The organism is Protaetiibacter intestinalis, assembly GCF_003627075.1.
Classification (GTDB): Bacteria; Actinomycetota; Actinomycetes; order Actinomycetales; family Microbacteriaceae; genus Homoserinibacter; species Homoserinibacter intestinalis.
Genome location: NZ_CP032630.1, coordinates 1,808,307 through 2,036,269, shown reverse-complemented (window position 1 = coordinate 2,036,269; position 227,963 = coordinate 1,808,307). Strand labels below are relative to the sequence as shown.

At 70.9% G+C, this 227,963-nt stretch carries 215 protein-coding genes, 1 tRNA gene and 2 riboswitches (2 of these 218 cut by a window edge); of the genes, 90 read left to right on the top strand and 126 right to left on the bottom strand.

The features are described from left to right. The 4 genes from D7I47_RS09605 to D7I47_RS09590 form a co-directional block, all read right to left on the bottom strand. Positions 1-687, bottom strand: the beginning of a protein-coding gene (locus tag D7I47_RS09605; protein WP_120762833.1) for a dipeptide ABC transporter ATP-binding protein. The gene continues 1,035 nt to the left of window position 1, outside the view; 687 of the gene's 1,722 nt are visible here — the first part of the coding sequence; the start codon lies at positions 685-687; its stop codon lies off the left edge, out of view. Continuing rightward, a complete protein-coding gene (locus D7I47_RS09600; protein WP_120762832.1) occupies positions 684-1,694 on the bottom strand; it encodes an ABC transporter permease in 1,011 nt (336 codons plus the stop codon). The genes D7I47_RS09605 and D7I47_RS09600 overlap by 4 nt, the downstream gene beginning before the upstream one ends. After that, positions 1,684-2,613 carry an ABC transporter permease gene (locus tag D7I47_RS09595; RefSeq protein ID WP_120762831.1) on the bottom strand — a complete coding sequence of 310 codons (930 nt, stop codon included), beginning with the start codon at positions 2,611-2,613 and terminating at the stop codon, positions 1,684-1,686. The genes D7I47_RS09600 and D7I47_RS09595 overlap by 11 nt, the downstream gene beginning before the upstream one ends. An 82-nt stretch (positions 2,614-2,695) precedes the next feature. Beyond that, positions 2,696-4,201: a peptide ABC transporter substrate-binding protein gene (locus D7I47_RS09590; RefSeq protein WP_319592660.1), complete on the bottom strand. Its 1,506-nt coding sequence runs from the start codon at positions 4,199-4,201 to the stop codon at positions 2,696-2,698. 372 nt (positions 4,202-4,573) lie between these two features. Here D7I47_RS09590 and D7I47_RS09585 point away from each other — a divergent pair, with 372 nt between their 5' ends. Genes D7I47_RS09585 through D7I47_RS09575 form a run of 4 tightly spaced genes read left to right on the top strand, consistent with a single transcriptional unit; the run spans position 4,574 to position 6,533 of the window. Then, positions 4,574-4,981, top strand: coding sequence for a thiol-disulfide oxidoreductase DCC family protein (locus D7I47_RS09585; RefSeq protein WP_120762829.1), 408 nt, complete (start codon positions 4,574-4,576; stop codon positions 4,979-4,981). Next, the gene (locus D7I47_RS09580) at positions 4,978-5,778 is read left to right on the top strand and encodes a CPBP family intramembrane glutamic endopeptidase (RefSeq protein WP_120762828.1); all 801 of its coding nucleotides are present in this window, start codon (positions 4,978-4,980) and stop codon (positions 5,776-5,778) included. Before D7I47_RS09585 ends, D7I47_RS09580 begins: the two co-directional genes overlap by 4 nt. A gap of 41 nt (positions 5,779-5,819) precedes the next feature. Beyond that, positions 5,820-5,957, top strand: coding sequence for a hypothetical protein (locus D7I47_RS14765; RefSeq protein WP_157981692.1), 138 nt, complete (start codon positions 5,820-5,822; stop codon positions 5,955-5,957). Between the two features lie 54 nt (positions 5,958-6,011). Beyond that, positions 6,012-6,533, top strand: a complete 522-nt coding sequence (locus D7I47_RS09575; RefSeq protein WP_227000588.1) for a redoxin domain-containing protein — start codon at positions 6,012-6,014, stop codon at positions 6,531-6,533. A gap of 245 nt (positions 6,534-6,778) precedes the next feature. Here the strand turns inward: D7I47_RS09575 and gcvP are convergent, their stop codons facing one another. The 4 genes from gcvP to D7I47_RS09555 all read right to left on the bottom strand — a co-directional run bounded on the left by gcvP (position 6,779) and on the right by D7I47_RS09555 (position 11,937). Beyond that, the gene (gene gcvP, locus D7I47_RS09570; protein WP_120763903.1) at positions 6,779-9,604 is read right to left on the bottom strand and encodes an aminomethyl-transferring glycine dehydrogenase; all 2,826 of its coding nucleotides are present in this window, start codon (positions 9,602-9,604) and stop codon (positions 6,779-6,781) included. Between the two features lie 2 nt (positions 9,605-9,606). Next, positions 9,607-9,978: a glycine cleavage system protein GcvH gene (gcvH, locus tag D7I47_RS09565; protein WP_120762827.1), complete on the bottom strand. Its 372-nt coding sequence runs from the start codon at positions 9,976-9,978 to the stop codon at positions 9,607-9,609. Between the two features lies 1 nt (position 9,979). Next, positions 9,980-11,101: a glycine cleavage system aminomethyltransferase GcvT gene (gene gcvT / locus D7I47_RS09560; RefSeq protein ID WP_120762826.1), complete on the bottom strand. Its 1,122-nt coding sequence runs from the start codon at positions 11,099-11,101 to the stop codon at positions 9,980-9,982. 27 nt (positions 11,102-11,128) lie between these two features. Then, positions 11,129-11,225: riboswitch (glycine riboswitch) on the bottom strand. After that, positions 11,226-11,316: riboswitch (glycine riboswitch) on the bottom strand. Positions 11,317-11,376: 60 nt separating this feature from the next. After that, entirely contained in the window at positions 11,377-11,937 is a 561-nt protein-coding gene (locus D7I47_RS09555; protein WP_120762825.1) for a hypothetical protein, read from the bottom strand. Between the two features lie 55 nt (positions 11,938-11,992). On the opposite strand from D7I47_RS09555, the gene D7I47_RS09550 reads away from it, so the two are divergent. Continuing rightward, positions 11,993-13,096, top strand: a complete 1,104-nt coding sequence (locus tag D7I47_RS09550; protein ID WP_120762824.1) for an N-formylglutamate amidohydrolase — start codon at positions 11,993-11,995, stop codon at positions 13,094-13,096. Positions 13,097-13,098: 2 nt separating this feature from the next. Here the strand turns inward: D7I47_RS09550 and D7I47_RS09545 are convergent, their stop codons facing one another. Beyond that, positions 13,099-14,436 carry an anaerobic C4-dicarboxylate transporter family protein gene (locus tag D7I47_RS09545; RefSeq protein WP_120762823.1) on the bottom strand — a complete coding sequence of 446 codons (1,338 nt, stop codon included), beginning with the start codon at positions 14,434-14,436 and terminating at the stop codon, positions 13,099-13,101. 123 nt (positions 14,437-14,559) lie between these two features. Between D7I47_RS09545 and D7I47_RS09540 the strand changes: the two genes are divergently transcribed. Next, on the top strand, positions 14,560-17,658 hold the full coding sequence (locus D7I47_RS09540; RefSeq protein ID WP_120762822.1) for a hypothetical protein: 3,099 nt from the start codon (positions 14,560-14,562) through the stop codon (positions 17,656-17,658). A 46-nt stretch (positions 17,659-17,704) separates the two neighbouring features. Continuing rightward, positions 17,705-18,064 carry a DUF7882 family protein gene (locus tag D7I47_RS09535; protein ID WP_120762821.1) on the top strand — a complete coding sequence of 120 codons (360 nt, stop codon included), beginning with the start codon at positions 17,705-17,707 and terminating at the stop codon, positions 18,062-18,064. A gap of 9 nt (positions 18,065-18,073) precedes the next feature. On the opposite strand, the gene D7I47_RS09530 is transcribed toward D7I47_RS09535, so the two are convergent. From D7I47_RS09530 to D7I47_RS09510, 5 genes are all read right to left on the bottom strand, one after another. Continuing rightward, on the bottom strand, positions 18,074-18,367 hold the full coding sequence (locus D7I47_RS09530) for a hypothetical protein (protein WP_120762820.1): 294 nt from the start codon (positions 18,365-18,367) through the stop codon (positions 18,074-18,076). 73 nt (positions 18,368-18,440) lie between these two features. Then, complete coding sequence (locus tag D7I47_RS09525; RefSeq protein ID WP_120762819.1) at positions 18,441-18,782, bottom strand: DUF7882 family protein; 342 nt, start codon at positions 18,780-18,782, stop codon at positions 18,441-18,443. Positions 18,783-18,849: 67 nt separating this feature from the next. Continuing rightward, entirely contained in the window at positions 18,850-20,487 is a 1,638-nt protein-coding gene (locus D7I47_RS09520; RefSeq protein ID WP_227000586.1) for an MFS transporter, read from the bottom strand. Next, positions 20,484-21,515, bottom strand: coding sequence for a glutaminase A (gene glsA, locus D7I47_RS09515; protein WP_120762817.1), 1,032 nt, complete (start codon positions 21,513-21,515; stop codon positions 20,484-20,486). The genes D7I47_RS09520 and glsA overlap by 4 nt, the downstream gene beginning before the upstream one ends. A 35-nt stretch (positions 21,516-21,550) precedes the next feature. After that, the gene (locus tag D7I47_RS09510) at positions 21,551-22,285 is read right to left on the bottom strand and encodes a class I SAM-dependent methyltransferase (RefSeq protein WP_157981691.1); all 735 of its coding nucleotides are present in this window, start codon (positions 22,283-22,285) and stop codon (positions 21,551-21,553) included. Positions 22,286-22,340: 55 nt separating this feature from the next. Here D7I47_RS09510 and D7I47_RS09505 point away from each other — a divergent pair, with 55 nt between their 5' ends. Then, complete coding sequence (locus D7I47_RS09505) at positions 22,341-22,922, top strand: 1-acyl-sn-glycerol-3-phosphate acyltransferase (protein WP_120762815.1); 582 nt, start codon at positions 22,341-22,343, stop codon at positions 22,920-22,922. Positions 22,923-22,996: 74 nt separating this feature from the next. Next, positions 22,997-24,715 (top strand): insulinase family protein, encoded by a 1,719-nt coding sequence (locus tag D7I47_RS09500; RefSeq protein WP_120762814.1) that lies wholly within the window; start codon positions 22,997-22,999, stop codon positions 24,713-24,715. A gap of 50 nt (positions 24,716-24,765) precedes the next feature. Here D7I47_RS09500 and D7I47_RS09495 read toward each other — a convergent pair whose 3' ends face one another. The 3 genes from D7I47_RS09495 to ychF all read right to left on the bottom strand — a co-directional run bounded on the left by D7I47_RS09495 (position 24,766) and on the right by ychF (position 27,215). Further along, a complete protein-coding gene (locus D7I47_RS09495) occupies positions 24,766-25,080 on the bottom strand; it encodes a hypothetical protein (protein ID WP_120762813.1) in 315 nt (104 codons plus the stop codon). Positions 25,081-25,161: 81 nt separating this feature from the next. Further along, the gene (locus D7I47_RS09490) at positions 25,162-26,028 is read right to left on the bottom strand and encodes an AraC family transcriptional regulator (RefSeq protein WP_120762812.1); all 867 of its coding nucleotides are present in this window, start codon (positions 26,026-26,028) and stop codon (positions 25,162-25,164) included. A gap of 110 nt (positions 26,029-26,138) precedes the next feature. Continuing rightward, positions 26,139-27,215, bottom strand: coding sequence for a redox-regulated ATPase YchF (ychF, locus tag D7I47_RS09485; RefSeq protein WP_120762811.1), 1,077 nt, complete (start codon positions 27,213-27,215; stop codon positions 26,139-26,141). Between the two features lie 500 nt (positions 27,216-27,715). Between ychF and D7I47_RS09480 the strand changes: the two genes are divergently transcribed. From D7I47_RS09480 to D7I47_RS09470, 3 genes are all read left to right on the top strand, one after another. Next, a complete protein-coding gene (locus D7I47_RS09480) occupies positions 27,716-27,991 on the top strand; it encodes a hypothetical protein (protein ID WP_120762810.1) in 276 nt (91 codons plus the stop codon). A gap of 139 nt (positions 27,992-28,130) precedes the next feature. Further along, positions 28,131-28,721 (top strand): 3'-5' exonuclease, encoded by a 591-nt coding sequence (locus tag D7I47_RS09475; RefSeq protein WP_120762809.1) that lies wholly within the window; start codon positions 28,131-28,133, stop codon positions 28,719-28,721. A gap of 178 nt (positions 28,722-28,899) precedes the next feature. Next, positions 28,900-29,112, top strand: a complete 213-nt coding sequence (locus D7I47_RS09470; RefSeq protein WP_120762808.1) for a response regulator — start codon at positions 28,900-28,902, stop codon at positions 29,110-29,112. A gap of 170 nt (positions 29,113-29,282) precedes the next feature. On the opposite strand, the gene D7I47_RS09465 is transcribed toward D7I47_RS09470, so the two are convergent. After that, positions 29,283-30,779, bottom strand: a complete 1,497-nt coding sequence (locus D7I47_RS09465) for a CoA-acylating methylmalonate-semialdehyde dehydrogenase (protein WP_120762807.1) — start codon at positions 30,777-30,779, stop codon at positions 29,283-29,285. 229 nt (positions 30,780-31,008) lie between these two features. On the opposite strand from D7I47_RS09465, the gene rmuC reads away from it, so the two are divergent. After that, positions 31,009-32,379, top strand: coding sequence for a DNA recombination protein RmuC (rmuC, locus tag D7I47_RS09460; protein ID WP_120762806.1), 1,371 nt, complete (start codon positions 31,009-31,011; stop codon positions 32,377-32,379). A 379-nt stretch (positions 32,380-32,758) separates the two neighbouring features. Here the strand turns inward: rmuC and D7I47_RS09455 are convergent, their stop codons facing one another. From D7I47_RS09455 to D7I47_RS09445, 3 genes are read right to left on the bottom strand one after another with little or no spacing between them, the layout of a single operon-like run. After that, a complete protein-coding gene (locus D7I47_RS09455) occupies positions 32,759-34,861 on the bottom strand; it encodes an ABC transporter ATP-binding protein (protein ID WP_319592659.1) in 2,103 nt (700 codons plus the stop codon). Continuing rightward, a complete protein-coding gene (locus tag D7I47_RS09450; protein WP_120762805.1) occupies positions 34,858-36,591 on the bottom strand; it encodes an ABC transporter ATP-binding protein in 1,734 nt (577 codons plus the stop codon). Before D7I47_RS09450 ends, D7I47_RS09455 begins: the two co-directional genes overlap by 4 nt. Positions 36,592-36,623: 32 nt before the next feature. Further along, entirely contained in the window at positions 36,624-37,208 is a 585-nt protein-coding gene (locus tag D7I47_RS09445; RefSeq protein WP_157981690.1) for a TetR/AcrR family transcriptional regulator, read from the bottom strand. A gap of 111 nt (positions 37,209-37,319) precedes the next feature. Between D7I47_RS09445 and glpK the strand changes: the two genes are divergently transcribed. Both glpK and fbaA read left to right on the top strand, forming a co-directional pair. Then, complete coding sequence (glpK, locus tag D7I47_RS09440; RefSeq protein ID WP_120762803.1) at positions 37,320-38,837, top strand: glycerol kinase GlpK; 1,518 nt, start codon at positions 37,320-37,322, stop codon at positions 38,835-38,837. Between the two features lie 64 nt (positions 38,838-38,901). Beyond that, positions 38,902-39,933 carry a class II fructose-bisphosphate aldolase gene (fbaA, locus tag D7I47_RS09435; RefSeq protein WP_120762802.1) on the top strand — a complete coding sequence of 344 codons (1,032 nt, stop codon included), beginning with the start codon at positions 38,902-38,904 and terminating at the stop codon, positions 39,931-39,933. A 4-nt stretch (positions 39,934-39,937) separates the two neighbouring features. Here the strand turns inward: fbaA and D7I47_RS09430 are convergent, their stop codons facing one another. From D7I47_RS09430 to D7I47_RS09420, 3 genes are read right to left on the bottom strand one after another with little or no spacing between them, the layout of a single operon-like run. Continuing rightward, entirely contained in the window at positions 39,938-41,077 is a 1,140-nt protein-coding gene (locus D7I47_RS09430; protein ID WP_120762801.1) for a hypothetical protein, read from the bottom strand. Then, on the bottom strand, positions 41,067-42,308 hold the full coding sequence (locus D7I47_RS09425; protein ID WP_120762800.1) for a sensor histidine kinase: 1,242 nt from the start codon (positions 42,306-42,308) through the stop codon (positions 41,067-41,069). Before D7I47_RS09425 ends, D7I47_RS09430 begins: the two co-directional genes overlap by 11 nt. A 57-nt stretch (positions 42,309-42,365) precedes the next feature. Then, the gene (locus D7I47_RS09420; RefSeq protein WP_193726428.1) at positions 42,366-43,442 is read right to left on the bottom strand and encodes a 4-hydroxy-3-methylbut-2-enyl diphosphate reductase; all 1,077 of its coding nucleotides are present in this window, start codon (positions 43,440-43,442) and stop codon (positions 42,366-42,368) included. A 41-nt stretch (positions 43,443-43,483) separates the two neighbouring features. On the opposite strand from D7I47_RS09420, the gene xseA reads away from it, so the two are divergent. Genes xseA through D7I47_RS09395 form a run of 5 tightly spaced genes read left to right on the top strand, consistent with a single transcriptional unit; the run spans position 43,484 to position 47,608 of the window. Further along, complete coding sequence (gene xseA, locus D7I47_RS09415) at positions 43,484-44,680, top strand: exodeoxyribonuclease VII large subunit (RefSeq protein WP_120762799.1); 1,197 nt, start codon at positions 43,484-43,486, stop codon at positions 44,678-44,680. Between the two features lie 9 nt (positions 44,681-44,689). Beyond that, on the top strand, positions 44,690-44,911 hold the full coding sequence (locus tag D7I47_RS09410; protein ID WP_120762798.1) for an exodeoxyribonuclease VII small subunit: 222 nt from the start codon (positions 44,690-44,692) through the stop codon (positions 44,909-44,911). Further along, entirely contained in the window at positions 44,908-45,555 is a 648-nt protein-coding gene (locus D7I47_RS09405) for a DUF4245 domain-containing protein (RefSeq protein ID WP_157981689.1), read from the top strand. The genes D7I47_RS09410 and D7I47_RS09405 overlap by 4 nt, the downstream gene beginning before the upstream one ends. Then, positions 45,552-46,178: a carbonic anhydrase gene (locus D7I47_RS09400; RefSeq protein ID WP_120762796.1), complete on the top strand. Its 627-nt coding sequence runs from the start codon at positions 45,552-45,554 to the stop codon at positions 46,176-46,178. The genes D7I47_RS09405 and D7I47_RS09400 overlap by 4 nt, the downstream gene beginning before the upstream one ends. A gap of 32 nt (positions 46,179-46,210) precedes the next feature. Further along, on the top strand, positions 46,211-47,608 hold the full coding sequence (locus D7I47_RS09395) for a class II fumarate hydratase (RefSeq protein ID WP_120762795.1): 1,398 nt from the start codon (positions 46,211-46,213) through the stop codon (positions 47,606-47,608). A 161-nt stretch (positions 47,609-47,769) separates the two neighbouring features. Here the strand turns inward: D7I47_RS09395 and D7I47_RS09390 are convergent, their stop codons facing one another. The 5 genes from D7I47_RS09390 to D7I47_RS09370 form a co-directional block, all read right to left on the bottom strand. Beyond that, positions 47,770-48,906 carry a hypothetical protein gene (locus D7I47_RS09390; RefSeq protein WP_120762794.1) on the bottom strand — a complete coding sequence of 379 codons (1,137 nt, stop codon included), beginning with the start codon at positions 48,904-48,906 and terminating at the stop codon, positions 47,770-47,772. Then, positions 48,903-49,232 carry a PadR family transcriptional regulator gene (locus D7I47_RS09385; RefSeq protein WP_120762793.1) on the bottom strand — a complete coding sequence of 110 codons (330 nt, stop codon included), beginning with the start codon at positions 49,230-49,232 and terminating at the stop codon, positions 48,903-48,905. Before D7I47_RS09385 ends, D7I47_RS09390 begins: the two co-directional genes overlap by 4 nt. 159 nt (positions 49,233-49,391) lie before the next feature. Then, complete coding sequence (locus D7I47_RS09380; protein ID WP_227000584.1) at positions 49,392-50,747, bottom strand: PhoH family protein; 1,356 nt, start codon at positions 50,745-50,747, stop codon at positions 49,392-49,394. Between the two features lie 258 nt (positions 50,748-51,005). Next, positions 51,006-52,148, bottom strand: coding sequence for an aminotransferase class V-fold PLP-dependent enzyme (locus D7I47_RS09375; RefSeq protein ID WP_227000582.1), 1,143 nt, complete (start codon positions 52,146-52,148; stop codon positions 51,006-51,008). Continuing rightward, positions 52,145-52,930 carry an isoprenyl transferase gene (locus D7I47_RS09370; RefSeq protein ID WP_120762792.1) on the bottom strand — a complete coding sequence of 262 codons (786 nt, stop codon included), beginning with the start codon at positions 52,928-52,930 and terminating at the stop codon, positions 52,145-52,147. Before D7I47_RS09370 ends, D7I47_RS09375 begins: the two co-directional genes overlap by 4 nt. Positions 52,931-53,015: 85 nt before the next feature. Between D7I47_RS09370 and trhA the strand changes: the two genes are divergently transcribed. After that, complete coding sequence (gene trhA / locus D7I47_RS09365; protein WP_120762791.1) at positions 53,016-53,810, top strand: PAQR family membrane homeostasis protein TrhA; 795 nt, start codon at positions 53,016-53,018, stop codon at positions 53,808-53,810. A 111-nt stretch (positions 53,811-53,921) separates the two neighbouring features. Here the strand turns inward: trhA and D7I47_RS09360 are convergent, their stop codons facing one another. Beyond that, positions 53,922-54,167, bottom strand: coding sequence for a hypothetical protein (locus D7I47_RS09360; protein WP_227000580.1), 246 nt, complete (start codon positions 54,165-54,167; stop codon positions 53,922-53,924). Positions 54,168-54,226: 59 nt separating this feature from the next. Between D7I47_RS09360 and D7I47_RS09355 the strand changes: the two genes are divergently transcribed. Both D7I47_RS09355 and greA read left to right on the top strand, forming a co-directional pair. After that, a complete protein-coding gene (locus tag D7I47_RS09355; protein WP_120762789.1) occupies positions 54,227-54,673 on the top strand; it encodes a DUF4307 domain-containing protein in 447 nt (148 codons plus the stop codon). A gap of 72 nt (positions 54,674-54,745) precedes the next feature. Continuing rightward, a complete protein-coding gene (gene greA, locus D7I47_RS09350; protein ID WP_120762788.1) occupies positions 54,746-55,231 on the top strand; it encodes a transcription elongation factor GreA in 486 nt (161 codons plus the stop codon). Between the two features lie 93 nt (positions 55,232-55,324). Here the strand turns inward: greA and ilvA are convergent, their stop codons facing one another. Further along, positions 55,325-56,596: a threonine ammonia-lyase gene (gene ilvA, locus D7I47_RS09345; protein WP_120763898.1), complete on the bottom strand. Its 1,272-nt coding sequence runs from the start codon at positions 56,594-56,596 to the stop codon at positions 55,325-55,327. Then, positions 56,553-57,749, bottom strand: coding sequence for an AI-2E family transporter (locus tag D7I47_RS09340; RefSeq protein WP_120762787.1), 1,197 nt, complete (start codon positions 57,747-57,749; stop codon positions 56,553-56,555). Before D7I47_RS09340 ends, ilvA begins: the two co-directional genes overlap by 44 nt. Before the next feature lie 176 nt (positions 57,750-57,925). Between D7I47_RS09340 and D7I47_RS09335 the strand changes: the two genes are divergently transcribed. The 5 genes from D7I47_RS09335 (at position 57,926) to D7I47_RS09315 (ending at position 63,183) form a co-directional block, all read left to right on the top strand. Further along, a complete protein-coding gene (locus D7I47_RS09335) occupies positions 57,926-59,056 on the top strand; it encodes an ABC transporter substrate-binding protein (RefSeq protein WP_120762786.1) in 1,131 nt (376 codons plus the stop codon). After that, positions 59,053-59,961: an ABC transporter permease gene (locus tag D7I47_RS09330; RefSeq protein WP_405083427.1), complete on the top strand. Its 909-nt coding sequence runs from the start codon at positions 59,053-59,055 to the stop codon at positions 59,959-59,961. The genes D7I47_RS09335 and D7I47_RS09330 overlap by 4 nt, the downstream gene beginning before the upstream one ends. After that, complete coding sequence (locus tag D7I47_RS09325) at positions 59,958-60,752, top strand: ABC transporter permease (RefSeq protein WP_120762785.1); 795 nt, start codon at positions 59,958-59,960, stop codon at positions 60,750-60,752. Before D7I47_RS09330 ends, D7I47_RS09325 begins: the two co-directional genes overlap by 4 nt. Further along, entirely contained in the window at positions 60,749-61,846 is a 1,098-nt protein-coding gene (locus tag D7I47_RS09320) for an ABC transporter ATP-binding protein (protein ID WP_120762784.1), read from the top strand. The genes D7I47_RS09325 and D7I47_RS09320 overlap by 4 nt, the downstream gene beginning before the upstream one ends. A gap of 122 nt (positions 61,847-61,968) precedes the next feature. Beyond that, on the top strand, positions 61,969-63,183 hold the full coding sequence (locus tag D7I47_RS09315) for a winged helix-turn-helix domain-containing protein (RefSeq protein ID WP_120762783.1): 1,215 nt from the start codon (positions 61,969-61,971) through the stop codon (positions 63,181-63,183). 3 nt (positions 63,184-63,186) lie between these two features. On the opposite strand, the gene D7I47_RS09310 is transcribed toward D7I47_RS09315, so the two are convergent. Continuing rightward, a complete protein-coding gene (locus D7I47_RS09310) occupies positions 63,187-64,077 on the bottom strand; it encodes a M48 family metallopeptidase (protein ID WP_120762782.1) in 891 nt (296 codons plus the stop codon). Positions 64,078-64,149: 72 nt separating this feature from the next. Next, a complete protein-coding gene (locus D7I47_RS09305) occupies positions 64,150-64,722 on the bottom strand; it encodes a LemA family protein (RefSeq protein ID WP_405083426.1) in 573 nt (190 codons plus the stop codon). Positions 64,723-64,815: 93 nt separating this feature from the next. Between D7I47_RS09305 and D7I47_RS09300 the strand changes: the two genes are divergently transcribed. The 3 genes from D7I47_RS09300 to D7I47_RS09290 are packed head-to-tail and all read left to right on the top strand — an operon-like array spanning position 64,816 to position 66,919. Further along, complete coding sequence (locus D7I47_RS09300) at positions 64,816-65,448, top strand: TetR/AcrR family transcriptional regulator (protein WP_227000578.1); 633 nt, start codon at positions 64,816-64,818, stop codon at positions 65,446-65,448. An 8-nt stretch (positions 65,449-65,456) separates the two neighbouring features. After that, positions 65,457-66,188 (top strand): ABC transporter ATP-binding protein, encoded by a 732-nt coding sequence (locus D7I47_RS09295; protein WP_120762780.1) that lies wholly within the window; start codon positions 65,457-65,459, stop codon positions 66,186-66,188. Then, a complete protein-coding gene (locus tag D7I47_RS09290; RefSeq protein ID WP_120762779.1) occupies positions 66,185-66,919 on the top strand; it encodes an ABC transporter permease in 735 nt (244 codons plus the stop codon). Before D7I47_RS09295 ends, D7I47_RS09290 begins: the two co-directional genes overlap by 4 nt. 117 nt (positions 66,920-67,036) lie before the next feature. Here the strand turns inward: D7I47_RS09290 and D7I47_RS09285 are convergent, their stop codons facing one another. Genes D7I47_RS09285 through D7I47_RS09270 form a run of 4 tightly spaced genes read right to left on the bottom strand, consistent with a single transcriptional unit; the run spans position 67,037 to position 71,509 of the window. Beyond that, positions 67,037-68,383: a D-arabinono-1,4-lactone oxidase gene (locus D7I47_RS09285; protein ID WP_227000576.1), complete on the bottom strand. Its 1,347-nt coding sequence runs from the start codon at positions 68,381-68,383 to the stop codon at positions 67,037-67,039. Continuing rightward, positions 68,380-69,609 (bottom strand): amino acid deaminase/aldolase, encoded by a 1,230-nt coding sequence (locus D7I47_RS09280; protein ID WP_193726427.1) that lies wholly within the window; start codon positions 69,607-69,609, stop codon positions 68,380-68,382. Before D7I47_RS09280 ends, D7I47_RS09285 begins: the two co-directional genes overlap by 4 nt. A 2-nt stretch (positions 69,610-69,611) precedes the next feature. Beyond that, on the bottom strand, positions 69,612-70,895 hold the full coding sequence (locus D7I47_RS09275; protein WP_120762778.1) for an MFS transporter: 1,284 nt from the start codon (positions 70,893-70,895) through the stop codon (positions 69,612-69,614). Beyond that, on the bottom strand, positions 70,892-71,509 hold the full coding sequence (locus D7I47_RS09270) for a TetR/AcrR family transcriptional regulator (RefSeq protein WP_227000972.1): 618 nt from the start codon (positions 71,507-71,509) through the stop codon (positions 70,892-70,894). Before D7I47_RS09270 ends, D7I47_RS09275 begins: the two co-directional genes overlap by 4 nt. Before the next feature lie 122 nt (positions 71,510-71,631). Here D7I47_RS09270 and D7I47_RS09265 point away from each other — a divergent pair. Further along, positions 71,632-71,705: transfer RNA gene (locus tag D7I47_RS09265), tRNA-Leu, on the top strand. Positions 71,706-71,727: 22 nt separating this feature from the next. On the opposite strand, the gene D7I47_RS09260 is transcribed toward D7I47_RS09265, so the two are convergent. The 8 genes from D7I47_RS09260 to D7I47_RS09225 all read right to left on the bottom strand — a co-directional run bounded on the left by D7I47_RS09260 (position 71,728) and on the right by D7I47_RS09225 (position 80,282). Beyond that, on the bottom strand, positions 71,728-73,002 hold the full coding sequence (locus D7I47_RS09260; protein WP_120762776.1) for an MFS transporter: 1,275 nt from the start codon (positions 73,000-73,002) through the stop codon (positions 71,728-71,730). 86 nt (positions 73,003-73,088) lie between these two features. Continuing rightward, on the bottom strand, positions 73,089-73,562 hold the full coding sequence (locus D7I47_RS09255; protein ID WP_319592658.1) for a DUF1003 domain-containing protein: 474 nt from the start codon (positions 73,560-73,562) through the stop codon (positions 73,089-73,091). 27 nt (positions 73,563-73,589) lie between these two features. After that, on the bottom strand, positions 73,590-74,912 hold the full coding sequence (locus tag D7I47_RS09250; RefSeq protein WP_120762775.1) for an NAD(P)/FAD-dependent oxidoreductase: 1,323 nt from the start codon (positions 74,910-74,912) through the stop codon (positions 73,590-73,592). Between the two features lie 41 nt (positions 74,913-74,953). Next, a complete protein-coding gene (locus D7I47_RS09245) occupies positions 74,954-76,222 on the bottom strand; it encodes a S8 family serine peptidase (RefSeq protein ID WP_227000574.1) in 1,269 nt (422 codons plus the stop codon). Further along, positions 76,192-76,707: a DUF501 domain-containing protein gene (locus tag D7I47_RS09240; RefSeq protein WP_120762774.1), complete on the bottom strand. Its 516-nt coding sequence runs from the start codon at positions 76,705-76,707 to the stop codon at positions 76,192-76,194. The genes D7I47_RS09245 and D7I47_RS09240 overlap by 31 nt, the downstream gene beginning before the upstream one ends. After that, positions 76,704-77,219, bottom strand: coding sequence for an FtsB family cell division protein (locus tag D7I47_RS09235; RefSeq protein ID WP_227000572.1), 516 nt, complete (start codon positions 77,217-77,219; stop codon positions 76,704-76,706). The genes D7I47_RS09240 and D7I47_RS09235 overlap by 4 nt, the downstream gene beginning before the upstream one ends. 188 nt (positions 77,220-77,407) lie before the next feature. Then, positions 77,408-78,682 carry a phosphopyruvate hydratase gene (eno, locus tag D7I47_RS09230; RefSeq protein WP_120762772.1) on the bottom strand — a complete coding sequence of 425 codons (1,275 nt, stop codon included), beginning with the start codon at positions 78,680-78,682 and terminating at the stop codon, positions 77,408-77,410. Between the two features lie 340 nt (positions 78,683-79,022). After that, on the bottom strand, positions 79,023-80,282 hold the full coding sequence (locus D7I47_RS09225) for a histidine--tRNA ligase (protein ID WP_227000970.1): 1,260 nt from the start codon (positions 80,280-80,282) through the stop codon (positions 79,023-79,025). A 121-nt stretch (positions 80,283-80,403) separates the two neighbouring features. Here D7I47_RS09225 and D7I47_RS09220 point away from each other — a divergent pair, with 121 nt between their 5' ends. Both D7I47_RS09220 and D7I47_RS09215 read left to right on the top strand, forming a co-directional pair. Continuing rightward, positions 80,404-81,363 (top strand): ABC transporter ATP-binding protein, encoded by a 960-nt coding sequence (locus tag D7I47_RS09220; RefSeq protein ID WP_120762770.1) that lies wholly within the window; start codon positions 80,404-80,406, stop codon positions 81,361-81,363. Continuing rightward, positions 81,360-82,427 (top strand): ABC transporter permease, encoded by a 1,068-nt coding sequence (locus D7I47_RS09215; protein WP_120762769.1) that lies wholly within the window; start codon positions 81,360-81,362, stop codon positions 82,425-82,427. The genes D7I47_RS09220 and D7I47_RS09215 overlap by 4 nt, the downstream gene beginning before the upstream one ends. A gap of 1 nt (position 82,428) precedes the next feature. Here D7I47_RS09215 and D7I47_RS09210 read toward each other — a convergent pair whose 3' ends face one another. Beyond that, a complete protein-coding gene (locus D7I47_RS09210; protein ID WP_120762768.1) occupies positions 82,429-83,436 on the bottom strand; it encodes an EamA family transporter in 1,008 nt (335 codons plus the stop codon). Positions 83,437-83,489: 53 nt separating this feature from the next. Here D7I47_RS09210 and D7I47_RS09205 point away from each other — a divergent pair, with 53 nt between their 5' ends. Continuing rightward, positions 83,490-84,035 carry a CGNR zinc finger domain-containing protein gene (locus D7I47_RS09205; RefSeq protein ID WP_120762767.1) on the top strand — a complete coding sequence of 182 codons (546 nt, stop codon included), beginning with the start codon at positions 83,490-83,492 and terminating at the stop codon, positions 84,033-84,035. A gap of 69 nt (positions 84,036-84,104) precedes the next feature. On the opposite strand, the gene mazG is transcribed toward D7I47_RS09205, so the two are convergent. Beyond that, positions 84,105-84,770 (bottom strand): nucleoside triphosphate pyrophosphohydrolase, encoded by a 666-nt coding sequence (gene mazG / locus D7I47_RS09200; protein ID WP_120762766.1) that lies wholly within the window; start codon positions 84,768-84,770, stop codon positions 84,105-84,107. 25 nt (positions 84,771-84,795) lie between these two features. Here mazG and D7I47_RS09195 point away from each other — a divergent pair, with 25 nt between their 5' ends. Next, positions 84,796-85,371 carry a thermonuclease family protein gene (locus D7I47_RS09195; protein ID WP_157981687.1) on the top strand — a complete coding sequence of 192 codons (576 nt, stop codon included), beginning with the start codon at positions 84,796-84,798 and terminating at the stop codon, positions 85,369-85,371. Between the two features lie 57 nt (positions 85,372-85,428). Here D7I47_RS09195 and D7I47_RS09190 read toward each other — a convergent pair whose 3' ends face one another. Next, a complete protein-coding gene (locus tag D7I47_RS09190; RefSeq protein ID WP_120762764.1) occupies positions 85,429-86,889 on the bottom strand; it encodes an MFS transporter in 1,461 nt (486 codons plus the stop codon). 44 nt (positions 86,890-86,933) lie between these two features. Between D7I47_RS09190 and D7I47_RS09185 the strand changes: the two genes are divergently transcribed. Together D7I47_RS09185 and D7I47_RS09180 are read left to right on the top strand one after the other, a co-directional pair. Beyond that, the gene (locus tag D7I47_RS09185) at positions 86,934-87,683 is read left to right on the top strand and encodes a CPBP family intramembrane glutamic endopeptidase (RefSeq protein WP_157981686.1); all 750 of its coding nucleotides are present in this window, start codon (positions 86,934-86,936) and stop codon (positions 87,681-87,683) included. 76 nt (positions 87,684-87,759) lie between these two features. Then, a complete protein-coding gene (locus tag D7I47_RS09180) occupies positions 87,760-88,764 on the top strand; it encodes a hypothetical protein (RefSeq protein ID WP_120762762.1) in 1,005 nt (334 codons plus the stop codon). 9 nt (positions 88,765-88,773) lie between these two features. Here the strand turns inward: D7I47_RS09180 and D7I47_RS09175 are convergent, their stop codons facing one another. Genes D7I47_RS09175 through mfd form a run of 3 tightly spaced genes read right to left on the bottom strand, consistent with a single transcriptional unit; the run spans position 88,774 to position 93,656 of the window. Next, entirely contained in the window at positions 88,774-89,373 is a 600-nt protein-coding gene (locus D7I47_RS09175) for a gamma carbonic anhydrase family protein (protein ID WP_120762761.1), read from the bottom strand. A 4-nt stretch (positions 89,374-89,377) separates the two neighbouring features. Continuing rightward, positions 89,378-90,031: a hypothetical protein gene (locus D7I47_RS09170; RefSeq protein ID WP_120762760.1), complete on the bottom strand. Its 654-nt coding sequence runs from the start codon at positions 90,029-90,031 to the stop codon at positions 89,378-89,380. Between the two features lie 49 nt (positions 90,032-90,080). Then, on the bottom strand, positions 90,081-93,656 hold the full coding sequence (gene mfd, locus D7I47_RS09165; protein ID WP_120762759.1) for a transcription-repair coupling factor: 3,576 nt from the start codon (positions 93,654-93,656) through the stop codon (positions 90,081-90,083). Positions 93,657-93,769: 113 nt separating this feature from the next. Here mfd and D7I47_RS15065 point away from each other — a divergent pair, with 113 nt between their 5' ends. The 9 genes from D7I47_RS15065 (at position 93,770) to D7I47_RS09125 (ending at position 101,808) form a co-directional block, all read left to right on the top strand. Continuing rightward, positions 93,770-94,366, top strand: coding sequence for a hypothetical protein (locus D7I47_RS15065; protein ID WP_227000570.1), 597 nt, complete (start codon positions 93,770-93,772; stop codon positions 94,364-94,366). Next, a complete protein-coding gene (locus D7I47_RS15060) occupies positions 94,363-94,917 on the top strand; it encodes an RNA polymerase sigma factor (protein ID WP_227000569.1) in 555 nt (184 codons plus the stop codon). Before D7I47_RS15065 ends, D7I47_RS15060 begins: the two co-directional genes overlap by 4 nt. Before the next feature lie 54 nt (positions 94,918-94,971). Then, positions 94,972-95,952, top strand: a complete 981-nt coding sequence (locus tag D7I47_RS09155) for a sensor histidine kinase (protein WP_120762758.1) — start codon at positions 94,972-94,974, stop codon at positions 95,950-95,952. Continuing rightward, on the top strand, positions 95,900-96,613 hold the full coding sequence (locus D7I47_RS09150; RefSeq protein ID WP_120762757.1) for a response regulator transcription factor: 714 nt from the start codon (positions 95,900-95,902) through the stop codon (positions 96,611-96,613). Before D7I47_RS09155 ends, D7I47_RS09150 begins: the two co-directional genes overlap by 53 nt. A gap of 139 nt (positions 96,614-96,752) precedes the next feature. Continuing rightward, positions 96,753-97,808 (top strand): ABC transporter substrate-binding protein, encoded by a 1,056-nt coding sequence (locus D7I47_RS09145; protein ID WP_120762756.1) that lies wholly within the window; start codon positions 96,753-96,755, stop codon positions 97,806-97,808. 58 nt (positions 97,809-97,866) lie between these two features. Continuing rightward, entirely contained in the window at positions 97,867-99,618 is a 1,752-nt protein-coding gene (locus D7I47_RS09140) for an ABC transporter permease (RefSeq protein ID WP_227000566.1), read from the top strand. A 17-nt stretch (positions 99,619-99,635) separates the two neighbouring features. Next, positions 99,636-100,781: an ABC transporter ATP-binding protein gene (locus D7I47_RS09135; RefSeq protein ID WP_227000565.1), complete on the top strand. Its 1,146-nt coding sequence runs from the start codon at positions 99,636-99,638 to the stop codon at positions 100,779-100,781. Positions 100,782-100,864: 83 nt separating this feature from the next. Then, positions 100,865-101,311, top strand: coding sequence for a hypothetical protein (locus D7I47_RS09130; protein WP_120762753.1), 447 nt, complete (start codon positions 100,865-100,867; stop codon positions 101,309-101,311). Next, complete coding sequence (locus D7I47_RS09125; RefSeq protein WP_120762752.1) at positions 101,311-101,808, top strand: RNA polymerase sigma factor; 498 nt, start codon at positions 101,311-101,313, stop codon at positions 101,806-101,808. Before D7I47_RS09130 ends, D7I47_RS09125 begins: the two co-directional genes overlap by 1 nt. On the opposite strand, the gene pth is transcribed toward D7I47_RS09125, so the two are convergent. The 12 genes from pth to D7I47_RS09065 form a co-directional block, all read right to left on the bottom strand. After that, positions 101,805-102,404: an aminoacyl-tRNA hydrolase gene (pth, locus tag D7I47_RS09120; RefSeq protein ID WP_120762751.1), complete on the bottom strand. Its 600-nt coding sequence runs from the start codon at positions 102,402-102,404 to the stop codon at positions 101,805-101,807. The genes D7I47_RS09125 and pth overlap by 4 nt on opposite strands. A gap of 12 nt (positions 102,405-102,416) precedes the next feature. Next, the gene (locus D7I47_RS09115; protein WP_120762750.1) at positions 102,417-103,043 is read right to left on the bottom strand and encodes a 50S ribosomal protein L25/general stress protein Ctc; all 627 of its coding nucleotides are present in this window, start codon (positions 103,041-103,043) and stop codon (positions 102,417-102,419) included. 112 nt (positions 103,044-103,155) lie between these two features. After that, positions 103,156-104,025: a hypothetical protein gene (locus D7I47_RS09110; RefSeq protein WP_120762749.1), complete on the bottom strand. Its 870-nt coding sequence runs from the start codon at positions 104,023-104,025 to the stop codon at positions 103,156-103,158. A 10-nt stretch (positions 104,026-104,035) separates the two neighbouring features. After that, complete coding sequence (locus tag D7I47_RS09105; RefSeq protein WP_120762748.1) at positions 104,036-105,070, bottom strand: D-2-hydroxyacid dehydrogenase; 1,035 nt, start codon at positions 105,068-105,070, stop codon at positions 104,036-104,038. Continuing rightward, positions 105,067-105,567, bottom strand: coding sequence for a gluconokinase (locus D7I47_RS09100; RefSeq protein ID WP_120762747.1), 501 nt, complete (start codon positions 105,565-105,567; stop codon positions 105,067-105,069). The genes D7I47_RS09105 and D7I47_RS09100 overlap by 4 nt, the downstream gene beginning before the upstream one ends. Positions 105,568-105,598: 31 nt before the next feature. Beyond that, complete coding sequence (manD, locus tag D7I47_RS09095) at positions 105,599-106,855, bottom strand: D-mannonate dehydratase ManD (RefSeq protein WP_120762746.1); 1,257 nt, start codon at positions 106,853-106,855, stop codon at positions 105,599-105,601. Further along, entirely contained in the window at positions 106,852-108,387 is a 1,536-nt protein-coding gene (locus D7I47_RS09090) for a mannitol dehydrogenase family protein (RefSeq protein WP_120762745.1), read from the bottom strand. The genes manD and D7I47_RS09090 overlap by 4 nt, the downstream gene beginning before the upstream one ends. Positions 108,388-108,408: 21 nt before the next feature. Next, the gene (locus D7I47_RS09085; protein ID WP_120762744.1) at positions 108,409-109,314 is read right to left on the bottom strand and encodes an ABC transporter permease; all 906 of its coding nucleotides are present in this window, start codon (positions 109,312-109,314) and stop codon (positions 108,409-108,411) included. Beyond that, positions 109,314-110,237: an ABC transporter permease gene (locus tag D7I47_RS09080; RefSeq protein WP_120762743.1), complete on the bottom strand. Its 924-nt coding sequence runs from the start codon at positions 110,235-110,237 to the stop codon at positions 109,314-109,316. The genes D7I47_RS09085 and D7I47_RS09080 overlap by 1 nt, the downstream gene beginning before the upstream one ends. Beyond that, positions 110,234-111,286: an ABC transporter ATP-binding protein gene (locus D7I47_RS09075; protein WP_264371270.1), complete on the bottom strand. Its 1,053-nt coding sequence runs from the start codon at positions 111,284-111,286 to the stop codon at positions 110,234-110,236. The genes D7I47_RS09080 and D7I47_RS09075 overlap by 4 nt, the downstream gene beginning before the upstream one ends. An 83-nt stretch (positions 111,287-111,369) precedes the next feature. Then, positions 111,370-112,554, bottom strand: coding sequence for an extracellular solute-binding protein (locus D7I47_RS09070; RefSeq protein ID WP_227000563.1), 1,185 nt, complete (start codon positions 112,552-112,554; stop codon positions 111,370-111,372). A gap of 79 nt (positions 112,555-112,633) precedes the next feature. After that, positions 112,634-113,686, bottom strand: coding sequence for a LacI family DNA-binding transcriptional regulator (locus D7I47_RS09065; protein WP_120762740.1), 1,053 nt, complete (start codon positions 113,684-113,686; stop codon positions 112,634-112,636). A 214-nt stretch (positions 113,687-113,900) separates the two neighbouring features. Between D7I47_RS09065 and uxaC the strand changes: the two genes are divergently transcribed. The 4 genes from uxaC to gndA all read left to right on the top strand — a co-directional run bounded on the left by uxaC (position 113,901) and on the right by gndA (position 118,425). Then, complete coding sequence (uxaC, locus tag D7I47_RS09060) at positions 113,901-115,337, top strand: glucuronate isomerase (protein WP_120762739.1); 1,437 nt, start codon at positions 113,901-113,903, stop codon at positions 115,335-115,337. Beyond that, the gene (eda, locus tag D7I47_RS09055; protein ID WP_227000562.1) at positions 115,337-115,960 is read left to right on the top strand and encodes a bifunctional 4-hydroxy-2-oxoglutarate aldolase/2-dehydro-3-deoxy-phosphogluconate aldolase; all 624 of its coding nucleotides are present in this window, start codon (positions 115,337-115,339) and stop codon (positions 115,958-115,960) included. Before uxaC ends, eda begins: the two co-directional genes overlap by 1 nt. Continuing rightward, entirely contained in the window at positions 115,957-116,901 is a 945-nt protein-coding gene (locus tag D7I47_RS09050) for a sugar kinase (protein WP_120762737.1), read from the top strand. Before eda ends, D7I47_RS09050 begins: the two co-directional genes overlap by 4 nt. A 120-nt stretch (positions 116,902-117,021) precedes the next feature. Further along, on the top strand, positions 117,022-118,425 hold the full coding sequence (gene gndA / locus D7I47_RS09045) for an NADP-dependent phosphogluconate dehydrogenase (RefSeq protein WP_264371300.1): 1,404 nt from the start codon (positions 117,022-117,024) through the stop codon (positions 118,423-118,425). 250 nt (positions 118,426-118,675) lie between these two features. On the opposite strand, the gene D7I47_RS09040 is transcribed toward gndA, so the two are convergent. Continuing rightward, positions 118,676-120,037, bottom strand: coding sequence for a CoA transferase (locus D7I47_RS09040; RefSeq protein ID WP_120762735.1), 1,362 nt, complete (start codon positions 120,035-120,037; stop codon positions 118,676-118,678). A gap of 79 nt (positions 120,038-120,116) precedes the next feature. Between D7I47_RS09040 and D7I47_RS09035 the strand changes: the two genes are divergently transcribed. Together D7I47_RS09035 and D7I47_RS09030 are read left to right on the top strand one after the other, a co-directional pair. Beyond that, complete coding sequence (locus tag D7I47_RS09035; RefSeq protein WP_120762734.1) at positions 120,117-120,488, top strand: hypothetical protein; 372 nt, start codon at positions 120,117-120,119, stop codon at positions 120,486-120,488. 108 nt (positions 120,489-120,596) lie between these two features. Continuing rightward, on the top strand, positions 120,597-120,908 hold the full coding sequence (locus D7I47_RS09030; RefSeq protein WP_157981685.1) for a nuclease: 312 nt from the start codon (positions 120,597-120,599) through the stop codon (positions 120,906-120,908). 13 nt (positions 120,909-120,921) lie between these two features. Here the strand turns inward: D7I47_RS09030 and D7I47_RS09025 are convergent, their stop codons facing one another. The 5 genes from D7I47_RS09025 to D7I47_RS09005 form a co-directional block, all read right to left on the bottom strand. Continuing rightward, complete coding sequence (locus D7I47_RS09025; protein ID WP_120763890.1) at positions 120,922-121,323, bottom strand: aldehyde dehydrogenase; 402 nt, start codon at positions 121,321-121,323, stop codon at positions 120,922-120,924. Between the two features lie 444 nt (positions 121,324-121,767). Continuing rightward, positions 121,768-122,742, bottom strand: coding sequence for a ribose-phosphate diphosphokinase (locus tag D7I47_RS09020; RefSeq protein WP_120762732.1), 975 nt, complete (start codon positions 122,740-122,742; stop codon positions 121,768-121,770). Between the two features lie 51 nt (positions 122,743-122,793). Next, the gene (locus D7I47_RS09015) at positions 122,794-124,686 is read right to left on the bottom strand and encodes an alpha-glucosidase (RefSeq protein ID WP_120762731.1); all 1,893 of its coding nucleotides are present in this window, start codon (positions 124,684-124,686) and stop codon (positions 122,794-122,796) included. Then, positions 124,679-126,109, bottom strand: a complete 1,431-nt coding sequence (locus D7I47_RS09010) for a glycoside-pentoside-hexuronide (GPH):cation symporter (protein ID WP_120762730.1) — start codon at positions 126,107-126,109, stop codon at positions 124,679-124,681. The genes D7I47_RS09015 and D7I47_RS09010 overlap by 8 nt, the downstream gene beginning before the upstream one ends. Next, complete coding sequence (locus D7I47_RS09005) at positions 126,106-128,451, bottom strand: alpha-galactosidase (protein WP_120762729.1); 2,346 nt, start codon at positions 128,449-128,451, stop codon at positions 126,106-126,108. The genes D7I47_RS09010 and D7I47_RS09005 overlap by 4 nt, the downstream gene beginning before the upstream one ends. Positions 128,452-128,579: 128 nt before the next feature. On the opposite strand from D7I47_RS09005, the gene D7I47_RS09000 reads away from it, so the two are divergent. Genes D7I47_RS09000 through D7I47_RS08990 form a run of 3 tightly spaced genes read left to right on the top strand, consistent with a single transcriptional unit; the run spans position 128,580 to position 131,249 of the window. Next, a complete protein-coding gene (locus D7I47_RS09000) occupies positions 128,580-129,722 on the top strand; it encodes a 3-oxoacyl-[acyl-carrier-protein] synthase III C-terminal domain-containing protein (protein WP_120762728.1) in 1,143 nt (380 codons plus the stop codon). Beyond that, positions 129,719-130,396: an iron-containing redox enzyme family protein gene (locus tag D7I47_RS08995; protein WP_120762727.1), complete on the top strand. Its 678-nt coding sequence runs from the start codon at positions 129,719-129,721 to the stop codon at positions 130,394-130,396. Before D7I47_RS09000 ends, D7I47_RS08995 begins: the two co-directional genes overlap by 4 nt. Before the next feature lies 1 nt (position 130,397). Further along, positions 130,398-131,249, top strand: coding sequence for a DUF6999 family protein (locus tag D7I47_RS08990; protein ID WP_120762726.1), 852 nt, complete (start codon positions 130,398-130,400; stop codon positions 131,247-131,249). 33 nt (positions 131,250-131,282) lie between these two features. Here D7I47_RS08990 and D7I47_RS08985 read toward each other — a convergent pair whose 3' ends face one another. Together D7I47_RS08985 and D7I47_RS08980 are read right to left on the bottom strand one after the other, a co-directional pair. After that, a complete protein-coding gene (locus D7I47_RS08985; RefSeq protein WP_120762725.1) occupies positions 131,283-132,731 on the bottom strand; it encodes a cytochrome b in 1,449 nt (482 codons plus the stop codon). Positions 132,732-132,754: 23 nt separating this feature from the next. Continuing rightward, positions 132,755-133,201 (bottom strand): hypothetical protein, encoded by a 447-nt coding sequence (locus D7I47_RS08980; protein WP_227000558.1) that lies wholly within the window; start codon positions 133,199-133,201, stop codon positions 132,755-132,757. A gap of 127 nt (positions 133,202-133,328) precedes the next feature. Between D7I47_RS08980 and D7I47_RS08975 the strand changes: the two genes are divergently transcribed. From D7I47_RS08975 to D7I47_RS08965, 3 genes are all read left to right on the top strand, one after another. Further along, the gene (locus D7I47_RS08975; protein WP_120763888.1) at positions 133,329-134,036 is read left to right on the top strand and encodes an aquaporin; all 708 of its coding nucleotides are present in this window, start codon (positions 133,329-133,331) and stop codon (positions 134,034-134,036) included. Positions 134,037-134,123: 87 nt separating this feature from the next. Next, positions 134,124-135,593, top strand: a complete 1,470-nt coding sequence (locus D7I47_RS08970) for a sensor histidine kinase (RefSeq protein ID WP_120762724.1) — start codon at positions 134,124-134,126, stop codon at positions 135,591-135,593. Continuing rightward, entirely contained in the window at positions 135,571-136,260 is a 690-nt protein-coding gene (locus D7I47_RS08965; protein ID WP_120762723.1) for a response regulator transcription factor, read from the top strand. The genes D7I47_RS08970 and D7I47_RS08965 overlap by 23 nt, the downstream gene beginning before the upstream one ends. Positions 136,261-136,284: 24 nt before the next feature. Here D7I47_RS08965 and D7I47_RS08960 read toward each other — a convergent pair whose 3' ends face one another. Both D7I47_RS08960 and D7I47_RS08955 read right to left on the bottom strand, forming a co-directional pair. Beyond that, positions 136,285-136,911: a hypothetical protein gene (locus D7I47_RS08960; RefSeq protein ID WP_120762722.1), complete on the bottom strand. Its 627-nt coding sequence runs from the start codon at positions 136,909-136,911 to the stop codon at positions 136,285-136,287. A 110-nt stretch (positions 136,912-137,021) separates the two neighbouring features. After that, positions 137,022-138,017 (bottom strand): stage II sporulation protein M, encoded by a 996-nt coding sequence (locus tag D7I47_RS08955; protein WP_120762721.1) that lies wholly within the window; start codon positions 138,015-138,017, stop codon positions 137,022-137,024. 17 nt (positions 138,018-138,034) lie between these two features. Here D7I47_RS08955 and D7I47_RS08950 point away from each other — a divergent pair, with 17 nt between their 5' ends. Further along, positions 138,035-138,877, top strand: a complete 843-nt coding sequence (locus tag D7I47_RS08950) for an RDD family protein (RefSeq protein WP_120762720.1) — start codon at positions 138,035-138,037, stop codon at positions 138,875-138,877. Positions 138,878-138,950: 73 nt separating this feature from the next. Here the strand turns inward: D7I47_RS08950 and ahcY are convergent, their stop codons facing one another. From ahcY to D7I47_RS08935, 3 genes are read right to left on the bottom strand one after another with little or no spacing between them, the layout of a single operon-like run. Continuing rightward, entirely contained in the window at positions 138,951-140,435 is a 1,485-nt protein-coding gene (ahcY, locus tag D7I47_RS08945) for an adenosylhomocysteinase (RefSeq protein WP_120762719.1), read from the bottom strand. 29 nt (positions 140,436-140,464) lie between these two features. Continuing rightward, positions 140,465-141,877 carry a phosphomannomutase/phosphoglucomutase gene (locus tag D7I47_RS08940; RefSeq protein WP_120762718.1) on the bottom strand — a complete coding sequence of 471 codons (1,413 nt, stop codon included), beginning with the start codon at positions 141,875-141,877 and terminating at the stop codon, positions 140,465-140,467. A gap of 3 nt (positions 141,878-141,880) precedes the next feature. After that, positions 141,881-142,096, bottom strand: coding sequence for a DUF3499 family protein (locus D7I47_RS08935; RefSeq protein WP_120762717.1), 216 nt, complete (start codon positions 142,094-142,096; stop codon positions 141,881-141,883). Between the two features lie 44 nt (positions 142,097-142,140). On the opposite strand from D7I47_RS08935, the gene D7I47_RS08930 reads away from it, so the two are divergent. Continuing rightward, positions 142,141-142,575 (top strand): metallopeptidase family protein, encoded by a 435-nt coding sequence (locus tag D7I47_RS08930; protein ID WP_120762716.1) that lies wholly within the window; start codon positions 142,141-142,143, stop codon positions 142,573-142,575. A 4-nt stretch (positions 142,576-142,579) separates the two neighbouring features. On the opposite strand, the gene D7I47_RS08925 is transcribed toward D7I47_RS08930, so the two are convergent. The 4 genes from D7I47_RS08925 to galE all read right to left on the bottom strand — a co-directional run bounded on the left by D7I47_RS08925 (position 142,580) and on the right by galE (position 148,577). Next, positions 142,580-144,229, bottom strand: coding sequence for a DUF5719 family protein (locus tag D7I47_RS08925; protein WP_120762715.1), 1,650 nt, complete (start codon positions 144,227-144,229; stop codon positions 142,580-142,582). After that, positions 144,222-147,053, bottom strand: coding sequence for a glycosyltransferase family 2 protein (locus D7I47_RS08920; RefSeq protein WP_120762714.1), 2,832 nt, complete (start codon positions 147,051-147,053; stop codon positions 144,222-144,224). Before D7I47_RS08920 ends, D7I47_RS08925 begins: the two co-directional genes overlap by 8 nt. Before the next feature lie 93 nt (positions 147,054-147,146). Beyond that, the gene (locus D7I47_RS08915) at positions 147,147-147,473 is read right to left on the bottom strand and encodes a WhiB family transcriptional regulator (protein ID WP_120762713.1); all 327 of its coding nucleotides are present in this window, start codon (positions 147,471-147,473) and stop codon (positions 147,147-147,149) included. 135 nt (positions 147,474-147,608) lie between these two features. Then, the gene (gene galE / locus D7I47_RS08910) at positions 147,609-148,577 is read right to left on the bottom strand and encodes a UDP-glucose 4-epimerase GalE (RefSeq protein WP_120762712.1); all 969 of its coding nucleotides are present in this window, start codon (positions 148,575-148,577) and stop codon (positions 147,609-147,611) included. A 213-nt stretch (positions 148,578-148,790) separates the two neighbouring features. On the opposite strand from galE, the gene D7I47_RS08905 reads away from it, so the two are divergent. After that, positions 148,791-149,744: a GlxA family transcriptional regulator gene (locus D7I47_RS08905; protein ID WP_120762711.1), complete on the top strand. Its 954-nt coding sequence runs from the start codon at positions 148,791-148,793 to the stop codon at positions 149,742-149,744. 1 nt (position 149,745) lies between these two features. Here D7I47_RS08905 and manA read toward each other — a convergent pair whose 3' ends face one another. After that, positions 149,746-150,858, bottom strand: a complete 1,113-nt coding sequence (gene manA / locus D7I47_RS08900) for a mannose-6-phosphate isomerase, class I (protein WP_120762710.1) — start codon at positions 150,856-150,858, stop codon at positions 149,746-149,748. Positions 150,859-150,968: 110 nt separating this feature from the next. Here manA and D7I47_RS08895 point away from each other — a divergent pair, with 110 nt between their 5' ends. Then, positions 150,969-152,147, top strand: coding sequence for an acyl-CoA dehydrogenase family protein (locus D7I47_RS08895; RefSeq protein WP_120762709.1), 1,179 nt, complete (start codon positions 150,969-150,971; stop codon positions 152,145-152,147). Between the two features lie 11 nt (positions 152,148-152,158). On the opposite strand, the gene D7I47_RS08890 is transcribed toward D7I47_RS08895, so the two are convergent. Beyond that, positions 152,159-152,959, bottom strand: coding sequence for a methyltransferase domain-containing protein (locus D7I47_RS08890; protein ID WP_120762708.1), 801 nt, complete (start codon positions 152,957-152,959; stop codon positions 152,159-152,161). A gap of 56 nt (positions 152,960-153,015) precedes the next feature. On the opposite strand from D7I47_RS08890, the gene D7I47_RS08885 reads away from it, so the two are divergent. Both D7I47_RS08885 and D7I47_RS08880 read left to right on the top strand, forming a co-directional pair. Further along, on the top strand, positions 153,016-154,317 hold the full coding sequence (locus D7I47_RS08885) for an O-antigen ligase family protein (RefSeq protein ID WP_120762707.1): 1,302 nt from the start codon (positions 153,016-153,018) through the stop codon (positions 154,315-154,317). After that, on the top strand, positions 154,314-155,624 hold the full coding sequence (locus tag D7I47_RS08880; protein WP_120762706.1) for an O-antigen ligase family protein: 1,311 nt from the start codon (positions 154,314-154,316) through the stop codon (positions 155,622-155,624). Before D7I47_RS08885 ends, D7I47_RS08880 begins: the two co-directional genes overlap by 4 nt. Here the strand turns inward: D7I47_RS08880 and D7I47_RS08875 are convergent. Next, positions 155,619-156,311, bottom strand: coding sequence for an LbetaH domain-containing protein (locus D7I47_RS08875; protein WP_120762705.1), 693 nt, complete (start codon positions 156,309-156,311; stop codon positions 155,619-155,621). The genes D7I47_RS08880 and D7I47_RS08875 overlap by 6 nt on opposite strands. A gap of 88 nt (positions 156,312-156,399) precedes the next feature. Between D7I47_RS08875 and D7I47_RS08870 the strand changes: the two genes are divergently transcribed. After that, on the top strand, positions 156,400-157,503 hold the full coding sequence (locus D7I47_RS08870) for a DegT/DnrJ/EryC1/StrS family aminotransferase (RefSeq protein ID WP_120762704.1): 1,104 nt from the start codon (positions 156,400-156,402) through the stop codon (positions 157,501-157,503). 1 nt (position 157,504) lies between these two features. Then, complete coding sequence (locus D7I47_RS08865; RefSeq protein WP_120762703.1) at positions 157,505-158,461, top strand: Gfo/Idh/MocA family protein; 957 nt, start codon at positions 157,505-157,507, stop codon at positions 158,459-158,461. Here D7I47_RS08865 and D7I47_RS08860 read toward each other — a convergent pair. From D7I47_RS08860 to D7I47_RS08850, 3 genes are all read right to left on the bottom strand, one after another. Continuing rightward, on the bottom strand, positions 158,451-159,632 hold the full coding sequence (locus tag D7I47_RS08860; RefSeq protein WP_157981684.1) for a polysaccharide biosynthesis protein: 1,182 nt from the start codon (positions 159,630-159,632) through the stop codon (positions 158,451-158,453). The two genes, D7I47_RS08865 and D7I47_RS08860, sit on opposite strands and share 11 nt — an antisense overlap. A gap of 65 nt (positions 159,633-159,697) precedes the next feature. Continuing rightward, a complete protein-coding gene (locus D7I47_RS08855) occupies positions 159,698-160,771 on the bottom strand; it encodes a UDP-N-acetylglucosamine 2-epimerase (RefSeq protein WP_120762701.1) in 1,074 nt (357 codons plus the stop codon). Next, the gene (locus D7I47_RS08850) at positions 160,768-161,844 is read right to left on the bottom strand and encodes a glycosyltransferase family A protein (protein ID WP_120763887.1); all 1,077 of its coding nucleotides are present in this window, start codon (positions 161,842-161,844) and stop codon (positions 160,768-160,770) included. Before D7I47_RS08850 ends, D7I47_RS08855 begins: the two co-directional genes overlap by 4 nt. 89 nt (positions 161,845-161,933) lie before the next feature. On the opposite strand from D7I47_RS08850, the gene D7I47_RS08845 reads away from it, so the two are divergent. Genes D7I47_RS08845 through D7I47_RS08835 form a run of 3 tightly spaced genes read left to right on the top strand, consistent with a single transcriptional unit; the run spans position 161,934 to position 164,552 of the window. Then, positions 161,934-163,415: a DUF2142 domain-containing protein gene (locus D7I47_RS08845; protein WP_120762700.1), complete on the top strand. Its 1,482-nt coding sequence runs from the start codon at positions 161,934-161,936 to the stop codon at positions 163,413-163,415. A gap of 34 nt (positions 163,416-163,449) precedes the next feature. After that, entirely contained in the window at positions 163,450-164,184 is a 735-nt protein-coding gene (locus D7I47_RS08840) for a glycosyltransferase family 2 protein (RefSeq protein WP_120762699.1), read from the top strand. Next, a complete protein-coding gene (locus tag D7I47_RS08835; RefSeq protein ID WP_120762698.1) occupies positions 164,181-164,552 on the top strand; it encodes a DUF2304 domain-containing protein in 372 nt (123 codons plus the stop codon). The genes D7I47_RS08840 and D7I47_RS08835 overlap by 4 nt, the downstream gene beginning before the upstream one ends. Positions 164,553-164,559: 7 nt before the next feature. Here the strand turns inward: D7I47_RS08835 and D7I47_RS08830 are convergent, their stop codons facing one another. The 3 genes from D7I47_RS08830 to D7I47_RS08820 form a co-directional block, all read right to left on the bottom strand. Next, positions 164,560-165,549, bottom strand: a complete 990-nt coding sequence (locus D7I47_RS08830) for a glycosyltransferase family 2 protein (RefSeq protein ID WP_120762697.1) — start codon at positions 165,547-165,549, stop codon at positions 164,560-164,562. Then, positions 165,546-168,008: a glycosyltransferase gene (locus D7I47_RS08825; protein WP_120762696.1), complete on the bottom strand. Its 2,463-nt coding sequence runs from the start codon at positions 168,006-168,008 to the stop codon at positions 165,546-165,548. Before D7I47_RS08825 ends, D7I47_RS08830 begins: the two co-directional genes overlap by 4 nt. Positions 168,009-168,125: 117 nt before the next feature. Beyond that, a complete protein-coding gene (locus tag D7I47_RS08820; RefSeq protein WP_227000556.1) occupies positions 168,126-168,539 on the bottom strand; it encodes a sugar 3,4-ketoisomerase in 414 nt (137 codons plus the stop codon). A 62-nt stretch (positions 168,540-168,601) separates the two neighbouring features. Here D7I47_RS08820 and D7I47_RS08815 point away from each other — a divergent pair, with 62 nt between their 5' ends. Beyond that, positions 168,602-169,195: an acyltransferase gene (locus D7I47_RS08815; RefSeq protein ID WP_120762695.1), complete on the top strand. Its 594-nt coding sequence runs from the start codon at positions 168,602-168,604 to the stop codon at positions 169,193-169,195. After that, positions 169,192-170,973: a glycosyltransferase family 61 protein gene (locus D7I47_RS08810; protein WP_120762694.1), complete on the top strand. Its 1,782-nt coding sequence runs from the start codon at positions 169,192-169,194 to the stop codon at positions 170,971-170,973. Before D7I47_RS08815 ends, D7I47_RS08810 begins: the two co-directional genes overlap by 4 nt. A gap of 15 nt (positions 170,974-170,988) precedes the next feature. Here the strand turns inward: D7I47_RS08810 and D7I47_RS08805 are convergent, their stop codons facing one another. Continuing rightward, a complete protein-coding gene (locus tag D7I47_RS08805) occupies positions 170,989-173,118 on the bottom strand; it encodes a glycosyltransferase (protein ID WP_157981683.1) in 2,130 nt (709 codons plus the stop codon). 136 nt (positions 173,119-173,254) lie between these two features. On the opposite strand from D7I47_RS08805, the gene D7I47_RS14760 reads away from it, so the two are divergent. From D7I47_RS14760 to D7I47_RS08795, 3 genes are read left to right on the top strand one after another with little or no spacing between them, the layout of a single operon-like run. Beyond that, on the top strand, positions 173,255-174,718 hold the full coding sequence (locus D7I47_RS14760) for a hypothetical protein (protein ID WP_157981682.1): 1,464 nt from the start codon (positions 173,255-173,257) through the stop codon (positions 174,716-174,718). Further along, complete coding sequence (locus D7I47_RS08800; RefSeq protein ID WP_157981681.1) at positions 174,715-175,650, top strand: NAD-dependent epimerase/dehydratase family protein; 936 nt, start codon at positions 174,715-174,717, stop codon at positions 175,648-175,650. The genes D7I47_RS14760 and D7I47_RS08800 overlap by 4 nt, the downstream gene beginning before the upstream one ends. Further along, positions 175,647-176,636, top strand: a complete 990-nt coding sequence (locus tag D7I47_RS08795; protein WP_157981680.1) for a lysylphosphatidylglycerol synthase transmembrane domain-containing protein — start codon at positions 175,647-175,649, stop codon at positions 176,634-176,636. Before D7I47_RS08800 ends, D7I47_RS08795 begins: the two co-directional genes overlap by 4 nt. On the opposite strand, the gene D7I47_RS08790 is transcribed toward D7I47_RS08795, so the two are convergent. From D7I47_RS08790 to D7I47_RS08740, 11 genes are all read right to left on the bottom strand, one after another. Further along, the gene (locus D7I47_RS08790) at positions 176,633-178,855 is read right to left on the bottom strand and encodes a glycosyltransferase (RefSeq protein WP_120762690.1); all 2,223 of its coding nucleotides are present in this window, start codon (positions 178,853-178,855) and stop codon (positions 176,633-176,635) included. The two genes, D7I47_RS08795 and D7I47_RS08790, sit on opposite strands and share 4 nt — an antisense overlap. After that, on the bottom strand, positions 178,845-179,762 hold the full coding sequence (locus D7I47_RS08785) for an NAD-dependent epimerase/dehydratase family protein (protein WP_157981679.1): 918 nt from the start codon (positions 179,760-179,762) through the stop codon (positions 178,845-178,847). Before D7I47_RS08785 ends, D7I47_RS08790 begins: the two co-directional genes overlap by 11 nt. A 91-nt stretch (positions 179,763-179,853) precedes the next feature. After that, on the bottom strand, positions 179,854-181,269 hold the full coding sequence (locus D7I47_RS08780; RefSeq protein ID WP_227000966.1) for a glycosyltransferase family 61 protein: 1,416 nt from the start codon (positions 181,267-181,269) through the stop codon (positions 179,854-179,856). After that, entirely contained in the window at positions 181,266-182,558 is a 1,293-nt protein-coding gene (locus D7I47_RS08775; RefSeq protein WP_120762687.1) for a nucleotide sugar dehydrogenase, read from the bottom strand. The genes D7I47_RS08780 and D7I47_RS08775 overlap by 4 nt, the downstream gene beginning before the upstream one ends. After that, the gene (locus D7I47_RS08770; RefSeq protein ID WP_120762686.1) at positions 182,555-183,673 is read right to left on the bottom strand and encodes a DegT/DnrJ/EryC1/StrS family aminotransferase; all 1,119 of its coding nucleotides are present in this window, start codon (positions 183,671-183,673) and stop codon (positions 182,555-182,557) included. The genes D7I47_RS08775 and D7I47_RS08770 overlap by 4 nt, the downstream gene beginning before the upstream one ends. Next, the gene (locus tag D7I47_RS08765) at positions 183,673-184,713 is read right to left on the bottom strand and encodes a Gfo/Idh/MocA family protein (RefSeq protein WP_157981678.1); all 1,041 of its coding nucleotides are present in this window, start codon (positions 184,711-184,713) and stop codon (positions 183,673-183,675) included. Before D7I47_RS08765 ends, D7I47_RS08770 begins: the two co-directional genes overlap by 1 nt. 43 nt (positions 184,714-184,756) lie before the next feature. Then, complete coding sequence (locus tag D7I47_RS08760; protein WP_157981677.1) at positions 184,757-185,851, bottom strand: putative sugar O-methyltransferase; 1,095 nt, start codon at positions 185,849-185,851, stop codon at positions 184,757-184,759. Positions 185,852-185,924: 73 nt separating this feature from the next. Continuing rightward, entirely contained in the window at positions 185,925-189,461 is a 3,537-nt protein-coding gene (locus tag D7I47_RS08755; protein ID WP_157981676.1) for a hypothetical protein, read from the bottom strand. Positions 189,462-189,478: 17 nt separating this feature from the next. Further along, positions 189,479-189,916, bottom strand: coding sequence for a hypothetical protein (locus D7I47_RS08750; protein WP_120762682.1), 438 nt, complete (start codon positions 189,914-189,916; stop codon positions 189,479-189,481). Between the two features lie 82 nt (positions 189,917-189,998). Further along, positions 189,999-190,730: an ABC transporter ATP-binding protein gene (locus D7I47_RS08745; protein WP_120762681.1), complete on the bottom strand. Its 732-nt coding sequence runs from the start codon at positions 190,728-190,730 to the stop codon at positions 189,999-190,001. Then, the gene (locus tag D7I47_RS08740) at positions 190,727-191,560 is read right to left on the bottom strand and encodes an ABC transporter permease (RefSeq protein WP_120762680.1); all 834 of its coding nucleotides are present in this window, start codon (positions 191,558-191,560) and stop codon (positions 190,727-190,729) included. The genes D7I47_RS08745 and D7I47_RS08740 overlap by 4 nt, the downstream gene beginning before the upstream one ends. Before the next feature lie 53 nt (positions 191,561-191,613). Here D7I47_RS08740 and D7I47_RS08735 point away from each other — a divergent pair, with 53 nt between their 5' ends. Next, the gene (locus D7I47_RS08735) at positions 191,614-192,498 is read left to right on the top strand and encodes a glycosyltransferase family 2 protein (RefSeq protein WP_319592657.1); all 885 of its coding nucleotides are present in this window, start codon (positions 191,614-191,616) and stop codon (positions 192,496-192,498) included. On the opposite strand, the gene rfbA is transcribed toward D7I47_RS08735, so the two are convergent. Further along, complete coding sequence (gene rfbA, locus D7I47_RS08730; RefSeq protein WP_120762678.1) at positions 192,465-193,334, bottom strand: glucose-1-phosphate thymidylyltransferase RfbA; 870 nt, start codon at positions 193,332-193,334, stop codon at positions 192,465-192,467. The genes D7I47_RS08735 and rfbA overlap by 34 nt on opposite strands. Further along, the gene (gene rfbC / locus D7I47_RS08725; RefSeq protein ID WP_120762677.1) at positions 193,331-193,942 is read right to left on the bottom strand and encodes a dTDP-4-dehydrorhamnose 3,5-epimerase; all 612 of its coding nucleotides are present in this window, start codon (positions 193,940-193,942) and stop codon (positions 193,331-193,333) included. The genes rfbA and rfbC overlap by 4 nt, the downstream gene beginning before the upstream one ends. Before the next feature lie 64 nt (positions 193,943-194,006). Here rfbC and rfbB point away from each other — a divergent pair, with 64 nt between their 5' ends. Genes rfbB through D7I47_RS08710 form a run of 3 tightly spaced genes read left to right on the top strand, consistent with a single transcriptional unit; the run spans position 194,007 to position 196,965 of the window. Next, a complete protein-coding gene (gene rfbB, locus D7I47_RS08720; protein WP_120762676.1) occupies positions 194,007-195,005 on the top strand; it encodes a dTDP-glucose 4,6-dehydratase in 999 nt (332 codons plus the stop codon). Beyond that, positions 195,002-195,853: a dTDP-4-dehydrorhamnose reductase gene (gene rfbD / locus D7I47_RS08715; protein ID WP_120762675.1), complete on the top strand. Its 852-nt coding sequence runs from the start codon at positions 195,002-195,004 to the stop codon at positions 195,851-195,853. The genes rfbB and rfbD overlap by 4 nt, the downstream gene beginning before the upstream one ends. Further along, the gene (locus tag D7I47_RS08710) at positions 195,850-196,965 is read left to right on the top strand and encodes a glycosyltransferase family 4 protein (protein ID WP_120762674.1); all 1,116 of its coding nucleotides are present in this window, start codon (positions 195,850-195,852) and stop codon (positions 196,963-196,965) included. Before rfbD ends, D7I47_RS08710 begins: the two co-directional genes overlap by 4 nt. Before the next feature lies 1 nt (position 196,966). On the opposite strand, the gene D7I47_RS08705 is transcribed toward D7I47_RS08710, so the two are convergent. The 3 genes from D7I47_RS08705 to D7I47_RS08695 are packed head-to-tail and all read right to left on the bottom strand — an operon-like array spanning position 196,967 to position 199,957. Continuing rightward, positions 196,967-198,310, bottom strand: coding sequence for an LCP family protein (locus D7I47_RS08705; RefSeq protein ID WP_319592656.1), 1,344 nt, complete (start codon positions 198,308-198,310; stop codon positions 196,967-196,969). 2 nt (positions 198,311-198,312) lie between these two features. Beyond that, positions 198,313-198,780 carry a 5-(carboxyamino)imidazole ribonucleotide mutase gene (purE, locus tag D7I47_RS08700; RefSeq protein WP_120763885.1) on the bottom strand — a complete coding sequence of 156 codons (468 nt, stop codon included), beginning with the start codon at positions 198,778-198,780 and terminating at the stop codon, positions 198,313-198,315. 55 nt (positions 198,781-198,835) lie between these two features. Beyond that, positions 198,836-199,957 carry a 5-(carboxyamino)imidazole ribonucleotide synthase gene (locus D7I47_RS08695; protein WP_120762672.1) on the bottom strand — a complete coding sequence of 374 codons (1,122 nt, stop codon included), beginning with the start codon at positions 199,955-199,957 and terminating at the stop codon, positions 198,836-198,838. A 78-nt stretch (positions 199,958-200,035) separates the two neighbouring features. Here D7I47_RS08695 and D7I47_RS08690 point away from each other — a divergent pair, with 78 nt between their 5' ends. Both D7I47_RS08690 and D7I47_RS08685 read left to right on the top strand, forming a co-directional pair. Then, positions 200,036-200,617, top strand: a complete 582-nt coding sequence (locus tag D7I47_RS08690; protein WP_227000554.1) for a GtrA family protein — start codon at positions 200,036-200,038, stop codon at positions 200,615-200,617. Positions 200,618-200,636: 19 nt separating this feature from the next. Beyond that, the gene (locus tag D7I47_RS08685; protein ID WP_120762671.1) at positions 200,637-201,197 is read left to right on the top strand and encodes an ECF transporter S component; all 561 of its coding nucleotides are present in this window, start codon (positions 200,637-200,639) and stop codon (positions 201,195-201,197) included. Between the two features lie 18 nt (positions 201,198-201,215). Here D7I47_RS08685 and D7I47_RS08680 read toward each other — a convergent pair whose 3' ends face one another. Together D7I47_RS08680 and D7I47_RS08675 are read right to left on the bottom strand one after the other, a co-directional pair. Next, positions 201,216-201,785 carry a PH domain-containing protein gene (locus D7I47_RS08680; protein WP_120762670.1) on the bottom strand — a complete coding sequence of 190 codons (570 nt, stop codon included), beginning with the start codon at positions 201,783-201,785 and terminating at the stop codon, positions 201,216-201,218. 9 nt (positions 201,786-201,794) lie between these two features. Beyond that, complete coding sequence (locus D7I47_RS08675) at positions 201,795-202,586, bottom strand: biotin--[acetyl-CoA-carboxylase] ligase (RefSeq protein ID WP_120762669.1); 792 nt, start codon at positions 202,584-202,586, stop codon at positions 201,795-201,797. 24 nt (positions 202,587-202,610) lie between these two features. Here D7I47_RS08675 and D7I47_RS08670 point away from each other — a divergent pair, with 24 nt between their 5' ends. The 3 genes from D7I47_RS08670 to D7I47_RS08660 are packed head-to-tail and all read left to right on the top strand — an operon-like array spanning position 202,611 to position 205,256. Next, complete coding sequence (locus D7I47_RS08670; protein WP_193726426.1) at positions 202,611-203,435, top strand: polyprenol monophosphomannose synthase; 825 nt, start codon at positions 202,611-202,613, stop codon at positions 203,433-203,435. A gap of 10 nt (positions 203,436-203,445) precedes the next feature. Next, positions 203,446-205,044 (top strand): acyl-CoA carboxylase subunit beta, encoded by a 1,599-nt coding sequence (locus D7I47_RS08665; RefSeq protein WP_405083424.1) that lies wholly within the window; start codon positions 203,446-203,448, stop codon positions 205,042-205,044. Next, a complete protein-coding gene (locus D7I47_RS08660) occupies positions 205,041-205,256 on the top strand; it encodes an acyl-CoA carboxylase subunit epsilon (RefSeq protein WP_120762666.1) in 216 nt (71 codons plus the stop codon). The genes D7I47_RS08665 and D7I47_RS08660 overlap by 4 nt, the downstream gene beginning before the upstream one ends. A gap of 360 nt (positions 205,257-205,616) precedes the next feature. On the opposite strand, the gene D7I47_RS08655 is transcribed toward D7I47_RS08660, so the two are convergent. The 4 genes from D7I47_RS08655 to D7I47_RS08640 form a co-directional block, all read right to left on the bottom strand. Continuing rightward, entirely contained in the window at positions 205,617-206,660 is a 1,044-nt protein-coding gene (locus D7I47_RS08655) for a hypothetical protein (RefSeq protein ID WP_193726425.1), read from the bottom strand. Continuing rightward, positions 206,657-207,892 (bottom strand): sensor histidine kinase, encoded by a 1,236-nt coding sequence (locus tag D7I47_RS08650; protein WP_120762665.1) that lies wholly within the window; start codon positions 207,890-207,892, stop codon positions 206,657-206,659. The genes D7I47_RS08655 and D7I47_RS08650 overlap by 4 nt, the downstream gene beginning before the upstream one ends. Continuing rightward, positions 207,885-208,571: a response regulator transcription factor gene (locus tag D7I47_RS08645; protein ID WP_227000552.1), complete on the bottom strand. Its 687-nt coding sequence runs from the start codon at positions 208,569-208,571 to the stop codon at positions 207,885-207,887. The genes D7I47_RS08650 and D7I47_RS08645 overlap by 8 nt, the downstream gene beginning before the upstream one ends. A 76-nt stretch (positions 208,572-208,647) precedes the next feature. Continuing rightward, positions 208,648-209,880 carry a class I SAM-dependent RNA methyltransferase gene (locus D7I47_RS08640; protein ID WP_120762663.1) on the bottom strand — a complete coding sequence of 411 codons (1,233 nt, stop codon included), beginning with the start codon at positions 209,878-209,880 and terminating at the stop codon, positions 208,648-208,650. A 25-nt stretch (positions 209,881-209,905) separates the two neighbouring features. On the opposite strand from D7I47_RS08640, the gene D7I47_RS08635 reads away from it, so the two are divergent. Then, positions 209,906-210,532 carry a Maf family protein gene (locus D7I47_RS08635; RefSeq protein ID WP_227000550.1) on the top strand — a complete coding sequence of 209 codons (627 nt, stop codon included), beginning with the start codon at positions 209,906-209,908 and terminating at the stop codon, positions 210,530-210,532. Positions 210,533-210,622: 90 nt separating this feature from the next. Further along, a complete protein-coding gene (locus D7I47_RS08630; protein WP_120762662.1) occupies positions 210,623-212,380 on the top strand; it encodes an acetyl/propionyl/methylcrotonyl-CoA carboxylase subunit alpha in 1,758 nt (585 codons plus the stop codon). 85 nt (positions 212,381-212,465) lie between these two features. Here D7I47_RS08630 and D7I47_RS08625 read toward each other — a convergent pair whose 3' ends face one another. From D7I47_RS08625 to D7I47_RS08615, 3 genes are read right to left on the bottom strand one after another with little or no spacing between them, the layout of a single operon-like run. After that, a complete protein-coding gene (locus D7I47_RS08625) occupies positions 212,466-213,206 on the bottom strand; it encodes an SRPBCC domain-containing protein (protein WP_120762661.1) in 741 nt (246 codons plus the stop codon). Continuing rightward, positions 213,203-213,544 carry an ArsR/SmtB family transcription factor gene (locus D7I47_RS08620; RefSeq protein WP_120762660.1) on the bottom strand — a complete coding sequence of 114 codons (342 nt, stop codon included), beginning with the start codon at positions 213,542-213,544 and terminating at the stop codon, positions 213,203-213,205. Before D7I47_RS08620 ends, D7I47_RS08625 begins: the two co-directional genes overlap by 4 nt. 58 nt (positions 213,545-213,602) lie before the next feature. Continuing rightward, positions 213,603-215,039 carry an NAD(P)H-quinone dehydrogenase gene (locus D7I47_RS08615; RefSeq protein ID WP_120762659.1) on the bottom strand — a complete coding sequence of 479 codons (1,437 nt, stop codon included), beginning with the start codon at positions 215,037-215,039 and terminating at the stop codon, positions 213,603-213,605. 65 nt (positions 215,040-215,104) lie between these two features. Between D7I47_RS08615 and D7I47_RS08610 the strand changes: the two genes are divergently transcribed. Together D7I47_RS08610 and D7I47_RS08605 are read left to right on the top strand one after the other, a co-directional pair. After that, complete coding sequence (locus D7I47_RS08610; protein WP_120762658.1) at positions 215,105-215,932, top strand: purine-nucleoside phosphorylase; 828 nt, start codon at positions 215,105-215,107, stop codon at positions 215,930-215,932. Continuing rightward, complete coding sequence (locus D7I47_RS08605) at positions 215,932-217,596, top strand: phospho-sugar mutase (RefSeq protein WP_120762657.1); 1,665 nt, start codon at positions 215,932-215,934, stop codon at positions 217,594-217,596. The genes D7I47_RS08610 and D7I47_RS08605 overlap by 1 nt, the downstream gene beginning before the upstream one ends. On the opposite strand, the gene D7I47_RS08600 is transcribed toward D7I47_RS08605, so the two are convergent. Beyond that, on the bottom strand, positions 217,593-218,180 hold the full coding sequence (locus D7I47_RS08600) for a TetR/AcrR family transcriptional regulator (RefSeq protein ID WP_120762656.1): 588 nt from the start codon (positions 218,178-218,180) through the stop codon (positions 217,593-217,595). The two genes, D7I47_RS08605 and D7I47_RS08600, sit on opposite strands and share 4 nt — an antisense overlap. A gap of 88 nt (positions 218,181-218,268) precedes the next feature. Here D7I47_RS08600 and D7I47_RS08595 point away from each other — a divergent pair, with 88 nt between their 5' ends. Further along, positions 218,269-218,553, top strand: coding sequence for a hypothetical protein (locus D7I47_RS08595; RefSeq protein WP_120762655.1), 285 nt, complete (start codon positions 218,269-218,271; stop codon positions 218,551-218,553). Here the strand turns inward: D7I47_RS08595 and D7I47_RS08590 are convergent. Genes D7I47_RS08590 through D7I47_RS08580 form a run of 3 tightly spaced genes read right to left on the bottom strand, consistent with a single transcriptional unit; the run spans position 218,550 to position 220,395 of the window. After that, positions 218,550-218,822 (bottom strand): PTS sugar transporter subunit IIB, encoded by a 273-nt coding sequence (locus tag D7I47_RS08590; protein WP_120762654.1) that lies wholly within the window; start codon positions 218,820-218,822, stop codon positions 218,550-218,552. The genes D7I47_RS08595 and D7I47_RS08590 overlap by 4 nt on opposite strands. Continuing rightward, positions 218,819-219,277, bottom strand: coding sequence for a PTS sugar transporter subunit IIA (locus D7I47_RS08585; protein WP_120762653.1), 459 nt, complete (start codon positions 219,275-219,277; stop codon positions 218,819-218,821). Before D7I47_RS08585 ends, D7I47_RS08590 begins: the two co-directional genes overlap by 4 nt. Beyond that, the gene (locus tag D7I47_RS08580) at positions 219,277-220,395 is read right to left on the bottom strand and encodes an adenosine deaminase (RefSeq protein WP_120762652.1); all 1,119 of its coding nucleotides are present in this window, start codon (positions 220,393-220,395) and stop codon (positions 219,277-219,279) included. The genes D7I47_RS08585 and D7I47_RS08580 overlap by 1 nt, the downstream gene beginning before the upstream one ends. Before the next feature lie 98 nt (positions 220,396-220,493). Between D7I47_RS08580 and D7I47_RS08575 the strand changes: the two genes are divergently transcribed. Next, positions 220,494-221,456, top strand: a complete 963-nt coding sequence (locus D7I47_RS08575; protein ID WP_157981675.1) for a hypothetical protein — start codon at positions 220,494-220,496, stop codon at positions 221,454-221,456. A 41-nt stretch (positions 221,457-221,497) separates the two neighbouring features. On the opposite strand, the gene D7I47_RS08570 is transcribed toward D7I47_RS08575, so the two are convergent. The 6 genes from D7I47_RS08570 to D7I47_RS08545 form a co-directional block, all read right to left on the bottom strand. Further along, the gene (locus D7I47_RS08570; protein WP_120762650.1) at positions 221,498-222,823 is read right to left on the bottom strand and encodes a thymidine phosphorylase; all 1,326 of its coding nucleotides are present in this window, start codon (positions 222,821-222,823) and stop codon (positions 221,498-221,500) included. After that, positions 222,801-223,166: a cytidine deaminase gene (locus tag D7I47_RS08565; protein ID WP_264371299.1), complete on the bottom strand. Its 366-nt coding sequence runs from the start codon at positions 223,164-223,166 to the stop codon at positions 222,801-222,803. The genes D7I47_RS08570 and D7I47_RS08565 overlap by 23 nt, the downstream gene beginning before the upstream one ends. A 59-nt stretch (positions 223,167-223,225) precedes the next feature. Further along, positions 223,226-224,506: an ABC transporter permease gene (locus D7I47_RS08560; protein WP_120762649.1), complete on the bottom strand. Its 1,281-nt coding sequence runs from the start codon at positions 224,504-224,506 to the stop codon at positions 223,226-223,228. Beyond that, positions 224,506-225,753, bottom strand: a complete 1,248-nt coding sequence (locus D7I47_RS08555) for an ABC transporter permease (RefSeq protein ID WP_120762648.1) — start codon at positions 225,751-225,753, stop codon at positions 224,506-224,508. The genes D7I47_RS08560 and D7I47_RS08555 overlap by 1 nt, the downstream gene beginning before the upstream one ends. Continuing rightward, complete coding sequence (locus D7I47_RS08550) at positions 225,750-227,246, bottom strand: ABC transporter ATP-binding protein (RefSeq protein WP_120762647.1); 1,497 nt, start codon at positions 227,244-227,246, stop codon at positions 225,750-225,752. Before D7I47_RS08550 ends, D7I47_RS08555 begins: the two co-directional genes overlap by 4 nt. Before the next feature lie 90 nt (positions 227,247-227,336). Beyond that, a protein-coding gene (locus tag D7I47_RS08545) for a BMP family lipoprotein (RefSeq protein WP_157981674.1) crosses the window boundary here: on the bottom strand, positions 227,337-227,963 show its 3' portion. Its footprint extends 456 nt past the window's final position; only the last 627 of its 1,083 coding nucleotides appear in the window; the start codon falls outside the window, past its right edge — the gene reads right to left on this strand; the stop codon is at positions 227,337-227,339.

Here is a 227,963-nt window from a genome sequence, read left to right as displayed (position 1 = left end):
GAGGTGCTCGGCGCGCTCGGCGGCGAGACCCAGGTCGTGGGTGATGAAGATGAGCGCGGTGTTGCGCTCGGTCGTGAGCGACTCGAGGTGGTCGAGGATCTTCTTCTGCACCGTCACGTCGAGCGCGCTCGTCGGCTCGTCGGCGATCAGCAGCTTCGGATGCGACGAGAGCCCGATTCCGATGAGCACGCGCTGGCGCATGCCGCCGGAGAACTCGTGCGGGAACTGCCGCAGCCGCTGATCGGCGTCGGCGAGCCCCGCCTCCTTGAGCACCTCGATGGCGCGCTTGCGCACCTCCCGCTTGGAGCTCGCGAGTCCGTTGGCGCGGATCGTCTCCTCCACCTGGAACCCGATGCGGTGCACCGGGTTGAGGCTGTTCATCGGGTCCTGCGGGACGAGGCCGATCTCCTTGCCGCGCACGGCCTCCATCTCACGGCGTCCGAGCTGCGCGAGGTCGCGGCCCTCGAAGAGCACCCTGCCGCCCACCACCTTGCCGCTGCCGGGCAGCAGGTTGATGATGGCGTGCGCGGTGGTCGACTTGCCGGATCCCGACTCGCCCACGATCGCGATGGTCTCGCCCGGGTAGACGTCGAAGCTCACCCCGCGCACCGCCGGCACGAAGCCGTCGGAGGTCTTGAAGGAGACCTTCAGGTCTTCGATCCGCAGCAGCGGTTCTGCGGCGCTCATCGGGTGGCCCTCGCCTTCGGGTCGAGCGCGTCGCGCACGGTCTCGCCGAGCATGATGAAGCCCAGCACGGTGACCGAGAGCGCGATCGACGGGTAGATGAGCGTCTGCGGCGCGGTGCGCAGGCTGGTCTGCGCGGCCGAGATGTCGTTACCCCAGGACATGTAGATGTTGTTCGGCAGACCGACGCCGAGGAACGACAGGGTCGCCTCCGCGGTGATCGCGCCGGCGAGGCCGACCGTCGAGATGATGATGACGGGCGCGATCGAGTTCGGCAGCACGTGAGTGAACATCGTGCGGAACTTGGAGAGCCCGATCGCCTCGGACGCCATCACGTAGTCGAGCTGTTTCACCCGCAGCACCTCGGATCTCAGGATGCGGGCCGTGGATGGCCACGCGAAGAATCCGATCGCGAGCGAGATGATCCAGATGTTCCGCTCGTGCACGAACATCGACATGATCACGACCGCCGCGAGGATGTACGGGATCGCGAAGAAGATGTCGCCGATGCGCATGAGGAACGAGTCGAGCCAGCCGCCGAAGTAACCGGCGAAGGCGCCGAGCACGATGCCCATGATGGCGACGAGCACGGTCACGATGATGCCGACCGAGAGCGAGGTGCTCGTGCCGTGCACGATGCGCGAGAACACGTCGCAGCCCTGCTTCGTGAAGCCGAGCGGGTGGCCGGCCAGCGGCCCGTGGTCCGAGATGCGCGTGCCGATCGGGACTCCGAGCGCATCCGCCTGATCCTGCGTCTTCACGCTGAGGATGCAGTTGTCGTTCGGGGGCACCTGGGTGAACGCACCCGGGAAGAGCGCCACGAAGATGATGAACAGGATGACGACGGCGGACGCCCAGAACATCCAGCGGCCGCGCAGGTCGCGCCAGGCGTCGAGCCACAGGTTCGACTTGCGGTCGCTGACGCGCACGGCGTCGACGGCGCCGAGGCCGCCCTCGTCGACCTCGGCGACGAAGTGCGGGGCTGTACGGACGGGGTTCTTACTTGACATAGCGGATCCTCGGGTCGAGCACGCCGTACAGGAGGTCGATGGCGATGTTCACGAGCACGTAGACGATGACGAGGATCGTCACGATCGACACGATCTCCGGCGTGTCACCGCGGTTGATGGCCTTGAAGAGCTCGTTGCCGACGCCGGGCACGTTGAAGATGCCCTCGGTCACGGTCGCGCCGACGATCAGGATGCCGAAGTCGGCGGCGAGGTTGGTGGTCACCGGGATCATCGAGTTGCGCAGCACGTGCACGGGGATGACGCGACCGCGCGAGAGGCCCTTGCCGTACGCCATCCGGACGAAGTCGTTCTGGCTGGTCTCGATGACGGAGGCGCGCGTCAGGCGCACGACGTAGGCCATGTTGAGACCCGCGAGCACGATCGCCGGGAGTATCAGGTCGCTCCATGGGGCTCCCGCTCCGACCGTCGGTCGGAACAGGCCGAGCTGGATGCCGAAGATCCACTGCGCCACGAAGGCGAGCACGAACACCGGCATCGAGATGATGAGCAGGGTCACGAGCAGCGTGACGTTGTCGAAGATGCCGCCCTTGCGGAGCCCCGAGATGAGCCCCGCGAGCACGCCGATGACGAGCTGGATGAGCACGGCCAGGAGGGCGAGGCGGAGGGTCGTCGGGAAGGTGCGCGCGAGGATCTCGTTGACGGACTGACCGGCGTAGGTCGTTCCGAGGTTGCCCTGCAGGATGTCGCCGAGGTACAGGAAGTACCGGGTGAGGAAGGGCTGGTCGAGGTGGAACTTCGCCTCGAGGGCCGCGATCTGCTCGGGGGCCGGGGTGCGGTCGCCGAACATCCGCAGCACCGGGTTGCCCGGGGTGAGGAACACCATCCCGAAGATGATGAACGTCGAGCCGAAGAAGACCGGGATGCCCTGCAGCAGGCGCCTGATGATGTACCAGAACATGTGTGACTAACTTACGGGGTGTCGGGGGACATGACCATGGGGCGGCGCCGGTGACGCCGCCCCATGGTGCGTGCCTAGCTGCTTACTCGGCCTTGGTGACCTGGTAGAGGATCGGCCAGCTGTCCCAGCCGTACTCGACGTCCTCGACGAGGGTCGAGTAGCCGGCGGTCACGGCGCCGTACCAGAGCGGGATGGCCGGCAGGTCCTGGAAGAGCAGACCCTGGGCCTCGTTGAACAGCTTGTTCTGCTCCTCGAGGGTCGGCGAGGCCAGTCCCTGACGGAACAGGTCGTCGAACTCGGGGTTCGAGTAGTCCGCGTCGTTCGAGCCGGAACCGGTCACGTACAGCGCGCCGAGGATGTTGGCCTGCGACGGGAAGTCGAACTGCCAACCGGTGCGGAACGCGGCCTTGATCGTGCGGTCGTTGACCTCGGTACGCAGACCCTTGAAGTCCGGGTACGGAAGGCCGACGGCGTCGATGCCGAGCGTGTTCTTGATCGAGTTGACGGTCGCGTCGACCCACTCCTGGTGTCCGCCGTCCGCGTTGTAGGCGAGCTGGAAGGTGCCCTCCCACGGCGAGATCGCGTTCGCCTGGTTCCAGAGCTCGACCGCCGTGTCGGGGTCGTACTCGAGAACGTCCGAACCCTCGATGCCATCCGGGTCGAAACCGGCGATGACGGGCGAGGTGAACTCCTCGGCGGGGGTGCGGGTGCCCTGGAAGATCACCTCGGTGATCTCCGCGCGGTCGATCGCGTGCGAGATCGCGGCACGACGCAGCTTGCCCTCCTCGTCGTCACCGAAGTGCGCGAGGTTGTAGTTCATCGTGAACGACTGGAACACCGCGCTCGCCTGCTCGACGGCACGGTCGCCCAGCTCGTCCTTGAACGTCGCGAGGGCGCTCGTGGGGACGGTGTCGATGATGTCGACGTTGTCCGAGAGGAGGTCGGCGTAGGCCGCGTCCTGCGTCGCGTAGACGACGAAGTTGAGGCCGCCGTTCTGCGCCTTGCGGGGACCGGTGTAGGTCTCGTTCGGCACGAGGTTCAGGCTCTCGCCGTGCACCCAGCCGTCCTCGGACAGCTTGTAGGGGCCGTTGCCGATCGGGGCGTTGCCGAACGCGTCCGGGTCGTCGTAGAACGAGTCCGGCAGCGGGAAGAAGACGGTGTAGCCGAGCGCGACCGGGAAGTCGGCGCGCGGGGCGGCGAGCTTCGCGGTGAAGGTCGTGTCGTCGACCACCTCGAGCGAGAGGGTGTCCTCGCCGCCGTCATAGGTGCCGCCGTCGAACGCGATCGCGTCGATGAACCACCACTGGTTCAGCAGGTCGGGGTTCGACGCGGCCCACTGCCAGGCCTTGACGAACGACTCGGCGGTCACCGGGGTGCCGTCGGAGAACTTCTGGTCGGCCTTGAGCTTGATGGTCCAGTTGATGTAGTCGTCGGACTCGATCGACTCCGCGGCGTCGTAGTCCCAGGATCCGTCCGCCTTGTAGTAGACGAGGCCGGCGAACATGTTGTTGAGAACCTGACCGCCGTTGACCTCGTTGGTGTTGGCGGGGATCAGCGGGTTCTCAGGCTCACCCCAGGCGACATTCACGATGCCCGTAGACGATGAGCCTCCTCCGGTGCCGCCGTTATCCGACGCGCATCCGGAGAGGATGAGCGCCGAGGCGATGGCGATGCCTCCGGCTGCTGCTGCGATGCGAGAGATTCGCACGATTCCTCCTGTACACAATGGGACGCCATGCGGGCGTGTGGCGCGCATGGCGGTGATGCGTGCAACCTTAAGTCGGCTCGGACCCCTCACAAAACCGGATGGAGGAATCGTTACATGGAGGAAACCCTCACGCTCGAATCCTGCATCGATGACGGATTCGCGCAGCAATCCGGCATCGTTTGACGATTTTCTGCGTTGCGGCCATCCGGGGCACAGCATCCCCGCGTGACCGCCCGGCGTAGCATCGGAGATGTGACCTCCCCCCGCTTGTCGACTCCCTCCAAGCGGCCCCTCCTCGTGTTCGACGGGGACTGCGCGTTCTGCACCACCTGGGTGAACCGGCTGCGCGACGTGCTCCCCCGGTTCCCCGAGGCCGTGCCGTACCAGTGGATCGACTACGCGGAGCTCGGGCTCGACGAGCACGACGTGACCCACTACGCCTGGTACGTCAGCCCCACGCGGCACCTCGGCGGCCATCTCGCCTTCTCGGCGCTGCTGCGCGCCCAGCGCGGCCCGGGATGGCGCTTCGCCGGCTGGATCATCGCGACGCCGCCGTTCTCCTGGGTCGCCGCGCTCGGCTACCGCTTCGTCGCGCGCTTCCGCCACCGGCTGCCGGGGGGAACGCCCGCCTGCGCGCTGCCGCCCGCGGAACGCGCATGAACTGGGTCGTCGCGCCGCCGGCACCCCCCGGCGCCACGCCGTCGCGCGGGCGCATCTGGTGGGAGATCGCCATCGTGCTCGCGCTCGGCCTCGGGCAGTCGGCGATCTACGCGGTCGTCGCGCTCGCCTACCGCCTGACGAGCGAGGTCGCGCTCGGCGACCAGTCGACCACCCTCAACCCCTCGCGCAGCGACCGGGAGCTCTTCGACCTCATCTACCAACTGCTGTCGATCGCCTTCGCCCTCGCCCCGGTGCTGCTCGTGTGCTACCTGCTCTGGTCTCCCACGCGCCCGCGGCTCGGCGCGCTCGGGCTCGACGGCACCCGGGTGGGGCGCGACATCGCCCGGGGCGCGGGGCTCGTCGCGGCGATCGGCATCCCCGGCCTCGGCCTCTACGCGGGGGGCCGTGCCCTCGGGCTCTTCGTCGCGGTGAACCCGGGCGGCCTCGGCGATCACTGGTGGACGGTCCCGGTGCTGCTGCTGTCGGCGGTGCGTGCCGCGGCGCAGGAGGAGTTCGTGGTGCTCGGCTACCTCTTCGCGCGCCTGCGGCAGCTCGGCTGGGGCATCTGGCCCATCGTCATCGCGACCTCGGTGCTGCGGGCGAGCTACCACCTCTACCAGGGGCCCGGGGCCTTCGTGGGCAACCTGCTCATGGGTCTGCTGTTCGGCTTCCTGTTCGCGCGGACGGGCCGGCTGCTGCCGTTCCTCGTGGCGCACTTCCTCGTGGATGCGGTGGTCTTCGTCGGCTACCCGCTCGCCGCCGCCTGGTGGCCGGGCCTCTTCGGACTCCCCGGATAGGGGACTCCCCGGCGCGTGCAGCCCTCCCTAGACTCGCGCGCATGACCTCTCCCGAGGCCGAGGCGATGACGCCGCCGGCCGCCGAGCTACCCCCTCCGCCGGCGGATGCCGCGCGGTTCGAACTCCCACCGCCCCCCGACGGCGCGGTGCGCTTCGAGCTCCCGCCGCCACCCGCCTGAGGCCGCGCCCACCCTGGTCAGCGAAGGGTGACACGTCACGTATTCTGGAGAATCGTGACCGGCACCGACATCGGCGACCTCGCCCCCGACTTCACCCTCCCCGGCATCCGCATCGAGGACGGCACGCCCGTCGCGGCCGAGTACCGGCTGTCCGCCGCCCGGGGTCGACCGATCGTGCTCGCGTTCTACCCGCTCGACGCGAGCAAGGTGTGCACCGAGCAGCTGTGCAGCTACCAGGACCAGCTGAAGGGCTTCGAGAACCTCGGCGCGGAGGTGTGGGGCATCAGCCTGCAGGGCGTCGAGAGCCACGAGGAGTTCGCCCGCGCGCAGGGCATCACCTTCCCGCTGCTCGCCGCCGACGTCGCCACCGCGAAGTCGTTCGGCGTCATGCTCGGCAGTCTCGCCATCCGCCGCTCGGTGTTCATCATCGACGCCGAGGGCGTCATCCGGTGGAAGCACGTCGCGATGCTCGGCCTCACCTACCGCAGCGCCGAGACGATCCGCGAGCAGCTGCGGCTGCTCTTCCCCGAGCCCGAGGTCGGCCAGACCCGCTTCGCCCTCGCCCCGCCCGAGTAACCCCCTTCTGTCAAACGCTGTAGCGCTTGGCTTCGGGCGGCAGGTATGACAGCGGCCGGGCGCCAATACCTGCAGCGCAAGCGCATCCACGCCGCGCCCCGCCTAGCCCGGCGACTGCGTGACGCGGGAGACGATCTCGTCGCGCGTAGACATCCGGAAACGTCGTGGCGCTGCAGCATTTCACCTCACGCGCCAGCAACAACCGTCGCGTAAGGCAAAACGCTGCAGCGTTTGACACGAAAGGTCTAGGCGAAGGCCTCCAGGGGCGGACAGGCGCAGACGAGGTTGCGGTCGCCGTAGGCCTGGTCGATGCGGCGCACGGGGGGCCAGTACTTGCCGCCGTGCACGAGCGAGTGCACGGGGTAGACCGCCTGCTCGCGCGCGTAGGGGTGCTCCCACTCCCCCGCGATGACCGACTCGGCCGTGTGCGGGGCGTTCGCGAGCGGGTTGTCGTCCTTCGGCCACGTGCCCGCGCCCACGGCATCCGCCTCGGCCTTGATCGCGATCATCGCCTCGATGAAGCGGTCGAGCTCGGCGAGGTCCTCGGATTCGGTCGGCTCGACCATGAGGGTGCCCGCCACCGGGAACGACATGGTGGGCGCGTGGAAGCCGTAGTCGATGAGGCGCTTGGCGACGTCGTCGACGGTCACGCCCGTGGCGTCGCGCAGCGGCCGCAGGTCGAGGATGCACTCGTGCGCGACGAGCCCGCCCTCGCCCGCGTAGAGCACCGGGTAGTGCTCACGCAGCTTGACCGCGATGTAGTTGGCGGCGAGGACGGCCGCACCGGTCGCCCGCCGCAGGCCCTCGGCGCCCATCATGCGCACGTAGGCCCAGGAGATCGGCAGGATGCTGGGGCTGCCGTATTCGGCGCTCGAGACGGGGTTCCTGCCGTCCAGCGGCAGGTACGGCGTGAGGTGCGCCTTCGCCGCGACCGGGCCGACGCCCGGGCCGCCGCCGCCGTGCGGGATGCAGAAGGTCTTGTGCAGGTTCAGGTGCGAGACGTCTCCCCCGAAGTCGCCGAAGCGCGCGTAGCCGAGCAGGGCGTTGAGGTTCGCGCCGTCGACGTAGACCTGGCCGCCGGCCGCGTGCACGGCATCCGTGATCTCGCGGATGTCGTGCTCGTAGACGCCGTGCGTGGACGGGTAGGTCACCATGAGCGCGGCGAGGTCGTCGGCGTGCTCGGCCACCTTGGCGCGGAGGTCGGCGAGGTCGACGTTGCCGAGCTCGTCGCAGGCGACCACGACGACACTCATCCCGGCGAGCACCGCCGAGGCGGCGTTCGTCCCGTGGGCGCTCGAGGGGATGAGGCACACGGTGCGGTGCTCGCCCCCGTTCGCGCGGTGGTAGCCGCGGATGGCGAGCAGGCCCGCGAGCTCGCCCTGGCTTCCGGCGTTCGGCTGCAGCGAGACGGTGTCGTAGCCGGTGACGTCGGCGAGCCAGCCGGAGAGCTGCCCGATGAGCTCGCGGTAGCCCGCGGTGTCGGCCTCGGGCGCGAGCGGGTGGAGGTTCGCGAACTCGGGCCACGTGACGGCCGCCATCTCGGTGGCCGCGTTGAGCTTCATGGTGCACGAGCCCAGCGGGATCATGCCGCGGTCGAGCGCGTAGTCCTTGTCGGCGAGGTACTTGAGGTAGCGCATCATGCCGGTCTCGGAGTGGTGCGTCCGGAACACCGGATGCGTGAGATATTCCGTCTGACGCATGTGTTCGGGGTCGATCGAGCGCGACACGGGCTTGAACCCGAGCTCCGCGGGCGCGGCATCTCCGAGCACCGCGCGCAGCACGACGAGGGCGTCGGCGGCGGTCGTCGTCTCGTCGGTCGAGAACTGCACCGTGTCGGCGTCGACCTGCCGGAGCAGCACCTGCTCGGCCGAGGCGGCGGCCACGACCTCCGCGGCGCGTCCCGGCACCCGCAGCTGCACGGTGTCGAAGAACTGTGCGTGCACGGGCTCCGCGCCGCCCTCGCGGAGCGCGTCGGCGATGAGGTTCGCCATCCGGTTCACGTTGTGGGCGATCGCCTTGACGCCGCGCGCGCCGTGGTACACGGCGTACATCGAGGCCATGACCGCGAGCAGCACCTGCGCGGTGCAGATGTTGCTCGTGGCCTTCTCGCGGCGGATGTGCTGCTCGCGCGTCTGCAGCGAGAGGCGGTAGGCGGGGTAGCCGTTCGCGTCCTGCGAGACGCCGACGAGGCGGCCCGGCAGCTGACGCTCGAGGCCCGCGCGCACCGCCATGTAGCCGGCGTGGGGCCCGCCGAAGCCGAGCGGCACGCCGAAGCGCTGGGTGGTGCCGACCGCGACATCCGCCCCGAGCTCGCCGGGGCTCGTGATGAGCGCGAGGGCGAGCAGGTCGGCGGCGACGACGGCGATCCCGCCCTGGGCCTGCACGGCCGAGATCACCTCGGAGGGGTTCCACACGCGTCCGGACGCGCCGGGGTACTGGATGAACGCGCCGAAGACGTCGAGGTCGGCGGGCGGCGGCGACACGTCGTACGCCGTCTCGTGGAGCGTGATGCCGACCGCCTCGGCGCGGTGCCGGAGCAGCTCCTTGGTGCGCGGCAGGGCGTCCGCGTCGACCAGGAACACGTTCGACGAGGAGCCGGACGCGCGACGCGCGAGCAGCATCCCCTCGACGACGGCCGTGCCCTCGTCGAGCATCGAGGCGTTCGCGGTGGCGAGGCCCGTGAGGTCGGTCACCATCGTCTGGAAGTTGATGAGCGCCTCGAGGCGCCCCTGCGAGATCTCCGGCTGGTACGGCGTGTAGGCCGTGTACCAGCTCGGGTTCTCGAGCACGTTGCGCTGGATCACGGCGGGCGTGACGGTGCCGAAGTAGCCGAGCCCGATCATGGGCCGGGTCACGCGGTTGCGGCTCGCGAGCGCGCGCAGCTCGGCGAGCGCCTCCACCTCGGATGCCGCGGTCGGCAGGGTCGTCGGCGCGTCGGCGGGCAGGCGGATGCCGGCGGGGATCGCCGCGTCGACGAGCGCGTCGACGCTCGGGAAGCCGAGGGCTTCCAGCATCTGCTGCTGTGCGGCGGCGTCGGTGCCGATGTGTCGGTCTGCGAAGAGCTCCCGCATGGTCACTCGGCGATGAGCGCGGCGTACTCGTCCGCGGTCAGCAGGGCCGGCAGCTCGGTGAAGCGCACGACGATCATCCAGCCGGCGCCGAACGGGTCGGCGTTCACGAGCGAGGGGTCGTCGACGACGGCGTCGTTCGCCTCGACGACCTCGCCGTCGAGCGGCGCGTAGAGCTCGCCGACCGACTTGGTCGACTCGATCTCGCCGACGACGCGCCCCGCGGCGACGGTGGAGCCCACCTTCGGCAGGTCGACGAAGACGACGTCGCCGAGCTTGTCGGCGGCGTAGTCGGTGATGCCGATGCGCGCGACGTCGCCGTCGACGGCGACCCACTCGTGCTCGGAGGTGTACTTCAGTTCGGCGGGCAGCGACATCTCAGCTCTTCTTTCTCGAGTAGAACGGCAGGGTGACGACGGTCGCGGGGATGCGGGTTCCGCGCACGTCGAGGTAGACGGTGGTGCCCGGCTCGCGCAGCTCCGGGCGGATGAGGGCCATCGCGATCGGGTGGCCGAGCGTCGGCGACAGCGCGCCGCTCGTGACGACGCCCGCGGCATCCGGGGCGTCCTCGGTGGCGAAGACCTCGTAGTCGGCGCGGCCGGCGCGGCGCCCCTCCGCCGCGAGCCCGACGAGCACGGGGGCGTCGGCGGCGGGTCCGGCGACGACGGCCGCCTCGCCTACGAAGCCGCCCTCCTTGCCGAGCACGGGCACCCGTCCGAGGCCCACCTGCTGCGGCAGGGTGGCGAGGCTCAGCTCGTGGCCGTAGAGCGGCATCCCGGCCTCCAGGCGCAGGGTGTCGCGGGCGGCGAGACCGCACGGGATGAGGCCCGCCCCGGCGCCCGTCTCGGCGAGCGCGTCCCACAGCTCGGGGGCGGCGTCCGGGTCGAGGAAGAACTCGAAGCCGTCCTCGCCCGTGTAGCCCGTGCGGCCCACGAGCACCTCGTGGCCGCGGAAGTTCCCGTCGATCGCGCGGTAGTAGCGCAGCGAGTCGAGCTCGGGGATGTCGAAGCCCTCGACGTTCCGCAGGATCTCCTCTGCCTTCGGCCCCTGCAGGGCGACGAGCGCGATGTCGTCGGACTCGTCGTCGACGACGCAGTCGAAGCCCGCCGCGCGCTCGCGGATCGCGTCGACGGCCGGCCGGCGGTTGCCCGCGTTCGCGACGACGAGGAAGCGGTCGGGGCCGGTGCGGTAGACGACGAGGTCGTCGATGATGCCGCCGGACTCGTCGAGCAGCAGGCTGTACTTGGCCTGGCCCTCCTCGATCGCCGAGAGCCGCCCGGCGAGCGCGTGGTCGAGCGCGGCGGCGGCCTCCGGGCCGAGCACCAGGATCTCGGCCATGTGGCTCAGGTCGAACAGGCCCGCGGCCTCGCGCACCGCGTGATGCTCGGCCAGGTCGGAGCTGTAGCGCACCGGCATCTGCCAGCCGGCGAAGTCGGTGAACGAGGCGCCGGCGGCGCGGTGCACCTCGTCGAGGGGGGAACGGCGTTCGCCGTCGGTCATGTGAGCTCTCCGATCTCGTGTCGGTGGAACTCCCCCTCTGTCATCGGTGCCTGAGAGATTCGCGACTCATGATCGCTTTCACCGTGGGCGAGTTCCGCGGAACGGAACTTCTTTCCAGAGCGGCCTGTCGAATGCGGTACACGTACCTGAGAGATTGGCGGGGAGGCTTGCTCCTTCGGTGCCGGGCGTGGTTCCGGCTCTCCCGCATCGCGTGCGGCCCGATGTTCGGTTGTGGGGCAAGCCTAGCCGATGAGGCCGCCCGCGCCGATGCCGGATCAGTCGGTGAGGTCGGCGGCGTACAGCAGCGCCGAACCGACCGCCCCCGCCGCGACGATCGCCCACAGCACGATGCCCGCGAGCGCGGCCGCGTTGCGGATCGGGAGGCCGCCCGTGCGGTAGCCGAACGCCCCGAACACGGCGCCGAGCGCCCACGCGATCCCCGTGAAGAACACCCCGCCGACGTCGTAGGCGTAGCGTCCGCCGCGACCGGCGAACAGCGTCTGCCACAGCCCGGGCGAGGTCGCCGCCCAGGCCACCGCCGCGACGAGCGCGAGCCCCACGCCGAGCCACGGCAGCACGCGTGACTCGCGCGAGGGGCGACGGCGGGCGGCCACGAGGGCGCCGACCCCGGTCGCGATCGCCACGCCGACGAGGTCGATCGAGATGACCGCGTTCATGCCCCACTCCGCGGGCGCGCCGTCGGGGAAGCCGAGACCGCCCACGAGGTTGAGCACCCAGGCGGCGGTCGCGGCGACCGCGACACCGCCCAGCACCCACGGACTCAGCCGCACGGGGGCGACCCGGTCGGCGGGCTGCGGCTCCGATGGCGCGGTCATGTGCCGACCCTAGCGAACCGTCGACACGACGCCCGCACCGGGGCAGGATGAGGCCATGAGCGTTGGAGCACGGGTCCTGATCCCGCACGGCACCGCATTCACCCCCGACGACATCACCCACTGGGCCGATCGCGGGTCCCGCAGCCTCGAGCAGGCGATCGCCGAGGCCGATCTGCTCGTCTCGGCGCCGCACGCCGGCTCCGCGATCCCCGCCGAGCTCGACGAGTTCCTCGCGCCCGAGTTCACCCGGCGGCTGCAGTTCGACTACACGGACGTCGCGACCGAGGCGGTCGTGCGGCGCTGGGCCGAGATCGACCCCCGCATCGTCGCGGTCGTCAACCCGCATCCGCGCATGGTGCGCGACCCGAACCGCAAGCGTCCTGACGACATCCGACCCCAGCTGCGCGAGGCGTTCGACCGGGTGGCGGCGGCCGGGCCGATGAACCGCGTCGACCTCTCGGGCGTCGACCCGATCCGCCCCGTGACGTTCTCGTTCTTCCCGCTCATCCGGGTGCCGGCGGACGACGCCGAGTTCGAGCGGATGGCCACCGCCTTCGAGGCGGCCGCCGAGCTGGGCCTCCGGGTCTACGAACGCACCCGCGACGGGCTGCTCGAACGCTTCGTCGACGGCAGCCTGCGCGGCGAGCGCGGCCTGTTCACGACCCTGTCGTTCCACGACACCATGAACACCACCACGCGCATCGACGGCGCCGTGAACGTGCCGCGCGCGGCGAAGGACGAGCTGCCCGACATCGTGTCGCTCTCCAACCGGGGCGACCTGCTCGGCGAGGACCGCGGCGTGGCGGGCGACCCGCCCACGATGCGCCCCGAGCTGCTGCGGGAGCTCGCCGAGGCGCACCGCATCGGTTTCGCGGCACCGCATCCGGATGCCGTGCTGCTCAACCAGCCCTACCTCGGCAGCCAGGAGATCACGCAGGCGGGCGAGCTGTTCCGCTCGCGTGCCGAGGAGGCGGCGCGCGCCGGCGTCGAGTTCGCGGCCGTGCAGGCGGAGTTCCTGCGCGAGTTCCTGCTCGGCGAGGCCGCGACGGCCGTGCTGCACGAGCCGGGCGAGGGCTGGGTCTCGTACGACGAGTCCCACATCGACGACCTCGCCCAGGCGTGCAAGCGCTCCTGGGACGCCTTCCGCGCCGCGATCTGAGCTCAGCCGCCCCAGAGGATGCCGAAGAGCGCGCCGACGCCGATCGTGACCACCGCGAGCGCCACGGTCGGCACGAAGAAGGAGTGGTCCACGAGCTTCGTGCCGAGCTTGGTCGACCCCGAGGTGTCGAAGTTGGCGGCCGCGATCTGGGAGCCGTTGGTCGGCAGCAGGTAGATGCCCGCGAAGGCACCCGCCCACATGCCGGAGAGCAGCCCGAGCGGCACGCCCGCCGCGATGCCGATCGGCACGATCGTGTTGGTCGCCGTCGACTGGCTCGTGGTGAGCACGCAGACCACGAAGATGCCGAGGGCGAAGATCCACGGCGCCACCTGCACGAGACCGCCGATCGACTCCGCGATCTCGGCCTGGTAGGCCTTGAGGAAGGTGTTCGTCAGCCAGGCGAGACCGAACAGCGCGATGGCCGAGACCATACCGGCTCGGAAGACGGTCGCCGCCGGCACATCCGCGACCTTCGGCCGGCTGATGAGCAGGATGAGGGCACCCGCGACGAACATCGTGATCTCGATGATCGCCGTCATGTCGATGGGGTCGCCCCCGAAGTACGGCGGCCGGATCGCCGGGAACAGACCGAACACGACGATCGCGAGCACGCCGAACAGGAAGATGAGTGCGGCGTTGCGCCCCGCCGTGGTGGCCTTGACCTGCACGGCGACCGCCGCCCCGCCCGAACCGGGCGCCGGGATCTCGCCCGAGCTGATCTTCTGCTGGATCTCGGGGTCGTTCGCGATGTCCTTGCCGAGTCGGCGCACCAGGAAGCTGGTCACGACGATGCCGACGATCGCGGCGGGGAGGGTGACCTTCACGATGTCGATGAGCTCGAAGCCGTGCGAGGAGGTGAGGGCGATCATCGCCGCCATGGCCGCCGAGACCGGGCTGCACGCGAGCGCGACGCCGGTCGAGACGACCGAGAGCGACAGCGGACGCGAGGGCCGGATGCCGTTGCTGTAGGAGAGGTCCTGGATGACGGGCAGCAGCGGGTACAGGATGTTCGAGGTGCCCGCACCGACCGAGAACAGGAACGAGACGAGCGGCGCGACGAGCGTGATCTGCTTCGGGTTGCGGGCGATGAGCTTCGCCGCGATCGACACCATCCAGTCGATGCCGCCGGCGACCTGCATGACGCTCGAGGCGAGCACCACCGAGAGCACGATGAGCAGCGCCTGCACGGGCGGGTCGCCGGGTGCCAGCCGGAAGCCGAAGACGAGGATCGCGACGCCGACGCCACCCCAGAGGCCGAGTCCGACACCGCTCGAACGCGTGCCCATGACGATCGCGCCCAGCACGACGAGCAGTTGGAGGATGAAGAGCAGGATGTCCATCAGACTCCCTCGCCAGGCCGGGTGGTGGTCTCCCGGATCGGCGCCAGCCTAGCCCGCGGGACCGTGACACGGGAACGGCGCGCGGCTACCCTGTGGGCATTCCTCCCCCCGGTTGGAGCGATCGTGTCCGACGCCGCAGCGCAGCGCACCGCCTGGGGCCGGCGGCTGCGCCGCGGCCCCTTCTCCTCGGCCGCCCTCGGCGTGCTGGGACTCGCGGCGCTGCTCGTGATCCACGAGCTCGATCGGCTCATCGCCGACGTGCTGACCCCCTCCGGCCGCACCCACGCGCTCTCGGAGGTGACGGGCGTCGGCGCCTTCTTCGAGACGGAGGCGTGGGGTGACTGGGCGGGTGCCGACTTCCCGGTCGGCGCGCTCGTCGTGGCGTCGATCGTCGCGGACCTCGTGCTCGTCGCCTGCTACGCGGTGCTGCTGCTGCGCCTCGTCGACCACGTGACGGGGGCGGATGCCGCCGGACGTCGCGTCGGTCGCATCCTGGTCGGGGCGCTGGTCGCCGCCGACCTGCTCGAGGACGCCCTCGTGGTGGTGCTCGCGCTGCTGCCCGCTCCCCCCGTCTGGCTCGCGGTGCTGCAGGCCGCGGCGAGCACGCTCAAGTTCCTCGCGATCCTGGTCTTCGCGGTGTTCGCGCTGCTCGGCCGAGCGATGGGTGCGCCCGCACGGGCGGCGCTCGGCCGCGCGTGGCGCGGCGGGTATGCGCAGCGGCTCGTCGCGATCGCCGTCGGGGCGATCGCCGCCGTCTCGCTCATCTCGGCCGACGGCGTGCTCGAGCAGCTGCCCGACGCCTACCGCTCCTGGATCGGCTACGACGGACTCGCCCTCGGCCCGATGGCGGCGACCCTGTTCGCCTTCGCCGCGACCGGCACGGGGCTGTTCTGGCTCGCCCGCGGGCGGGCCCGCCGCTACGACGGCTCCGGGCACGACGCGCGGCCGCCCGCGCCGCTCGCACCGTGGCTCCTCGTCGCCGCCGTCGTCGCGGCCCTCGGCGTGGCCCTGGGTATCCCGCAGAACCGACCCGCCGACTGGGTGCCGCTCGGCGCCTTCCTCGCGGTGCTGGTCGCGATCCCGCTCGTCTCGCTGTGGCTGCGACGCCGCGCCCGGCACGAGCCGCCGCCGCTGCGCCATGCCGACATCTCCGACGACGCCGGCACCGCCCGGCGGGCGGGCGACGTGCTGCTGGCGTGCTGGGTCGCCCTCGCCGGGCTCGGGCCGTTCAAGGCCTTCGTCGCGCCGCTCGCGCTCGAGGCCGTGGGCGACTACGACCATTCGCGCTTCGCGGGCTCGCTCGCCGGCACCAGCGCACTCACCGCGGGCTACCTGGTGCTCGCGGTCGTCGGCGCGGTGCTGACGCGCCGTGCGACCGGCCGCGACCGGCCCGCCGCGACCGGCACCGGCATCCGCCCCACCCTCGAGGCGGCGGCACAGGCGACCGCCGTGAGCGCCGAGCAGCAGCGGATGCTGGACCGGCTCGGGATCGGCGTGCTCGCCGTGTCGGGTGCGGTCGTCGCGGCGTTCCTCGTGTGGCCCATGGCGATCTCGGCGGTCGTCGGGCCCGCCGCCGTCCTGGTGCTGCTCGCGGGCGCCTGGACCGGCATCCTCGGCTGGCTGATCCTCGCGCTCGGGCACCACCGGCCGCTCGAGGTGTTCCAGGCGCTGCGGTTGCGCTCGGCGCCCGTCGTGACGCTGCTCGTCGTGCTGCCGATGGTCGCCGCACTCGTGCAGAACGCCCCGAGCCTGCACGCCGTGCGCTTCCCCGTGGACCGGCCGCTGCCCGATCGGCCCCCGCTCGCCGAGGCCTACGGCGACTGGTACGCGGGCGACAGCTGCACGACCGAGATCGGCGGGGTGCGGGTGAAGCCGCTCGTGCTCGTCGCGGCCGAGGGCGGCGGCATCCGGGCCGCCACCTGGACCGTCGACGTGCTGCGCGAGCTGCCGCGCGCGAGCGACTGCGCCGCGGATGCCGTGTTCGCCTCGACGGGCGCCTCGGGCGGCAGCATCGGGCTCGCCTCCTTCCGCACCGAGGGCAACGCGCGCGGCGGCGGCGCCGCGCAGTCCACGATCGACTTCGGCGGCGACGACGCGCTCGCCGCCGACCTCGCGGGGCTGCTCGCGGGCGACCTGGTGGCCGGCGTCTCCGGCATCCGGGTGCCGAGCTCGGGCGCCCCGCACACGGACGAGTGGGCCTGGCGCGACCGCACCGGGCTGCAGGAGACCACCTGGGAGAGCCAGGCCCCGCAGTTCGCCGAGCCGTTCGACGCGGAGCCCGTCGCCCCCACCGGCTACCTCGTGCTCGGCTCGACCGACTCGGCGTCGCTGTGCAAGGTGCTCGTGAGCCAGCTCGACCTCACCTCGGGCGGCTGGACGCAGACGGATGCCGGCGACGGCGCCCAGCCCGCCGCCTCCCCCGACTGCACCGCCCGGCGCTCCGAGCTCGCCGGCACGATCGACCTGCTCGACTACCTCGGCGCGTGCGAGGCGGACCTCAGCTGGGCGAGCGCCGCCGAGCTCTCGGCGCGCTTCCCCTTCGTGAGCCCGAGCGGTCGGATCTCCCCCGCCACCCTGCCCGCCGGCTGCCGGCAGGTCGCCGAGCTGCAGCTCGTCGACGGCGGGCTCACCGACAACAGCGCGGTCGGCACCTGGGTCGACATCGCGCCCGCGCTCACGGCGCTCATCCGGGCGAGCAACGCCGGAGCCGACGGCGACGAGCGTCCCTACGTGCTGCCCGTGCTGCTGTTCGCGACCAACGAGCCGGGCACGGATGTGCTGGTCGCCCCCGACGGCACCCGCCCGGAGGCGCTCGTGCCGTTCGCCGCCCTGCTCGGGGCGAAGGGCACGCAGACCTCGCCCGCCGCGTGGCTGCGCCGCGCATCCGACGCCTACCAGCAGGTGTGCCCGCCGAGCGCCCCCGACTGCACGGCGGCGCTGGTCGCCTGGCGCGGCGCGCTTCCCGGCGGGATCGTCGTCGCCTCGCCCTCGACGAGCCCCGCGGTGTCGGTGCCGCTCGGCTGGAGCCTCTCCTCGTTCAGCCGCAGCCGCCTGCGCTTCGAGGCGACCGGGCAGGCGCTGTGCGGCCGCGACCCCACGGCCGTGCCCGCCGCGACCCTCGCCGCCCACGCGGGCGAGCCCTGCACCGCGAGCGGCGAGTGGGGCATGCTCGGCGAGCTGCTCGACGCCTTCGACGACGCGACCCCGCATCCGGTGTCGTAGCATCGCACCAGGCCGCCACGGCGGCGGACATCAGGGAAGGGCCGCGGTGGGCTCACTCATCTACGGGAACCCGGGCATCGAGATCTCCTTCGACGACCGGGTGCTCGCGCACCTCGAACTCGTCATCAACGCGAAGCTGCGGCGGCGCGAGTCGTTCATGCTCAGCTGGCGCGACACCCCGGGCGTCGGCGACGGGCGCAGCGCCCTGTGGCTCGACACCGCGATCCCGCTGTACTTCCGCTACTCGGGCAGCCGGATGCCGCTCATCGACAAGGAGTGGCTCGAGGAGCTGGCCCAGCAGGCGGGGTCGACGCGCGGGCTCGTGCTCGGCGAGGACCCGGCGACGGATGAGGTCGTGCGCTCGAAGGACAACTCGGTCAAGCGCAAGGACCACCCGGCCCGCTGACGCGCCGGCTCAGCGGAGGCCGAGCCCGAGACCCGCGAGCCGCTCCGTCTTGCGACGCAGCACCTGGACCGCGTACTCCTCGCCTTCGAGCGAGGTGTCGGGGTCGTCGGTCGTGGTCGCCGCGACGGGCGTGCAGCCCGTCACCACGAGCTCGGCCACCACGGGCGAGCCCGCGCGCACGGCGGGGATCACCACCCGTTCGGGAGGCTGGTTGAGGGGCAGCGTGACCACGTAGTCGAGCAGCGCGTCGGCGACCTCGTCGGTCGTCAGCAGTTCGTGTCCGGCGTAGAGCAGCGCTTTCATCGGTCTCTCCGACGATCAGCGTGCTCCCCGCGCCCGGATCCCGCGAGGGCGTTCCGTTCGCGCCGGGATCGTGCTAGACGGCCGAGCCGCCCGCCTCCTCCACCTCGACCACGGGACCCGTGTCGAGGGTCTCGGCGGTCAGCTGGATGCCGCCCGTCGTGTTCGCGGAGCGCAGGATCTCCTCGATCCACTCGCGGTGCAGCGTCGGCGGCTCGACGTCGGCGAACTCGAAGCGCAGCGGGATCGCCTCGTGCATCCAGATCGTGGTGCGGCCGGGTTCCTGGTTCTCGCCGTGGGTCCAGGAGAGCGTGAAGCTCTCCCCGCGCCGCAGCTTCGTGACGACCGCGACCTTGAGATGGGCGAGGGTCCGGTCGTCCATCTCGATCGCCTGATCGGCGTAGAACAGGGTCCCCATGCGCTCATCGTACGGCCCGCGCGGGCCCGGGTGAGCCCCGGGTCCGCGCGGGCGACGACGGGTGCTCTCAGGCCTTCTCCGGCTCCGCCGGCGAGGGGTCCGGCACCTCGCCCGGGCGGTACTTCGGCAGGCGCGCCGCCGGGATGATGGCGAGCGCCGAGATGCCCGCGAGGATGAGCAGTCCGGTGCGCAGCGCCGAGAGGCGGGCCTCCTCGTTGATGCGCACGAACTCCTCCGTCTGGGACTCGGTGGCGTCGGTGCCCGCCAGCAGCTCGCGGAGGTTGTCGTTGGAGACGAAGTTGGCGTTCTCGAGGCTCACCTCGTCGACGAGCTCGTCCGGCAGGTAGGTGTTCTGGATGATCGCCTGCCCGATGTTGAGCGACAGGATGGTCACGAGCAGGGCACCCGCGACCGCCGTCCCGACGCCCGAGGCGAGGTTCTGGGTCGTGCCGCGGATGGATCCCACATCTCCCGCGAGCGACGGTTCCACGGCCGTCACGAGCACGTTGAAGACGAGCGTCACGAGCGCGCCCTGACCGAGGCCGAAGACGAAGAGGCCGAGGATCGTCGGCAGCGTCTCCCAGTTGTTGCTCACGACGAACGAGAGCCACACGAGGGCGGCGGTCGTGAGCACGAAGCCCGCGACGCCGATCGTGCGCGGGTTGAAGCGTCCGTAGAAGCGCACGATGAGCGTCGCCGTGACGAACACCGTGAGGTTGAACGGCATCATCGCGAGCGCGGTGTCGAAGGGGGTGCGCCCCTGCACGATCTGGATGTAGAGCGGCACCGTGAAGTTGAGCGCCGCCTCGAGCGCCACGACGATGAACATCGCGTAGACCGCCGCACGCTCGCTCGGCCGGGCGAGCACCTTGAGGCTCACGAGCGGCACCTTGCCGGCCTTCGTGCGGCGGCGCGTCCACAGGAAGAACGCCTGGCCGAGCACGATGCCGACGATGATGAACAACGGCGCGGGCGAGATGCCGGCGACGTTGAACGGTGCGGTGTCGCGCGCCCCGAGCAGGCCCCAGCTGTTGAGGTTGCTGAAGCCGAAGCTGAGCAGCACGATGGCCACACCGATGAGCACCGCGGCGACGATGTCGATCTTGATCGTCGGGTCGCCCTTGTCCTTGCGGAAGCGGAAGCTCAGGAAGAAGACCACCACGGCGATCGCGAGCACGATCACGAAGACGGGCCGCCATCCGATCAGGGTGCCGAGCGCGCCGCCGATGAAGAAGGCGCTCACCCCCGAGATCGCACGCGCCGAGCCGAGCGAGCCGATCGCGGTCGCCTGCTGGCGCCCCACGTAGTTCTCGGCGATGAGCGCCACGAGGCTCGGCACGATGATGGCCGCGGCGGCGCCCGCCACCACCTGACCCGCGATGACCCACCAGATGGTGCGGCCGAAGATCATGAGGAGCGACGAGCCCGCGAAGAGGGCCACCACGATCCGGAAGATGAGCACCCAGCCGACCCGGTGCCCGATCTTGGCACCGACCATGACGAGGGCGGCGACCGCGAGGCCGTAGACGACGATCGTCGTACCGGCCGTGGTCGGCGGCACGCCGAACTCCTCGACCATGCCGCCGATCGACACCGGAAGCGCCGCGACGTTGAACGACATGAGCACCTGGGCCAGGAACAGGCCCACCATGGGAGCCCAGGAGCGGCGCTCCTCGGAGACTGCCGGTACGGTGGTGGAAGTCACGCGACTCCGCCTCTCTGATAGGGGTACGGACCGTGCTCGTGCACGTCCGAGGCGAACACGTCGAGACCGAGTGCGCGCGCGAGGTACCGGGTGGCGCGCTGCCCCCGGACGCTGTTGCCCGCGGCGTCCAGCCGCGGGGAGAAGACGCCGATGCCGCCCTTGCCGGGCGAGACGGTGACGATGCCGCCCGCGACCCCCGACTTGCCGGGCAGGCCGATCTCGAACAGCCACTCGCCGGAGCGCTCGTAGAGCCCCGTCGAGGCGAGCACCGCGAGCGTGTCGCGCGCGACCTCCGCCGAGACGACCCGATCGCCCGTGACCGGGTTGACCCCGCCGTCCGCGAGCGTGGCCCCCATCACGGCGAGGTCGGCGGCCGTGACGAGCAGCGAGCACTGCCGCGTGTAGACGTCGACCGCGGCGAGCGGATCCTGGTCGATGCGGCCGTAGGCCTGCAGCAGGGTGCCGATCGCGCGGTTGCGCTGGTTCGTGTCGGCCTCCGAGGTGTAGACCTCGCCGTCGAGCTCGAGGCGGCGGCCCGCGAAGGCCGAGAGGCCGTCCTGGATGCGGGCCCAACGCTCCTCCGCGGAGGCGGCGGGCACGAGCGCCGTCGTCGCGATCGCGCCCGCGTTGACCATCGGGTTCATCGGGTGGCCGTCGTTGAGCTCGATCGCCACGACCGAGTTGAAGGCGAGGCCCGTGTTGTTGACCCCGACGCGCTCGCGCACCAGCTCGTGGCCGAGCTCCTGACAGACGAGCGCGTAGACGAAGGCCTTCGAGATCGACTGGATCGAGAAGGCGACGTCGGCATCCCCCGCGGTGTGCACGGCGCCGTCGACCTCGGCGACGCTCACCCCGAAGAGCTCCGGATCGACCTGCGCGAGGCGCGGGATGTACGTCGCGATGTCACCCTCGACGGAGGCGAGACCGTAGCGGTAGGCCTCGTCGACGAGGCGCTCGACGTCATCCCAGCCGGGGAGCGAACCCGTCGAGACCCGCTGCCCGGCCACCGCCGGCTCGGCATCCGTCACCTGAGCCTCCCGAGGGATCCGCTGAGGATTACACACTAGACCCGCCGTCCGCTGAAACCGACGGCGCACCCGAAAAACAGTTCATGCCGCGTCACGGTCAGCGCGGGGTGCTCGGCCAGCGCGCGCTCGGAACGCGAGCCGTCGCCGTAGGCGCGCAGGTAGCGGAACAGCATCCGATACTCGACGGGGTCGGAGACGAGCAGCGCACCCACGATCGGGATGATGCGGGAGAGGTAGCAGTCGTAGAGGCGGCGCAGCACGGGGTTCGGCGGCTCGGTCACCTCGACGAACGCGAAGGCGCCGCCCGGCCGCAGGATGCGGGCCAGCTCGTCCGCGAAGCGGCGGCTCTGCTCCTCGTCGAAGGTCTTCAGCCCGAAGGCGCTCACCACGACGTCGAAGGACGCGTCGGGCAGGCCCGAGTCGAGCATGTCCTCGGCGTACACGTGGAAACGCCCGCCGAAACGGTCGCGGCTGCGCTCGCGCGCATGCGCCACCATCCGCGGGGAGAAGTCGAGCGCGGCCACCTCCGAGCGCGGGAAGCGCCGCAGCAGCCGGCTCCAGGTCTCCCCCATCCCCGACATCGCGTCGAGCACCCGATGCGCCTGCACGTCGGGCGGCACGAGCGCCATGAGCTGACGGCGCCAGCGCACCGAGAAGCCGAACGAGGCCACGACGTTCATCCGCTCGTAGCTGCGCGACATCCGATCGAAGAGACCCCGCACCTCGCCCGGGTCGAAGAGCGCGTCGCGGGCGACGGCGGGATCGGTCACGGGCCCATCCTGACGTATGCGGCCGGCGCCATGGGTGCTGGCATACCGTGGCCGCATGCGCCGCCTCATCGCACGGACCTTCTGGGCCCTCTCCCGCTGGAAGCTCGTGACCGAGACCGCGCCCACCCGGCCCACCGTGCTCATCGGCGCCCCGCACACCTCCAACTGGGACTTCGTGCTCATGCTCGCGATCGCCTGGCGGCTCGGCATCGACATCCGCTGGCTCGGCAAGAAGAGCCTGTTCGCCGGATGGCGCGGACCGATCATGCGCGCGCTCGGCGGCATCCCGGTCGACCGCGCCGACCCGGCCCGCGTCGTCGGCGAGGTGGTCGAGCGGATCCGTTCGGGCGAGGTCTTCGGCCTCGTGGTCACCCCCGACGGAACGCGCACCAACAAGGGACCGTGGAAGTCGGGCTTCTACCGGATCGCGCGCGAGTCGGGGATGCCGGTGACCCTCGGCTACGTCGACCGCACGACGATGACGACGGGGCTCGGCCCGACCCTCGAGCTCACGGGCGACGTCGCGGCCGACATGGACCGCATCCGCGCCTTCTACGCCGACAAGGCGGGCTTCCGGCCCGAGCACCGCTCGGAGCCGCGCCTCTCCTCCGAGGTCGCCGACCCCGCGGCGCTCTGACCCGACGAGGCCCCCGGACGGGGTGGAGACGGGCGATTGACCGTGTTCCGGCGCGCGCCGGATACTGACTCGACATGTCTTCGACCTCCACGCCGTCACACATCGCGACCGCCGTCGACGGGATCCCGACCCTGCACGGAGCGCGTCCCGGTCCGCTCACCGCGGGGCTGCTCTTCCGGGTGGGCCGCGCCGACGAGCCGCTCGTCGCCGCGGGGGTCACGCACCTCGTCGAGCACCTCGCCCTGCACGGGCGCGACGTCGGCGCCCTCGATCACAACGGCACGACGAACGACACCTTCACCGCCTTCCAGGTCACCGGCAGCGAACGCGCCGTCGTCGCCTACCTCAACGGGCTGTGCGCGGCGTTGCGCGCACTGCCGCTCGAGCGCCTCGAGGCCGAGAAGGACGTGCTGCGCACGGAGCGCGCGCAGGGCGGCGGCGGCGCCGTCGACATCCAGCGCACCGAACGGTACGGCGCACAGGGCCCGGGAATCGTGCCCTACGGCGAGGTGGGGCTCGGCCGGATCGACGCCGCCGCGGTGAGCGAGTGGGCACGCACCCGCTTCACACGCGGCAACGCCGTGCTCTGGCTCACGTCCGACCGCATCCCCGCCGGCCTCGACATGAGGCTGCCCGACGGACCGCGGATACCCGTGCCCGAGTGGCAGGAGGCCGAACGGCCGCACCCCGCATACGTCGTGGGCGCTCCGGGAGGCGTGCTGCTCGACGCGGTGCTGCCGCGGTCGGCCGCCAGCTCGATGTTCAGCCGCGTCGCGGGTCGGATGCTCTTCCGCGAACTCCGCGAGGAAGCCGGCCTCTCCTACACCGCCGCCAGCGACTACCAGCCGATCGACGGCGCGCGCGCCCACGTGACGCTTCAGGCCGACGCGCTGCCCGAACGTCACGAGGCCGTCACGCACGGCGTCATCGACGTTCTGCTGCGGTTGCGTGCGGGCGACGTCGAGGATCGCGACCTGGACGCGGTACGCGCCACGGTGGCCGAGATCGCCGCGCTCGCCGCGACCGACGTCGGCTTCCTCTTCACGTCCGCCTTCGACCAGCTCATGGGCGAGCCGGTCGAGGACCCCGCGACCTTCGCCGCCGAATCGCTCGAGATCGGTGCCACCGAGATCGCCGAGGTCGCGGAGCTCTTCTACGCGGATGCGATCGCCCAGATCCCCGAGGGCGATCTCGAGTGGGCGGGGTTCACGGCCGCGCCACGCTGGTCGGCATCCGCCGTCGACGGCGAGGTGTTCCCCGTGCGCGGCCAGCCGCAGTACGCGCTGAAGATCGGCGAAGAGGGGGCCTCGCTGCACACCCCCGAGGGCGACGTGACCGTGCGGTACGCCGACTGCGTCGGCTACCTCACCCTGCCGGACGGCGCGCGCACGCTCATCGGTCGTGACGGCTTCCGCGTGGTCATCGAGCCGACCCAGTACGCCGATCTCGACGTCTCGACCCTGTCGACGCTCGACGAACGCCTGTCCGACGTCACCATCCCGTTGCCCGCGCGCCCACCCGAGGAGATACCGGTCGGCGCGTCGATGCGGTGGAGCGGGTACGGGCCGTGGGCGGGCGTCCTCGGCGCCCTCCTCGCACTCATGCTCACCGTCGCGTTCCCGTTCGCACTCGGCCTCTCCGACTCGGTCGCCTCCGGGAACCACGACGGCGCCCTGATCCGCCTCACGGCTGCCGGGTGGACGCTCGTCGCCGTGCTCGCGGCGCTCGCGACGCTGCTCTTCGTCGGCGTCTTCCGCCGCCGCCGGGCCACAGCCGCCATCGACGGGCCCTGATCAGCCTCACGATTCCCCGGTCGGTCACGGACCCCGCTCGGTCTCGACCGTCAGTCGAGATCGACGCGGATGCCGCCGCCCATGTCCGCCTCGGTGTCGGTCACGGTCGCATACACGCCCGCAGGCACTCCGGGAAGGTTCGCGACCTGACGCGCGAGCGAGATGAGCTCCGCCTCCGGGGCTCCGTGGACGAAGAACAGGTACTCCCCGTCCCACTCCTCGCCGTCGTCGAACACCTCACCCGTCGATCCGTCGAGTTCGAAGAGGAACTCCATGACCTCGTCGATCCAGGGGAAGGGGTATTCCCCTTCCGGTACATCGCGGCGCGTGAGGGGGACGTGAATCTCGACGAGGAGGTCGGCCATGGGGCAAGCATGTCGGATCATCCGGCGGACGACCAGACGTCGAGGTGCGGGAGCACCACGTTCAGGGTCCGACTCTTCGCCTCAGCCGCGCTCGACCGGGAACCACAGCTCGCACGTCGCGGTGCTGAAGTCCTCGGCGCGCTCGACGACCGCCACGATCGACGGCCCCGGGCGCAGCCGCCAGGGATTCGACGGGAACCACTCGGATGCCGAGGCGGCGTACGCCGACTGAAGCGCGGCCGGATACGGCCCCGTCGCGCGGAACACGACCCACGCGCCTTCCTCGACGTCGATCACATCCAGTTCGCCCGGGAGCTCGGCATCCGCGTCGACCGCGACGCCGTGCAGGTAGCTCAGCTCGCTCCCCTCCCGGTAGTCGGGGTCGACGTCGGCGCTCACCTGCAGGATGCCGGCGGGCTCGGAGTTGCCGAGCTCCTTGAGCCTCGCGTGGGCTTCGGGCGGCAGCGAGGCGATGTGCCGCTGGATGTGCGGGTTCACGCCGTCGTGGATCAACGGCACGCGCGCGGCGTGGCCGACGAGGCGGAAGGCGGGTCGTTCGATGATGCGGGCGTCCATGGCGGAGCTCCCTTCGACGGTCAGGCGGAACCTGAGGGTGGGTTGGGTGCGAAGGGGGCCGCCGTCGCGACGGACGTCGCCGTGGCTCACGCCGTGGACGGACCGGAACGCCCGCCCGAACGCCTCCACGGATCCGTATCCGTAGCGCACGGCGATCGTCAGGAGCTCCTCGCCGCCGATCACGTCCGCCGCGGCGACGGTCATCCGCCGACGTCGCACGTACTCCGACACCGGCATCCCGGCGAGCGACGAGAACATGCGACGCGCGTGGTAGCCGGTGGTTCCCCGGGATGCGGCCAGCGCATCGACGTCGACCTCCTCGCCCAGCCGGCGCTCGATCTCATCGACCAGGTGATTGAGGATCTCGATCACGGTGACTCCCTTCGCCCACCACTCTCGATCCGCGGGCGCGCGTCGCGCCCGATCATCCCGGTTCGATTCTGTCGGGTGCGTCTGCGCGGACCCGGTGCGAGCACGGGGCCTCAGACGTTGAAGCGGAACTCCACCACGTCGCCGTCCTGCATGACGTAGTCCTTGCCCTCGATGCGGGCCTTGCCGCGGGCGCGGGCCTCGGCGAGCGAGCCGGCCGCCACGAGATCCTCGAAGGAGGTGACCTCGGCCTTGATGAAGCCGCGCTCGAAGTCGGTGTGGATGACGCCCGCCGCCTGCGGGGCCTTCCAGCCCTTGCGGATCGTCCAGGCGCGCGCCTCCTTGGGGCCCGCCGTCAGATAGGTCTGCAAGCCCAGGGTGTCGAAGCCGATGCGGGCCAGCTGGTCGAGGCCCGACTCGTCCTGGCCGGTGGAGGCGAGCAGCTCCGCGGCATCCTCCGGGTCGAGGTCGATGAGCTCCGACTCGACCTTGGCATCCAGGAAGACCGCCTTCGCGGGCGCCACGAGCGCCGCGAGCTCTTCCTTGCGGGCGGCATCGGTGAGCACCGCCTCGTCGACGTTGAACACGTAGATGATGGGCTTCGCCGTCATGAGGCCGAGCTCCCTGAGCAGGCCCAGCTCGATGCCGCTCGCACGCGACAGCGGGGTGCCCTCGTCGAGCGCCTTCTTCGCCGCGAGCGCCGCATCCAGCACCGCGGGGTCGGCCTTCTTGCCGCGCACCTCCTTCTCGAGGCGCGTGATCGCCTTCTCGAGGGTCTGCAGGTCGGCGAGGGCGAGCTCGGTCGTGATCACCTCGAGGTCGTCCTGGGGGTTCACGGCGCCCGCGACGTGCACGACGTCGTCGTCCGCGAAGCCGCGCACCACCTGGGCGATCGCATCCGCCTCCCGGATATTGGCGAGGAACTGGTTGCCGAGCCCCTCGCCCTCGGAGGCGCCCTTCACGATGCCGGCGATGTCGACGAAGCTCACGGTGGCCGGCAGGATGCGCTCGCTGCCGAAGATCTGGGCCAGGATGCCGAGCCGCTCATCCGGCAGGTTCACCACGCCGACGTTCGGCTCGATCGTCGCGAACGGGTAGTTCGCCGCGAGCACGGAGTTCTTGGTGAGGGCGTTGAAGAGGGTCGACTTGCCCACGTTGGGGAGCCCGACGATGCCGATGGTAAGAGCCACGGGCGTCAAGCCTACCGGCGGGCGCCGCCTGTTCGTTCGGGAGGACGACGCGCCGCACAGGGTGTTTCCGGAGGCTCGGATGCGGCGTGTCATCCTCCCGAACGAAGAGCGGATGCGGCGCGACACGCCCGGGATGCTTGCGTCGGCACCCGGGGCGGGGCTAACGTGTCACCTCGTGCCGAAGGTCGGCACGACCCCAGATACCGAAAGGAGCCGGACCGATGAACGCAGCATTCACCCTCCGCGAGACGCGTCTCGCATATCGCGCCGGCTTCGTCGGCGTCCTCGTCGTCCGGGAAGGCTAGGCGTTTCTGCGCCACCGTCCCCGACGGTGGCGACGCTCTCGAAGCCCGAACACGGATCGTCCGATCCGCGGTTCACGCCCCGTCCACGACCCCACCGGATGTCGGTGGTGGTCGGTACCGTGCCGTCACGAGCGGCACCCTCCCGGAGCGCCGCACCCGGTGCTCCCGACACCACCACCTCACGAGGACACCACCATGAACACCACCGTGACGCGCACCGTGCGTCAGACCACCCCTCCGCACGATCAGCTCCCCGTGCTGCGGCCGACGCGCCGCGCCGGGCTGCTCGACCGTGCCGCGCTGCACCTCGGTGTGGCACTCATCCGCTGGGGCCGTCGGCCCGGGCGCGAGCTCGCCCGCTACGAGCGGCTCGCGAACGCGCATGAGCTCGCGCTGCTGCAGCGCGAGCTGGAGCGGACCCGCCGGCAGAGCGAGCGCGAGCGCAGCTACGCGCTCGCCCGCCTGATGTGAGGCCGCGACGCCGCACAGCAACCACCATCGGGGCCGTTGCCGGGAAGACCGGCAACGGCCCCGTCGCATCCGCCCCGCCATTCGCCCGCACCCGGCGCGCCCCGCAGCCGCTGTCGGTGCCCCGTGCGAGAGTCGGAACGTGCCCCTGGATTTCACCGCGATCGACTTCGAAACCGCGAACGGATCCAGCGCGAGCGCGTGCTCGGTCGGTCTCGTAAAGGTGCGCGACGGCCAGATCGTCGACCGCATCGGCTGGCTCATCCAGCCCCCCGCCGGGCACGACCACTTCGTCGAGTGGAACACCCGCATCCACGGCATCCGCGCCTCCGACGTGGAGGGCGCACCCGGATGGGTCGAGCAGCTCCCCGACCTGGTCGAGTTCGCGGGCGCCGACATCCTGGTGGCCCACAACGCCGGCTTCGACATGGGCGTCATCAAGGCGGCGTGCGCGGCGACCGGCCTCGCGACCCCGGCGTACTCCTACATGTGCAGCCTGCAGCTGGCCCGCAAGACCTACACGCTCGAGTCCTACCGGCTGCCGATGGTGGCGCTCGCCGCCGGCTTCGAGGACTTCCCCCACCACGACGCGGTCGCCGACGCGGAGGCGTGCGCGGCCATCATGATCCACGCGGCCGACCGGCACGGCGCGATCGACCTGCCCGAACTCGCCGGGTTGGCCGGCATCCGCATCGCCACCACGGTGCCGCCCGCGGTCGCCGTCGCCTCCTGAGCCCCGCCGTCCCTGCGTTCCGCTGCAACCCGGCAACCCACCACCGCTGTGCCCCTTCTCCCGGCGGGAGCAACCGCCGCGCGGCCGGCGAAGCTCCCAGGCGGCGGGAGTAGTTGCTCCCGCCGCGTATCCGCTTCCCCGCCCGCGAGCCGTAGGCTGACACAGGAACGGAGGAACGATGTCCGACACCATCCTGGGACGCCTCAGCGGCGGCCCGCTCGACGCGCAGATCATCCCCCTCGACGCGACCACGGTCGATGCGGTCGACGACGAGCTCGTGCTGCCATGGGAGCAGGGGCAGCTTATCTACCGTCGCGCGGGTGACGCCGAGAACACGGGCCCGCACGACGGGCCTACGACGGTGCCGTACCGCTTCGACTCCGCGATCTGAGCATCCGATTCGACGCCCGCGCATCCGCGACCCGCGAAGGCGCGCGCCAGCATCCTGACCTCATCCATACCGGGCGGCGAACCGCTCACGTGGCGAGGGCGACTACTCCCGCCGCGTGACGCGAACTCCGCCCGCTGGTGCGGTTGCTCCCGCCAACGGGAACGAGGTGATCAGCCGTTCTGGGGGAACCCCAGGTTGATGCCGCCGTGCGAGGGGTCGAGCCAGCGCGAGGTCACGGCCTTCTGGCGCGTGAAGAAGTGGATCGCATCCGGGCCGTAGGCCTTCGTGTCGCCGAAGAGCGAGTCCTTCCAGCCGCCGAAGGAGTAGTAGCCCACCGGCACCGGGATCGGCACGTTGATGCCGACCATGCCCACCTGCACCTCGCGCTGGAAGCGGCGCGCCGCTCCCCCGTCGTTGGTGAAGATCGCCGTGCCGTTGCCGTAGCGGCCGCTGTTGATGAGCTCGAGCCCCTCCTCGTACGACTGCACGCGCACGATCGAGAGCACCGGCCCGAAGATCTCGTCCCGGTAGACGGCGGATGTGGTGGGCACCTTGTCGACGAGGGTCGGCCCGAGCCAGAAGCCGTCGGCGTCGCCGTCGACCTCGATGCCGCGGCCGTCCACGACGAGCTCGGCGCCGTCCGTCACCGCGACGTCGAGGTAGCCTGCCACCTTGTCGCGGTGCTCGCGCGTGATGAGCGGACCCATGTCGCAGCCGCGGGTGCCATCGCCGACGGTGAGCCCCGACATCCGCTCCGAGATCTTGGCGACGAGCTCGTCGGCGACAGGCTCGACGGCGACGAGCACCGAGATCGCCATGCAGCGCTCGCCCGCCGAGCCGAAGCCCGCGTTGACGGCCGAGTCGGCCACCAGGTCGAGGTCGGCGTCGGGCAGCACGAGCATGTGGTTCTTCGCGCCGCCGAGCGCCTGCACGCGCTTGCCGGCCGCCGTGCCGCGCTCGTAGACGTACTTCGCGATCGGGGTGGAGCCGACGAAGGAGACGGATGCGACATCCGCGTGGTCGAGGATCGCGTCGACCGACTCCTTGTCGCCGTGCACGACGTTGAACACGCCGTCGGGGAGGCCGGCCTCCTGGAGGGCCTCGGCCATCCAGATCGCGGCGCTCGGATCCTTCTCGGAGGGCTTCAGCACGACCGTGTTGCCGGCCGCGATCGCGATCGGGAAGAACCACATGGGCACCATCGCCGGGAAGTTGAAGGGGCTGATGATGCCGACCACGCCGAGCGGCTGCCGCACGGAGTAGACGTCGACGCCCGTCGACACGTTCTCGGAGTACTCGCCCTTCACGAGGTGCGGGATGCCGCACGCGAACTCGACGACCTCGAGGCCGCGCGCGATCTCGCCGAGCGCATCCGAGGTGACCTTGCCGTGCTCGGCGGTGAGGATCGCGCCGAGCTCCGCCTTGCGGGCGTTCAGGATCTCGCGGAACGCGAAGAGCACGGTCTGGCGCTTGGCGAGGCTCGCCTCGCTCCAGGCCGGGAAGGCGGCCTTGGCCGTGGCGACGGCGTGGTCGACATCCGCGGCGGACGCCAGGCGCACCTCCTTCTGCACGACGCCCTTCGCGGGGTTGTAGACGGGCGCGGTGCGCGTGGACTCGCCGGTGAAGACGGCACCGCCCACCCAGTGGTCGAGGATCTCAGCAGCCATGTTCAGGAGGCTACTCGCAGACATTTCGTTAACATTTTCGGGATGTGAGCGACTGTTCTCCTCTGTCGAAAATGCAGGAGATCTGTGGCGCGGAACCCGTGTTTCCGGGGGCTGAGGCGGCCGCGGCATCCGTCTCTCCTGCATTTTCGACATGGGCGGGCGCGACCGGAGAGCGGATGCGGCGGCCGGTCGTCGCGGGGATGTCGGCGGCCGCTGCGACACTGGCGGCATGGATGCTCTGCTGCCCCTGCTCATCGGGCTCGCGATCGGCCTCGTCGTCGGCGCGGTCGCCGCCGCCCTCGTCGTGCGGGCACGCTCCGGGTCGGGTGGCGCGGATGCGGCCGTGCTCGAGGCGCGGCACCAGACGCTCGTGACGGAGGTGCGCGCGCAGGAGGCGGCCGCCCGCGCCGAGGTGGAGCGCACGCTCGCCGGGGCGCAGGCCTCGCTCGCCGGGCTGCGGGAGCAGCTCGCGGCCGCGCAGGAGCAGTACCGCGAGACGGTGGAGCGCCACGAGGCCGAGGCCCGGCAGCGCCAGGCCGAGACGGCGGCCGAGCACAAGATCCTGCAGGAGCTCGCGCCCGTCAAGGAGACCCTCACCTCGATGCAGCGCAAGGTCGTCGAGTTCGAGACCCAGCGCGCGCAGCAGCACGGCGAGATCTCGCAGCAGCTCAAGACGGCCGCCGAGTCCGAGGCGCGCCTGAGCCTCACGGCCGAGAAGCTCGCGAGCGCGCTGAGCAACAACGCCACGCGCGGCGTGTGGGGTGAGACCCAGCTGCGCTCGCTCGTCGAGTCGGCGGGGCTGCTCAACCGCGTCGACTTCTCGCTGCAGTCGACGATCGCGGCCGAGTCCGGTTCGCGACGCCCCGACCTCGTCGTGAACCTCCCGGGTGGTAAGTCGATCGCCGTCGACGCGAAGGTCCCGTACAACGACTACATCGAGGCGAGCGCCATCCCCTCCACGGCGACCGGCGAGCAGGAGGCCCGCCGCGCCGCGCTGCTCGCGGCCCACGCCAAGAAGGTCAAGGGGCACGTCGACGCGCTCGCCGGCAAGAGCTACTGGACGGGCCTCGAGTCGAGCCCGGAGTTCACGATCGCCTTCATCCCGAACGAGCCGCTGCTCGCCGCGGCCCTCGACCAGGATCCGACCCTGCTCGAGTACGCGTTCTCCAAGCGCATCGCCCTCGCCTCCCCCGTGAGCTTCTGGGCCGTGCTGAAGACGGTCGCCTTCACATGGCAGCAGGACGTGCTCACGGAGGACGCGAAGCGTCTCTTCGACCTCGGCAAGGAGCTCTACGGACGCCTCGCGACGCTCTCCGAGCACGCCGACAAGCTGCGCCGCTCGATCGAGTCGACCGTGACGAGCTACAACGCCTTCGCGAGCTCGCTCGAGCAGCGCGTGCTCGTCACCGCCCGCAAGCTCGACGGTCTCGACGAGTCGAAGGTCATCGGGGAGCCCCGCATGATCGAGGAGACCCCCAAGCACCTCACCCAGTCGGAGTTCGCCGCGCTCGACGAGCTCGGCGCCGGGCGCCCCGAGATCGACCCCGACCTCGCGACTCCGGCGGGGTCCGTCGCCGACGACGAGCCCCTGACCGCCTGACGCACCGAATCGCCTCGCCGGGCCCACGCCATCCCCCTCACCCCGAGGTCCTTTTCGCAACTCAGGAGATCCGGCGTGTGGCGCCGCCGGGGGCACCCCTCACGCATCCGGTCCTGAGTTGCGAGACCACCGTGGATCGCAACTCAGGAGATCCGTCGCGCGGGAGGGTTTGCGGCCGCGTGGGAGCGGGATCTCCTGAGTTGCGAAGACACCCGGAACGGCGACGTGCATGACGTGACGGCGGGCGAAGGCTCCGAAACGTGAGGACCCACGTCCGGGTGGGTGGAGAACGCAGCAGGCGGCGGGAGCAACGACTCCCGCCGCCTGGATGCTGCTCCGCCCGCGTTCGGCGGTGGCCGGGTCGGCGCGGGCGGCGCCGCTACTCCGCGTTCTCGGGGGCGCCTTCCTCGGCGAGCGCCTCGCGCACGATGTCGCCCGTCGTGGGCGGCGCATCTGGCGCGCCGACGAGTGCCGGCACCTCCGCCGCGTCCTGGTCGTCGAGGGGTGCCGCGAACTGCGCCTCGTACAGGCGCGCGTAGGCGCCGTGCGCGGCGAGCAGCTCATCGTGGGTGCCTTGCTCGACGATCGCGCCGTCCTCCATCACCAGGATGAGGTCGGCGTCCCGGATGGTCGAGAGCCGGTGCGCGATCACGAACGAGGTGCGGTCGCGCCGGAGCGCGCTCATCGCGCGCTGCACGAGCAGCTCGGTGCGGGTGTCGACGGACGAGGTCGCCTCGTCGAGGATGAGCACCGACGGCTTCGCGAGGAACGCCCGTGCGATCGTGATGAGCTGCTTCTCGCCCGCCGAGACGTTGCCGCCCTCGTCATCGAGCACGGTGTCGTACCCGTCGGGCAGCGAGTGCACGAAGCGGTCGACGTACGCGGCGGTCGCGGCGTCCATGATCTCCGACTCGGTGGCATCCGGGCGGCCGTAGGCGATGTTGTCGCGGATGGTGCCGCCGAACAGCCAGGTGTCCTGCAGCACCATGCCGGTGCGCGAGCGCAGGTCGTCGCGCGTCATCCGCGTCGTGTCGACGCCGTCGAGGGTGATGCGGCCGACGTTCGGGTCGTAGAACCGCATGATGAGGTTCACGAGCGTCGTCTTGCCCGCCCCCGTCGGCCCCACGATGGCGACCGTCTGCCCGGGCTCCGCCACGAGCGAGAGGTCGTGGATGAGCGGCTTCGCGGGGTCGTAGGAGAACGAGACGTCCTCGAAGGCGAGGCGGCCGGTCGCGTTCGCGGGCGACTCGGCGGGATCCGGGTCGGCCACCTGCTCCTCGGCGTCGAGCAGCTCGAACACCCGCTCGGCGGATGCGACGCCCGACTGCAGCAGGTTGGCCATCGATCCGAGCTGCGACAGCGGTTGCGTGAACTGACGCGAGTACTGGATGAAGGCCTGCACGTCGCCGAGCCGCATCGTGCCGTTGGCGACGAACAGTCCGCCGACCACGGCGATCCCGACGTAGACCAGGTTCCCGACGAACATCGTCGCGGGCATGATGAGCCCCGAGAGGAACTGCGCCCCGAAGCTCGCCCGGAACAGCTCCTCGTTCTTCTCGTCGAAGCGCGCCTGCACCTCGCGGTGCCGCCCGAAGACCTTCACGAGCGAGTGGCCGGTGTAGCCCTCCTCGATCTGCGCGTTGAGGGTTCCCGTGTGGGTCCACTGGGCCACGAAGAGCTTCTGCGAGCGCTTCGCGACGAGCACCGTGATGACGAGGGTGATCGGGATGGCGATGAGCGCGATGAGGGCGAGCACGGGCGAGATGACGAACATCATCACGACCACGCCGACCACGGTCAGCAGCGAGGTGAGCAGCTGGGAGAGCGTCTGCTGGAGGCTCTGCGAGATGTTGTCGATGTCGTTGGTGACGCGGCTCAGCAGCTCGCCGCGCGGCATCCGGTCGAAGTACTTGAGCGGCAGCCGGTGGATCTTCGCCTCGACGTCGCGCCGCAGCCGCAGCACGGTGCGCTGCGTGATGCCGTTGAGCACGTAGCCCTGCAGCCACATGAAGACGGAGCTGGCCACGTACAGCAGCAGCACGATGCCGAGCACGAGCGCGAGGGCGGAGAAGTCGATGCCCTCGCCCGGACGCAGGTCCATGTTCCGCAGCATGTCGGCCTGTGTCGTGTTGCCGGCGGCCTCCAGCTGCGCGATCACCTCCTCCTTCGTGACGCCCTGCGGCAGCTGGGCGGAGATCACGCCCTCGAAGATGAGGTTGGTCGCCTGGCCGAGCACCTTGGGCCCGATGACGCTCAGCACGACGGCGATCGTGCCGAGCAGGATGACGAACAGCACGCCGAGGCGTTCGGGGCGCAGCCGCCCGACGAGGCGTCGCGCGGAGGGTCCGAAGGTCATGGCCTTCTCGGCGGGCATGCCGGCTCCGCCGAACGGGCCGCCTCCGCCGCCCGGGCCGGGGCGGCGGGCGGGGGCGACCGGACGGGCGGGTGCCTCGCTCTCGGCCGGGGTCTGCTCGGCGCTCACGCCGCCTCCTCCACGCTCAGCTGGCTCTCGACGATCTCGCGGTACTCCTCGGAGCTCGCGAGCAGTTCGTCGTGGGTTCCGAGGCCGACGACCGCGCCGTCCTCGAGCACGACGATCTGGTCGGCCTGCAGGATGGTCGACACGCGCTGGGCGATGACGATCATGGTCGCCTCGCCCACCTCGCGCGCGAGCGCCTGCCGGAGCCGGGCATCCGTCGCGGTGTCGAGCGCCGAGAAGGAGTCGTCGAAGACGTAGATCTCGGGCCGTTTGACGAGCGCTCTCGCGATCGCCAACCGTTGCCGCTGCCCGCCGGAGACGTTGGTGCCGCCCTGCGCGATGGGCGCCTCGAGCCGCTCGGGCATCGCCTCGACGAAGTCGCGCGCCTGCGCGATCTCGAGCGCCGCCCACAGCTGCTCGTCGGTGGCCTCGGGGTTGCCGTAGCGGAGGTTGGAGGCGACGGTTCCCGAGAACAGGTACGGCTTCTGCGGGATGAGGCCGATGCGGCCCCACAGCAGCTCGGGGTCGAGCTCGCGCACGTCGACGCCGTCGACGAGCACCGCGCCGCCTGTGACGTCGAACAGCCGCGGCAGCAGGTTGACGAGCGTCGTCTTGCCCGATCCGGTGGAGCCGATGATGGCGGTCGTCTTGCCGGGCCGCGCCGTGAACGAGACCTTGTGCAGCACGGGCGCCTCGGCACCCGGGTAGGCGAACGTGGCCTCCCGCAGTTCGACCTCGCCGCCCGGCGCGAGCTCGGTGACCGGGGTGGCCGGCGCGACGACCGAGGGCTCGGTGTCGAGCACCTCGCCGATGCGGTCGGCCGAGACGGCCGCGCGGGGCAGCAGCACGGCGAGGAAGGTCGCCATCATGACGGCCATGAGGATCTGGATGAGGTAGCTGAGGAAGGCGATGAGCGAGCCGATCTGCATGTCGCCGTCTTCGATCCGGAACGCCCCGAACCACAGCACCGCGACGCTCGACACGTTGAGCACGAGGATGACGACGGGGAACATGAGCGCGAACAGCCGCCCCGCCCGCAGCGCGGTGTCGGTGAGCTCGTCGTTGGCGACCGCGAAGCGTTCGCGCTCGCGCTCCTCGCGCACGAAGGCGCGGATGACGCGGATGCCGGTGAGCTGCTCGCGCAGGATGCGGTTGACGGTGTCGATGCGCGACTGCATCTTGCGGAACTGGGGCACCATCCGCCAGATGATGAGCCCGACGGCGACGAGCAGCACGGGCACCGCGACGACCATGATCCAGGAGAGCGTGAGGTCTTCGCGCAGCGCGAAGATGACGCCGCCGATCGCGAGGATGGGCGTCGAGACGAGGATCGTGCACGTCATGAGCACGAGCATCTGCACCTGCTGCACGTCGTTGGTCGTGCGGGTGATGAGCGAGGGGGCGCCGAAGCGGGCCACCTCGCGCTCGGAGAACTCGCCCACCCGGCGGAACACGGAGGCGCGCAGGTCGCGTCCGAGGGCCATCGCGGCCTTGGCGCCGAAGTAGACGGCGAGGATCGAGGCGATGATCTGGCCGAGCGTGACGAGCAGCATGATGCCGCCGAGGCCGAGGATGACGCCCGTGTCGCCCTTCGCGACACCGTCGTCGATGATGTCGGCGTTGAGCGCCGGCAGGTAGAGGGATGCGATCGACTGCGCGAGCTGGAAGATCACGACCGCCACCAGCAGCGGCCAGTAGGGCTTCAGGTAGCGCACGAGGAGTTTGCCGAGCACGGGGGCTTCTTTCGATGGATGGGGTGGCTGGTTCAGGCGGAGACGCCGTGCACGACGACGGTCGCGAGTTCGGCGGAGTCGAAGGGGCGGAAGTGGTTGAAGGGCTCGATGCTGGCCCCGAAGGCGACGAGGCGGATGTACCAGGCGACGGTGTCGACGGGCACGGCGAGCCGGTGGATGTCGGGCTCGAGCAGTTCCCGCACGATCTCGAGCCAGTCCTCCCCCGCCTCCGGTGGGCGCCGGGGCGGGCCCTGCACCTGGAAGAGCTGCATGATCCGGAACACCTCGCGGAAGCGGCCGCGGAGGCCGTCGACGATCGCGGTGACCTTGTCTTCGAGCGGGAGGTCGTGCGGGATGCGGCGCAGCTCCTCGCGGAACGGCGCGGGGTCCAGCAGCTTCTGCAGTCCGGCCTCGAGCAGGCTGTCCTTGTCGCCGAAGGCTCGGAACACGGTCCCCTCGGCGATGCCGGCCGTCTCGGCGAGCTCCCGACTGGTGACGTCACGGCCCTTCTCGAGCAGCAGCGGGAGCACGGCCTCCAGGATCCGTTCGCGGCGCTCGCCCGGGGCGAGCGGGCGCGCGCGTTCCCGCACGACGACGAACTCCTCCGGCAGTGCCATGCCCGCGATCCTAAGTGAGTGAGCACTCACTCCGCAACTTCCTCCGCGAAAGTACGCACTTTTGGGCCGACACGCCGCCTTCGACGCCCAAAAGTACGTACTCTCGCGGACATGAGCGCACCGCAGCCTCGCCACATCGTCGCGATCGACCATGGCACGACGAGCACCCGCGCCATCGTGTTCGACGACCGCGGGCGCATCGTCAGCTCGGGGCAGCGGGAGCACCGCCAGTACTTCCCGAAGCCCGGATGGGTCGAGCACGACGCGACGGAGATCTGGCGCAACACCCGCCTCGTCATCGGCGAGGCGCTCGGCGACGCCGAGATCACCCGGCACGACGTCGCGGCGATCGGCATCACCAACCAGCGCGAGACCGCGATCGTCTGGGATCGCGCGACCGGCAAGCCCATCCATCGCGCGATCGTCTGGCAGGACACCCGCACCCAGCCCGCGGTCGACGCCCTCGCCGCCGAGGGCGGCATCCGGCGCTTCGCCGCGCAGACCGGCCTGCCGCTCGCGAGCTACTTCTCGGCCACCAAGATCGCCTGGATCCTCGACCACGTCGAGGGCGCCCGCGAGCGCGCCGAGGCGGGCGAACTCGCCTTCGGCACCCCCGACAGCTGGGTGCTGTGGAACCTCACGGGCGGCGCCTCCCACGGCGGCGTGCACGCCACCGACGTCACGAACGCGAGCCGCACCCTGCTCATGGACCTCGAGGCCCTCGACTGGGACGACGAGCTGTGCGCGGCCTTCCGCGTGCCGCGCGCGATGCTGCCCGAGATCCGCTCCTCCTCCGAGGTGTTCGGTCACGCCGACTCGGCGAGCCTGCTGCGCGAGGTGCCGATCGCGGGCATCCTCGGCGACCAGCAGGCCGCGACCTTCGGCCAGGCCGCCTTCGAGGCGGGCGAGTCGAAGAACACCTACGGCACCGGCAACTTCCTCATCGTGGGCACCGGCGCCGAGATCGTGCACAGCGAGCAGGGGCTCATCACGACCGTCGCCTACCGCTTGGGCGACGAGCCGCCGCGCTTCGCCCTCGAGGGCTCGGTCGCGGTGAGCGGATCGCTCGTGCAGTGGCTGCGCGACAACCTCGGCATCATCCGCGACGCCTCCGAGATCGAGGCCCTCGCCTCGAGCGTCGACGACAACGGCGACGTCTACATCGTGCCCGCCTTCGCGGGGCTGTTCGCCCCCTACTGGCGCCCGGATGCGCGGGGCGCGATCGTGGGGCTCACCCGCTTCGTCACGAAGGCGCACCTCGCCCGGGCCGCCCTCGAGGCGGTCGCCTACCAGAGCCTCGACGTGCTCGCGGCGGCCAACGCGGAGCTCCCGAGCCCCATCACCGAGCTGCGCGTCGACGGCGGCATGGTGCGCAACGAACTGCTCATGCAGTTCCAGGCGGATGTGCTGGGCCTGCCCGTCGTGCGCCCCGAGGTCACCGAGACGACGGCCCTCGGCGCCGCCTACGCCGCCGGCCTCGCCGTGGGCCTGTGGCGGGACCTCGACGAGCTGCGCGAGCTGTGGGCGGAGGACCGCCGCTGGGAGCCGAGGATCGACGCCGCCGCCCGCGAGCACGGCATCGCCCGCTGGCACCAGGCCGTCGAGCGCACCCTCGACTGGGTGGAGTGAACCCCCGCGACGCCAGCCTCTAGACTCGACGCGACACCACCCAGCGCCCTCCAGGAGGACCCCCATGCCCGTCGCCACTCCGGATCAGTACGCCGAGATGCTCGACACGGCGAAGAAGAACGCCTTCGCCTTCCCCGCGATCAACGTCTCGAGCTCCTCGACCATCAACTCCGTGCTGCAGGGTCTCACCGAGGCGGGCTCCGACGGCATCATCCAGGTCACCACGGGCGGCGCCGACTACTTCGCCGGCCAGACCGTGAAGGCCCGCGCCTCGGGCGCCCTCGCCTTCGCCGCCTTCGCCACCGAGGTCGCCAAGAACTACCCCATCACGGTCGCCCTGCACACCGACCACTGCCCCAAGGACGCCCTCCCCGGCTTCGTCCTGCCGCTCATCGAGGCCTCCGAGGCCGCGGTCCGCGCGGGCGGCAACCCCATCTTCCAGTCGCACATGTGGGACGGCTCGGCCGTGCCGCTCGCCGAGAACCTCGAGATCGCGCAGGAGCTGCTGCCGCGCCTCAAGAACATCCGCGCCATCCTCGAGGTCGAGATCGGCGTCGTCGGCGGCGAGGAGGACGGCGTCCAGCACGAGGGCACCAACGACGCCCTCTACACGACCCTCGGCGACGTCGAGCAGGCCGTCGAGGCGCTCGGGCTCGGCGAGCAGGGCCGCTACATCGCGGCCCTCACCTTCGGCAACGTGCACGGCGTCTACAAGCCCGGCAACGTGAAGCTGCGCCCCGAGCTGCTCGGCGAGATCCAGGCCGGCATCGCCGCGAAGTACGGCACCGGACCGAAGCCGCTCGACCTCGTCTTCCACGGCGGCTCCGGCTCGACGGATGCCGAGATCGCCGAGGCGGTCGCGAACGGCGTCGTGAAGATGAACATCGACACCGACACCCAGTACGCCTTCAGCCGCTCGGTGGCCGACACGGTGCTGCGGAACTACGACGGCTTCCTCAAGGTGGACGGCGAGGTCGGCAACAAGAAGGTCTACGACCCGCGCTCCTGGGGCAAGATCGCCGAGACCGCCATGGCCGCCCGCGTCGTCGAGGCGACGCAGCAGCTGGGTTCCGCGGGGCACGCCATCAGCCGCTGAGCGGTCACGCCTCCCCGTCCGGCGGAAGCCGGAACGAGAGCCTGCTGCGCCCGAGGCGCAGGTCCTTCGCCTCGCCGCGCAGGTTGAAGTAGTACGGCGCGAGGTGCCGCACGCGTCTGCCCTCGGGCAGCTCGGTGTCGAGCGTGATGGCGACGGCCGTCGAGCCGTCGTCCTGGGCGCGCAACTCCATGAACACCGTCGTGGCGTCCGTCCCGGGGTCGTCGAGCACGGCGCGCACGAGATCCCGGACGGCGGTGCGCTGGGCGGTGCGCATCCGATCAGCCCGCCGCTCGGGGTCGACCACGACGACGCGCCGGTCGTCGGCACGCAGTCCCAGCCAGGCGAGGTCGGAGCGCGACACGAGGTCGTCGCGCAGGTAGCGCGCGAGTTCGCCCGCGAGCGCGCGGTCGGCGGGCTGGACGGTGCCGCGTTCCGCGATGGTGTGCAGGAACGGCACGGCGCGGGCGGTGTAGCCGGCGAGCGAGGCCCGCTCGGCGGCCTCGTCCTCGGGGTCCGGGTCGAGCGCCTCCGAGACGATGGCGCTCGAGCGGTTGTCGACGATCGGCAGCATCTGATGCACGACGCTGTAGGCGAAGGAGGTCGCCGCGGCGATCGCGACCGCGACGGGCGAGGCGATGATGACGAACACCGACACCGAGCCCCACTCGGGCACGCGCGCGTCGACGATGAGGAAGGCGAGCGGGACGAAGCTCACGAGTGCGGCGATGCCGTACGCGAAGATCCGCCAGGGCGCGAGGTACGGGGCGAGGCACGCGATGACGATCGAGTAGCAGAACGGCGCCCACCACAGCTCGATCGCGAAGACCGACCGCGAGTAGCCGAACGCCGAGACGACGAGGCCCGCACCGCCCACGACGACGGCGATCACCCCGAGCTGCCAGTCGAAGCGGTTGCGCAGCGAGGTGAGCAGCTGGATGAGCAGGCAGGCGATCGCGCACAGCGCGACGCCGATGAGCTGCATGGCGGGCCAGGCGCTCGCGTTCCAGGTGAGCGCCGAGAGCAGGCCGCCGTAGACGATCACGAACACCGCGAACACGAGCGGCACGTAGGGCCCCGTGAACCAGCTCATGGGGTCGACGTCGCGGGCGGCGAGGCGGATGGCGCTCCCGGGTCTAGTCGACATAGTCCGCCTCCTGGTGCTTGGAGGGGGTGCCGCGCTCGCGCACCTCGGCGACCGGCACGCTGAGCAGCACGGTCGTGCCGGCCCCCGGGGACGACCAGAGCTGCGCACGGCCGCCCGCCGCCTCCATCCGTCCGACGATCGACCCCCGGATGCCGAGCCGGCTCGCGTCGACGGATTCGGGATCGAAGCCGACGCCCTCGTCGGAGACCATGAAGGTCACCTCGGTGTCGCTGTACATGATCTCGACGTTCGCGGTCGACGCCCCCGAATGCCGCAGCACGTTCTCGAAGGTCGCCTCGAGCGCGCCGACGAGGGCCTCCCCCGCGACCGGGTCGAAGATGTAGACGCCCGAGGTGACGCCCGTGACGTTGACCGTGAGCCCCCGCCAGCGGAAGTCGCTCGCCAGCCGCGAGAGGTCGTTGCGCAGCTGCGCCTGGCCCTCGTCGGGCACCGGCACCTTCTCGGTGGTGCGGATCCAGGCACCGCCCTCGAGCGTCGCCAGATCGTCGCGCAGACGCTGCCGGATGCGCTCGTCGAGCACGTCCGGGGCGTTCATGACCACGGCGAGGTCGTTGAGCACCGTGTCGTGCACGATCGCGGTGGTGCGTCGGGCGAGGTCCGCGCTCGCCGCACGCCGCCGGGTGGCGAGCTCGAGCTCCTCGAAGCGCGGCAGGCGCCGACGCTGGCGGGCCTGGATGACGAAGAGCGTCAGGTACAGCACGACCGCGAGCAGCAGAGCCATCGAGGGTCCCCAGCCCGGTCGCACGGGCGTGTCGGTGATGAGCGCCACGATGATCGACACGGCGCCGGCCGCCGCGAAGCCGAACAGGCACCAGACGATGCCGCCGATCGCGGAGGTCGCGGCGACGCCGATCGTGACGAGGGCGAGGGTGGGGCGGTTGACGAGGAAGAGCTCGTGCTCGAGCAGACCCGGATCGGCCGTGATGAGGGCCACCTCGTAGCCGACCGCGGCGAGGCTCGCCACCACGAGGTAGGCGATCACGACGGGCGGCGTCATCCGCCACAGCGCCACGCCGATGCCCGCGAGCATCACGAGCAGCAGCACGAGCGGCAGCGGCAGGGCCGAGACGAGCTCCTTGCGCACGAGCGTGTCGACGAGCACCGGGAGGGAGAGCAGGATGACCGTCGCGCCCGCCGACCAGGCGAGCGTGGCGACCGCACCGGTGATCACCCGTGCGGCGGCCTCGCGCGGCAGTAGCGTCACCCGCATGCCGGCCTCCTCGACCTCTTCCGGCCGATTCTGCCGGATGCGGGCGCGCTCGGGGGGTCAGCCGCGCGCGCGACCGCCGAGTGCGCGCGTATCGGCGTTGCCGGATGCGTCGCGGCGCAGCTCCTTCGGGAGCGAGAACATGAGGTCCTCCTCGGCCGTGCGCACCTCCTCGACGTCGCGGTAGCCGGCATCCGCGAGGTCGGCGAGCACCTCCTGCACGAGCACCTCGGGCACCGAGGCGCCGCTCGACACCCCGATCGAGGCGACGCCGTCGAGCCACTCCTGACGGATCTCGGAGGCGTAGTCGATGCGGTGGGCGGCCTTCGCGCCGTGCTCGAGGGCCACCTCGACGAGCCGCACCGAGTTGGAGGAGTTGGCCGAGCCGACGACGATCACCAGGTCGGCCTGCGGGGCGACCTTCTTGATGGCGACCTGACGGTTCTGGGTGGCGTAGCAGATGTCGTCGGAGGGGGGATCCTGCAGCTTCGGGAAGCGCTCGCGCAGCCGCCGCACGGTCTCCATGGTCTCGTCGACCGAGAGGGTGGTCTGCGAGATCCAGACGAGGTTCTCGGGGTCGTCGACCTCGATCCGGTCGACGTCGGCGGGGCTGTTCACGAGGATCGTGCGCTCGGGCGCGTGGCCCATCGTGCCCTCGACCTCCTCGTGGCCCGCGTGCCCGATGAGCAGGATCTGCATCTCCTGCTTGGCGAAGCGGGTGGCCTCGCGGTGCACCTTGGTGACGAGCGGGCACGTCGCGTCGATCGCGAGCAGCTCGCGGTCGGATGCCGCCTGCACGACCGTGGGCGAGACGCCGTGCGCGCTGAAGACGAGGTGCGATCCGGACGGCACCTCGTCGACCTCGTCGACGAAGATCGCGCCGCGGCGCTCGAGCTCGGAGACGACGTGCACGTTGTGCACGATCTGCTTGCGCACGTAGACGGGGGCGCCGTAGTTCTCGAGGGCCTTCTCGACGGCGACCACCGCGCGGTCGACGCCCGCACAGTATCCGCGGGGGGCGGCGAGCAGCACGCGCTTGGCGCCCGCGACCGGCTCGTCGCGCAGCCGCCCGCGGACGGCGGGGATGCGGGGGGCCTCGAGGGTCGTCCCCAGCGCGCCGTTCGTGATGCCGCTCACACCCCGAGTCTACGGTCGCCGGCTCCGAGTAGCCTGGCCGGGTGACCGAGAAGCCGACCGCCGAGACCCCGTGGCCGGTCGCCCGGCTCTCGGGCGAGCTCAAGGGCTACATCGACCGCCTCGGCTCGGTGTGGGTCGAGGGCGAGCTCACCCAGTGGAACCTCGCGCGCGGCGTCGTGTACGCGAAGCTCAAGGATCTCGACCAGGACGTCACCGTCTCGCTCACGGTCTGGTCCTCGACGCTGCAGCGGCTCACCGAGCAGTTCGCGCAGGGCGACCGCGTGGTGGCGCTCGTGAAGCCCGACTACTGGCTGCGCGGCGGCACCCTCTCGATGGTGGCCTCCGAGCTGCGCCACGCGGGCCTCGGCGAGCTGCTCGCCCAGCTCGAACGTCTCAAGGCGGCGCTGCGCTCCGAGGGGCTCTTCGACGCGGACCGCAAGAAGCCGCTGCCGTTCCTGCCCCAGTGCATCGGGCTCGTCACCGGCAAGGATTCGGATGCCGAGAAGGACGTGCTGCGCAACGCCCAGCTGCGCTGGCCGCAGGTCGCATTCCGGGTGCGGCATGCGGCGGTGCAGGGCGATCGGGCGGCGAGCGAGGTGGCGGCGGCGATCCGGGCGCTCGACGCCGACCCGGAGGTCGACGTCATCATCGTCGCCCGCGGCGGCGGCGACTTCCAGAACCTGCTGGTGTTCAGCGACGAGCAGCTCGTGCGCACGGCGGCCGCGTGCGAGACGCCGCTCGTCTCGGCGATCGGGCACGAGGCCGACAGCCCGCTGCTCGACCTCGTCGCCGACCTGCGCGCCTCCACCCCCACGGATGCGGCCAAGCGCGTCGTGCCCGACGTCGCCGAGGAGCTCGCGCTCGTCGTGCAGTCGCGCGCCCGCATCATGACGCGGGTGACGGCGCTCGTGACGGGCGAGATCGAGCGGCTCACGAACATCCGCACCCGCCCCGTGCTCGCCGACCCGGGCGTCATGGTGCAGTCGCGTGCGGAAGACCTCATCCGCCTCGTCGACCGCGGCTCGCAGCTCATGCACCTGCGGGTCGAGCGCGAGGAGACGGCGGTGCACCGGCTCGCCGCCGAGCTGCGGGCGCTCTCGCCCCAGCGCACGCTCGACCGCGGCTACGCCGTCGTGCGCGCGGGCGACGCGGTGATCCGGGACGCCGACGAGGTCTCCGCGGGCCAGTCCCTCCGCATCCGGGTCGCGCGCGGCGAGCTGACCGCGACCGCCGACTAGGCTGCTGCTATGACCGACGCCACCCCCGCCGACGTCGCCGAGCTCAGCTACGAGCAGGCCCGCGACGAGCTCGTGCAGGTGGTGCAGAAGCTCGAACAGGGTGCCGCCACCCTCGAGGAGTCGCTCGCCCTGTGGGAGCGCGGCGAGGCGCTCGCGCGCCGCTGCGAGGAGTGGCTCGTGGGCGCGAAGGCACGCCTCGACGCCGCGCGCGCGGCCGCCGAGGAATCGTGAGCCCTCGCGAACCGGGGCGCGACGAGCAGGGTCGCCCCATCGTCGCCGAGCTCGGCCGCGCCGAGACCCCGCAGGAGACGGCCGACCGCAAGGCCGCCGCGAGCGCCAAGCGCCGCACCAACCAGACCGCCGTCAACCTCGGCATCGCGACCGTGGTGTCGCTGCTCGCGGCGATCGCGATCGTGTTCACCGTGGGGCTCGTCGGCGGCGAGTCCCGCATCCAGCCGGTCGACTATCGCGCCGAGACCGCGAACGCCCAGTCGTCCTTCGACGGCACCCTCGTGGTACCGGAGCTGCCGCAGGGCTGGTGGGCGAACCGGGTGCTGATCGACCGGACGGCGGACGTCGCCTCCTGGCGCATCGGGTTCGTGACCCCCGACGAGCAGTACGTCGCGCTCATCCAGACGCTCGAGGCGAACCCGAGCTGGCTCGACGGCCAGGTGAAGGGCGCGTCCCCCGGCGCGACCGTCTCGCTCGGCGGCGTCGACTGGACGATCTACGACCGCCGCGACGCCGACGACCCGGGCAACGTCGCCTACGCACTCGTCACCGAGTCCGGAGCCTCGACCATCGTGCTCGCCGGCACCGCCGACGACGCCGAGTTCGAAGAGCTCGCCCGAGCCGTCGCGGAGGAGCTGCCATGACCCAGGAACGCCGCACCCCCGCCGACGTCTGGCGCGAGATGCAGCGCGGCAACCAGCGCTTCGTCGCCGGCACGCCCGCGCACCCCCGTCAGGACGTCGAGCGTCGCGAGGAGCTCGCGGGGTCGCAGGCGCCGCACGCGGCGCTCTTCGGGTGCAGCGACTCCCGGCTCGCGGCCGAGATCATCTTCGACAAGGGCCTCGGCGACCTCTTCGTGGTGCGCAACGCCGGGCAGGTGATCTCGGACTCCGTCATCGGCTCGCTCGAGTACGCCGTCGCCGTGCTCGAGGTGCCGCTCATCGTCGTGCTCGCCCACGACGCGTGCGGCGCCGTGCAGGCCGCGATCGACCTCGATGCGCCCGACGCGCGTCCGCTCCCCCCGCACATCGCGGGGCTCATCGCGAGCATCCGCCCCTCGGTGCGTTCGGCGCCGTCGCGCGACCCCGAGGCCGTCGGCCTCACCCACCTCGCCCGCACCGTGAGCGACCTCGTCGCCCGCTCCGAGCTGATCACCGACGCGGTCGCCGCGGGTACGCTTGCAGTGGTCGGAGCGAACTACAAGCTCCTCGAGGGCACCGCGGTGCCGGCCGTCGTCGTCGGCGACGTCGGGCAGTCCGCGAGCTGACCAGCGCCGCATCCGCATCGAAAGGCACAGCCATGGGCACCGACGCCGAGTTCCGCATCGAACACGACACGATGGGGGAGGTGCGGGTGCCGGTCTCGGCGCTCTACAGCGCGCAGACGCAACGCGCGGTCGAGAACTTCCCGATCTCCGGCTCCGGCCTCGAGCCCGCGCAGATCGTCGCGCTCGCGCGCATCAAGCGCTCCGCGGCGATCGTCAACAGGGAGCTCGGCGTGCTCGACGCACGCATCGCGGATGCCATCGTCGCCGCCGCCGACGACATCATCGGCGGGGCGCACCACGACCAGTTCCCGGTCGACACCTACCAGACCGGCTCCGGCACGAGCTCGAACATGAACATGAACGAGGTGCTCGCGACCCTCGCCACCGAGAAGCTGGGGGCGCCGGTTCACCCGAACGACCACGTCAACGCCTCGCAGTCCTCCAACGACGTCTTCCCCACCTCCGTGCACGTCGCCGTCACCGGCGCCCTCATCGGCGACCTCGTGCCCGCGCTCGAGCACCTCGCGGTGGCGCTCGAGAAGAAGGCGGAGCTCTGGAAGACGGCCGTGAAGCCCGGCCGCACCCACCTCATGGATGCCACCCCGGTCACCCTCGGCCAGGAGTTCGGCGGCTACGCCCGCCAGGTGCGGCTCGGCATCGAGCGCGTGCAGGCGGCGCTCCCCCGCGTGGCCGAGGTGCCGCTCGGCGGTACGGCCGTCGGCACCGGCATCAACACCCCGAAGGGCTTCCCGCAGAAGGTCATCGCCGAGCTCGCCGCCTCGTCCGGTCTGCCCATCACCGAGGCGCTCGACCACTTCGAGGCGCAGGCCAACCGCGACGGCCTCGTCGAGGCATCCGGCGCGCTGCGCGTCATCGCGGTGTCGCTCACCAAGATCTCCAACGACCTGCGCTGGATGGGCTCCGGCCCGAACACGGGACTCGGCGAGCTGCACATCCCCGACCTGCAGCCCGGCTCCTCGATCATGCCCGGCAAGGTGAACCCGGTCGTCCCGGAGGCGGTCATCATGGTCGGCGCGCGCGTGATCGGCAACGACGCGACCGTCGCCTGGGCGGGCGCCACCGGCAGCTTCGAGCTCAACGTCGCGATCCCCGTGATGGGCACGGCGCTGCTCGAGTCGATCCGGCTGCTCGCGAACTCGGTGCGGGTGCTGGCCGACAAGACCATCGACGGGCTCGAGGCGAACCTCGACCGCGCCGCGGCGCTGGCCGGCATGTCGCCGTCGATCGTGACGCCGCTCAACAAGTTCATCGGCTACGAGAACGCCGCCAAGATCGCCAAGCACGCGGTCGCGAAGGGCATCACGGTGCGCGAGGCCACGATCGACCTCGGCTTCGTCGAGCGCGGCGAGCTCACGCTCGAGCAGCTCGACGCGGCGCTCGACGTGCTCTCGATGACGCACCCGGGCTGAGCCCGGCGGACCCCTCCCCGCACCTCTGCTGCGGTTTCGCCGTTCCGCTGCGGTTTCGCCGCGCGCGGAGCGCCGAAACCGCAGCGCACCGCCACCGCATCCGCCGCCGTTCTTCTCCAGAAATGCAGGAGCCTTCGCCCGAGGCCCCTGCATTTCCGGTCTCAGGGGCGGGATGCGGTCGGAATCTCCTGCATTTCTCCGGTGGCGGGGATGCGGCGGGAGGGCAGCAGGCCGACGAGCGCGGCGGCGATCGCGGCGGCGATGCCGACGAGCGTGATGACGAGGCCCGAGACGGCGGCGTCGGCACCGCTCGTCGCGAAGGCGTCGGCCATCCCCATCCCCATGCCGAAGCCCAGGAACCACTCGCCCGCCGCGGCGAGGGCGACACCCAGCACGCCGATGCCCGCGAGCCGACGGGCGGTGAGGAGGTGCCGGATGCCGCGGGGCGGCACGAGCGCGACGACGAGCAGGACGAGCGCGAACAGCGCCCAGAACCCGGCGTAGAGGTACGCGATGACGGGGCTCGGCAGCTCGCCTGCGGCGGCGAGACCCGCGTAGATCTCGTCGAGCGTCATGCCGGGCATCCGGGCGAGAGGGTTCCACACGAAGACGTGCAGCAGGCTGCCCGTGACGATCGCCAGCACGGCTCCGGCCGAGGCGAGTGCGATCCCGAACCGGGCACCGACCCTGAGGGCCGGACCCTGCGGACGCGGGTCGCCGATCGTGAGCAGGATCACGGGCACGAACAGCGCCGGGAGCACGAGCAGGAGTCCGAAGGCGGGGATGAACGCGGCGATCGCGAGCGCGACGAGCACCCCCAGCGCCACGGCCGCGCCGACGAGCCCCACGACGCCGACCCTCCAGCTGCGCGCGCGGGCGAGCGCACGGACCGCCCCGACGAGCGAGACGAGGGCGACGACGCCGACGATCGCGGCGGCGCCGAGGATCAGGCGGCCCAGCCAGGCGATCCCGGCGAGCCCCAGCTCGCCGCGGCCGTCGAGTTCGGTCCAGGCACTCCACCAGAAGGATGCGAGGAGGAGCAGCAGCACGGTCGCGGCGCCGGCGAGCGCGATCCTCGTGCGACGGTAGGCGAGGCGTCCCGCGGGCAGGCCGCTCACGGCCGGGTCCTCGCGGTCGATCCGCAGCGCGACGCCGAACGCCCCGCCGACGACCGACCACGGCGACAGTCCCGCCTCGGGCGCGGCGGCGGCATCCGCGAGCCACTCCTCGCGGTAGCGCTCGCGCACCCCTGCGGGCAGGCTCGCGGCGAGGGCACGGATGACGGATGCGGTGATCACGCGACACCTCCCGCGAGGCGCACGACGGTGCTCGGGCTCGCCGTCGCCCGGGGGCGACGCACATGCGCGACGGCCGCCTGGGCGGCGGGGATGCCGTCGGGGGTGAGCTCGTAGAGCCGGCGCCGGGGACCGGATCGCTCGGGGTCGTCCTCCCAGGCGGAGCTGATCCATCCGGCGCGCTCGAGGCGTTCGAGGATCGGGTAGACGCTGCCCGCGGGGCGCTCGGTGGCGCGCACGATGCGGAGACCCCAGCTGGGCTCCCCCGCCTCGAGCAGCACCGCGAGCACGTCCGCCGTGGCGGGGGTGAGACGGCTGAGCTGCTCCATACCGCAAATCTAGCTATATAGAGATAGCTCCGACATCATCCCCGCGGATGATCCCGCCCCTCATCCCCGACAGCCTGTGTCAAACGCTGCAGCGCCTGCCTCGGGGCGCCACCAATGAGTGGCGCGCCCGGGCAGGCGCTGCAGCGTTTGACCAGAACCTCAGGCGAGCTCGTTCGACTCCAGCAGCTCGGTGACGAGGGCGGCGATCGCGGAGCGCTCGCTGCGGGTCAGGGTGATGTGGCCGAAGAGGGCGTTGCCCTTGAGGGTCTCGATCACGGAGGCGACGCCGTCGTGCCGCCCGACACGCAGGTTGTCGCGCTGGGCGACGTCGTGGGTGAGCACGACGCGCGAGTTCTGGCCGATGCGGCTGAGCACCGTGAGCAGCACGTTCCTCTCGAGCGACTGCGCCTCGTCCACGATCACGAAGGCGTCGTGCAGCGAGCGCCCCCGGATGTGGGTGAGCGGCAGCACCTCGAGGATGCCGCGCTCCACGACCTCGTCGAGCACGTTCTCGGAGACCAGGGCGCCGAGGGTGTCGAACACCGCCTGGCCCCACGGGCTCATCTTCTCCTCCTTGTCGCCGGGGAGGTAGCCGAGCTCCTGGCCGCCGACCGCGTAGAGCGGGCGGAACACCATGATCTTGCGGTGCTGCTGCTTCTCGAGCACCGCCTCCAGCCCCGCGCACAGGGCGAGCGCCGACTTGCCGGTGCCGGCCCGGCCGCCGAGCGACACGATCCCGACCTCCGGGTCGAGCAGCAGGTCGATCGCGAGGCGCTGCTCGGCGCTGCGTCCGTGCAGGCCGAAGACGTCGCGGTCGCCGCGCACCACCTTCAGCTCGCCGCGACCGGTGACGCGGCCGAGCGCGGAGCCGCGGTCGGAGTGGATGACGAGGCTCGTGTTGACCGGAAGCTCCTGCACCGCGCGGGTGGTGAGCTTCTCGGCGTCGTACAGCTCGGCCATCTGCTCGCTCGACACCTCGAGCTCGGCGACGCCCGTCCAGCCGGAGTCGACCGCGAGCTCGGCGCGGTACTCCTCGGCGGCGAGGCCGATCGAGGCGGCCTTGACGCGCAGCGGGAGGTCCTTGGAGACCACCACGACATCCAGCCCGTCGTTGGCGAGGTTCATCGCGACGGCGAGGATGCGGGAGTCGTTGTCGTTCAGCTGCAGGCCGGAGGGCAGCACCGACATGTTGGAGTGGTTGAGCTCGACGCGCAGGGTGCCGCCAGCCTCCCCCACCGCGATCGGGAAGTCGAGCCGTTCGTGCTCGACGCGCAGGTCGTCGAGGATGCGGAGGGATTGCCGCGCGAAGTAGCCGATCTCGGGGTCGTGGCGCTTGGCCTCGAGTTCGGTGACCACGACCACCGGGAGCACGACGGAGTGCTCCGCGAAGCGGTAGATGGAGCGCGGGTCCGCGAGCAGCACGGAGGTGTCGAGCACGTAGGTGCGCTCCCCCTGCTTCCGATCCTGAACTGCGCCGGTCGTGGACTTCTGCTGGGGCTTGTCGAGCGCGGGCACTCCCACTCCATCCCCGGGTGGGATGCCACCCGGATCCTGTCGCGGATCGGCCAGGGGCTCTGCGGATGCGAACTTATGTGGCCGCTCCGACCGGGCACGGTGCCCGATGTCCCGACGCTAAGCCCGGTCCACCCCATCCGCCGGCCGCGACACGCGCCACCGTGTTACCGGCACGTGAACTCTGAGTGGTCGCTTTCTGGCCTCAAACCAGGCGAATGAGGCGAATAACCGACCGGTCAGCGATGTCGGCGGGGGGGGTCAGCGGGTGGTGGCCGTCGCGAAGGAGAGGAGGGCCGAGCGCAGCATCGTGAGGGTCTCGGCCTCGGTCGAGGCGTGCGGCGCGAGCCGCACCGTGCCGCCGCGCACCGTGACGCTCACGCCGTGGTTGTGCAGCGCCGCCGCGAGCACGGTGAGCTGGTCGGCGTCGGGCTCGAGCACGACGATGCCGGCGCGCTCGGCCTCGGCGCGCGGGGAGACGACCGGGATGGCGAACTCGTCGGCGGCGTCGATGATGTCGTCGACGCGGGCGGCGATGCGCGCGTGCACCTCGCCCACCCCCACCCGGGCGAGCTCCTCGAGCGCGCCCGAGAAGCGGGCCATCGCGAGGGGGTCGGGGTTCGAGATCGCGTAGGCGCGCGCATCGGATGCGGGCGGCAGCACCTCGTCGAGCGGCAGGCCCTCGTGCTCGGTCCCCGTGAAGCCCGACCAGACGGGTGTCAGGTGCTCGAGCGCGCGATCCGACAGGGCGAGGAAGCCCGTGCCCCATCCGGCGCGCACCCACTTCTGGCCCCCGGCGACCACGACATCCGCGACGCCGTACGGCGCCTCCACCACGCCGAAGCCCTGGATCGCGTCGACGATGAGCAGGCGGTCGCCGATGACCTGCCGGATGCCCTCCAGGTCGGCGAGGTAGCCGGTGCGGAAGTCGACGAGGCTGACCGCCACCGCGACGGTCGAGGCGTCGAGCTGATCGCGGATGTTGCCGGGCGTCACGCGGCCGTGGTCGGTCTCGAGCCACTGCGGCGCGGCGACGCCGAGCGCCTGCTGCGCACGCACCGTCGCGAAGGTGATGGCGGGGAACTCGGCGGGCGACAACGCCACCGCCCCCGTGACGCCGAACATCGCGTGCATGAGGCCCTGGGCGGTGTTCGGCTGGAAGGCGATCTGGTCGGTGCGGAAGCCGGTGAGCGCCGAGACGGCGGCGCGCACGCGCGCGTGCTGCTCGAACAGCGGCGCGTACGAGCCGAAGCGGCCGCCCGCGAGCAGCGTCTGGAAGGCGTCCGCCTCCGCGCGCACGGTGTCGCCGATCGGCCCGACCCCGGCGAAGTCGAGGTAGCCCGGCTCCTCGTGGAAGCGGGCGGCGTAGTCGTCGATGCTGAGCGGCACGGGTGCTCCGATCACTGCCCGAACCGCCGGTGGCGGGTGGCGTAGGCGCGCAGCGCGCGCAGGAAGTCGACCTCGCGCAGGTCGGGGCCGAGCGCCTCGACGAAGTAGAACTCGCTGTGCGCCGACTGCCACAGCATGAAGTCCGACAGCCGCTGCTCCCCCGAGGTGCGGATGATGAGGTCGGGGTCGGGCTGACCCTGCGTGTAGAGGTGCTCGCCGATGAGCTCGGGCGTGAGGATCTCGGCCAGCTCCTCGACGGTGCCCCCGGTCTCGCCGTGGCTGCGCACGATGCTGCGCATGGCATCCGCGATCTCGCGCCGACCGCCGTAGCCGACCGCCAGGTTCACGTGCAGCCCCGCGTTGCCGGCGGTGCGGTCCTCGGCGGCCTGCAGGGCGGCCGCGAGCTGCTCGGGCAGCCCCTCGCTCGTGCCGACGTGCTGGATGCGCCAGTCGGCGGCGCGCGAGAGGTCGTCGGCGAGGTCGGCGATGATCTCGAACAGCTGGTCGAGCTCGTCGCTCGACCGCCCCGTGAGGTTGTCGGTGGACAGCAGGTAGATGGTGACGACACGGATGCCGAGCTCGTCGCACCAGCCGAGGAACTCGCGCATCTTCTCGGCGCCGGCGCGGTGCCCGTGGGCGGCCGTCTCGAGCGCCCGCTCGCGCGCCCAGCGGCGGTTGCCGTCGATGATCATGGCGATGTGGTGGGGCAGCGTCGCCCCCTGCAGCATGCGCCGCAACCGTGCCTGGTACAGGCGATAGAGGGGCCCGCTGCCGCCGGGTGCCTGACGCTCGGTCACGGAGCTACGGTAGCCGAACCGGGAGCCTCCCGGAGTCGGGGCCGACTCCCAGGCTGCGCGGATGCAGCGGATCTAGGATCGCGTCATGAACCCGGCGCCGGCACCCACCGACCACCCCACGGACGACGACGCCCAGCCCACCCCGGCATCCGCCGAGGAGCTCGCCGCCGAGCAGGAGCCGGCGGCCGGCCTCCCGAACCTCCCCCTCCTCGAGGACCAGCTCGAGCACCACCCCGCCGAGGTCAAGCCGCTCTGGCGCGGCTGGCTGCACGCCGGCACCTTCCCCGTCGCGATCGCGGCGGGCGTCGTGCTCATCTGCCTCGCCGACGGCGCGGCGGCGAAGTGGGCGTCGGCGGTGTTCATGGCGAGCTCGCTGCTGCTGTTCGGCATCTCGGCGGTGTATCACCGCTTCAACTGGTCGCCGAAGGTGAAGGCGGTCTTCCGCCGCCTCGACCACTCCAACATCTTCCTGCTCATCGCCGGCACCTACACGCCGCTCGCCGTGTGCGCGCTGCCGAGCGACAAGGCGATCGTGCTGCTCTCGCTCGTCTGGGGCGGGGCGCTGCTCGGCATCGGCTTCCGGATCTTCTGGCTGAAGGCCCCGCGGCTGCTCTACGTCGCGCTCTACGTGGTGCTCGGCTGGGCGGCGATGATGTACGTCGTCGACCTCGTGCAGGCGAACGTCGCCATGATGGTGCTCGTGCTCGTGGGCGGCGTCGCCTACACGACGGGCGCCGTGTTCTACGCGCTCAAGCGCCCGAACCCCATCCCCGGCGTCTTCGGCTTCCACGAGCTGTTCCACGCCTGCACGGTCATCGCGTTCCTGTGCCACTGGACCGCGATCCTGCTCATCGTGCTGAACCCGGTCTACGCGCGCTGATCGCGCGTCGGGCTCACCCCCGCGGATGCGTCGTGGACGCGCGCGGGATGAGCGTCGGCAGCGCGCGCCGCACGGGCTCGGCGCGCTGCGCTCGGTTGTCGAACCCGAGCCCTAGGGGCGCTCGGCCTCGTCGTCGCGAGCCGCGGCCTCGGCGGCCTCCTCGGCATCCAGACGCTCGGCGATCTCGGCGCGGTACCGCACCCGGCGGGTGCGCCGGTTCATGTCGACGAGCAGCAGGATCGTCGCGAGGATCACGGCGAGCGTCACGAGGAAGCCGACGACGCCGGGCGTGACGAGGTTGTCGTCGATCGGGGTCGGAGTGGGGGTGGGGGTCGCCGCCCAGAGGATCTGCAGCACTGTCACCCTTCCGCCACGCAATAGCCTGGAACCAGAGTAGACGGCCCCGAGGAGCACCGATGACCGCGAACGACCTCGACGCGAGGTACGGACGCACCCCCGCGCGCCGGGCACGGCTGCGGCTGCTCGCCGTGCTCGCCGCGATCGCGGTGGCGGTCGTCGTGGGGGCCTGGGTGGTGTGGGCCGGGCTGTTCGGCGCGGCCGCGTCGATCGAGGCGAAGGACCTCGGCTTCGAGGCGCTCTCGGATGCCTCGGTCGAGGTGCGCTGGCAGCTCACCGCTCCGGCCGGGCACGCGGTGTCGTGCGCCGTGGAGGCGGTCAGCGAGAAGCACGCCGTGATTGGCTGGCTCGTCGTCGAGGTGGAGCCGTCGCAGCAGACGACGCGCACCCTGTCGGCGACGCTGCGCACGAGCGAGCCCCCGGTGGGCGGGTCGGTGTTCCGCTGCTGGCTCACGGAGGCGAGCGCGGCATCCGCCCCGGATGCGGGAATCCGGAACTTGTCCTAGGCTCTTCGGAACGCATCACCCTGCAGAGACCGGCCGAGTGCCGGTCTCGATTGTTTGTGAGGAGCAGATCCCATGCCCGAGACCACGACGTGGCTCACCCAGGAGTCCTTCGACCGCCTCAAGGCGGAGCTGGCCGAGCTGGAGGGCCCGGCGCGCGTCGACATCGCCAAGAAGATCGAGGCGGCGCGCGAGGAGGGCGACCTCAAGGAGAACGGCGGCTACCACGCCGCGAAGGACGAGCAGGGCAAGATCGAGGCCCGCATCCGCCAGCTCACGCTGCTGCTGCGCACGGCGACCGTCGGCGAGGCGCCCGAGTCGGACGGCACGGTCGTTCCCGGCACGCTCGTGACGGCGAAGATCGCCGGCGACGAGACGGTGTTCCTGCTCGGCAACCGCGAGATCGCGGCCGACAACGAGGACCTCGACGTGTATCCGGAGTCGAGCCCGATCGGCCAGGCGATCCTCGGCCACGCGGCGGGCGACACGCTCAGCTACACGGCCCCCAACGGCCGCGAGATCCCCGTCGAGATCGTCAAGGTCGAGACCTTCCGCGGCTGAGTGCGGGCGGGACTCTGACGTGACCCGCGCAGCCGGGCCCTCGCGCGGGGCCGGCGGAGCGGAGCGCCGCGGATCATCGCGGCGCAGAAGGGCTCAGACCGGGTCGACGCGGGGGCGGTAGCCGGCCTCGCGGAGGCGACGGAGCACGAGCTCGGCGTGCTCGGCGCCGCGGGTCTCCATGTGGATCTCGATCTCGACCTCGCTGATCTGCAGCCCGAATCCGTGCCGCGTGTGCAGCACCTCGACGACGTTCGCGTTCGCCTCGGCGATGAGCTCGGCGATGCGCGCGAGCTGGCCCGGACGGTCGGGCAGCGGGATGTTGACCTTGAGGTAGCGGTGGGAGGCGGCGAGGCCGCGGCTGATGACCCGCTCCATCACCATCGGGTCGATGTTGCCGCCCGAGAGCAGGATCACGGTGGGTCCGTCGACGGTGTAGCGCTCCGCGAGCGCTGCGGCGACGCCGACCGCACCCGCGGGCTCCACGACGAGCTTCGCGCGCTCGAGCAGCACGACCATGGCGCGCGCCGTCTCGTCGTCGGGCACCGTCACGACCGTGTCGACGGCGTCGCGGATGATGGCGAAGTTGAGCTCGCCGGGTCGCCCGACGGCGATGCCGTCGGCGATCGTCGGGCTCGTCACGACGGCGACCGGCGCCCCCGCGGCGAGCGAGGGCGGGTAGGCCGCCGCGTTCTCCGACTGCACCCCGATCACCCGCACCCGGCGGCCGAGCTCCGGCTCGAGCTGGGCGAAGGCTGATGCGATGCCCGCGATGAGCCCACCGCCGCCGATCGGCACGACGACGTTCTCGACGTCGGGCACCTGCTCGAGGATCTCGAGCGCGAGCCCGCCCTGCCCGGCCACGATGTCCGGGTGGTCGAACGGCGGGATGACGACGGCGCCCGTGCGCTCGGCGAACTCGGCCGCCGCCTCGAGCGTCTCGTCGACGACGTGGCCGTGCAGCACCACCTCCGCTCCGTAGCCGCGGGTGGCCTGCAGCTTCGGCAGCGCGACGCCGAGCGGCATGAAGATGGTCGCCTGGATGCCGAGCTCGCGCGCCGCGAGCGCGACCCCCTGTGCGTGGTTGCCGGCGGACGCCGCCACGACGCCCCGCGCGCGCTCCTCCTCGGTGAGCTGGGAGAGCCGGTTGTAGGCGCCGCGGATCTTGTAGGAGCCGGTGCGCTGCAGGTTCTCGGCCTTCAGGTGCACCGGATGCCCGAGCACCTCGCGCAGGAACCCCGAGGTCTCCATGGGCGTCGTGATCGTGACCGCCGACGCGCGCTCGCGGGCGGCGCGGATCTCGGCGAGGGACGGTCCGGGCAGGTCAGCGGTCACGGAGCGTGCGGCCTCTCGTCGGGGGGATGACATCCGCCACGCGCGGATGCGGATGCGTGCGCCACTCGCCGCGGGCGATGTAGCCGATGATCGCGTTGAGGGTCGCCGTGACCGGCACCGCGAACAGGGCGCCCGGGATGCCGGCGAGGAATCCGCCCGCCGCGACGACGATGACGACGGCGAGCGGGTGCACCTTGACGACGTTGCCGACGAGGAAGGGCTGCAGCACGTGGCCCTCGAGCTGCTGCACGCCGATCACGATGAGCAGCATCACGAACGCCTGCCACGGCCCGAGGAACACGAGGGCGATGAACACGGCGAGCGCGCCCGAGAGCACGGCGCCGACGACCGGGATGAACGAGCCGAGGAACACGAGGATCGCGATCGGCACGACGAGCGGGAAGCCGTCGCCGTAGAACAGGCCGAGGATGAACGCGCCGAGGCCGATGCCGACGGCGTCGATGAGCGCCACGAGCACCTGCACCCGCACGAACGACGAGAGCGTGATCCAGCCGGCCTCGCCGCCGCCGACGATCGCGGCCCGGGCGCGGCGCGGGAACAGCCGCACCACCCAGTTCCAGATGCCGCGGCCGTCGATGAGGATGAACAGCGTCGCGAACAGCACGAGCAGGAACCCGGCGAGAAAGTGGCCGAGGCCGGAGCCGACCGAGAGGGCGCCGGTCCAGAGGGAGCTCGTGTCGGCGCGGATGCCCTCGATGACCTGGTCGGCCCAGTGCTGGATGTCGGCCTCCGACAGGTGCAGCGGCGAGGCCAGCAGCCACTGCTTGAGGTCCTCCCAGCGCAGCAGCGACTGCTCGACGAGCGCCGGGTAGCCGCCCATGACGGTCGCGACGGTGAGCCAGATGAGCCCGCCGATGATGCCCAGGATCCCGAGCTCGGAGACCGCGACGGCCGCCCACTTCGGCCAGCGGTGGCGCTGCAGCCAGTTGGAGAACGGCACCAGCAGCGCCGACAGCAGCAGTGCCACGAGCAGCGGCACGACGATGTAGCGCAACTGGACGATGAGGAAGATGAGGAGCGCGATGACACCCGCGACGGCGAGCAGCCGCCACGCCCACGCGCCGGCGATGCGCATCCCGGGGGGCACGGCATCCGCCACCCGGGCGTCGACCGCGCGGCGCGCCTCCTCGTCGCGAGCACGTTCGCTGCGGAAACCGAAGGCCATTCGCCAAGTCTAGGCGCGACATATTCCGCCGGGGCGGCACCGGGAGTGCACCTCGAGGGCACCGGATGTTCACCCGCGACGCGCGGATCGGTCACCCGACGTGCTTAACGTCGCGAACGTCGCACCACCCCGCGACGATGCGCGTCCCGCGCACACCTGAGAGGAACAGCATCCACATGACACCCCTTCCCCGCACCCGGCACCTGCTCGCCGGCACCGCCGCGGTCGTCGCGACCGCGATCGCGCTCACCGGCTGCGCGACCGACACCCCCGCATCGGGCGACGCGGGCAAGGCGGCGACCGCCACGAGCGTCGCCGACTTCGGCACCTTCGCCGACCTCGAGGCCGCCGCCAAGGCGGAGGGCGCGCTCAACGTCATCGCGCTGCCCCGCGACTGGGCCAACTACGGCGAGATCATCGACGCCTTCAAGGCCAAGTACCCCGAGATCACCGTCAACGAGTCCTCGCCCGACATCTCGAGCGCCGAGGAGATCCAGGCCGCCAAGACCAACGAGGGCCTCGACACCGCGCCCGACGTCTTCGACATCGGCCTCACCGTCGCCCTCCAGAACACCGACGTCTTCGCTCCGTACACCGTGCAGACCTGGGACGACATCCCCGACGCCCTCAAGGAGTCGACGGGCCTGTTCGTGGGCGACTACGGCGGGTACATGTCGATCGGCTACGACTCGTCGAAGTACCCCGAGCCGAAGACCCTGGAGGACCTGCTGGGCGCCGACTACAAGTCGGCCGTCGCCATCAACGGCGACCCTACGCAGGCGGGTGCGGCGTTCGCCGCGGTCGGCCTCGCCGACGTGCAGTCGGGCGGCGACCTCGACGACTTCCAGCCCGGCATCGACTTCTTCAGCGAGCTCAACAAGGCCGGCAACATGCTCAAGCTCGACGTCACGAGCGCGACCATCGCGAGCGGCGAGACGCCCGTCGTCTTCGACTGGGACTACCTGAACGCGACCCACGTCGCCGACAACCCCGACTGGAAGGTGCGCGTCTTCCCGGGCACCGGCTACGCCGGCTACTACAACCAGGCGATCAACAAGGACGCCCCGCACCCCGCGGCGGCGCGCCTGTGGCAGGAGTTCCTGTTCAGCGACGAGGGCCAGAACCTGTGGCTCGCGGGCGGCGCCCGCCCGGCCCGCATGGAGGCGATGATCGCCGCCGGCACGATCGACGCGGATGCGGCGGCCGCGCTGCCCGAGGCGCCCGACACGGTCGTGGTGCCCACCGAGGAGCAGTCGACGAAGGCCGGCACGCTGCTCGGCGAGAAGTGGGCGGCCGCGGTCCAGTGACCACCGCCACCCCGGTGACCCCCGACGGGGCGGAGCGCACGGCTCCGCCCCGTCGGGGCGCCTCCCACCTGCTCGCCTGGCTCGGCCTCGCGCCGTTCCTGGCGTACGTGCTGCTGTTCCTGGCGCTGCCGACCGTGCTGGCGCTCGCATCCGGGCTCTTCGACTCCGACGGCGCGTTCACCCTCGACAACGTCGCCGCACTCGGCGACCCCGTCATCCTCACGACCTTCTGGAGCTCGACCTGGCTGTCGCTGCTCACCGCGGTCGTCGGCGCCGTACTCGGGGCGCTCGTCTGCTACGCGATGCTCGGGCTCTCGGAGACCGGCCCCATGCGCACCGCGGTGGATGCCGCGGCCGGCGTCTTCGCCCAGTTCGGCGGCGTCATGCTCGCCTTCGCGTTCATCGCGACGATCGGTCTGCAGGGCGTCGTCACCCAGCTGCTCACGGGCGCGGGCATCGACATCTTCGCCGACGGCCCGTGGATCTACGAGCTGCCCGGCCTCATCCTGCCGTACGTCTTCTTCCAGATCCCGCTCATGGTCATCACGTTCATGCCGGCCCTGTCCGCGCTGAAGCCCCAGTGGGCCGAGGCGAACCTGACCCTCGGCGGCATGCGCGCCTCCTTCTGGACGCGCGTCGGCATCCCCGTGCTCGCGCCCTCGTTCCTCGCCTGCACGCTGCTGCTGTTCGCGAACGCGTTCTCCTCGTATGCGACGGCCGCCGCGCTCGCGAGCCAGGGCTCGCAGATCGTGCCGCTGCAGATCCGCACCGCGCTCACGAGCGAGACGGTGCTCGGGCGCGAGAACCTGGCCGGGGCGCTCGCCCTCGGCATGATCGTCGTCGTGGGGGTCGTCATGTGGCTGTACTCGCTCGTCCAACGCCGCGCCGCGAGGTGGCAGGGATGAACCGCCTCGCCCCCTCGCGCACGACCCGCTGGGTCATCGGGATCCTCGTGGGTGCGTTCTTCGCCATCCCCATGGGGTCGACGCTGCTCTACACCTTCCGCGACGGCGACGGCTTCTCGCCCGTGCACTGGGCCGCGCTGTTCGACCCCGCGCGGGCGGCGCTCTACGCCCCGATCTGGACGGGCCTCGGCAACTCGGTCGTGCTGTCCGTGCTGACCGTCGCGATCGTGCTGTTCGTGCTCGCGCCGACCATGGTGCTCGTGCACCTGCGGTTCCCGCGGCTGCGCCCCGGCTTCGAGTTCCTCGTACTGCTGCCGATCTCGATCCCCGCGATCGTGCTCGTCGTGGGCCTCGCCCCCATCTACCTGCAGCTCGGGCGGATGCTGGGCACCGGCACCTGGACCCTCGCCTTCGCCTACGGCATCACCGTGCTGCCCTTCGCCTACCGGGCGATCCAGGCCTCCATCGACGCGGTCGACATCCGCACCCTCTCGGAGGCGGCGCGCGCGCTCGGCGCCGGCTGGGGCACGGTGCTGCTGCGGGTCATCGCGCCGAACCTGCGCAGCGGCCTGCTCGCGGCATCCCTCATCTCGGTCGCGGTCGTGCTCGGCGAGTTCACGATCGCCTCGCTGCTGAACCGCCAGGTCTTCCAGACGGCGCTCGTCGTCGTCAAGAACAGCGACGGCTACGCTGCCGCCGTCTTCACCCTGCTCGCGCTGGCGTTCGCCTTCGTGCTGCTCATCGTCATCGGGATCGCGGGCCGTGCCCGCGCCGGAAAGGCCGGATCATGACCTCGCCCATCCCCGTGCGGGCGCTCCCCCGCACCTCCGAGAACTCGCTGCTCGCGGATGCCGGAAGCGGCACCCGCGTCGAGTTCCGCGGCATCGTGAAGGACTACGGCGCGACCCGCGTGCTGCACGGGCTCGACCTCGACATCGCGCCGGGCGAGTTCGTGTCGCTGCTCGGGCCGTCGGGCTGCGGCAAGACGACCGCGCTGCGGGTGCTCGCCGGCCTCGAGCAGGCGAACGGCGGCGCCGTGCTGCTCGGCGGCACCGACGTGTCGGGCGTGCCCACCAACAGGCGCGACATCGGCATGGTGTTCCAGTCGTACTCGCTCTTCCCGCACCTGCGGGTGATCGACAACACGGCGTTCGGTCTGCTGCGGCGCAAGGTCGCGAAGGCCGAGGCGTTGCGCCGGGCGGGTGACGCGCTCGCGCTCGTCGGCCTCGACCACCTCGCCGACCGCTTCCCGCACCAGCTGTCGGGCGGGCAGCAGCAGCGCGTCGCGCTCGCCCGCGCGCTCGTGACCGAGCCCCGGGTGCTGCTGCTCGACGAGCCGCTCTCGGCCCTGGACGCGAAGGTGCGCGTGCAGCTGCGCGACGAGATCCGCCGCATCCAGCTGCGCCTCGGCATCACGACGGTGTTCGTGACGCACGACCAGGAGGAGGCGCTCGCCGTCTCCGACCGCATCGCCGTCATGAACGCGGGGCGCATCGAGCAGATCGGCACGCCGGAGGAGCTCTACCTCTCGCCCGCGACCCCCGGGGTGGCGGCGTTCGTGGGGCTCTCGAGCCTCGTGCCGGGCGTCGGCGCCGGCGACACGGTGCGCGTCTGGGAGTGGACGCTGCCGATCGCGGGCGATGCCGCCACGGGCGAGGTCGAGGTGTTCGTGCGCCCCGAGAACGTGCGGCTGGTCGCCGCGGGCGGCGTCGAGGCGGTCGTGCAGGAGAGCACCTTCCTCGGCAGCTTCCGCCGCACCCTCGTGCGCACGACGGATGGCGTCCTCGTGCGGGTGCAGCATCCGGCCTCCGAGCGCGTCGAGTACGACGACCGCGTGCGCATCGCGCTCGACCTCGAGCCCGTCTCGGTCCGTCCGCACCCCTGAGCCCGCCCGCCCATCCCTCCACCCGACATCGCTGAGTGGTCGGTTTCTGGCCCTAAACCCGGCAAATGAGGCGAGAAGCCGACCACTCAGCGATGTCGGGTGGAGGCGCTAGGGTCACTCGGGTGGCCGACAGCATCTCCCCCGCATCCGCGCGGCGCATCGCGCTCGCCGCGCAGGGCTTCGGGCGGCCGCGTCCGGATGCGGTCGGCACGCGGCAGCTGAACCTCGCGCTCGAGCGCCTCGGGCTGCTGCAACTCGACTCCGTCAACGTGCTCGAACGCAGCCACTACCTGCCGGTGTTCGCGCGCCTCGGCGGGTACGACAAGGCGCTGCTCGACCGGCTGACCTTCGCGCGGAAGGCGCCCTACCGCGAGTACTGGGCGCACGAGGCGGCGCTCATCCCGCTCGAGGACTGGCCGCTGTTCCGCTTCCGCATGGAGGACTACCGCGCGTACTTCGCCGACCAGGGCGACCCGTGGCTGAAGGCGCACGCCGACACGATCGCCTGGCTGCGCGCCGAGCTCGCCGAGAAGGGGCCGCTGCCCGCCTCGAAGATCGAGCGCGACGCCGCCGCCCCGCGCCGGGGCAGCTGGTGGGAGTGGGACGAGGTCAAGCGCGGCCTCGAGCGCATGTTCCGGGTGGGCGAGGTCGTCTCCGCCGGGCGCACCAACTTCGAGCGCACCTACGCGCTGCCCGAGCAGGTGATGCCGCCGGGCCTCTGGGAGCGCGAGATCCCCCGCGCGGAGGCCGTTCACCGGCTCGTCGAGCGCTCCGCCCGCGCCCACGGCATCGGCACCCTCTCCGACCTGGCCGACTACTACCGGCTCAAGACGGTCGACGCGAAGCCCGCGCTCGCTCGGCTCGTCGACGAGGGCGTCGTGCGACCGGTGACCGTTCCGGGCTGGAAGAAGCAGGCCTACCTGCACCGCGACGCACGCATCCCGCGACGTGTCGAGGCCACCGCGCTGCTGTCGCCGTTCGACCCCGTGGTGTGGGAGCGCGAGCGGGCGCTGCGCCTGTTCGGCTTCCACTACCGCATCGAGATCTACACGCCCGCGCCGAAGCGCGTGTACGGCTACTACACGCTGCCGGTGCTCCTCGACGAGGCGCTCGTCGGCCGCATCGACCTCAAGAACGACCGCAAGCGCGGGGTGCTGCGCGTGCAGTCGGCCTGGCGCGAGGAGGGCGTCGCGGATGCCGTGGCCGAGCGCATCGTGCCGGCGCTGCGGGAGCTCGCGGCGTGGCAGGGGCTCGACGCGCTCGAGGTCGTCGACCGCGGCGACCTCGCCCGCGCGGTGGCCGCCGAGGCGGGTGTGCCGCTCCTCGACGCGGGTTGACGGTCAGAAGCGGGTGGCGTTGTCGCGCAGCCGCGCGATGCGGTCGTCGAGCGGCGGATGCGTCGCGAAGAGACGCTGCATGAAGCCCGGCTTGTTGGGGTCGGAGATCCACAGGTGCGACATCGAGGTGTTGCTGCGGGCGACCGGCCGGCCGTACACCTTGAGCTTCTCGAGCGCCCGGGCGAGCGCCTCCGGATGCCGCGTCGTGAGCGCACCCGTCGCATCCGCCAGGTACTCGCGCTGACGCGACACCGCCGCCTGCACGACCGCCGCGATGAGCGGGGCGACGATCGCCGCGACCAGCCCGATCACGAGGAACACGAGCGCGGCCGGCCCACCGGCGTTGTTGTTGCGCCCGCGGCCGCCGAAGATCGTGATCCTGAGGGCGATGTCGGCGAGCAGGCCGATCGCCACCACGAGTCCGAAGACGATCAGCGAGACGCGGATGTCGTAGTTCTTCACGTGCCCCAGCTCGTGCGCCATGACGCCCTCGAGCTCCGCGTCGTCCATGATCTGCAGCAGGCCCGTGGTCGCCGCGACGACCGCGTGCTCCGGGTCGCGACCGGTCGCGAAGGCGTTCGGCGCCGCGTCGTCGATCACGTACACCTTCGGCATCGGGAGCCCCTCGGTGATGGCGAGGTTCTCGACGATCCGGTACAGCCGCGGGTTGTCCTGCTTCTGGATCTCGACGGCACCCGAGAGGGCGAGCGTCTCACTCGTGGCCGCGAAGTACTGGATGATCGCGTAGCCGACCGCCACCGCGAACGTGATGCCCGCGATCCACCAGTTGTCGGTGATCCAGGCGGTCAGTGCCCCGAGCGCGCCGATGATGATGATGAACAGGGCGATGATCAGGACGGTGTTGCGCTTGTTCTTCGCGATCGCGGAGTACATGGATGCGGATTCTCAGGGGTCGGTTGCGGGGGTTTCGATACGCCGCTTCGCGGCTACTCAACCAGCGGGGTGTCAGAACTGCACGCGCGGGGGCTCCGCGATGGCGGAGGGCTCCGCCACCTCGAAGAACTCGCGCTCGGTGAAGCCGAGGCCGCGCACGAACAGCGTGTTGGGGAAGATCTTGATCTTCGTGTTCAGCTCGCGGACGCCGCCGTTGTAGAAGCGACGCGAGGCCTGGATCTTGTCCTCGGTGTCGACGAGCTCGCCCTGCAGCTGCAGGAAGTTCTGGTTGGCCTGCAGCTGCGGGTACGCCTCGGCGACAGCGAAGATCGACTTGAGCGCCGACTGCAGGTGGTTCTCGGCGGCGGATGCCTCGGCGGGCCCCTGCGCGCTGAGCGTCTCGGCGCGGGCCTTCGTGACCTCCTCGAACACGCCACGCTCGTGGGCGGCGTAGCCCTTGACCGACTCGATGAGGTTCGGGATCAGGTCGGCCCGGCGCTTGAGCTGCACCGTGATATCGCTCCACGCCTCGTCGACCCGCACGTTGAGCTTGACGAGCCCGTTGTAGGTGGACCAGAGGTAGATCACGACGATGACGACGAGCAGAACGACGATGCCGATGATGACGAGGGCGATGGGATCCATACCTCGCATCTTAGGGGCGGGGTACATGGCCCCGGCCGTGAGTTCGCTTGGGGCGTGTGGGGGGTTCTCCCGGCCGGGTCATAGGCTGCGAGCGTGGGCGAGGCGCAGACGACGCGGCGAGGTCGTCCCCGCAAGGGGGCGACGGATGCGCGCGGCGCGATCCTGAGGGCCGCGACCGCCGAGTTCCTCGCGAACGGCTACGACGACACCTCGCTGCGGGCGATCGCCCGGCGGGCGAAGGTGGATCCGGCGCTCGTGCACCACTACTTCGACGACAAGTCGCAGCTCTTCATGGAGTCGTTCGAGGCGCCGCTGCGGCCCCCGCAGCTCGTCGCGCTCGCCCTCGCCGGGCCGCGCGAGCAGGTGGGTGCGACGATCGTCCGCGGCATTCTGGAGGCGCTCTCGACGCCCGCGGCCGCGGCTCGGGTGCGTCAGCTGCTGCGCACGGCGCTCGGCCACGACTTCGCGGGGGCGGCGCTGCGGCAGTTCCTCGTCCGGGAGGTGCTGCACCGGGTGGCCTCGGCGCTCGAGGTGCCGGATGCGGAGCTCCGCGCGACGCTCGCCGCGACCCAGATCGTGGGGCTCATCGCGGTGCGCTACGGCATCCGCGTGGAGCCGCTCGCCTCGGCGCCGCTCGACGAGGTGGTGCGGCGCATCGGGCCGGTCGTCCAGTGGCACCTGCTCGGCTATGGATCCGTTGACACACCGGAGGCGACGGGCGAATAATTCATCACATGGTGAATTATTCGGATGCGGTCCACGCGACCGGCCTCGTCGTGCGCCGCGGGCGCACCGAGGTGCTGCACGGCCTCGACGTGCACGTGCCCGTCGGTCAGGTGGTGGGGCTGCTCGGGCCGAGCGGGTCCGGCAAGACCACCCTCATGCGCGCGCTCATCGGCGCGCAGCGCACGGCATCCGGAACCGTGGAGGTGTTCGGGCTGCCCGCGGGGCACCGGGCGCTGCGCAACCGCATCGGCTACATGGCGCAGTCGGCCGCCGTCTACGACGACCTCACCGTCGAGCAGAACCTCGACTACTTCCGGCGCGTGCTCGGGGCGCCCGCGAGCGACCTCGACCGGGTCGTCGAGGAGGTCGGGCTCGGTTCGGTGCGACGCCAACTGGCCTCGCGACTGTCGGGAGGCCAGCGCAGCCGGGTCTCGCTCGGCATCGCCCTGCTCGGCACGCCCGAACTGCTCGTGCTCGACGAGCCGACGGTGGGCCTCGACCCGCTGCTGCGGCAGGAGCTGTGGGGACTGTTCGCGCGCCTCGCCGCGGGCGGCGTCACCCTGCTCGTCTCGAGCCACGTCATGGACGAGGCGCGCCGCTGCGACCGCCTGCTGCTGCTGCGCGACGGCCGACTCGTGGCCGACGACACCCCCGCGGGTCTGCTCGCCGCGACCAGCGCATCCGACCACGACGAGGCGTTCCTGCGCATCCTCGAGCGCGAGGGCGAGGTGGCGGCATGACCCCGCGCCTCACGCTCGCCACGGCGGGCCGGGTGCTCACCCAGGTGCGTCACGACCCGCGCACGATCGGGATGCTGCTCGTCGTGCCGGCGCTGCTCATCGGCCTGCTCGCCTGGATCTTCGACGACACCCCCGTGTTCGCCCAGGTCGGGCCGGCCATGCTGGGGGTGTTCCCGTTCATCGTCATGTTCCTCATCACGAGCATCACCACCCTGCGCGAACGACGCAGCGGCACCCTCGAGCGGCTGCTCGTGATGCCGCTCGGCAAGGGCGACTTCATCGGCGGCTACGCGATCGCGTTCGGCCTGCTCGCGACCCTGCAGGCCGTCGTCGCGGCGGCGTGGGCCGTGTGGGTGTGCGGACTCGAGGTCGAGGGCGAGGTGTGGCTGCTCGGCGCGGTCGCCATCGCGAACGGCCTCGTCGGCACGATGCTCGGCCTGCTCGCGAGCGCCTTCGCGACCACCGAGTTCCAGGTGGTGCAGTTCATGCCCGTGATCGTGGCGCCGCAGATCCTGCTCGGCGGCATCCTGCTGCCGCGCGAGAACATGCCGGACGTGCTGCAGGCGGTCTCCGACTGGCTGCCGCTGTCGTACTCGATCGACGCGCTGAACCTCGTGTCGACGGATGCGGATGCCACGGGCGATGTGCTCGCCGACCTGCTTGTGGTGGGCGCCTTCGCGCTCGGCGCGCTCGTGCTCGCGGCCCTCACCCTGCGCCGCCGCACGCCGTGAGGCCGCCGCCGCAGCGGCCCCTCCCTGCTGGTTGAGTAGCCCGCGCAGCGGGCGTATCGAAACCCATGCAGACGTGGGCACTCGGGGCCTCACCCAGCGGGAAAGGGGGCCGCAGCGCTAGCGACCGAGGACGCGCTCCAGGTACGGGTTCTGGAACACGCGGTCGGGGTCGAGGCGGTTGCGCACCGCGAGGAAGTCGCCGAACCTCGGGTAGCGCTCGGCGAAGACCTCGTGGTCGAGGGTGTGCATCTTGCCCCAGTGCGGGCGTCCGCCGTGCGCCAGGAAGATCTCCTGCGCGGCCCGGAAGTACTCGGTCGGGTCGTCCTTCACGTAGCGGTGCACGGCGATGTAGCCCGACTCGCGTCCGTGCGCGGTCGACATCCAGTTCTCGTCCGCCGCCGCGGCCCGCACCTCCACGGGGAAGCCGATGCGCCATCCGGATGCGTCGATCATCGCCCGCAGCTCGTGCAGCGCCGCCGGCACCTCGTCGAGCGGCAGCGCGTACTCCATCTCGCGGAAGCGCACGTTGCGCGGGGCGGTGAACACCTCGTAGGAGTGGTCGGTGTACTCGCGGTCGCCGTACACCTTCGTGGCGAGGCGGTTGATGGCGGGCGTCGCGGCGGGGGCGACGCGGCCGACGTTGCACATGACCGCGAGGGCGCCGTTCGACATGAGCCGCTCCTCGACCCAGTTCGCGACGGGCCCCACGGGCTTGCGACCGGACTCCACGGGGAGGCGGGTGTTGGTCTTCGTCATGACGCGGTCGGTGTGCGGCCACCAGTACAGCTCGAAGTGGTCGGCCGCCTCGACGCGGTCGCGGAACTCGTCGATCACCTCGAAGTCCTCCGGGTGCTCGACCGCGTGCAGCAGGTAGGCGGGCACGCACTGGATCTCGAGCTCGACGAGCACGCCGAGGGCGCCGAGGCCGAGGCGCACGGCGGGCAGCAGCTCGGCGTTCTCGTCCTCGGTGACGCGCAGCAGCGATCCGTCGCCGGTCACGAGCAGAGCGCCCGTGATGGTCGTCGCGAGGCCGCCGAAGCGCAGACCCGTGCCGTGGGTGCCGGTCGAGGTGGCGCCGGCGATCGACTGGCGGTCGATGTCGCCCATGTTCTGCAGCGCGAGGCCGTACGGTGCGAGCAGCTCGGGCAGCTGGTGCAGGCGCGTGCCGGCCGCGAGGGTGACACGCCCCGTCTCGCGGTCGACGCCGCGCACGCCCTGCAGCTGGTCGAGGTCGACGAGGATGCCGTCGGTCGCCGCGATCGCGGTGAAGCTGTGCCCCGCCCCGACGACCTTGAGCGGCAGGCCGCGCTCGCGCGCCGCGCGCACGACCGCCTGCACCTCGTCGACGCTCGCGGGCGAGGCGCGGAACGCGGGCCGCGAGGCCTCGGTGCGCCCCCAGTTGCGCCACGGCGCCGACGAGCGCAGGCGCGCCTCGGCGGTGTGTCCGGGTACCGTCGCCGTCACAGGAACGCCTTCCCTTCTCCACGGTAGGTGGGCATCCGGTCGACGATGCGACCGTCCTCCACCAGCACGAACTCGTTCAGGTGCTCCGAGAGCTCCCCCGCCTTCACGTGGCGGAACCAGACGCGGTCGCCGACCTTGAGGTCGCGCGCGGCGTCGCCCTGCACGGGGGTCTGCACCTCGCCCGCCTCCTCGCGGGAGAGGTACTTGAGCCCCTCGGGCCAGACCGGCCGCGGCAGGCGGTCCTGTCCGGGAGGGCCGGAGGCGATCCAGCCGCCGCCGAGCACCGTCGCGATGTCGGCGGAGGGCCGCCGCACGACGCTCATCGCGAACGAGGCGGCGGGCGCGGGCTGGAAGTGCTCGTAGCCGTCGAAGAGCAGCGGGCCGAAGAGGCCCGAGCCCGCGGCGATCTCGGTGACCGAGGGGTCGTCGTGGGTGGATTCGAGCGAGCCGGTGCCGCCGCCGTTGACGAACTCGAGCTCGGCCACCTTGCGCACGGCCGCGACGGCCGCACCCCGGCGCTCGCGCAGCTCGGCGGACGAGGCCTTCTGCATCGCACGTATGGCGACGTTGCCGAGCCCCTGGTTGCCGACGCCGGCGACCTGCGCCTCGTAGCCCATCATGCCCACGAGCCGGAAGCCGGGCCGCTTCACGATCGCCGCCGCGACCGAGGCGGCCTCGGCGACCTCGTGGATGGGCGAGCGCCGCACGCCCACGTGGCCGAGCACCGGGTTGCGGTACGAGGCGTCGAGTTCGAGGCACAGTCGGATGGTCGCGCGCTGCGAGGGCGGCGCGACCGCGTCGATGAGGTCGAGCTGCGTGAACGAGTCGACCATGAGGGTGACGCGCGAGGCGAGCTTCTCGTCGGAGGCGAGCTTCGCGATCGCCAGGTGGTCGGCCGTCGGGTAGCCGACCACGACGTCGTCGTGGGTCTCGGCCAGCCACAGCGCCTCGGGCAGGGTGTAGGCGAGGATGCCGCGGAAGCCGGGCAGGGCGAGCACGGCATCCAGCACGCCGCGCACCCGCACCGACTTGCTGGCGACGCGGATGGGCGTGCCCTGCGCGCGCTGCAGCATGTCGTGCGCGTTGGCGGCGAGCGCCTCGACGGCGACGACGCCGAACGGCGGTTCGATCCCGGCCGTGGCGGACGCCAGGCGCGGCCACCATTCCGCGGGCTTCTGCCACGGCCGGTCGTTCTGGGGGGCGAGGGTGAGAGGCACTGCGGTCACCCCTACTTGACGTCGCGCACGAGGCTGACGACGAGCGCGCCCATCGCGGCGGCGAGCGCCGCGATCATGAACATGCCGCGGAATCCGCCGAGCGCGTCGACCACGAAGGCGCCGAGCAGCGGCGCGAGGGCCTGCGGCACCTGGAAGGCGATGTTCATGATGCCGAGGTCCTTGCCGCGGTCGTGCGGGTCGGGCAGCACCTGCGTGGCGAGCGCCTGGTCGACGGCGAGGAAGGCGCCGTAGCCGAGGCCGAGCAGCGCGCCGGCGACGAAGGTGGCCTCGTAGCTCGTGACGAACACGAGCACGAAGGCGGCGACCGCCTGGGCCAGCGAGCCCCAGATGACGAAGATCTTGCGGCGGGCGAGCCGGTCGGAGAGGTAGCCGACGACGAGCGCGGTGAGCACGACGCAGATCAGGTAGACGACGATGAGCGGCAGCAGCGCATCCTCGGCCTTGTCGATGCCGATCTCCAGGCCGAAGGCCAGGTAGTAGAGCAGCAGGCCGGTGCCGAGCGCGTTGCCGGAGTTGACGAGCACGCGGCTCGTGAGCGTCCACGCGAAGTCGGGGTGCTTGCGCGGCGAGATCCACATGCCGCGCAGCAGCGCGCCGAGGGTGAACTGGGGGCGCTCCGCCTTCGTGATCGGGGTCTCCTTGGTGAAGAACACGATCGGCAGCACGAGGATCGCGAGGCCCACGGCCATCGCGATGTAGCCGAGGGTGACGGTGACGAAGACCTCGGTGATGAGCAGCACGCCGAGGATGATGCCGACCGCCTGGGGCGCCGACATCCAGCCCGACACGAAGCCGCGCTGGCGCACGGGCACGAGGTCGGAGATGAGCGCGGTGAGCGCGGACGACAGGATGCATAACCCGACGATCGTGAGCGCCCAGAAGGTGGCGATGAGCACGATGCCGTGCACGAAGCCGAGCGCCACGAGGGATGCCGCGAAGAGCGCGGCGCCGCCGAGCACCCACGGACGACGACGGCCGAGGCGCGAGGTGGTGCGGTCGGAGAGGAAGCCGGTGACGGGGAAGGCGATGATCGCCGCGGCCCCCGCGATGCCGGAGATGATGCCGAAGGCGACGACCGAGTCGGTCCAGTCCTGCGGCTGTCCGATCTCGGCGTCGACCTGCACGGGCAGCAGCACCTGGAACGGGCCCAGCTGCGCCATCCAGACGCCGAGCCAGGCGGCGGCGAAGGCGGCGATCCAGCCGCCGGTGACCGCGCGCTGCGGCTCGGTGAAGGCAGCCGAGGGCCCCTTCACGGTGAGGTCGGGAGTGCTCATGTCGTCTCCTGTCGTGCGGTCGGCGTGCGGGGTTCGGCGAACCCGACGAGTGCTGCGGTGGCGAGGTCGATGGTGTGGCGGGCTGAGGCGTCGTCGCGGTCGGCGAGCCAGGCGAGCGTGACGCCGTCGGTGATCGTGACGATGAGGCGTGCGAGGTGCTCGACCGGCACGGCCCAACGGATGCCGAGGTGGGTCTCGGCGGCGGTGAGCAGTTGCTCGGCGGTGCCGTGGTACCGGGCGTACTGCTCGGCGGGCAGGTCGGAGAGCTCGGGGGTGCGCAGCGCGTACTGGGTGAGCTCGAACATGGCCTGCTCGCGCCCGGGGGCGAAACGCACGTGCTCGAGGTAGGCGGTGAGGGTGCGGCGGATGGCGTCCTCGACGTCGACCGCGTCGGCGAGCAGGCCCGCGAGCGCGGCATCCGACTCATCGGAGACGACGAGCTCGACGACGTCGCGCAGCAGCTCGTCGCGGGACGGCACCGCGTAGTGGAAGCTCGAGAGCGGCATGGAGGCCTCGGCGACGATCGCGCGCGTGGTGGCGGCGTGCACGCCGTCGCGGTCGACCACGGCGAGCGCGGCGCGGGCGAGCGCGGCACGGCGCTCGGCGGCGGGCATGCGCGTCACGGCGTCTCCTCTCATCCACGAGTCCCCCGGAGTTGGACAAGTGTCCCAGACGACCGTTCATGTCGCCAATCCCCCCGTTCGGAGGGGCGCCGCGCACGGCAGAATGGGGGCGCGCCCTCGTAGCCCAATCGGCAGAGGCAGGCGACTTAAAATCGCCTCAGTCTGGGTTCGAATCCCAGCGAGGGCACCGCATCCGGCGCCGGCGCGCCCTACTTCACGTGCTGCACGAGGGCGATCACCGCGCCGCCGATCGCCGTGACGACGCCGGCGAGCATGAACAGGCCCGAGAAGCCGCCCACGGATGCCACGATGAGCGCCCCGAGGAGCGGCGCCATCGCGACCGGCACCTGGTAGGCGACGTTCATGATGCCGAGGTCCTTCGCGCGGTTGCGGGCATCCGGCAGCACCTGGGTGGCGAGCGCCTGGCCGACGGCCAGGTAGGCGCCGTAGCCGAGGCCGAGCACCGCGCCCGCGACGAAGGTCGCCGTGTAGTCGGAGGTGAACACCAGGATGAGGGCGGCGAGGCCCTGCAGCAGGGCGCCCCAGATGACGAACACCTTGCGGCGGGCGATGCGGTCCGAGATCCAGCCGCACAGCAGCGCCGAGAGCACCACGCCCAGCAGGTAGACGAGGGTGAGCGGCAGGAAGGCCTGGCGCGCACGGTCGCCGAAGTCGAGCTCGTAGGCGAGGTAGTACAGCAGCAGGCCCGTGCCGAGCGCGTTGCCGGCGTTCACGAGGAAACCGCTCACCCAGGTCCAGGCGAAGTCGGGGTGCGCCTTCGGCGAGATCCAGAGGCCCGCGAGGAGCGAGGTCGTGGGCCGCTGCTCCGCCGTGATCGGCGCATCCTTCACCCCCACGAGCACCGGCACCACGAGCACCACGATGGTCGCCGCGAGCACGAGGTAGCCGAGCGTGACGGTCGCGAACACCTCGGTGAACAGCACGGCCCCGAGGATGATGCCGATGGCGCGCGGCGACGACATCCAGCCGGCGACCCAGCCGCGCTGCCGCACCGGCACCTGGTCGTTGATGAGCGCGGTGAGGGCGGATGCGGCGGCGCTGAAGCCGACGAGCGCCACCGTCCAGCACACCGTGATGAGCGCGATGCCGTGCACCGACCCGAGGGCGACGAGCCCGACCGCGAAGAGCGCCGAGCCGCCCGCGATCCACGGCCGGCGGCGACCGAAGCGCGAGGTGGTGCGGTCGGAGAGGTACCCGGCGATCGGGAAGGTGAGGATCAGGAACGCACCCGCGACGCCCGAGACGACGCCGAACGCGACCACCGAGTCCGTCCACGCGGCCCCCTCGCCGAGCTCGCCCGCCACCTGCAGCGGCAGCGCCACGCGGAACGGGCCGAGCTGCGCCATCCAGACGCCCACCCACGCCGCGGCGAAGGCGGCGATCCAGAGCCCGCTCACCGCCCGCTGGGGTTCGGCGAACGGCGCACCGCTCGGGGTTCCTGCGGACACGGCGGCATGCGTCATGGACGGTCTCCTCATCGTCGAGTTCGACCACTGTCGCAAGCCGCGCGGCGCGCTGCCACTCCCCCGTTGAGGGTGGGCGGCCCGGTCTACCCCTGGCTCGGGGCGTCCCGCTCGAGCGCGCACAGCCGCTCGTGCAGCTCGCCGAGCATCTCGACCTGCTTGCGGTTGAGTTCGAGCAGCACCTGCACGTCCTTCCGCGCCGCCTGATCCACCTCGAAGTCGTGCTGCGCGAGCGCCGCCGACACGGCATCCGAGCGCTTCGCGGCGATCAGCAGGATCGCGCCCTGCAGGCCCGCGAGCATCGACAGGAACAGGTTGAGCAGGATGAACGGGTAGGGGTCCCAGTGCGCGAACACCGCGACCGTGTTGAACACGGCCCAGACGAGCATGAAGCAGAGGAACACGCCCACGAAGGTCCAACTGCCCATGCCGTTGCGCAGGCGGTCGGCCGCCCGCTCGCCGAGGGTCAGCGCCTGTTGCTCGCGCGCGTGCCAGTCGGCCTGGTGGTGCGGCCGCGCGGTGACGGCCGGGGTGTTCCGCAGGATGTCGAGTGCGTTCACCCGCACATCATCGCGCGCTCGGGCGGGTTACGCCTTGGGGCGCGACGCGAACGTCTCGAACGCCTCCCGCGGCACGTCGCGCGCCGGGATGCCGACGAGGTCGCGGCGGAACAGGAAGTTGATGATCCAGTTGCCGAACACGCGCGCCTTGCGCTCCCACATGGGCATCGCGAAACCGTGGTAGCCGCGGTGCATGATCCACGCGATGAAGCCCTTGATGGCGAGCTTGCGGTACTGGTAGACGCCCCGGTAGAGGCCGATGCCGGCCACCGCACCGAGGTTCGTGTGGTTGTACTCGGCCGGCGCGTCACCGCGGATCTCGGCCACCAGGTTCTTGGCGAGGCGCTTGCCCTGACGCACCGCGTGCTGCGCGTTCGGCACGCAGAAGCCGCCGACGCCGCCGCCCGAGAGGTCGGGCACCGCCGCGACGTCGCCCGCGGTCCAGGCGTCCGGAACGACCACGCCGTTCTCGTCGACGATGCGCAGGTCGGCCTGGGCGCGCAGACGCCCGCGCTCCTCGATCGGCAGGTCGGTGCCGCGCACCACGGGGTTGGCCATGACGCCGGCCGTCCACACGATGAGGTCGGACTCGAAGCTCTCGCCCGTCGACAGCTCGATCCTGCCGTCGACGGCGGATGCGAGCTGCGTGTCGAGGTGCACCTTCGCGCCCCGGCTGTCGAGCTCGCGCAGCACCCAGTGGCTCGTGGGCAGCGACACCTCGGGCATGATCCGCCCCATCGCCTCGATGAGGTGGAAGTGGGTGTCCTCGAACGCGATCGTGTCGTACGCGGCCACGAGCGAGCTCGCGAAGCTGCGCAGCTCGCCGAACACCTCGATGCCGGCGAAGCCGCCGCCCACCACGACGACCGTCAGCAGGCGGTCGCGCTCGGGGCCGGCGGGCAGGTTCGAGGCCTTCGCGAAGTTGTCGGTGAGGCGGTCGCGGATGGATGCGGCCTCCTCGATCGTCTTGAGCCCGATGGCCTGGTCGGCGACGCCCGGGATGGGGAAGGTGCGTGAGACGGCGCCGGCGGTCACCACGATCGTGTCGTAGTCGACCGTCCACGGCTCGCCGACCGCGGGGGTGATCTCGGCGGTCTTCGAGGCGTGGTCGACCTTGGTGACCTTGGCCGTGATGACCTTCGTCTTCTTCAGGTGGCGGCGGTGCGCGACCACCGCGTGACGGGGCTCGATGGAGCCGGCCGCGACCTCCGGCAGGAACGGCTGGTAGGTCATGTAGGGCAGCGGGTCGACGATCGTGACCTCCGCCTCGCCGCGCCGCAGGTGCTTCTGCAGCTTCTTGGCGGTGTAGAAGCCGGCATAGCCGCCGCCGACGATCAGGATCTTGCGCACCGTGGGGGTTCTCCTCGCTGGGGGAAAAAGTCGCCTCCAATCTACCGCCTGCGCGCCCGCCCTCCGTACGCCCGGGCGGCGCCCACGAGGAAGCCGCCGATCACGAACGCGACGAGCAGCGCCCCGAGCAGCGGAACGCCCACCTGCGCGAGCTGGAGCGGGCTCGGCACGAGCACGCCCACCGGGTCGAACCGTCGTGCGGGCTCGGCCTGCTCGACGGGCGCGGGACCGGCGACGAGGGTCGAGCCCTCGGCGTCGTGGGGGCGGTTCACCCGGATCCACTCCGCAAGGTCGCCCATCGGGTTCGCGTCGACGTGCGGCACCTCGGCCGTCACCGCGGCGTACGCGTCCAGCAGCCCGAAGCCGTAGGTGACGTCGGCACCCGGCGCCCCGGCATCCCGCGCCGTCGCGGTGATGCGGTTGATGACGTTGGCGGCGTCGAGCTCCGGATGCGCGGCCATCACGAGCGCGACGACCCCCGCCACGATCGGGGTGGCACCGCTCGTGCCGTTCCAGCGCACGTGCGTGCCGTCGGGCATGGCCCCCACGAGCCCCTCGCTCGGCGCGGCGACGCCGATGGTCACCCCCTGCGCGGAGGCGTTCTCGCTCGACTGGCCCGCGCGGTCGACCCCGGCGACCGTCAGCACGCCGGGCATCGTCGCGGGCGCCCCCACCTCGTAGGTGCCCGAGCCGCGGTTGCCGGCCGCGGCGAGCACCACCACGTCGTGGTCGGCGGCGTAGGTGAACGCGTCGTCCCAGCTGACCGGCCAGTCGAGGGTGTTGCGGGTGAGCGACATGTTGATGATGTCGGCGCCGTGGTCGACCGACCAGCGCACGGCATCCGCGATCTGCTGGTCGGAGTCGCCCGTGTCGAGCCCGATCGAGACGGCGAGGATGGAGGCCTCCGGCGCGCTGCCGATGACCCCGGAGCCCGAGCCGGTGCCGCGGCCCGCGGCGAGCGAGGCGACGAGGGTGCCGTGCTCGCCGTCCTTGCCGACCGGGGTGCGGCCGTCGGCGCTGCCCTTGCCCGAGAAGTCGGTGCCCCCGACGACGGCCCCGTCGAGCTCGGCGGGCGAGCCGACGCCCGTGTCGATGACGGCGATCGTCACGCCGGCGCCGCGCGTGACGCTCCAGGCGTCGCGGATGCCGTAGTCGTCGAGCCAGTACTGCGCGTCGCGCACGGCATCGGCGCCGGAGGCGACGGCGGGAGACGACCCGGCCAGGCAGCCCGCGGCCACCAGGATCGCCCCGGCGAGGGCGGCGACGAGGCGACGCACGGTCAGCCCGCGGCCGCGCCCGGCTCGGCGCACGTGCAGCGCTCCGGCGACCAGCTCGCGCGGGCGAGGGCCGCATCCCCGATCGGGTTGACGCCCGGGCCGGCCGCGAGCGCGTGGGCGGCGAGCGCGTGCAGGCACTTCACGCGCTCGGGCATGCCGCCCGCCGAGAACCCGGCGATCTCGGGCACCTCCTCGATGCTCGCGCGGTCGGCCAGGTAGGAGAGGTGGGCGGCGTGGTAGGCCTCGGCGATCTCGTCGACGAGCAGCGCGGCGAGCTCTGGCATGACTCCCGTGGCCTCGAGCGTCGACATCGCGGCGGTGGCACCCGGATGCGAGAGGTAGTAGAGCGTCGGGAACGGCGTGCCGTCCGGCAGTCGAGGACTCGTCGCGACGACGGTCGGGTTGCCGCAGACGCAACGCGCGGCGATGCCGACCACCCCGCGGGCGGGGCGGCCGAGCTGCTGCGAGACGACCGCGATCTCGGCCTCGGTCGGGGCGGGGAACGGGGGCCGCGTCATCCGGAGGAGCCCTGGGTCGGCGAGTCGATCGTGCCGTCGAGCTGCTGGGGGGTCGCGTCGGTGAGGCCCGCCGTGTAGACGCTCGACAGCAGCGCCGTCACCCAGTCGACGCGGGTGGTCTGGATGCTGTCGCTGATCGGCAGCTCGTCCTCGGCCTCCGGGGTGCCGTCGTCGTCGATGACGAGGTAGCTGACGTCGCCCGGGTAGACGTAGTAGAGCCGGTCGCGCGCCTGCGCCTCGACGTAGGCGGGGTCGCTCCAGCGGGCGACCTCCTCGTCGAGCTCATCGACCTGATCCTGGGCGTCCTGCACCTGCTGCTCGAGCTGGGCGAGCTGCTGCCGCTGCTCGACGAGCGTCTTGAAGCGCGGCGCGAGCACGACGAGCGCCGCCACGATGAGCAGCAGCGCCGTGAGAGCGAACCCCGACAGCCGGAAGTTGCGCAGCCACGCGGCGCCACGCGACGGCTCCGCGAGCGTCACGGGTGCACGCTCGGTGCGGGGCTGTCGACTCACCCGTCCAGGCTAAGCGACGGCCGATGCGAGGACGCCGCGAAGCGCCGTGCACCCCCACCCCGCTGGTAGAGTGCCCCGCGCAGCAGCACCATCCCGCTGGTTGAGTGCCGCGCGCAGCGCGGTGTATCGAAACCAGCAAAGGCGCCCCTCGACGGGGCGCCTTTGCTCGGTGAGGCGGGTCGAGGGGCCTACGCGCGACGGAAGGCGCTGCGACCGGCGTAGACGGCGGCCTCGCCCAGCTCCTCCTCGATGCGCAGCAGCTGGTTGTACTTGGCGACGCGCTCGGAGCGGGCGGGGGCACCGGTCTTGATCTGGCCGGCATCCGTGGCGACGGCGAGGTCGGCGATCGTGGTGTCCTCGGTCTCGCCGGAGCGGTGCGAGAGGATCGCGGTGTACCCGGCGCGCTGGGCGGCGGAGACGGCATCCAGCGTCTCGGTGAGGGTGCCGATCTGGTTCACCTTGACGAGGATCGAGTTGGCGACGCCGAGGTCGAGCCCCTTGCGCAGACGCACCGGGTTGGTGACGAAGAGGTCGTCGCCGACGATCTGCACCTTGTCGCCGATCGCCTGGGTGAGGGCGACGTAGCCGTCCCAGTCGTCCTCGGCGAGCGGGTCCTCGATGGTGACGAGCGGGTAGTCGGCGATGAGGCCCTCGTAGTAGGCGGTGAGCTCGGCGCTCGAGAGCTCCTTGCCCTCGTACCGGTAGACGCCGTCCGCGAAGAACTCGGTGGAGGCGACGTCGAGGCCGAGGGCGATGTCGCGGCCGGGCTCGAAGCCGGCGGCGGCGATCGACTCGAGGATGAAGTCGAGGGCCTCGCGGGCGGTGGCGATGTCGGGCGCGAAGCCGCCCTCGTCGCCGAGGCCGGTGGCGTAGCCCTTCTTCTTCAGCTCGCCCTTGAGGGCGTGGTAGGTCTCGGCGCCCCAGCGGAGGGCCTCCGAGAAGGTGTCGGCGCCGATCGGCAGGATCATGAACTCCTGCACGTCGATGCCGTTGTCGGCGTGGGCGCCGCCGTTGATGATGTTCATGAGCGGCACCGGGAGGGTGTGCGCGTTCGGTCCGCCGACGTAGCGGAACAGGGGCAGGTCGGCGGAGTCGGCGGCCGCCTTCGCGACGGCGAGCGAGACGCCGAGGATGGCGTTGGCGCCGATGCGCGACTTGTTCTCGGTGCCGTCGGCCTCGATGAGCTCGGCGTCGACGAGGCGCTGGTCGGAGGCCTCGAAGCCTTCGATGGCCGGGCCGAGCACGTCGAGCACACCCTCGACGGCCTTCTGCACGCCCTTGCCGAGGTAGCGGCCCTTGTCGCCGTCGCGCAGCTCGTAGGCCTCGAAGGCGCCGGTGGAGGCGCCGGAGGGCACGGCGGCACGCGACACGGTGCCGTCTTCGAGGAGCACCTCGACCTCGACGGTCGGGTTGCCTCGGGAGTCGAGGATCTCGCGGGCTCCGACGGCCTCGATTGCAGACACGGGGTACTCCTTAGGGGGATGTGGTGTGTGGGGCGTGTGCGCCCACCCGCGATCCTACCGACTCGCCATCCACGTCGATCTCCCGGAGAAATGCAGGAACCTCGTCGCATCGACCCGCTGTTCACCTCGCTCGGGGCACCGGTATCCGGGTTTCTCCTGCATTTCTCCGAACTCCGGATGCGAGTTCCTGATGCGAACGTGGCAGCGGCGACCGTGCGGAGTCGCACTCGCCGACCCTCAGAAATGCAGGAGATGTCCGAGCGGCGCCCCGGGTTCACGGGGACGGGTGGGAGCGGGGGCGGGTTTCTCCTGCATTTCTCCAAAGGCAGCGCGCGGGTGCTCAGCCGAGGGGGCGCAGCTCGAGGGCGTCGACGGATGCGGGGGCGTCGGCGCCGAGGAACGCGAAGGAGGTGAAGCCCTGCTCGGCGAGCCCCTCGAGCTGCAGCTTGGTGTTCTTGGCGCGCTTCACGAGCCGGGCGCGGTCGCCGCGGGCGACGAGCGCGGACTGCAGGGCGAGCAGGGCCGCGAGCGGCGCGTCCGTGTCGTGCACGAGCGCGACGGCCGCTCCCCCGACCCCGGCGGGCGGCTCGACGAGGTCGACGAGGCGCTCGAAGCCGATCGAGAACCCGGCGGCCGGCACCTCCGTGCCGAGGAAGCGCCCGATCATGCCGTCGTAGCGGCCGCCGCCGCCGAGCGAATACGGAACGCTCGGGTGGGCGAGTTCGAAGATGGCGCCCGTGTAGTAGCCCATGCCGCGCACCAGGAAGGGGTCGAACACGAGGGGCGGCTCCTCCTCGCCGCGGGCCGCGGCGACGGTCTCGCCGATCGCGACGAGCGAGGCGACGACCGCGTCGTCGGCTCCCGCGGGCAGGAGCTTCCGGATGGCGGCCTCGCCGAACGGCAGGTACTCGAGCGTCTGCGGACGGGCGAGGAATGCACGGAACGCCTCTACGGCATCCGGGGCCGAGCCGCGTTCGGCGAGCTCGGCGACCACGCCGTCCGGCCCGACCTTGTCGAGCTTGTCGACCGTGATGAGCACGGCGTCGTGCTCCTCGGCGGGGAAGCCGAATCCGGCGAGCATGCCGATCAGCAGGCGCCGGTCGTTGATGCGGATGGTCGCATCCGCGAGCCCGAGGGCGTCGACGGTCGCGAGCGAGGCGACCAGCAGCTCGGCCTCCGCCTGGATGCCGGGCTCGCCGATGATGTCGATGTCGCACTGCACGAACTGCCGGTAGCGCCCCTTCTGCGGGCGCTCCGCACGCCACACGGGTGCCGCCTGGATGCTGCGGAACACGGCGGGCAGCTCGGCCCGGTGGGTGGCGTAGAAGCGGGCGAGCGGCACCGTGAGGTCGAAGCGCAGACCGAGGTCGGCGAGGTCGAGCGGCTGCTCGGCCGCCTGCAGGTCGTCGCGGGTGAGGCCGCGCTTGAGCACCCCGAAGGCGAGCTTCTCGTTGTCGCCGCCGAGCCCCGCGTGCAGGCGGTCGGAGTCCTCCACGACAGGCGTCTCGATCTCGTCGAAGCCGTGGGCGCGGTACACCCGCAGGATCTCGTCGCGCACGCGCTCGCGGCGCGCCTTCTCGGCGGGGAGGAAGTCCCGCATGCCACGGGGAGGGTTCACCTGGGATGCCACCCGTCGATTGTGTCAGGTGGGCCGAGGGGATGAACGCGGGTCGTCCCCGCGACGGATGCCGCGGCCGCCACCGGCACCGTACGCTCGCGGCATGAGTGCTCCCCAGGCCGTCCCGTCACCCGCCCTCGCCGACATCCTCGTGGAGGATGTGGCCCGTTCCTTCGGCAGCGTGCACGCCGTGCGCTCGGTGAGCTTCGAGGCCCGCGCCGGCGAGGTGACCGGCCTCGTCGGCCCGAACGGCTCGGGCAAGACGACGCTGCTGCTCATGCTCGCGACCCTGCTCGTGCCCGACCGCGGCACCATCCGCATCGGCGGGCACGACCCCGTGACCGAGAGCGCCGCGGTGCGCGCGCAGCTCGGCTGGATGCCGGACGTGCTCGGCGCCTGGCCCAACCTGACCGTGCGGCGCAGCCTCGAGCTCACCGCCCGGCTCTACGACCTCCCCCGCCCGGCGGCCGCCGCCCGCGCCGAGGAGCTCGTCGAGCTCGTCGACCTCGTGGAGCTCGCCGACCGTCCCACCCGCGTGCTCTCGCGCGGGCAGAAGCAGCGCCTGAGCCTCGCCCGCGCCCTCGTGCACGACCCGCGCGTGCTGCTGCTCGACGAACCGGCATCCGGTCTCGACCCGGGGGCGCGGATCGCGTTGCGGGTGCTGCTGCGCCGGCTCGCGGCCGAGGGGCGCACGATCGTCGTGTCGAGCCACGTGCTCGCGGAGCTCGACGAGCTCGCCGACCGTGCGGTGTTCCTCGAGGCCGGGTCGACGGTGAGCGCCGAGCGGGTGGAGGCGGCGCGCGTCGCCGAACGCGGCTGGCGTATCCGGGCGATCGACCCCGCGGGCCTGTACCGCGCCCTCGTCGACTCCGGCGTCGACGCCGCCCGCATCGTGACCGAGCCGCAGGGGCTCGTCGTGCCGCTCGCGGGCGACGAGCGGGCGGCCGAACTGCTCGCGGCGCTCGTGGCGGCGGGCATCCGCGTCGTCTCGTTCGCCCCCGCGGTGGGCGACCTCGAGCACACCTTCCTGGATCTGAACTCCGACGGGGAGGAGGCACGATGACCTGGCTCACCCGGATGTGGACCGTCGCCTCCCTCGAGCTGCAGCAGCGCGTGCGCGGCGCAGCCTGGTACGTGCTGCTCGGCGTCTTCGTCTTCATCGTGCTGCTCGTGACCGTCTTCACCTCGATCGCGACGTGGAACTCGGACGCCCCGGGCGCCGTGCTCTACTCGCTCATCGTCTACTTCGTGCTGCTGCTCGGCAGCCTCGTGACGCCGGCGCTCTCGGGCAATGCGATCAACGGCGACCGGGAGGCGGGCACCCTCGCCACCACCCAGGTGACGCTCGTCACGACGGCCCAGCTCGTGCTCGGCAAGCTGCTCGCGGCGTGGATCACGGCGCTCGGCTTCCTCGTGGCGGCACTGCCGTTCCTGCTGTTCGCGCTCGCCCAGGGCGGCGCCGAAGCGCCCACGGCGATCGTGTCGGTGCTCGTGCTGGCGCTGCAGCTGGGCGTCGTGTCGGCGATCGGCGTGGGTCTGTCGGGGCTCATCCGCCGCCCGCTGTTCTCGGTCGTGGTGACCTACCTCGTGGTCGCCTTCCTGTCGGTCGGCACGGGGATCATCTTCGCCCTCGGCGGTTTCGTCGGGCAGGAGACCGTGACCGTCCGGAGCGAGTACATCGACTGGGAGGCCTCCTCCGACGAGATCGACCCGGAGACCGGCCGCCCCGTCGACATCGTCTGCGTCACCGACGACTACGAGTACACCCAGCCGCGCTTCGACCGGGTGTGGTGGGCGCTCGCGGCGAACCCGTACGTGCTGCTCGCGGATGCCGTGCCGACGACCTTCGACCCGGGCGGCTACCCGGCGGACCTGTTCGGCTCGATCAAGCTCGCCGTGCGGCAGGCGCAACTGCCTCCGGCGGAACCACAGGCGTGGTCGGAGTGCACGGACGACTACGTGGACTCCGACACTCCGACGGCGCGGGACATCATCGACGAGACGGTGCCGAGCTGGGCGGTGGGTCTCGCGCTGCACCTGCTGCTCGCGGGCGGCCTGGTGGCGGGCGCGATCGCCCGCACCCACGCCCCCACGCGCCGGCTCACGGCAGGCAGCCGGGTGGCCTGACTCAGCCGGGGTCGGCGACGATCGCGACGGGCTCGGTCACGGGCAGCGGCTCGGCGAGCGGCGACGTGACCGGGCCCTCCGGTTCGAGGCGCACGAGCACGATCCCTCCGAGGATGAGCGCGGCGCCGAGGAGGGCGACCGGCCCGATCGCCTCGCCGAGCACGATCCAGCCGACGATGCCGGCGAACACGACCTCCGAGAGGCCGAGGAACGAGGCGACGCGGGTGCCGAGCAGGGTGATCGCGGTGATGCCCGCGACGTAGGCGAAGGCGGTCGAGATCACGCCGACCACGACGAGCGGCACCCACCACGGGGCGCGGGTACCGAGGAAGTCCGCCTCGCCGAAGCTCGCGTGCATGGGCAGCACGCCGACCGCGCCCGCGAGCCCGAGCACGATCGCGCCGATCACGAATCCCGCCCAGGCGAGGGTGATCGGCGGGATGCCGTCGGGCATCTTCGCGCCGATCACGTAGTAGACCGCGACGCCGATCATGGCGACGGCGGCGAGCGCGACGCCGATCGGGTCGAGGGCGGCGCCCCCGGTCGGGCCGATCACGAGCACGAGGCCGGCGAGCGCCACGGCCGCGCCGATCAGCACGAGGCGGTGCGGCATCCGGCGCGTGCGCACCCAGGCGAGCAGCAGCAGCGCGACGGGCGCGAGGTACTCGATGAGCAGGGCGATGCTCACGGGGATGCGCTGCAGCGAGGCGTAGAAGGCGAGCTGCACGCCGGCGACGGCGAGGGCGGCGTACGCCAGCACGACCCATCGGGCGCGCCAGAGGGGTCGCAGATCGCCGCGGACGGCGAGGAGCGCGGGGACGGCGAGCACGAGGGCCGCGATGACGAGGCGCGCGAAGACGGCGGCTCCGGGCGTCCAGCCCTCCGAGAACAGGGGTTTCACGATGGTGCCGCCCGCGCCGAAGGCGAGCGCGGCGGCGAGCCCGAGTCCGACGCCGAGGATGCCGCGGCTAGCGGGGGTGGTGCGCATCGCGGCTCCCGATCTGGTCATGGGCTAAGTTGGTTATGGTCGTGACAGTAGCCCTCGCATCGGTCAGGAGTCAAATGCTTTTCACCCATGACACCGAACTGAACCTCACCTTCCTCCAGGCGCTGCTCGACACCGTCGCGGAGGCATCCGAGAGCGGCGAGGACGAGCTCGCCACCACGGGGCAGCTCGGGGCCCTGCTCGCCCAGTGGAAGTTCTCCGGACGCATCGACCACGACGAGCGGGAGCTGCGCGAGGTACGGGACACGCGCGACCGCATCCGCGAGGTCTGGGGCGCCGAGGAGGAGACCGTCGTGGAGTGGGTCAACGACACCCTCGCCGAGGCGCGCGCCGTGCCGCGGCTCGTCGATCACGACGACCTCGGCTGGCACATCCACGCGGTCGACAACGAGTCGCCGCTGGCCGAGCGCATGCTCGTCGAGGCCGCCATGTCGCTCGTCGACGTCATCCGCGCGGGCCGCCTCGACCGCCTGCGCGACTGCGAGGCCGACGACTGCGCGGGCGTGTTCGTCGACCTCTCCAAGAACGGCTCGAAGCGCTTCTGCTCCACCCGCTGCGGCAACCGCATGGCGGTGCGGGCCTACCGCGCCCGCCTCAGCTGACCCGCCCCCTCCGCGAAAGTACGCACTTTTGGGCTGTTTCGCGGCGATTCAGCCCAAAAGTGCGTACTTTCAGGGAGTCTCGGCGGCGCGGATGTCGTCCTGCAGCCGGCGCAGCGCGTCGCGGAGCGCACGCTCGGGGTCGAGCCCCGCGGCGCGGGCCGCCACGACGGTCGCGAGCAGCTCGTCGCCGAGCCGGGCCTCGGTGGCCGGCACGGCATCCGCGGCGACCGGCGCGAGCCCCACCTTCTCGGCGCGGCCCACGAGCTTCGCGGCGAGCGCGAGCGCGGGCATCGCCTGCGGGATGCCGTCGAGCACGCTCTCGCGGCCCGGCTTCTCGACCTTCTTGAGTTCGTCCCAGCGCGCCATCACGGCGTCCGGGGTGTCGGCGACCGCATCGCCGAAGACGTGCGGATGCCGACCCACCATCTTCGCGGTCATGTGCGCCGCGACGTCCTCGAGCGTGAAGCGCCCCTCCTCCGCGGCGATGTCGGAGTGGAAGATCACCTGGTACAGCACGTCGCCGAGCTCCTCGACGAGCTCCGCGTCGTCGCCCGCCTCGATCGCGTCGACGAGCTCGTAGGTCTCCTCGACGAGGTACTGCACGAGCGAGGCGTGCGTCTGGTCGCGGTCCCACGCGCAGCCGCCCGGCGCCCGCAGGTGCTCGAGCACCGCGACGAGCTCTTCGAGCTTCGGATGCGGCGTCGTCGGGACGATCGGCTCGGCGGACTCGCTCATGCCCCCAGACTGCCAGAATCGTGCGGTGAGGATCGGGCGGGTGCTGGGCGTCGTGACGCTCGTCGTGCTGCTCGCCGTGGTGCTCTGGCTGGCGGGCGGAGGGCGACTGCCGAGCCTGCCGTCGGCGGTGCCGCCGGGCGCGACCGAGCCGGACGTGCCGGGCGACGAGGGGGCGGCCCCCGCGGCATCCGGCACCCCCGAGGTCCCGGCGGATGCGGGCGAGGCCTGGGTCAGGTACGTGCACGACGGCGACACCCTGTTCCTCGAGGACGGCCGCAAGGTGCGCCTGCTCGGCATCGACACCCCCGAGGTGGGCGAGCACCTGGAGTGCCTCGGTGACGAGGCGACCGCGGCGCTGCGGGCCGTCCTGCCGGAGGGCACGCATGTGCGCACGGTGGCCGACGTGCAGGGACTCGACCAGTACGGTCGCTCGCTGCTGTTCCTGTTCACCGACGACGGGGCGCTCGTCAACCTCGACCTCATCCGGTCCGGCTACGCCGAGGCGGTCGTGCTCGAGCCGAACGTGCTGTGGGCGGCCGAGCTCGAGGCGGCCGAGGACGAGGCGCAGGCGGCCTCGCGCGGCATCTGGGGCGTCTGCTGATCCGAGGCGTCGATTCCCGTCGTACCGGGCGGCGCGCGGGCGACGGAAGCTGACGCCTCAGCCGACCTCGGGGATGGGGTCCGTCGCGGGCGGCACGGGGTCGGATGCGGGGGCGCGCCGCTCGCGCGGCATCGACACCGCCCCGACGAGCAGCAGCACGGCGATGATCGCCGCGCCGACGAAGACGGCGTCGGAGGCGCGGATGATGGTGCCCGGGTCGCCCTCGTCGCCGCCGAGGCCCGCGATCACGGCATTCGCGACGGCCCCGAGGATCGCCGCGCCGATCGACTGCCCGATCGAGCGGGAGAACATGCTCACCCCCGTGACGACGCCGCGCTCGTCCCAGCCGACGCTCGACTGCGCCGCGACGAGGGTCGGCACGGCCGCGAAGCCGAAGCCCAGCCCGATGACGAACGACAGGAGCGCGACCATCCAGACCGACGGTGTGAGTCCGAACACGGCGAGCGCCGCGACGCCGAGCACCACGAGCGTCGCGCCGATGACCGCCGTCGAGCGGAAGCCGATGCGCAGGTAGAGGCGACCCGACAGCGCGGCCGAGATCGGCCATCCGATGGTCAGCGTCGCGAGCGCGAGGCCCGCCACGAGGGGGCTCACCCCGAGACCGATCACGAGGTAGGTGGGGACGAACGCGGTGAGGCCGATGAGCGCGGCCCCCACCGCGAGCCCGACGAGGTTGGTCGCGCGCAGCAGCGGCCGGGTCAGCACCCACAGCGGCAGCACCGGCTCGGCCGCCCGCCGCTCGACGAGCACGAACGCGACGAGCAGCACGACGCCGCCGCCGAACACCGCGAACGAGGGCGGCGACGCCCACTCCCACGCGTTGCCGCCCTCCAGCACCCCGAGCAGCAGCAGCGTGAACGCACCCGTCATGAGCACCGCGCCCGCGTAGTCGATGCGGTGCCGCCGCGGCTCGAGCCGCTCGTGGTAGTCGCGGGCGAGCAGCCAGAAGGCGATCAGGCACAGCGGGATGTTGATGAGGAAGATCCCGCGCCAGAGGTCCCAGCCGGCGAACAGCCCGCCGAGCGTGGGACCGGCGACCGCCGCGACCGCCCACACGCTCGCGACGTAGCCCTGCACGCGGGCGCGCTCCTCGAGCGAGTAGATGTCGCCGATGATCGTGATGGTGATCGGCAGGATGGCGCCCGCGCCGATGCCCTGCACCGCCCGGAATGCGATGAGGCTCGGCATGTCCCACGCGACGCCGCAGAGGATCGAGCCGAGCAGGAACACCGCGATCCCGAACAGGATGACGCGCTTGCGTCCGATGGTGTCGGCGAGCTTCGAGTACACGGGCACGGTGACCGACTGCGCGAGCAGGTAGACCGAGAACAGCCACGGGAACTGCGGGAAGCCGCCGATGTCGTCCGTGATCGAGGTGACCGCCGTCGAGATGATGGTCGCGTCGATCGCCACCACACCGGTCGCGACCATCACGGCCAGCAGGATCGGTCCCCGTTCGGACCGCAGCCCGATGTCGCTCTTCGTCATCGTCTCCATTCAAGTGCCGGATGCCGCTGCGCATTCCCGCCAGAATGGGCGGGATGGACCTGCAACTGCTCGCTCTGCTGCTCGTCGCGGTGACGCTGCTCGTCTGGCGGGCGGTCACGCGCGAGCGGCGGGAGTACGCGCAGTTCAAGCGGATGCGGGCGACGGCATCCCGGCAGCGGGTCATGCGCAAGTGGCTCGTCGAGTCGGTGCTCGTGATGGGCGGGCTCTCGGCGGCGCTGCTGCTGGCCACCTGGGACATCGTGCCGGAGGCGCTCGGGGAGGCGCAGAACTGGGAGCCGATCGCCGCATCCCGCGACTTTTTCTCGGGCACCTCGCTCGGCCGCGGGCTCGCGATCGGCGCGGCCGTCGGCGGAGCGATCGCCCTGATCCTGCCCCTCGTGCTGCTGCGCAGGACCGACCCGGCCGAGGTGCCGAAGCTCGGCGACATCGGGGCGCTGCTCCCCCGCACCCGCGGCGAGCTGCCGTACGGTGCGGGCCTCAGCCTCTCGGCGGGCGTCTTCGAGGAGCTGCTGTTCCGCCTCGCGTTCCCGGCGCTGCTGTTCGGGATCGGGCTCGACGCGCCGATCGCGTTCCTCGTCGCCGCGGCCCTGTTCGGCCTGCTGCACCTCTACCAGAAGTGGGTGGGCGTGCTCGCGGCGACCGTGCTGGGGCTCATCTTCACCTTCCTCTACCTCGTCTCGGGCAGCATCCTGCTGCCGATCGTCGTGCATGCCCTCGTCGACCTGCGCTCGCTCGTGCTGCTGCCCCTGCTGATCGGCAGGGTCTGGTCGAAGACCGGCTGAGGCCCCGGCGCTGTACCCCGTTCGGGGGACGCCACTGGTAGGCTGAGGCGCACTCGACTTCCGATCGGAGCCGCCGGTGACCACCGCAGACACGACCGAGACCCCCGAGCTCTCCCCCGAGGGCACCCCGCCTCCCCGGCGCCGCCTGCTCCCCTGGATCGCGGGGGGCGCCGTGCTCGCGCTCCTCGCGGGCGGCATCCCGCTCGGCATCTGGATCGGGAACGAGACCGCCATCGTGGACGCGGCACGCGACGACGCGGCACTGCTCGAGACCGCGCTCGCGGACGCGAAGACCGCGGCGGGCGACTACCGCGCGACCGCGGAGGCGGTGGCGCAGTACACGACCACGCTCGCCGTACCCGTGCGCGACAGCGTCGCCGGCGCCACGGCCGAGTTCGACCAGGCGAGCGCCGACACCCTCGCGGCCGCGGTCGACGCCGTCGCCGCGACCACCGTCTCCCCGCTCGTGCGCGACGCCGACGAGGGCGAACAGCTGCCCGCCGATCCGACCGCCGACGCCCTGAGCATCCGCATCGAGTACCTCTCGAACGACGCGGAGCGCTTCGCCGTCAACCTCGAGCGCCGCTATCGGCAGCTCGACGGCGACGCCCGTCAGAGCGCCCGCGAGGAGGTCGCCGCGGAGGCCGCCCGGCTCGACGAGCTCGTCGAATTGTTCGAGGCGGCGGAGACGGAGGCGATCGACGCCGTCGACGCGACGGATGCGGCGATCACCGCCGCGGCCGCCACCGGAGCCGAGACGGGCGCCGCGACGCTCGCCGCGTTCCAGTACGCGGGCGAGGCTGAGAGGGCCGCGATGCAGGGCTCCGTCGACGCGCTCCTCGCGCTCGCGGAGGTCGAGCTGCCGATCGCCTGGCAGGGGCGCCTAGCCGACGGGACCGCGCCGCTCGCGACCGCCCCCGGGACGGTCGCCGACTACGTCGCGACGACCGCGGGAGCCCGCGCCTCCGAGTCCGCCAACACGCCCCGCAGCTCGGGAGGCGGGGGCGGCGGCCAGATGTACTCGTGCTGGATCCCCGGGTTCTTCGGCGGTCCGGGGTACCTCGGGTGGTGCTACCGCTGAGGACGCGCCTCAGTCGACCGGGCGGTCGTCGGCGTGGCGGGCGAGGTGCCGCGCGTAGCGCTCGGTGAGCTGCACCATGAGGTCGGGCGTCGAGCGGTCGAGGCCGAAGACGTAGCCCGGGAAGTCGAGGTCCTGCTGGATCTCCCAGATCTCCTCGTGCCGGTCGGGGCCGAGGATGCTGGCCGGGTCGCCGACCGCGACCCACGCGATCGGCACGGTCGACTCGGCCGGCAGCACCGTGCGCAGGTGTACGACCGCGTTGATGCGCACCTCGCTGCGTGCGCCGATGCGCGCCCCGTTGAACACCCGCGAGCCCGTCGCCAGGAACACCTCGTCGCCGATCGTCGCCCCCGACACGGACGCCATGGGGCCCACCAGCACGTGGTCGCCGATGTGCAGGGGGTCGGTCGCGCTCGCCCGCAGCAGGGCGTTCTCCATCACGATCGTCGACTCGCCGATCGTGATAGGACCGCCTTCGGCGCTGATGACGGCGCCGTGCAGGATCTGGCACCCGGGTCCGATGGTGACGTCGCCCGAGACGACCGCGGTGGGTGCGACGACCGCCGTGGGGTCGACGCGCGGGCTGTGGCCGAGGTGTTCGTACAGCATGCGGTCACGCTACTCCGGGCGTGCGCTCCCCGTCCTCGGCCTCATCGAACTCGTCGGGCAGCGGGTAGCCGAGCGACAGCGCGAGCCTGTGGAACGCGTCGCGTTCGGCCGCGTACTGCCCCCGCAGCTCGGTGACGCCCGCGAGCTCGATGGGCGCCTCGTCCCCGTCGTCGTCATCGCGCTCGACCGCCTCGACGGCCTCGTGCAGCTGTCGCAGCCGGCTGAGGCCGACGGTGAGCCGCCAGAGGTCCTCGTGGCGGATGCCGTCGCCCGCCCAGGCGACGACGTCGTCGTCGATCGGGAGCACCCCCTCCACCCGCGCGACGGCGGCCCGCCCGCGCGGCACGAGGAGGGAGTTGACGACGCCCGCGAGCGCGGCACCCGCGAGCACCGCGACGATGAGCACGACCGTCGCGAGGCCGGCGTGCATACCGCTCAGGAATGCCCACACGAGGGCGGCGGCGACCACCCCGCCGAACAGCACGACGCGGATCACCGCCGCGAGCACCCGGCGCCCGCCGCGGCGATTGGTGGGTTCGAAGTTGGCGCGCCACTCGGCTTCGATCTCGGCGGCGCGCGCGGGGTCGGTCACGTACCAGGCGACGTTGTTCCGACGCTCACCACGGAAGATCCCGGGGCGCTGTGTCTCGAGAGGCATGCGCGCCATGCTAGCGGCGCGCCGGTTCCGGGCGGCGGCCGGTCGCCGCTCAGCCGACGGGAGCGGACGCGGGCACCGCGGCCGTGAGCAGTTGACCGACCCACGCGATGAGCTCGGCATCCGAGGCGTCTTCCGGCATGGGCACGTTCACCGCGTGCTGGGCGGCGAAGAACTTGACGCCCGGGTACATGCGCGTGAGGCGCACCTGGATCGAGTCGGGCGGGTCGAGCGGCGCGAGCCGCATCCGCCCGCCCATCGCGACGACCTCCCCGAGGCCCGCCTTCTGCGCCTGGCGCCGCAGCCGCGACACCGCCACGAGCTGCTGCACCGCCTCGGGCGGCTCGCCGTAGCGGTCGGCGAGCTCCTCGACGACGCGGTCGAGCGCGTCGTCGGGCGAGAGCGGGGCGGATGCCGTGGAGAGCTTCTGGTACGCCTCGAGCCGCAGCCGCTCCGACTCGATGTACTCCTCGGGGATGCGCGCATCCACCGGCAGTTCGAGCCGCAGCTCGGTCTGTCCCTCGGCGACGTCGCCGCGGAACGCCGAGACGGCCTCGCCGATCATCCGCAGGTACAGGTCGAAGCCGACGCCCGCGATGTGGCCGGACTGCTCGCCGCCGAGCAGGTTGCCCGCCCCGCGGATCTCGAGGTCCTTGAGGGCGATCTGCATGCCGCCGCCGAGCTCGTTGTTGGCGGCGATCGTCTCGAGCCGGTCCTGCGCCGTCTCGGTGAGCGGCTTCTCGGCGTCGTAGAGGAAGTACGCGTACGCCCGCTCGCGGCCACGGCCCACGCGCCCGCGGATCTGGTGCAGCTGCGACAGGCCGTACTTGTCGGCCGCGTCGATGATGAGCGTGTTGGCGTTCGCGATGTCGATGCCGGTCTCGATGATCGTCGTCGTCACGAGCACGTCGAATCTCCGCTCCCAGAAGTCGACGATCACCTGCTCGAGCTGGTGCTCGGTGAGCTTGCCGTGCGCGACCGCGATCCGCGCCTCCGGCACGAGCTCGGCGAGCTCCGCGGCCACCCGGTTGATCGACGACACCCGGTTGTGCACGAAGAACACCTGCCCCTCGCGCAGCAGCTCGCGCCGGATCGCCGCGGTGATCTGCTTGTCCGAGCGCGGCCCCACGAAGGTGAGGATCGGGTGCCGGTCCTCGGGCGGCGTCGCGAGCGTCGACATCTCGCGGATGCCGGTGACCGCCATCTCGAGCGTGCGCGGGATGGGGGTGGCGCTCATCGCCAGGATGTCGACGTTGGTCTTCAGCTTCTTGAGCTGGTCCTTGTGCTCGACGCCGAAGCGCTGCTCCTCGTCGATGACGACGAGGCCGAGGTCCTTGAACCGCACGGCGTCCGAGAGGATGCGGTGGGTACCGATCACGACATCCACCTCGCCCCGCTCGAGCCCCTCGAGCGTCGCCTTCGACTCCTTCTCGGTCTGGAAGCGGCTGAGCGCGCGCAGGTGCACGGGGAAGCCGGCGAAGCGTTCCTGGAAGGTCTCCATGTGCTGCTTGACGAGCAGCGTGGTCGGCACGAGCACCGCCACCTGCTTGCCGTCCTGCACGGCCTTGAACGCGGCGCGCACGGCGATCTCGGTCTTGCCGTAGCCGACGTCGCCCGAGATGAGCCGGTCCATGGGGATGGGCCGCTCCATGTCGGCCTTCACCTCGTCGATGGTCTGCAGCTGGTCGGGGGTCTCGGCGAAGGGGAACGCCTCCTCGAGCTCGCGCTGCCAGGGCGTGTCGGGGCCGAAGGCGTGGCCGGGGCTCGCCATCCGGGCGCTGTAGAGCTTGACGAGCTCGACCGCGATGTCGCGCACCGCCTTGCGCGCCTTGCCCTTCGCGGCCGCCCAGTCGGATCCGCCCATCTTGCTGAGGGCGGGGTTCTCGCCGCCGACGTAGCGGGAAAGCTGGTCGAGCTGGTCGGTGGGAACGAAGAGCCGGTCGCCGGCCTGGCCGCGCTTGGAGGGCGCGTACTCGAGCACGAGGTACTCGCGGGTGACCTTCTCGTGCTTCGTACCGAGCGGTCCGCGGGCGACACGGCCGCCGCCCGTGACCTCGCGCGTGACGAGCTCGACGAAGCGGCCGATGCCGTGCGTCTCGTGCACGACGGCGTCGCCGGGCTTCAGCTGCAGCGGGTCGACGACGTTGCGGCGGCGGCTCGCGAGCCGCTTCGGCTGGCGGGAGTCGATGCCGGCGGCGCGGCCGTAGAACTCGGCCTCCGAGAGCAGGGCGAAGCGGGCGTCGTCGAGTTCGAAACCCGCCTCCACGGAACCCGTGACGAGGTAGGCGACCCCGGCCTCCGGCTCCGCGGGGGCGGCGTCGACGATGCGCGCCGCCACCTCGTGCTCGGCGAGCACCTGGGCGGCGCGGTCGACGAGGCCGACGCCTGCGGCCGCGATCGCGACCGACCACTCGCCCTTCAGCAGCGCCGCGACGTGGGATGCGGCGCCGTCGACCTGCCCCGCGAAGCTCGGGATGGCGCGGCCGTCGACGCGCGAGACCTCCTCGTCGTCCGCGTCGAAGGGGCTGACCGTCCACCAGCTGCGGGGGCGGGCCTCGGCGCGCAGCCCCGAGACGGTGAGGAAGTCGCCCGTGTCGAGGCTCGCCTGCAGGTCGATGGGGGCCTGGGCGCCCGCCGTGGCGGCGCTCCACGCGGCCTCGAGGAACTCGCGGTTCGTCTCGGCGAGGCTGAGGGCTCGGGTCGCCACCCGCTCGGGCGAGAGCACCGCGACGGCGGCATCCTCCGGCAGGTAGTCGGTGAGCGGCACGAGGCGCCCGACGAGCGCGGGCGTGAGCGACTCCATGCCCTCCACGGGGATGCCCTCGGCGATCTTCGCGAGCATGCCCGCGACGCCCTCGAACTCGTGCCGCAGCTCGCTCGCGCGCGAGCGCACGGCATCCGTGATGAGCAGCTCGCGAGCCGGGCCGAGCTCCACGGGCGGCACCTCGCCCGGCAGCGAGCGCTGGTCGGCGACCGAGAACGCCCGCAACTGCTCGAGCTCGTCGCCGAAGAAGTCGGCGCGCACGGGGTGCACGGCGTCCGGGGGGAAGACGTCGAGGATGCCGCCGCGCACCGCGAACTCCCCACGCCGCGTGACGAGGTCGACGCGCGTGTAGGCCAGCTCGGCGAGCCGCACGGCGAGCTGCGCGATGTCGTAGCCGCGCCCCTGCGGGGTGAGCACGACCGGCTCGAGCTCGTCGAGCCCGGGGGCGAGCGGCTGCAGGGCGGCGCGGACGGATGCCACGAGCACGAGCGGGCGCTCGCGCGGCCCGTCCTGCCAGCGGCGCAGCTCGCGCAGGCTCTTGAGGCGCCGACCGACCGTCTCGGCGGACGGGCTCAGCCGCTCATGTGGCAGGGTCTCCCAGGCGGGGAACGGCAGCACGAGCGCCTCGGGAGCCCAGCACGCGAACGCCTCCGCGACGGCCTGCGCCTCGCGACTCGTCGCGGCGACCGTGAGCAGCGCCTGCCCCGTGCCCGACGCCCGGGTGCGCCGCTCGAGCAGCCCCGCCAGCAGGGGCACCCGCAGCCCCTCGACGGCGGAGAAGTCGCCGTCGGAGGAGGCCCCCGCGAGCGCATCCGCGTAGCTCTGGGCGCGCGACAGCACCGGAATCAAAGGAGCGAGACCCACTCGTGGGAGCTTACGCGCGTGCGAGGACACCGTCCGCCCGCCCACGAAGCCGGCGTGGACGTTGCGGGCGTTGCCGGTCAGGAACAGAGTGAGACCCCAGCGAAGGAGCCGCCATGACCACCGACCTCGACCACCGACTCGCCACCGCCGCGCCCGATCGCGACCTCGCCGACGCGGTCACGGGGGAGCTCGATGCGCTCGTCGCGGGAGCGCGCGACGCCCACACGACTCGGGCCCGGCGCCGGCGGAACTCCGTGCTGGGCGCGGGCGTGCTCGGCATGGCGCTGCTGGGCGGCACCGCCACGGCCGCCGCGTCCGGGGTGCTGCCGTGGACGGGATGGACCATCGAGCCCGACGCGATCGTGCGCCTCGACTACGTCGCCACGACCTCGGGAGGGCCCTACGGTTGCGAGGTCGCCATGCGCATCGAACCCGGGCTGGATCCGGCCGTCGCCGACGCGGCCCGCCGCTATCTCGCAGAGGTGGACCAGGATGCCCCGCTCGGGGAGGTGGATTCCGAGACCACCCCCTACACGCCGGAGGACTTCCCGGACACCGGCATAGATCGCGCGACGTTGGAGGCGACGCTCGCCGCGAACTGGTGGAGCTTCCGGGTGTGGGTGGCGATGGGCGACGAGCTCGGCACTACGGGCCTCGTGGACTACGGCATGACGATGCCGTCCGAGACCCACTGCGAACCCCTGCCGTGACGCGGGGAGACCGCGAGCTCACCCCGCTCATCGAGGAGGTGGCGCCCGAACTGCTGCGCTACTTCCTGCGTCGGGTCCGGCAGCGTGAGGACGCGGCCGACCTGGTCGGCGAGACGCTCGTCGTGCTGTGGCGACGCGCACGGAGCCTGCCGTCGGAGCACGAGGCGGCGCGGATGTGGGCGTTCGGGGTGGCGCGGCGCGTGCTCGAGACCCACCGCCGCGGCACCCGTCGCCGCTCGGCCCTCGCCGAGCGTCTACGAGAGAGCGTTGCCGCCGAGCATCCGGCGCCCGATGAGGGGGTCGAGGTGCGCGCAGCCGTCGCCGCGCTTCCCGACGAGCTGCGGGAGCTCGTGATGCTCGTGCACTGGGACGGGTTCCGTCTCGTCGAGGCGGCGGCGCTGCTGGGCCTGAACCCCTCCACGGCCCGGGGTCGCTACCAGCGGGCCCGGGAGCAGCTGGCGGCGGCGCTCGGCGATGTCGCCGCGGACGGCGACGAGGGCGAGGGCCATCGACAGCAGGAGCCGAACTCCGCCCTCGCCCGTTCGCGCTGACGCGCCCGCGTCGACCCCGCGAGGGGAGACCGCCCGCGACCTACACTGGTCGCCGTGGCCATCGCCGACGAGCCGACTCCGCCGCCGCGGCGGAGACTGACCGGCGGTGCGGTCCTCGTCGTCGCCGCCGCGATCGCCGGACTCGCGCTCATCGCCGCGGTCGTGGCGATCGGGCTCGAGCGCACCGGCTGGGCGATCGGCGCCGTCGTGGCGAGCGCGATCGCCGGCGGCGTCGCCGCCTGGTCCGCCGTCGCCGAGTGGAGCCGGCTCCGTGCGGATGCGGCCCGGGTGCGCTCGATCGCGAGCCAGTCGACCGAGCGGGTCACCATCCTGAGCCACGAGATCCGCACGCCGCTCAGCCTCATCAAGGGCGCGAGCGACCTGCTCATCGAGCAGTCCCCCGGCCCCCTCAACGAGCAGCAGCTGCGCTTCGCCACCACCATCAGCGCCAACTCCGACCACCTCGTGCAGCTCGCCGAGGACCTGCTCACGCAGGCGCGGATCGACGCCGGGATGTTCTCGCTGCACCTGTCGCGCACCGACCTGCGCGCCCTCTCCCGGCGCACGGTCGAGGAGCTGCGGCGGCTGCACACGATCGCCATCGACCTCGACGTGCCCGGCGCGCCGCCCCGGCTCTGGGTCGACGCGGGGCTGATCCGGCAGGCGATCACCAACCTCGTCAACAACGCCGTCAAGGCGAGCCCGGATGCCTCGACCATCCTCGTGCGGGTCGCGCACGGGCTCGACGGCGGCGCCACGATCTCCGTGAGCGACAACGGCACGGGGATGAACGAGCTCGAGCGGCGACGGCTGTTCGAGAGGTTCGCGAGCGGGCACCCGCTGCGCGACGGCACGGGGCTGGGACTCGTCATCACGCGGCAGATCGCCCGCCTGCACGGCGGAGATCTCTACGTCGACACGGTCGCGGGGCGCGGAACGACTATCATCCTGGCCATTCCCGCGATGAACGAGACGGTCGAGGATGACGACGCACCAGGAACAGCCGCAACCCCGGGCGCTCGTCGTCGACGATGAGCGCCAGATGCGCGACATCGTGACCTTCGCCCTCGAGACGCAGGGCTTCACGACGGTCGAGGCATCCGACGCCGAACAGGCATGGACGGCGTTCGAACGCGAGAGCTTCGACGCGATCATCCTCGACGTCATGCTGCCCCGGGCGAGCGGCATCGCCCTGTGCCGCCGCATCCGCACCGTCTCGAAGGTGCCGATCATCCTGCTCACCGCGAAGGGCGAGGCGGCCGACCGGGTCGCCGGGCTCGAGGCGGGCGCCGACGACTACGTCGTGAAGCCCTTCCACCCGCGCGAGCTCGCCCTGCGTGCGATGTCGGTCGCGCGCCGCTACCGGGAGGCGCCCGCGGGATCCCGCATCGTCAACGGCGACCTCGTGATCGACCCGCGCACGCTCACCGTGCTGCGGGCGGGCACCCGGGTGCCGCTCTCGCAGAGCGAGTTCCACCTGCTCATGGCGCTCGCCTCCCGGCTCGACGAGGAGGTCGGCTGGGGGCTGCTGCTGCAGGAGGTGTGGGGCACCGACCTCATGCTGGGCGGACGCGACATGGTGAAGACGGCCGTCTACCGGCTGCGCGGCAAACTGGGCGACTCCTCCGCGGCACCGCACTACATCCAGTCGGTGCGCGGGCGCGGCTACCGGATGCCCCGGCTGCCCGCCCCCTGACCGACGGTCACAGAACTGTCACCGAACGTCGGCCACCGTTACCGACGCCGGTCGCGCACCTCTCTAGCGTGGAGAACGCCTCTCGACGACGAGTGTCGAGAAGCACCCTTCCCGACACCGAGAGAAGAGGAACCCCCTCATGAAGCGAATCCCCGCACTGGTGGGGGCGACGGCGATGTCGCTCCTGCTCCTGACGGGTTGCGCGGTCACCCCGACGGCCGACGACAGCGAACAGCCCGACGAGCTCGGCGGCAGCATCACCATCGCGTGCGGCGCGATGGAGGACTGGTGCCAGGCCATGACGAGCGCGTTCACCGCCGAGACCGGCGTGAAGGCCGACTTCGTGCGGCTGTCCTCGGGTGAGACCGTGGCCCGGCTCGACGCCGCCCGCGACGCCCCCGAGTTCGACGTCTGGCACGGCGGACCCGTCGACGGCTTCGGCGCCGCCCGCGACGCGGGCCTCCTCGAGGCCTACGAGTCGCCGAACGCCGCCGCCATCCCCGAGAAGTACCGCGACCCCGACCACTACTGGACGGGCGTCTACGTCGGCGCGCTGGGCTTCTGCTCCAACCAGCGCGTGCTCGACGAGCTCGGGGTCGACGTGCCGACCAGCTGGGACGACCTGCTCGACCCGAGGCTGAAGGGCCAGGTGTCCACGGCGCACCCGTCGACCTCCGGCACCGCGTTCACGACCCTGTGGACCCAGGTCACCCGCCTCGGCGGTGAGGACGAGGGCCTCGAGTTCATGAAGAAGATGCACAACAACGTGCTGCAGTACTCCAAGAGCGGCACCGCGCCCGGCCAGATCGCCGGCCGCGGAGAGGTGGCCGTCGGCATCGTCTTCTCGCACGACTGCGTCAAGTACCAGGAGGAGGGCCTGTCCGACCTCGTCGTGTCGTTCCCGAAGGAGGGCACCGGCTACGAGATCGGCGGCGTCGCGCTCGTGAAGGGTTCGAAGAACAAGCCGGCCGCGCAGGCGTACATCGACTGGGCGCTCACCGCCGAGGCGCAGAGCATCGGGCCGACCGTGGGCTCCTACCAGGTGCTCACGAACCCGGATGCGGTGCGCGACGAGCGGATGGTGTCGCTCGACGAGGTGAAGTTCGTCGACTACGACTTCGTCGCCGCCGCGGCCGCGAAGCCGGAGCTCACGGCCCGCTTCGACGCCGAGATCGCCGCCCAGCCGAAGGAATAGCCGCCCGCATCAGCCGGGGTGGGGTGCGGCGACGCACCCCACCCCGAGAAAGCCCGTCATGACTACAGACATCCCCACGATGCGCCGCTCCGGCTGGTCGCTGCTGCGCCGCCGCGAGACCCCGCTCGACCTCCCCACCCGCATCGCGGTGGCCCTGGTCGTGCTGGTGCTCGGCCTGCTCATCGTGCTGCCCCTCATCAACATCCTCTCCTCCGCCGCATCCGCCGACGGCCTCAAGGTCTTCGCCTCGATGTTCACCTCCGGCGTCAACCTGCAGATCGTGCAGAACACGGTCGTGCTCGGGGTGCTCGTCGGTGTGATCGGCACCGCGATCGGCTTCCTGTTCGCCTACGTGCAGGTGCGTCTCGACTTCCGCGGCAAGAAGCTGCTGCACCTGCTGGCGCTGCTGCCGATCGTCTCGCCGCCGTTCGCCGTGGCGACCGCCGTCATCACCCTGTTCGGGCGCAGCGGCATCGTCTCCCACGAGCTGCTCGGGCTCAGCCCCACCCTGTACGGCCTGCCGGGGCTCACGATCGTGCTCTCGCTGTCGTTCTTCCCCGCCGCGTACATGAACATGCTCGGGCTGCTGCGCAGCCTCGACCCCTCGCTCGACGAGGCGGCGGCGAGCATCGGCGCGTCCAAGTGGCGCATCTTCCGCACCGTCACGCTGCCGATGCTCGTGCCGGGCTTCGCGAGCTCGTTCCTGCTGCTGTTCGTGGAGGCGATCGCCGACCTCGCGAACCCGCTCGTCATCGGCGGCGACTTCACGGTGCTCTCCTCGCGCGCCTACATCGCCATCACCGGCGAGTACAACGTGGGGGCGGGCGCCGCCTACTCGATCGTGCTGCTGCTGCCGGCGCTCGCGGTGTTCCTCGTGCAGCGCTACTGGGCGGGGCGCAAGAACGTCGTCTCGGTGACGGGCAAGCCCGCGGGCCGCCCCGACACCGTCACCTTCCTGCCGGCCCGCATCCTGCTGCTGACGGGAGTCGGCCTCATCGCGCTGCTCATCGTCACGATCTACGCGACCGTGGTGCTCGGCGGCTTCGTCAAGATCCTCGGCATCAACAACGCGTTCGACCTCAGCCACTACCGCTACGTGCTGAGCGGCATCGGCTCGGATGCCATGATCACCACGACGACCCTCGCCCTCATCGCCACGCCCATCGCGGGCGTGCTGGGTCTCGTCGTCGCCTGGCTCATCGTGCGCAAGCTGCGCTCCGGCCAGGGCGCCCTCGACTTCCTCGGGATGCTGGGGCTCGCCGTGCCGGGCACGGTGCTCGGCATCGGCTACGCGCTGACCTTCAACTCCCCGCTCGGCTTCGGCAACGTGGCCCTCCTGCCCGCGCTCGCGGGCGGCGGGGCCGTGTTCGGGGGCGCGGTCGCGATCGTCATGGTGTACGTCATCCGGTCGAGCCCCTCCGGGCAGCGCGCGGGCGTCGCGTCCCTGCAGCAGATCGACATGGCCATCGACGAGGCGTCCGCCTCGCTCGGGGCCTCCGGGATGACGACGTTCCGCAAGGTGACGCTGCCGCTCATCCGTCCGGCGCTGCTCGCCGGGCTCACCTACGCGTTCGCCCGCTCGATGACGACCCTGTCGCCGATCATCTTCATCACGACCCCGCAGACCAAGATCATGACCTCGCAGATCCTCTCCGAGGTGGACGCGGGACGGTTCGGCAACGCGTTCGCGTACTGCACGATCCTCATCGTCATCGTGATGTCGGTCATCGGCCTGCTCAACCTCTTCGTCCGCGACAGCTCCGTCCCCCGGGGGGCCGCCGGACTGTCCTCCTCGACCACCCTCGAATGAACCCGAAGGATCCCGCCATGACCTCCACCCTGTCCCCGCGTGCCACCCGCTCGACGGATGCCGCGAGCGGCGAGCTCGTGCTGCGCGCCGTCGAGAAGTCGTTCGGTTCCGGCGAGAACCGCGTGACCGCGGTCGACCACGTCGACCTCACGGTGCATCCCGGCGAGTTCGTGACCCTGCTCGGCCCCTCGGGCTGCGGCAAGACGACGACGCTGCGCATGATCGCCGGGTTCGAGTCGCCCACCTCGGGCAGCGTGCTGCTCGACGGCGACGACATGCTGCGCTTCACGGCCGACCGCCGCCCGATGGCGATGGTGTTCCAGTCGTACGCGCTCTTCCCGCACATGACCGTGTTCGAGAACGTCGCCTACGGGCTACGGCTGCGGCGCGTCCCCGCCAAGCAGCTCAAGGAGGAGGTGGGCTTCGCGCTCGCCTCGATGGGGCTCACCGCCCTCGCGGAGCGCGCGCCCCACCAGCTCTCGGGCGGTCAGCAGCAGCGCGTCGCCCTCGCCCGCGCCATGGTCGTGAAGCCCAAGGTGCTGCTCTTCGACGAGCCGCTCTCCAACCTCGACGCGAAGCTGCGGGTGCAGATGCGCCTCGAGATCCGCCGGCTGCAGCGCCTGCTCGGCATCTCGAGCGTCTACGTGACCCACGACCAGGACGAGGCGATGAGCCTCTCCGACCGGATCGTCGTGATGCGCAACGGGCGCATCGAGCAGGTGGGCACGCCCGACGAGATCTACCGCACCCCGGCATCCGTGTTCGTCGCCGATTTCATCGGCCGCGCGAACTTCCTCGACGTGGCCGAGGCGTCCGACTCGAGCCGCACGGGACACGCCGACATCGTCGTGCTCGGCGAGCGGATGTCGGCGCGCGCCCACCCGGATGCCGTGCAGAGCGCCGCGAGCGTGCTCATGGTGCGCCCGGAGGCGATCCGGGTGCGGCGCTACGCGGAGGGCGACGACCAGGTGGTCGGCAACCACGGGCGCGTGCTCAACGCGGTCTTCTACGGGGAGAGCGTCGAGTACGAGATCGAGACCGAGGTCGGCACGATCGTCGCGGTCGTGTCGGACCCGGTGTACGAGGAGATCGTGCCCGTCGGCGAGCTCGTCGGCATCTCGTTCGACCCCGAGCGCGCCTGGCTGCTGCCCGCCGACGCGTAGCGACCGCTCGCAGACGCATCGCTCGCATCCGGACACGTACCGGGTATCGGGGTTCTCCCCCGCGAGATGTGAGGATGCACACCATGACGCCCACCCGGATCGACGACGAACTGGATGCGATGCTCGCCGCGGCGCGCCCCGCGGACCCGGCGCGTGACCGCGCCGTCGCCGCGGAGCTCGACGCGATGGTCGCGCGGACCGTGCCGCGCGCCCGGGGCGTGCGCGGCCGGCGGCTGCTGGCCGGGGCCGGGGCGGGCGCCCTGCTGCTCGGCGGCTTCGGCGCGGGCGCCGCGATGGCGGAGGGCGGCGCGACGGACGACGCGCCGAGCGACGTCACGCGCGCCGCCGACGACACCGTGCCGCTGACCGTCGTGGACGGCGACAGCGGCTGCACGCTCGCCGTGATCGTGCAGGGCGAGGTCGTCGAGGGCGGCGACGACCCCTCGAACCAGGTGGTCGTCGAGGTCGACGAGGCGACCGGCAACCTGCGGGTCACGGTCTTCGCGAGCGACGAGGGCACGAGCTGCTGATGGTGCGCGACGACCGCATCCGCACCCTCGTCGACGCGAACGCGGCCGACCTGCTCGGCTACCTGAGCAGGCGCGTGACGCCGCGGGAGGACGCCGCCGACCTGCTCGGCGAGACGCTGCTGACCGCCTGGCGACGCCGGCGGGACCTGCCGGACGAGCCCGAGAACGCCCGCATGTGGCTGTACGGGGTGGCCCGCCGGGTGCTCGCCAACCACCGCCGCGGTGTGCGCCGCCGGCGCGCGCTCGCCGACCGGCTGGGCGTCGAGGTCGCCGGCTTCGTCGCCACCCACCCCGACCCCGCCGAGGGTCAGGAGGTGCGGGATGCCGTGGCCGCGCTGCCCGAGGAGCTGCGCGAGCTCGTGATGCTCGTGCACTGGGACGGCTTCGGCGTGGGCGAGGCGGCCGATCTGCTCGAGCTCAACGCCTCCACGGCGCGCACCCGCTACCAGCGGGCACGGCAGCTGCTCGCCGAGGCGCTCGCGCCCGTGGTCTCCTAGGGGGTCTGCGGGTCGCGCGGGCTGTGCCAGCGCTGCTGGGCGGCGACGAGGCCGTCGCGCACGAGGTCCTCGGCGGCGTCCGCGGCATCCGACAGCAGCGACGGCAGCACCTCGCGCTCGGCCTTCGAGAACGGCGAGAGCACGAAGTCGGCGGCGTCCTGCCGGCCGGGAGGGCGCCCGATGCCGATGCGCACGCGCGCGAAGTCGGGCGTGCCGAGCGCCGACTGGATGTCGCGCAGGCCGTTGTGGCCGCCGTGGCCGCCGCCCACCTTGAGCTTGACGGTGTCGAAGGGGATGTCGAGCTCGTCGTGCAGCACGACGATGCGGTCGGCGCCGAGGCCGAAGAACTTGGCGGCGGAGGAGACCGGGCCGCCCGAGAGGTTCATGAACGACAGCGGCTTCACGAGCACGAGCTTCGGCAGCCCCGGCCCGAGGCGGCCCTCGGCGAGAAGGGTGTTCGACTTGTGGCGCGAGAAGCGCGCGCCGATGCGGTCGGCCAGCACGTCGAGCGCCGACTGGCCGACATTGTGGCGGTGAGCGGCGTAGCCGGGCCCGGGATTCCCGAGCCCGGCTACGAGCCAGACGTCATCCGCCACGGGGTGGGCGACTTACTCCGCGGCAGCCTCGGCGGCGGCCTCCTCGGCCGGCGCCTCCTCGGCGGCCTCGGCCGCCTCGGTCTCCTCGCCGAGGTCGACCTTGGCGGGAGCGGTGATGTTCACGACGAGCGTCTCCGGGTCGGACACGAGGGTCGCGCCCTTCGGCAGCTCCACGTCGCCGGCGAGCACGTGCGTGCCCTCCTCGGCGCCCTCGACGTTCACGACGAGGCGCTCGGGGATGTGGGTCGCCTCGGCCTCGATCGTGAGGGTCGTGGCGTCGAGCGCGACGATGGTGCCCGCGAACGACTCGCCCTCGACGTGCACCGGCACGTCGACGGTGACCTTCTCGCCCTTCTTCACGACGATGAGGTCGATGTGCTCGATGATCTGGCGCACCGGGTCCTTCTGCACGTCCTTGACGAGCGCGAGTTGGTTCTTGCCCGCGATGTCGAGGTCGAGCACGGCGTTCGCCTTGCGCAGGATGAGGCCGACCTCGTGGGCCGGGAGGGTGATGTGCTGGGGCTCGGTGCCGTGGCCGTAGATGACCGCGGGCACCTTGCCCACGGCGCGGATCTTGCGGGCAGCGCCCTTGCCGAACTGGTCGCGGACCTCCGCGACGAGCTTGTTGTCGTCGGACATGGTGTCTCCTTGGGCCTCAGCCCGGTCTGTGGATTGGTTTCAACTCGAACGCGCAACAGCGTGAGGAAAGACTCTGGGGCCTGCCCACCGCGTCGATCACGGTCACCGTCCGTCAGGACGACGACCCTCGCCGAAGTTCGCCGACCATCCTACCCGAGTTCCGGGACGAGCCGGACCCGGCCGCGAGACCCAGCAGCGCGAGGCCGACGGCGGCGAGGAATCCCGTGGGTCCGAGGGTCAGCACGCTGAGGGCGAGCTCGCCGGGCAGCGCCGCGAGGATCTCCGGCAGCGGCGCGATGAGCAGCAGACCGAGGCCCGTGACGAGCACCCCCGCGATCCAGGCCCCGGTGGCGGATGCGCGAAGCGGCACGAGCGCGACGCCGAGCGCCGCGGCGAGCGCCGCGAGCTGCCACACGGCCGGCGGGTACGCCTCGCGCAGCACGACGTAGCCGGTGTAGACCCCGACGCCCGTGACGAGCCCCCACACCGTCGCGACGGTCGCGACGAGTCCGCCGCCGATCGCGAGCAGCCGCCACGGCATCCGAGGCTCCCCCGGCCGCAGCCGGACGAGCCCGCCGACGAGCAGCGCGACACCGACGAGCAGCGTCACCCCGCACGCGAGCGTCATCGCGAGCCCGGTCGAGAGCGCGTGCGCGGGCGCATCGAGCGCGAACACCAGCTGCCAGAGCGGCGGGGTGGATGCGCCCGACGGCGCCCAGGCGAGCGCGACCGCCGAGACGGCCACGAGCAGCCCGCCGACCGCGATCGGACCGAGCGCCGACCAGCGGATCGCGTAGCCGGCCGCGCCCAGCAGCACGGCGCCGAGCAGCGCGAGCAGCGCGGGCCCGATGAGGCCCGCCGTCGAGGACTCGTCGTCGAGGTCGACCCCGTCGAGCGCGAGGGCGCTGCCGAGCCAGAGCAGGGGCAGCCCGACGGCGGTCGCCGCGAGGGAGACGAGGAGGCTGAGCAGCGGTCGGGGCACGGGTGCCTGCCTAGTAGAACTCGCGGGTGTCGACGACGTTGAGGAGCGTCTCGCCGTCGAGGAACCGGCGGGCGTTCTCGGCGAAGAGCTCGGCGATGAGCCGCGGCTCGTGCGGACTGATGGCCGCGGTGTGCGGGGCGAGCACGGCGTTCGGCATCCCCCACAGCGGGCTGTCCTCGGGCAGCGGCTCGACCGCGGTCACGTCGAGCACCGCGAGCCCGACCCGCCCGTCGCGGAGCGCCTCGACGAGCGCCGGCTCGTCGACCGTCGTGCCGCGACCGACGTTCACGACCGTGATGCCGGGCTTCACCGCCGCGAGCACCTCGGCCGAGAGCATGCCGCGGGTGGCATCCGTCCCGGGCAGCGCGAGCACGATCGCGTCGGCGGTGGCGGCGGCCTCGGCGAAGCGCTCGACGGGCACGATCTCCTCGACCGCCGCCTCCACCTCGCGGCGGTGCACGCCGACCACCCGGCAGCCGAGCGCGCTCAGCTTCTCGGCGGTGAGGCGCCCGATCGCGCCGAGTCCCACCACGAGCACCGTCGTCTCGGCGAGCAGCCGCAGCGGCTCGCGCGGCCCCCACCGCCGCTCGCGCTGCATGCCCTGCAGCCACGGCAGGCGCTTCGCCCCCGCGAGCACGCCGAACACCGCGAACTCGGCGAGCGGGGTGGCGTGCACCCCCGCAGAGGTCGTGAACAGGATGCGGGCGAGCGCGGCGTCGTCGAGGCGCGCGGCCCGCACCTGCTGGCCGCCGCCCGCCGGGATCGTGTGCACCCAGCGCAACCGCGGGTTGGCAGCCACCGTCCGGGCGAGCGCGCGCCCCGACTGGTCGGGCACCCCGAAGAGCACCTCCGCGCTGTCGAGGAGCGCCTCGTAGCGGGCCTGGTCCTCGGGGGTGCGCTGTCTCGGCCCCACCATCCAGTCGATCTCGGGATCGTTCAGCAGCTCGGGCTCCCACACCACCTCGAGCCGCTCGTCGCGGGTGATGAGCTCGACGAGCTCCCGGGTGAGGGGCGTCGCGATCACCACGCGCAGCCGGTCGGTCATGCGTCCTCCAGATCGTGCAGCACGGCATCCGCGAGCTCGGCGGGAGGCACGGCGACGTCGTAGACGGCGACATGCTCGTCGGGCGCCGGGCGCTCGAGGGTCGCGAGCTGCGAGTCGAGCAGGGCGGGCGGCATGAAGTGCTCGGCCCGCGCGGCCATGCGCTCGCCCAGCAGCTCGCGCGTGCCGTCGAGCAGCACGATGCGCACCGACGGGGCGGCCGCACGCAGCCGGTCGCGGTAGGCGCGGCGCAGCGCCGAGCAGGCGACCACGACGGAGCCGGCCGCCAGCCGCTCCCCGACGGCGTCGAGCCAGGGGCCGCGATCGGCGTCGTCGAGCGGGATGCCGGCCGCCATCTTGGCGACGTTCGCCGGCGGATGCAGGGCGTCGCCGTCGACGAACGGCACCCCGAGCCGCTCGGCGAGCAGCGCGCCCACCGTCGACTTGCCGGAGCCCGAGACGCCCGCCACGACGACGGGGGCGACGGCGCGGGAGCTCACCCCTCCACGCTAGCCGCGTCCGCCGCGAACCTCACCAGTCGTGCACCGTGCCGTCGGCGAGCCGGTTGAACGGCAGGTAGGCCTGCTCGTACGGATAGCGGCCCGCCTCGTCCACGTCGAGCTCCACCCCGAGGCCCGGCGCATCCCCCGGATGCAGCAGCCCGTCGCGCCAGGTGAACGACTGCCGGAACACGGCATCCGTCGCGGCGCTGTGGCGCATGTACTCCTGGATGCCGAAGTTGTGGATCGCGAGCCCCAGGTGCATGGCCGCCGCCATCCCCACGGGCGAGATGTCGGTGGGCCCGTGCATGCCGGACTTGATCTGGTACTGGGCGGCGTGGTCGAGCACCTTCCTCAGGTGCGAGATGCCGCCCGTGTGGGTGACCGAGCCGCGCACGTAGTCGATGAGCTGCTCTCGGATCAGCTGCTGGTAGTCCCACACCGTGTTGAACACCTCGCCGATCGCGAGCGGGGTCGTGGTGTGCTGTCGCACCAGCCGCAGCGCCTCCTGGTTCTCGGCGGGGGTGCAGTCCTCGAGCCAGAACAGGTCGTACGGCTCGAGCGCCTTGCCGAGCTGCGCGGCCTGGATGGGCGTCAGCCGGTGGTGGGCGTCGTGCAGCAGCGGCAGCTCCGGCCCGAACTCGCCCCGCACCGCCTCGAACACCGTCGGCACGTGGCGCAGGTAGGAGCGGGTGTCCCAGTCCTCCTCCTTGGGCCACGCTCCACGACGCGCCGGTTCGTAGTCGTAGCGGCCACCGGAGGCCGCCGCCGCCGAGCCCGGGTGCTCGTGCGCCGCGTTCGAGGCGATGCCGTAGATCGACGTCAGACCCGGCACACCGGTCTGGATCCGGATGGCGCGGTAGCCCTCCTCGAGGTGGTGGCGCACCGAGTCGAACAGCTCGGGCAGGTCCTTCCCGGAGGCGTGCCCGTAGGCGAGCAGGCCCGTGCGCGAGGCACCGCCCAGCAGCTGGTAGACCGGCATCCCGGCGGCCTTGCCCTTGATGTCCCAGAGCGCCATGTCGACCGCGGCGATCGCCGCCATCGTCACGGGCCCGCGACGCCAGTAGGCCGAGCGGTAGAGGAACTGCCAGGTGTCCTCGATGCGGTGCGCGTCGCGGCCGATGAGCAGCGGCACCACGTGGTCGCGCAGGTAGGAGACGACGGCGAGCTCGCGGCCATTGAGGGTCGCGTCGCCGAGCCCCGTGTGACCCTCGTCGGTGGTCAGCTTGAGCGTGACGAAGTTGCGGGAGGGGCTCGTGACGATGACGTCGGCGCGTTCGATGATCATGCGGTGCTCCTTGTCGTGGATGCGGATGCGAGGCGTGCCTCGATGCCCGTGAGCTCGGCGACCACGGCGTCCCGGAATCCGGTGTGCGCGGCGAGCTCGGGCGGGAAGACGGCTACCCAGGCGAGCACGCGGCGCACGGCGGAGGCGGGGTCGGTGCGCAGGGCGTCCGGGCCGCCGATGCGCGCCCGCAGCTCACCGGCGCCGGGGTCGTCGAGCGCGGGCCCCCCGGGCAGGGTGCTGCGGGCGGCGAGCGCGATCCACGCCGCCACGAGGTGGGCGAGCCCGTGCGGCACCGCCCCCGCGGCGAGCCGGTCGAGCACGGTCCCCACGACGCGGATCGGCAGCTTCTGCGAGCCGCTCGAGCCGACCTGGGCGGTCGTGTGGGCGAGCGCCGGGTTGGCGAAGCGGTCGAGCACCGCGTCGCGGTACGCCGCGAGGTCCACGCCCACGGGTGCGACGAGTGTCGGCAGGATGTCGTCGTCGATCGTGCGGCGCGCGAGCTCGCGCAGCTCCGGATCGCCCACCGCCTCGGCGATCGTGGCGTGGCCGCGCAGCCGACCCGTCCAGGCGAGTAGCAGGTGCGCCGTGTTGAGCACCCGCAGCTTGATCGTCTCGTACGGTGCGACGTCGTCCGTGAGCACGGCGCCCGCGAGCTCCCACGGGGGCCGCTCGCCCGCGAAGGCGTCCTCCAGAACCCAGCGGCCGTAGGGCTCCGCGACCACGAGTCCGGCGTCCGTCAGGCCCAGCAGGCCTTCGGCGATCGCGTGGTCGCCGGGGGTCGTCGCGGGCGTGATGCGGTCGACCATGGTCGAGGGGAACGAGACGGATGCCGTGAGCCAGTCCCCGAACCCCGGCTCGAGCGTCGCCGCGAAACCCGCGACCACCCGTCTGGCCACCGCGCCGTTGTCGGCGAGGTTGTCGCAGGAGACGACCGTGAACGGGGCGCCGCCCTGCCGGTAACGCCGGGCCAGACCCCGCACGAGCAGACCGAAGGGGGTGTGCGAGGCCTCCGCCGACCGCTCCCCCGCGAGCTCGCGGGCGACGAGTACGCGATCCTCGGGGATGCCGGGGGCGGTCTCGTCGAGACGGCCCTCCGCCGTGAGCGGGTAGCCGCGCTCGGTGAGCGTCAGCGTCGCGAGGTGGGTGGTGGCTGCCGCGACCGTCTCGACGACGTCGCCTGACCGGTCACCCGGCCAGGCGACGTCGCGGATCGACCCCACGAGGCGCAGGGACGACTCGTGCGCGTCCCGGGTGAGCACCCCGTAGAGGCCGTCCTGCGGCTGCAGCTGCCGCACGACCGTGTCGGACCGGCCGGTCACGCCGAGGATCCCCCAACGGGTGTCCCCGGCGGCCGCGGCCGCGTCCTCCGTGAAGACGGCCTGGTGGGCGCGGTGGAACGCCCCGAGCCCGAAGTGGACGATGCCGATGGTGAGGGCATCCGGATCGACGCGCGGCCCGCTCGTCCGCGCTCCGGGCGGCAGGCCGTCGAGGGTCGCCCGCGAGAGGCGGGCGACCGGGGTCCCGGCGGTCATCGCGCGACCACCGCATCCGCGTCAGTCATCGCCGGTGTCCTTGACGCGCGCCACCAGCTGGGTCGGGTTGATGAAGCGCAGCGCGATCACGAGGATCACGAGCATCATCGCGGTGTACACGACGCCCATCGACGAGATCAGCTGTCGGGCCTCGCCGCCGCCCGCGCTCGTCATCGCACGGTAGATGGCGACAACGAGCGTGTCGGACTGCGGGCCCGAGACGAGGAAGGTGAGCTCGAACATGCCGACCGTGCGCACGAGCACGAGGATCCCCGCGGCGAGGATGCCGGGCACGAGCAGCGGCGCGAGGATGCGGGTGAACACCTGCACCGTGCGCGCACCGCTCATGCGCGCCGCCGACTCGATCGACGGATTGATCTGCTCGATGAACGGCGTCATCGTGATGATCACGAACGGCACCGAGGGCACGAGGTTCACGAGCACGACCGCGAGGATCGTGCGCCCGAGTCCGAAGTTGTACATCACGGTCGCCAGGGGGATGCCGTAGGTGATCGGCGGGATAAGGATCGGCAGCAGGAACAGCAGCAGCACGAGCTGCTTGCCGGGGAAGCGCGTGCGGGCCAGCACGTACGAGGCGGGCAAGCCGATCAGCACCGAGAGCGCCACCACCGAGAACGCCACGAGCAGGGTCACCCCGATGACGTGGGTGAGGTCGAAACGGTCCCAAGCCTGGGCGTACCAGCCCACCGTCCACTCCTCGGGGAGCCACGTGGTGAACCACTGCTTCGCGAAGGAGTCGACGAGCACGCTCACGACGATGCCCGCGAGGAAGACGAAGAACACGGCGATGCCGGCCCAGACGAACCAGGTGCCGGGCGAGGCGACGAGCGAGCGTTCGCCCGGGGGCCGCGATCCGCGTCCCCGGTTGCGCAGGTCGACCACCTCGGTGGAAGTCGCGACGGCCATCAGCCCTTGCCTCCCGTCGATCCGCGGTAGAGGAACGAGCGACCGAGGAACACGATCGCCACGACGGCTAGCTCGACCGCGCCCATCAGGATCGCGATCGTCGAGGCCATCGAGTAGTCGAGCTGCTCGGCGAAGGCGCGGTACGCCATGAGCGCGAGCACGCGGGTCTCGTCGGAGGGGTCGCCGACGAGACGGGCGGAGGGGAAGACGCTGAAGGCGAGCACGAAGGTCAGCACGAAGGTGGTCGCGAGGCCCGGGGCCAGCAGCGGCAGCGTGATCCGCCGGAAGCGCTGGAACCATCCGGCGCCGAGCGTCTTCGCGGCCGCCTCGATCGAGGGGTCGATCCCCGAGAGGTACGAAGAGATGAGCAGGTATGCGAACGGGAAGCCCGAGATGACGAGCGAGAAGAACACGCCCAGGTAGTTGTTGACCAGCTGCAGCGGCTCGTCGATGAGGCCGACGTCGATGAGGAAGCGGTTGAGCCACCCTTGCCGCCCCGCGAAGATCAGCAGGCCCTGCGCGGTCAGCACCGTGCCGAGCGTGATCGGCAGCACGAGCAGCGTCTGCAGGGTGCGCTTGCCGCGGAAACGGGCGCGCAGTTTGAACGCGATCGGGATCGAGACGGCGACGTTGAACAGCGCGGCCGGCAGCGCGAGGCGCATCGTGATCCAGACCGTGTCGAACACGAAGGGGTCGCGGAAGAACGCCAGGTAGTTCGCGAAGATCCCGCCGCCGAACTTCTCGACGGTGGCCGGCAGCGGCTGCACCGTGAGCCCGAAGCCGTACGCGAAGGGGTAGATGAACAACGCGACCGCGAACACGACCGCCGGCGCGAGCAGCCAGAGCCGGCCGGAGATCCCGCGCTCGGCCAGCCGGTGCCGGAGGCCCGCCGAGCTGCGGGCGGGCGTCGCGACGGTGCTCACGCGCCGACCTCAGCGAGTGCGGGCGCGGCGAGCGCGGTCCCGTCGAGCCGCTCGGCGTACACGAGCGCGCGCGAGGGGTCGAGCGCGAGCTGCACGGTCGATCCCGCTTCGGGGGCGAAGTCCGACTTCACGTGCAGCTCGACCCCGTCGGGCGTCGTCACGTCGACGGCGAACTCGCGGCCCTGGTACTCGACGACGTTGACGACGCCCTCGATGCTGTTGGCGCCCGACGCCGCGGGCTCGCCCGCGCGTCGCAGCACCAGGTCGGACGGCCGCACCGCGACCCGTACCGCGTCGCCCACGACGACCTCCTGCACGGCCGTCGCGGCGAGCCGCAGCCCGCGCCCGGCCACGACCGCGGTGTCGCCCGAGAGCGACTCGAGCCGCAGCTCGAGCAGGTTCCGGTACCCCATGAAGTCGGCCACGTGCCAGTTCGCGGGGTGGTCGTGGAGCTGCTCGGGCGTGCCGATCTGCTGCACGCGCCCCTCGCGGAGCACGACGAGCCGGTCGGCGAGCGAGAGCGCCTCCTCCTGATCGTGCGTGACGTACACGGTCGTGAGGCCGAGCGACTGGTGCAGCCGCCGGATCTCGGTGCGCATCTCGAGCCGCAGCTTCGCGTCGAGGTTCGACAGCGGCTCGTCCATGAGCACGAGCCGAGGCTCGATGACGACCGCGCGGGCGATCGCGACGCGCTGCTGCTGCCCGCCGGAGAGCTGCCCGGGGAGCTTCCGTGCGTGCTCCTCGAGCTTGACGAGCGCGAGCGCCTCGGCGACTCGCCGCTGGATCTCGGCACGCGGCAGACGGCGCATCTGCAGTCCGAACGCGATGTTCTTCGCGACCGACAGGTGCGGGAACAGGGCGTAGTTCTGGAACACCATCCCGAAGTCGCGGCGTTCCGACGGCAGCACGTCGATGCGTTCGCCGTCGATCCAGATCGAACCGTGGGTGAGCGGCAGCAGCCCCGCGAGGCAGTTGAGCGCCGTCGACTTGCCGCAGCCCGAGGGCCCGAGCAGGGCGATGAACTCGCCCGCACGGATCGTCAGGTCCAAGCCGGCCAGCGCCTCACGCCCGCCGAAACTGCGCCCCACCCCTCTCAGTTCCAGTGACGTGAAGGCGCCGGCCGACAGACCCATTACTTCGCCTCGAACTTTCCGGTACCGATCTCGCGATCCCAGATGTCGAACGCCGTCACGAGCTCGGCGGGCGACAGCGGGGTCGCCTTCGGCATCTCGTCGATGAGCTCGTCGTACCAGTCGCGGCCGAACTCCTCGAGCAGGTCCTGGCTGGCCTGCGGCGCCTTGTCGAGCGTCGCGCCCTCGACCGACGGGCCGGGGTAGAAGTAGCCGCTGTCGTAGGCGATCGCGTTGACCTCGGGCTCGAGGATGTACTGGAGCAACAGCAGGATCGCGGACAGCTTGTCGGCCGACTGACCCTTCGGCACGACCGCGTAGTGCGCATCCGTGACCCAGGTGAAGTCGTCGAACGGCGCCGCCTCGATCGTGGTCGGCTCCTTGCCGGTCGCGCGCGGCTCGATGTCCCAGCCGGTCGTCGAGGGGATGAGCGCCCACGTGCCGTCGGCCATGTTGGTGATCACCTGGCCGGTGCCGGTCGGGTAGTTGTCGATCGTGGTGCCGAGCTCCTTCAGGTACGCCCAGGTCTTGTCCCAGCCGTTCTCCGGGTCCTTCGGGTCGGAGTCGCCGAGGATGTAGGGCAGCCCCATCAGGAAGGTGCGACCCGGTCCCGAGTTGGCGGGCCGCGCGTAGCCGAACTTGCCGGGGTTCGCCTTCGCCCAGGCCAGCAGCTCCTCGGGCGTCGACGGCACATCCGTCACGACGTCGGGGTTGTACTGCAGCAGCGGACCGGAGGGGTAGTAGGTCGTGACGACGCCGTAACCCTGGGCGAGCTCCTGCATCGCGGCGGCCGGCTCGAGGTAGTTCGCCTGGTTGGAGAGGCGGTCGCCGTAGTCGTCGACGATCGGCACCCAGAGGTCCTGGCCGATGCCCGCGGACAGGCCGTCGTTGCCGGTCATGACGAGGTCGACCGAGAGCTGCCCGCTGTCGACCTGCGGCTTGATCGTGCCGACGAGGTCGGGCGAGCCGGCCGACTCCCAGGTGACCGAGGAGATCACGTCGGGGTGCTCCGCGACGAACTGGTCGACCATCGGGCCGGTCAGCTTCTGGTTGCCGGCGACGTCGAGGATGTTGAGCGTGACGGGTGCCGACGGGGTGTCCGGCACCTCTCCCGTGTCGTCGGTGTTCGGAGTGGTGCCGCTTCCGGGCGCCGTGCATCCCGCGAGCGCGAGACCGAGTGCAGCCACGGTCGCAAGGAGATATCTACTCGTGCGAGTACGCATATCGACTTCTTTCTCTTGGCATCCGGACACCAGCGTCCGGATCTCAGGGGGTGGTCACCGCTCCCATCGAGGTCGCGGCGGGGATGTCGGCTCCGCGGATCGCTGCAGATGCGGGGGCGACGCCCGTCGACTGACGCACGACCAGTTCGACGGGGAGTTCGGGGGTGCGCGGGGCGGCGTGCGGCCGCCCCAGCACGAGATCGAGCAGGGTGTCGACGCAGGCGCGGCCCATCTGGACGCGCGGAAAGTCGACGGTCGTGAGCTTCGGCCACACCATCGCCGAGACGGCGACGTTGTCGAAGCTCGCGATGCTCATGTCGTCGGGGGCGCGCATGCCGCGCTGGCGCAGCCGGTCGATGAGGCCGAGGGCCATGAGGTCGTTGTAGGCGACGACGGCGGTCGCACCGCTCGCGATCGCGAGGTCGGCCGCGCGCACGCCGCCGTCGAAGACGGGTGGGAAGTCGCCGAGCTCGACGAGGGTGAGCGCGGGCGCGGCCTCACCGAAGGCGCGGAAGGCCTCGGTGCGGCGACGGCTCGACCACGAGTTCGCTGGGCCCGCGGCGTAGGCGATCGTCGTGTGGCCGAGGGCGACGAGGTGCTGCATGATCGCGCGCAGTCCCGCCGCGTTGTCGAAGTTGATCGACTCGAGGCCCTCGATCGACCGGTTGACGAGTACGACGGGGGTGTCGCCGGCGAGCTCGAGGATCGTCTCGTCGGTGCCGCGCGCCGAGCACAGGATGACGCCGTCGACCTGTTTGGCGATGCTGCGCACCACCTCGGCCTCGAGGGTCGGGTCCTCACCGGAGTCGCCGATGAACACGGCGTAGCCGGCGGATCGGGCGCGGTCCTGCACGCCCTTCCCGATCGATCCGAAGAAGGGGTTCTCGAGGTCGGGCACGACGAGCCCGATGCACGCGGTGCGCCCCGTGATGAGTCCGCGGGCCGCACGGTTGGGCCGGTAGCCCATCTCGCGCGCCGCCTGCTGCACGAGCAGCCGGGTGGGCTCGGCCACCTGCTCGGGTGTCGCGAGCGCACGCGACACCGTCGAGATCGAGACCCCGGTCGCCTTCGCGACGTCGCGGATCGTGACCGCCATCACACCACCTCGTGCCGGCCCGGAGCGGGCTGCCCCGGGATGCCGCCCATTCTGCAAACCTTTTCAGAGTTTCGTCAACCCCCCTCGCCAAATTGGTCACGCTGCCCCTATAGTTGGCCGGAGATCCCGATGAAACCGGCAACTCCGGTTCTCGGCAGCAACGAAACAAGACGGGTCTTGTTTCAGATATCGACGTTTCGATGAGGAGGCGCAGGTGTCCGAGCACCCCCGCTGGACGCTCGATCCCGACCGGGCGCTCCCGGCCGAGCCGACCCGGCGCGCGATCGCACGCGAGATCCACGGTCGGACCGCCGACCTCCCCATCGTGTCGATGCACGGCCACGTCGACGCCGGCACCCTCGCGCGCGACGAGGCCTTCGGCGACGCCGCCGAGCTCTTCGTCATCCCCGATCACTATCTGCTGCGCATGCTCGTCTCGCAGGGCGTACCGCACCACGAGCTCGGCATCCCGCCGCGGGACGGCGGCCCCGTCCAGCACGACCGCCGCGAGATCTGGCGGCGCTTCTGCGAGCACTGGCGAGCCTTCCGCGGCACGCCCACCCGCTACTGGCTCGAGCACGAGCTCGTCGAGGTGTTCGGGGTGAGCCGCGCCCCCTCCGCCGCGACCGCGGACCTGCTCTACGACGAACTGCTCGAGACCCTCGCCCGACCCGAGTTCCGCATCCGGGCCCTGTTCGAGCGCTTCGGCATCGAGGTGCTCGGCACGACCGACTCCGCCACCTCCGCCCTCGCCGACCACGCGACCCTGCGCCGTGACGGCTGGGGCGACCGGGTGGTGCCCACCTTCCGCCCCGACGTGCTCTTCCACCCCGACGGCGCCGGATGGCGCGCGGCCATCGACGAGCTGTCGGCCGCCTCGGGCGTCGAGGTGGGCGACCAGGCGGGCTTCCTCGAGGCGCTCCGCGAACGCCGCCGGTACTTCGTCGCGGCGGGCGCCCGCGCCACCGACCACGGTCACCGCACCCCCGACACCACGCCGCTGCCCGCCGAGGAGGCGCAGCGCCTCTTCGCGGCTGCCTTGCGCGGCCCGCTCGGCGTCCGCGAGGCCGAGGCGTACGCGGCGCACATGCTCTTCGAGAGCGCCCGCATGTCGCTCGAGGACGGCCTCGTCATGCAGCTGCACCCCGGCGTCGTGCGCGACCACTCGGCCCAGGTCGCCGGGCGCTACGGATCCGACCTCGGATTCGACATTCCGCGGGGGGTCGAGTTCACGCGCGCGCTGCGTCCGCTGCTCGACGCGGTCGGGCACGACCCGCGCTTCCGGCTCATCCTCTTCACGGTCGACGAGACCGCGTACTCGCGCGAGCTCGCCCCCCTCGCGGGTGCCTACCCGAGCGTGCTGCTGGGCGCGCCGTGGTGGTTCCTCGACGCGCCCGGGGGCCTCGCGCGGTTCCGCGAGCTCACGACCGAGACCGCCGGCTTCTACAACACGAGCGGATTCGTCGACGACACCCGCGCCTTCGCCTCGATCCCCGCCCGCCACGACCTCGCCCGGCGCATCGACGCGGGCTACCTCGCGAAGCTCGTGGCCGAGCATCGCCTCGGACTCGACGAGGCGATCGAGACGGCGATCGACCTGACGGTGACGCTGCCCCGCGCCGCCTACGCACGACCGGGAGACGGCGGATGATGTCGACCCTCGAACGGATCGGCATCGTGCCGGTCGTCGTCCTCGACGACCCGGATGCCGGCCCCGACCTCGCCGCCGCGCTCGCGGCGGGCGGCATCGGCTGCGCCGAGATCACGCTGCGCACCCCCGCCGGCATCCCCGCGATCGCCCGCATCTCCGCCGCCGACCCCGGCTTCCTCGTGGGGGCCGGCACCGTGCTCGAACCTCGGCAGGTGGACGAGGTCGCCGACGCGGGCGCGAGGTTCGTCGTGAGCCCCGGACTCGACCCCGAGATCGTGGAGCGCGCCCTCGCACGCGGCCTCGAAGTGCTGCCAGGGGTCGCGACCGCGAGCGAGGTGCAGCGAGCCCTCCGCCTCGGACTCGACCGCGTCAAATTCTTCCCCGCGGAGGTGCTCGGAGGACGCGCCGCAATCGAGGCGCTCAGCGGCCCCTTCCCCGGGATGCGGTTCCTGCCGAGCGGCGGGGTCACCGCCGCCAACGCGGCCGACTACCTGGCGACGCCGGCCGTGTTCGCCGTGAGCGGCAGCTGGATGGTGCCGCGGTCGGACGTCGCGGCGGGCGACTGGGCGGCCATCGAGCAGCTCAGCGTGGACACCGTCCGCGCCGCGGCGGTGCCGCGATGAGCGGGCGGCTCGTGACCCTCGGCGAGGCCCTCGGGGTGCTGCGCACCCCGGGCATCGGCACCCTCGCGCGACTCGACACGCTGACCGTCGGCACCGGCGGGGCAGAAGGCAACGTCGCCATCGGCGCGGCACGACTCGGTGCCGCGGTCACCTGGATCGGACGCGTCGGCGACGACGGGCTGGGGCAGCGCATCCTGCGGGAGCTGCGCGCGGAGGGCGTCGAGGTGCGCGCCGCCGTCGACACGGCGGCGACGGGACTGCTGCTCAAGGAGACGCCCACGCCCGGGCGCACCCGCGTCACCTACCACCGCGCAGGGAGCGCAGGCAGCCGCCTCTCCCCCGCCGACCTCGACGGGCTCGCGCTCGGCGCGCACGACATCCTGCACCTGACGGGCATCACGCCCGCGCTCTCCGTCTCGGCCGCCGCCGCCGTGCGGCACGCGGCCGAGCTCGCGCGCGCGGCGGGCGCCACCGTCTCCTACGACGTCAACCACCGCGCGGCCCTGTGGGCGCCCGCGGAGGCGGTTCCCGTGCATCGCGAACTCGTCGCGCTCGCCGACATCGTGTTCGCGGGCGACGACGAGGCGCGGCTCGTGCTCGGCAGCGACAGCCGCGACCCGGAGGTGCTGGCCCGCGGGCTCGCCGCACTCGGACCCCGCGAGGCGGTCGTCAAGCTCGGCGAGGCGGGCGCCGTCGCACTCGTCGACGGGCGCCTGCTGCGCCGCGACGCGATCCCGGTGCCCACCGTCGTCGACACGGTCGGCGCGGGCGACGCGTTCGTGGCCGGCTACCTCGCCGAGCGGCTCGCGGGTGCACCGCCCGAGGAGCGCCTGGCGCTCGCCGTCGCGACCGGTGCGGCCGCGTGCCTGCACCCGGGCGACTGGGAGGGCGCCCCAACGCGGGCCGAGCTGTGCACCGACGGCGACCCCGTCATCCGCTGAGCCGCCGCCACGGCATGCGCGAACCGATACCCTGAAGGCGATCCCCCACCACATCGAAAGGTGTCACGCGTGTCCGCATCCGGAGCTCAGGCCAACATCGGCGTCGTCGGACTGGCGGTGATGGGCTCGAACCTGGCCCGCAACCTCGCCAGTCGCGGCGGCAACACGGTCGCGATCTTCAACCGCAGCTACGAGAAGACCGAGACGCTCGTCGACGAGCATCCCGAGGCAGGGTTCCTGCCCGCGAAGACGTACGAGGAGTTCGCGGCGACCCTCTCCAAGCCCCGCACCGCGATTATCATGGTCAAGGCGGGCGCCGGCACCGACGCCGTCATCGACGAGCTCGTGCGCGTGTTCGAGCCGGGCGACATCATCGTCGACGGCGGCAACGCCCTGTTCACCGACACCATCCGCCGCGAGAAGGCGGTGCGCGAGACCGGCATCAACTTCGTCGGCGCCGGCATCTCCGGCGGCGAGGAGGGCGCCCTCAACGGCCCCTCGATCATGCCCGGCGGATCCGACGAGTCGTGGGTCACGCTCGGTCCGATCCTGAAGTCGATCGCCGCGGTCGCCGAGGGCGAGCCGTGCGTCACCCACGTCGGCCACGACGGCGCCGGCCACTTCGTGAAGATGATCCACAACGGCATCGAGTACGCCGACATGCAGCTCATCGCCGAGGCGTACGACCTCATCCGCAAGGGCACCGGCAAGACCCCGGCCGAGATCGCGGACATCTTCGCCGAGTGGAACCGCGGCGAGCTCGAGAGCTACCTCATCGAGATCACCGCCGAGGTGCTGCGTCAGGTGGACGCGTCGACCGGCGCGCCGCTCGTCGACGTCATCCTCGACCAGGCGGGCGCCAAGGGCACCGGCGCGTGGACCGTGCAGACCGCGCTCGACCTCGGGGTGCCCGTGTCGGGCATCGCGGAGGCCGTGTTCGCCCGTTCGCTGTCGTCGAAGCCCGCGCAGCGCGCGGCCGCCGCCGACCTCCCCGGGCCCGACGAGACGCTCGACGTGAGCGACCCGGAGGCCTTCGTCGAGGACGTGCGCCAGGCGCTCTACGCGTCGAAGATCATCGCCTACTCGCAGGGCTTCGACGCCATCGTCGCGGGCGCCGAGCAGTACGGCTGGGACATCAAGAAGGGCGACATCGCCGCCATCTGGCGCGGCGGCTGCATCATCCGCGCCCAGTTCCTCAACCGCATCACCGAGGCGTACGCCGCCGACCCGGGCCTCGTCGCCCTCGTCACGGCGCCCTACTTCGCGGATGCCATGGCCCGCACCCAGCAGGCCTGGCGTCGTGTCGTGGTCGCCGCGGCGCGCGCGGGCATCCCCTCGCCGGCGTTCTCCTCCTCGCTCGCCTACTACGACGGGCTGCGGGCCGACCGCCTGCCAGCCGCCCTCGTGCAGGGCCAGCGCGACTTCTTCGGCGCGCACACCTACAAGCGCATCGACCGCGACGGCACCTTCCACACCCTGTGGTCGGGCGACCGCACCGAGATCGAGGCCGTCGACACGCACTGAGGCTTCCGGCCGCCACCACCCTCCCGCTGGTTGAGTGCCGCGCAGAGCGCGGCGTATCGAAACCAGGAAAGGCGCCCCTCGATGGGGCGCCTTTCCTCCGTGAGGCCTCTGCATCCACGCCTGCAGGGGTATCGATACGCCCGCTGCGCGGGCTACTCAACCCGCGGAGGGGGGTGCCGCTCGCGGCTACTCAACCCGCGGCGGGGGTGCCGCTTCGCGCGGCACTCAACCGGCGGGAGGGGCCGCCCCCTCACCAGGTGGGGTTGTCGCTGCCGATGGCGCGGGGGGCGCGGTCCCAGCCGATGCGGACGCCGGGGAGTTCGAGCGGCGCCGGCAGCACGCGCACCGGCCCCCACCCCGTCTGCAGCAGGGTGCCGTCCTCGGGGCCGGGCACGGCGGCGCGGGTCGCCCGCGGCAGCCCGCGTCCGGCCTCCAGCTCGACGGCGGTGCGGGCGAGCGACAGCCGCGCCTCGGAGCCGACACCGTCGACCACGCGGTCGCGCAGCCCGGCGAGCACGGCCGCGGCCATCAGGTAGCCGGTCGCCTGGTCGAGGGCCTGCACCGGGAGCGGCACCGGCACCTCCGCCGCGGCCGAGCGCATGCCGGCATCCGCGATGCCCGACGACATCTGCACGAGGCTGTCGAAGCCGCGCCGCGCCGCCCACGGCCCGGAGTGCCCGTAGGCGTCGAGCGACACGTCGACGAGTCCGGGGCGGGCCGCGCGCCGGGCCGAAGCGCCGGCACCGAGCCGCTCGAGCGCGTCGCGCCGGTAGCCGTGCACCACGACGTCGGCCTGCCCGAGCAGCCGCAGCAGCCTCCCGAGCCCCTCCGGGTCGCGCGCGTCGAGGCGGCCGGTGCGCTTGCCGATCGTCACCTCGTGGGCGAGGGCGGGTTCGTCCCACCCCGACGGGTCGATGCGCAGCACCTCGGCCCCGAGGCCCGCGAGCGTGCGGGTGGCGACGGGGCCCGCGAGCACGCGCGTCAGGTCGAGCACGTACAGGCCCGCGAGCGGGCGGTCGACGGTGGGGCGCCAACGCGAGACCGCCTCGGATGCGTCGGTCGGCTCGCGCGCGACGAGCGGTTCCGCGGCGACCGCCGCACCCTGCGGATGCCGGCGCCACTCCTCGGGCGTGCGCATGGCGGCCGCGCAGCCGCCCTCGGCCACGACATCCGCCTCGAGCTCGTCGGCGTGCCAGATCGCCACCGCCCGCGCCACCGACTCGCGGTCGGCGTCGACGCCGAGCACGCGCAGCGCCGCCTGACGGTGGGCCGGTGCGTTCGTGTGCAGCCGGATCCAGCCGTCCGCCGCGCGGTAGTCGCCCGCGATCGGGTCCCAGGGCGTCGGCGCGATCCAGCCGACCGGCCGCACCCCCGCCCGGAACCACGCATCCGCGAGCTCGCGCCGGACCGTCGCGGGCGGGCGCCCCAGCCCGAGCGCGTCGAGCAGGGCCGTCACCCCGGCGCCCACGGCGGCCACGGATGCCGCGGCCAGATCCGACACCGGGTACGCGGACTCCAGGGTGCCGCGACCCGCCACGTTCACCGCCGCGACGTCGAGGCCGAGCGCGGCCCCCATCCGCTCGCGCAACTGCGCGTCCGCCGAACCCGCCATGCGCCGACGCTACGCCGCGCACGCGGGGCCCGGAAGCTGCCACGCCCGCACCGGTGGCCCCCGGTGCGAGACTGGAACGGTGCAGCAGGAGGACGACACCCCGCCCGAGCTCGCCGGCTACCAGCCCGGCGAGGTGGGTGCGCTGCGCGGCCCCCGGATGCGTCGCATCGCCCGCGTCGTCGTGGTGCTCGCGGTCGCGGGGCTCGTGCTGCCGGGCATCCTCATCGGCATCGGCACCGCCACCCGCACGGCCGCCCTCGGCTGCGAGGTGACGACCGCACGGCTCGCCCCGGATGCCGAGTCGTTCGAGGCGCGCTTCGACCTCGACGGCGCGCGCGGCCCCGGCTGGTACTGCTACGCGACCGACTTCGGCGGGCACGAGACGCAGTTGAGCTTCCTGGGCTTCATCCCGGAGGTGCGGGTCGTGCCCGCGGGCGGCACGAACGTCTGACCGCGTCCCTCTGTGTCGCCGTGTGACGCCGCCCCTGCGGCGGCCGACTCGCCCTGCCTACCCTTGCTGCACAGCCGCATCCGGCCGACCACGAGACGAGGTGACCCCATGGACGACACGACACGCGTTCAGCAGGAAGCCGGTCTCGCCATGTGCGGCGAGGCGTGCTCGGGCGCGGGGCACCGCGTGCACCCCATCCAGGCGACGGTCGCGGCGAGCGCGCCCGGCAAGTGGGTCGACGCTCTCGCGTCCGCCGACGAGCACGTGCTCGACCTCGTGACGCTCGACGGCACCGCGGTGCGCCTCTGGCACCACCTGCCGCTGCACCTGGATGCGGGCGAACCGGTCGCCTACCACCCGGTCGCGGGTGTCGTGGCGGTGCGCGGCGCGGCGCTCAACGTGCGCGTGCTGACCGCCTGAGCCGCATCCGGCCTCAGGCCATCCGCGCCATCATCGCCTGGCAGGCCTCCATCATGTTCTGGCAGGCCATCATGCAGACGCGGCAGGACTCGCTCATGTCGGCGTGACGTGCGCACTCGTCCATGCACGCCTGACACATCGTCACGCAGGCCTGCATCATCGACATCATCACGGCCGCGTCGTGCCCCATCGGGCGCAACATCATCCGCATCATGGTGTCGGCCATGTCGGCCATGTTCATGCACATCGAGCTGCAGCGCGCCATGTCGTCGCCCGTGCACGCGTCGGCGCACATCGTGGCGGCCATCGAGCACGCGTTGCACGCCTCGATGCACTCCTGCATCGCCGACATGTCCATGCCCATGCTGGACGCGGGCATCGATCCCATCATCTGGGTCATCGTCATCATGTCCATGATCACTCCTCTCGCGACGACGTCGGATGCGACGCCCGTGCGGCCAGGCTAACGAACGTTACGCCGTGTTACGAGGGGTCGTGCGCGTTATGTTGTGCAACATTCGGGCCCTTCCCTCGCGGGCTGAGGAGCCCGCGCAGGAGCCCCCTCGGCTGGTTGAGTAGCGCGCAGCGCCCCCCTCCGCTGGTTGAGTAGCCCGCGCAGCGGCCCCCCTCCGCTGGTTGAGTAGCCCGCGCAGCGGGCGTATCGAAACCCGTGCAGGCGTGGACACGTGGGGCCTCACCGACGACGGGCGCCCCGTCGAGGGGCGTCCGTCGTGGTTTCGATACACCGCCTTCGGCGGCACTCAACCAGCGGGAGGGGTGAGGCTCTCCGGGCGGCACTCAACCAGCGGGAGGGGTGACGCTCTCCGGGCGGCACCCAACGAGCGGGGGCGGCGGAGCCCTACGCGGCGCCGTCGAACATCGAGGTGACCGAGCCGTCGTCGAAGACCTCGTGGATGGCGCGGGCGATGAGCGGCGCGATCGGCAGCACGGTGAGGCGGTCCCAGCGCTTCTCGGGGGCGAGCGGCAGGGTGTCGGTCACCACCACCTGGTCGATGAAGTCGGACTGCAGGATCTCGGTCGCGGGGTCCGAGAACACCGCGTGGGTCGCCCCGACGATGACGTTGGTGGCACCGTGCGCCTTGAGCGCCTCGGCAGCCTTCACGATCGTGCGGCCGGTGTCGATGAGGTCGTCGACGATGAGGCAGGTGCGCCCCTCGACGTCGCCGACGATCTCGTGCACGCTCACCTGGTTGGGCACGAGCGGGTCGCGGCGCTTGTGGATGATGGCGAGCGGCGCCCCGAGCTTGTCGGACCAGATGTCGGCCACCCGCACACGGCCCATGTCGGGGCTCACGACGGTGAGGGTCGAGGCGTCGAGCCCGCGGAAGTGCTCGAGCAGCACGGGCATCGCGAACAGGTGGTCGACGGGTCCGTCGAAGAAGCCCTGGATCTGCGCGGCGTGCAGGTCGACGCTCATGATGCGGTCGGCGCCGGCGGCCTTGAACAGGTCGGCCACGAGCCGGGCCGAGATCGGCTCGCGCCCCCGGCCCTTCTTGTCCTGACGGGCGTAGGGGTAGAACGGCGCCACGACGGTGATGCGCTTGGCGCTCGCGCGCTTGGCGGCATCCACCATGATGAGCTGCTCCATGAGCCACTCGTTGATGGGGGCGCAGTGCGACTGCACGACGAACACGTCGGTGCCGCGGATGGATTCGCCGAAGCGCGCGTAGATCTCGCCGTTCGCGAAGGTGCGGGCGTCGGTCTCGACGAGCTCGGTGCCGAGCTCGCTCGCAATGTCGGCCGCCAGCTGCGGGTGCGCCCGTCCCGAGACGACGACGAGCCGCTTCTCTCCGCTGATCTTGATGCCGGACACTGTCCCCGCTACCCGCTTCCTGTATCGCGACTCGGATTCCGAGTCTAGTGCTCAGCCCAGCCGCCAGAGGCGGGCCTCGTACGGGGCGAGGCTCCCTGTGCCGCTCCCGGAGGCGAGCAGCAGCTCCGCGCCGGCGGGCGGGGGCGCGGTGCGCGCCGGACGGTCGCCGAGGTTCAGCACCACGAGGTACTCCTCGGCCCCCCGGCGTCGGCGGTAGCGCCACACCCGGCTGCCGCTTCGCTCGACGAGCGTCTCGCCGTAGACGAGCGCGGGCGAGTCCCGCCGCAGCGCGATGAGCGCCCGGTGCCACTCGAGCACGGATGCCGCATCGCCCTCCTGGGATGCCACGTTGATCTCGGCATGGCCGCCGTCCCCCGCGAGCCACGGCACGCCCGTCGTGAAGCCGCCCGAGGCATCCCACGCCATCGGCACCCGCGTGTGGTCGCGCGTGCCCGCGAGCACCCGCGCGAACACCTCGTCGGGCGGGGTGCCCGTCGCGGCGAGCTCGGCCGCGAGGTTGAGGCTCTCGACGTCGCGCAGCTCGTCGAGGGCGACGAAGCGCTGGTCGACCGCCCCGAGCTCCTGCCCCTGGTAGAGGAAGGGGGTGCCGCGGAGGGTGAACATGACGGTCGCGAGCAGCTTCGCCACCGCGACCCGGTGCTCCGACCGCGGGTCGACCTTCGAGACCATGCGCGGATTGTCGTGGTTGTCGAAGAACAGGCTCATCCAGTAGCCGTCGCCGTAGTCGGCCTGCCAGCGCGTGTAGTAGCGCTTGAGGTGGCGGAGGTCGTAGCGGTAGGCGTCGAAGCGTGTCCTGCCGGGGTTCTCGAGGTGCTCGAAGTTGAACACCATGTCGAGCTCGCCGCGGTCGTCGCCGACCATGAGCTTGCCCATCTGCGCACCGATCGCGGGTGTCTCGCCGATCGCGACGCAGTCGGGGTCGTCGAACGCTTCGGCGCGCAGCTGCCGCAGGTGCTCGTGCAGGCGCGGGCCGTGGAAGTAGTGCTCGAGGCCGGTGAAGCCGGTGAGCGCGCCGATCGTCTCGTTGCCGTCGGGGAGACCCGGGGTCTTCGAGATGAGGTTGATGACGTCGAGCCGGAAGCCGTCGACGCCGCGCTCGCGCCACCACCGCACCATGTCGACGACGTCGGCGCGCATCCGCTCGCTGCCCCAGTTCAGGTCCATCTGCTTCGACGAGAACAGGTGCAGCCCCCACACCCCGGCCTCCGGGAACCAGCGCCAGGCGGGCCCGGAGAAGAAGGAGCGCCAGTTGTTGGGCGGGGTGTCGGGCTCGCCCTCCCGCAGGAAGTAGTAGTCGCGGTAGGGCGAGTCGGGGTCGGCGAGCGCCTCGCGGAACCAGGCGTGCTCGTCGGAGCTGTGGTTGACGACGAGGTCCATGACGAGCCGCATGCCGCGCTCGTGCAGGCCCGCGATGAGCGCGTCTAGGTCGTCGAGGGTGCCGAACTCGGCGAGCACCTTGCGGTAGTCGCGGATGTCGTACCCCATGTCGTCCATGGGCGAGTCGTAAATGGGCGAGAGCCAGAGCGCGTCGACGCCGAGGCCCTTCAGGTAGTCGAGTCGCGAGAGGATGCCGCGCAGGTCGCCGATGCCGTCGCCGTCGGAGTCCTGGAACGAGCACGGGTACACCTGGTAGAAGACGGCCTCCTTGAACCAGGCCTCGCGCAGCGGCATCGGCCCGGGGTTCGGCCGGTCGGGCACGGCCGCGAGCAGTCCGACGAGCGCGTCGACGAAGGCGTCGTCGAGGCGCCCGCCGCTCAACCGCGGCAGGGCGCCCAGCCGCAGCGCGCCGACGAGGGGGTTGTCCACCCAGCGCGGCGAGCGCCCCACCTGGTGGGCGAGGCTGTCGACGATGTCGCGACCGAGCGGATGCGCGTACAGCTCGCGCACCCGGCTGCGGCGCGTGATCGGGGCGGGCTCAGGCATCCGCATCCGCCGACGCGGCCGCCTCGCGACGCGCACGCAGCTCCTCGACGATGCGGGCGTAGCCGGCCGCGTCGAGCCGGTACCAGCGGCGGTAGACGAGGTAGCTGAGGGCGATGAGCACGCCCGGCACGACGAACATCATGAGCTTCACGAGGAAGGTCCCTCCCTCGGTCATGTCGGCGGCGGCATCCGCGTCCTTCATGCCGGAGGCGATGACCGTCCAGCCGACGACGCCGCTCGCGAGCGCGGAGCTCAGCTTGTAGATGAACGGCTGGAGCGAGAGGGTCACGCTGTCGTTGCGGCGCCCGAGCTTGTGCTCGCCGTACTCGACGGTGTCGGCGATGAACATGAGCAGCTGCACCTGGATCATCGCCTGCGCCGCGAACACCGCGACCCCCGCCACCACGATGAGGGCGAGGCCGCCCGGCGGGGTCAGGAAGAACAGCAGGTAGCCGGCCGCGACGACCGCGAGGGCGATCGTGAAGAGCCGTCGCCGGGAGATCCGGGCGGCGATCGCCGGGTAGAGCGCGAGGGCAGTGATCTGGGAGACGCCCAGCACGAGCGCGAACACCGAGTACATGTCGGCGTCGGCATAGACGTAGGTGAAGTAGTAGACGCCGAAGCTCGTCGTGATCGTGAAGGCCACCATGAACAGCAGGAAGGCGACCGCCACGGCGAGCAGCTGATCGTTGCGGAAGATCACCGTGACGAGCTCGCGGAAGCGGGTGTGGCTGCGGGTGACGATCGTGCGGTCCTCGCGGGTCAGCAGCAGCATGACGCACTGCAGCAGGATCGTCAGCGCGCCGACGGCCACGGCGACCACGAAGTACGACCAGCGCAGATCGCCGATGGCGGCCCCGATCGCCTCGCTCACCGGCACGATCGCGACCACCATCGTGAAGGTGCCGATCGAGGCGCAGATGCGCGCGATCGAGCCGATCTTCTCGCGCTCGCGCTGCTCCTGGGTGAGGGCGGGCAGCATCGACCAGTAGCCGATGTCGTTGGCGGCGAACGCGACGCTCCACGCGAGGTAGACGACCGTGAAGACCGCGACGAAGGCGACGTCGCCGAGCGGAAGCGGCGCGAACAGCACCGTCATGAGCCCGACGTTGAGCAGCACCCCGACGAGGATCCACGGCTTGAACTTGCCCCAGCGGCTGTGCGTGTTGTCGACGAGCACGCCCACGAAGGGGTCGAGCACGGCGTCGAACACGCGCAGCGCCACGAGCGCGACCGTGATCGCGGCGAAGACCCCCGTCGAGACCTCGAGGATGTCGGAGAGGTAGAACAGCAGGAACATGCTGACGAGCGTGTAGGCGGCGTCGCGGCCGATCGTGCCGATGCCGAAGCCGTAGCGGTTGCGCAGGCGGATGCGGCGGCCGGCGCCCTCGCCGGCCTGCGTGGTGCTCGGGGTGGCGCTCACGCGTCGTCCTCTCTCTCGATCCTCTCGATGAGGTACAGCGTCGAGCCGTGGTCGCCGAGCATCCGCGTCGTCGCGTGATGTCCGGTGCCGCTGAACTGCAGCTCGAGGCGGATGCCGGACGCGAGCAGTTCGCCCGTGCCGGTGTACTGCTCGACGCCGTCGGGCAGGCTGCGGTGCCTGCTGACGACGTTCATGACGAGCCCGTTGGGGTCGACCCGCACGGGGCTCACGTGGTTGACGAGGTGCCCGAGCCGCTCGAGCATCACCCGTTGCGGTTTCGCGGTGACCCGGTAGCGGATGCCGGGCTCGAGCCCCGCGATGGCGAGCAGGTCGCGCTCGGGCGCGGCCCGCACCCCGCGTTGGAAGTTGCCGACGAGGGTCGTGTCGCCGTCGTCGACCTGCCAGACGACGCGGCCGGCGGGGGTCGGCATCCCGGGCATGCCGCGGCGGAAGCGGCCGAACTGGAACAGCGTCCGGTGGGCCTTGTAGAAGGCGATCTGCTCGGTGATCTCGCGCTTCTCCTCCGCGGTGAGGAAGTCGAGGTCGTACTCGTAACCGAGGCAGCCGAAGGCTGCCACGTTGAAGCGGGTCGAGAGCGGGGTGTCGCGCAGGGTCTGCTGGTGGGGCGACGCGGAGACGTGGGCGCTGACGACGGAGGGCGGGTAGAGGTACGAGAGCCCCTGCTGGATGTCGAGGCGCTCGATCGGGTCGGTGTCGTCGGAGGCCCAGATCACGGCGGCCGAGCGCAGCATCCCCAGGTCGAAGCGGTTGCCGCCGGAGGAGCACATCTCGAGCAGCACGTGCGGGCGCGGTTCGAGGACGCGCGCGATCACCCGGTACAGGTTCTGCAGGTAGCGGTGCGCGGTCATGCCGGGGTGCGGCACGTGCGGCGAGTAGGCGTCGGCGATGTGCCGGTTCATGTCCCACTTGACGTAGTCGAAGCCGGCACCGTCGATGAGGGCGCCGAGCTGTTCGACGAGGTAGTCGCACACCTCGGGGTTGCACAGGTCGAGCACCTGCTGGTGGCGGCCCTCGCGCGCCGGCTTCCCGGGGATGCGCAGCGCCCAGTCGGGGTGGGCACGGTAGAGCTCGCTGTCCTCGGAGACCATCTCGGGCTCCACCCAGATGCCGCAGCGCATCCCGAGCTTCGCGACCTTCTTCACGAAGGCGCCGAGCCCCGAGGGGAACTTCCTCTCGTCGACGGCGTAGTCGCCGAGCGCCGCCCGGTCGTCGCCCCGGCCGGCGAACCAGCCGTCGTCGATCACGAACAGCTCGACGCCGAGCTTCGCGGCCTGCTTCGCGAGACCGCGCAGGCGCTTCTCGTCGATGTCGAAGAACGCCGCCTCCCAGCTGTTGTAGACGACGGGGCGTTCGAGCCCGCGATAGCGCTCGGGCGTGATGTGCGCGCGGACGAAGCGGTGCATCCGGTCGGAGAGGCCGTTCAGCCCCTCGTCGCTGAAGGCGAGCACCGCCTCCGGGGCTTCGAAGGCCTCACCGGGCGCGAGCGGCCAGCGGAACGCCTGCGGCTGGATGCCGGAGCGCACCCGTACCGAGCCGTGCGCGTCGCGTTCGACGCTCGTGGCGTGGTTGCCGCTGTAGACGAGGTTGAACCCGTACGCCCAGCCGCAGTGCTCGTCCGCATCCCCCGCGATCAGCAGCAGCCCGGGGTTGTGGCGGTTGCTCGAGGCACCCGTCGTGGAGCCGATCGAGAACACCCCCGAGCTCACCGGCCGGTCGTGGGCGTGCGCCTCGTGGATCCAGCCGCCGTCGAAGCTGCGGATCGTGAAGCCGCGGTCGGGGAGGTCGAGCTGCAGGCTCGCGAGGCGGGCGATCTCGGCGGGGGCGGCGCCGGTGTTGCGCAGCACGGTGCGCCGGGTGATGACGTCCTCGTCGGGGAACACCGTGTAGAGCAGGGTGAGCTCGAGACCCGCGCGCTCGTCGGCGAGCGTCACCTCGAGCGTCTCGACGCCCGGGCCGCCGTCGGCCGTCGGCAGGGTCTCGGCGGGCGTCGCGCCCTCGCGGATGCGGTGACCGCGGTATACGAGGTCGACATCCGCGCCGAACGCCGTGAACACCTCGATCGGCGAGAGCCGGTAGTCGCCCTGGCCGATGCCCGAGAACTCGAGCGGGATCGCGTCGAGGCTGTAGCCCTCGTCGTCGGGGGCGTAGACGACGCTCGAACCGTAGGGCAGCGCGCGCTTCGTGCGCAGCGCCTCCGGGTCCTGCGGGGGCAGCAGTGGCCCGTAGTGCAGGTGCTCGAGGTGGCCGTGCGCCGTGCGGGCGAACCAGTACGAGGTGTGTCGCGTCTGCAGCAGGAACGCGTCGTCGCGCACCTCGATCACGGTGGCCCCCAGCCGCCGGCGTCTCGCATCGTCGCGAGTCTCGCCTCGGGTCGCCGGCTGGGGCGAGTCTACGCCGCCGTCGACCGTGCATTCCCCGGCCGCGCTGAGGCATCCTCTAGGGTCGTCGCATGGCGGCGACGGCACAGGCGTACCTCACCGGCTTCGGCAGCCACCTCCCCGGAGAGCCGGTCGACAACGACGGCATCGTGGCGCGCCTCGGCGGCGACGACCCCGTCACCGAGCGCATCCGGCGCCTCATCCTCGAGCAGAACGGCATCCGGCAGCGCCACTACGCGCTCGACGAGCACGGCGAGCCGACCGCGCTCAACGAGGAGCTCGCGGTGAAGGCGCTGCAGGCGGCATTCGCCGACCGCGGGATCGGCCCGTCCGACATCCGGATGCTCGCGACCGCCACGACGATGGGCGACGTGCTCGTGCCGGGCTTCGCCTCGATGGTGCACGGGCGCCTCGGAGGCGGGCCCATGCAGCTGCTGAGCGCCTCCGGGGTGTGCGCGTCGAGCCTCGCGGCGCTCGACGCGGCGGTCGCGAAGATCCGGCTCGGCGACCACCCGCGGGCCGCCGTCGTGGGCTCCGAGCTGCCGAGCCGCAGCCTCCGGCAGCGCCGCTACGACGGCATCCGGGCCGGGATGGACGCGCACTTCCTGCGCTGGATGCTGTCCGACGGCGCGGGCGCGGTGGTCGTCGAGTTCCAGCCGCACCCGTCCAAGCCCTCGCTGCGCGTCGACTGGGTGCGGCACGTGTCGCTCGCGCACGAGCACCCGGTGTGCATGCGCGCGGGCATGACGGGCGACGCGACCTCCGTCGGCGGCACCTGGCAGGACCTCGCGATCGCCGACGCGGATGCCGCGGGCATGTTCCTGCTGCGGCAGGACGTCTCGATGCTCGACGATCTCGCCGACTCGGGCATCGCGCAGTTCGAGGAGCTCGTCGACACCGGCCTCGTCGACGTCAAGCACCTCGACCACGTCATCTGCCACTACAGCACCAACGTGTTCCGCGACGTCGCCTTCGAGGCGCTCCGCCGTCGCGTGCCCACCCTCGACACCGACCGCTGGTTCTCGAACCTCGAAACGCGCGGCAACACCGGCTCGGCGAGCATCTTCATCGCCCTCGAGGAGGCCTGGCGCACGGGCCGCTTCGCGCCGGGCGAGTCGGTGCTGCTCGCCGTGCCCGAGTCGGGCCGCTTCTCGTTCGCCTTCGCCCACCTGACCGTCGTCGCACCACCGAACACGCAAGGAGCACCCTCATGACCCTCACCGACACCGCCGTCACCGCGACCCTGCCCGAGCGTCTCGCCGCCGTCTGGGAGGAGCTCGAGGAGCACCTCGCCCGGGTGCCCGTGCTGCAGCGTCTCGAAGCGGGCACGGTGACCATCGAGGACTACCGGCGGCTGCTCTTCAACCTGCGCCAGCAGGTGGTCGACGGCTCGCCGTGGATCTCGCGCGCCGGCTCGAACTTCGACATCGCGCACTTCGAGCTGCGGTCCGCCGCGATCCACCACGCCGAGGAGGAGCACCGCGACTTCCTCATGATCGAACGCGACTACGTCGCGGTCGGCGGCACCCTCGACGAACTGCGCGCGGGCCGCAAGAACCTCGGCTCGGAGGCGCTCTCGGGCTACATGTTCACCTACGCCGACCGCCCGAACCCGACCGGACTGCTCGGCGCGATGTTCATCATCGAGGGTCTCGGCGCGAAGCGCGCCGCGCAGTGGGCCTCCCGCTTCCAGGAGGTGCTGGGACTCGCCGACAACCAGGTGCACTTCATGCGCTACCACGAGCAGGCCGACGCCGGGCACACGGGCGACATGGACGCCATCCTGACGTCGGGCCTCCTGTCGGAGGAGGACGCCGACGAGGTCGTGCGCTGCGCCCAGGTGGTGGCGCGCCTCTACGCGCTGCAGCTCGAGGAACTGGATCGCTGAGGTGCCGGAGTTCGTCCGCTCCGACCCGAGCATGTGGGAGGCGGTGTACGCCGACCCCTCGGTGCCGCTCGACCGCGCGCTCGTGCGGCAGATCATCGACGACCAGCGGCGGCTGTCGCGGCGCTGGCTCTACCCGATCGCGCGGGTGATCTCGCGCGTGCTCGTCGGCATCATCTCGGTGTTCAAGCGCGTGCTGCCGTTCCGGTGGATGCCGCTGTCGATGATGGACTTCCTGTGCGTCTGGTTCCTGCGGCGCTTCGTGTCGCCGGATGCCGTGGACCTGCTGATCCGGCACTTCGTCGTCGAGACGAACCTCGTGAACTTCATCATCCGCAACACCAACGTGCCGATGGAGCCCGTGACGCTGCGGCCGGTGGCGCTCTCCGGCCTCGGCGACAACGCCGTCGTCGAGCACGACGTCAACGTCTACGACGTGCTCATCGCGCTCGACGGGGTGCCGCTCGTCCCCCACGCCACGCTCGACTTCGCCCAGCTCGACATCCCGCCGCTCGACGCCGAACGGCAGCGACGGCGCCTCATGCGCCTCGACATCCAGACGGCGCTGTGCTTCATGAACATCCCGTTCTCGATGGCGCTCACCGTCGAGGAGTACCGCCGCGCGGTGCACTCCATCCGCTTCGACGACTCGTTCCTCGAGATCCTCGCGCTCATCTGCGACGACGACACCTTCCGGCACTGGAAGATCGGCGGGCTCAGCCTCTGGATGGACTCCAACGTCGACGTGCCGCGCATGGTCTACCGCCACGCGCTCGTCTGCGAGTACGCGCACGCCCGCCTCGTGAAACTCGCCGGCGGCGAGTACCCGCGGGATACGGCGGTCGAGTTCGACTGACGGGCGGCTGTCACGCGACGCGGGTGACCCCGTTCACCGGCGGAGGGCGGGCCTCGCGGAGCCGCCGGGCACGCGCCAGAGCTCGTCCGGACCACCGCCGGCATGCTCCTCCACGTACTCGCCCCCCGGGAGCCGCACGATGACGCCCGTCTCGTGGCCGTGCTCGACGATGTCGAGGTCCTTGCGCTGCAGGCCGAGGCACAATCGCTGCACGACGGCGAAGGCGACGGCCGGGCCGAGCACGAGCAGCACCTGGAAGCCGACGAGCACTCCCTCGAGCGACAGGCGCAGGAGCACGGCGAGGTGATCCGCCGCCGCGGCCGCCCAGAGCGTGCCGATGAAGGCGATCCCCGCGGCACCGAGGGCGGTGCGGTTCGCCGCGTTCCGCGGGCGCTGGAGGTCGAGGTGCGGCGACCGGTCGCGCGTGGCCCAGGACTCGAGGAACGGGTACAGCAGCACGATCAGGATGAAGATCCCGACGACGGCGAGCGGCACGAGGACCGCGAGCGTCCAGGTTCCCCCCAGCCACTCGACCTCCCACCCGGGCGGGACGAGCCGCAGCGCGCCGTCGAGGAAGCCGGTGTACCAGTCGGGCTGGCTGCCCGCTCCCGCGCTCGCGGGGTCGGACGGTCCGTTGGTCCCGACATCGCCGACGGTCGCCGTGGCGCCGATCAGCAGGATGAGCCCCGTGACGATCGCCCCGAGACCGAGCGCGCGGATGCCCGCGTTCGGCCAGGTGGGTTCGCGCACCACGGGACGGTCGGGCGGCTCGGGGAGGCTCGGCGGTTCGTCGCGGAGCACCAGGATGGTCCGCCACACGAGCACGACGAGGAGGAGCACCGGCAGCACGACGATGTGCAGGGGCGCGAGCCGTTCGATCGCCTCCCCCGGGAACCCGCCCCCGAAGAGCAGAGCGGAGATCCAGGTGCCGACGACCGGGATGCCGAGCGCGACGCCCTGGGTGATGCGCAGGCCGGTCCCGGCCAGCAGGTCGTCGGGGAGCGCGTAGCCGCTCCATCCGGTCGCGAGGGCGAGGAGCAGCACGAGCACGAGCAGCACCCAGCCTCCGCGACGCGGCCGCCGGAACCCTCCGGTGAAGAAGAGGATCGCGAGCTGGATGCAGAGGGCCGCGGGAAGGGCGAGCGCCGCCCAGTGGTGCACCTGCCGCAGCAGCAGCCCGCCGGGGATGTCGTAGCTGAGCCGCATGACGGAATCGAACGCCTCCGACACCTCGACCCCCTGCAGCGGGGCGTAGGAACCGTGGTAGCTCGTGCGGTCACCGGATGCCGAGTAGAAGACGGTGAGGATCGCCCCGCTGACGAAGAGCACGACGACGAGCGCGGGGGGTACGACGCCGAACCAGTGGGTCCAGTGGCGCGGAACGGCGCGCTCGCGCAGCCAGGCGACGATCGCGGCGGCCACGGCCCCCGGCTTCGAGCCGACGAGCAGCATGTGGAGCCGATCGGTGATCCTGCGAGGCATCCGAATCCTCTTTCCTCTCGCCCTCAGACCCGGTTCCCGTGGCGGAGCAGCTCGGGGTGCAGGCGCACCCACACGACGCTGATGAGCCGGCCGACGAAGTCGACGCAGACCAGGGCCGAGGGCCGGCCGTCGTCGCTGAGCAGCAGCCCGGCCTGGCCGTTCACGGAACGCGCGACGACGCGACGACCCCGGTGGGAACCCAAGCCGTGCACGAGCGCGCTCGCCGCGCCCCCGCGTCCCATGACGACCCTCGGGGCGACCGCTCCCGCCTCCGCCGACTCGATGACGACGGCGACGTTCGGCGCGAGCAGCTCCTGCAACCGGCCGACATCGCGCGACTCGGCCGCGAGGCGAAGGCGCCGCACCATCCGGTAGTGCACCGGACGCGCGATCCACTCCCACACGATCGCCCACGGGGAGATCGTCCCCAGGTCGATCGACTCCCGGGTGGCGCTCAACATCTCGGTCATGCGGTCCCTCCTCGACAGATAGGACCCCGCAGAACCCGCGGATGTGACACGTGGCGCGGAGAGCCCGATCCGCGCGCGCACGAGGCTAGCCTGGGAGGGTCCGACCGCCACGAAAGGAATGGACACCATGGCCGACTCCTCCGCCCCCGCATCCCTGGTTCGACGTCTCATCGCCGAGACGTTCGGAACCTACGTCCTCGTCTTCGGCGTCATCGGCGCCGCGCTGTTCTTCGCGCCCGACAACGGCGCCCTCCCGGTGGCGCTCGCCGTCGGCCTCGCGGTGCTCACCGCGGCCTACGCGGTCGGCTCCATCTCGGGCGGCCACTTCAACCCGGCCGTCACGCTCGGTGCCGCCGCCGCGGGCCGCGCGAGCTGGACCGACGTGCTGCCCTACTGGATCGCGCAGATCGTCGGCGGTCTGCTCGCCACGCTCACCTTCGGGCTGTTCGGCGTGCTGAGCGGCAAGACCCTCGACTTCGGCGCCGTCTCCAACGGCTACGACGCCCACTCGCCCCTCGGCTTCAGCCTCGGATCGGTGCTCGTCGCCGAGATCGTCGCCACCGCGGTGTTCGTGCTCATCATCCTCGGCGTCACCGCCGCCGGCTCGACGACGGCGGGCTTCGCCCCGCTGGCGATCGGCCTCTCGCTGACCATGGTGCACCTCGTGATGATCCCGATCAGCAACTCCTCGGTGAACCCCGCCCGCTCGATCGCGACGGCGGTGCTCGGCGGCCCCGACGCGCTCGCGCAGCTGTGGGTGTTCCTCGTGGCCCCGCTCGTCGGCGGCCTGCTCGCGGGCGTCGTCTACCGTCCGCTGTTCGGCGGCCGGAAGTAGCCCCCGCCCCGCAGCGGGCGGCTTGATGACAGCTTTCTCACGTGGGGCGACCGTCCCCCGTGCCTCGCCGACGGCGATAATCGGGGGATGGCTGCACCATGGCGGGAGGCGACGCGCTCCGCGCGTTTCCGCATCCTCGCCTCGATGCTGCTGGTCGCCGCGCTCGGGATGACCGCGGCCGGATTCGCGGCCTACCTCATCCAGCGCGAGCGGGTGCTCTCCCAGATCGACGACCGCCTCACCGCGACCGTCACGGGCCTGCAGTGCATCGCCGACGGCTGCGACCTCGACGAGGGCGAGACGCCGCCCGCCACGGTGCTCGACTTCCTCGGCGACGCCATGACGCGCGTGCTGCCCGACCACAACGAGTCGACCCTCGGCATCGTCGACGGCGCCGCGCGCCTGCGGCCGTCGAGCGGCATCCTGTTCCGCCTCGACGACGACCCCGACTTCGTCGCGCGCGTCGTCGCCGAGGCCGACCCGGATGCCGTGGTGCGGGGCACCGCCGAGACGAGCCTCGGCACCCTGCGCTACGTCGTCATCCCCGTCTCGATCCAGGACGACCCCGCGCAGGGCCTCTACGTCTCCGCCTACGACCTCGACGCCGAGCTCGCCGAGATCACCGAGGCGTTCCGCACCTACGCCTGGGTCGCGGCGGGCGCGCTGCTGCTCGTCGGGCTCGTCGGCTGGTTCGTGTCGGGACGGCTGCTGCGGCCGCTGCGCCTGCTGCGCCAGACCGCGGCCGGCATCGGCGAGCACGACCTCGACGCCCGCATCCCCGCGACCGGCACCGACGACGTCTCCGAGCTCACCCGCACCTTCAACGCCATGCTCGACCGCCTGCAGCGCTCCTTCGACGCCCAGCGCCGGCTGCTCGACGACGTGAGCCACGAGCTGCGCACGCCCATCACGATCGTGCGCGGCCACCTCGAGCTGCTCGACGTCGACGCCCCCGCCGACGTCGACGCGACGCGCGAGCTCGCGATCGACGAGCTCGACCGCATGAACATGCTCGTCGACGACATCGCCCTGCTCGTCAAGACGAGCCAGCCCGGATTCCTGCGGCTCGAGCCGGTCGACGTCGCCGAGCTCACCGAGCAGGTGCTCGCGAAGGCGCGGGCGCTGAGCCCGGACCACGAGTGGGCAGCCGCCGGGTCGGCGCACGTCGTCGCCGAACTCGACCCGGCCCGGATCACCCAGGCGTGGCTGCAGCTGGCCGAGAACGCCGCCAAGTACTCCCCCGCCGGCACGACGATCTCCCTCGGCAGCGTCGTCACCGCGGGGGGTCGCGTGCTCGAGCTGTGGGTGCGCGACCACGGCCCCGGCATCCCCCAGGACCGCCTCGACTGGATCTTCGACCGCTTCTCGCGTGTGGAGGTGGGGCGCGGCGTCGAAGGGTCCGGGCTCGGCCTCTCGATCGTCACGGCGATCGCCGCGGCGCACGGCGGGCGCGCCTACGCCCGCAACCCCACGGGAGGCGGCGCGCGCGTGGCGATCGCGGTGGACCTCGCCGACCCCGAGAAGGAGGAGACGGATGCCGCGCATCCTGGTCGCTGAAGACGAGACCCGCATCGCGTCGTTCGTCGAGAAGGGCCTCAAGGCCGCCGGGTACGGCGTCGAGACCGTCGCCGACGGCGTCGACGCGCTGACCCTCGCGCGCAGCGGCGAGTTCGACCTGCTGCTGCTCGACCTCGGGCTGCCGGGGCTCGACGGCCTCGAGGTGCTGCGTCGGCTGCGGGCCGACGCCGACGCGCTGCCCGTCATCATCCTCACGGCACGCGATTCGGCATCCGACACGGTCGCCGGCTTCGAAGGCGGTGCGAACGACTACGTCGCCAAGCCGTTCCGCTTCGACGAGCTGCTCGCCCGGGTGCGCGTGCGGCTGCAGGACGCCCGACACCAGGCGGCCCCCGCCGAGCAGACCCTCGCGTGCGGCCGGGTGACCCTCGACCTGCGCACCCGGCGCATCACCTCCGAGGCGGGCACCTTCGACCTGTCGGCGCGCGAGTACGGGCTCGCCGAGGAGTTCCTGCGCAACCCCGAGCAGGTGCTCAGCCGCGAGCAGCTGCTGAGCCGGGTGTGGGGCCTCGACTTCGACCCGGGCTCGAACGTCGTCGACGTCTACGTGCGCTACCTGCGCAAGAAGATCGGCCCCGACCATCTCAAGACGGTGCGGGGCATGGGGTACCGCTTCACGGGCGAGGCCGGCCCCACCTCTCGGTGAGACCGGCCTCGCGTGCGGTCGGTGTCAGTGACGGCCGCCGTGGCCCCCGCCACGTCCGCCGCCCTGACCACCCCAACCGCTGTGACCGCGGTCCCCACCACGGTCGGACCGGCTGCGGTCACCGCCCTTGTCGGAACGGTCGCCGTCCTTCCAGCTGTGATCCTTGTCGGCGCCCGACCCGGTGGCGGGATCCGTGGAGTCCTCGCCCTTCTTGTCGGACCAGTTGTCCCACTTCCCGGTGTCGTCACCCGCGACGGCGCTGTCGTCCTTCGTGCCGTCGTGCCAGCCCTTGCCGCAGTCCTTGCCCGAGTGGTCCTTGTCCTTGCCCGGCAGCACCACGGGGTCGGACGGGTCGACCTCGTCGACGTCGCCGCTGCCCTGATCGGCCGTTCCGTCGTCGTCCGACGGCTCCTCGGTGGCGGGGTCGGTGGGCTCCGCGGTGGGCTCCTCCTCGGCGCCCTCCGTGCCGAGCGTCGTCGAGTCGGCGACCTCGGTCGTGCTCGACTCGACGGTGCTGACGCCCGAGACGTCGAGCGTCGTGCCCGCCTGCTCCGCCACATCGAGGGCGGATGCGTAGCCGACGCCTCCCACGAGAGCCGTGACGCCGAGGGCGCAGCTCGCCGCGAGGGCGAAGATTCCGGTGCGCTTCATGATGGAAGCCTCCCTTTCGATCGCTCCCCAGCCTGGTCACGCGGCATGAGAGGGGCGAACGGCTTTCATGAGAGCCCTGTCATCTGGCGGCTGCGCCGCCCCGTCGGCGCTCAGACGGAGACGATGCGCCGCGAACCGGTCTCGAACTCGTCGAGGTCGCCCGTCTCCCCCGCCCGCGCGGCGCGGCCGCCCACAACCCACTGGTAGACGAGGAAGGCGGCGAGCGCGACCGTGCCGATGCCGATCTTGATCGGCCACGGCCAGTCCTGCCGGGTGACGAAGCCCTCGATGATGCCCGAGACGAGCAGCGCCACCACGAGCCCCACCACGATCGTGAAGAACGCGCGGCCGTCCTGGGCGAGCGCCTGGGCGCGCGTCCGGGCGCCCGGTGCGATCCACGCCCAGAAGATCATGAGGCCGGCCGCCGCCGCGACGAAGATCGCGTAGAGCTCGAGCTGGCCGTGCGGCGAGATGTAGAGGAAGAACTGGTCGAGCCGGTCGTAGCGGTTCATGACGGCGGCCGAGATGCCGAGCGACTGCGCGTTGCCGAAGACGACGTAGGGCACCCACACGCCGAGGATGCCGAACATGATGCACTGGGCGGCGATCCAGGCGTTGTTGGTCCACACCTGCGCGGCGAACCCGGCCTCGGAGTAGGCCGAGTAGTAGCCGACGAAGTCCTCCTCGGCGTAGTGCTGGAGGTCGCTCGGCAGGCCGAGGGCGGCGAAGGCACGCGCATCCGTCGAGAGCCAGACGAAGTAGCCGGCGGCGATGAGCACCGTCGCGAGGGCGACCGCGAGCGTCAACCAGCGCACCCGGTAGAGCGCGGCGGGCAGCTGCACGGCCGCGAAGACGGTCAGCGAGCGCAGCGGGTTGCGCCGCACGCCCGTGAACGCGAGTCGCGCACGCCACAACGCGAGCGAGAGGTGCTCGCCCTGCGCCGAGCCGCCGATCGTGGTGCGGATCGCCGAGAGCTGCGCGGCACCGGTCTGGTAGCGGTCGATGAGCTCGTCGGCCTCCGCCCCGTCGAGGCTGCGCGAGCGGGCCAGGCGGGCGAGCCGATCCCACTCCGCACCGTGGGCGGCAGCGTAGGCGTCGAGGTCCATCTGCTTGAATGATACGCATGGCCGCGGACCCCGACGCCGACTGGGTCGACACTCTCGACGACGACGACGCGCTCCTCACCGGCGAGGCGGTCTCGCTCGATCTGCGGCCCGCCGGCTTCGCCCTCCGCGCGGGCGGCGCGGCGGTCGACGTGCTCGTCTCGTTCGTGGCGTTCATCGCCCTGGTGCTGGCGTTCTTCACCCCCGCGGGCGCCCTGCAGCTGGAGGCCGCCTGGGCCGGGGTCTTCACGATCACGAGCCTCGTGCTCGCCTTCGTCGTGCTGCCGTGCCTCGTCGAGACCCTCAGCCACGGCAAGTCGCTGGGACGCCTCGCGACGGGCTCGCGCATCGTGCGCGACGACGGCGGAGCCGCCGGGTTCCGGCACGCGGCGATCCGCGCACTCGTGGGGGTCGTCGACTTCCTCTTCACCCTCGGCGGCCTCGCCGCGCTCGTGGGGCTGCTCTCCCCCCGCTCGAAGCGGCTCGGCGACCACCTCGCCGGCACCTACGCGCAGTACGAGCGCGCGCCGCGGGTCGCGACCCCGGTGTTCGGGATGCCGCTGCCGCTGCTCGAGTGGGCGAGCGTCGCCGACGTCGCCCGGATGCCGGACCCGCTGGCCCGGCGGATCGCGATGTTCCTGGCATCCACCCGCGAGCTCGACCCGCAGCGCCGCGGCTTCCTCGCCCAGCAGCTCGCCTTCGAGGCCTCGCAGTTCGTCGCGCCGCTGCCCGCGGTCGACCCGGAGCTGTTCCTCGCGGGCGTGACGGTCGCCCGCCGCGACCGCGAGGCCCGCGCCCTGCAGCTGGAGGCCGAGCGCCTCGCGCGCCTCGAGCCCGTGCTGAGCGCCGACCCGCGCCCCTGACGCCGTCCCCGAAAGTACGTGCTTTTGGGGCGACACGCCGCTCAGGCGGCCCAAAAGCACGTACTTTCGCGGATCAGTAGCGGTAGTGGTCCACCTTGTAGGGGCCCTCGACGGGAACCCCGATGTAGGCGGCCTGCTCGGGGGTGAGCTCGGTGAGCTCGACGCCGAGCGAGGCGAGGTGCAGGCGCGCGACCTTCTCGTCGAGGATCTTCGGCAGCACGTACACGCGATCCTCATAGGCGGCCCGGTTCACCCACAGCTCGAGCTGGGCGAGCACCTGGTTGCTGAACGAGTTGCTCATCACGAAGCTCGGGTGCCCGGTCGCGTTGCCGAGGTTCATGAGGCGCCCCTCCGAGAGCACGAGCACGCTGCGTCCGTTCGGCAGCCGCCACTCGTGCACCTGCGGCTTGATCTCGACCTTGACCGCGCCCGGCAGCGACTCGAGGCCCGCCATGTCGATCTCGTTGTCGAAGTGGCCGACGTTCGCGATCACGGCCTGGTGCTTGAGCTTCAGGATCTGGTCGATCGTCACGACGTCCTTGTTGCCCGTCGTCGTGATGACGAAGTCGACCTGGTCGATCACGGAGTCGAGCCGCGCCACCTGGTAGCCGTCCATGGCGGCCTGAAGCGCGTTGATGGGGTCGATCTCCGAGACGATGACGCGCGCGCCCTGGCCGCGGAGTGCCTCCGCCGAGCCCTTGCCGACATCCCCGTAGCCGCACACGAAGGCGACCTTGCCGCCCATGAGCACGTCGGTGGCGCGGTTGAGGCCGTCGGGCAGGGAGTGGCGGATGCCGTACTTGTTGTCGAACTTGGACTTGGTGACCGAGTCGTTGACGTTGATGGCGGGGAAGAGCAGGCGCCCGTCGCGGTGCAGCTCGTAGAGGCGGTGCACGCCGGTCGTGGTCTCCTCGGTGACGCCCTGGATGTCGGCCGCGATGCGGGTCCAGCGCTGCGGGTCGTCCGCGAGCGAGGCGCGCAGGGTGTCGAGCACGACACTCCACTCGTGGCTCGCGTCCTCGGGGGTGGCGGGCACGGCGCCCGCGAGCTCGTACTCGCGACCGGTGTGCACGAGCAGGGTCGCGTCGCCGCCATCGTCGAGGATGAGGTTCGGGCCGGTCCAGTCGGCGCCGACCGCGGCGGCCTCGGCCGACCAGTCGAAGATGCGGCTGGTGGCCCACCAGTACTCCTCGAGGGTCTCGCCCTTCCAGGCGAACACCGGAACGCCCGCGGGGGATGCGGCGGTGCCGGTCGGGCCGACCGCGACGGCGGCGGCCGCGTCGTCCTGGGTGGAGAAGATGTTGCAGCTGGCCCAGCGCACCTGGGCGCCGAGGGCCACGAGGGTCTCGATGAGCACCGCGGTCTGCACGGTCATGTGCAGCGATCCGGCGATGCGGGCGCCCGCGAGGGGCTGCGCCTCCCCGTACTCCGCACGCAGGGCCATGAGGCCCGGCATCTCGTTCTCGGCGAGGCGGATCTGGTGGCGACCGGCCTCGGCGAGGGCGATGTCGGCGACCTTGAACGGCAGACCGGTGGAGACGGGGGTGGAGATGCTCATCCCCCCATTGTCGCAGGGATGCGGCGAGACTACGCGCGGATGAGGGCGAGCACCTCGTCGCGGACGATCGCCATCTGCTCGGCGGTGTCGGCCTCGACGTTGAGCCGCAGCAGCGGCTCGGTGTTCGAGGGCCGCACGTTGAACCACCAGAAGCCCCGCTCGGGGTGCCCGGTGACGGTCAGGCCGTCGAGCTCGTCGAAGTCGCCGCGGCGGGCGAAGGCCTCGACGATCCGGGTGTAGGCGGCGGGCACGTCCTCGACGACCGAGTTGATCTCGCCCGAGAGCGCGTAGGGGTCGTACGCGGAGGCGAACGCCGAGAGGGGCGCATCCTGACCGCCGAACTCGGCGAGCAGGTGCATCGCCGCGAGCATGCCGTTGTCGGCACCCCAGAAGTCGCGGAAGTAGTAGTGCGCCGAGTGCTCGCCGCCGAACACGGCGTCCGTCTCGCGCATGCGGTCCTTGATGAGCGAGTGGCCCACGTTGGTGCGCACCGGGATGGCGCCGGCGGCCGTGATCGACTCCGGCACGAAGCGCGAGGTGATGAGGTTGTGGATGACGAAGACGTCGCCCGTCTCCCCCGCGGCCCGCACGCGCGCCACCTCGCGCCGCGCCACGATCGCGGCGACGGCGCTCGGGGTGACGGGGGCGCCGGTCTCGTCGACGACGAAGCAGCGGTCGGCGTCGCCGTCGAAGGCGAGCCCGAGGTCCGCGCCGTGCGCGACGACCGCCCGCTGCAGGTCGACGAGGTTCTCGGGCTCGAGCGGGTTCGCCTCGTGGTTGGGGAAGGTGCCGTCGAGCTCGAAATACAGCGGGATGATCTCGAGCGGCAGTTCGGGCAGCCCCGCCGCGGTGCCGAGCACGGCGGGCACGGTCATGCCGCCCATGCCGTTGCCGGCATCCACGACCACGCGCAGCGGACGGATGCCGGAGAGGTCGACGAGGGAGCGCAGGTGGGCCGCGTAGTCGGCGAGCACGTCGCGCACGACGACGCCACCCGGCTGCTCGACGCTCGGCACGCCGCCCGAGGCGAGGTACGCCTGGGCGCGGTCGCGGATCGCGGCGAGACCCGTGCCGAGCGAGATGCCCTGGGCCCCCGCCCGGCTGAACTTGATGCCGTTGTAGCTGGCCGGGTTGTGGCTCGCCGTGAACATGGCGGCGGGGGCGTCGAGGAAGCCCGAGGCGAAGTAGGTCTCGTCGGTCGAGCACAGGCCGATGCTCACGACCTCGGCACCGCGGGCCGAGGCGCCGCGCGCGAAGGCGGCCGCGAACTCCGGGCTCGAGTCGCGCATGTCGTGCCCGACGATGACGGGAGAGCCCGCCGCGCCGAGCTCGTCGACGAAGCCCGCCGCGAGCGCCTCGACGACCTCCGGAGTCAGCTGGGAGCCGACGAGGCCCCGCACGTCGTAGGCCTTGACGAATGCGGTCAGATCAGGGGTGCTCACGCCTCATGACTGTAGTTCACCCACGGTCACGTGCCGCACGATGTTCCAGCCCTGCGGCGCCGAGAGGCGTTCCGCATGCACCACGCACAGGTCGTAGCTGTGCGGTTCGCGGCGTCCCGCGAGCGGTCCGAGCACGGCCATCGCATCCGCGTAGTCGTAGGTGAGCGTGGCGACGGCCTCCCGGCCGCAGGCCACCTTGCTGCACGGTCGCACGCTCATCGAGCCGAGCCTAGCGCGCGCCCGCCCGCGCCTAGACTGACGACATGCCCCGATCCACGCGTCGCATCTCGGCCAGGACGGGCTACCGCGACCGCCACGGCCGCGGCATCCGCTCGGCCGTGACGGGGCCGCACCTGCCGATGCTGCGCACCCGGCTCGACTTCTTCGACGCCTGCGTCGCCTCGGCGGTCGAGTACCTGCGGGCGCTGTGGCCCGAGGAGCTCGCGACGGTGCGCTTCGACATCGCCGCCTCGCCCCCCGGGGAGCCGGGGGCGGACGGCGTGGACCGCTGGCGGGTGGATGCGCGACGCCGCCGCGTCGTGCTGTACCGGATCCCCATCCAGCGCCTCGCCCACCTGCACCGCGACGACGACTGGCACCGGCGCTCCTACATCGAGAGCTGCGTGTTCCGTGCCGTGGCGGAGCTGCTCGGCAAGGACCCGTGGGACATCGCGCCGGAGCGCTACCGGCACTTCTGAGCCGCTACGGCCGCACGACGAGGGGGCTGTCGCCCTCGCGCGGCGAGGTGACGGTGTAGCCGCCCACCCGCCCCGAGGCCGCGAAGGTGACGCCCGCCCGCAGACCCACGGCGCCGTCCAGCAGGTAGACCGTGTCGCGGTCGAGGGCGATCGAGGCCGGGCGCGCGGGCGGCACGACGAGCGTGAGCGACTCTCCCCCGCCGATCGGGGTGAGGGTGAGGGTGCGCTCGGCGTTGTCGGGGTTGTACGCGACGAGCACGGGCGAGGGCGCGTCGGCGACCGCCACGGCCGCGCCGTCGCCCAGCACGGGTGCCGCCGCGAACCATGCGAGGTCCGCGTCGCCCGGCTCGGGGGTGCCGTCGGCGTCCACGTCGGCGACGGGCGTCGTGGAGGCGCGCACGGCCGTCACGACGGGCTGGTCGGAGCTGAAGACGACCGAGTAGGAGCCGTCGGGGATCGGCGCCTCGCCCAGTTCGAGGGCGGACGAGAGCGGGACGTCGGTCGTCGTGCCGGCCGGCACGGTGAGCTGGAACGAGCTCGCCGTGCCACCCTCGTCTGCGGGCAGCAGACTCAGCTCGACGCTCGCATCCGTCTCGCCCGGGTTGCCGATGCGGGCCACCGCCTCGAGGTCGGCGTAGTCGGCGATCCCGAGCACGCTCGAGACCCCCTCCTCGTCGGCGATGCGCACGGCGGGCACGACGGAGGTCCGCGACGGCGCCACCCCCGCCGAGACGGTGTCGACCCCACCCGGGTCGAGCACGCGGATGACGGAGGTCTGCAGCGCCGCGACGACCTGGCCGCCGCGCGCCTCCACGTGCACGACGGGAGAGGCGAGCCCCGGCGCGAAACCCGTGAGGGGCAGCACGCGCTGGGTGCCCGGGGCCACGCGGATGCCGCTCATGCCGGGTGCGCTCACGGGCCCGGATTCGCCCCAGATCCGCAACGTGACCTCGGCGGTGACGGCGGTGGGATTGGCGATGAGCAGCATCGTCGTGCGGCCCACGGTCATCGACCCCCCGACGAGCCACTGCGAGCTGCTCGGCTCGGTGCACGCGGAGACGGCGAGGCCCTCGAGGTCGCCCGCGCCGGTGGCGGTCTGCGCCTGGGCCCCGGCGAGCGCCGTCGCGTCCGCGGGCGCGCTGAGCAGCGTCGGAGCCTGCGGGGTGCCGCCCGTGCCGGCGTCGCTTCCCGCGAGCGGGGCCTGGCTCGCCGTGCCGCCCTCGGCCGCGACCGTGAGGCGCGGCGTGCCGACGGCCGAGGCCTGCCCCGCGTTGGCGCCCGTGTCGTCGCCGAGGCGCAGGAGCGAGCCGGCGCACAGCCGCAGCGGCTCGGCGGGCTCGGGGGTCACGGTGGTCGCGAGCGGCTCGATGCCGATCGTCGGGAGGGGCACGAGCCCGACGCCGCCGACCACGACGACGGCCGCCGCCGCGCCGACGAGCCCCCGCACGATGCGCAGCGAGATGATGGTCGCCGCGCGGGCGCGACCGCGGCCCCGCGGGGCGGACGTCGTGTCGGCGGTCTCCTCCTCGGGGACCGTCTCGTCGGGGGCGACAGCCTCGGCGGGCACGGTCTCCTCGGGCACGACGTTCTCGGGCACGACGTCCTCCTCGGGCGTCGGCCCGACATCCGGGGTCGGCTGCTCGGCGTCAGTCATCGCTGTCCTCGTCGAAGGTCGTGGCCGCCGCCTCCTCGAGGGGCGTGCGGGTCTGCACCACGCGCCGTCGGCGGCGGGTGGGCAGCGCGAGCAGCAGCGCGAACAGGATGACGGCCCCCTGCACCGCGAGCACGCCGACGCCGTAGGCACCGCGCGCGGGTGCGGTGTCGGTCGTGCGCTCGAGTGCCGGATACGCCCACAGCGTGCCGTAGCCGGAGTCGCTCTCGGGGGTGAGCTCGGCGCGCGCGTCGAGCGACTCGACCGCCCGCTCGCGTACCTCGACGGCATCCTCACCCGCATCCTCGGCGAGCGGCGCGACGAGCACGAAACCGAGCTGGAAGCGCTGCAGCTCGGGCGCGGGGTCGTAGCCGCCGCGGGAGGCGAGGTTGCCGGCGAGCTCGGCGAGGGCGAGCTCGTCATCGGAGGCCTCGGTGCGTCCCGCGTGCAGCGCGGACTGGTCGTCGAGCATGGCGCCCTCGCCGCGCTCGAGCCGCGCGGTGAGCGAGCCGTCCTCCTCGGGGGTGAGCACGAGCGTGCCGATGCCGGGGTCGGTGCGGGCGGCGGCCGCCGCGAGCGCCGGCAGGATGCGGCCGTCGCCCGCGTGCACGGGCGCGGTGCCGAGCACGGCGGCGAGGATCGCGGGCACGACCGCCAGGGCGCTCGTCACGACGACCGCGGAACCGGCGGCCGCGGCCCCCCGGCCGAGCACCTCGAGCGCGACGACGGCCGCGCCCAGCAGTCCCAGCCAGTAGAGGCTCAGGGCCGCGCCCGGCCACGGCCCGACGGTCGCGGCGCCCGAGGTCGTCACCTCGAGGTGCACGGCGAGCCACGCGGTCGCGAGGCCCGCCGTCGCGACGGCGAGCGCCGGGATCGAGCGACGCGCGCCCGGCAGGAACAGCGCGAGCACCGCGAGCACCCCGAGCGGGGCGAGCAGCACGGCGGGCGCGAGAGTGCCCCACGGAGCGCCGTCGAGCCCGAACGAGGCGAGCAGGGCGTCCCACCCCGCGGCATCCTGGTCGGGCCTGCCGATCACGAGCCCCCAGCCGCTCGGAGCCGTGAACGGCTGCACGGGACCGGGATCGGCGAGCACGGCGAGCGGCGAACCGCGGCGCACGGCGCCGATGACGAGCGGCGCGAAGAGCACCGCGGCCGGGATCGGGACGCCGATGAGGCGCACGAAGCCGCGGGGTCGCGCGAAGGCCCAGGCGACCACGCCGACGAGCAGCGCGGGGGCGAGCACGGGCGCGGCGGCGGTCACCGCGGCGAAGAGCAGGGATGCGGCCGCCGCGGCGCTCCAGGAGCGGGCACCCTCGAGCAGGGCGAGCGCGAGCCACGGCAGCAGCAGATGGGCGACGACGGCACCCGCGCGTCCCTCGTTCAGCGCCGCGAGGAGAGGGGGCGCGAGCATCCACAGCAGCGCGGCCACCACGGGAGGCCAGGTGCGCTCGCTGAGGCGGGTCGCCGCCCACCACGCCCCGAGGGCCGCGAACGGCAGCGCGGTCAGCCAGAGCACGACGATCGAGAACGAGGGATCCCACCACGTCGCCGAACCGAGCAGCGCCCAGATGCCGGTGGCGGGATCCGCGGCCCCCAGGAAGCCCACGCCGATCTCGCGCGCCCCCCAGCCGAGTCGGCTCCACAGCTCCGCGACCCCCGAGGACAGCGGCAGCAGTGCGCCCCCTTCGAGCGCGGTCGCCCCGAACAGCCGCCACGACAGCACGGCGCCGACCGCCACCGCCGCCACGAGCACCCAGCTGCCGCCGCCGAGGAACGAGGCGCGCACCAGGTCGGGCTCGCGGCCCTGTCGTTCGTCGTCGCGGTCGCGCTCGTGGGCACGGTGCTCGCGCAGGGGGGCGCCCTCGAGGCGCAGCGGCGCGACCGCGCGCCAGCCCGTGCGGCGGGCGCGGCGCAGCCGGGACCGGGCGCCCGGCACGGAACCGTCGAACGCGGCGACGAAGGCGGCCGCGATCTCGCCGGGCACCGCACCGGGACGCTTCGCGAGCAGCTGCCCGAGGCAGCGGATGACGGCGAGGGGCAGCAGGCTCAGCCAGTGCACGGGCACCAGGATGCCGGGCGCGTAGACGAAGCGGCGATGCAGTTGCGCGGTGCGGGCGAGGCGACGGCGGGTACGCGGGGCGGCGGGCCGACGGCGGCCGACGTCCTCGGGGCGGCGCGCGCGGGCGACGCGCGCGCTCGGCACCCGCACGACGCGGTGACCCGCGAGCCGCACCCGCACGCCCAGGTCGAGTCCGGCATCCGTCGACGGCAGGCCCGCGTCGAGCCCGTCGACGGCCTGCCAGACGCTGCGGCGCACGAGGGAGCCCTCGACGGCGACCGACATGACGTCGACGACCGGGTCGTACTGGGCCTGGTCGAGCTCGTCGTCGACGAGCGCGACGGTCGTCCCGAGGCGCGACATCGTCTCGCCGTAGGAGCGGATGCGGTCGGGCGTATCGGCGTCGACGAGCTTCGGTCCCGCGACCGCGAGCGACGGTGCGAGCTCGACGGCTGCGAGCAGCTCGCGCAGGGCCTGGGGCTGGGGGGCGGTGTCGGCGCGCAGGAGCCACAGCAGTTCGTCCTCGCCCTCGGCGGGCGGGGCCGCCCGCAGGGCACGCGCGATGCCGACGCCGAAGGTGCCGCCGGTCGCGGTGACCACCTGGGTCACGCCCGCGGTCGCGAGCAGCTCGCCGTCGAGGTCCGTCGTCGGCTCGGCCACCACGACGAGGGCGTCGGGGCGACGGGACTGGGCGGCGAGGGCGGCGAGGGTGCCGTCCAGCCACCGTTCGCCGTCCTGGACGACGAGGATCGCGGTGACTCTGGGCATCCCTCCCACGCTAGGCGCGGTGCGGCGGAACGGCGGCAGCGCCACACCTCCCGCCCCGATGCGGGGGGAGACGGACCGGCCGCGGTCGCCGGGTCAGGCGATGCGGCCGCGGCGCAGCTTGCGGCGCTCGCGCTCGGAGAGTCCGCCCCAGATGCCGAAGCGCTCGTCGTTCTGCAGGGCGTACTCGAGGCACTGGGTGCGGACCGCGCAGCCCGTGCAGATGCGCTTGGCGTCGCGCGTCGAGCCGCCCTTCTCGGGGAAGAACGCCTCGGGGTCGGTCTGCGCGCACAGGGCGTCGGTCTGCCAGGACAGCGGGTTGTCGTCGTCGTCGATCGCGGGACGCAGACCCGGCATGCCGAGGCGTACGGGGTCGACGAACCAGTCCTCGGGGACCGAAGGACGATATTCGTTCTTCGTCATTTCCGCCTCCCCTCGCGTCACCGGCCGTGCGCGTTGCAGCTAATTACACTCGTGTCATTCCCCGACGTCAAGTCGCGGAATGGTAGTCCCGGTCTGCTCGGGCGTGTCGCGACGCGCCGGAGGTGCAGCTATCGATCAGGACTCGACGGCGGCCGTGCGCGCCGCCCACGCGCTGGCGACCATCTCGTCGAGGCTGTGACGCATCTCCCAGCCGAGGTCGCGGGCCGCGAGCTCGCCCGAGGCCACGATGCGCGCCGGGTCGCCCGCGCGCCGCGGGGCGATCTCCGGGGTGAACGCGATGCCCGTGACGCGCGCCACGGCATCCATGATCTGCCGCACGGATGCCCCGGAGCCGCTGCCGAGGTTGTAGGCGCGCTCGAGCGGGCGCCCCGCCTCGAGCGCCTGCGCGGCCGCGACGTGGGCGAGCGCGAGGTCGGCGACGTGCAGGTAGTCGCGCACGTTCGTGCCGTCGGGCGTCGGGTAGTCGTCACCGTTGATGTGGGGGGTGCGGCCCTCGACGAGGGCGTCGAAGACGAGCGGGAAGAGGTTGTGCGGGCTCGTGTCGTAGACGTCCGGGTACCCGGATCCGACGACGTTGAAGTACCGCAGCGAGGTGTGCGCGAGGCCCGTGGCGACCTCCTGGTCGCGCAGCAGCCACTCGCCGATGAGCTTGGACTCGCCGTACGGCGAGGTGGGGCTCTTGGGGGTGTCCTCGGTCACGAGGTCGAGGTCGGTGTTGCCGTAGACGGCGGCCGAGGAGGAGAACACGATGCGCCCGACGCCCGTCTCGTGCATCGCGGCGAGCAGCACCCGGGTGCCCTCGACGTTCTGCGCGTAGGTGTGCAGGGGGCGCTGCACCGAGACGCCCGCGTACTTGAACCCGGCGACGTGGATGACGCCCGTCACCCGGTAGCGCTGGATCGTGTCGATGAGGCGCTGGCCGTCGAGGATCGTCGCCTCGACGAACGCCGTGCCGGGTGCCACGAACTCCCGGTGGCCGCTCGAGAGGTCGTCGACGACGACCGCCGTGAGGCCGGCCTTCTGCAGGGCGCGCACCACGTGCGCGCCGATGTAGCCGGCGCCGCCGGTCACAAGCCACGTCATGGCTCCCAGGCTAGCGGGCGCGATCAGGGGCGGCGGACGGGCACCTGGCGGTACCCGTCGCGGGGGACGGTCACGACCGTGCCGACGATGCCGGCCGCCGCGAGGATCCCGAAGAGGAGGAGAGCGATCATGGCAGGAAATCTACGGATTGCCGAATCCAGCCACGAGTGGCATGATCGACACATTCCATCGAGAAACTGCCAAGGAGTCCGGATGCTCAACAAGGTCGTCTGTCTCGCGATCCCCGGCACCGCCCCGTTCGAGTTCGGCGTCGTGTGCGAGGTGTTCGGCATCGACCGCAGCGACATGGGCGGGCCGCGCTTCGACTTCGCGATCGCGACCGCCGACCCGGGCGAGGTGCCCATGAGCCTCGGCTTCTCGATGAACATCCCCAACGACCTGTCGATCGCCGCCGACGCCGACCTCATCGCCGTCCCGGCCCACAAGATCGGCCCCGTCGACGAGCGCTACCTCGAGGTCATCCGCGCCGCCGAGGCCCGCGGCGCCTGGGTCCTGAGCGTGTGCTCGGGCGCCTTCGTGCTCGCCCAGGCCGGCATCCTCGAGGGTCGGCGTGCCACGACGCACTGGATGCACGCCGACCGCCTCTCCGCCGAGTACCCCGGCATCGAGGTCGACCCCGACGTGCTGTTCGTGCAGGACGGCAAGGTCGTCACGGGCGCGGGCACCGCCGCGGGCATCGACGCGGCGCTGCACATCGTGCGCGAGGAGTACGGCGCCACCGCCACCAACGTCATCGCACGTCGCATGGTCGTGCCCCCGCAGCGCGACGGCGGCCAGTCGCAGTACATCCCGACCCCGGTGCCCGAGTGCCGCAGCGACGCCTTCGCCCTCGTCATCGAGTGGATGCTGGAGCACCTCGATCAGGACCTCACGGTCGACCAGCTCGCCCGCCGCGCGCTCATGTCGGGCCGCACCTTCGCCCGCCGCTTCCGCGCCGAGACGGGCACGACCCCCGCCGCCTGGCTCAACCGCCAGCGCATCCTGCGCGCGCAGACCGAGCTCGAGCAGACCGACGACGGCCTCGAGCAGATCGCGCAGCGCTCGGGCTTCGGCACCGCGGCCGTCATGCGGCACCACTTCCTCAAGGTGCTCGGCACGACGCCGACCGCCTACCGGCGGGCGTTCGGGGCGCGCGTCGCGGGGTGAGTCAGGCGGCAGTGGAGGCGACGAAGAGGATCCCGTCACCCCGAACTCCGAGCCACGCCTGGTCGGAGACGTACACGGCAGCACCGCGCTCGAGCTCGGGCCCGTCCTCGAGCGCGACCGCGCCCTCGGTGCACAGGGCGACCGCCGGGCCCCCGAGCCGGAGCTCGACTCCACGCCGCGCTGACTCGCGCGAGACGACGATCAGCTGGAAGTCGGGCACGTCGGGACGGAACACCCGCACGCCCGGCTCGGGCTCCTCGGGTGCGAGGTACGGCGCGGGCAGCGGGCGGAAGTCGAGCACCGACAGGAGCTCGGGCACGTCGACGTGCTTGGGGGTGAGCCCGCCGCGGAGCACGTTGTCGCTCGACGCCATGAGCTCGATGCCGAGCCCCTCGAGGTAGGCGTGGATGTTGCCCGCCGGCAGGTAGAGCACCTCGCCCGGACGCAGCTCGACGGTGTGCAGCAGCAGCGAGATGGCGATGCCCGGGTCTCCCGGGTAGTGCTCGGCGAGGGTCCGCACGGTCTGCCAGCTCGGCCCGTCGACGGTCGCCGACGCCTCGACGACGGCGTCCACGAGATCCTCGACCCCTTCACCGCGCGAGATGAGCCAGCCGAACACCTCGCGCAGCGCCCCGTCGCCCGTGAGCCGCTCGACGAGCGGGGCGATGCGCGGATCGTCGGCGACCGGTGCGAGCACCTCGCGCGTCTCGGCGACCGGCCGGAAGCCCGAGAGGGCGCGGAACGGGTCGGAGAGCGCGTAGATCAACTCGGGCTTGTGGGAGGTGTCCTTGTAGTTGCGGGTCGGCGCGTCGAGCGGCACGCCCGCCGCGTTCTCGCGGGCGAAGCCCTCCTGCGCCTGCGCACGGGTGGGGTGAGCCTGCAGGGAGAGCGGAGCGGCGGCGGCGAGCACCTTGAGCAGGAAGGGGAGCCCCTCGTCGACGAGGTCGAGCAGGGTGCGATCCTCCCCCACGATCCGCGACGGCGAGCCGGGGTGCGTGCCGAGCCAGAGCTCGGCCTCCGGGCGGCCGCTCGGGACGGTCCCGAGCAGCTCGGCGATCGCCGTGGTCGACCCCCACGCGTAGTCGCGCGGCGTGTTGGCGATCTCGACGAACATGCACCCTCCCGTCGGCAGTCGGATTGGATCAAACTACCAAGCGGCTTGGAGCGGCCCGACCGCCGCCATAGGCTCCGGATGCCACGATCAGGAACAAGGGAGTCATCCGCATGTCGTTCACCCCGCTCGCCAGCGACTTCTACGGGTTCGAGACCCAGCTCACCGAGACCGAGCGCGAAGCCCTGGGCGGCCTCCGCAGCTGGCTCGAGACCGACGTCAAGCCGCTCGTCAACGACTTCTGGGACCGCGCCGAGTTCCCGCGCGAGATCCTCCCCGCCTTCCACGCGCAGCCGGTGTTCGGGATGCAGTGGGACGAGACGAAGAGCTTCGAGAACTCGGCGGTCTACCGCGGCTGGGTCGCGCTCGAGCTCGCCCGCGTCGACGCCTCGATCGCCACCTACGTCGGCGTGCAGAACGGGCTCGCGCTCGGCGCCGTCGCCGTCTGCGGCTCCCCCGAGCAGCGCGCCGAGTGGCTGCCGAAGCTCGCCGACGGCTCCGTGATCGGCGCCTTCGGCCTCACCGAGCCGCTCTCGGGCTCCGACTCGGCCCAGGGCCTGCGCACGACCGCGACCCGCGAGGGCGACGAGTGGGTGCTCAACGGATCCAAGCGCTGGATCGGCAACGCCACCTGGAGCGACGTCACCGTCATCTGGGCGAAGGACACCGCCGACGGGCAGGTCAAGGGCTTCATCGTGCCGACCTCCACCCCCGGCTACACCGCCACCAAGATCGAGCGGAAGCTGGCGCTGCGCATCGTGCAGAACGCCGACATCACGCTCGAGGACGTCCGCGTCCCGGAGTCGCTGCGCCTCGCGAACGCGAACTCCTTCCGCGACACCGCCGCCGTGCTGCGCCTCACCCGCGCCGAGGTCGCCTGGGCCGCCGTCGGCGTCGCGATCGGCGCCTATGAGGCCGCTCTCGCCTACACCCAGGAGCGCGTCCAGTTCGGCAAGCCCATCGCGTCCCACCAGCTCGTGCAGCAGCATCTCGCCGAGATGATCGGCAACATCACCTCCTCGATCGCCCTGTGCACGCGCGTGTCCGAGATGCTCGACCAGGGCACCCAGAAGGACGAGCACGCGGCGCTCGCGAAGGCGTTCGCCACCACCCGGATGCGGGAGACGGTCGCGCGGGCCCGCGAGGTGATGGGCGGCAACGGCATCGTGCTCGACTACGACGTCACCCGCTTCTTCAACGACGCGGAGGCGCTGTACTCCTACGAGGGCACGCGCGAGATGAACACCCTCATCGTCGGCCGCGCCCTCACGGGGAAGGCCGCCTTCGTCTGAGCGGGTTCGCGTCAGGCGCGCGCGAGGATCTCGCCGTGCAGCAGGATCATCCAGCCATCGGGGTCGTCGCGCCAGGCGAGCCAACCCTCACGGATCGCGGCGAGCGTCGCGGCGTCGCCGACACCGCGTCGGGTGACGCCGACGGCGAACTCGGAGTCGACCGTACGATCGGCCCACAAACCGCCCCACCACGCGCGGTCCGAGTCGTCCTCGAAACACCACAGGGACGCACTCGACTCGACGACCGAGAAACCGGCCTCGCGGGCCCATGCCTTGAGGTGACGTCCCGCGTCGGGCGTGCCGTGATTGTGGCGGGCGAGCGCCTGGTAGGTCGACGCCCAGAGCTCGAGACCCGGACGGGCGGGCGCCACGATCGCGCCGACGTAGTCGCAGTCGCGCGCGGCGACGAGCCCGTCCGGCGAGACGAGGGCGCGCCAGGAGGCGAGCGCCTCCACGGGACGACCGAGATGCTGGAGCACCTGATGCGCGTGCACCACGTCGAACGCGCCGTCGTCGAATCCGGGGTCGTAGGCGTCCGCCACGCGGAACTCGACGTTGGTCACGCCTTGGCCTGTCGCGAGCCGGGTCGCCTCGGCGACCACGTCGGCCGACGCGTCGATGCCGATGACATGACCCGGGTACACGGCCCGTGCGAGATCGACCGTGATCGTCCCGGGGCCGGACCCGACGTCGAGCACCCGCATCCCCGGCCGCAGATGGGGAAGCAGGTACGCAGCCGAGTTCGCGCCGGTCCTCCACCGATGCGAGCGCAGGACGCTCTCATGGTGGCCGAGGGTGTAGCGCTCGGGCATACGGCAAAGCCTATGCGGCTGCCGCGAACTGTGACGCCCGCCGCTAGCCTGAGCACATGAGGGCCGCGACGAGCTACCAGCGCGCCCTCGCGATGCTCTGCTTCGCGGTGCTCGCGGCGGGGGACTTCTGGCGCTACCTGCTCAGCTGGTGGGGGTGGGGCGCCCTCGCGGTGATCGTCGTCGCGCTCGCGGTCGTCGAACTCGTGCGGGCGCGCGTCGACGTGCGCCGGCTTCCATTCTTCCTGCTGCTGTTCCTCGCGTTCGCGGCGGCGTCGATCGCGTGGTCCGCGTATCCGGGGGCATCGGCGCTCGGCGTGAGCCTCACCCTCGCGACGACCGCGATCGCCGCGCTCCTCGCGACGTGCCTCAGCTGGGAGGAGGTGCTCGAGACCTTCAGCGACACGATGCGCTGGACGCTCGGGCTCTCGCTGCTGTTCGAGTTCATCGTGGCCGCGTTCATCCGGCGCCCCGTGCTGCCGCTCTGGGTCGACTACAGCGACCTCGAGAAGATCCCGATGGCCTACTACTGGTCGCGCAACCTGCTCTTCGAGGGCGGCCGCATCCAGGGAATCGTCGGCAACGCCAACATCCTCGGGATGCTGGCCCTCCTCGGCCTCATCGTGTTCGCATTGCGCCTCGCGGCCCGCAAGGGCTCACCCGTGTGGGGCTGGTTCTGGATCGCGGTCGCCGTCGCGAACCTCGCGCTCACCCGATCCTCGACCGTCATGGTCGCCCTCGTCGTCGTGGCGCTCGCGGCGCTGTTCCTCTGGATCGTGCGACGCACGACCGGTGCGGCGCGGGTCGCGGTGTTCGCGAGCGGGGTGGCCCTCGCGGTCGCCGGCGTCGTCACGGCGGTGCTCGCACGCGAGCCCTTGCTCGGCCTGCTCGGGCGCAGTCCCGACCTCACCAACCGACTCGACATCTGGGAGAAGGTCGCGGCCCTCGCGGTGCAGCGCCCCGCCGTCGGCTGGGGCTGGGTCAGCTACTGGGTGCCCTGGGTGGAGCCCTTCGACGACCTCATCGTCATCAAGGGCGTCACCTATCTGCAGGCGCACAACGCCTGGCTCGACGTCTTCCTGCAGCTCGGCGGCGTCGGCGTCGCGATCTTCGCGCTGTTCGTGCTCGGCGCCCTCATGCGCAGCTGGGGCATGGCGGCCGAGATCACGCGCATCCGCTGGGCGCCCGCCGAGCTGCGCACGCCGGAGAACGCCGCCCCGCTACTGCTGCTCGTGGCGCTGCTCGTGCAGTCCCTCGCGGAGAGCAGGCTCCTCATCGAGATCGGCTTCGCGCTGCTCGTCGTCATCGCCGTCAAGACCGGCTGGAGCGACCCGGAGCGCGCGGAGGGGGTCGAGGCGTGAACGCCCGCCCGGAACGCCGGGAGGTCGCGGCCGCGTTCCTCGGACTGCTGCGCAGCCCCCGCTTCTCGGCCGTGCTCGCGACGACGGGCGTGGCGATCGCGGCGCTCAGCTATCCCCTCATCCGACTCACGGGCTGGGCAGGCTACCTGGCCGCGCTCATCGGACTCGTCGCGCTCATGATCGTGGTGCTCGTGGCGCGGCGCCGAGAGCTCGACGGAGAGGTGCCACCCATCTCGCTCCTGGTCTTCCTCGGCTGGGCATCGGTCTCGCTCATCTGGAGCGAGTACCAGTGGGTGACGCTCGGCGGCATCGGGCACCTGGCCGTCTACGCCTTCGTCGGGTTCTTCATCGCCTCCACCCGCGACACCATCCAGATCGTGCGCACCTGGGGCGACGTGCTGCGCGTCGTGCTCGGAGCCTCGCTCGCGATCGAGGTGTTCTCCGGCATCCTCATCGACACCCCGATCCCCTTCCTCGGCGTGGGCGCCCGCATCGCCGAGCTCGGCCCCATCTCCGGGGTGCTGCAGACCCGCAACCAGCTCGGGCTCCTCGCGCTGGTGGGTGCCGTGAGCTTCGCGACCGAGCTGCGCACGCGGTCCGTCCGGCCGCTCACCGGGGTGCTCTCGCTCGTGGGCGCGGCGCTGTGCATCGCGCTCACCCAGTCGCCCATCATCCTCGGCACCGCGGTGGTCGTCGCGGTGGCCGCCGCCGTGCTGTACGGCATCCGCCGGGTGCGCCCCGAGCGTCGGCAGGCGATGCAGTTCGTCATCCTCGGTGCCGCTGTCGTCGTGATCGTGCTGGCCTGGGTCTTCCGCAGCGCGCTCGTCACCTTCTTCAACGCGCAGGGAGCGCTCGACTACCGCCTGCACCTGTGGCAGAAAATCGTCGCCCTGCTGCCCGGCAACACCGTCGAGGGCTGGGGCTGGACCGGCCGCTGGCATCCCGACATCCCCCCCTTCATCACGTTGACCGCCTCGGGCACGCGACCCGCGGCCTCCGCGCTCAACGCCTACCTCGACGTGCTGTTCCAACTCGGCATCATCGGCCTCGTCGTGTTCGTCGGGATGCTCGGACTCGCGTTCACGCGCTCCTGGCTGCTCGCCGGGCGGCGGCGGAGCGTCATCTACGCGTGGCCCGCGCTCGTGCTCGTCGTACTGCTGCTCGTGTCGCTCGCCGAAAGCTCGATCCTCGTCGAGTTCGGCTGGCTCACCTTCGTGGTGTGCTGTGTGACGGCATCGCGTGAACTCAGCTGGCGCTCGGCGCTGCGCGTGCCGCCAGCGGCACCGTATGACGAGCGAGTGTCATAGACCGAGGTCATCGATCGCCAGCAGTATCCTCTCCGGCGCAGTAGCACGTTCGTGCTCAACGATTGTGGGACAACCTCGCGCGCACCATTGTTCGACCCAACGGATCTCCGCTTCGCTGAAGCCGCTACGTTCAAGGCCGACACGATTGACGCGCCTGGGGCGCGCGGGGCTCCCGTGGGCGATCACGAACGGTGGCATATCCCGCGTGACGACCGAACCCATGCCGATCATCGCGTAGGCCCCGACAGCTCGCCCCTGATGCACGTTGGTACCGAGCCCGAGGTTGGCACCGAACGCGACGCGCACGTGCCCGGCAAGCGCGACGCCGGAGGCCAGGGTGACGGCGTCGGCCAGCTGCACGTCGTGAGCGAGATAACTCTGGTTCATGAGGAAGCAACGGCTGCCCACCACGGTCTCGCCGCGCCACCCCGCGTGGATCTGCGCGGCTTCCCGGATCACGTTCCCGTCGCCGATGCGCAGTCCGACATCCGCGATGTCGAGCCAATCGGCCCGATGCTCGAACCCCCTCACCTCGGGCGGCGCGCCGATCACCGCATGGGCTCCCACCCAGTTACCGTCTCCCAGCCGTGCACCGCCCCCGATGACCGCGAAAGGCCCGATCACGTTCCCCGTGCCCAACCGCACGCCCTCACCGATCACCGCGCTGTCATGAATCGTGTTGGCCACTCGACCCCCTCTCCACGCGTACAGCGCCTCCTGGCGCCCACCATAGAATCATTCCGCGGTCTACCCGACCGCAGAAGGAGGCTGGCGGATGATTCCGATCTCAGTGGTCCGGTTCGGCGACGAGGAGGAACGTCGGGTGCTCGAGGTGCTCCGCTCGGGGAGGATCGCGCAAGGACCTGTCGTCGAGGAGTTCGAGGCGCGCTTCGCCGAGCTCACCGGGGTTCGGCATGCGGTCGCAGTGAACAACGGAACGACCTCCCTGGTCGCCGCGCTCACCGCATTGGATCTTCGTCCCGGAGAAGAGGTCGTCACCTCGCCCTTCACCTTCATCGCGACGATCAACGCGATCCTCGAGGCCGGAGCCACCGTTCGGTTCGCCGACATCTCGCCGGACGACTTCAACGTCACCGCAGGCTCGCTCGCGGCCGCCATCACAGATCGCACACGCGTGCTCATGCCCGTGCATCTGTACGGCCAGATCGCAGACATGGTCTCGATCGCGCGATTGGCCAACGAGAACGGCCTCATGATCGTCGAGGACGCGGCACAGTCGCACGGCGCTGCCCAGGGCGAGCGTAAGGCGGGATCTTTCGGCATCGGCTCGTTCTCGTTCTACGCGACCAAGAACCTGACAACGGGCGAAGGCGGAGTGATCACTACCGACGACGATGCTCTCGCCGAGCGCCTGCGCATCATGCGCAATCAGGGCATGCGTGCGCGCTATGAGTACGTGATGGCGGGTCACAACTACCGCATGACCGACCTGCAGGCGGCGCTGGTCGTGCCCCAACTCGACCGCTATCCCGCCGCGCTCAAGAGCCGACGGCGGAATGCCGAGAAGCTTTGCGAGGGGCTGGCAGGCGTCGCCGGCCTCGTCGCCCCCCGAGAAATCCCAGGCCGCTCGCACGTGTGGCATCAGTACACGATCCGTGTTACGTCCGACGCGTCAGTGGATCGCGACGAACTCTCGGCCCGCCTCACCGAAGCGGGTGTCGGAAACGGCATCTACTACCCCAAGCTGGTGGTCGACTACGCGAGCTATCAGGATCGCGACGATGTGGTGATCGAGGAGTACCCCGTCGCCCGACGAATCGCGGGCGAGGTCCTATCGCTGCCTGTGCACCCTGAGCTCAGCGACGACGACGTCCACCACATTGTCAGCAGCGTACGTTCGATCATGGGAGCCGAGTGAGATGGCGCGACCACGTCTCGCCGTGATCGGCGCGGGAGCCATGGGCTCGCGCCACCTTCGTGTCATCGCCCAGTCGAACGCCGCCGACCTTGTCGGCGTGGTCGAACCGAACGCCGACCTCGGTCAAGCCGTCGCCACCACACATGGCACTCGATGGTTCGCCGATCTCGACGACGAACTGCTCTCGACGGTGCAGGGCGTCGTAGTCGCCACACCGACGGAGACTCACGAGGCGATCGCCGAGCACATCCTGGGGGCGGGGATCCCCCTCCTGGTGGAGAAGCCCATCGCACCCGGTCTCGCCCAGACGGAGAAACTCCTCGCGCTCGCGGAAGCGCAGGACCTGCCTCTCATGTGCGGCTTCGCCGAGCGCTTCAATCCGGGATTCCTCGAGGCCCGGGCGATCATCGACGAGCCGGTTCATGTGATCGCGACGCGCCACTCGCCGTATGCGCCTCGGATCCGAACAGGCGTTGCCTGGGACCTGCTCGTGCACGACGTCGACCTCGTCTGCTTGATCTTCGGTGGCGAACCGTCGCACGTGCGTGGCTTCACCGGGGTACACGATCCGCGGTCCCTCCCACACGCCGAGGACATCGCCGAGACCACGCTGGTGTTCCCTGACCGCGAGATCGCGCATGTATCCGCCAGTCGGATCAGCCAGCGGAAGGTCCGCTCCCTTTGGGTGCACGAGGTCGACCGGTTGATCGAGATCGATCTGCTCCGCAAGAACGTCACCATCCACCGCAGCCTGGATCTCGAGCCCGCAGATTCCGATGGACGTGGCTACCGACAGGAGTCGGTCCTCGAGGTTCCGGACATCCGGCAGTCGGCCGAGCCCCTCGTCGCCCAGTTTGGGCACTTCCTCGACCTCATCGAAGGTCGCGCCGATAGCGCAGCAGAGAGACGATCGGTGCTGCCCGCGCATCGAGTCGTCGAGCAACTCCTCACACAATAGGCGGGAGCGTCCGGGATGTCGCGGCGTGCACGGCGAAGAGTGCAATGAGCGCGGCGAGACCCGTCAAGCCATAGCCGAGCATGAAGGCCTCGAGATCGTGCAGCGTGAGCAGCGCCACAGCGGTCTGGAGGGCCACGACGAGCAGGACGATCACCATGCCCGCTCTTGACCTCGCCGCCGTGATGCGCACGAGCACCCCCTGCGCCGCGGCCCACGGCAGCCACATGAGAGCCATCCAGGGCAGCAGTTGGGAGGTCAATGCGTAACTCTCCGGGTACAGCACGCCGACGAGCCACGGGCCGAACAACCACGTCGCCAGCACCATGAGGAGGCCGCAGAGGACCGTGATGGCGAGGATGACATTCACGCCGAGCCGGGTCATGGCCGCGTCGTCACGGCGTCCGACGAACCGTGGCAGCAGGTAGAGGCCGAGCGTCGCCGGGACGATCAAGAGGGCCTTCACCAGGACCCCGGCTGCCGCATACGCTCCGGCGTCGTCGCCGCCCACTCCTGCGCGCACGAAGATGACGTCCGCGCTCGTGAGCCACGCGAAGCCGATGGTGATGGCGAGCACGACCACACCGCCGGAGGTGAAGGCACGAGCCGACAATGGAGCCATCCCCCGCGATGCATGCCAGGTGGAGCCCGCCGTGAAGGCGAGGGTGACGACGACGACGACGAGCAGCAGTCCGTCGACGCCGCCCTGGGACAGCAGCACGACCATCGCGAACAGGAGCACCGCGACCTGCGACCCGGTCGTCCACCACACGACCGCGCGAGCCCGCCCGCGCCCCTGCAGTATCCCCTGAGCCCTTGCGAACAGGAAGTAGGGCAGGGCAGCAGCTGCGGTGGCGAACACGGCGCGGACGTCGGCGTCGAGCAGGGTGGCGAGCAGCGGAGATGCCAACAGCAACACGGCGGCGGCGGCGCCCCCGAGCACGATCGCCTCGAGCAAGGTGCCGTCGCGCAATCGACGAGCGGGCGTCACGGTACCGCCTTCCGCGACCGTCACCGCGACGGAGGTCCGCAACGCAGCACTGCCGACGGAGACGACATTGATCACCGCGAGGAACGCGGCGAGCAGGCCGAAGTCCTCCGGGGACAGCCCGTTGATCGCGACGAGCTGGAATCCGGCCGTGGCGAGCACGCCGACCACGGTGGCGATCGCCATCTCGAGCACGGACCGCCCGTGCCGCATCATCGCGCCGATCGGCGGCCGGGGCGCGGACGGCATGCTCATGTTCGAGCGAATCCGCGAGAGATGAGGTCTTCCACGATGATGTCGGAGGGCGAGATCTCAGGCACCTGCAGTGGCACACGATGGTGCTCGTACTCCTCGAGGAACCGCGTGACCACGCTCTGATCCCACTGGGACAGGGTGATGTTCGCCCCGATGCCCTCGTGCTGCTCGGTCGCCTTTCGATGGATGAGAGTCGGCACGCCCAACAGCGCCGCCTCCGCCTGGATCCCGCCGGAGTCCGTGACGATGAACTCCGCTCCCTTGAGTAGACCGATGAACTCCTGATGACGCAACTTGGGTTGCGGCTGGAACACCCCGCGCTTGTCATGCCGGTCGAGCGCTTCGCGCAATGCTCCCTCCGAGTACGCGTCGACCATCAGGCGCAGGGGAACCGCGGCATGCTCCGCGATCGTCCCGATCGTCTCGTCGACCAGCGCCGGGTTCGAGATGAACTCGAAGCGATGAAGCAGCACGACGCCGTACGGCTCACCGACCGTCGCGTCCTCGCCCTGATCGAGCACAGCATCGACGACGGTGTTGCGGTGGGTGTTCACCACGTTGTCGCGACCTCGCAGGTGTTCGGCTGCTTCGTCCGACGGCGGATAATGGATGGTCGCGAGATGGCCCACGATGCGCCGATCGAGCTCCTCCGGGAACGGATGCCGCCAGTTGCCGGAACGTAGGCCGGCCTCGATATGGGCGCTCGGCACACGGATTCGCCGTGCGAGCCAGGCACCAACGACGGTCGTCATGGTGTCACCGTGCACCACGATCACCGTGTCGTCGGGCAGCTCGGAGCGCAATGTGCGTGCGTTGCGGGCTACCCAGCGCACCACCGCCCAGAGCCAGTGGACGACGTCGCCCTTGGTCTTGAGCGGCTTGCCGCGATTGCCGTCCGCGATGATGCGGTCGGGCTGTGGAAGGCCGAGAGTCGGCAGGATCTCGCGCAGGGAGTCGGTGTGCTGCATGGTCAGCCACTGCTGGAATGCGATGCCGCGAGCCGCAAGGCGGCGCGCCACCGGAGCGATCTTGATCGCCTCTGCCGTGGTGCCGTATACGAAGATGATCATCGAGACTCAACGGTAATGCGATCGCCGCCCCTCCCGTGCCGGAAGGCTGACCGGTGCACGACAGCCCCTCGAGTCAGTCCGGCCCAGAACACCGCCCCGAAGGGCAGCACGTAGACGAGGTACGAGAGCACCGGACGCCAACTGCAGCGGGCGAGCAGTGCCGCGACGGGGAGCGCCGCGAGTGCGAGAACGACAGCCACCAGCAGGCTGGCGAAAGCACCCCAGGCGCCAACGCCCGCGAGGACGACGACCGTGAATAGTGCGAGCGGCGGCAATGCGATGAGCGCCACCAGGGCCAGATTCCGACCGCGGGTGGTCCCCGCGTAGCTGTCGACGAACAGCGTGCCGCGCGTGAACGCGTGCGAGAGGAAGCTCGGCACGCTCGTACGCGGACGGTAGACGGCGGCGAAGCCGGGGTCGAGCCGTAGCGGTGCGCTGGCGACGAGGGATCGCAGCAGCTTGGTGTCGTCCGAGACGAGATGCGCGGTGGCTTCGTCGGGCCACTCCTCGCGGGCGACACGGAGATACTCGTCTCGACCGATGATGAGGCAGCCTGTGCCTTTGGGGACCCGGTCGAACAGTTGCGAGGTGATGTCGATCGGTCGCGGTCGTGCGAGATAGTGTCGCCAGAAGACCGACGTCGGAACCTCCCAGAACCTGCCGACGAGCGGAGTGGCGGGGTCGGTGACAACATGACCGTTCCAGCTCTCGACCTCCGGATGCGCGGCGACGTGCGCGAGCGATCCCGCGTCGAGGACGACACGTGCGTCGAGAAGCAGCACGCGGTGCGCGGCGGCCGCACTGACCCCCGCCCAGCGCGCCAGGAAACGTCCTCGATTGTTCTGGGAGATCACACGCAGGGGCACCACGGTCCGTTCCCGAAAACCTTCGAGCACCAGGGACGTCTCGTCAGTCGAACCGTCGTCGACCACGATGATCTCAGCAGTCATCCCACTGCGAACCACCGCCTCGATCATCGCATCGAGCGTCGAGGAAAGCCACGGAGCCGCATTGAACGTGGGGATGACGACGGACAACTCGATTCGGTCGGCATCGCCTGCAACGTCCGACATCCGCTCTCCACTCATCTTCCGCCCACGAAACCGACGACCTTCAATACTATTCGGCGAAGGCGGCGGGCCCGACACACTAACGTTGGCACGTGCCCGAGTTCCGTTCGACCGCCGCGCGCTCGCGCGTACCCGCGATCCTGCGAGCGCTCATCATGCCGGCCGCTCTGCTGATCGCTCTCGGCAGCTGGGCGCTCGCCTCCCCGCCCGGAGCGAGCCCCGACGAGGACTACCACCTCACGAGCATCTGGTGCGGACTCGGCGAACGACCCGGCCTCTGCGAGGAGGGCGACGCGCCAACCGAGCGCCGCGTGCCTCTCCCTCTTCTGGAGAGCGCGGGCTGCTTCGCGTTCGACTCGGAGAAGAGCGCCTCGTGCACGCTGTCGCCCATGGACGAGCTCGTCAACACCAATCGCGGTAACTTCGCCGGCGGATATCCACCGCTGTTCTATGGGTTGTTCGCCGTGTTCGCGAGCCAGAGCCTGGACGCGTCCGTGATCGCCATGCGACTCGTCAACGCAGCCATCTTCGTGGCCCTCACGACGGCGCTCTACCTGCTCCTCCCGCGGGGCCGCCGCGCACCGTTGTTGTGGGCCGCGGCGATAAGTTCGATCCCCCTCGGGATCTTCCTCATCCCGAGCCTCAACCCCAGTAGCTGGTCGGTGCTTTCAGCCATGACGCTGTGGGTCGCCTATGCCGAATATCTACGCGAGAGCCGCCGCGGGCACCGCATCGCCTTCGCCTCATTGGCGGTACTCGCCGCCGTCATGGGCTCGGGCGCTCGCGCCGACTCCGCCGTCTACGCTGTGCTCGGGGTCGGCGCGGCCTCGATCCTCCTGTTCGAGAACTCCCGACGGTTCTGGATGTCGAGCCTGCTCGGTGTCGGGATCTGTGTGGTCGCCGTCTCGTTCTTCCTGAGCGTCGGGCAGTCGGCCATCGTCGCGCCGGACACCTCCACGGGAGACGCCTCCCTGATCACGCTCATCTTCGGAAACCTCCTCCTGCTCCCGCAGCTGTGGAGCGGAGTATTCGGCACCTGGGGCCTTGGCTGGCTGGATACCACGATGCCGGGAGTCGTCTGGGTGACCACGCTCATCATCTACGGCGCCGGGCTGTTCGTCGGAATCGGTCGCCCCGATCTGCGAAAGGCGATCACCGTGATCGCGGCGTTCGCCGCGCTCGTGGTGGTGCCGATGTACATCCTCGTCCACGACGGAGTGATGGTGGGAACCGCCGTGCAGCCACGCTATGTTCTGCCGCTCATCATCCTTCTCGCCGGAGTCGCGCTGTGGCGTTCCCGCGACGACCTCGGGCTGTCCGGCGCTCAGATGGGCATCGTGGTCGGCGGACTCTCGATCGCCAACGCGGTGGCGCTGCACACCAACATCCGACGCTACGTTACCGGCGACGATGTCGGTGGGGTGGATCTCGATGGTCAGGCGGAGTGGTGGTGGAAGGTGGGATTCGGACCCACCTGGGTTTGGGTGGTGGGATCGATCGCATTGGCGACATTCTTGATCATGGTCGCCCGCAGCAGTCACGCGGTAGTCGCCCCCGCGCCCGTTGAGCGATAGATGGCACTCGACGACCGCCCAGTAGAGTGCTTTCATGGGCAACGAGACACCGCGGGTCCTCGTCGTGATCCCGGCATACAACGAGGCGGAGACGTTGCCGGCAGTCATCCGGGAGTTGCAGCGGGTCGCCCCCGAGGTGGACTGCCTCGTCGTCGACGACGGGTCTCGCGACGGGACCGCCGCCGTCGCCCAGGCGAGCGGCGCGCGCACAGCGTCCCTTCCCTTCAACCTGGGTGTTGGCGGCGCCATGCGCACCGGCTACCGATATGGTGCGGCGCACGGATATGACGTCGTCGTTCAACTCGACGCGGACGGCCAGCACGATCCGGCCGCGATCGCCACTCTCGTGGGAGCGCTCGACGACGCAGACCTCGTGATCGGCGCGAGATTCGCCGGCGTCGGCGATTACCGCGTTCGGGGGCCGCGCAAGTGGGCGATGGGTATCCTCTCGGCGGTACTCAGCCGCGTGACGGGCCACAGGCTGACCGACAGCACATCGGGGTTCAAGGCCGCGGGCGACCGCGCGATCCGCCTCTTCGCCGAGCACTATCCCGCCGAGTATCTCGGCGACACGGTGGAAGCGCTGGTCATCGCGGCCCGCAGCGACTGTCGTGTCACGCAGGTCCCGGTCGCGATGAGACCCCGAGCGGGCGGGTCTCCATCGCACGGACCGTTCAAGTCGACCGTTTTCCTGGGACGAGCGATGATCGCTCTCGTGTTCGCACTGATTCATCCCCGGTCCACCTACGCGGAAGCCGCGAGACCATGAGCCCGATCCTCTACGCGTTCGGAGTCCTCAGCGCACTGTTCGTGCTAATCGTGGTGATCGAGTCCCTCCGTCGACAGCGACTGAGGGAGAGGCATGCGATCCTGTGGTTGGGAGGCGGCCTGCTCGCACTCATCGTGAGCATCTTCCCCGGCACGCTCGATTGGATCGCCGCACTGATCGGCATCTCGGTTCCAACCAACCTCGTGTTCTTCGTGAGCATCGCGTTGCTCTTCCTCGTCTGCATCCAGCACAGCACCGAACTCACGACGCTCGAGCGCAAGACCCGAGCGCTCGCCGAGACGGTGGCGCTCCTGGAACTGCATGTGCGCGAGATCGAGGAGGCGCAGCAGGGCGAAGACGCTCGCTGATGCCGGTTCAGCCTTTCGTTGCTGGCTGCAACAGATCGCGGAACACGTCGAGACCCCCGCGGCTGGACAACCGCGCGTAGTCGCCTCGTCGCGCCCGACGGATAACCGGTGCGAGCCGACGCAGGCGATGCGGCGAAAGCTCTGCACGGAATCGTTCGAACGCCGCCTTGTCATCGACCAGGCGTACGACATCGGGATCGACGTCCGGTAGCGCGGGCACCCTCCGGGCGAGTTCCGCTGCGCGCTCAGCGAGTCGCACGTTGTGCTCGCCGCGGACCTCGCTGAGCCGACCGAGCTTGTCCGCGAACGTGGGCACGCGCGCGCCAACCTCATTCCCTCCGTGCTGCCGATAGTCGATGAGCTCGCGGAGATCCAGGCGAAGCCCCCCCGTCGCGGCCGCGATCATCGCGAGCCACTCATCGTGCAGCCAGATGGGAGGGAACGGCCGGCAGAGCGAGAAGAGCTCCCGCCGAAACGCGATCGTCGCACCTGTCGCGAGATTGCGTCGGATGAAGACGTGCACCGCATCGCGCGCGAGAATACGCTGCGTGTCGGCATCGGAGACTTCGAGGGCGCGCAAAAGGGAGACACCAAGGTCACGCCCATCGGCGTCGACCAGTCGCGCGTCGCTGTGCACCAGCGACGCGCCCGGCTCTCCCAACGTCTGTACCGCGCTCGCCACCCGCTCGGCATGCCACACATCGTCTTGATCGGAGAGGATGATCAGATCACCTGAGCAGGCTGCGATCGCCTGCTCGAAGTTCGAGGTGACCCCCAGCGGGCGCTCATTCGTGAGGACGACGTCGGAACGGTCGGAGGCAGGGTGCTCGTCGAGCACGGCCCGGACGACCGCCACGGTGTCGTCGGTCGATGCATCGTCGGAGACGACGATCTGATCGACGGGATGCGACTGCTCCAGGATGCTCCGCAACTGTTCGGCGACGAAACGGCCACCGTTGCGGGTGCACAGGGCGACCGAGATGCGGGGTGCGCTCACGACCGCCGCAGGCGCCGGGAGACCTTCTCCGCGACAACACGTGGTCCCCCATGCCGGAGGTAGTGAAGGGCCTGTCGAACATCATGACCGAGCCCCGAGCGGCGACGACGACGCGCGGATTTCCGTCGCGGCAGCACGACACTGCGATCGGCTGCGCGCCGCGGTTCGCGAATGAAGTCCACGAGCGGCAGAAGAGTGCGCTCCCAGACGTAGTCCTCGCGCACCCGCGCGACATTCTCCCGAACCCGATCTCGGAACGCGTCGTCGAACAGCACCTTCTCCAGGGCGGCGCTCAGAGCCTCCACGTCGCCCGCCGGCACGACGATGCCGAGTTCTCGTTCGCGCACCAGCCCGGCGAAATGGTCGCCATCGGTCACGACCATCGGAAGGCCCGCCCAGAGGTAGTCGAGGATTCGGGTGCGAAAGGAGAATGTCGTCTCGACGTGGGCGAAGTGGGTGCTGACCCCCGCATCCGCCTCGAGCAGGTAATTCTGGCGGTCTGCATATTCGACCCATGAGTCGTTGAAGAAGACGGCGCGATCGAGCACGTCGAGCTCGCCCGCCAGGCGCCGCGAGCGCTCCACGATCTCCATCTCGGGAACGCCCGGATGCGGGTGCTTGGTGCCCTGGAAGAAGAGCCGCACGCGACCACGGCGTTCCTCGAGGTCGGCGACGGCCCGGATCAGCGTTTCGGGGTCGAACCAGTTGTAGAGCCCCCCGCTCCAGATGAGCACCTTGTCGTCGGCGGTGATGCCCGGCAACACACCTCGCAGAACGTCCCGCTCATGGACAGGCGGGGTCGCGGACAACCCGAATGGCGCCACCGCGATGAGGCCGGTCAGGTCGGGGTCACCGCGGTAGGTGGAGGGGTTGACGCGACCGAGACCGGCGAGCTGGCCGAGGTAGAAGTGCCGCTGACGCTCTGAGGCGCAGAGGAAGAAGTCTCCCCGCTCGAGTTGCTCGTTGAGCACCTCGGTGGCGTCGGACACCTGCTTCTCCCATGCCGCCGACCCCAACTCCCGCGCCTGCTCGAGCTGTTCGAGGTGCATGGGGTCGTAGACATCGACGACGAGGATCTTCGACGAGCGGCGCAGGGTGTCGAAGACGGCCATCGCGTGCCCCTGGAAGACGATGACCTCCGCCCACGCCTCGTGGAGAGCGAAGGCCTTCTCGTTCCCGGGCGCCACATGCACGATCTCGAACGGCGCCTCGATGTGCGCGGCGCCCTGCAGGGTGAGGAGGCGGACCTCGGCGTCCTCTGCGAGGATTTCCGCCATATTCCAGGCCCGGATGGCCGGACCGGCAAGCTTCGGGCCGATCGGGTCGCCCGTGATGATCAACACGCGCGAGCGCGCCGGCTCGCTCAGCACGTCGAATGTCTGCACGATGTTCTCGTATCCGTCCAGGTAGTAGTCGTCGGTGAACGCGGGAACGTCGGTCATTCCGAACAGAGCCCACAACTTCGCATCGCTCACGCGCCGGCCCTCTTGGATCCGTTCCCGGTCGGCCGCGAGCTCGGTGAGCTCCTTGACGAACTGATCGATCGCGAAGACCCCGGGCAGCAACTGCCGCGACACCGAGACGTGGTCGGTCTCGTCGGAAACGGCGGCACGGAGGTCGAGCGAGGCGGAGTCCACCCCTGCCTTGGCCACGCTGCGTCGTACCGCGAGGGCCATCGCGGCCGGGAGCACTCGATTGAGCGCCTCCGACTCGAGGTTCTTGTAGAGCGTGAAGAGGGCATTGCGCTCCAACAGGTACTGCTCTCGGTACGAACCGAAGTCCTTCATCGACGCGTGGTGCCGATGGAAGGCGAGCGAGGCTGGTTCATACGAGAACCGCCACCCGGCGAGGTTGAGTCGCCACCCGAAGTCGACGTCCTCGAAGAACATGAAGTAGCGCTCGTCGAAGCCTCCGAGCTCCTCGTACACCTCCCGGCGCACGAACATCGCAGCGCCCGTGCCGAACAGCACCGGATGGGCCTGGTCACCGCGCGACGGCGGGCGGTCACCGGTGAGCGGCTTGTAGCCCATGCCGTACCAGGTGAGCGCGGCATCGACGAAGTCAACCAGTTTGCCGTCCCAGTCGAGCACCCGACTCGCGACGGCACCGACCCGCGGCGAGCGGTCGAACGCCTCCATCGCCGCGCCGATCCAGTTCTCGTCCGGTCGAGCATCGTTGTTGAGGAACGCGACGACCTCACCGGAACTGCGGGACACCCCGAGATTGCATCCTCCGGCGAATCCGAGATTCGTCTTCGACGGCACGATCGTGACCTCCGACGCTTCCGCGCGCAGACGCTTCAGGCTATCGTCACCGGATGCGTTCTCGACGACGATGATCTCGAGCCGCTCAGCGGGCCAGTCCAGCTTTCCGAGCGCATCGATCGCCGCCAATGTGTCATCGGTCCCGCGGTAGTTCACGAGGACGACCGACACGAGACCGGGGCGGACCTGAGGCATTCTGCTCTCTTCCTGGCTGGGGTGGAGGCGTGCGAAAGCCTAGCAACGCTAGGTCTGCCCGAACTGGGCGTCCGCCGTCAGGCGGGAAGGATCGGCTCGTGCGGCGCCGACAAGACGTCAGCCACGGCTGGCCCACGCCACGAACGCGTCGTAGTCGCGGATGTAGTCGGTCGGGTCGTACTCCTCCGAGGCCAGCACGAGGGCGGCGGAACCGGCAGTGAAGTCGTGCAGAGTCCGCCAGTACCCGGGCGGCACGGTCAAGCCCTGGTCGGGGCTCGAGAGGAGGAAGTCGGAGCGCGTGCGACCATCGTCGAGCGCAACGCGGAAGCTGCCCGCGATCGGGATGATCAGCTGGTGGAGCGCCTTGTGCGCGTGCGAACCGCGCACCGCATCCGCCGGAACGTCGTACAAGAAGTACACGCGCTTGATGGGGAACGGAAAGGGGCTGTCTTTTTCGACGACACCGAGAGCTCCGAGATCATCGCGCATCGCCGGAACCGGGATCACGGCAGGGAGCGTCCAGTTTTCCACCCGTCGACACTACCCCAGCAGGGCTGAGGGTCCCCGGATAAGCGGGCGCGTAGAATTCGACAGTGATCGACCCCACAGCCGACGTCCACCCAGCGGCCATCCTCGACGACAGCGTTACGGTGTGGGGCCACACCCACATCCGTGAAGGTGTGCATATCGGCGCGAAAACGAGTATCGGACGAGACGCGTATGTCGGTCCCGACGTTCGCATCGGCGCCGACTGCAAGATCCAGAATGGCGCCTACATCTACGAGCCTGCCGTCGTTGCTGACGCCGTCTTCATCGGACCACGAGTGGTGTTCACCAACGACGAGTATCCGCGCGCGGTCACGCCCGCCGGCACCCTCAAGTCGGCAGCCGACTGGATTCCCGTCGGTGTGCGGGTCGAATATGGCGCGTCGATCGGCGCTGGCGCCGTCTGCGTAGCGCCCCTTTCGATCGGCGCGTGGGCGACCGTCGCGGCGGGCGCGGTCGTCGTCAAGGACGTTCCTGCACACGCGCTAGTCGCCGGTGTTCCGGCCAGTCGGATCGGATGGGTGGGCCGAAGCGGACGTCCGCTTCTGCCGGAGGACGGCGACCTCGTCGACGCAGCGACTGGTGATCGCTATCGCGAGACCGACGGGATACTCACCCCGCTCGGTGCAGAACTCGGATGAGCACGGGCTATCGCAGCTTTGCCGACCGCGTCGCCGATCTCGCGATCGCCTTCAGGCGCGATCATCAAGTCGACCACCTCGACCAGATCCGCCGGCTGATCGAGGGCCTCGGGTCCGGCAGCAAGCCGCCCTCGAGGCGACGTGTCGTCTACACGGGCTGGGTTTCGCGCCCGTTCCGTGTCGACCGCTCCCGCCTGCTGGCGGCGAACTCAGGCTACGCCGTGGCGGTCGGACACCCGCGCCGCAAGGAACTCGGCGTGCGCGGGGCGCTCCAGCGCTTCGGGCTGAGAGTGACCGCCGAAGGACCCATCGTCGGTCCAGACTTCCGGTTCTTCGTCTCGCACCGGGAACAGGACTCGCCGTTGCCTGCCTCGAACGACCTCGCGCGGCGTCAACTGCTCAGCATCGGCGGGACCATCGAGCCGGCCCCGAACCTCCTCGGTTACCTGGACGCCATCCAATCCATGCCGGTTCCCTCCGAATCGTCCCCGGCGTTGTGGCTGGACGCCCTCGTTCAGGAGTCCCCGGCGCTCCTCTGGGACTTCGTGGACTCGCCCAGCTCGGATGGGTTGAGAGAACAGATGGCCGCAGCGCTCGCCACGTTCCCTACGAACGACCGCTGGGCCGACCGCTACCGGCTCGCCGCCGAAGGACTCTCCACCGAGTTCGCATCAGATCTCACGGCGTTGAGAGTGGACAGGCCGGTGGCGGGAGGCTCCGGCATCGTGCCGGTGAAGGCGGTCGACCTGCAGGTATCGGGATCCCGCGCCACCGCAATCGAGAGGGAGCAGGTGCTCCCCGCACCCGATCCGGGATGGCTGACGGTTGATGACGCACTGATTCAGGACGGCGGCACAGTCACCTCGGGCGATCGCTTCATCTGCTATGAGGGCGCCGCCGATCCGGCGCGCGACTTCGTCGCCGGTCAGTACACGACGACGTTCGGGAGCTCCCAGCATCCGGAAGGTGTGCTCCTGCGGCGGGCTGCCTCGACCGGGGATCCGATCGACGAGGCGATTCTGCTCGCCGGCAGGTCCGATGCGAACTGGTTCCACTGGATGGTGGAGTACCTGCCGCGCGTAGTGGGGATTCCGGAAACTGTGCGCTCCAATGTCCCCCTGTTGGTGACGCCTCGGGTGCCGCCGACCGGCATCCAGGCCCTTCGAGACGTGAGCGATCGCCCGTTGGTGTTCATCGATCCCGATGTCGCGCAAGCTGTCAGCAGACTCCACGTGGCTGCGCCCCCGGTAGAGGTGCTCGACACCACCAAGATCCCCTGGGCGGACGGGATACGCGCCAACCGGGCTCCGTTGGACGAGCTGCGGCGCCAGTGGGGGGTGGATACCGCTCGAAATCATGCCGGCCGCCAGATCTTCGTCACTCGCCGTTCACGGCACCGCGGGATCACCAACGAGCACTTGCTCGCCCGAATCGCCCGACGCCATGGACTTGAGGTGGTGGATCCGAGCGGACTCGACTACTTCGAACAGCGGAAGCTCTTCGCGGACGCTGAGGTGCTGGTGGGAGCGAGCGGAGCCGTCATGGCGAACTATCTCTTCATGAGACCGGGTTCGCGCATCCTCGCACTGACCTCACGACAGCTCGCCGATTTCGTCCTCCCTGCGGTGCTCGCTTCGATCGCCGGGTGCTCGTTCGAGTATCTGCTCGGATCGAGCGCGGCGCGGCTGTCGGAGCTTCCCGACCGGAACCATTGGATCCATGCCGACTTCTCGGTGCCGACGAACGAGTTCGACCTGGCGCTCCGAAACTTCCTCTGACTGCCGGCCGACGCTTCAGCCCGATGCCGAATCGCCGAGCGCGCGCAGCACCGCCGCGCTGCGTCCGAGGGCCGCGAGATTCTCGGGGTCCGCACGATAGATGAGTTCCGCGACGTCGCCCGGCGCGATGCCGAGCGTGTCTAGCACCTCGACTCCGTCCTTCGCGACCCGTGTGAGCAAGTCGTCGACTGCTCGACGGAACACGCCCTGGTCGCCCAGCGCGAAGCTCAGCAGGAGGGCGCGATCGTCTCGCGCAAGCAGTTGTCCGTTCGCCGCGGCCGGAGCGCCGAGGCGATCCAGATCACGGCGATCGGCGGCCTGGATGAATCTCTCGCGCACCCAGCTCAGCTCGACCGCGTGACGCCGGCGGCGAGCGGTGTCGATCCCCGTGTATTCCCGCGACAGGTTCCCCCCGTGCTTCCGGTATTCGACCACGGGGGCGTCCAGACGGTCGAATCGTCCGACTCGCGCGAGCTCGATCCAGAGAGCGTAATCCTGCAACAGCGCGATCCCCGCCGGGAATCCCCCGTGGGCGAGGTAGTCCTCACGCCGGATCGCGACGGACGGCGCACAGATGAAGTTCCCGGTCTCGACCAGATACCGGAGGACATCAGAGACATGTGGTTCCTGGAACTCACCTGCCGCGCCGTGCGGGAGGACATTGCCGTCCGCGTCGATGACGACCGGGTCGCTGTGCACGAGCGAGACCGACGGGTCGGAGAGCGCAGCGATCGATGCCGCCGCACGACCAGGCAACGTGCGGTCGTCGCCACCCTGGATCAGCAGGATCTCGCCGCTGGAGGCTTCTACTGCGACCGCATATGCCTCCGACACCCCCCGCGCGACCGTATTGCGGATGAGGGTGAAGCCTTCCTCACGCACGAGGGTTTCCAGGAGCTCGGCCGTCCCATCCGTCGAACCGTCGTCGACGACGACGACCTCGTCAGCCTCGGCCGCCAGGCTGCGAATGGCCGTCTCGATCCATCTCAACTGGTTGTGCGCCGCGATCACGCCGCTCGTGCGCACCTTCGGTGGGGTGAAGCCGCCGCGAGTAAGAGCGGCCGCGGCCTCGATCTGAACCGGCTGCGCCTCGCCACACAGCTCGAGGTGTCGGGCCTCGACGATGGCCTGGCGCCCGAACGGAAGCGTGCGGACGCCCGCTATGTTCAACGCGCGCTCCTGTTGCACATCCACGGGGGCGACGATATCGCCCCCATCGAGGCGCGAAGCGAGCGCACCCAGCGCTCGATGGTCAAGCTCTCCGATCGCGACGACGAGCGTCGACGCCGTGTAGCGCTCGCCGTCGTCGGCGATCGCGACGACATGTCGATTCCGCACGGCCGTGCCGTCTCGACTGACGACCTCACGCCCGATCGCTACGATCTCGGTGCCGTCGAGCCCCGCGAAGAACCCGGGCACGACACGAAAGGCGCCATGGCTATCTGACGGCGGCGGCGCTGTACGGCTCCACACCGAAAGCCGACCGGCATGTACTCGACGCGGGTCGAGCATCATCAGCGCCGCGAGTGCGTGGCGCTCCGGGCTGCGCGCATCGACGAGGTCGATGAGACTCAGCCGTGCGCGAACCCACGGCTCGGCGGGGTACTGCTCGGCGATTTGGACGAGTGGATGCGTGACGCCGTCCCAGGGACCCGCGGCCGCGAAGTGTTCGGTCTCGATGTAGGGGCTCGGGCTCAACAGCCAGTGTTCGCGGCGCATCAGGTAGGCATCGACGACAACCGCGGTCAGGGTGTCCGGCAGCTGGCCGGCGAGCCTCGACACATCGATGAATGGGTGCGGGGATCGCCCTTCTGCGCGCCCGAACACCTGATAGTGGAGCCACGGATCAATGCCGGCGGACGCGATATCAGGGTTCGTTGCGCGATAGAAGGATGCGGAGAAGAGCGGGTGTTCCTCCCGCGTCGGGCGTGTCCCTCTGCGGAGAGCGCGCATGAAATGCACAAGCCGACGAATCGGGGGGCGGCCGGGTCCCAAGAGGAGCGCGACGGGGGCGTCCGTCAAGCCGTGCCGGCGCATGATCGCGCGGATATCGCGACGCCGGAAGCGCGGATAGTTGCGAGCGAGCATCTCTCGAATTTCTTCGAGGCATGCCTGTGTTGCCTCTGCCGCGCCGATTTCCGCCACGTCACTCCTCCTCGTGGGTCGAGGCTAGAGCATTCAGGGAGGTGAGTTATGCTGTACGCGGCCACGCTGGTATCTGTCCGGCGCCATCTCGCCCACCGCCGACCGCCCTCGGGCTCTGGAATCGCGACGGACCCCCATGACATCGCTGAGCGCACACATCACGAACGCGCGCACACGTCTCGTTCCACGTCGAAGCTGGTCCATCGGGGTGTTCATCGTGGCCTTGGCCGTGTTCCTCGTGATCGCGTTCCCCGCACTGGGGGACACGAGGTTCTACGGGATCGGACTCGATGCAACTGTTCCTCAGCTTCTCAAGGCCCTGGGCGGCAGCGACTCGGGTTCCTACACCACGCTCGCCTACGACTATCTCGACGGGACCGTTGACGCGAGCAACCGATGGATCCTCAACCTGTGGCCCCCAGGGGTGCCGTTCCTGCTGTGGGTGATCATGTCGGTCAATGGCGGCGCCCTGCCGATCGTCCCTATGCTCGTGATCACAGGTATCGTGTGGGCCGCAGCACTCGCACTGCTCGCCGCCGTACTCATCGGGCGTCGAGCGTTCGTCACCCTCGGGCTATTCTCGCTCGCCTGGCTCGCCAGTCCGCTCCTCACCGGCTGGACGATCCACAACGGAGCCATCTCGAGCGACGGAATCTCCGCAGGCCTCACGGCGATTCTCGCGCTCGGGATCTACCTGACGTCGCAGCCGGAGTTCGCGGGAATCCGGCGGGGGCGACGTCTCCGTTACTTCGGCGGCCTGGGCCTCCTGCTCGGACTCCTGTGCCTCCTCCGCGTCACGTGGCTGTTCGCGGCCCTCGCCGCACTCGCGGCGCTGGGCGTCTACCTACTGATCCGCACGATCGTCCGGACGACACGGCGTCGAACGCCCGACGCACCCGCGCCGCTTCGCCATCTCACTCAATGGGGTGTCTTCCTGGTGGGGTTCGGGTTGGTCACCTCCTCCTGGACGATCGCGCTCGGAACCTACGTGCACCCGGGAAGCTACTCCTGGTCGAGCGGCGACTACCAGTGGGCGCAGTTGTGGATGGACGACGAGCGACTGGAATCGTACAACGCCCGCTTCCTGATCGATGGTGAGGCCAACTGGGCGTGTGACATCGACCGCGCTCAATGCGCCGAGTTGGAGAGGGTCGAGGTCGGGAAGGCCGACGGCTCGCCGTATGACGGGAATGGGCCCACTACGTTCAGCACCTTCCAGCGGTACGCGCTGACCACCGCGATCACCCATCCAGGACCATTCATCGCGATGCGATCCGCGACGACTGTCGAAGCATGGTTCGCGGTACCGGGCGACCCCGTCTCCTCGTGGACCTCGGTGCCGTTCGGTGCGCTCAGTCTGCTCACCTTCCTCGCAGCGATCGTCATCCTCGCGATCGACTCGATTCGAGGTCGGAGCGGCCCATTCCTGCTGCTCATGCTCGCGGGCGCTCATCTGGCGATGATCTGGCTGACCCACTTCGAGACCCGCTACATGATGACCTTCCAGGTCATCGGCCTCGTGGTCATCGCTATTGCCGTGAGCCCCCTCGAGCGACGCGTCTGGCATCGCATCCGCACCCGAAAGGATCCGACGTCATGAAAGCACTCGTCACCGGAGCGGCGGGATTCATCGGGAGCCACCTGGTCGAGGAGCTTCTCGACCGCGGGCACGAGGTCGTTGCGCTCGACTGTTTCCTCGACGAATCGTATCCTTCGGACGTCAAGCGGCAGACATGGCGCAGCTTCGCGGAACACCCCCGAGTCACCGCCTTCGAGCTCGATCTGCGCACCGACGATCTCTCACCCGCACTGGACGGCGTCACTCATGTGGTCAATGAGGCCGGGATGCCGGGGCTCATCCGCTCGTGGGAAGACCTGCGCCTCTACCTCGACTGCAATGTGCTCGCGCTCGATCGACTGATCTCGGCTTCGTCGGTTGTCGGTGTGGAGCGCTTCGTGCAGATCTCCACATCGTCGGTGTACGGGCTGCATGCCGTCGGCGACGAGACCCAGAAGACCGACCCGGTCTCCCCCTATGGCGTCTCGAAGCTCGCAGCCGAGAAGCTCGTCCTCGCGCACTATTCGAACTTCGGATTCCCGGCGACGGTCCTGCGCTACTTCTCGGTCTACGGTCCGCGCCAGCGTCCCGACATGGGCTACCACAAATTCATCGAAGCGGTGCTCGATCAGCGACCCATCCGCGTGCACGGCGACGGGCAGCAGACGCGCACCAACACCTATGTGACCGACTGCGCCGCAGGGACGGCCAACGCGCTCGAGCATGCACGTGCGGGCGAGGTCTACAACATCAGCGGATCCAAGTCGATCAGCGTGCTCGATTCGCTCGACCTCATCTCGGATGCCCTCCAGCTACCGCACGAGATCGAGTTCGTCGCCACGCGACCCGGCGACCAGCTCGAGACGCGCGGCGACTACGCCAAGGCGAGCGCTGAGTTCGGGTACGCACCGAGCGTCGCACCCGCCGCCGGCCTGGCGTCCCAAGCGAAATGGCATCGGGACCGCCGCCGATGACGCCTCCGGCCGATGACGAGACGTCGCCTGCCGTGGAGCCGGGTGCGGCTGCGCGGCGCGAACGGCTGCGGCGCATCGGAGCCGTCGTCCTTCAGTCAGCGATCGTGCTGGCACTGGCATTGGCACTGGCACTCTGGCTGCAGCGGGACTGGGACACGGTGGCTGCCACCTTCGCGACGATCTCGCCGTGGTCGCTCGTCGCCGCGACGTTGTCCGCCATGGCAGGTGTTGTGGCGAGCGCCTTCGTCTGGCGCGGCGTGCTCGGCGCCCTCGGTCAGCCATCGACCGTGGTCTCCGCGCTGGTGGTGTACCTCGTAGGCCAGCTCGCGAAGTTCATCCCCGGCGGTTTCTGGGCCTTCCTCTACCAGATCGTCCTCGGAGCGCGACGCGGCTTCGGAAGAGTCGCGACCGGACTGGCGGGGCCTATCGCGGCCGCCGTCGGCCTCGCCACCGGCGGCATCACTCTGAGTCTGGCCCTGTCACGCATCGCAGTGCCGCTTCCCTGGCTGTATCCGCTGATCGGCACCGCGCTCCTGCTCGTCACCCTCGTCAGCCCCGCGCTCGTCAACGGTGTGGTCCGGTGGGGGCTCCGCGTGGTCTTGCGGCGTGGTGATCGTGAGGTCTCGTTCACTCGCCCGCTCATCGCCCAGATCATCGCGTGCGCGCTCGCATCGTGGTTCCTGTACGGGGCACAACTGCTGTTCCTCCTCAGCGGCACCTCACACACCATGACGATCCTGGGGGCTACCGCCATCGCGGCGGGCGCGCAGAGTCTCGGATTCCTCGCGGTGATCTTCCCCTCGGGTCTCGGTGTTCGGGAGGCCGTCATCGTCGCCGGGCTGTCGGGTTTCGCCTCGAGCCCGTCCGCCGCGCTCGCGATCGCTCTCGCCGCGCGCGTCACGTCGACGATCGGCGACCTGCTCGCGGCCGGCCTGAGCCGACTCGCCGAATGGCTGGCGACCCGCCGCAGCCACCAGTTGGGCTAACGAGCACCGAGCGCGGTTTGATCCACCGCTTGGAAGTCCAGACCGACTGACGACACCACGGGCGATCGCTTCCCCGTGCGGAGCAACGGGATCGAATCGACGTATTCGACCGTGATCTCGGTCTCCCCCACGTACTTGCGGAGTCGGAGCAGCATCTCGGCGAAGGTCGACTCCCCCCACTGATCGCCGCGGACCACCTTGAGCACGAACGATCCGGCCGTACTCTGGTGGATCTGGAAGAAGCGGATGAGGTGCTCGTAGTCCTTGAAGAAATGGGCGAAGAACGTTCCGGGCATCCATGTACCGTTCGCGCAGTGGACGATCGCCTGGGTCCTGCCCTCGATCCTGCCGATCCGCGGCATGCTACGCCCGCACGGACACGGCTCGCTCTCGTCGACCGCCGTGGCGAGATCACCGAGGCGGTAGCGGATCAACGGTGTGGAGAAGTTGTTGAGATCGGTGATGACGATCTCTCCGACCTCGCCGGGAAGCGCACGCCGACCCTCAACGAGGATCTCGAGGATATAGCTCTCCGACATCACATGGTGGTCCCGGGACGCCTCGCATTGGTACGCGATGCCCGAGAACTCCCGGCTCCCGTACTTGTCGTAGACGCGTGTACCGAAGCCGGCCTCGATGTCGTCACGGACGTTGTCCGGCAGAGCCTGCGCGGACGACATCATCGATCGCGGGGAGAATCCCGGACGATTGCCGGCCCGGACGTAGCTCGCCAGGAAGTTGAGCGACTCCGCATAGCCGTCGACCAGCACGGGGCGGTGGCGGCGGATCCTGTCGATCATCCGCTGCAGATTGGCCGGGTTCAACTCGAATGCGGGGATGAACAGTCGGCGCATGAACATCGCGTCGATTCGTTCGCGGATGACTTGACTCCTCGACATCCCCAACGTCTGATGCCACAGCCGGGCCTGACGGTCGCCGAAGCGCCATCCGGTCCATTCGAGCGCGCGTAGCGTCGTCGCGAACCGAACCTCGAGCTGGTAGCGGTCAGCGTAGGTTGTGGTCGGCTCACCCGTCGACCCGCTCGTCGAGATCTTATGCATCCGACTCTTCACATGGTCGTCAGCGAAGAGGTCGAAGTAGAGATGCCGGCGCAGCTGGGGCTTGCCGAGAAGAGGCACGCGCTCGAGGTCGTCGAGCGAACTCAGCGTCGACGGATCGAACCCGACGGACGCGAAGAGCGTGCGGTAGTAGGGGACGTGACGCGCAGAATGCTGAAGCATGCGTCGCAGCTTCTCAGTCTGCAGCTCGCGCATCTGGTCCGCCGGCAGATACTCGGTCTGCTTGAGCTGGAGATACAGCGCACGTGCGTTCCGCCGGATGAGCCACTTGTGCAGTGGCATGGTCGCGAAGAACAGCTCGAAGAGCACCCGGCGCCAGCCGCGGTAGGGATGCGTCGCTTTCGGCAGCGGCTGACGCGTCGGAACGACACTCCCGTCGCGGGGGCGTCCACGCCCTCGTCCGAACTCGCGCAGAGCGACCGGGATGTCGAGCAGCGCCTGGAACGTCACCTTCGCCATGTTGGATCCGGCGAGGAACGATGTTCCTGCGTAGCGCGGGAAGAACAGCGTCTCGATCTCGGTGACGGTGTAGCCGCGCGCGCGCGCGGCTACACGTATGAACGTCTGGAAGTGGTGATACCGCCGTTCGTGATGCAGGATCTCAAGCATCACGAGCCGCGGCGCCAACACGAACCCCGACTTGTTGTCCTTCGCGTGGTCGCCGAAGCTGACGTTCAGGAGCCAGTTGAGGACCTTGGAGGAGAACAGCCGGAAGCCGTCCTGCCGTTCGATGTGCGAACGATAGCCCTGGACCACGTCGGCGTGCGATTCCTGGAGCGCCGCATACAGCCGAGGGATGTCGGCAGGCGAGTTCTGGAGGTCGGCGTCGATCAGCACCACATAGCTACCGCACGCGCGCGCTACTCCGGTGTTCCATGCGTTCGGGATCCCCTGGTTCTCGGCATGCCGCTCGATCGTCACTCTCCCCTCGGGCGATGACGCGGCGAGCTCGGTCAGACGTTCCCAGGTCGAGTCGGTGCTTCCGTCGTCCACGAACACGACCTCGTAGCTCAGGCCGGCGTCCGATAGCGACGCGTCGATCCGCTCGAGAAGGGCGACGACCGTCGCCTCCTCGTTGAGGCAGGGAACGACGACGGACAGCTCCGGCCGGGGCTCCTCGGCTGGGGCGTCAGCGGTCATTCATCCATCTCCAGACATGCGACAGTCCGTCGCGAAGCTCGGTTTTCGGTAGCCATCCGACCCCACGCAAGTGTTCAGGGTCGCCCACGCGACGCGAACCGGCCGTCCAGTCGGCCGCCACCGTCTCGACCGGTCCATCGTAGCCGGAGACCTCCGTCATGAGGCTCGTGAGCTGGTTGATCGAGACGCCCGAACTCGTCGCGACGTTGAAGGTCCGTCCATCGAGTCGATGATCCTCGAGCAGGCGCAAGGCGTCGATGCAGTCGTCGATGTACACATAGTCGAGGATCTGCTCGCCATCGCCGCGGATCGTGGGCGCGACGCCAGCCGCGATGCGCTCGAAATTGGAGAAGATCACGGACTTGTACCCGCCTTCGGCCCACTGGCTCGGGCCGTATATGAAGAACAGTCGCGCCACGGTCCATGCGAAGGGGGCGTCGCGGGCCATCACCCGCAACAGGTGCTCACCCATCAGCTTCGAAGCGCCATAGTGCGTGACGGGGACGGGCAGGTCTGCCTCCCGCATCGTCTCAGGCCCCATGGAGCCGTAGGCGTACAGCGACGAGGTGAATACCGTCTTCTCGACCGCCCCCACAGCGGCTCTGAACAGGCGCTCCGTCGCGACGACGTTCACATCGAGCACGCGCTCGGGCGTGCTGGATGAGGAGTTGTACTTCTCGGCCGCGAGGTGGTAAAGCACGTCGACTTCGTCGAGTCGAGCGCGCCACTCCTCGACGGTGAGATCTTCGATGCCGCGCTCGTCGCGCTCCGCGCGTGCGTCGACGCGATCCCAGCGGCCCGAACGGCCGTTGTCAAGCGCGATGACCCGGTGTCCCTCATCGAGAAGGCGAGCGACGAGATGGTGCCCGATGAATCCGGCGCCCCCAGTCACGAGATATGTCGTCATGAACGTCTTCCTGCAAAGCTCTCCGCGGTGAATTCCCGCACTGCCATCCTGACATGGGTCGTCGCAGTCTCCTGCTCGCTCAGGCGCCTCGTCACGATCGGGTCCTCGCGCGAAGAACCCGGCGAAAAGTCTGCGCGGGAATGGCGAAATCGGCTTGGACCCAATGCTGGAGGTGCTCGACATCGCGCCTCGTCACCAGACTCGGTCCCGTGACGTACTCGAACGTGCATCCCGCGATCCACGCCATCGCCGGCGGAGATATGAAATCGTAGAGGTGATCAGACGTGAGCCCGATGATGTGCGATCCGGGCCGCATCAGCAGATAGTTGGCCATCACCGCCCCTGTCGCACCGACGACCAGCTCCGACGACGAGAAGACCTCGCGCTGCTCTCCGAAGGTGAGCAGCGCCGGATCGACGAGTTCGAGGCCCGCCTCTTGCGCGATGGATGCGATCGATTCGGCGTTGGTAACACCACGCCGACCGGCATTGCGATGAAGGAAGATCTTGCGCCCTGCGCCGATCCGAGGGGTGTCGACACCCCAGCGTCGACGCAACTCACGCAGTGCGGGAAGATGCACGGTGAGCGCGCGGAACCAGGCGTCGTATCCGTCATCGCGCATGTTCCCGACCGGCGGGCCGACGTGGAGTCTGCGAACACGCTGAGCCAGCCCCGGGTCGATCATCCGGATCGGTCGGTCGCTGAGCTCTCGGAGCGCCTCGATCCCCCCGGGGAGGGTGCGTTCTGTCACCAGCAGGGGGGCGTCAGAGGGCACGCTGCTCGGCACGCTCAGTATGCGTGCCAGATAGAACACCATGAACTGATACCAGTTGTCGTCGTTGCGCCCGGCGATCAGAATCCCCTCGTCGATGACGTCGGGAGCCTCGGGCGCGGTCTTGATCATGACGGTGTCGGGGTGCACGCGGGTTCCCCAATGCGTCTGCCACAGACCGGAGACGAAAGTGGCGTTCGAGGGGTCGGCCGAGGGCTCGTACGCGATCCAGGTGTCGCCCACGCGAACCGATCCCCCGTCCTGCACGATCGCGTCGTCGAGGGTCAGCCACCGCACGTCCGGAGCGCTGAGGACGCCCTCCCCCGCGCGGAAAGAGGTACGGTGCCCCTTTCTCACGGGAATGGGCACCGGAACGCCCCCGGCCGGTTCTGCGATGTCCGGACGCGGACGTTCTACCCGGAAAGGACTCCATCCCAGAACGGAATCGCTGTCGTTCCCGCGCGCCAGCAGATGATATGACACGGCGAGCCGCTCGACTGGCGGCCAGTGCGTGTCGACGGGCGTTCCCTCGAGTCGGGCGCGCCAGGGGGCGCCGGCTGCGGACTCGAGGAATCGCAACGACTCCTCAGGATGCTGGTGCATAGAACGCACGATCGCGCCGTCGGCCGGTCCGCCCGGTAGAGGGAGGCGCGACGCGATCCGCTCGAAATGAAGGGGATCGAGGTCGTGTCGATACGCACGCAGCTCCTTCGCCAGGAACCTCTCCGGACTCATGCCCACGTGCTGGATCCCGTGCCGATCGCGAGGTGACGGATTCCGGCATCGGTCACCTGAGTACTCCGCCACCCGTTGCGACCGTCGAGCACGACGGAGACTCCGCGACCGGCGATCGCCCCCCAGTCGATTTCCAGAAACTCTGGGTGCGCAGTGTTGAGGATCAGCGCATCAGCTCGGGTGTCGATCGATGCGGGCCGGAACCCGTGCCCGCGGATCTCCTCGTCGGTGAACATCGGATCCGTCAACAGCACCTCCGCGCCTCGACGCCGCAACTCGGCGCCGAGCAGGAACGCCGTCGAGAACGCGGTCTCCTTCACTTGCGGGCGGAAAGCGAGCCCGAGTATGTTGACCCGCTTTCCCGCGAACGAGCCGAGGGATGCCTCGATCATCTCGACAGCGTGGGCTGCCTGAGAATCGTTGATCTGCCGTCCCAAGAGGGTCATCGGGAGAGAGAGGCCCCGCCGCTCTGCGTCGCGGATGAGGAAGTAGGGATAGACAGGCGTGCAGTGGCCCCCGACACCGATACCTGGCTGCAACATCGCCGCCTCGCCGTCGGAGTTGATCATGGGCAGCAGCGCCTGGAGGTCGAGGCCGGTAATCTCCGCGTAGCTCGCCAACTCGTTGGCGAGTGCGATGTTCACATCCCGGTAGACCATTCCGGCGAGCTTGACGAACTCCGCCGCTTCCAGGGTGCCGACATTCTGCACTGGCGCGCCGAGGTAGCGGTGGTAGAAGTCCGAGGCCCTCGTGGCGGCTTCCGGAGAGGTGGCTCCGACGACCTTCGGATTCACCGTCAGGTTGCGCAGCAGGAAGCCGCTCTTAACGCGCTCGGGCGAGAAGACCACCTCGAAGTCGATGCCGACGACCTTTCCGGCTGACTCCAGGAGCGGGATCAGTCGCGCCCGGGTGCCGCCGACCGGCATCGTCGTCTCGAAGCTGACGAGAGCGTCGGCCGGCAGAACAGGAGCGATGAGCTTGGCGACGGCTTCGATCATCGAGCTGTCGATGTCGCGCTCCGGAGTGAGCAGCGCCGGTACGATCACGATGACGACATCGGCCTCAGCGACGGCGGCGGCAGTATCCGTGGTGGCGCGAAGCCTGCCGCTGAGGACTCCTTCCGCCAACAGTTCGCTCAGCCCAGGCTCCTCGAACGGTGCGCGACCCTCATTGATGAGATCCACGACAGCGGGGTTCACGTCGCACGCGACGACGGTTGCCCCGCGCGAGGCCAACTGGCAGGCGATGGGCAAGCCCATCTTCCCTGCACCGACAACGACGACGTTCACTGGAGAGCAGCCGTCAGTGCGGCGACGACCTCATCTTGTTGGGCATCCGACAGGTGTGGATACATCGGCAGGCTGAACATCCGTTCGGCTGCGCGCTCGGCGTGCGGGAACGCCCCTAGCGAGTACCCCAAATCGGCGAACGCGGGCGTGAGGTGAACAGGCTTGGGATAGTGGATCCCTGTGCCGACGCCGGAGGCGGTGAGACGCGCCAGCACCTCATCGCGGGCTGTCACTGGAGCATCGTCCGGGAGCCGGACGACGTACAGGTGCCAGACGTGCGACTCTGCCTCGGCGGGAATCTCGGGGAGGAGGATCGGCAGATCAGCGAGCAGGTCGTCGTACCGCTGCGCAAGGTGTCGCCGCCGAGCGTTCCATTCGTCGAGGTGCGCCAGTTTCGCGCGTAGGACGACCGCCTGGAGCGCGTCGAGCCGGCTCGTGAATCCTACGATGTCGTGCTCGTACTTCACGAGCCCCCCGTGACCGCCGAGACGTCGAACGTAGCGCCCGAACTCGGCCGAATCGGTCACGACAGCGCCGGCGTCCCCGTAGGCGCCGAGGTTCTTACCCGGGTAGAAGCTGGTCGCGGCGATGCCGCCCTGCCCGGCTGCGCGCCCTCGCAAGCGCGCGCCTTGTGCCTGCGCGGCATCCTCTACGACGGCCACCTCGCCGACACGGTCTCGAAGCGCGGGAATGTCGACGAGCCGTCCGAAGAGGTGCACGGGAACAACCGCCCGCGTCCGAGATGTGCGCGCGGCCGCCGCGGCCGCAAGGTCCATCAGGTAGGACTCGGGGTCGATGTCCACCAGCACGACCTTCGCACCGATCCGCCAGGCCGCCTCGGCCGTCGCGACGAAGGTGTTGGCGGGCATGACCACCTCATCACCCGGGCCCACGCCGACAGCTCTGAGCGCGAATTCGACAGCGTCGGTGCCGTTCGCGAGACCGATGGCATGACCGACACCCTGATAGGCGGCGAACTCAGACTCGAAAGCGTCGACATCCGGACCGCCGAGAAATGTCGTGGTTGCCAGGATTCTCTCGAAACCCTGCGCGACTTCGTCGGCGATCTCTGCGTGCTGGGCTCCGAGGTCGAGGAAGGGAATTCGCGCGGTCATCAGGCCAGCTTAACCGGTGCTCCGTGATGCCTCACGCTCTCCGATGCCGCCTCGAGCATACGCAAGACCACCATACCCGCGGCCCCGTCTGTCCTGGGCGACGTCGAGGTCTTGATGGCACGCGCGAACTCCGCGACCATCAGTCGTAGCGCCTCGGTCGTGTCGTAGGGGACCTCGGTCATATCCGTGAACTCGAGTGGACGGATGACTCGCGTCGACGCTTCCCGCGAACTCGCCGGACCGAGATCCGGAGTTCCGGTGAAGCCATGCATCATGATCCGGTGCGACTCATCGAGGTCGTCCCAGTGCACACTCGCCTTCGTACCGACGATGCTCATCGTGCGCTGCTTCACCGGGCTCAACCAGCTCACGGTGATGTGCGCCAGTCCCCCGTTGCTGAGATGGACGGCCAGCACAGCCTCCTTGAGATGCCCGTCGGCGAAGGGGTCCGCACCCTGGGCCTGAACCGACTCGACATGAATGCCCGGTGGGAGAAGAGCGGCGAGGATGGAAAGGTCGTGGGCGGCGAGATCCCAGATGACATCCACGTCGAGGCGCACGAGGCCCTTGTTGATTCTCGTCGAGTGCACGACGAGCGGCTCACCGAGGGACTCATCGTGGACGAGGTCGGCGAGGAGCTGGACAGGTCCCGCGTAGCAATAGGTGTGATCCACCATGAGCGTGAGACCTTCACGCGCCGCGAGGTCGACGAGTTCACGCCCAGCCTCGGCAGTATGAGCGAGCGGCTTCTCGACGAGGAGATGCTTGCCCGCCGCGAGTGCACGACGGCCAAGCTCCGCGTGCGTCACCGCAGGTGTCGCGACGACGATCGCCTCGACTAGCGGGTCGTCGAGCGCGGACACCACATCGGCGGTGATGCGAGTCCGTGGGTAGGCGGAACCGAGCACCTGCCGTGCGGCCCCCTCGTCGAAGTCGACGACCCACTTCACGTCGAACTGGTCGGACTCGAGGAAATTGCGGATCAGATTCCGCCCCCAGTACCCGGCGCCGACGATGGCCACTCCGATCGGGACGTTCACGGGGAGCGAGTCTACCGCGGGTCTCCGAGCACCTCTGCTCGCCTCAGAGCCCGCGCGCGCGTATCCGCGCCGCCGCCCGGGACAACCTGTTCGGACGCCTCGCCGGTTGTTCCTCGGATCCCGGATCAGGGCTCGGCATGGCGGCGCTGTCGAAGTACGCGAGGTCCTGGGTTCGATAGAAGTAGTCGTGGAGTCGCTGCGAATCCGTCCGGTCCTGAGTGCGGACCCGGAAGACCTCGAAGGGGAAGTCCCGCGTCCATGAGCGCGGCGTGCGCCGCTTCAGGAGCTGTTCCCAGTTCTCGGGGGTGTGCCAGGGACCCTGGAATACATAGTCGCGGGAGTTGTGCAGTGCGACCACTCCGCCCGGAGCGATGCGACTGTCCAGCAGCCGGAAGTAGCGATCGACGTTGGCCAGGTCCATCTCTTGGAAGCTGGCGATATTGATGCCGAGATCGAAGGACCTGACGGGGAGTATCTCGCTCCGCCAGGAGGGGAGCACGACGATGTCCGCCGATTCGACGTCGCTCCAGCTCTGCTCGCCCTCCGAGAAGACGACACGAAGTTGCGGGAACCGCGCCCGGAGGTACGCGAAGCTGTACATCAGCGACGTCGGCACGGCGTCGATCAGCACATGCTGGACTTGTCCCGGAAAGGCAAGTTGCAGTCCCTCGGCCAAGCGTCCGAAACCACCACCGATCTCGAGCACACGCAGCTTGGGCTTCTCGAAATCCGCGAGGAAGGGGGCGAGGATCGACAACTCGGTCAGCGTGTGCAGATCCATCATCCGGAAATTGCGGTCGGCCAGAGCGTGCGCGGTGTCTCCCTGGGGAACGATCCCGAACGCATCGATGCCCGCGACGAACTCGACGGTGCGAGCGAGAAGACCTGCCTCACCCGACGTCTGCGCGATTGCCGCCGGCTCCGCCAGCGGGAGTTCACCCACGCTGCCGACCCAATGCGTCAACATCGTGTGCATCGATTCGTCGGCCCGTCCGGCGGTCGTCCAATGTTCGTTCGGAGTTCGATCGTCGCTCTGGTCGCGAAGGTCGGCGGCGATGCGATCAAGCATGAGGCGGTCGCCGAGCACCTCGAACCGGTCGACCGGGAACTCCCACAGCTGATCGACACCGATCTTCACGATCACTCCTTGACAGCTCGGAACGGATCAGTGTCGCGCGGCGCGACCCGAGGACTCATCATACGAGGCGAGATCACGCACCCGGCGTGACCGACAGCGTCCCCCCCTGAAACGCCTGGGAACACGCCCCCGCCGCATCACACGACATCTCACCCTTGGGCCACCCATACGAACCCGACACCGTCGACGCCGCCCGATACGCCGTCAACATCGCACCCGTCACCGCATGCGCCCCCGTCGACGCCGTCCAATACACCGTGCCACCAGCGAAATACTGATACGCCCCCGGCACCCCCTGCGCACTCGTAGACACCACCGCACCCACCGGCACACCCAACACAGAACCCGCACCACCAATCGACTGGTAGTACGCCTCCATCACCTGCTGCGCACCCGGCGTGACCGACAGCGTCCCCCCCTGAAACGCCTGGGAACACGCCCCCGCCGCATCACACGACATCTCACCCTTGGGCCACCCATACGAACCCGACACCGTCGACGCCGCCCGATACGCCGTCAACATCGCACCCGTCACCGCATGCGCCCCCGTCGACGCCGTCCAATACACCGTGCCACCAGCGAAATACTGATACGCCCCCGGCACCCCCTGCGCACTCGTAGACACCACCGCACCCACCGGCACACCCAACACAGAACCCGCACCACCAATCGACTGGTAGTACGCCTCCATCACCTGCTGCGCACCCGGCGTGACCGACAGCGTCCCCCCCTGAAACGCCTGGGAACACGCCCCCGCCGCATCACACGACATCTCACCCTTGGGCCACCCATACGAACCCGACACCGTCGACGCCGCCCGATACGCCGTCAACATCGCACCCGTCACCGCATGCGCCCCCGTCGACGCCGTCCAATACACCGTGCCACCAGCGAAATACTGATACGCCCCCGGCACCCCCTGCGCACTCGTAGACACCACCGCACCCACCGGCACACCCAACACAGAACCCGCACCACCAATCGACTGGTAGTACGCCTCCATCACCTGCTGCGCACCCGGCGTGACCGACAGCGTCCCCCCCTGAAACGCCTGGGAACACGCCCCCGCCGCATCACACGACATCTCACCCTTGGGCCACCCATACGAACCCGACACCGTCGACGCCGCCCGATACGCCGTCAACATCGCACCCGTCACCGCATGCGCCCCCGTCGACGCCGTCCAATACACCGTGCCACCAGCGAAATACTGATACGCCCCCGGCACCCCCTGCGCACTCGTAGACACCACCGCACCCACCGGCACACCCAACACAGAACCCGCACCACCAATCGACTGGTAGTACGCCTCCATCACCTGCTGCGCACCCGGCGTGACCGACAGCGTCCCCCCCTGAAACGCCTGGGAACACGCCCCCGCCGCATCACACGACATCTCACCCTTGGGCCACCCATACGAACCCGACACCGTCGACGCCGCCCGATACGCCGTCAACATCGCACCCGTCACCGCATGCGCCCCCGTCGACGCCGTCCAATACACCGTGCCACCAGCGAAATACTGATACGCCCCCGGCACCCCCTGCGCACTCGTAGACACCACCGCACCCACCGGCACACCCAACACAGAACCCGCACCACCAATCGACTGGTAGTACGCCTCCATCACACCGTTGAGCACGTACGACGTCCCGCCGGTCACGTACAGCGTGCCCTCCTGGAAGTCCTGGCGGCAGCCCGATCCGCCGCAGATCGCATTGTCCGTGGGCCATCCAAGGCCGCTGACCGTCGCCCGCTCTCGGTACGCGGCGAGAAGATCACCCGTCACCGCGTATGCTCCACGCGCGTCGGTCGCGTATACAGTGCCGCCCTGGAAGTACTGATACGTGCCGGAGAGTCCGTTGGCGGACGTCGACACGGCCGCCGCCAGAGGAAAGCCGAGCGGTCCGGTGAGTCCGCCCGCAGCCGCGGACGCTGCAGCAACGGCGGAGGACAGTGAGAACTCCGCCTCACCGTTCAGGTACAGCACATCGTGCTGGAACCGCTGCGCGCAGAGGGCGCCACCCGCGGCGCACGTCATCACGTCCGTCGGCCACCCGAGCGGGCCGGATACGGTGGCGCGCGCCTGGTAGGCCTTCAGCATGGGCCCAGCCACCGCGTAGGCTCCGTACGCGTTCGTCTCGTAGACAGTGCCCCGCTGGAAGTACTGGAAGCTACCGTCCAGGCCCCCGGCAGACGTCTCGATGGCAATCGATGTGGGATAACCCAGCGCGCCGTCGAGCCCCCCGGATGCGGACCAGGCTGCCTGAGTCACGGGTGTCAATCTGACCCCGGTCGCCCCGATGCCGAACAGGGTCCCAGATTCGAACTTCTGCGCGCAGAGACTTGTGCCGCTCGCGCAAGTCTGGTCGGCAATGGGCCACCCGAACGGACCGGACGCCGTACCGGCCTCGCGGTAGGCGCTCAGGATTCCCGCCGTCACTGCGTGTGCGCCGCCGACGGCGCTCCAGTACATGGTGCCGTTCTGGAAGTACTGGTAGCTGCCGTCGACACCGGCGACGCTGGTCTGAATCTGGGCACCGCTCGGCCAGCCGAGTTGACTCGATGGACCCCCGATCTGCGTGTACTTCGCTAGTTGAACGCCGGTCAGAACCTGCACGCCGAGCGTCGAGGTCCAGTAGAGCGTGCCGGCCTGGAAACTCTGTCGGTACCCCATCGAACCGGATCCCTGGACGAGTTCGGCGGGCCCGGACTGAGCCCCCAACCAGCTATTCGCAGCCCTGAACTCATTGAGGTAGTCGGGGCCCGACTTCGTCGGGCTGCCGAACCAGTTGCTCCAGAACACGAAGAAATTCCTGTTGCCGTAGCTCGAGCAGGTGTCACCCGTTCCGCCGAGGTTTGCGAGCGCGGCTCCGTTCGGCTGATATGGCGTGTAGTAGTAGAGACCCGCCGTCGCCCAGTTGCGGATCAGGACGGGGGCGCTACCACAGCGCGCCGCATCCGGGTGGAACAGGACGTTCGACACTTGCCCGACCGGGTACCAGCGGAAGCTCGAGCTGATCCGGTAGGCCTGGAACTGCCACGCCGCCTTGTAGATCTGGTTCGCGAGACCGAGTGTCGTGACGGCGCACGGCGCTGTGTCGGAGCACGCGTAGCCGGTCGCCCGGTCGAGCCGACTCTGCGAGGGCGAGGTGTGCGTGATCAGCCCCTGCTCCTTCTGGAGGAGGACGAGCAGGACCTTGGCGCTGATGGAGCAGGACTGCTGGGTCTTGAAGATGATCGCCGCCGTCGACTCGGATGACGACCCGGTGTACCCGTTGCAGTACGAGTCGGCGCCGCGGCTGATCGACGAGACCCGCACCACGTTGAGGCACAGGCCGTTCTGGCACGCCCCGATCTTCGCGTCGAGGAAGGCCTGGATCTCGGCCTGCGTCATCGCGTTGCCGTCGTAGAACAGCTCGTCAGAGATGATGTAGCCCGGGTCGAAGTCGGCTCCCGAGATGGCGAGCAGCTCGTTCGCCTCCGGTGCCGCGGGGGCCGCCGCCGAGGCGGGGGACGAGGATGACGCGAGCGCGTCGGCGACGGCGGACGGGGTCGCCATGGGGGAGACCAGGCCTGCGGCGAGGAGCGCTCCGACGGCGGTCGCCACGAGAACACGCATCGACCTCACGACACCACCACCTCGACGGGTTCGGAGGTCGCCGAGGTTGTCGGCGACGCATAGTCGACCGTCAGAGTCCACGTGCCCGCCTCCGGGGATTCGATGTCGAGCTCATCGCAGACCGTCGTCGACGCGTCGGCCGTCGCGGGCACGGCCACCTCGGCCGTCTCGGCACCGGCCCCAGCGTGCAGCGTGCAGGTGCCGCCCTCCTCCGACAGCGCCGTGACGAAGGCCCACACCCGCAGCACCCTCGCCTCGTCATCCCACTCCGCTCGCGGGATGAAGACGGAACTGGGCTCCGTCGGCGGGTCAACGAAGGTCGGTTCGGGCAGCGGGGGGAACGCGTCGGTCGGGGTCGGCGCGGGCGACGGGACCGCGCAGCCGACCAGCATCGCAACCGCGGCGACGACAGTCGCGGCGGCGCGCAGACGCGTTCGAACCATGGCAGCGTTCCCCCTCTCCCCGATCAACGGTAACCCACGGTCCCCGCGCGGCGGACGAACGACGCCCCCTCGGCACGCCGCGTCAGCGGTGCGGGCCCTCCCGGTACTGTGAGATCACCTCGTCGGGGGCGCCGACCGCCTTGAGGTCACCGTGCTGGATCCAGGCCGCCCGATCGCACATCTCAGCGAGCGTTCCGAGCGCGTGACTCACGATGACGACCGTGCGACCCTCGCGACGGAACTGCGCGAACTTTTCGCCGCATTTGGCCTGGAAGCTCTCGTCGCCGACCGCGAGAACCTCGTCGACCAGCAGGATGTCAGGCTCGACGTTGATCGCCACCGAGAACCCCAGCCGCACGTACATGCCGGACGAGTAGTTCTTCACCGGCTGGTCGATGAACTCCCGAACCCCCGAAAAGTCGACGATGTCGTCGAACTTGCGGTCGACCTCCTTGCGGGTCATCCCGAGGATCGAGCCGTTGAGGTACACGTTCTCGCGACCCGACAGCTCCGGATGGAACCCCGAGCCCACCTCGAGCAGCGCCGCGACCCGCCCGTTCATGCTGATGCTGCCCTTGTCGGGGTACAGGATCTTCGCCATGCACTTCAGCAGGGTCGACTTGCCCGAGCCGTTGTCGCCCACGAGACCGAACGTCTCGCCCTGCGAGATCTGCATCGAGACGTCGCGCAGCGCCCAGAAGTCCTCATGCTCCGACACCCGGCGGCGCATGACGGCCGATTTGATCGACTGGTTGCGCTCCTTGTAGAGGCGGAACTTCTTCGAGACGTCGACGACGTCGATCGCCACGCTCACAGCAGTTCCGCCAACCGCTTCTCATGGCGGGAGAACACCCACCAGCCGATCACGACGCTGAGCGCCGAGATGACCACTACGTAGAGTATGTCGCCGACCTCCGGCCAGGTGTTGTCGTACAGGAGGCTGCGGAACACCGCGGTGAAGCGCACGAATGGGTTCAGCGAGTAAATGTCCAGCAGCGTGACGTTCCAGAAGAGCGGGCCCAGCGCATTCGACTGGGTCTCGACGAAGCTGATCGGGTAGACGATCGGAGCGAGGTAGAGCCCCAGCTGCAGCACGATCGTGACCAGGTACTGGGTGTCGCGGAAGTACACGTTCGCGATCGACAGCATCAGCGCGATGCCAACCGAGAAGACCGCGAGGAACGCCATCGTCACCAACACGAGAGGCGACCACAGGATCGCCTGCCATGCACCGGCGATCATGATCGCGACGAGCAGCACGCCCATCTCGGTGGCCCACGTGACGGTGATGCCCGCCGCAACCGAGAGTACGAGCAGGTGGCGAGGGAAGTACACCTTCTTGATGAGCGACTCGTTGGCGATGAGCGCGCCCATCCCCTGGTTCACGACGTTGGAGAAGAAGATCCACGGGAGGAGGCCGCACAACAGCCACAGCGGGAAGATGTCGAGACCGCTGGGGTCGCCGGGTTCGGGGGTGGCTCGGATGATGAACGCGAAGACGAAGCTGTACACGACCATCAGGGCCAGCGGATTGGCCAAGGACCAGAGCTGCCCCAGGATGGTGCGCTTGTACTTGCCCTTCAGCTCTCGCTGGGTGAGGTTGACGAACAACTCCCGCGAGCGATTGAACTCGGACAAAGGCATGATCCTCTTTGGAACTCGGAGACGCTCAACAATACCCGGACTCGAGGCCACCTATGATTGGTGCGGTCATGACAGTAGCGGGCGTCGATCGGGCGATCATCACGGTCAGCTATGGCTCTACTGATGTTCTGGGCCCGTTCTTGGCATCGGTCGCCCGCACGTCTGCGGTCGAGCCGATCATCGTGGTCGCCGACAACCTGGCCGAACAGACGATCGCCCGACTCGCATCCGCATCCGGCGCGCGGTACATCGCGCTGCCGAACAACCCAGGATATGGCGGGGCCGTCAACGCGGCCGTCGCCGACCTGCCCGACTCGGTTCACTGGGTGCTCATCTCGAACCCGGATGTGGTGCTCGGCGAGGGCGCGCTCGATGCCCTCATCGCCACGGCCGGCGAATCGGACGACATCGGCGCGGTCGGCCCTGCGATCCTTCGACAAGACGGATCGGTGTACCCGTCGGCGCGGAAGGTACCGTCGCTGCGTACGGGCGTCGGCCACGCTCTCTTCGCCGAAGTGTGGCCTGGCAACCCGTGGACGCAGCGCTACCGGCAGGACGACGATCTCGCCCGCCGCGACGCCGGATGGCTGTCGGGGGCGTGTGTGCTCGTGCGTCGCGAGGCGTTCGACGCGGTCGGAGGCTTCGACGAGGCGTATTTCATGTACTTCGAAGATGTCGACCTCGGCTACCGACTCGGAAAGCACGGGTACCGCAATGTGTACCAACCCGCGGTCTCAGTCACCCACATCGGGGCTCACTCCACATCCGATCATTCGGCGGCGATGCTCGACGCCCACCACCGCAGCGCACGCCGCTTCATCGCCTCGAAGTACGCGCACTGGTACCTCTGGCCGATCCGCGCCACCCTGTCGATCGGGCTGCGGATCCGCTCACGGATTGCGCGTCAGGCGATCGGGTCGACCAATCGGGAGAGATAACGCCCGTACCCGCTCTTCACGAGCGGAGCGGCGAGCCGCTGTAGCTGCTCGTCGTCGATCCATCCGGCACGCCAGGCGATCTCCTCGATGCAACCGATCTTGAAGCCCTGACGGTCCTCGATGACCCGCACGTACTCCGAAGCCTGCATCATCGACTCGAACGTACCCGTGTCGAGCCACGCAGTGCCACGGTCGAGCACCTGCACCTGCAACTTGCTGGCCTGGAGGTAGTGGTCGTTGACGGTTGAGATCTCGAGCTCTCCGCGCGCACTCGGCTCGATCGTCTTCGCGATCTCGATGACGTCATTGTCGTAGAAGTAGAGACCCGGGACCGCGTAGTTGCTCCTCGGCTTCACGGGCTTCTCCTCGATGGACACGGCCCGGAACTCGTCGTCGAACTCGACGACACCGTAGGCGGTCGGATCGGCGACTTGATAGGCAAAGATGAGGCCACCGTCGACCTGCCCGTGGGCCCGCAAGCTTGAGCCAAGACCTGTGCCGTGGAAGATGTTGTCGCCCAGCACGAGCGCCACCGAGTCGTCGCCGATGAACTCCTCGCCGATGATGAAGGCCTGGGCGAGTCCGTCCGGAGACGGCTGGATCGCGTACTCAATGCGCATTCCCAGATCGGAACCGTCGCCGAGCAGTGCACGGAACTGATCGTTGTACTCCGGTGTCGTGATAACGAGCACCTCCCGGATGTCGGCCATCATGAGGGTCGACAGGGGGTAGTAGATCATCGGCTTGTCGTAGATGGGCATCAGCTGTTTCGAGATGCCCTTGGTGATCGGCCACAGACGTGTTCCGGATCCGCCTGCGAGGATGATGCCCTTCATCGCGTTGCCCCTCCGAGTGCGTCGTAGTAGGCGCGCACCTGCGAGTAGTCGGGGAGAAGTCCGGCCGCGGCCGCCGCCTCGAGGGTGGGTGCGCTTGTATCCTTCTCGGACAGGACGAGTTCTGATGCGTCGAGTGGGAAGCGCAGCGCGATAGTCGGATCGATCGGCGAGATTCCATGCTCGGCGGCGGGGTTGTAGACGTCGGAGACCAGGTAGCTGACCACGGCGTCGTCGGTCAGCGCAACGAAAGCGTGGCCGAGCCCCTCCGCGATGTAGATCGCACGGCGGTCGACGTCGTCGAGCAGCACGGTGTCCCACTCGCCGAAGGTGGGCGACCCCACACGGATGTCGACGACGAAGTCGATCACCGCCCCGCGGGGGGCCGTGACATACTTCGCCTGCCCCCGGGGCACGTCGGCGAAATGGATGCCGCGTACGACACCCTTGCGAGACGACGAGAGGTTCGCCTGACGCAGGTCGAGTGGATGTCCTACGACCTCGCTGAGGCGGTCGTAGCGGTACCACTCGAGGAACACGCCGCGGTCGTCACCGAACTGCTTCGGGGTGATCTCATAGGCATCCGGGATGGTGAGCTCTCGGATCTGCACCCGAGGAGCCTACCAATTCGGGCCGATAGAATCGGTCAGGCCTCGAACGCCCAGAACGGACCCCATGCGCATTCTCGTCACCGGCGGAGCCGGTTTCATCGGCTCGAACTTCGTGCATCACCTCGTCGAACACACCGACCACACCGTCACGGTGCTCGACAAGCTCACCTACGCCGGCAACCTCGCCTCGCTCGAGGGACTGCCGACCGAGCGCGTCGAGTTCGTGAAGGGCGACATCGCGGATGCATCGCTCGTCGACGAACTGTTCGGCCGCCACGACGCGGTCGTGCACTACGCGGCCGAGAGCCACAACGACAACTCGCTGAACGACCCCCGGCCCTTCCTCGACACCAACATCATCGGCACCTACACGCTGCTCGAGGCGGCGCGGAGGCATGGCATCCGCTTCCACCACATCTCCACCGACGAGGTCTACGGCGACCTCGAACTCGACGACCCCGCGCGGTTCACCGAGAACACGCCGTACAACCCGTCGAGCCCGTACTCGAGCACCAAGGCGGGCAGCGATCTGCTCGTGCGCGCCTGGGTGCGCTCCTTCGGCGTGCAGGCGACGATCTCCAACTGCTCCAACAACTACGGGCCGTACCAGCACGTCGAGAAGTTCATCCCCCGCCAGATCACCAACGTGCTGCGCGGCGAGCGGCCCAAGCTCTACGGCACGGGAGAGAACGTGCGCGACTGGATCCACGCCGACGACCACTCCTCCGCGGTGCTGACGATCCTCGAGAAGGGCGTCATCGGCGAGACCTACCTCATCGGTGCCGACGGCGAGAAGAACAACAAGGACGTCGTCGAGTCGATCCTCACCGAACTCGGGCAGCCTGCGGACGCCTACGACCTGGTCACGGACCGCCCCGGGCACGACCTGCGCTACGCGATCGACTCGACGAAGCTGCGGACCGAACTCGGCTGGGCCCCCCGCTACGGCGACTTCGCCGCGGGTCTCGCCGCGACGATCGCCTGGTACCGCGACAACGAGGCCTGGTGGGCGCCGCAGAAGGAGGCCACGGAGGCCAAGTACCGGGCGTCCGGCCAGGCATGACGCGCTACGTCGTCGCCGGTGCCCGCGGGATGCTCGGGCACGACCTGCAGCAGGCGCTCGCCGGGCGCGAGGTCGTGGCGCTCGGGCGCGCCGAGCTCGACGTGACGGATGCCGTGGCCGCGGCTCGCGCGGTCGCCGGCGCCGACGTGGTGATCAACGCCTCCGCCTACACCGCGGTCGACGACGCCGAGACGCACGAGGACGACGCGTACGCCGTCAACGCGACCGGGGCGGGCAACCTCGCGCGCGCGGCGGCCGATGCGGGGGCGCGCTTCGTGCACGTCTCGACCGACTACGTGTTCCACGGCGACGCCACCACGCCGTACGCCGAAGACGCGCCGCTCGACCCGCTCGGCGCTTACGGGCGCACCAAGGCGGCGGGCGAGCGCCTCGTCCGGGAGGCGCACCCGGGGGCGCACCTCGTGCGCACCGCCTGGCTCTACGGTCGACACGGCGGCAACTTCGCCCACACCATGCTGCGTCTCGCCTCCCAGCGTGAGACGGTGAGCGTCGTGACCGATCAGGTCGGGCAGCCCACCTGGTCGGGCGACCTCGCGACCGCCATCGTGCGGTTGCTCGACGCGGGAGCCCCGGCGGGTGTCTACCACGGCACCAACGCGGGCCAGGCGAGCTGGTTCGACTTCGCCCGTGCCGTCTTCGAGGTGTCGGGCCTCGACCCCGAACGGGTGCTTCCCACGGATGCCGCCTCCTTCGTGCGGCCGGCGCCTCGCCCCGCCTACTCGGTGCTCGGCCACGACGCCTGGGCCCGGGTGGGGCTCGATGCGCCGCGCGGCTGGCGTTCCGCGCTCGATGCCGCCGCGGCCGCTGGGGCGCTGGACGCCGCGTGACCACCCTGCGGGTGACCCTCGACGAGCTCGCCGCCGCGCCCTACGGCGGCATGGCTCGCTACGCGGGCGAACTCGCCCGGGCCCTCGTCGCGACCGCGCCGACCGGCGCGGAGGTCGTCGGCGTCGTGCCGGCCTCCCCCGAGGCCGACTACGAACGCGTCCTCGCCAAGGTCCCTGGACTCGCGTCGCTGGAGAAGAGCGCCCTCGCCCGCCGCGAGCTGGCGGCGGCCTGGCGCCGCGGAATCGCCCGCACCTCCGGCACCGGCATGATGCACGCCACCTCGCTGCTCGCGCCGCTCGGCGCGCACGACCGCGTACACCGGTCGAGCGACCAGGTGGCCGTGACGATGCACGACGCGATCGCCTGGACCGCGCCCGAGCTGCTCCCCGCACGCGCCGTCTCCTGGCAGCGTGCCATGGCGAAGCGCGCGGAGCGGTACGCCGACGCGATCGTCGTACCGAGCCACGCCGTCGCGGAGGAGCTCGACGCGCACCTCGCCTTCGGCGACCGCATCCGTGTCATCCCCGGGGCTCCGAGCAGCAGCCTGCTGCCCCCGAGCGAGCTCGACGGGCGCGCCGCCGAGCTGGGCCTGCCGGAGCGCTACCTGCTCACGGTCGCCGGCACCGAACCGAAGAAGAACCTCGCCGAGCTGTTCGACGCCGTGCGCCTGACCCGTGCCGATGTGCCGCTCGTCGTCGTCGGGCCCGATCCGGAGGCCGCACGTGAACTCGCGGATGCCGCCCGACTGAGCGAGGACCGGTTCCTCGTCCTCGGGCCGCTCGCCGACGAGGACCTCGGACTCGTCTACCTGCGCGCCCAGGTGTACGTGCAGCCGAGCCTCGCCGAGGGGTTCGGCCTCGCGGTCGCCGAGGCGCTCGCGTTCGGCCTCCCCGTCGTGCACACCGAGGTGCCCGCACTCGACGAACTCACCGCGGGAGCCGCGATCTCGGTGCCGCTCGGCGACGGCCTTCCCGCTCGGCTCGCCGAGGCGATCGACGCGGTCGACGGTGAGCTCGCGGAGCGGCTCGCGACCGCGGCGGGCGACCGGGCGTCCGCCTTCTCGTGGCGCGACTCGGCCGAGAAGGTCTGGCAGCTGCACGCCGACCTGTGACTCAGCCGGTCGGGTCGGCGCTCGTGGGATGCAGCAGCTCCTGCACCTTCGCCTGGATGGCGGCGAAGTCGGGGTGGAGGTTGTCCCAGTCCGGCGGCACGAAGTCCTGCGAGACCACGGGCTGGGTCTTCGACTTCTCCGCGAGGGTCACGAAATGGCTGAGCATCGGCGCCGGGATGTCGGTCTTCACGACCTGCGCACCCGCCTGCGCGATCGCGGTGAAGTTCGCGAGCACGTTCGCGGGGTTCGCCTGCGCGAGGATCGCCTCCTGCACCTGCCGCTGGCGCGCCATCCGGGCGTAGTCGGTCGTGTTGTAGCGGGTGCGGGCGTACCAGAGGGCGGTCTGGCCGTCCATGCGCTGCGTCCCGGCCTCGATGTAGCCGGCGGGCGGCGCGTGCGTGCCGTCGTCGTAGTTGTTCGACCCGATCGGCAGCCGCTCGTCGACCGTGATCTCGACCCCCCCGAGGGCGTCGATGAGGTCGGCGAAGCCCTGCATGTCGATGAGCACGTAGTACTGCAGCTTCAGATCGAGCACGCCCTCGACGGCGTCGCGCATCGCCTCGATGCCGGGGCTGGAACCGGCTTCCTCGGCGTCCGGGTACAGCTCCGGATGCTCCTGTCCGTAGGTGTAGACGTAGTCGATGAGGCAGTCGTCGCCGCAGCTCCAGCCGTCCGGATACTCCTCGAGCATCGGGGAGCCCGCCGAGAACGGCGCGCGGTAGAGGTTGCGCGGGATGCCGATGAGCACCACGGCGCCCGTCTCGGCGTCGACGCTCGCGACCGAGATGCTGTCGGGGCGCAGCCCCACGCGGTCGGGGCCGGCGTCCCCGCCGAGCAGCAGGATGTTGTACCGCCCGTCGACGGGCGGCTCGACGCTGCCGTCGGCGAAGACGGCGTCGAGCAGCCCGATCGCCGACGTCGTCGAGACCGCCGCGTAGCCCGCCGTCCCCGCCGTCGCGACGAGCGCGATCGTCGCGAGCCCACCGACGAAGCCGCGGGCGACGGGGGCGACCGAGACGAGCCGTACGAGCCGCAGCGTGTCGAGGGTCAGCACGAGCCACAGCACCGCGTAGAAGACGAGCACCGCGACGGCGATGCCGAGCACGACGGTGTTCGTGAACAGCGCGAGCAGCCACTCGCGGGCGAGCAGCCCGAGCAGCAGCAGCACGAGCGCGAGCACCCAGGCGACGAGCGTCGCGGCCAGGCCGAAGCGGCCGAGCCGTCGGTTGCCGGCGAGCACCTGGGCGGACCCCGGCACCAGGAGGTTGAGCGCGATGAGCCACCAGGCCCGCTTCGTCATGAACCCCTCGGCGGTGCGATCCGGATCGCGCAGCACGCTCGTCACGGTCAGAGCTTCTGCTGCAGGGCGGCGTTCTTCTCGGCGACGAGCGCCTCGAGCGAGGCGGCGTAGGCGGCGAGGCGCGCGGTCAGCTCCGGGTCGCCGGAGGCGAGGATGCGCGCGGCGAGGAGCCCCGCGTTGCGGGCCCCGCCGATCGAGACGGTCGCGACGGGGATGCCGGCGGGCATCTGCACGATCGAGAGCAGCGAGTCGAGTCCGTCGAGCTTCGCGAGCGGCACCGGCACGCCGATCACGGGAAGCGTCGTGACGGAGGCGAGCATGCCCGGCAGGTGGGCGGCACCGCCCGCGCCCGCGATGATCACCCGGAGGCCGCGTCCGGCGGCATCCGTGCCGTACTCGACCATGCGTCGCGGTGTGCGGTGGGCCGACACGACCTCGACCTCGTACGGGATGCCGAACTCGGCGAGCGCGGTCGCCGCATCCTGCATCACCGACCAGTCGGAGTCGGATCCCATCACGACCCCGACCACGGGCACTCCCGTCACCTCAGGCACCCCGCAATGCTATGCGTCAGCCCTGGAAGAACCCCGCCGCGGCACGCGCGCGGGCCACGACATCGTCGAGCTCGTCGCCGACCACCGTGACGTGCCCAACCTTGCGCCCGGGACGCGACTCCTTGCCGTAGGAGTGCAGCTTCGCCTCCGGGTGGTCGGCCATCGCGGCCGGATACCGGTCGGGCATGAGCTCGCCCTCGGGGCCTCCGAGCACGTTCACCATGACGCTCACCGGGGCGAGCGGGGACGGATCGCCGAGCGGCAGGTCGAGCACGGCCCGCAGGTGCTGCTCGAACTGGCTCGTGACGGCACCGTCGATCGTCCAGTGCCCCGTGTTGTGCGGGCGCATGGCGAGCTCGTTGACCAGCAGGCGGCCGTCGTCGGTCTCGAAGAGCTCGACCGCGAGCACGCCCGTGACGTCGAGCTCGGTGGCGATGCGCTCGGCGAGCGCGCCCGCCTCGGCGACGAGCCGCCCGGCACGCGGCGCGGGGGCGAACACCTCGGCGCACACGCCGTCGCGCTGCACCGTCTCGACGAGCGGCCAGGCCGCCAGCTGCCCCGAGGGGCGGCGGGCGACGAGCTGGGCGAGCTCGCGACGGAAGGGCACGAACTCCTCGACGAGCAGGCCGTCCTCCCCCGCCGACGCGAACCAGTCGTCGACGTCGGAGGCGTCGCGCACGACGCGCACGCCCTTGCCGTCGTAGCCCCCCCGCGGGGTCTTCACGACCGCGACGGAGCCGTGGGCCGCGAGGAACGCGCCGAGCTCCGCGGCATCCGCGATGCGCGCGAAGTCGGGCACGGGGGCGCCGATCGCGCGCAGGCGCTCGCGCATGAGCGTCTTGTCCTGCGCGACGGCGAGCGCCGCGGGCCCGGGGTGCACGGGGATGCCGGCGGCGACGAGTGCGGCGAGCACGGCCTGCGGCACATGCTCGTGATCGAAGGTGACCACGTCGACGTCGGCCGCGAAGGCGAGCACCGTCTCGGCATCACGGTAATCGCCCACCGCCGTCGCCGCGAGCGCGGCGGAGCTGTTCTCCGCCTCCGCGAGCACCCGCAGCTCGACGCCGAGCGCCACCGCGGGAGGGATCATCATCCGGGCCAGCTGCCCGCCGCCGATCACGCCGACTCTCGAGGTCACCCGGCCAGGCTACCGGCGTCGGCGGATCACACGGCGCGGTTAGGATGGCTCGGTTGCTCCCCCGACGAGAGGTTCTCCGTGATCGACCGATTGAGACGGCTCATCCGGTGGGCGTGGGACACCCTCATCCGCTACGCGCTCAAGTTCGGAGTGGTCGGGCTGATCGGCTACTTCACCGACGTGCTGATCTTCAACGCCCTCCGGCTCGGACTCGTCGGCGACGACCACTTCTGGCAGAGCCCGCTCGGGGCGAAGATCATCTCCGTCACCATCTCGACCCTCGTCACCTGGTTCGGCAACCGGTACTGGACCTTCCGCGAACACCGCCGGAAGAACTTCCTCCTCGAACTCGTGGAGTTCGCCGTCGTCTCGGTCGGCGGACTGCTCATCGCCCTGCTGTGCCTGTGGATCTCGCACTACGTGCTCGGATTCACCTCGCTGCTCGCCGACAACATCTCGACGAATGTCATCGGCCTGTTCCTCGGCACCGCGTTCCGCTTCCTCATGTACCGCTACTGGGTCTACGGCCACCACCGCAAGGACGGTCTCACGGCCCGGCAGCACAAGGTCGAGGCCGCCGCGTTCGCGATCTTCGAGGACGAGAAGTCGGCGAACGCCGATGCCGAGACCGGCGATGAGGCCGCCAAGACCGCTTCTTAGGGTCACCTAAGCTGGACGGGTGACCGAGACCGCACCCGCAACCCGCGCCCGCATCCGCTTCGACACCCGCACGCTGCTCACCCTCGCCGCGATCGGCGCCGCCGCCGGGGTCGTCGTGATCCCCACCGCGTGGGCCGCCCAGGTGCTGTGGGCGGCGATCCCGGTGCTCTACGGCCTCGCCGTCGTGCCGTACGTGCTGCCCGGCGTCATCGCCCAGGCCGTCGTCCCGCAGCCGGGGAGCGCGCTCATCACGGGCCTCGTCGCGGGCCTCATCTCGATCCCCTTCGTCGGCGGGGTCGGCCCGCTCACGCTGTTCGTGTTCGTCGCCGTGCTGCAGGAGCTCCCCTCGCTCGTCACCGCGTGGCGCTTCCGCGGCATCGGCATGGCCCTCGTCACGGCGCTCGTCCTGTCGGCCGCCTACGCCGCGTACTGGGCCGTCACGCTCAACGCGGAGGCCTTCGCGGGCTGGGTGCGGATCACCGCGATCGCGCTGCTCGTGGTGACGATCCTGCTGTCGACCCTGCTGGGGCTCGCCATCGCCGCGGGGCTGCGCCGCGCCGGCATCCGCCCGCGCCGCTGAGCGGCAGGGCGCGGCGGCTCAGCGCACCCCGAAGGCCGTCGTCTCGTCGTCCGGGCGGGAACGCTCCTGCTGCCGCCGCGACGCCACCGGGTTGGTGGAGAGCTCCATGAGGTCGTGCAGGGTCGCCTGCACGAGGTCGGCGCCCGGCACGTCGCGCAGCACCACGGGGCGCTCGAGGCCCGTGTTGACGAGGATGTCGCCCGAGCCGAACATGCCCTGCAGCCCCGCCTTGCGCACCGTCACGTCGTAGCCGCGGCTGTGCAGCAGCTCCTGCCGGGTGCGCACGAAGAGCCCGCCGCGCAGCACGATCCGCCGCGTCGTGATCGTGTAGTTCCGACCGAGCCAGGCGAGCAGCGGGAACAGGAACAGCAGGATGACGACGAGGGCCCCCGCCGCCAGGAGCGCCCAGTTCTGCCACGGCTCCGGGAACGTGCCGACGAAGTAGCCGAGGGCGCCGACCACCGCGACGAGCACGACGCACGGCCAGAACAGCACGCGGCCGTGGGAACGCAGACGCGCGACCACCGTCTCGGGCCGCGGCGGGTTCGGCGGCCCGGATGGCGCGTGGGCGGACCCGGGGTGGGACATGCCCCTTTTCTAACGCACGTGGGTCACATCGCCCGCCGCGACAGACCGCGCGAGCCCGTCACGGTCGGCGACGATGAGCCGGCCGTCGGCATCCAGGTCCACCGCCGTGCCCACGAGCTCCGCACCGTCCGGCAACTCGATGCGCACCGCGCGTCCGAGGGTGAGGCAGCGGGCGCGCGCCTGGGCGCGGATGCCGGAGGCCTCCGCGTCGCCGCCCGCCGCCAGGTAGCGGGCCACCCGGTCGCGCACCCCCTCGAGGTAGGCGGCGAGCACGAGGTCCTCGACGGCGTCGTCGACGGCGACCCCCTCGATCGCGAGCGAGGTGGCGGTCGGCACCGGGAGCTCCTCGACGGACATGCGCGTGTTGAGCCCCGCACCGATGACGACCCCCGTGCTCTGCGGCAGCAGCTCCGCGAGCACACCGCAGAGCTTGCGGCCGTCGACGAGCACGTCGTTGGGCCACTTGAACCCGACACCGCGCCCGGGGAGCACCCCGGCGACCGCCTCCGCCATCGAGACCCCCGCGATCACCGGGATCCAGCCGAGCCGGTCGGGGGTGGGCGTCGTGCCATCGGGGAGCAGGGGCCGCAGCAGCACCGAGCTCGCGAGGCTGGCCCCGGGCGGGGCGGTCCAGGAGCGACCCAGGCGCCCCCGGCCGGCGCTCTGATAACGGGTGAGCATGACCGTCAGATGGGGCAGCCCCTCCCGGTCGGCGCGCGCCGCGAGCTCCGAGTTGGTCGAGCTCGAGGACGCCAACTCGTAGAGCGCGGCGACCACCTCGCGACTCCGATCGAAGCTCATGGCGGTCAGCCTAGGATGTCGTGCATGCCGTCCGCGCGAGCACGCCCCGCCGGGCGCGTCCTCGTCGTGACCCCCACCTACGACGAGCGCGAGAACCTCGCCGCAACGCTCGCGGCGCTTCGCCGGAACGCGCCGGATGCGGATGTGCTCGTCGTCGACGACGCGAGCCCCGACGGCACCGGCGAGCTCGCCGACGAGGCCGCCGCGGCCGACCCGCGCATCCACGTGCTGCACCGCGCCGCGAAGGACGGTCTGGGCCGCGCCTACCTCGCCGGCTTCGCCTGGGCGCGCGAGCACGGCTACGACACCGTGGTCGAGTTCGACGCCGACGGCTCCCACCCCGCCGAGGCGCTCCCCGCGATGCTCGAGGCGCTCGCCGAACCGGGCGTCGGGCTCGTGATCGGCTCGCGCTGGGTCGCCGGCGGGCGGCTCGTCGACTGGCCCGCGTCCCGACGCCGGCTGAGCAAGACCGCCAACGCCTACGCGCGCGTCATGCTGCGCCTGCCGGTGCGCGACGTCACCGCCGGCTACCGCGCCTACCGGTCCGAGGTGCTCGCCGCGATCGCCGATCAGGTGGTCGACTCGCGCGGCTACTGCTTCCAGATCGATCTGACGATCCGCACCGCGGATGCCGGCTGGGGCATCCGCGAGGTGCCGATCACCTTCAGCGAGCGCCGCGCGGGCGTCTCGAAGATGACCGGCGCCGTCGTCGCCGAGGCGATGTGGCGGGTCACCGCCTGGGGCATCGCGCGTCGCCTCCGGGGACGTCGACCACTCCCGGACGGCCAAGGACACGGCCCCGGAGTTGTCGCCGATGCACAACGCCCCGGCCCGGAAGGTGACGGATAGGCTGAACGCCGTGACCGACGACGCTGCAGCTCCCGATCTCTCCACGACCGCCGCCCGGCTCGCCGACCTGAAGGCGCGCTACCACGTCGCCGTGACCGCGAGCGGCGAGGCCGCCATCGCGAAGCAGCACGCCAAGGGCAAGAAGACCGCCCGCGAGCGCATCGAGCAGCTGCTCGACCAGGGCTCCTTCGTCGAGCTGGACGAGTTCGTGCGGCACCGCACCCACGCCTTCGGGATGGAGAACAACCGTCCCTACGGCGACGCGGTCGTCACCGGCACCGGCACCATCCACGGCCGCCAGGTGGCGGTCTACGCGCAGGACTTCACGATCTTCGGCGGGTCGCTCGGCGAGGTCGCGGGCGAGAAGATCATCAAGGTCATGGAGCTCGCGCTCAAGACGGGGGTGCCCATCATCGGCATGCTCGACTCGGGCGGCGCCCGCATCCAGGAGGGTGTCGTCGCCCTCGGCAAGTACGGCGAGATCTTCCGCCTCAACACCGCGAGCTCGGGCGTCATCCCGCAGATCTCGATCATCCTGGGGCCCGCCGCGGGCGGCGCCGTCTACGGCCCGGCGCTCACCGACTTCGTCATCATGGTCGACAAGACGAGCCAGATGTTCGTGACCGGGCCGGATGTCATCCGCACCGTCACGGGCGAGGACGTCGGCATGGAGGAGCTCGGCGGCGCCCTCACCCACAGCCAGCGCACGGGCGTCTCGCACTACCTCGCCTCCGACGAGGACGACGCCCTCGACTACGCGCGCACCCTGGTGAGCTTCTTCCCCGACAACAACCAGGCCGAGCTGCCCGTCTACGACTCGGAGACCGAGCTCGAGATCAACGACTCCGACCGCCGGCTCAACACGATCATCCCCGACTCCCCCAACCAGCCCTACGACGTGCTCGATGTCATCGAGCGCATCGTCGACGCCGGCGACTTCCTCGAGGTGCAGCCGCTGTTCGCACCCAACATCGTCATCGGCTTCGCACGGGTCGAGGGCCGCTCGGTCGGCATCATCGCCAACCAGCCGAACGCCATGGCGGGCACGCTCAACATCGACGCCGGCGAGAAGGCCGCCCGCTTCGTGCGGTTCTGCGACGCGTTCTCGATCCCGATCATCACGATCGTCGACGTGCCCGGCTACCTTCCGGGCACCGACCAGGAGTGGACGGGCGTCATCCGCCGCGGCGCGAAGCTGCTGTACGCATACGCGGAGGCGACGGTGCCGCTCGTGACCGTCATCACGCGGAAGGCCTACGGCGGCGCCTACATCGTCATGGGCTCCAAGCAGCTCGGCGCCGACCTCAACTACGCCTGGCCGACCGCGGAGATCGCGGTCATGGGCGGCCAGGGCGCCGTCAACATCCTGTACCGCAACGAGCTCAAGCAGGCAGAGGCCGACGGCCAGGACGTCGCCCAGGTGCGCACGCAGCTCGCCAACGAGTACACCTACAACGTCGCCTCGCCGTTCCTCGCGGCCGAGCGCGGCGAGCTCGACGGCATCATCGAGCCCGCGGCCACCCGGCTCGTCATCATCAAGGCGCTGCGTGCCCTGCGCACCAAGCGCGCGAGTCTGCCGCCGAAGAAGCACGGGAACATCCCGCTGTGAGCGACGAGCCGGTGCGTGCCGAGCTGAAGGTCGTCGGCGGCGACCCGACGCCGGAGGAGCTCGCCGCGGCGTCGGCGGTGCTGCAGGGCGCGCTCGACGAGGCCGCGGGGATGCGCGATGCCGCACGGCGCCCGCGTTCGGCGTGGGAGCGCGGGCGGCGGAACCTCCGTCAGCCGCTCCCCCGCGGCGGCTGGAATCCCTGGGCGTCGTAGCGGAATCGCGTTTTCGCGACGGAATCCGCAGCGATTCGCGTGAAACGCTCCAATATCCGTTCCGAGATCCCCGCCTGTACCCCGGATCGCGCGACGAGCAGCCGAAATCCTCGGCCTTGTCACCCGAAAATGTACCCCGAAAGTCCCCCGAAATGATGACTTACCTGGGTAGGCGGACCACGCATACTTGTTTCAGCAGGTGTATCTCATCGAGTTACACAGCATCACCGGTCGTCTAGGGTAAGCAGGCCGATGATGTGGGGGCGAGTCAGGGCGATATTCGGGTTGTCGCCCTGACTCGAATCTTCGAGGGGCCGGACGATCGTCCGGCCCCTCGTTCCATGTCCGGCAGCGGCGGGGTCAGGAGGCGGCGGACGCCTGCCGCGGGATCTCGAGCCACAGGTCGACCTCGTCGTCCGGCTCGCCGCCGAGCATCGTGACCGCCTCGTCGGCCGCCGTCCGGAGCCCGACCACCGTGACCGCCACGTCCGATCCCTCCGGCACGGTGCGGGCGATCAGACGGTCGGCCGTGGTGTCGCGCAGGGCGAGCGCGAGGCGCCCGAGCACGCGCTCGAGATCCTCTTCCGAGAGCTCGTCGATCCCGCCCTCGTCGAGCAGGGTGACGATCGTGCCGCGGCGCCGGGCCAGCATCACCTGCTCGCGCACGGCGTCGTTCAGCAACCGCCGGCCGCGGATCTCGTCGCGGATGGCGGCCTCGAGGTGCAGGCACTCGGCCCGTTGCGAGGCCGTGAGCTCGCCGTGCGTCGACCGGATCGTCCGCAGCATGGGCAGCGCCATGATGCTCGTCTGCCCGAGCCGGAACTGACGCTCGTTGAGATGCGCCTCCTGCGCCGCCTGCCACTCCGTGGCCTCCCGCTCGGCACGTGCGAAGCGCTCCGAGTCGCGCGAGGCCTTCGCGAGGGTGTTGGTGAGGATGTGCGCGACGCCCACCCAGGAGGCGGAGCCGATGACGCCGATCGTCGCGAGGGCCTGCGGCCCCGACCAGAACAGGGTCTGCACGACGAGGAAGACGATCCCCGCCCACGCGAAGCCGGGACGCAGCCGCACCGCCGTGATCGTCATGAGCGTGCCGACCGCCGCGACGTACCAGGTGGCGTAGCCGTTGCCGCCCGGCCGTGCCGGATCGAGCACCGCCGTGATGAGCGGCGGCAGCGCGACCGCGACCCCGAGGGCGAAGGCCGCCATCCAGATCGGCATGAGCGTCTCGCGTCCCGGCCACAGGGCGACGGTGGTCACGAGGGCGTAGAGGGCCATCGCGGCCACGACGGCGCCGGGGTCGTCGGCGTACGGGAACTGCAGGGAGTAGCCGGCGAGCAGCAGATGGTAGGCCGAGAACAGGCCGGCGAGCGTCACGATGAGCGCGCGGGGGACGCCGATCTTCACGAGTCGACCTCCGCCGTCTCGGCCGGCCACTGCAGGCGGACGGTGGTCCCCTCGCCGGGCGCCGTGTCGACGCGGGCCTGACCCCCGACGCTCGCGACGCGCTCCAGGATCGACACCCGCACGCCGAGCCGCTCGGTCGGCACGGCATCCGGCTCGAAGCCGGCGCCGCGGTCGCCCACCTCCACGAGGACGCCGTCGCCCGTGGCGCGCACCTCCGCCCAGCGCTCCACGCCGGCCCCCGCGTGCTGGAGGCTGTTGACCATCGCCTGCACGGCCGCCGAGTAGACGGCCTCCGCGACCGCGACCGGGATCGGGGTGCCCTCGACCCCCGTCGACCGGACGGCGACCGGCTCCGAGAGCGCCGCCGCCGCGTCGCCGATGCGGCTCGCGAGCACGGCGACCGCGACATCCGCGTCGCCGGGGGGCGCCACCGCGACCGCGTCGCGCAGGTAGCCGATCGCGTTGCCGGCCATCCGTGAGGCGAGCTCCTTCGCCTCCGGGGTGTCGGCGCGCGCGGCCGAGAGGAAGGTCGTGAGCACGCTGTCGTGCACGATCGCGTCGACCTGCACGCGCTCGGCCTCCGTCGCGTGCTGCCGCACGGCGTGCCCGTACCGATCGAGAGCCGTCGCCTGGGCGCGGTCGACCGTGGAGGCCGCCCCCCGCAGGATCGCCGTGATGATCGTGATCGCCCCGCCGAGGATGATCGCGTACACGGAGTCGAGGGCCGCCTGCACGAGCGTCACCCCGCCGCCCGCGGGGGTCACGCGGATGACCGCGTACACCGTCGGGGCGAGGATGAGGTAGGCCGTCGCGACGCGCAGCGGGAAGCCGACCGTCGCCATCGCCGTGGCGATCGTCAGCAGGTAGTACAGCCAGTAGCTGTCGGCGGTCGCCGCGGCCGGATCGGTGACGGCGAACGGCCAGCTCACGAGCGCCACGAGGTACACGATCGCGAACATCACGTGGGCACCGCGCACCTGCTGGCGCAGCGCCGAGGCGAGCGCCGTGAGCCCGAGGGTCACGACGATCGCGAACACCATGACGCTCGACCACAGCGGGTCGAGGTTCGGCAGCTGCTCGATCATCGCGGGGATCGACTGCAGCAGGAACGCCACGCCGAATCCGGCCGCCGTGCGGGCGATGGCGGTGTCGACCCGCACGAGACTCAGCGGGTTGCGCACCCCCCGCCCCCGCGGCAGCGGCGCGAGGCGGGACGCGGGGAGGTCAGCCATCGCTGTCGGGGTCGAGCCCCGGCAGGATGCCGTCCTCGACGGCGCGGCGCAGCAGATCGACCTTGGTCGGTGCGGGCCGCCCCACCTCGACGTACTTGGCGCGGATGCGGTCGAGGTACTCGCGCGCGGTCGAGTAGCCGATGCCGAGCTGCTCGGCGGCGAGCTTGAGCGGCAGCCCGGATGCGTACAGGTGCAGGATCTCGCGCTCGCGGCGGCCGAGCTCGGCCTTCGCGAAGTCGCGGTCGGCGTCGATCGCCGTCGCCCACTCGAGGTTGTTGAGCACCTCGCCGCGCGCCACGGTGGCCGCCGCGGTCACGACGGTGCGCATCGACGCGGACTTCGGGATGACGCCCGCGGCGCCCGCGGCGAGCGCCTCGCGCACGAGGTCGACCCGGTCGGCGATCGAGTGCACGAGCACCGGGGCGCCGATCGCCTGCACGCTCTTGACGTTGCGGGTGACGCTCGAGCCGTCGCCGAGCGAGAGGTCGAGCACCACGACATCCACCTCGCGGCCGGCGAGCCCGGCGATGAGCTCGTCGACGTTGGATGCCGCGAGCATGAAGTCGTGCCCGGCCTCGACGAAGGCCGCCTGCAGCCCCACCCGCACCGACTCGTGGTCGTCGACGACCGCGACCCGTGCCGCGCGCACCTCGACCGGCGCTTCGGGCTGATCGATCACCGTGCTCATCCTGACTCCCGACCCCCGCGGTATCCGCTGCGGCTCATGCTACTTGCTGTCGCGCGACGCGCACCCCTCAGCCGCGGACGAAGCTCGCGACGGCCTCGACGTGGTGGGTGCTCGGGAACAGGTCGAAGGCGCGCAGACCCGCGAGCCCGTAGCCGAGCTCGGCGAGGATGCCGGCGTCACGGGCGAGGGCCACCGGATCGCACGCGACGTACACGAGCTGCGCGGGCCGCACCGCGGCGAGCGCCTCGAGCACCTCGCGCCCCGCACCCGACCGCGGCGGGTCGAGCACGACGGTCGCCGCCGCGAGCCGGGCGCACTCGAGCGCCGAGGCGTCGGCGAGGGAACGCACCCAGTGCTCGACGCGGGCCGTGAGCGCCTGCGCGCCGAGCCAGTCGGCGAGGTTCTCCTGGGCGTGCTCGGTCGCGCGCGCATCCGATTCGACGGAGGTGATGCGCAGGGCCCCGCCGAAGCGGTCGCCGAGGGCGGCCGCGAGCAACCCCACACCGCCGTAGAGGTCGAGGTTGGCGGCGCGCGGGTCGAAGAGCGCCTGGTCGACCGCGTCCTGCACGGCGCGCGTGAGCACGGCCGGGGCCTCCGTGTGCACCTGCCAGAAGCCGGAGTCGTCGACGCGGAACTCGCGCTCGCCCACCCGCTCCCGCACGACGCTCGGTGCCTGACGTCCGATGATGAGGCGCGCTCCCCCGCCGCCGCTCGGCACGAGCACCTGCACGTCGCTGCCGGCGTGCTCGGGCATCTTCGACCCGAGCGGCGCCGCCTCGCGCAGCTCCGCCGTCGCGAGCGGCAGCTCGGCGACCGGGATGACGCGGTGCGAGCGCGCCGCGTACGGGCCGACCGTGCCCCCGGTCGCGACGTGCAGCCGCTCGCGGGTGCGCCATCCGCCCCCGTCGGCCGGACCCTCGACCGCCTCCACCTCGACCGCGCGCTCGATGCGCGCCATGCGCTGCAGGGCGTCGGCGAGCACGTGCGCCTTGAGCGTGCGCTGGTGGGCGGGCTCGATGTGCCCGAAGTCGGCACCGCCCGGGCGGTCGCCGGGGTCGCGCGAGACGTCCGCCTCCGGCCACAGGTGGGGCCTGCGGTGCGGACTCGGCTCGAGCACCTCGACCGTGTCGGCCCACCAGAACCGGCTCTTGCGGTCGTCGCTGATGCGCGCCCGCACCCGCTCGCCGGGGATCGCCTCCGCCACGAAGACCACGCGTCCGTCGAGGCGCGCCACCCCGTAACCGCCGTGGGCGATGTTGGTAGCCTCGACCTCGACCTCGCGGCCGTGCATGTCACCCATCCTCCCGAGCATAGAAGGAGCGCGCGTGCGCCTCTATCTGGCCTCCACCTCCCCCGCGAGGCTCGCGACCCTGCGCGCCGTCGGCATCGAGCCCGAACCCGTGCCCTCGCACGTCGACGAAGATGCCGTGGCGCAGGCCGCGGGACCGCTCGGACCCGCGGAGTTCGTCACCCTGCTCGCACGCGCGAAGGCCGAGGCGGTGGCCGAGCGGCTCGTTGACGCGGGCGGCGTGGACGGGCTCGTGCTCGGCGGCGACTCGGCCTTCGAGTTCGACGGCACGCTGCACGGCAAGCCTCACCTGCCGGAGACCGCCCGCGAGCGCTGGCACGCGCAGCGCGGCCGCTCCGGTGTGCTGCACTCGGGCCACTGGCTCATCGACGCGCGCGGCGGCCAGGTGGGGCGCGCGGTGGGCGGGGCGACCGCGGCGACCGTGCACTTCGCATCCGACATCGACGACGACGAGCTCGACGCCTACATCGCGACCGGCGAGCCGCTCGAGGTGGCGGGCGCGTTCACCATCGACAGCAAGGGCGCGGGGTTCATCGACCGCATCGAGGGCGACCCGCACACCGTCGTCGGCCTCTCGGTGCCGTACCTGCGCACCCTCGTGCGGCAGCTCGGCGTCGAGTGGCCGTCGCTCTGGAGCCGCTGAGGCGTTGTAGGGGCGGTGCAAGCCCCGTCGGCGTGTTTGTACCTCGCCGACAACGGCGCACACCCCACCTCGTCCTAGGCTGGGGTCACTATGGCTCGCATCACGAAGGTCCTGATCGCCAATCGGGGAGAGATCGCGGTGCGGGTCATCCGCGCCGCCCGCGATGCGGGGATCGCATCCGTCGCTGTCTACGCCGACCAGGACCGCGGCGCACGCCACGTGGTGCTCGCCGACGAGGCGTACGCGCTCGACGGCACGACGAGCGCCACCACCTACCTCGTCGTCGAGAAGCTGCTCTCGGTCGCCCGCCGTTCGGGTGCCGACGCGGTGCACCCGGGCTACGGCTTCCTCGCCGAGAACGCCGACTTCGCGCGCGCCGTCATCGAGGCCGGTCTCACCTGGATCGGCCCGAGCCCGGATGCCATCGAGCGCCTCGGCGACAAGGTGTCGGCCCGGCACGTGGCCGAGAAGGTCGGGGCCCCGCTCGCCCCGGGAACCCTCAACCCCGTCGCGGACGCCTCCGAGGTGCTCGCCTTCGCCGACGAGGTCGGCCTGCCGGTCGCCATCAAGGCGGCCTTCGGCGGCGGCGGACGCGGCCTCAAGGTCGCCCGCACGCGCGAGGAGGTGCCGGAGCTCTTCGAGTCGGCCACCCGCGAGGCGGTCGCCGCCTTCGGCCGCGGCGAGTGCTTCGTCGAGAAGTACCTCGACAAGCCGCGCCACGTCGAGACCCAGTGTCTCGCGGATGCCGCCGGCAACGTCGTCGTCGTCTCGACGCGCGACTGCTCGCTGCAGCGCCGCCACCAGAAGCTCGTCGAGGAGGCGCCCGCGCCGTTCCTCACCGACGCCCAGCGCGAGCTGCTGTACAGCTCGTCGAAGGCGATCCTGCGGGAGGTCGGCTACCTCGGTGCCGGCACCTGCGAGTTCCTCATCGGCATCGACGGCACGGTCTCGTTCCTCGAGGTCAACACGCGCCTGCAGGTCGAGCACCCGGTCTCCGAGGAGGTCACGGGCATCGACCTCGTGCGCGAGCAGTTCCGCATCGCCGAGGGCGGCCTCATCGACTACCCCGACCCCGAGGTGCACGGCCACTCCTTCGAGTTCCGCATCAACGGCGAGGACCCGGGGCGCGGCTTCCTGCCGACGCCGGGCCCCATCCAGGCCATCCGCTACCCGGGCGGCCCCGGCGTGCGCATCGACTCCGGCGTCACGACGGGCGACGTCGTCTCGGGCGCGTTCGACTCGCTGCTCGCGAAGCTCATCGTGACGGGCTCGACCCGCGAGGACGCCCTCGAGCGCGCCCGCCGCGCCCTCGACGAGTTCGAGGTCGCGGGCCTGCCGACCGTCATCCCGTTCCACCGCCAGGTGGTGCGCGACCCCGCGTTCACCGCGGAGGACGGCGACTTCGGCGTCTACACGCGCTGGATCGAGACGGAGTTCGCGGGCGAACTGGAGCCGTGGGGCGGCGTCCTCGCCGACGCGGCGCCCGCCGAGAAGCGGCACAGCGTCGTCGTCGAGGTCGAGGGCAAGCGCGTCGCGGTGTCGCTGCCGACGACCCTCATGCCCTCGGCGACCGTCGCGGCCCCGCCCGCGCCGCGCCGCCGCGGCGGCTCCCGCTCGGTCTCGACCGCGACGGGCGACGCCGTGAAGGCGCCCATGCAGGCGACGATCGTGAAGGTCGCGGTGGCCGAGGGCGACCGCGTCGTGAAGGGCGACCTCGTCGTGGTGCTCGAGGCCATGAAGATGGAGCAGCCGCTGACCGCCCACAAGGACGGCACCGTCGGCCCGATCGACGCGACGGTCGGCACGACCGTCTCGGCAGGCCACCTGCTGCTGACCCTCACCGACTGAGCTCCCGCATCCGGTCCCCGAAAGTACGTACTCTTGGGCGCCGCATCCGCGGTTTCGCCCCAAAAGTACGTACTTTCGCGGAGGGTCAGGGCAGCAGCACGTTCCAGGTGCGGATGCGCAGCTCCAGTAGCTCGCCGGCGACGGATGCGTCGGCCTCGGCCCGGGCGAGGAGCTCGGCGGCACACTCCGCCGGCACCCGGACGATGGTCTGACCCGCGTCCGCCTCGTCGGGCAGCGGACCCGCCCCGACGAGCACGCCGTCGGCCGCGAGTGAGGCGAGGAAGGCGCCGTGCTCCGCGAACAGCGGATGCGCGAAGACGCCGTCCACGCCGGCCGCGGGACCGGCGGTGTGGCTCAGCACGAACCAGAGCTCGCCCTCGGGAACGGCATCCGCATCCGCGCCCGCCTCCGAGGCGAATGCGCCGAGCACCGTCGGCCAGCCGTTGCGGTACTCCTCCCGGGCCTCGGCGGCGGCACCCCCGTAGCTCTCCCAGCCGCTGTGCACGAGTGTCACGAGCGTCTGCGCCTCGCCGACGGGCACGAAGGTGACCTCGACCTCGCCCCGGTCCTCCTCGCGGCCCGGATGCCAGGTGAAGGCGATCCGATGCGGCGGCTCGGCCAGGGTGACGCGGCCCCACACGGTGCTCTCGCCCGACGCCGAGCGCTCGACGATCGCGTCGCCCTCGAACGCGACGGTGTTGCCCGTCTCGTAGACGGAGTGCCGCACGAGCGGCCACCACGCGCCGAGCTGCTCGGTGAACACCCGGTAGGCGCGCTCCGGCGTGGCGCGCACGACGAGGTGACGGCGGATGGGCGGCAGCGTCATCGCTCCTCCTGCTCGGGTGACGCGGTCGCCTCGACGGCGTCGCGGTAGGCGGCGAGCGCCGCATCCCAGGTCTCGGTGAGCCACACCTGCAGCGCCGCGTAGCCGTCCGGCGCGAGGGCGTAGAGGTTGCGGGTGCCGACCGACTCGTGCGTCACGACGCCCGCGCCCTCGAGCACGCCGAGATGCTTGCTGACGGCGGGACGTCCGATCGGCAGCCGCTCCGCGATCCGCCCGACCGGCTGCGGGCCCTCGCGCAGCACCTCGGTGATGCGGCGGCGCATGGGGTCGCCGAGCGCGTCGAAGACGGCGTCGGATGCGGCGGCAGATCGGTTGCTCATGAGTAACCGTTACTCTAGAGCAACCATCCCCGGGAGGGAAGCGTCGGGAACCGACGCCTCAGCTCACGATGTGCATCGCGCGGGCCGCATCCGTCACCGCACCCGAGAGCGAGGGGTAGACGCTGAAGGCGCGGGCGAGCTGGTCGACCGTGAGGCGGTGCTCCACCGCGAGCGCGATCGGCAGGATGAGGTCGGAGGCCTTCGGCGCCACGACGACCCCGCCGATGACGGTGCCCGAACCCGTGCGGGCGAACAGCTTCACGAAGCCGTCCTTGATGCCCTCCATCTTGGCGCGCGGGTTCGAGGCGAGCGAGAGCTTGTAGATCTCGCCCTGGGCGATGCCGTCCTCGATCTGCTTCTGGTTCCAGCCGACGGTGGCGACCTCGGGGTGCGTGAAGATGTTGCTCGTCACGTTGCGCAGCTCGGTCGGCACGACCGCGTCCCCCATCGCGTGGTAGACCGCGGTGCGCCCCTGCATCGAGGCGACGGAGGCCAGCGGCAGGAAGTCGCTGCAGTCGCCCGCCGCGTAGACCATCGGCATGGAGGTGCGCGCCACGCGGTTGACCCGGATGTGACCCGACTCGGTGAGCTGCACCCCCGCCTCCTCGAGGCCGATGCCCGCCGTGTTCGGCACCGAGCCGACCGCGAGCAGGCAGTGCGAACCCTCGACCGTGCGGCCGTCGGCGAGCGTCACGACGACGCCGTCGCCCGCGCGCTCGACCGACTGCATGCGCGACTTCGACAGGATCGTCATGCCGCCGCGCACGAAGACGTTCTCGATGACGCGCGCGGCATCTGCATCCTCGCCCGGCAGCACCTGGTCGCGGCTCGAGACGAGCGTGACCTGCGCGCCGAGCGCGCGGTAGGCGGAGGCGAACTCGGCACCCGTGACACCCGACCCCACGACGATGAGGTGCTCGGGCACCTCGTCGAGCCCGTAGAGCTGCGTCCAGGTGAGGATGCGCTTGCCGTCCGGCTTCGCCGTGGGCAGGATGCGGGGGCTCGCGCCGACCGCCACGACCACCGTGTCGGCGAGGACCTCGTCGAAGTCGACCCGCTTCTTGCCCTTGCCGGTCGACATCACGAGCCGGTTCGGGCCGTCGAGGCGACCGTCGCCGGCGACGATGCGCACGCCCGCCTTGATGAGCTGCGACTTCATGTCCTCCGACTGCTGGCGAGCCAGCAGCAGCAGGCGCTGGTTGACGGCGGCGAGGTTGACCGTCACCTCGGGCCGGATCGCACGCCCGGACTCGGTGCGCGTGAAGAACTGCACGCCGAGGTCGGCCGCCTGGCCCACGTCGGTTGCGGCACCCGCCGTCGCGATGAGCGACTTCGACGGCACCACATCCGTGAGCACGGCCGAGCCGCCGACGCCGGCACGCTCGACGAGCGTCACCTCCGCACCGAGCTGGGCCCCGGTGAGGGCCGCCTCGTATCCGCCGGGCCCCCCTCCGAGGACGGCGATGCGCTGGGTCCGCTCGAACTCGTAGGGCATTCCCCCATTCTCGCGCATCCGGGGGCACGGGTCCGCACCCGCGATGCGCCGCCTAGAGTGAGGGGATGCAGACGCAGCACCCTCTCGACGCCGAGGGGGCCGACCCCTTCGCCGTCGCCCGCATCGCCGCCGAACAGCTCGCCTCCGCCACCGGCGTCGAGCGCCACGACATCGCCCTCACCCTCGGCTCCGGATGGGCGAAGGCCGCCGAGCTGATCGGCGAGACCGTCGCCACCATCCCCGCGACCGAGATCTACGGCTTCAGCGCCCCCGCCCTCACGGGCCACGTCGGCACACTCCGCAGCATCCTGCTGCCGAACGGCAAGCGCGCGCTCGTGATCGGCGCGCGCACGCACTACTACGAGGGCCACGGGGTGCGCCGCGTCGTGCACTCGGTGCGCACCGCGGCAGCTGCGGGCGCCCGCATCATGGTGCTCACCAACGGCGCGGGCGGCATCAAGGAGCACTGGGAGCCCGGCACGCCCGTGCTCATCAGCGACCACATCAACCTCACCGCCGACTCGCCGCTCGAGGGCGCCACCTTCATCGACCTCACCGACCTCTACTCGGAACGCCTGCGCGGCATCGCCCGCGGCATCCGCCCCGAGCTCGACGAGGGCGTCTACGTGCAGTTCCGCGGACCGCACTACGAGACCCCCGCCGAGGTGCAGATGGCGAAGACCATCGGCGGTCACATCGTCGGGATGTCGACCGCGCTCGAGGCGATCGCCGCACGCGAGGCGGGCATGGAGGTGCTCGGCTTCTCGCTCATCACCAACCTCGCCGCGGGCATCTCGCCCGAACCGCTCAGCCACGCCGAGGTGCTCGAGGCGGGGCGCGCCGCCGAGCCCGTGATCTCGGAGCTGCTCGCGCGCGTCGTGGCGGCGATCTGATGACGCTCGACGCGGTCGCGGCCGCGCGCGCCTGGGCGGCCCAGGACCCGGACGAGGTCACCCGCGCCCAGCTCGAGGCGCTCCTCGCCCGCGTCGACGCGGGCGACCCGGATGCGCGCGCCGAGCTCGAGACGCGCTTCGCGGGGCGGCTCACCTTCGGCACGGCCGGGCTCCGCGGGGAGCTCGGCGCGGGCCCGCTGCGCATGAACCGCGTGCTCGTCGGCCAGGCCGCCGCGGGCCTCGCCCGCTACCTCCTCGCGCGGGAGGCGCATCCGAGCGTCGTCATCGGCTACGACGGCCGGCGCAACTCCGAGATCTTCGCCCGCGACACCGCCGAGCTCATGGCGGGCGCCGGGGTGCGCGCCATCCTGCTGCCGCGCCTGCTGCCGACCCCCGTGCTCGCCTTCGCGGTGCGCCATCTCGGCACGAGCGCGGGCGTCATGGTCACGGCCTCGCACAACCCGGCCCCCGACAACGGCTACAAGGTGTACCTCGGCGGCCTCGACCACGGTTCGCAGATCGTGCCGCCCGCGGACGCCGAGATCGAGGCCGCGATCGTCGCGGTCGCCGCCGGGTCGATCGCCGAGCTGCCGCGCTCGGACGGCTACGAGCTCGCGGGCGAGGAGGTCGTCGACGAGTACGTGCGACGCACCGCCGCGATCGCCGGCGCCGCGCAGCCGCTCCGCGTCGTCTACACGGCCATGCACGGCGTCGGCTGGGACACCGCGCGCCGTGTGTTCGCCGAGGCCGGCTTCCCCGACGTCGTCTCGGTCCCCGAGCAGCAGGAGCCCGACCCCGCGTTCCCCACCGTCGACTTCCCGAACCCGGAGGAGCCGGGCGCCATGGACCTCGCCTTCGCGGCGGCCACGGCATCCGGGGCCGAGCTCGTGATCGCGAACGACCCGGACGCCGACCGCGTGGCGGTCGGGGTGCCGGATGGCGCGGGCGGCTGGCGACGGCTCTCGGGCAACGAGGTGGGCTGGCTGCTCGGCTGGCGTGCGGTGCGGCAGGGGGCCGAGCGCGACCTCGACCGCGGCACCCTCGCGTGCTCGCTCGTGAGCTCGCCGGCGCTCGGCGTGGTCGCACGGAAGGAGGGGCTCGACTTCGCCGAGACCCTCACGGGCTTCAAGTGGATCTCGCGCGTCGGCGACCTCGTCTACGGCTACGAGGAGGCGCTCGGCTACCTCGTCGACCCCGAGAAGGTGCGCGACAAGGACGGCATCTCCGCCGCGGTCGCCGTGCTGGCGCTCTTCTCGGAGCTGAAGGCGACGGGTCTGACCTTCGCCGAGCACGAGGCCGCATTCGCCGACCGCTACGGGGCGTTCGCCTCCGGCCAGATCTCGATCCGGGTCACCCACCTCGACCGCATCGGCGAGCTCATGGCGCGGCTGCGCGCCGCTCCCCCGCGCGAGGTGGGCGGCATCCGCGTCGAGCGGATCGACGACTTCGCGGGCGGGTTCGCCCCGTTCCCGCCGAGCGACATCCTGCGCCTGTGGCTCGCGGGCGGCTCGCGCGTCATCGTGCGCCCGAGCGGCACCGAGCCGAAGCTCAAGTGCTACCTCGACACCCGCAGCGACGAGGGCACCCCCGCCGAGCGCCAGGCGACCGCGGATGCCGCGCTCGCCTCCCTCGAGGCGGGCATGCGCGAGCTGCTCGCGGGCTAAGAGGTCTCGGCCGCGAGGATCGCCCGCACGGTCGAGAGGACGGCGGCGCGTCTGGCGCGCATGCGCTCCTCGTCGTCGGCCATGTCGGGGAAGTGCAGCCGCGCCATGTGGCGCAGGGCCTGGTAGCCGTCGGCGAGGGTGAGGATCGTGAAGAGCAGTTGCGCGGCCCGGTCGCGGCTCAGCTGCGGCACCGCCGCGGTCACGGCGTCGATCTTCACCTGGATGCGCTCGGCACGCAGCGGGGACTCGACGGCGCTGCCGAGCTCGAGGCCCTCCCAGAAGGTCAGTCGCGCGAGCTCAGGGTGCGCGCTCAGGTGATCGAAGACGCGCCCGGCGTAGTCGACGATCGCCTCCGCGTCCTCGCCGCCGATCGGCACCGCGTCGACGGTGCGGCTGAGTTGGTCGGCGAGGGCGGCCGCGAACAGGCCCTCCTTGGATCCGAAGTAGGAGTAGATGCGCTCCTTGTTGACGCCGGCCGCGGTCGCGATGCGGTCGACGCGCCCGCCTGCGAGACCGTGCTCGGAGAACTCCGCGGCCGCCGCCTCGATGAGGAGGGCGCGGGTCCGCGCGGTGTCCCAGGCCATGGCGCCAGTCTACAACTCCAACCAACGAGTTGCTTTTAAGCGGCGGGGCCCATAGAGTCGTGCCAACCAAACAGTTGGAGATGAGCAGATGACCGAGACGACACCCCCCGCAGCCCCCCTGACCGGCCCCGCGCCGACCGCGCCGGCCGCACCCCCGGCGCCCCCGTCCGTGCACGTGCGCGCCGTCATCACCTGGCTCGCCATCTTCCCGCTCGTCGCGATCGGGATGATGCTGATCGGCCCCGTGAGCGAGGGCTGGCATCCGGTGCTGCGCTCGTTCGTGCTCACCCTCGTGGTCGTGCCGCTCGCGGTCTACCTCGTGGTGCCGCGCATGCTCGCCCTCCACGGGAAGCTGCGGGCGCGGCGGCGCTAGCCCAGGGCGACCTCGAGCTTGCGCTGCAGCTCGGCGGTGTCGAAGTAGTTCTCGACCACGATCACATCGGCGAAGGTGCGCCCGATCGTCTCCACGAACTCCGGCCCGGTGAGGATCACCTGCGCATCGTCCAGCTGCGCCGCGAGCATCGAGGCGTCGATCGCCACCACATCCGCGTCGATGCCGAGGCGCTGCAGCACCCGCTCGGCGTTCACCTTGAGGATGCCGCTCGTGCCGATGCCCGCCCCGCACAGGGTCAGGATCTTCACGCCGGCACCCCGAGGATGCCGCGCACCTCGGCGGCGTCGCGTGCCTCGGCGAGGCGCTCGACGGCATCCGAGTCGTTGAAGATGTTGGCGATCTCGGCCACGAGCTGCAGGTGGCGGGCGCTCGACGCCCCCGCGAGGGCCAGCACCACGCGCACCGGGTCATTGTAGGGGTGGCCGAACTCGACCGGCTCGGCGAGCGTCACGATCGCGAGGCCGTCGCGGCGCACCGCGGGGCCGGGTCGGGCGTGGGCGAGCGCGAGGCCCGGCGCGACGACGACGTACGGACCGTGGGCCTCGATCATGCGGATCATGTCGGTCGCGTAGCCGGCATCCGTGGCCCCGCTCGCCGTGAGGGCACGACCCGCGGTCTCGACGGCCTCGCGCCAGTCGCGGGCGCGCGCGGCGAGCACGATGCCCTCGTCGGGCAGCGGCGGCAGCTCGGTGGGTCGGTCCATCAGGCGGCGCCGAAGCCGTCCTCGATGAACTCGACGAGCTCGGCACGCTCCTCGAGCGGCAGGAAGGCCGCCTCCGCCGCGTTCAGCTGGAAGGTGAGCAGGTCGTCGAGGTCGTACCCGAAGGTGTCGACGAGCAGGCCGAGCTCGCGCGTGAGGCTCGTGGCGCTCATCAGGCGGTTGTCGGTGTTGACCGTCACCCGGAAGCCGAGCTGGTACAGCAGGTCGAAGGGGTGGGCGGTGAGGTCGTCGCCCCACGCCGCGAACGCCCCCGTCTGCAGATTCGAGCTGGGGCTCGTCTCGAGGGCGATGCCGCGGTCCTTCACCCACTGGGCGATGCGGCCGAGGCTCACGTAGCTGGCCTCGTCGTCCTGCGACTCGATCGTGATGTCCTCGGCGATGCGGATGCCGTGGCCGAGTCGCAGCGCGTGGCCGTCGACGAGCGCACCCCGGATCGACTCGAGCCCGTCGGCCTCGCCGGCGTGCACGGTCGCGGGGAACATCTCGCGCGCGAGCAGCTCGAAGGCATCGGAGAGCCGCCCGGCGGGGAACCCCGCCTCGGGGCCGGCGATGTCGAAGCCGACCGCCCCGCGGTCGCGGTGGCGCAGCGCCAGCTCGGCGATCTCGCGGCCGCGGTCGAGGTGGCGCATGGCGCTGATCAGCTGGCCGACACGGATGTCGTGGCCGGTCGCGGCGGCCGCATCCACGCCCTCCTCGAGCCCCTGCTGCACGGCCTCCACCGCCTCGTCGAGGCTGAGGCCGCGGGTCAGGTGCTGCTCGGGCGCCCAGCGGACCTCACCCCACACGACGCCGTCGGCGGCGAGGTCCTCGACGAACTCGCGGGCGACGCGCGTGAGGCCCTCGCGGGTCTGCATGACGGCGGTCGTCAGGTCGAAGGTCTTGAGGTACTCGACGAGGGAGCCCGCCTGGCACTGGTTCCAGAACCACTCGCCGAGCTCGCCGGCATCCGCTGTCGGCAGCTCGAGGCCGAGCGGCTCGGCGAGCTCGATGATCGTCTGCGGCCGCAGGCCGCCGTCGAGGTGGTCGTGGAGCGACACCTTGGGCAGTGACTGCAGGTCGATCCCGTCGACGTGGTGGTCTGCGTGCGCGGCGTCGCTCATGGCTCCAGCGTAGTGCGAGCCCCCGCCCCGTTCCTGTGCCGCCGCCGAGTGCCGCGTCCGTTCCTCCCCAGCCTCCGCCTCCGCGAAAGTACGTACTTTTGGGCTCGATCGGCCCTTCGGCGGCCCAAAAGAACGTACTTTCGCGGACCATGGACGACAGTCAACTGGGCACCCACATCTCGGTCGGCGAGGCTCTGGCTGCGGGGATGACGCGCGAGGACCTCCGTCGCGACGACCCGTGGCACACGCCCTTCTGGGGCATTCGCAGTCGTGTCGAGGTGACCGACCTACGCCGCCGCGCCGAGGCGTTCATACCGCGGATGCCGGATCGCGCGTTCTACTTCGGACCGACGGCGGCCGCGCTGCACGGCATCCCGATCCCGAGTCGGAAGGAGACGGTCGCGCTTCACATCGGAGTACCGACGGGACAGCGCCGGGTCGACGCACGCGGCGTGGTGGCACACCACGTGATCATCGATGTGCGCGACATCACGACGGTGGATGGGCTGCCGGTCGCGAGCCCGGCGCGCACCTGGTGCGACCTCGCTGCGGGCGGCCTGCACCGTCACGAGGTCGTGGCCGCCGGGGACCGCATCCTCTGGGCGGCGGCACCGCTCGGTACCGTCGACGATCTCCGCGGAGCTCTCTCCCGCTACGAGGGCCGACGCGGTTCGAAGCTCATGAGGGACGCCCTGCCCGTACTCTCCGCGGGCTCGGCCTCCCCCCGCGAGACCTGGCTTCGGGTGCTCCTGATCGATGCCGGCCTGCCGGACCCCGAAGTCCAACTGGAAGTGCTGAACAAGTGGGGTCGCCTCATCGGGCACTGCGACCTCGGATGGGCGCGACGACGCATCGGGATCGAGTACGAGGGCGAGCACCACCGCAGCGACGCCGCGCAGTGGGCCTACGACATCCAGCGCTACCGAGAGATGGAGCAAGCGGGGTGGATCATCATCCGGGTCACCGCAGCCGACTTCATCGATGCGCCCGCGCGCTCACGCATCGTTCGCCAGATCACCGCAACGTTCTCCGCGAGAGTACGTACTTTTGGGGTGGGTTGAGGCGGAATCGCCCCAAAAGCACGTACTTTCGGGGACGTCGGCTAGAGGATGCGGGCGGCGACGAGGGGGCGTTCGGGGATGCGGGTGCCGGCGGGGGCGATCGCGTAGGCGCCGTTGAGGGACTCGAGGGCGCGGGCGAAGCGCGCGGGGTCGTCGGCGTGCAGCGTGAAGAGCGGGGCGCCCGCGGTCACGCTGTCACCCGGCTTCGCGTGCAGATCGATGCCCGCGGCGTGCACGACCGGATCCTCCTTGCGGGCCCGGCCCGCGCCGAGGCGCCAGGCGGCGACGCCGAAGGCGAGTGCGTCCTGCTCGGCGAGCACGCCGTCCGCCTCCGCGACGACCGTGTGCGACTCGCGCGGGGTCGGCAGCGCGGCATCCGGGTCGCCGCCCTGGGCGGCGATCATGCGCCGCCAGACGTCCATCGCGCGACCGTCGGCGAGCGCCGCGGCCGGGTCGGCGTCCGGCTGCCCGGCGAGGGCGAGCATCTCGCGGGCGAGCGCGACGGTGAGCTCCACGACATCCGCGGGACCTCCCCCGGCGAGCACCTCGACCGACTCGCGCACCTCGTTGGCGTTGCCGATCGCGAGCCCGAGCGGCACGTTCATGTCGGTGAGCAGCGCGCGCGTCGCGACACCGGCGTCGCCGCCGAGCCGCACCATCGTCTCGGCCAGCTCGCGCGCCCGGTCGTAGTCCTTCATGAACGCGCCCGAGCCGAACTTCACGTCCAGCACGAGGGATGCGGTGCCCTCGGCGATCTTCTTCGACATGATCGAGGAGGCGATGAGCGGGATCGCCTCGACCGTGCCGGTGGCGTCGCGCAGCGCGTAGAGCTTGCGATCCGCCGGGGCGAGGTCGGCGCTCGCCGCGCACACCACGGCGCCCACGTCGGCGAGCTGGGCGTGGAACTCTGCAGGGGTCAGCTGCGCGCGCCAGCCGGGGATCGACTCGAGCTTGTCGAGCGTGCCGCCCGTGTGCCCGAGGCCACGACCGGACAGCTGCGGCACGGCCACCCCGAACACCGCCACGAGCGGCGCGAGCGGCAGGGTGATCTTGTCGCCCACGCCCCCGGTCGAATGCTTGTCGCTCGTCGGCTTCGCGAGGCCCGAGAAGTCGAGCCGTTCACCGCTCGCGACCATCGCGAGGGTCAGGTCGCGGATCTCGGCGGCATCCATGCCGTTCAGCAGGATCGCCATGGCGAGCGCCGACATCTGCTCGTCGGCGACGTAGCCGCGGGTGTAGGCGTCGATCAGCCAGTCGATCTGCGCCGTGTCGAGGCGGTGGCGATCGCGCTTGGCGTGGATGAGGTCGACGGTGTCGAAGGGCTCGACCACGGTGGATCCTTTCTCAAGGCGCCGGGGGCGCCGCATACTCCTCGAGCTGGCGCGGGCCGAACGCATCGGGCAGCACCTCGTCGATGGTCTTGATGCCGGAGACGGTGTCGAGCAGCATCCCCTCGGCCGAGTGCTCGTAGAGCAGCTGACGGCAGCGTCCGCACGGCATGAGGCGGTCGCCCTTGCCGTCGACGCACGCGAAGGCGACGAGCTTGCCGCCGCCCGACATGATGAGCGCCGACACGAGCGAGCACTCCGCGCACAGCCCGACGCCGTAGGAGGCGTTCTCGACGTTGCAGCCGGAGATGATGCGGCCGTCGTCGACGAGGGCGGCGACGCCGACGGGGAAATCGGAGTACGGGGCGTACGCCTTCCCCATCGCCTCGACCGCCGTGGCGTGCAGCAGCGTCCAGTCGATGTCCCGGGTCACGAGAATCACTACTCCTTGAGGTACGGCTTGCCGGCGGCCTTCGGGCCGATCACCCGGCCCGCGACGACGGCCACCGCGAGGATGGTCACGACGTACGGCGTCATGGCGATGAGGTCCGGCGGGATCGACGAGCCCGCCTGCCCCGCCCAGATGCGGAAGTTCGACGCGAAGCCGAACAGCAGCGCCGCGAGCGCCGCGTAGAACGGGTTCCAGCGTCCGAGGATGACGGCGGCGAGAGCGATGAAGCCCTGCCCGGCGCTCATCTCGCGCACGAACGCACCGACCGATCCGATGGTCAGCGAAGCCCCGCCGAGGCCCGCGATGAGCCCCGCGATCGTCACCGCCCAGAACCGCCAGCGGTTGACCTTGATGCCCACCGTGTCGGCCGCGAGCGGGTGCTCGCCGAGGGCGCGGATGCGCAGGCCCCACTTCGTCTTGAACAGCACGAACCAGGTGAGCGGCACGAGCACGAACATGAGGTAGGTCGTGAGGCGCTGGTCGAACAGCACCGGGCCGAGCACCGGGATGTCGGCGAGGCCCGGGATGCGGATGCGGGGCAGCGTGCCGGGGTTGTTGAGCGTCCCCGAGTTGGGGGCGAGCACCGCCGAGTAGAAGAAGTTGGTGATCGCCGTGACGAGGCCGATGAGCACGACACCCACGATCACCTGGTCGACGAGGTACTTGATGGAGAAGGCGGCGAGCACCATCGAGATCGCGGCGCCCGTGATCATCGCCGCGACGAGCGCGAGCAGGTAGCTGCCCGTGGTCGAGGCGACGACGGCGGAGGTGAACGCCCCGCCGAGCAGCTGCCCCTCGATCGCGATGTTGACGATGCCGGCGCGTTCGCCGATCACGCCCGCGAGCGCACCGAACACGATCGCGGTCGACAGGCCGATCGCGCCCGTCAGCAGGAAGATCACCGGCACGTTGCCGCCGGCGCCGACCCACGCGACGAGCGAGAACAGGAAGGCGAGGCCGACGACGAGCGACAGCAGCACGGTCACCTTGCGGCGCTTCCAGGCGAGCCAGAGGGCGACCGCCGCCGCGACGAGCGCGAGCGCGCCCGACACCAGGCCGACCGCCTGCGGCGAGAGCACCGAGGGCTCGAGCACGATGGCGTCGCTGTTGCCCGACCACACGAAGCGCACCTCCTCGGAGGTGCCGAGGACGCCGAACACGACGAAGGTGACGGCGGCGAGCACCGCGAGGATGACGGGCACCCGCCAGTTGCGGGGCGGCAGCGCGCTCGTGTGCGCGACGGCGGGGGCCTGCTCGGTGGCGACGGACATCACTCGGCCCCCTTCTGCTCGAGCGCCGGTTTGCGTCCGGTGCCGACCACGGTGATCTCCCGCGGCGCGGGCAGGAAGCGGAAGATGGCGCGCACGAGCGGCGGCGCCGCGATGAAGAGCACGATGAGGCCCTGGATGACGCCGAGGATCTCGGGGGGCACGTCGGCGAGCTGCATGGTCGGGCCCGCGGCCTTGAGCGCGCCGAACAGCAGACCCGCGAAGAGCACACCGCCCGCCCGCGATCCGCCGAGCAGGGCGACGGTGATCGCGTCGAAGCCGATGCCGGCGTCGATCTGCGGGGCGAAGTTGCCGTCGCGCCCGAGCGACTGGTTGATACCGGCGAGGCCGACGAAGAGACCCGACAGCACCATCGCGACGATCGTCATGCGCGCGACGTTGACGCCGGCGGCGCGTGCCGCATCCGGGTTGAGTCCCACCATCCGCAGCCGGAAGCCGAGCGGCGAGCGCTCCATGAGCCACCAGAACACGCCCACGGCGATGATGCACAGCACGAACGACCAGCGCAGCTCGTAGGCGTCGCCGAAGATCCGCGGGAACACCGCGGTCGGGTCGGGCGGACGCGTCGTCGGGTTGCTGCCGGTCTCCGGATCGTGCAGCACGGTCGTGCGCATGAGGTAGGTCACGAGGTAGACCGCGATGTAGTTCATCATGATCGTCACGATGACCTCGTGCGCGCCCGTCTTCGCCTTGAGGAAGCCCGCGATGAAGGCCCAGAGCCCCGCACCGACGAAGCCGAAGACCATCGCGACGATGAGGTGGATGCCGTACGGCAGGTGCAGCTGGAACGAGGCCCAGGCCGACCAGACCGCGCCCATGAGCAGCTGCCCCTGACCGCCGATGTTGAAGAGGCCGGAGCGGAAGGTGAGCGCGATGCCGAGGCCCGCCGCGATGAGCGGCCCTGCGAAGCGCAGCGACTCGGTGAGCGGCTTGATGCCCGCGGCGAAGCTGTCGGCCCGCGTGTTGTAGATCGCCCCGCGGAACAGCGCCGTGTACGCGTCGCCGAGGGCACGCCCCGCCGTCTGGAAGAAGTCACTCGGGCGGGAGAAGAAGTAGCCGAGGGTCGACTGCACGTCCTCGTTGGTGAGCACGATGAGCACGGAGGCGATGGCGAGCGACAGCACCACGGCGAGCACGGTGCGCGTGATGCCGCCCGCCGCGATGTCGTGTAGCACCTCGTTCCAGCGCGGTCGCCGGGAGGCCGGCGCCTCGGGGGTCGTCGAGGTCATTCGTGCACTCCTGCCATGAGCCGGCCGAGCTGTTCGCGGGGCGTGTCGGCCGGGACGATGTCGATGATCGCGCCGCGGTACATGACGGCGATGCGGTCGGCGAGCGCGATCACCTCGTCGAGCTCGGTCGAGACGACGAGCACCGGCACGCCCGAGTCGCGCACCTCGACGATGCGCTCGTGGATGAACTCGATCGAGCCGACGTCGACGCCGCGGGTGGGCTGGGAGGCGACGAGCAGCTTGAGCTCCCGGCCGAGCTCGCGCGCGAGCACGACCTTCTGCTGGTTGCCGCCCGAGAGCCGCCCCACGAGCGTCTCGCGGTCGGGCGTGCGGATGTCGAACTCGGCGATCGCGTCGTCGGCGAACGCGTCCCGCCGGGCGAAGTCGATCGCGGCGCCCTTCGCGAAGGGGGCGCCGACGCTGCGGTCGAGCATGAGGTTCTCGGCGACGCTGAACTCGGCGACGAGGCCGTCGACCTTGCGATCCTCGGGCACGAAGCCGACACCGGAGTCGAGCACCTGGCGCACGTTCGCGTCGATGATCTCGGTGCCGTACAGGCGGATGGATCCGATCGCCTTCTCGCGCAGGCCCACGATCGTCTCGGTGAGCTCGGTCTGACCGTTGCCCTGCACGCCCGCGATCGCGAGCACCTCGCCTTCGCGGATGCTGAAGGTGACGTCGTCGAGCAGGAGGGTGCCGCCGGGGCCGAAGAGGGTGAGCCCCTCGACGACGAAGGCCTCCTCGCCGAGCTTCGGCGCATCCTTCTCGACGGTGAGCGAGACGTCGCGGCCGACCATGAGCGCGGCGAGCTCGTCGGTCGACTCGGTGGGCGAGGCCTCGCCGACGACCTTGCCGAGTCGGATGACGGTGATGGTGTCGGCGACGGCCTTGACCTCGCGCAGCTTGTGGGTGATGAAGACGATCGAGGTGCCCGCGTCGGCGAGGGCGCGCATCGTCGTCATGAGCTCGTCGGTCTCCTGCGGGGTGAGCACGGCGGTCGGCTCGTCGAGCACGAGCACCCGGGCGTCGCGGGAGAGCGACTTGACGATCTCAACGCGCTGCTGGAGACCCACCGGGAGGTCCTCGACGAGGGCGTCCGGGTCGATGTCGAAGCCGAAGCGGTCGGAGATCTCCCGCACGCGGCGGCGCGCCTCGGGCAGGTCGATGACGCCGAGCTTGGAGGGTTCGTGGCCGAGCATGACGTTCTCGGCGACCGTGAAGACGGGGATGAGCATGAAGTGCTGGTGCACCATGCCGATGCCCGCCGCCATCGCGGCGCCCGGGCCGGCGAAGTGCTGCGGGACGTCGTCGAGCAGGATCTCGCCCTCGTCGGGCTGGTACAGCCCGAACAGCACGTTCATGAGGGTCGACTTGCCGGCGCCGTTCTCACCCAGGAGGGCGTGGATCTGTCCCGGCTCGACCACGAGGTCGATCGCGTCGTTGGCGACCAGGGATCCGAACCGCTTCGTGATCCCGCGGAGTTCGAGTTTCATGGCGGGTTCCATCCTGCCGGAACACCGGCGGATACGGCAGCGCCGGGGCGGCTGGATAGCCGCCCCGGCGCGCCGTCGGCGTGTCGAGGATCAGGCGGTGGGCGTCACGAGCGGGTCGATGGACCCGTCGATGATGCCGGCCTTGATCTCGTCGAGCGCGGACTGGATCTCGTCCGAGACCTCGAAGGTCGTGAAGGCGGACAGCGCGGTGCCGTCGTTCTCCAGCGTGCCCACGTACGGGTCGGTCGTGAACTCGCCACCCGAGGAGAGGTCCTTGATGACGTCGAACACGGCCTGCGTCATGCGCTTCTCGACGGAGGTGAGCACGAGGTCGGCGAGCTCCGGCTGCGTGGTCGCGATGTCCTTGTCGACACCGATGAAGACCGCGTTGGTGCCGGACTCGCGGATGGCCTCGGCGGTCGCCGTGAACAGGCTGCCCGCGACCGGGAAGATCACGTCGGCGCCGGCGGCGAGCTGGCCCTGCGAGATCGACTTGGCGACACCCGTGTTGGCGAAGTCGCCGACGAAGTCACCGGTACCGGCGGCCGGGTCCCACCCGACGACCGTGACGGGCGTGCCCGTCTGCACCTCGTAGTACTTCGCACCGTTGTAGTAACCGGTCATGAAGTCGGTGACGGCGTCGATCTGCATGCCGCCGTAGGTGCCCACGACCTTGGTGGTCGAGAAGGCGGCCGCCAGGTAGCCCGCGAGGAAGCT

Bases quoted from the DNA above. Each gene is read 5' to 3' on its own strand.
- D7I47_RS09305 (WP_405083426.1), bottom strand. From the start codon at position 64,722: ATGGATCCCATCGCCCTCGTCATCATCGGCATCGTCGTTCTGCTCGTC.
- D7I47_RS08810 (WP_120762694.1), top strand. From the start codon at position 169,192: ATGAGCACGGGCTATCGCAGCTTTGCCGACCGCGTCGCCGATCTCGCG.
- D7I47_RS09270 (WP_227000972.1), bottom strand. From the start codon at position 71,509: ATGCCCGCCGCCGAGCGCCGTGCCGCGCTCGCCCGCGCCGCGCTCGCC.
- D7I47_RS09215 (WP_120762769.1), top strand. From the start codon at position 81,360: ATGACCTGGCTCACCCGGATGTGGACCGTCGCCTCCCTCGAGCTGCAG.
- D7I47_RS08850 (WP_120763887.1), bottom strand. From the start codon at position 161,844: ATGTCGGACGTTGCAGGCGATGCCGACCGAATCGAGTTGTCCGTCGTC.
- D7I47_RS08840 (WP_120762699.1), top strand. From the start codon at position 163,450: ATGGGCAACGAGACACCGCGGGTCCTCGTCGTGATCCCGGCATACAAC.
- D7I47_RS08600 (WP_120762656.1), bottom strand. From the start codon at position 218,180: ATGGCCTGGGACACCGCGCGGACCCGCGCCCTCCTCATCGAGGCGGCG.
- rfbD (WP_120762675.1), top strand. From the start codon at position 195,002: ATGACGCGCTACGTCGTCGCCGGTGCCCGCGGGATGCTCGGGCACGAC.
- D7I47_RS09430 (WP_120762801.1), bottom strand. From the start codon at position 41,077: ATGTCGACTAGACCCGGGAGCGCCATCCGCCTCGCCGCCCGCGACGTC.
- D7I47_RS08670 (WP_193726426.1), top strand. From the start codon at position 202,611: ATGCCGTCCGCGCGAGCACGCCCCGCCGGGCGCGTCCTCGTCGTGACC.
- D7I47_RS09190 (WP_120762764.1), bottom strand. From the start codon at position 86,889: ATGGAGACGATGACGAAGAGCGACATCGGGCTGCGGTCCGAACGGGGA.
- D7I47_RS08950 (WP_120762720.1), top strand. From the start codon at position 138,035: ATGGCCGCGGACCCCGACGCCGACTGGGTCGACACTCTCGACGACGAC.
- D7I47_RS08550 (WP_120762647.1), bottom strand. From the start codon at position 227,246: ATGAAACTCGAACTCCGCGGGATCACGAAGCGGTTCGGATCCCTGGTC.
- D7I47_RS08620 (WP_120762660.1), bottom strand. From the start codon at position 213,544: ATGAGCAACCGATCTGCCGCCGCATCCGACGCCGTCTTCGACGCGCTC.
- D7I47_RS08905 (WP_120762711.1), top strand. From the start codon at position 148,791: ATGCTCAACAAGGTCGTCTGTCTCGCGATCCCCGGCACCGCCCCGTTC.
- D7I47_RS08895 (WP_120762709.1), top strand. From the start codon at position 150,969: ATGTCGTTCACCCCGCTCGCCAGCGACTTCTACGGGTTCGAGACCCAG.
- D7I47_RS08970 (WP_120762724.1), top strand. From the start codon at position 134,124: ATGGCTGCACCATGGCGGGAGGCGACGCGCTCCGCGCGTTTCCGCATC.
- D7I47_RS09210 (WP_120762768.1), bottom strand. From the start codon at position 83,436: ATGACCAGATCGGGAGCCGCGATGCGCACCACCCCCGCTAGCCGCGGC.
- D7I47_RS08790 (WP_120762690.1), bottom strand. From the start codon at position 178,855: ATGACCGCTGACGCCCCAGCCGAGGAGCCCCGGCCGGAGCTGTCCGTC.
- gcvH (WP_120762827.1), bottom strand. From the start codon at position 9,978: ATGTCGCTGCCCGCCGAACTGAAGTACACCTCCGAGCACGAGTGGGTC.
- D7I47_RS08980 (WP_227000558.1), bottom strand. From the start codon at position 133,201: ATGACCGAGATGTTGAGCGCCACCCGGGAGTCGATCGACCTGGGGACG.
- D7I47_RS08735 (WP_319592657.1), top strand. From the start codon at position 191,614: ATGATTGGTGCGGTCATGACAGTAGCGGGCGTCGATCGGGCGATCATC.
- fbaA (WP_120762802.1), top strand. From the start codon at position 38,902: ATGCCCGTCGCCACTCCGGATCAGTACGCCGAGATGCTCGACACGGCG.
- D7I47_RS09050 (WP_120762737.1), top strand. From the start codon at position 115,957: ATGAGCGGGCGGCTCGTGACCCTCGGCGAGGCCCTCGGGGTGCTGCGC.
- D7I47_RS09480 (WP_120762810.1), top strand. From the start codon at position 27,716: ATGAACACCACCGTGACGCGCACCGTGCGTCAGACCACCCCTCCGCAC.
- D7I47_RS09170 (WP_120762760.1), bottom strand. From the start codon at position 90,031: ATGCCTCTCGAGACACAGCGCCCCGGGATCTTCCGTGGTGAGCGTCGG.
- D7I47_RS09290 (WP_120762779.1), top strand. From the start codon at position 66,185: ATGACCCCGCGCCTCACGCTCGCCACGGCGGGCCGGGTGCTCACCCAG.
- D7I47_RS08605 (WP_120762657.1), top strand. From the start codon at position 215,932: ATGACGCTCGACGCGGTCGCGGCCGCGCGCGCCTGGGCGGCCCAGGAC.
- D7I47_RS09125 (WP_120762752.1), top strand. From the start codon at position 101,311: ATGGTGCGCGACGACCGCATCCGCACCCTCGTCGACGCGAACGCGGCC.
- D7I47_RS09385 (WP_120762793.1), bottom strand. From the start codon at position 49,232: ATGGAGCAGCTCAGCCGTCTCACCCCCGCCACGGCGGACGTGCTCGCG.
- D7I47_RS08975 (WP_120763888.1), top strand. From the start codon at position 133,329: ATGGCCGACTCCTCCGCCCCCGCATCCCTGGTTCGACGTCTCATCGCC.
- D7I47_RS09175 (WP_120762761.1), bottom strand. From the start codon at position 89,373: ATGCTGTACGAACACCTCGGCCACAGCCCGCGCGTCGACCCCACGGCG.
- D7I47_RS09400 (WP_120762796.1), top strand. From the start codon at position 45,552: ATGACCCAGGAACGCCGCACCCCCGCCGACGTCTGGCGCGAGATGCAG.
- D7I47_RS09495 (WP_120762813.1), bottom strand. From the start codon at position 25,080: ATGGCCGACCTCCTCGTCGAGATTCACGTCCCCCTCACGCGCCGCGAT.
- D7I47_RS08995 (WP_120762727.1), top strand. From the start codon at position 129,719: ATGACCCTCACCGACACCGCCGTCACCGCGACCCTGCCCGAGCGTCTC.
- D7I47_RS08890 (WP_120762708.1), bottom strand. From the start codon at position 152,959: ATGCCCGAGCGCTACACCCTCGGCCACCATGAGAGCGTCCTGCGCTCG.
- D7I47_RS09555 (WP_120762825.1), bottom strand. From the start codon at position 11,937: ATGACCGCGCCATCGGAGCCGCAGCCCGCCGACCGGGTCGCCCCCGTG.
- D7I47_RS09040 (WP_120762735.1), bottom strand. From the start codon at position 120,037: ATGGCGGGTTCGGCGGACGCGCAGTTGCGCGAGCGGATGGGGGCCGCG.
- D7I47_RS08795 (WP_157981680.1), top strand. From the start codon at position 175,647: ATGACGCCTCCGGCCGATGACGAGACGTCGCCTGCCGTGGAGCCGGGT.
- rfbA (WP_120762678.1), bottom strand. From the start codon at position 193,334: ATGAAGGGCATCATCCTCGCAGGCGGATCCGGAACACGTCTGTGGCCG.
- D7I47_RS09185 (WP_157981686.1), top strand. From the start codon at position 86,934: ATGGACCTGCAACTGCTCGCTCTGCTGCTCGTCGCGGTGACGCTGCTC.
- D7I47_RS09295 (WP_120762780.1), top strand. From the start codon at position 65,457: ATGGTGAATTATTCGGATGCGGTCCACGCGACCGGCCTCGTCGTGCGC.
- rfbB (WP_120762676.1), top strand. From the start codon at position 194,007: ATGCGCATTCTCGTCACCGGCGGAGCCGGTTTCATCGGCTCGAACTTC.
- D7I47_RS09275 (WP_120762778.1), bottom strand. From the start codon at position 70,895: ATGAGCACTCCCGACCTCACCGTGAAGGGGCCCTCGGCTGCCTTCACC.
- D7I47_RS08800 (WP_157981681.1), top strand. From the start codon at position 174,715: ATGAAAGCACTCGTCACCGGAGCGGCGGGATTCATCGGGAGCCACCTG.
- D7I47_RS09530 (WP_120762820.1), bottom strand. From the start codon at position 18,367: ATGAAAGCGCTGCTCTACGCCGGACACGAACTGCTGACGACCGACGAG.
- D7I47_RS09225 (WP_227000970.1), bottom strand. From the start codon at position 80,282: ATGCGGGACTTCCTCCCCGCCGAGAAGGCGCGCCGCGAGCGCGTGCGC.
- purE (WP_120763885.1), bottom strand. From the start codon at position 198,780: ATGGGATCCGACTCCGACTGGTCGGTGATGCAGGATGCGGCGACCGCG.
- D7I47_RS09500 (WP_120762814.1), top strand. From the start codon at position 22,997: ATGTCTTCGACCTCCACGCCGTCACACATCGCGACCGCCGTCGACGGG.
- D7I47_RS09105 (WP_120762748.1), bottom strand. From the start codon at position 105,070: ATGACCGACCGGCTGCGCGTGGTGATCGCGACGCCCCTCACCCGGGAG.
- D7I47_RS08885 (WP_120762707.1), top strand. From the start codon at position 153,016: ATGAGGGCCGCGACGAGCTACCAGCGCGCCCTCGCGATGCTCTGCTTC.
- D7I47_RS08555 (WP_120762648.1), bottom strand. From the start codon at position 225,753: ATGACCTCGACGACCCCCGAGGCGCCGGCCTCCCGGCGACCGCGCTGG.
- D7I47_RS09205 (WP_120762767.1), top strand. From the start codon at position 83,490: ATGCTTTTCACCCATGACACCGAACTGAACCTCACCTTCCTCCAGGCG.
- D7I47_RS09410 (WP_120762798.1), top strand. From the start codon at position 44,690: ATGACCGACGCCACCCCCGCCGACGTCGCCGAGCTCAGCTACGAGCAG.
- D7I47_RS09595 (WP_120762831.1), bottom strand. From the start codon at position 2,613: ATGTTCTGGTACATCATCAGGCGCCTGCTGCAGGGCATCCCGGTCTTC.
- D7I47_RS09000 (WP_120762728.1), top strand. From the start codon at position 128,580: ATGGCGGCGACGGCACAGGCGTACCTCACCGGCTTCGGCAGCCACCTC.
- D7I47_RS08595 (WP_120762655.1), top strand. From the start codon at position 218,269: ATGACCGAGACGACACCCCCCGCAGCCCCCCTGACCGGCCCCGCGCCG.
- mazG (WP_120762766.1), bottom strand. From the start codon at position 84,770: ATGAGCGAGTCCGCCGAGCCGATCGTCCCGACGACGCCGCATCCGAAG.
- D7I47_RS08785 (WP_157981679.1), bottom strand. From the start codon at position 179,762: ATGACGACATATCTCGTGACTGGGGGCGCCGGATTCATCGGGCACCAT.
- D7I47_RS09150 (WP_120762757.1), top strand. From the start codon at position 95,900: ATGACGACGCACCAGGAACAGCCGCAACCCCGGGCGCTCGTCGTCGAC.
- D7I47_RS09545 (WP_120762823.1), bottom strand. From the start codon at position 14,436: ATGGACATCCTGCTCTTCATCCTCCAACTGCTCGTCGTGCTGGGCGCG.
- D7I47_RS09355 (WP_120762789.1), top strand. From the start codon at position 54,227: ATGACCGCGAACGACCTCGACGCGAGGTACGGACGCACCCCCGCGCGC.
- D7I47_RS09335 (WP_120762786.1), top strand. From the start codon at position 57,926: ATGACACCCCTTCCCCGCACCCGGCACCTGCTCGCCGGCACCGCCGCG.
- glpK (WP_120762803.1), top strand. From the start codon at position 37,320: ATGAGCGCACCGCAGCCTCGCCACATCGTCGCGATCGACCATGGCACG.
- D7I47_RS09240 (WP_120762774.1), bottom strand. From the start codon at position 76,707: ATGACGCGGCCCCCGTTCCCCGCCCCGACCGAGGCCGAGATCGCGGTC.
- D7I47_RS09310 (WP_120762782.1), bottom strand. From the start codon at position 64,077: ATGTACTCCGCGATCGCGAAGAACAAGCGCAACACCGTCCTGATCATC.
- D7I47_RS09015 (WP_120762731.1), bottom strand. From the start codon at position 124,686: ATGCCTGAGCCCGCCCCGATCACGCGCCGCAGCCGGGTGCGCGAGCTG.
- D7I47_RS09465 (WP_120762807.1), bottom strand. From the start codon at position 30,779: ATGGCTGCTGAGATCCTCGACCACTGGGTGGGCGGTGCCGTCTTCACC.
- D7I47_RS09220 (WP_120762770.1), top strand. From the start codon at position 80,404: ATGAGTGCTCCCCAGGCCGTCCCGTCACCCGCCCTCGCCGACATCCTC.
- D7I47_RS09505 (WP_120762815.1), top strand. From the start codon at position 22,341: ATGCGCCGCCTCATCGCACGGACCTTCTGGGCCCTCTCCCGCTGGAAG.
- D7I47_RS09140 (WP_227000566.1), top strand. From the start codon at position 97,867: ATGACTACAGACATCCCCACGATGCGCCGCTCCGGCTGGTCGCTGCTG.
- D7I47_RS09085 (WP_120762744.1), bottom strand. From the start codon at position 109,314: ATGGCCGTCGCGACTTCCACCGAGGTGGTCGACCTGCGCAACCGGGGA.
- D7I47_RS08640 (WP_120762663.1), bottom strand. From the start codon at position 209,880: ATGGGTGACATGCACGGCCGCGAGGTCGAGGTCGAGGCTACCAACATC.
- D7I47_RS08610 (WP_120762658.1), top strand. From the start codon at position 215,105: ATGCAGACGCAGCACCCTCTCGACGCCGAGGGGGCCGACCCCTTCGCC.
- D7I47_RS08570 (WP_120762650.1), bottom strand. From the start codon at position 222,823: ATGCGGCGCCCCCGGCGCCTTGAGAAAGGATCCACCGTGGTCGAGCCC.
- D7I47_RS08870 (WP_120762704.1), top strand. From the start codon at position 156,400: ATGATTCCGATCTCAGTGGTCCGGTTCGGCGACGAGGAGGAACGTCGG.
- D7I47_RS08960 (WP_120762722.1), bottom strand. From the start codon at position 136,911: ATGAAGCGCACCGGAATCTTCGCCCTCGCGGCGAGCTGCGCCCTCGGC.
- D7I47_RS08965 (WP_120762723.1), top strand. From the start codon at position 135,571: ATGCCGCGCATCCTGGTCGCTGAAGACGAGACCCGCATCGCGTCGTTC.
- ahcY (WP_120762719.1), bottom strand. From the start codon at position 140,435: ATGAGCATCTCCACCCCCGTCTCCACCGGTCTGCCGTTCAAGGTCGCC.
- D7I47_RS08930 (WP_120762716.1), top strand. From the start codon at position 142,141: ATGCCCCGATCCACGCGTCGCATCTCGGCCAGGACGGGCTACCGCGAC.
- gcvT (WP_120762826.1), bottom strand. From the start codon at position 11,101: ATGACCGACGGCGAACGCCGTTCCCCCCTCGACGAGGTGCACCGCGCC.
- D7I47_RS08625 (WP_120762661.1), bottom strand. From the start codon at position 213,206: ATGACGCTGCCGCCCATCCGCCGTCACCTCGTCGTGCGCGCCACGCCG.
- D7I47_RS08560 (WP_120762649.1), bottom strand. From the start codon at position 224,506: ATGTCCGTCGCCACCGAGCAGGCCCCCGCCGTCGCGCACACGAGCGCG.
- D7I47_RS08835 (WP_120762698.1), top strand. From the start codon at position 164,181: ATGAGCCCGATCCTCTACGCGTTCGGAGTCCTCAGCGCACTGTTCGTG.
- manA (WP_120762710.1), bottom strand. From the start codon at position 150,858: ATGTTCGTCGAGATCGCCAACACGCCGCGCGACTACGCGTGGGGGTCG.
- D7I47_RS08860 (WP_157981684.1), bottom strand. From the start codon at position 159,632: ATGGCGATCGCCACCGTGGTCGGCGTGCTCGCCACGGCCGGATTCCAG.
- galE (WP_120762712.1), bottom strand. From the start codon at position 148,577: ATGACGTGGCTTGTGACCGGCGGCGCCGGCTACATCGGCGCGCACGTG.
- gndA (WP_264371300.1), top strand. From the start codon at position 117,022: ATGGGCTCGAACCTGGCCCGCAACCTCGCCAGTCGCGGCGGCAACACG.
- D7I47_RS09145 (WP_120762756.1), top strand. From the start codon at position 96,753: ATGAAGCGAATCCCCGCACTGGTGGGGGCGACGGCGATGTCGCTCCTG.
- D7I47_RS08750 (WP_120762682.1), bottom strand. From the start codon at position 189,916: ATGGTTCGAACGCGTCTGCGCGCCGCCGCGACTGTCGTCGCCGCGGTT.
- D7I47_RS15065 (WP_227000570.1), top strand. From the start codon at position 93,770: ATGACCACCGACCTCGACCACCGACTCGCCACCGCCGCGCCCGATCGC.
- D7I47_RS14760 (WP_157981682.1), top strand. From the start codon at position 173,255: ATGACATCGCTGAGCGCACACATCACGAACGCGCGCACACGTCTCGTT.
- D7I47_RS08855 (WP_120762701.1), bottom strand. From the start codon at position 160,771: ATGATCATCTTCGTATACGGCACCACGGCAGAGGCGATCAAGATCGCT.
- D7I47_RS09065 (WP_120762740.1), bottom strand. From the start codon at position 113,686: ATGGCGGTCACGATCCGCGACGTCGCGAAGGCGACCGGGGTCTCGATC.
- D7I47_RS08920 (WP_120762714.1), bottom strand. From the start codon at position 147,053: ATGCCCAGAGTCACCGCGATCCTCGTCGTCCAGGACGGCGAACGGTGG.
- D7I47_RS09550 (WP_120762824.1), top strand. From the start codon at position 11,993: ATGAGCGTTGGAGCACGGGTCCTGATCCCGCACGGCACCGCATTCACC.
- D7I47_RS08585 (WP_120762653.1), bottom strand. From the start codon at position 219,277: ATGGACCGACCCACCGAGCTGCCGCCGCTGCCCGACGAGGGCATCGTG.
- eda (WP_227000562.1), top strand. From the start codon at position 115,337: ATGTCGACCCTCGAACGGATCGGCATCGTGCCGGTCGTCGTCCTCGAC.
- D7I47_RS09445 (WP_157981690.1), bottom strand. From the start codon at position 37,208: ATGGCACTGCCGGAGGAGTTCGTCGTCGTGCGGGAACGCGCGCGCCCG.
- D7I47_RS08675 (WP_120762669.1), bottom strand. From the start codon at position 202,586: ATGAGCTTCGATCGGAGTCGCGAGGTGGTCGCCGCGCTCTACGAGTTG.
- D7I47_RS09090 (WP_120762745.1), bottom strand. From the start codon at position 108,387: ATGACCGCCGGGACCCCGGTCGCCCGCCTCTCGCGGGCGACCCTCGAC.
- D7I47_RS09395 (WP_120762795.1), top strand. From the start codon at position 46,211: ATGGGCACCGACGCCGAGTTCCGCATCGAACACGACACGATGGGGGAG.
- D7I47_RS08770 (WP_120762686.1), bottom strand. From the start codon at position 183,673: ATGACCGCGCGAATTCCCTTCCTCGACCTCGGAGCCCAGCACGCAGAG.
- D7I47_RS08580 (WP_120762652.1), bottom strand. From the start codon at position 220,395: ATGAGCGACGCCGCGCACGCAGACCACCACGTCGACGGGATCGACCTG.
- D7I47_RS09525 (WP_120762819.1), bottom strand. From the start codon at position 18,782: ATGGGGACCCTGTTCTACGCCGATCAGGCGATCGAGATGGACGACCGG.
- D7I47_RS09135 (WP_227000565.1), top strand. From the start codon at position 99,636: ATGACCTCCACCCTGTCCCCGCGTGCCACCCGCTCGACGGATGCCGCG.
- D7I47_RS09130 (WP_120762753.1), top strand. From the start codon at position 100,865: ATGACGCCCACCCGGATCGACGACGAACTGGATGCGATGCTCGCCGCG.
- D7I47_RS08780 (WP_227000966.1), bottom strand. From the start codon at position 181,269: ATGAGTCCGGAGAGGTTCCTGGCGAAGGAGCTGCGTGCGTATCGACAC.
- D7I47_RS08955 (WP_120762721.1), bottom strand. From the start codon at position 138,017: ATGGACCTCGACGCCTACGCTGCCGCCCACGGTGCGGAGTGGGATCGG.
- manD (WP_120762746.1), bottom strand. From the start codon at position 106,855: ATGATCATCGAACGCGCCGACGTCATCGTCACGAGCCCCTCCCGCAAC.
- D7I47_RS08925 (WP_120762715.1), bottom strand. From the start codon at position 144,229: ATGACTGACGCCGAGCAGCCGACCCCGGATGTCGGGCCGACGCCCGAG.
- D7I47_RS09340 (WP_120762787.1), bottom strand. From the start codon at position 57,749: ATGGCCTTCGGTTTCCGCAGCGAACGTGCTCGCGACGAGGAGGCGCGC.
- D7I47_RS09600 (WP_120762832.1), bottom strand. From the start codon at position 1,694: ATGTCAAGTAAGAACCCCGTCCGTACAGCCCCGCACTTCGTCGCCGAG.
- D7I47_RS08935 (WP_120762717.1), bottom strand. From the start codon at position 142,096: ATGAGCGTGCGACCGTGCAGCAAGGTGGCCTGCGGCCGGGAGGCCGTC.
- D7I47_RS09030 (WP_157981685.1), top strand. From the start codon at position 120,597: ATGGACGACACGACACGCGTTCAGCAGGAAGCCGGTCTCGCCATGTGC.
- D7I47_RS08565 (WP_264371299.1), bottom strand. From the start codon at position 223,166: ATGGGGAAGGCGTACGCCCCGTACTCCGATTTCCCCGTCGGCGTCGCC.
- D7I47_RS08915 (WP_120762713.1), bottom strand. From the start codon at position 147,473: ATGACGAAGAACGAATATCGTCCTTCGGTCCCCGAGGACTGGTTCGTC.
- greA (WP_120762788.1), top strand. From the start codon at position 54,746: ATGCCCGAGACCACGACGTGGCTCACCCAGGAGTCCTTCGACCGCCTC.
- D7I47_RS09115 (WP_120762750.1), bottom strand. From the start codon at position 103,043: ATGTCCGACGACAACAAGCTCGTCGCGGAGGTCCGCGACCAGTTCGGC.
- D7I47_RS09260 (WP_120762776.1), bottom strand. From the start codon at position 73,002: ATGACGCATGCCGCCGTGTCCGCAGGAACCCCGAGCGGTGCGCCGTTC.
- D7I47_RS08865 (WP_120762703.1), top strand. From the start codon at position 157,505: ATGGCGCGACCACGTCTCGCCGTGATCGGCGCGGGAGCCATGGGCTCG.
- D7I47_RS08650 (WP_120762665.1), bottom strand. From the start codon at position 207,892: ATGGCTGACCTCCCCGCGTCCCGCCTCGCGCCGCTGCCGCGGGGGCGG.
- D7I47_RS08740 (WP_120762680.1), bottom strand. From the start codon at position 191,560: ATGCCTTTGTCCGAGTTCAATCGCTCGCGGGAGTTGTTCGTCAACCTC.
- D7I47_RS14765 (WP_157981692.1), top strand. From the start codon at position 5,820: ATGACCTCTCCCGAGGCCGAGGCGATGACGCCGCCGGCCGCCGAGCTA.
- D7I47_RS08680 (WP_120762670.1), bottom strand. From the start codon at position 201,785: ATGTCCCACCCCGGGTCCGCCCACGCGCCATCCGGGCCGCCGAACCCG.
- D7I47_RS09325 (WP_120762785.1), top strand. From the start codon at position 59,958: ATGAACCGCCTCGCCCCCTCGCGCACGACCCGCTGGGTCATCGGGATC.
- D7I47_RS08630 (WP_120762662.1), top strand. From the start codon at position 210,623: ATGGCTCGCATCACGAAGGTCCTGATCGCCAATCGGGGAGAGATCGCG.
- trhA (WP_120762791.1), top strand. From the start codon at position 53,016: ATGAACCCGGCGCCGGCACCCACCGACCACCCCACGGACGACGACGCC.
- D7I47_RS09025 (WP_120763890.1), bottom strand. From the start codon at position 121,323: ATGGACATGATGACGATGACCCAGATGATGGGATCGATGCCCGCGTCC.
- D7I47_RS08825 (WP_120762696.1), bottom strand. From the start codon at position 168,008: ATGCCTCAGGTCCGCCCCGGTCTCGTGTCGGTCGTCCTCGTGAACTAC.
- D7I47_RS08985 (WP_120762725.1), bottom strand. From the start codon at position 132,731: ATGCCTCGCAGGATCACCGATCGGCTCCACATGCTGCTCGTCGGCTCG.
- gcvP (WP_120763903.1), bottom strand. From the start codon at position 9,604: ATGCGGGAGCTCTTCGCAGACCGACACATCGGCACCGACGCCGCCGCA.
- rmuC (WP_120762806.1), top strand. From the start codon at position 31,009: ATGGATGCTCTGCTGCCCCTGCTCATCGGGCTCGCGATCGGCCTCGTC.
- D7I47_RS09470 (WP_120762808.1), top strand. From the start codon at position 28,900: ATGTCCGACACCATCCTGGGACGCCTCAGCGGCGGCCCGCTCGACGCG.
- D7I47_RS09425 (WP_120762800.1), bottom strand. From the start codon at position 42,308: ATGCGGGTGACGCTACTGCCGCGCGAGGCCGCCGCACGGGTGATCACC.
- D7I47_RS09580 (WP_120762828.1), top strand. From the start codon at position 4,978: ATGAACTGGGTCGTCGCGCCGCCGGCACCCCCCGGCGCCACGCCGTCG.
- D7I47_RS09320 (WP_120762784.1), top strand. From the start codon at position 60,749: ATGACCTCGCCCATCCCCGTGCGGGCGCTCCCCCGCACCTCCGAGAAC.
- D7I47_RS08615 (WP_120762659.1), bottom strand. From the start codon at position 215,039: ATGCCCTACGAGTTCGAGCGGACCCAGCGCATCGCCGTCCTCGGAGGG.
- ilvA (WP_120763898.1), bottom strand. From the start codon at position 56,596: ATGTCATCCCCCCGACGAGAGGCCGCACGCTCCGTGACCGCTGACCTG.